The organism is Arthrobacter sp. LjRoot14, from assembly GCF_964253905.1.
GTDB lineage: Bacteria > Actinomycetota > Actinomycetes > Actinomycetales > Micrococcaceae > Arthrobacter.
The window spans coordinates 1-223,959 of record NZ_CAXURL020000001.1 but is presented as its reverse complement, the minus strand read 5'-3'; the positions used below and the strand labels follow the sequence as shown (position 1 = coordinate 223,959).

Here is a 223,959-nt window from a genome sequence, read left to right as displayed (position 1 = left end):
CACGGGCTACAACATCATTGCGGTGCCGCTGGCCGCCGGTGTGCTGGCCTTCGCAGGGATCGTCCTGTCCCCCGCCGCAGGTGCCGTGCTGATGTCCGCCTCCACCATCGTGGTGGCCCTCAACGCGCAGCTGCTGCGCCGGCTGAAGCTCAACCCGGCGCAGGCGCGTTGACCCAGGGAGCCACCGATGCCTGAAGCCAACCAACGGAAATCATCGTTCGGACAATACTTCGCCCGCGTGGGTCCGCGCATGGACGCGCGCGGGGCAGCGGACCACCGGCGGCGACTCGTCGAAGCAGCGCACGGCACCGTCGTCGAAATCGGGGCGGGCTACGGTGCCACCTTCCCCTTCTACCCTTCCGCCGTGACCAGCGTGCTGGCACTCGAACCGGACCCGACGCTCCGGGCGCTGGCGCTGGCGGAGGCAAACCGGGCACCGGTTCCCATCACGGTCCAGGACGGCACAGCGGAATCTCTGCCCGCGGCGGACGGATCCGTGGACGTGGTGGTCTCCAGCCTGGTCCTGTGCAGCGTGGCGGACCAGACCGCCGTCCTGACGGAAATGCTGCGGGTTCTCCGGCCCGGCGGCCTCCTGCTGTTCTACGAACATGTCCGCTCCGCGCACCGCGTGCTGGCAGCTGCCGAGGACCTGTTCACCCCGCTGTGGAGCCGGCTGGCCGGCGGATGCCACCCAAACCGCGACACCGCCGCCGGGATCGCCGCAGCGGGCCTCACGCTGCAGACCGTGGAGCGCTTCGGGTTTTCCGCCCTCCCCGGCAATCCGCGGGTAGCCCACATTCTCGGAGCAGCGGAAAAGTCACGGACATGAGCGCCGCCGCCTCCCCCTCCCTGCTGAGGGACGAGTTTTTGTCCAGATAATGGGTGCAAACCGACGTTTTCGGCCCATTATCTGGACAAAAACTCTCCGGGGCCGGACATGGCAAAGGGCGCCTGCCGCAAAAGCAGGCGCCCTTCCATTCAAACGGGGAGCCGGTGGTTAGGCCTTTTTGGGCGGCAGCGCCAGCTTGAAGACCTTGGCCCACGTGGAGCCGACCTGCTTCCAGATCGGGCCAGTGGTGTACGGCAGGCCGTAGCGCTTGCAGATCTCCTGCACCTTGGGCGCCACCTCTGCGTAGCGGTTGGACGGAATATCCGGGAAGAGGTGGTGCTCGATCTGGTGCGAAAGGTTTCCGGTCATGAGGTGCATGAACTTGGAACCGGAGATGTTGGCGGAGCCGATCATCTGACGCACGTACCAGTCCCCGCGGGTCTCCCCCTCCACCATTTCCTCGGTGAAAGTGTCGGTCCCGTCGGGGAAGTGACCGCAGAAGATCACAGCGTGGGCCCAGACGTTACGCACCGCATTGGCGGTCAGCGTGCCGTAGAGCGCCTGCTTGCCGGAGCCGGTCAGCATGGCGACGGCCGGGGTTGCGGCGTAATCCTTGGTGAACTGCTTGAGGGCCTTGACGCCGAGGGCCTTGAGGTCCTTGACCAGCGCTTCCTTGGACTTGTTGCCTTCCTTGTAGTCCTGGAGCTCAAGATCGTAGATCGCGATGCCCCACTCGAAAACCGGGGCCAGGATGGCGTTGTAGAGCGGGTTGCCGAGGTTGAACGGCTTCCACTCCTGCTGGGGGTCCATCCGCAGCAGGTTGTATCCGACGTCGTTGTCCTTGCCCACCACGTTGGTCCAGCGGTGGTGCAGGTCATTGTGGGTGTGCTGCCAGGCGCGTGCCGGGGTGACAAAGTCCCACTCCCAAGTGGTGGAGTGGATGTCCGGGTCCCGCATCCAGTCCCACTGGCCGTGCAGCACATTGTGCCCGATCTCCATGTTTTCCAGGATCTTGGCCAGGCTGAGCAGGGTGGTGCCGGTGATCCAGGCAGCCTTGTTCCGGCTCACCAGGAGAGTCGCGCGGCCGGAGATCTCCAGCCCGCGCTGGATCTTGATCATACGGCGGATGTACGCGGCGTCGGAGGCTCCGCGCTTCGCCAGAATGTCGTCCTTGATGGCATCAAGTTCGCGGCCCAGCTCGGCCACTTGCTCGTCGGAGAGGTGTGCTGCGGCCGGCGGACGGACCAGTGGGCTGCCGGATGTGGCCAGCGCGCCTCGCCGCGTCTTCGCGGGCACAACGGCGTCTTCCGTGGTCTCGGCTTCGTGGTTGATAACTATTGCCATGCGGTGGTGCTCCTCAAATGTCGAGGTTAACGGGTCCGGCGGCTGCCGATACACACGTCTGGATTAGTTGGCCCGGCTCGCCGTGGACTTCGCCGGTGCGGAGGTCGCGGACATGCCCTGCCCGCAGGGGGGTGAGGCAGCTGTGGCAGATGCCCATCCGGCAGCCGCTGGGCATCAGCACGCCGGCGTCTTCGCCGACGTCAAGCAGCGGCGTGCTTCCGTCCGCCTCCACCTCGCGGTCGGAGGCTTCAAAGGTGACCAGCCCGCCGTCGTGCCCTGCACCGGCGGCCAGGCTGGTGGTGAAGCGTTCGATGATGAGGTTGATGGGGTCGGCCGCAAACGGCCCCTCCGGCTGGTGGGATTCGCCGCCCGCCGCGGAACCTTCCGCCGCAGCGGCGGCCTCTGCGGACCACAGCGCCTCGGCGTCATCAAGGAAGCCTTCCGGGCCGCACGCGTAGGCTGCGCGGTGGCGCCAGTCCGGGCAGAGTTCGTCCAGCACAGCGGCAGAGGAGAAGTCCACCCGGCCGCGTTCGCCGGTAAACCAGTGGGTGACCTTGAAGTTGGGGAACTGGTCGGCAAGCTCCGACAGTTCTTCCCGGAAGATGCTGTCTTCCGGGGTCCGGGCTGAATGGATCAGCACGACGTCGGAGTCCGGGCGGTGCGGGACGAGCGTGCGGATCATCGACATGACCGGGGTGATGCCGCTCCCCGCGGTGAGCATCAGCAGGGGCCGCGGATGCTCCGGGAGGACGAAGTCGCCCTGCGGCGGAGCAAGGAACAGCACGTCACCGGGGCGGGTGTTGCGGACCAGGACGCCGGAAACGGCGCCTACGTCGGTCACGGTGATGGCGGGATCCTGGCCGGCGGGGGCGCTCAGGGAATAGGAACGCCAGTGCCGCACGCCGTCGAGTTCGACGCCGATGCGGGCCCACTGGCCGGCCTGGTGGGCCTTCCAGCCGCGGCCTGGACGGAAGAAAATGGTGGCGGAATCGGCCGTCTCGGCGACCACCCTGGTGACTATGCCGCGCAACTGGCGGGCAGAGAACACAGGATTGAAGAGCGACAGAATATCTTCTGGAGCTAGCGGGGTGGTCAGTACAGATGCGGCGCGCGCCAGCTTACGGAGCCGGATCATGTTATTAACCTTATGTTGGATCGAGGCATATTTCTTCTCCCAAGGCATACGATCGAACGTTCTAAACTGTTCCCCCGAAACAACTTATGGAAGTCTCTCATGAACCCTCCGGCCTCGAAGAGTCCCGCCGCCCCCGCCTACGATCCGCCGTGGCTCGCACTGCCCCGGGAGGTCAGCGACCTGCTGCGCCCCAAGATGCCCGGCATTGTGGAGGCCATCATCGACGCCGTCCCGCAACTGGTTCCTGCCTATGCCAGGCCTATTGAGGGCCGCTTCGGGCGCGGTTTGCGGCGCGGGGTGGCTGCGGCACTGGAGCGGTTCCTGCAGCTTCCCGGCACCAGGCTCCCCGCCCTGTCCGAGGAAAGCCGGCAGCTCGTGGCGGGTCTTGGCAGCGGCGAATTCCGCCAGGGCCGGAGCATGGACGCACTGCTGAGCGCCTACCGCATGGGTGCCCGCGTGACGTTCCGGGAGATGTCGCGCATCTCGATGGAAAAGGACCTGGGCCAGAGCGTCGTGGTGGACCTGGGCGAATCGATCCTGGCGTACATCGACGAACTGTCCGCCGTGAGCGCCGAGGCCTACGCCTTTGAACAGTCCGAGCGTGCCGGGGCCGTGGACCGGCGCAGGACCGAACTGCTGGAGCTGCTCCTGATGGGCCAGGCGGACGAGGCCGCCCTGCGGCAGGCGGCCTCCATGGCCGACTGGTCGCTGCCGGCGAGGCTGGTGGTGGTCACGCTTCCGCTGGACCGGTCCGCAGGGCTGCGGCTGCAGCTGGGGCCGGGAACACTGGTGGTTGAGCGCGAAACGGATGCCGTGGCGCTTGTCCCGGCCCGGAAGTCCGAGGCCGCCCGGGGGTCGCTGGAGAAGGTATTGAAGGGCAGGTCCGCTTCCGTGGGGCCGGCCGGTAGCTGGGAGAAGGTGCCCGATTCGCTGCGGCTCGCCGTGCTGGCGGCCTCGGTGCTGCCGCCGCGGGAAGACCCCGAGGATCCGCCCATCTGGGCGGATGACCACCTGGCCCAGATCGTGCTCGGCTCCGAGCCCTCGGCCATCGCGGAACTGGCGGAGCGCAGGCTTGCGCCGCTGGAGGGCCTGCGTCCGGCGCAGCGCGAAAGGCTCGCGGAGACCCTCCTCTCCTGGCTGCGGCACTGGGGCCAGCGGGCTCCGGTGGCGGCCGAGCTCGGCATCCATCCGCAGACAGTGGGTTACCGGGCGGCCCAGCTGCGGGAACTCTTCGGCGATGCGCTGGAAGACCCGCGGGCCCGGTTCGAGCTGGAACTGGCCCTGCATGCGGGGCGGCGCTAGGCGGCCGCTCATCTGCCGGCCGCCATTGCGCCGCGGCTTTGCAGCCGCAGCTCGAGGTCGTTCATCACGATGGCGGCCAGGTCCTCCAGCGCGCGGGAATCCTCGGCAGTGAACTCCCGCGGCTGGCGGTCCAGGATGCAGATCGTCCCGAGGTTGTAGCCGTCGGGGGTGCGCAGCGGCACTCCGGCATAGAACTGCAGTCCGAACTCGCCCGCGACGAGCGGGTTCGCCAGGGTGCGCGGGTCCGTGACGGCGTCCGGGACCACCCAGACCTCGTCCTGCAGGATGGCGGAAGCACATAGCCCGGGGTCCCGCCCGATCTCGCCCACCTCGGTCCCGTGATGGGCTTTGAACCAGATCCGGTCGTGGTCCACCACGCTGACGATGGCCACGGGCACGGAGAACATCCGCGCCGCGAGGCCTACGATCCGGTCGAACGTGCCGTCCGGGGGCGTGTCCAGGATCCGGTAGCGTTCGACGGCGCGCATCCGCGCCTCTTCGTTCGCGGCGGAATCGTACGACGGCGGTGCTTCCGCCGGCACCCCGGACGGAGCCGGACTGATGCTCCGGTGGCGCCCGGCGGCGCTGATGACTTCCTGCCGGAGGGCAAGGGAAACGTCCCGGGCACTTGGCCGGGCCGAAGGCTCACGGGACAGCATGGAACTGAGCAGGGCAGCCCATTTGGGTGCCACGACATCGGGGATGTGCGGATCCCGCAGGAGCCGCGCCATGGCTGAGGCGATCGGCGCACCGGGGTACACGGGATCGCCGGTCAGTCCCTCGAGCAGGACCAGTCCCAGGGAGTACACATCGCTGGGCGGCCCCACCCGCTCGCTGGCGGCCTGTTCCGGGCTGAGGTACTGCGGGGTGCCGGAGCTTTCCCCGGGGCCGGTGCGCTGCCCGTCCCCGAGGATCATGGCCACGCCGAAATCGCTCAGCTTGGCGCGTGGCCGGCGGTCATCGTTGTTGTAGTCCACCAGGAGGATATTGGCGGGCTTGACGTCGCGGTGGACGATGCCGTGGTGGTGGATGTACGCGAGTCCGTCCGCAAGGTCGTGGCCGATCAGCGCCAGATGCGCGGCGTTGATGGGGCCCTGGGCCGCGCGTGCGCGCAGGTCCGGGCCGCGCACCAGTTCCATGACCAGGTACGTGCGGCGGTGCCGGGGATCGCTGAGGTCCGCTCCCGCGTCCAGCAGGGTGACCAGCGCGTGGTGGCTCATTCCTGCCAGGATGCGGACTTCCTCGCCCTGGCGGCGCGTGTGGTCCAGGTTCCCGGGGTCGTCGCGGAAGAGTTTGACCGCGACTTCGCGCTGCAGGAGTTCATCGAAGGCCCGGTAGACGCCGGACTGGCTCCCGCGGCCAATCAGGGCCTCAATCCGGTATCGGCCGCTGAGGAGGTAGCCGGGTTCCATGCTTGCAGCCATGATCGGCCTCTCAGCTGTTTATTTGATAAGTATGCTTATGATAGCCCGGCGACGGTCGCGGAACTGACGGAGGGCCCGCTATTTGGCGGGGTTGTGTGTGCCGATCGGCACCAGGGTCAGGTCCGGGTGGTTCTTCTCGATTCGGCGCAGCGCCCAAATGTCGTTGAAGAGGGCCAGGTATTCGCCGTCGGAGCGCAGCAGCACCTCGGCGCCCGGCACGTTGGCGAGCGCGGGCATGGCGTCCGCCGTCGAAATCCTTGCCATCGAGTACGGGAGCCGCTCCAGGCGCATCGGCGCGCTGAAGTCATGCGCCATGCGGTCCTCCACCACTTCGAACTGCATGGGGCCGACGGCGGCGAGCACCGGCGCCTGGTCGCCTCGGATGTCGGAGCGGAGCACCTGGATAACGCCCTCGTGCTCAAGCTGCTCGATGCCGCGGCGGAACTGCTTGAAGCGGCTGGGGTCCTTGGAGCGTGCAACCTGGAAGTGCTCCGGTGCGAACAGTGGGATCGCGGGGAACTCCACGGGTTCGTCCAGGAACAGGCTGTCCCCCACCCGGAGGGACGAGGCGTTGACCAGGCCGACGACGTCGCCGGGGAAGGCTTCGTCAATGACCTCGCGCTCACGGCCGAACACCTGCTGGGCGTACTTGGTGGCGAACGACTTTCCGGTGCGGGTCTGGGTGACCACCATGCCGCGCTCGAACACGCCGGAGCAAACGCGGATGAAGGCGACGTGGTCGCGGTGGGCCTTGTTCATGCCGGCCTGGACCTTGAAGACGAAGCCCGCGAACGGCGCATCCACCGCACGGGGTTCGCCGTCGACGTCGGGACGGGGCGCCGCCGGCGGCGCGAAATCCACCAGGGCGTCCAGGATTTCCTTGACGCCGAAGTTGAGGGCCGCGGAGCTGAAGAGGATGGGGGTGGCCTTGCCTGCGTGGAAGGCGTCGACGTCGAACTCCAGGTTGGATTCGATGACCAGCCCGGCTTCGTCCACGGCATTGGACCAGTCGTCACCCTGGTTGACGGCGGCTTCCTCGGGAGTGAAGTACTCGGTGAGGGCGATGTTGGCGCCGGCATTGTTGCGCTGGAACCGGGCGAAGCGGTCGTTGCGGAGGTCCCACACGCCGCGGAAGTCGCCCGAGATACCCACGGCCCAGGTCAGCGGCATGGGCTGGAGCCCCGTACGCTCGGTGATTTCGTCCATGAGGGCCAGCGCATCCAGGCCGGGGCGGTCCCACTTGTTGATCACCGTGATGATGGGCAGGTTGCGCTGCTTGCAGACCTCGAAGAGCTTCATGGTCTGCGTTTCCAGGCCTTTGGCCGCGTCAACCAGCATGACCGCGCAGTCAACGGCGGCCAGGACGCGGTAGGTGTCCTCGGAGAAGTCGGCGTGGCCGGGGGTGTCCAGGAGGTTGATCACGGTGTCCCGGTAGGCGAACTGCAGGGCTGCGGAACTGATGGAGATGCCGCGGTCCTTTTCCATCTGCATCCAGTCCGAGACCGTTTCCTTGCGGTTGGCCTTGCCGCTGGACGCGCCGGCGGTGCCGATCACCTTCGCGTGCAGGGCCAGCGCCTCAGTGAGCGTTGACTTGCCGGCGTCAGGGTGGGAAATGACCGCGAAAGTCCGACGCCGGGCCGCCTGCTTGTGAATCTCCTGGACTCGGGCGGGGCTAAGGACTTCTTGAGACACGGTGCTACTTTCGCTGCGACATGGGGGCTGGTAAGGGATGCGAACGTGGGGCGAACGCGACTTTAACGCGGGGGCCGGCAGGCGTGAACTGTGCAGCCAAGGTTTCCAGTTTATCGCAGGGCGGCAGGAGCCGCCGGTGGGCGCCCCAACCGGCGCCTCCCACCGTCGTCATCCGGGGTCTTCCGGGGCATCGCCAGCGCAGTCCAAACGGGCCACTTTGAGGCTTGTCCGTGCGGTTAATGCGCTTCTTTACCCCTAGTATGGAGCCAGTGGGGAAATGAGTACTTTTGATCCTGTCGGCGGAATCGTAAAACCGGCATACTTGCAGGCAGCGGCTTGCACCTTTGAAGGGAAAACCTATGGCTCGGAGCCCTGAAGATTCGCTTAAGGCGACTCTGGGCAGAGTGGCTCCAGGCACCGCTCTGCGCGATGGCCTGGAACGCATCCTCCGCGGGCGCACCGGCGCATTGATCGTTCTGGGCTCGGACCGCACCATTGAATCCATCTGTTCCGGCGGATTCGATATCGGGATCGACTTCTCCCCCACCAGGCTTCGCGAACTCGCCAAAATGGACGGCGCCATCATCTGCGACAAGGACGCCGGCAACATCCTCCGGGCCGCTGTGCAACTGGTTCCGGATTCGAGCATCGAAACCCAGGAATCCGGCACCAGGCACCGGACGGCCGAGCGCGTCGCCATCCAGACCGGCGTCCCGGTGATCTCAGTCAGCCAGTCCATGCAGATCATCGCCCTCTACGTGAACGGCCTGCGGCACGTCCTGGAAGGCTCAGAGAAGGTCCTTGCCCGCGCCAACCAGGCGCTGGCCACCCTGGAACGCTACCGCTCCCGCCTGGACCAGGTCACCAGCTCCCTTTCCGCGCTGGAAATCGAAGCCATGGTGACAGTCCGGGACGTCGCGGTGACGTTGCAGCGCCAGGAAATGGTGCGCCGGATCTCAGAGGAAATCTCCCAGTACGTCCTAGAGCTCGGCGAGGACGGACGGCTGCTTTCGCTGCAGCTGGATGAACTCACAGTAGGCCGGGGACCCGGCAGCGATGTGATCATCCGCGATTACGCCGGACCCAACGCGTCGCCGGAGGACATCGAGGGCGCCGTCAGTGCCCTGCTGGGCCTCGGCCCCACCGAACTGATCGACCTGAGCAGGATTGCCGGCATTATCGGCTTCGCGGGCGGCGTGGAGACCCTCGACGCCGTGGTGCAGCCGCGCGGATACCGGCTCCTCTCCGGCCTGAAGGCGGTGCCCAAGGCCGTGGCGGACAGGCTCGTTGACCACTTCGGCGGCCTCCAGTACCTGATGGCGGCCACCATCGATGACCTCATGACCGTGGACGGCATCGGCGACCAGCGCGCCCGCACGGTTCGGGAAGGACTGAGCCGGATGGCCGAGGCGAGCCTGCTGGACCGGTTCCTCTAGACACCGCCACGCGCCGGCTCGCGGCTTGCCTTACACCGGACCAACGCGCACGCTTCCGTCGGCCATGTTGAACGTGAACCGGCGCTCAAGCCGCCGGTTCACGCCGCCCGCCGTCCACTCCACCCCGTACCTGACGTCCAGCGAGCCGCGTTCCACGTCCCGCGCCGTCACCGTGCAGACAGGGGTGAAATACAGCGATTCCTCGCCGGGCTGCAGGTCTGCCGGACCGAACCCTTCCGCCCCCGGACCCGTCAGCCGCACGCCGGCCAGCACCTCCCGGCCACTGTTGCGCGCCCGTCCGGTGAAGGCAAGAATGTCCCCCGCCTTGTAGCCGGCGGTGACCGGCCCGTAGTTCAGGTCCTGCGCCTCGCGCGTTCCGATCACCTGGGCTGATTCAGCCGAGTATCCCTGGCCGATCTCCTTCCACGTGTGGACGTCCCACTCGCCGGCATCGGCGGCCATCACGTGGAATTCGCCGGCGTTTTGCCAGACCTCCGGACGGCCGGGCGTGATGGAGCGCAGCTCCATGTCGAACACCATCCCTGCTGCGGGTCCGGCAGGCTGGCCGGAGGCGGGTCCGGCAGGCTGCCCGGCTGGCTCACCGGAGTCCTCACGGGTGGCACGGCGGGTGCCCTGACGGGGCGCGGCGGCATCCGTGAGCTGGGCTGCCGGAATGGAGCAGAACACAATTTCGCGGTAGCCCTGGCGCTCGTAGAGGACTCCGATATTCCCGTCGGGCAGCCTGGCCGCCGTTGAATACGCCGAGCTGCCCGGGCAAATGGCGAGCTTCGCCGGCCAACTTGCTCCATTGTCCCGGGAGAGGCTGAGCACGGTGTTGCGGCGCAACGCGGTGTCGTGGTTGTTGGTTGCCAGCAACCATGCGTCCGTTTCCGCGGTGGCATGGCCCGGTGGAAGCGGCAGCCCGTCAAAACGGCCCACGGAGCCGTTGTCGCCGGGATCGGGGAGGTCCGCAACGGCGGTCAGCGGACCCCAGCTGTGCCCGCCGTCGCGGGAGATCGCTGATAGCCGGCGGGGAGTGGCGCGGCTGTGCAGCAGGAGCCTGCCGTCGCTGAGGCAGACAACCTTGTTCTCGTTGGGCGCCGCCCCGCCTCCTGTCGGCGCGCCCGCCTGCCCGCCGGCCGCCGAAGGGCCGATGAGCTCCCCCAGCGCCCAGGTTTCGCCGTGGTCGTCGCTGTAGGCGGACGCCGCCAAAATCTCCCCCTGCACCAGGACCACGTACTGCTGGACGAGTCTCCCGGCGAACGGTCCGGCATGGATTTGGATGCCCTGCCCCGCCGCCGCAAAGATTCCGGTAATTCCGAGGTCGCGGCCGGCTGCGAGCTTGAGCTGGGCCGTGAGCCGCCGGTGCCGCCAGGTCAGCCCGTCGTCGTCGGAGTAGCTGACGTCGCAGTGCTGGACGTCGTCGTCGTTCCCCGCACCTTTGGCGGCTTCGAAGAAACCGGCGCGGGTGCCTGCCGCGTGGAACATAAAGATCCGGCCCGTCCCGGCGTCCACCAGCAGGCTTGGATCCCCGTACCCCTCAAGCCCAACGCCGGTGCGCACCACTTGCTGAGCCTGCCAGGAGCGCCCGCTGTCACCACTGCGCCGTAGCAGAAGATCAATCGGGCTGGGAAGATCATCAAGGTTGGGTCGTCCGTCGTAGGCGGCGAGCAGGGTGCCGCGGGCCGTCACAGCCATCGCTGGAATCCTGTACTGCCGGTAGCCGCCCCTGCCGCGCTCCGCCAGCACGTGCTCAACGTCGGGGCGCGCCAACTGAATGCCATCGGCTGAAGAAAAGAGGTGGGATGTCATATCTCCAGAGTAAATGCCCGGAACCGCGCGCCAAAGCGAGCCGGCTCACACTTGACGGAAGCATGTGACCACCCTTACAGTTTTTCCTACGAGCATCGGACGTCCTACATCCGATAACTAATCTGAACGGTGAGGCACCTCATGGATAAGACGATCAAGAACCGTCAGCTGGTCAATTCCGCCAGCCGCCGGAGTTTCCTTAAATTGACCGGAGCAGCGGGGGTCGCGGCTGCTTTCGCCAGCTCCCTGGCTGCCTGCGGCGGGCCTGCAGCCACCACGGCAGGCGCCTCCGGAAACACGGCACCCGTCAACAAGGACCTCATCATCGAGGCCGGCATCTCCTACGCCCTGTCCACCGGGTTCGATCCGTTGTCCTCCTCAGGCGCCACGCCCCTTGCCGCCAACCTCCACGTCTACGAAGGCCTGGTGGAACTGCACCCGGCCACCCGCGAGCCGTACAACGCACTCGCCGCCGAGGACCCGAAGATGGTCAGCCCCACCACCTACCGGGTGTCCCTTCGCCAAGGCGCCAAGTTCCACGACGGCACCCCGGTCACGGCAGACGACGTCGTCTTCTCGTTCACCCGCGTGATGGATCCGGCAAACAAGTCCCTGTTCTCGCAGTTCATCCCCTTCATCAAGGAAGTCAAGGCCGTTGACGCGGCCACGGTCGAGTTCACCCTCAAGTACGCCTTCCCCGGGTTCGGCCCGCGGATCTCCGTGGTCAAGGTTGTCCCCAAGGCCCTGGCCAACTTCCCGCTGGGCTCGGAACAGCTCAAGGCCTTCGACGCCAAGCCGGTGGGCACCGGCCCGTACAAACTCATCTCGGCAGTCAAGGACGACAAGATCGTCTTCGAAGCCAACCCTGACTACAACGGCCCCATGCCCGCCCTGGCAAAGGGCATGACCTGGCTGCTGCTCTCCGACGCCGCAGCGCGCGTCACCGCCATGCAGTCCGGCCGCGTGCAGGCCATCGAGGACGTCCCCTACCTGGATGTGGACGGCCTCAAGTCCAAGGCCACCGTGGAATCCGTCCAGTCCTTCGGCATGCTGTTCCTGATGTTCAACTGCACCAAGGGCCCGTTCAGCGACAAGCGCGTCCGCCAGGCCCTGCACTATGGCCTGGACAAGGACTCCATCATCAAGAAGGCCCTGTTCGGCAACGCCAAGGCAGCCAGTTCCTACTTCCAGGAAGGCCACCCGGACTACGTCAAAGCGAAGAACGTCTACTCCTACGACGCCGCCAAAGCCGCGGACCTGCTCAAGGAAGCCGGCGTCACCAGCCTGGAGTTCGAACTGCTGACCACTGACACCGCCTGGGTCAAGGATGTCGCCCCGCTGATGCTCGAGTCCTGGAACAAGATCCCCGGGGTGAAGGTCACACTCAAGAACCTGCAGTCCGGCGCCTTGTACGCGGACCGGGTGGGCAAGGGCGACTACAGCGTGGTTGCGGCTCCGGGCGACCCTTCGGTCTTCGGAAACGACGCCGACCTGCTGCTGAGCTGGTTCTACGCCGGGGACACCTGGATGAAGGGCCGCGCCAACTGGGCCGCCACCCCGGAACGCGCGCAGCTCGTGGATCTGATGGCCAAAGCCGGCCAGTCCGCCGGGGACGAGGCCAAGAAGCTGACCGGCGAAATCGTCGACCTGGTTTCCGAGGAAGTGCCGCTGTACCCGATCTTCCACCGCCAGCTCCCCAGCGCGTGGGATTCCACCAAACTCAGTGGCTTCAAGCCGCTGCCCACCACCGGCGTCTCGTTCGTCGGCGTCGGCCGCACGGCCTAGGCCAAAGCCACCCCAGATCAACCGGAGAATACATTGGTCACGATATTGCGTCTGCTCGGCCGAAGGCTCGCAGCACTGCCCCTGATGATTCTGGGCATCACCTTGCTGGTGTTCCTGGTCCTGCAGGCCGCACCCGGCGACCAGGCCAGCAGCGCCCTCGGTGAGGGCGCCAGCGAGGAAGCCAAGGAACAGTACCGGCAGGACAACGGCCTGAACGACCCGTTGTTCCTGCAGTACCTGGGCTTCCTCGCCAAGCTGCTCCGCTTTGACCTGGGAGTCACCACTCCCCCGGCGAAGTCGGTGGCCACCATGATCGGTTCCGCCTTCCCCCTGACCCTTCAGTTGACGCTGTTTGGCGTGCTCATCGCCGTCGTGCTGTCGTTGGCCTTCGGAATCGTCGGGGCTCTTTACCGGGACAAGTGGCAGGACCAGCTGGTGCGGGTGTTCTCAATCGCGGCGGTCGCCACGCCGTCGTTCTGGCTTGGCATCCTGCTGATCCAGTGGTTCGCCCTCGGTTCCAGCCCGATGTTCCCCTCTGGCGGCATCGCGACGCCGGAGTCCGGCTTTGGCGGCTGGCTCAACTCGATGGCGCTCCCGGCCCTCGCCCTCGGCATTCCGGTCTCGGCGTCCCTCATCCGCGTGGTCCGCACCTCCATGGTGGAGGAACTGGACCGGGACTACGTCCGCACAGCCATCGGCAACGGCGTGCCCTACCGCGAAGTTGTGTCCCGGAACGTGCTGCGGAACGCCCTGGTCACCCCGGTGACCGTGCTGGGGCTCAGGATCGGCTACCTGCTGGGCGGCGCCGTCGTGATTGAAATGATCTTTGCCCTCCCCGGCATGGGCCAGCTGATCCTCAACGGCATCACCAACCTCGACGTCAACCTGGTGCAGGGCGTAGTGCTGACCATCTCGGTCACCTTTGTCCTGGTGAACATCGCCGTCGACCTTCTCTACCTGCTCATCAACCCCCGAATCAGGACGGTCTGACCCATGCGAAGCAAACTCGCTGAACGGCTCAGTGCCCCCGGGATCCGCTTCAAGGCCCTGCCGTGGAGCTCCCGCTTTGCGCTCGTGTTCCTGGTGGCCATCATCGCCGCCGCCATCCTGGCTCCGGTGCTCGCCCCGCACGACCCGCTCGAAACCTTCATCCCCGCCACCGCACCCGGCGGTGAACACCTTTTCGGCACCGACCGGCTGGGCCGGGACATCTTCTCCCGCCTGCTGTACGGCTCGCAGTCCTCGCTGCTGATCGGCCTCGGCGCCGTGGCGCTGGCCGTAGCGGCGGGCGCCCTGCTGGGATCCCTGGCGGCCATGTCCAGCAAGGCCGTCAACGAACTGATCATGCGCCTGATGGACATCCTCATGGCGTTCCCCGGCATCGCCCTGGCCGCGGTCCTGCTGGCGGCCTTCGGCAACTCGGTACCCACCATCATCGTGGCGATTGCGGTCATCTACACCCCGCAGCTGGCCCGCGTGGTGCGCGCCAACGTGCTGTCGCAGTACGGCGAGGATTACGTCCGCGCCGAGCGCGTGATCGGCGCAGGCCGGTTCTACATCCTGCTCAAGCACATCGTCCGGAACACCGCGGCCCCCGTCCTCGTGTTCGCCACGGTTATGGTGGCGGATGCCATTATCCTCGAGGCCTCGCTGTCCTTCCTCGGTGCCGGCGTGCAGGATCCCGCCCCGTCCTGGGGCAACGTCATCTCCTACGGCCGCAACCTCGTCCTCTCGGGCGGCTGGTGGGCCACCACCTTCGCCGGCCTCACCATCCTGCTGACCGTCCTGGCCCTGAACATCCTGGCCGAAGGCCTCACCGACGCGATGGTAAACCCGAAGCTGCGCAGGGCTCCCGTGGTAAAGGACGACGACGGAACTGCTTCATCGGTTGCCGGCGCCGCTGAAGGCACTGAGGTTGCCACGTCCGTCGCCCAGCCGTCCGTGGTGGAAGAACACGAGCTCGACGGCGTCCGGGCGGCTTCCCGCGACGCCCTCACCGAGGAGCACTACAACAAGTCAGCCCTGCTGACTGATGTCAAGGTGGCCGCCGCCAGCCCGCACGTCCTGCTCGACAGGGAACTGGAACTGCTGGCAGCCATCGAAGCCAAACGCACCGACCGTCTTCCCCAGGTCCCGGCCGGCGCCCGCAACGTCCTGGAGGTCAAGAACCTGTCCATCCGCTTCCCGGGCCGCTTCGGCGACACCGCGATCGTGGACAACGTCTCCTTCACGGTCCGAGAAGGAGAAACCATGGGCCTCGTTGGTGAGTCCGGCTGCGGCAAGTCGATCACCTCGCTGGCCGTCATGGGGCTCCTGCCCAAGACGGCGCAGATCACCGGATCCATCATGTTCGACGGCAAGGAACTCCTCGACGCCGATACCAGGCACAGCAGCCCCAAGGCCTATGAGGGCCTGCGCGGCGAACAGATCGCCATGGTCTACCAGGACGCCCTCAGCTCCCTGAATCCGTCCATGAAAATCAAGGACCAGATGGAGCAGCTGACCCGCCGCGGGGGACGCAAGACCCCCACTGAATTGCTTGAGATGGTCAAGCTGGATCCCGTCCGCACGCTGGCCAGCTACCCGCACGAGCTCTCCGGCGGCCAGCGCCAGCGCGTGCTGATCGCCATGGCACTCTCCCGTTCACCGAAGATCGTTGTTGCCGACGAGCCCACCACCGCCCTGGACGTCACCGTCCAGAAGCAGGTTGTGGACCTGCTCAACGAACTGCGCGACCAGCTTGGCTTCGCCATGGTTTTTGTCAGTCACGACCTCGCACTGGTGGCATCCCTGGCGCACCGCATCACGGTCATGTACGCCGGCCAGGTGGTGGAATCCGCCCAGGCCTCCGAGCTCCTGCAAAACCCGAAGCACGAGTACACCCGGGGATTGCTCGGCGCCGTCCTGTCCATTGAGGCCGACGCCGTCCGCCTGCACCAGATCCCCGGCACCGTGCCGTCCCCGCGCGACTTCGCCCCGGGCGACCGCTTCGCGGCGCGCTCACTGCGTCCCGACGCCGACCCCAACCAGCGACTGGTGCTCACAGCCGTTCGGTCCGCCCAGGGCGACGATGCTGACCACTACTGGGCGAGCCACCTGAAGGAGGACGCGAGATGAGTGAATCAACCGGCAAGCCGGTCATCGAACTCAAGGACCTGAAGGTCTACCACCATGCGCGGACCGGCGGGCTGTTCCGCCCGAACATCGTCAAGGCAGTCGACGGCGTGGACTTCACCATCAGCCGGGGCGAAACCGTCGGCATCGTGGGTGAGTCCGGCTGCGGCAAATCCACGCTTGCTTCGGTACTCGTGGGTCTCCAGCAGCCGACGTCGGGCCAGGTCCTCTTCCACGGCAAGCCCGCCATCAAGCGCAACGCAGCCATGCGCAAGGAATTCGGCCGCTCCGTCTCCGTGGTCTTCCAGGACCCGGCAACCGCCTTGAACCCGCGCATGACCATCCAGGACATCCTGACCGACCCCCTGCAGATCCACGGCATAGGCACCGCGGCCACCCGCGCTGCCACGGTCAAGGAACTCCTGGCGCTGGTAGGCCTGCCGCAGTCAGCCGCCGAAGTCACGCCGTCCCAGGTGTCCGGCGGCCAGCGCCAGCGTGTGGCGATCGCCCGCGCCCTGGCACTGGATCCGGACATCATCGTGGCGGACGAGCCGACCTCGGCCCTCGACGTCTCCGTCCGCGCGCAGGTTCTGAACCTGCTGTCCGACCTGAAGACCCGCCTGAACCTCGGCATGGTGTTCATCTCGCACGACATCCAGACCGTCCGCTACGTCTCCGACCGCATCTGCGTCATGTACTTCGGCAAGATCGTCGAACAAGGCACAGCCAGCCAGGTCTTCGACCACCCCAGCAACGACTACACCAAGAAGCTGCTGGGCGCCGCGCCAAGCCTGCTCCACATCTAGTTTTTCCCTTCACAAGCCACAAACAACGGAGAATTCTGTGTCCACTCAGTTCCAGGGCGTCATCCCCCCGGTCATCACCCCCCGCCACGCCGACGGCAGCATCGACACTGCGTCGCTGAAGAACTTCACCAAGCACCTGATCGACGGCGGTGTGTCCGGACTTTTCGTCCTCGGATCCTCCGGCGAAGTCCCCTACCTGACCAACGCGGAGCGTGAGCTGGTGGTATCCACCATCGCCGACGCCAACGCCGGAGCCGTCCCGCTGATCGTGGGCGCCAACGAGCAGACCACCAACCGAGTCATCGAAGAAGCACGCAAGGTGGTTGACCTTGGCGCCGACGCGATCGTGGTCACGTCCATGTACTACGCCATCGGCAACGCAGCGGAGACCGAAACCCACTTCCGCAGCATCCACGCAGCCGTCGACAAGCCGATCTTCGCCTACGACGTCCCGGTCCGCACCCACTTCAAGCTGCCCACGGACCTGCTGGTCCGCCTGGGCCGCGACGGAGTGATCGCCGGCGTCAAGGACTCCTCCGGCGACGACGTCTCGTTCCGCCAACTGCTCCTTGCGGCCAAGGACATCCCGGACTTCGACATCTTCACCGGCCACGAAGTCGTAGTTGACGGCGCCCTCCTCGGCGGCGCCCAGGGCGTTGTCCCGGGCCTCGGCAACGTTGACCCCGCCGGCTACCGACGACTCTTCGACGCCGCCCGGGCCGGCGACTGGGCCGGCGCCGCCCGCGAACAGGACCGCCTGGCCGACGTCTTCGAAATCGTCTACGCCCCCAACGGCCGGGTCTCCGGCGGAGCCGCCGGCCTGGGCGCCTTCAAGACCGCCCTGCAGCTCATGGGCGTCATTGAATCAAACACCATGAGCCAGCCCATGCTGTCCCTTAACGACGACGAAGCCGCCACGATCCGCACCGTTCTCGAGCGCAACGGCCTGGTCTAAGTTCGGCCCCGTGATCGAGCCTGCCGGGGTCCCGGTTTCGACCATGCTCAACACCGGAACGTATGTGAGGAAAGAAATGCAGTACGCAATCGGCGTTGACCTGGGCGGCACCAAGACTGCTGCCGGGGTTGTTTCGGAGGCCGGGGAGGTGCTGTTTTCGGAGACCATTCCGACGCTGAACCGCGACGGCGGCGAGGCAATCCTCAACGCGACGGCGGCGCTGGTTTCCGGGCTCATGTCCCGGGCCACGGCCAATAGCCTTGGGATTGTCGGAGTGGGCGTTGGTTCGGCCGGTGTCATTGATGCCGGGCGCGGTGTGGTGGTGTCAGCAACGGATGCCATCCTGGGCTGGGCCGGGACTGAGCTGGCGGCGGGGCTCGCCGGCCGGCTTGGCCTCACCCCGGAGTCGGTTCGTGCCGTTAACGATGTCCACGCGCATGCGCTTGGCGAGTCCTGGACCGGGGCGGCAGCCGAAACCGCCAGTTCGTTGCTGGTGGCCTTCGGCACAGGGGTCGGCGGCAGCTTCGTCCTGGCCGGCAGTCCGGTCCTGGGTCACCGCTACGTGGCCGGCCATGTGGGCCACCTTGCGTCCCCTTTCGCGTACAGCCGCGGCCGCGCCCTGCCGTGCGTCTGTGGAAGGGCCGGCCATGTTGAAGCGATCGCGTCCGGGCCGGCGATCCGCGAGGCCTATGTGCGCCTCGGCGGGTCCCCCGACGTCCCGGACACCCGTGCGGTTTTCGCTTTGGCGCACGACGGCGATGCTGCCGCCACCACAGCGGTCAGGGACGCCGCCGTCGCTGCCGGGCAGGCGGTGGGCGGCCTTGCCAATGTCCTGGATCCTGAACTCGTGGTCGTTTCCGGCGGTCTGGCCGACGCCGGCGAACTATGGTGGAAGCCGATGGAAGCCGCCCTCCGGACTGAACTGCTGGCCCCGCTCGCGGGGCTGCCGGTCCGCCCGGCCGCCCTGGGCAACACTGCTGCCGTGATCGGCGCCGCCAGCCTTGTCCTCACCCCGCCCAGCTCCGTTGACGACCTCCGGGAGACACTTTGATCCTCACGCCACAGGGCCTTGCTGCCCTCCGTTCACAGCTGGTCGTCTCCTGCCAGGCCTACCCCGGGGAGCCCATGCGGGACCCCCGCACCACCGGCCAGGTTGCCGCATCAGCGGTGGCAGGCGGGGCTGCCGCGGTCCGGGTCCAGGGGCTGGCGGATGTCCAGTTCACCCGCGCCGCCGTCGAAGTTCCCGTCATCGGGCTCTGGAAGGACGGCCACGACGGCGTGTTCATCACCCCCACGCTTCGCCACGCGCTGGCCGTGGCGAACGCCGGCGCCCATGTGGTGGCCCTGGACGGCACGCGCCGCGAGCGCCCGGACGGGCTCTCCCTCGCGCAGACGATCGCCGGCATCCGTGGCGAATCCCACGCGCTGGTGATGGCCGACTGCGGTTCCCTGGACGACGCCGCCGCCGCTGTGGACGCGGGGGCCGACCTGGTGGGCACCACCCTGGCCGGTTACACGGGCGAGCGCCCGAAGACGGCGGGCCCCGACCTTGCCCTGCTGGAGCAGATCGCCTCCGCGGAGCTCGGCAGGCCGCTGATCGCGGAAGGGCGGATCCACACACCTGCCCAGGCCCGCCAGGCGCTCGAGGCCGGTGCTTTCGCCGTCGTCGTCGGAACCGCCATCACCCATCCGGCCACCATCACCGGCTGGTTCTCCGACGCCCTGCGTTCCTGATCCTGAACCACCCCTGCACTGAAAGCGGCACACGTGACCCCGGCAGACCTGTCCTCTTCAACTCCCCGCCAGCCGGCCGAAAGCCGGACCTTCGTCCTGGCAGGAACGGTGCTCTCCGACGGGCGCGCCCTGCCGGACCACATAGTGGCCGTCGTTGGTAGCCGGATTACGTTCGCCGGCCCCCGGAGCTCCTTTGACGCCGCGGACTACCCCGGGGCGGTGGAACTGGAGGTGCCCGCCGGGGGCTTCATTCTGCCGGGTCTGGTGGACTTGCACTGTCACGGGGCGGCGGGCGGAGACTTCCCCGGCGGTGACGAGGACGCTTGCCGCACGGCAGTGGACTTCCTGCACCGCCACGGCACCACCACGCTTCTTGCCAGTCTTGTCACGGCCTCCCGTGACGACCTTCTCACAGGGATCAGGTCCCTTCGCGTGCTCGCCGGCGAGGGCCTCATCGCGGGCATCCATTCGGAGGGCCCGTTCCTGTCCACGGCCCGGTGCGGTGCGCAGAATCCCGACTGGCTTCGGCACCCCAACCTGGCCCTGACGGCCGAAATGCTGGAGGTAGCCGGCGGTTCGCTGAAAAGCATGACCTACGCCCCGGAACTGCCCGGTGCCAAGGACCTGGTTAGCCTGCTAGCGCAGCATGGTGTCACACCGTCACTTGGCCACACCGATGCGGACCCAAGCACCGCGGCATCCTCCCTCGAACACGCTGCGGAATCCCTGGCGGCCGCTCCCGGCTCCTGGGCCGGCACGCGGCCCACCGTGACGCATCTTTTCAACGGCATGCCGCCGCTCCACCACCGGAATCCGGGACCGGCATCGGCCTGCCTGCGCCTGGCGCGCGCCGGAACCGCCGCCGTCGAACTCATCGCCGACGGCGTCCACCTGTCGCCTGAGACAGTGCACATGGTGTTCGAACTTGTGGGAGCGGAAAACGTTGTGCTGGTCACCGACTCGATGGCCGCAACCGGCCTCCCGGACGGGGACTACGCCCTGGGCCCGGCGTCCGTTTCGGTCCGGGACTCCGTCGCCACCCTGCAAAGCAATGGAGCGCTTGCCGGCGGCACGGCGACCATGCTTGATGTGGTGCGCCGGACCGTCGCCGCCGGTGTATCGGCTGCCGACGCCGCCGCTTCCGCGAGCTGCGTGCCGGCCGGAATCCTGGGAATGGACCATGAAATCGGCAGCGTTCGGCCCGGCATGCGTGCCGACCTCCTCGCTGTGGACGCGGAATTCGGTCTGCTCACGGTGCTGCGGGCCGGGACACTGCTCGGTCCCGCCGCAGCCTGACCCTAGCCGGTAGCGCCCGCTCCTGCAGCGCCGGCCCCGACAGCCACCGGAACTGCGGTCCCGGGCGTCGTTACGCGTCCCATCAGGGCAGCCGCACCTTCGTCCGCGATCACCGTCACGTGCGGATGGTGCTGGAGGACGGAGGCCGGGCAGTCGGCCGATACGGGTCCGGTCAATGCCCGGTGCAGGATTTGCGCCTTATCCGCTCCATGCACAACCAGCAGGAGCTGCCGTGCCTCAAGAATTGTGCCGAGGCCCTGCGTGATGCACCGCTCCGGCACGTCCCGTGGCGAGTCGAAGTAGCGTGCATTCGCCTGGCGGGTTCGTTCTGCAAGGACTTCTACCCTGGTGCGGGAATCGAGTGCGGACCCGGGCTCGTTGAAGGCCAGGTGGCCGTTGTGGCCGATGCCCAGCAGCTGGATGTCGATCCCGCCGCAGGCCGCGATGGCCGCTTCGTAGTCGCTGGCGGCACGCTCGGGTTCCGCTGCACTTCCGTCCGGGACGAACACGTTGGCCGGGTCAAGCCCGAGCCTCCCGGTGACTTCGCGGCGGACAACTTCGGCATAGCTTTCCGGGTGGCCCGCCGGCAGGCCGACGTACTCATCCAGGGCGAAGCACCGGATGCGTGACATCTCCAGTCCGTATCCGGCAAGGGAGCGGTAGACCGGCAACGGCGATCCGCCCGTGGCCACTCCCAGCACGGCGTCCGGATTGCTTCGGATCACGGCGGCCAGGAATCCCGCGCCAACTGCTCCGGCGGCCGCGGCGTCCTGAACTGTGAAGAATTCCATGCTTAAGGGCTCTTTTCCTTGCTGGGTCCGGCCTGGGAGGCTGGTCTAATGGTGGTTGTGACGCCGGCTGGCAGGCCTAGCGGGCTGCGACTGTCCTGAGTTTTCCGCGGATGCCGTCGAAGTGGCGCTGCAGGCGTTCGGAGGCCAGCGCCTTGTCGCCCGCCGCCACGGCGTGGTAAATGTCGGCGTGGTCCCGAACCTGTTTGCCCAGGTCCACAGGTCCGGGGCCCAGCTCCAGGTGAATTTGACGGTAAACCTTCCAAAAAACGTCCATCAGGTTCATCAGGAGATCGTTGCGGAGCGGAGCAAATAGCCGGCGGTGGAATTCGGCGTCGTGGATAAACAAGGGTTCCCCCTTGGCTGCCGCGTCCTCCATTGCAGCCAAGGCGCTGCGGAGATCGTCCCGCTGCGCAGCGGTCATCAGGTCCATGGCCGAACCGATCAGGCCGGATTCCAGGGCCTGGCGCACGTCGACGAGTTCCATCGCCTCATCGCCCCGGTGGCGCAGGGAAAGCTTCCCCCGGAAGGCAAGTCCGTCCGCCAGGGCGTGGAAGTTATTGGGAGCCACGAACGTGCCGAAGCCGTGGCGGATCTCGATGACGCCGAGCGCCTGCAGCACCTTCAGCGACTCCCTGATGGTATTGCGTCCCACGCCCAGGATCGCGGACAGCTCGCCTTCAGTCGGGAGAGCGTCGCCCACATCGAGTCCCTGCTCCAGGATGAGCTCCATGATCCGCGTCTGCAGGGCGTGCGATCGCAGCTGCGCGCTGAAGCGGGCGGATGACACTTCTTGCGGGGCCATTGTCACGGCTGTCTCCTCGGAGTCCGACCTGCCGCTGAAGCAGGACTGACTTCATTCTACTGGAGATGGGACGTCCCTTGTCCTATTTAGTGACAAAAGTTTGCGTCCGTCCGACGACCGGAGTGCGTCGTCGGGACCGGAGGGGGTGCGGACTGAAAAGTGGCGCCTAAAGCAACTGGAAGACGGCCTTGGAGCTGGACTTGGTGCCCAGCCGCGCGACGAACATGTAATACGCCCCGCCGGCGCCGGGCTTCGCGGATACGGCGCCGCAGCCGGGAACGCTGCGGTTGCGCTGCCACGGGAAGTTGGCTGTCTCGCTTTGGCCCGGAGCGATGGTCTTTACGAGGTCCCCGCTCTCAACCTGGCAGTCAACCGAAGAGAAAATGCGGTCGGAGCCGCTGGTGACGGTGTACTCCATCTGGGACGTGCCCAGATTCACCTCGCACGCCACTTTTCCGCCGTTGGTGACTTTCAAGCTGAGCAGGGGGTTTTCACCCGCTGCGTAGGCAGCCTTATCGGTGGAAGCAGAGACGGTGACCAGGGTCTGGTCGCACGTGGGCGTCGCCGGAGTGCTGGGCGTGGCGGACGCGGAGGGCGTGGCTTCAGGCTTGGCGCCCTGCCCGTCAGATCCGTTCCGGTCAGTGGAAGAAGCCTGCTCGGAGGATCGCATGGCCCCGGACACGGCTGCGAAGCCTCCCAGCGCCACCGAGGCAACGAGAAGCAGCACCAGGCCAACGAACAGCCTGCGACGGCGGTAGACGGCCTTCAGCGGAGGCCGTCCCGCCTGCCGGCCGGGGGTGCCCTTCGGTTTCGGAGCGTTCTTTCCTGAAGTGCCTTGCCTGACCATCCTTCTAGGCTAGAGAACGCCGGGCGCATTAGGGCACCACCACGCCGGGAGGCGGACCGCTGGCCAGTATCCACTACAGTATTTGCATCGAAGCCTTAGCCGCACCCACTGCCCTGCCCCCGGCGAGTCGCCCCGCATTACCGCCGCTTGCCGCCCTCCACGACGCCCTTGACGCCTGGTTCGGGACCAACGCCAGGGACCTGCCGTGGCGTGACCCCGAGTGCTCCCCCTGGGGTGTCCTGGTCAGCGAGATCATGCTCCAGCAGACACCCGTTGTCCGGGTCCTGCCCGTCTGGGAAGACTGGCTCCGCCGCTGGCCGTCTCCGGCGCACCTGGCAGCCGAGGCCTCCGGCGAGGCTGTCCGGCACTGGGGCAGGCTTGGCTATCCGCGGCGGGCCCTGCGCCTGCATGCGGCCGCCGTCGCCATCGTGGAAAAGCACGACGGCGGCGTGCCGGGAACGTACGACGCACTGCTGGAACTCCCCGGGGTGGGCAGCTACACGGCGGCCGCCGTCGCCGCCTTCGCCTTCGGCCGCCGCGAAACCGTGGTGGACACCAACATCCGCCGCGTCCACGCACGGCTCTTTTCCGGCACTGCGCTGCCCTCGCAGTCGCTGACAGCAGCCGAAATGCGGCTGGCCGCCGAACTGCTGCCGGCCGACGTCGGACTCTCCGTCCGCTGGAACGCGTCGGTCATGGAGCTGGGGGCACTGGTCTGCACGGCGAGGGCGCCGAAGTGCGGTGAGTGCCCGGTGCGGGGGGCGTGCGCGTGGCTGGCGGCCGGCGAGCCGCCGCCGTCGTACACCCCGAAGGGCCAGTCCTGGCACGGCACCGACCGGCAGGTCCGGGGAGCCGTGATGGCCGTCCTCCGGCTGGCGGACGCGCCGGTGGCTCCGGAAATTTTCCATCAGCCCGCCGCGGACCTTGGCTTCGAAGCCGAAGGCATCGGCATCCCGCTGGCAGCGCTACACCGGCTGAATTCCGCGCCCGAGCAGTTGGAGCGCGCCCTGGCCGGGCTGGTCAGCGACGGCCTGGCGGAACTCCACCCGGCCGGCCTGAGGCTGCCCGCCTGAAGGCCGTCCGGAATGTGAAGCGGAGCAGGCAGTGGCATACTGCTTGCTGACGCGAAAGGGAGAACCGTGAAAACCGTGCTGTACATCGTCTGGGCCGTGTTCGTCGTCGCGGCCGCCGTGTCGATCACCGTGGCGGTGCGTAGGGGCAAACGCCTGGAGAAGCTCGCCGAACAGTGGCCAAGAGTCCAGGCGACCGTGACCGGCAGCAAAGCCGGATGGTCCAGCGCCGCTGGCTCCTCCGGGTCGCGCCACCGCCTCTACCGCCCCACCTACCGCTTCGCCGACCCGCACGGAACCCTGTACTTCGGGGAGTCGGATGTCCCGTTCCGCACCGAGCCGGCGCCCGGTTCCACCGTGGACGTGGCCTACAACCCGGCGGATCCGAACCAGTCCATCCACCAGGCATCCAAGGAGAAGGCCGGCATGGGCTGCATGATCGCCTTCTTTGCCGTCTTCGCCGTGGCCTCTTTCCTGTTCATCGGCGTCTTTCCGGTCAGCTAGCGTCCGGCGTTGCCGCCCATCCGCCCGGTAGCCTCTGGCGGCGCAGCCCGGACGGATCTACGCTGAAGCATGCGCAGCTTGGGCGTATTTTTGGTAGCTGTCACCACGTCGCTGATCCCGTCCGCGTGCCTGCCCGAGGCAGTGCCGTGCCCGGCAATCGCGCAGGCGCCGGTGGTGGCGCTGACTGTGGCGGCCAGCTATGCAGCCACGGTCAAGGCCATCCACCTGAAGGCCTGCCAGGACGGCACATGCCGGGAAGCGGACCTCGAACTGATGCCCGGCAGCACTGCTGTCGACCAGGGCTGCGAGCCCTCGGCGGGGCCGGACGGCACGTGTTCCGCAACGTCCTCGCCGGACGGCACCCTCAGGGGCATGCTGATGATGGATGTCCTGACCGAATCGCGCATTGACGCCACAGCCACCGGCACCTCGACGGCGGGCATTCCGTTGCCTGAGCGGACGCTGAGCTTCATGCCCAGGGCGGAGTACCCGTACGGAGAGCACTGCGGGAAGTTCATCACAGCCACCGTGCTGCTGGATGCCGACGGGCTCCGGCAGGCCGGCTGACGGCGGGACCGTCCGGCGCGGCCGGACCTCCCGCCGCCGGTGCCCTCAGGGCTCCCCGAACCCCGCTTCCACCAGGCCGCCGACGTACTTCACGGCCCTGGCCGCGTCCGGACCCCAGGCCTCGACGTGGAGGATGGATCCCTTGCCTGCGCCCAGGGTCATCAGGCCGGTCATGGAAGCGCCATCCATACCGTTGACCGTCACCTCAGCATCCAGGCCTGCCAGTCCCCCGGCGATCTTCGCTGCGGGCCGGGCATGCATGCCGGCCTGGTTGACCAGCTCGAAATCGCCCGTGGCTTCGGGGGGTCCCAGCGTCTCCGCCTCGGCAGGCGCCTCCGCCGCAGGTGCGCGGCGGACCGCTTCGGCGGCCTGCTTCACTCCCGTGGCGTCCGCTCCCGACTGAGCGGCGACCGCTGCAGCCACCAGCCCCTCGACCAGCGGAGCATCGGCCAACAGGACAGTGTCCGGATCCGGCAGGAACTCCACCGCCGATTCGGCCGTCATCACGGCGGAGCCGAGGTCCGTAAGCACCACGATGCCGTCTTCGCCGGCCGCCTGGTCCAGGGCGGCCATGACCTTTTCAAGGCTGGTGCCGATCCTGCCGTCGTCGGTACCGCCCGCCGGGAGGATCACGACGTCGGGTGCCATTTGGGCGGCCAGCTCCGCCGCGCCGTCGGCGATCTTTTCGCTATGGGACACCACCACGAGGCTGACCGTCATCCGGCCGCACCGGCCGCGGCGCGCAAGATGAGTGCGGTGGAAACTGCGCCGGGGTCCCGGTGGCCGGCGCTGCGTTCGCCGAGGTAGCTGGCGCGCCCTTTGCGGGCGATGAGCGGATCAGTGGCAACGGCACCCGCTTCGGCGGCTTCCGCGGCCGCCAGGAGGACCTTGAGGACATCCCCGTCCCCCGCAGCGGCCTGCGCTGCCGCGGCGTCGACGGCGGGCGTCCAGGCGTCCACCATCGTTTTATCGCCGGATTCGGCCTTCCCCCGGGCCACAACGCCGTCACGGGCGGCCTGGATGGCAGCGGCGAGCGCGGCGGGATCGATGTCCTCCGTATCGCCCAACGATGTGGAGGCACGCAGGAAAGCCGTGCCGTAGAGGGGCCCGGCCGCTCCGCCCACTTTGGACATCAGTGCCATGGCCGTGAGTTTCAAGGCAGCTCCCGGGGTGGCGGGCGGCGCTTCGGCGAGTTTCTCCATCACCGCCTTGAAGCCGCGGTCCATGTTTTCGCCGTGGTCGGAATCCCCGATGGCGCGGTCCAGCTCAATCAGTTCCACCCGGTGGTCCGCCATCGCCTGCGCGGAAAGGGTCAGCCACCTTACGGCCCAGTCAACGTCCAGCCCCACGGTCAGACGCCCCAGCGCAGCGCGGCGGTGTGGACCGGGGCGTCCCAGAGGCTGGTCAGTTCATCGTCGAGCCGCAGCACGGTGATGGAGCAGCCCTGCATCTCCAGGGAGGTGATGTAGTTGCCCACCAGGGAGCGCTCCACCGTGACGCCTTTCTCCGCGAGCACCTGTGCTGCACGGCGGTAGACGATATAGAGCTCGCTTTGCGGCGTCCCGCCCATGCCGTTCACGAACAGGAGCACCTTCTCGCCGGAGGCAATGCCCAGGTCGGACAGGATGGGTTCCAGGAGGCGGTCGGTGATGCCGTCGGCGTTTTCCATCGGGATCCGGTGCCGTCCGGGCTCCCCGTGGATCCCGATGCCGATTTCGATTTCGTTCTCTTCCAGGTCAAAGCTGGGCACCCCTGCGTGCGGGACCGTACAGGCGGACAGCGCGACGCCCATGCTGCGGACGTTTTGGTTGACCCGGTCCCCGATGGCGGCGACAGCATCCAGGTCATCCCCGCGTTCGGCAGCCGCACCGGCGATCTTCTCCACCAGGACGGTACCGCCCACGCCGCGCCGACCTGCCGTGTACAGCGAGTCCTCCACGGCGACGTCGTCGTTCACCAGTACGGTGCGGACCTGCACGCCTTCGGCCTCCGCCATTTCGGCGGCCGTTTCGAAATTCAGGACGTCGCCCGTGTAGTTCTTGACGATGTGGACGACGCCGGCACCCGAGTTTACGGCGAGCGTCGCGGGAATGATCTGATCAGGCGTGGGCGAAGTGAAGACTGCACCCGGCACCGCGGCGTCAAGCATTCCCAGCCCGACGAACCCGCCGTGAAGCGGTTCGTGGCCGCTGCCGCCGCCGCTGACAAGGCCCACTTTCCCGGCCACGGGGGCGTCCTTCCGGGTAATGAATTTCGGCTCGGCGCTCACGGTCACAATGTCCGCATGCGCAAGGCCGAAGCCTTCCACGGACTCGTCTACTACAGCGCGGGGATCGTTGATCAGCTTCTTCATTGGAGTGCTCCCTGGAGTGACCTGGCGGCTTTGTCTTGACCCTACTACCGCGGCCGTGGCAACGGTAGCGCCCTGTCGAATCGTCCGGCGAATGCCCGGCCTAAAAGGGCAAAACGAAAGGGACAGCCCCCAATTGACTGTCCCTTTCCTTTCCTGTCTTGGATCCCCCCGGCCTGGCTCAGCGGTTTCCCCAGGAGCCCGGGAGAAGATCCGGCCACGCGGCGGCGCCGATATGGAATACCGACGCCTCACGGCACCGGCCCGGAGGATCGTTCCGGGCCGGATCCGCAGGAAGATCCATTTGGAACGCCGAAAAATCCGGAAAAATGGCGTATTCGCGCATTTCTGTCCTTTGAAGTGGTTTCGGGATTCGGGTACTACCAGGCAACCGTGATTAATTTTATACATCGATTCGATATATGGGAAGAGCCAGAAGTCAGGCATAATCCGCAAGGCGGGGAAAGGCCTACAGGAACCTGATCATGCGCGTATTGCCCAGGGTGTTGGGCTTGACCCGCGCGAGGTCCAGAAACTCAGCCACACCTTCGTCATGCGAACGCAGCAACTCGGAATAGACCACCGGGTCCACCGCCGTCTGGTCCGCCATCACATCGAAGCCGTGCTTCTTGAAGAAGTCCACTTCGAAGGTCAGGCAGAACACACGCGAAACGCCCAGCGCCCTGGCTTCCTCCAGGAGGCTTTCCACCAGGACGTGTCCCACACCCTTGCCGCGCCATGCATCGGAGGCCGCCAGGGTTCGCACCTCGGCCAGGTCCTCCCACATGACGTGCAGGGCGCCGCAGCCGATCACCTCGCCGTCGGCCGACTCCGCGATCCGGAACTCCTGCAGGCTTTCGTAGTACGCCACCGTCTCCTTGGCCATGAGGATCCTCTTGTCCGCCAGCGGGGCCACGAGGCGCTTGATGGCAGCTACATCGCTGGTGCGGGCAGGGCGGATGCGGAAGGTCTCAGTCACAGCCCCATCTTACGAGCCGGGGGTACCTAGAGCCCCAGTTCAGCGGGCAAAGGCGCGTCCTGGTCCAGCACATTCTTCGCCAGGAAGTGCTCGACGACCCCGTACCAGACCTTGGCGTGCTGCGGCTGCAGGATCCAGTGGTTCTCGTCCGGGTAGTAGAGGAAGCGATGCGGTGTCCGGCCGTTGCCGTCGGCCGCCAGCTGCGATTTGGACAGGAGTTCGTACCAGAGCCGCAGCCCCTCGCCAATGGGCACGCGGTAGTCCTTGTCACCGTGGATCACCAGCATGGGGGTGCTGATCTTCTCGACGTGCAGGTGGGGCGAATTCGCCAGTGCCATCTCGGCCGTCATTTCCTTCAGCCAGTACTGCGAGGCGTCAGTGGTGGGGCCGAACTGGTCAAGGGCCCATAGGCTGGCATGGGTGACGATCGCGTTGAAGCGGTCCGTCTGCCCCGCCACCCAGTTGGCCATGTATCCACCGAAGGAGCCGCCCATGGCAGCCGTCCGCGACGCATCAATGTCCGGGCGCTCCACCACGACGTCCGTGATTTTCATGAGGTCCGTAAATGGCGCCCGGCCCCACTCTCCCCAGCCACGCTGAATGTAGGACTGGCCGTACCCGGTGGACAGGGCGGGATCCGGCAGGAGGACGGCATAACCCTTGGCCACCAAGAGCCACGGGTTCCAGCGCCACGTCCACGCATTCCAGGAGCCCAGGGGTCCGCCGTGGATCCAGAGCAGCAGCGGCGCCTGGTTCCGGGCAGAGGCACCCTCCGGCAGCGCAAGGTAGGCGGGAATCCGGGCGCCATCGGCGGCAGTCGCCTCCATGCGCTCCAGTGATCCCTGGATGCGGGGGCGCTCGGCGGGAGCCTGGAGCCTGGTGACCTGTCCGCTCGCCAGGTCGATCCGTACCGCCTCGGGCGGAAATTCGTACGAGCTCCGCAGAGCGTAGGCGCTCAATCCGTCCGGTGAAACCACGACGTCGGTATATGCCGCAGCGTCGAGCGTCACGCGGGTGACTTCGTCGTCGCCGGCCGCTCCGCCGGCCCCTCCCCCGGCCCCGGCGGGAGTGATGCGGAAGACCGGGGAGGCGCCGTCGTCGTCGGCCGTTACCAGGAGGGCAGAGGCGTCCGGCAACCACGCAGCTTTGATGGCCCAGCGGTCCCATTCAGGGGCCAGCGGCCTGAGGTTTGCTTCCGGCTCCCCCGGCGCACTGACGTCCAGGAGATGGAGCTTGACCTGCGGAGCCTGGCGGGGAGTGGTGTCGGATTCGCTCAGCACCACGAGCGTACGGTTGTCGGGGCTCACCGGTCCCGCGAAGTAGCTCATGCCTTCCCGGTCCAGCAGGACCTTGTGTGTTGCGGTGGCCACGTCAATAGCCACCAGGACGGAGCGTGAGTCCGCTTTGGCGAGTGGCTTGTCGAAGCTGGTGTAGATCGTCCTCCCGTCGGGGCTGACCACCGAGTCCGCGTTGCGCAGCATGCCGGCTGCCTCCGGCGTGAGGTTCCGGAGCTTCAGCGGTGCGGCCGCGTCAACCGTCGCCGGTTTGCCGGGATCCTTGTCCTCCCCCGGCTCAACGGCGAAGATACGCGGCTGGTCCGGCCCCAGGTCGGCATCCCAGTACCGCACCGGGTAGCCGCTGTGAAGGATCGCGGACACCTTGTTGTCCTTGCGGCTCTTCCGCCGAGCCTCATCCGCTTCCTCGTCGGCGGAACCTGCCAGCACGGACGCCGTGACGAAGGCGGCGTCCGAGTCCCGTGCAGTGATCACGTGGCTGATCCCGCCGGTGCGCGACAGGACCACGCGGGCTTCGCCGCCGTCCGCCGGCAGTTGCCAGAGGGCGCTGACGGGGTCGTCATCCGGGCTATCGGGATCGGGGCGGGCCGATGTGAAGTAGAGGTCCCCCGTGGCGGCAAAGGCCGCGCCGGCCTCGCCCTTGGCGCTCCGGGTGATCCGGCGGGCGTGCTTCTCCCCCGCGGGGTCCAGCTCCCACAGGGCAGTGACATACTCCGTGCCCTTGCCGTTCAGCGTGGAGACGGTGGTCACCAGGCGCTGCCCGTCCGGGCTCAACGCCAGCCCGCTCACCCGGGGTATGGCGAGGTAGTGGTCAATGTCGTGAAAAGGGGTCGCCGGTTGTTCGCTCAGGATCGCTGAGTCCTCAGAAGCCATGAAAAGATTCAACACCGACTGTGGGCCGGATCACAGCAAGTTCACTACTAGTGAAACAATGCTCTCAGAACCCACACGCCAAAGCGGAAGGCGACGGCGCAGGCGTGCGTTTGGCGCAACGGTGCTGGGGCGCTGCCGCGCTGCCGGTCAGGCATTTGTGTAGGCGCCGCCTAAGGGAGGAACGACCGAAGCGCCGGCAAATGTCTCGGCCGTCAGCGCCGGACCCAGCCACGGGACCGGAACCCAGGGAAACGCAAAAGCCCGCCCACTCCTTCCGGAGCAGACGGGCCTTGGCGGTGATGCTCTAGACGCTCGGAGCGATTTCCGGGATGCGCGGCTTGGCGTTTCCTTCGAAGGTGAACTTGGCGTCGTCGCCTTCGCCGTCCACATCCACCACTACGATGTCGCCCGCGTGGATCTCTCCGAAGAGGATCTTCTCGGACAGCTGGTCCTCGATCTCGCGCTGGATGGTGCGGCGCAGCGGCCGTGCACCCATTGCGGGATCGTAGCCGCGGGTTGCCAGCAGGACCTTGGCAGCCTTGGTGAGCTCGATGCCCATGTCCTTGTCCTTGAGGCGCTTCTCCAAGCGGCTCACGAACAGGTCCACGATCTCGATGATCTCGTCCTGGGTCAGCTGCGGGAACACCACAACGTCGTCAACACGGTTCAGGAACTCGGGGCGGAAGTGCTGCTTGAGCTCTTCAGTGACCCGGGCGCGCATCCGGTTGTACCCGGTCTGCGTGTCCGTGCCGGACTGGAAGCCCGTGGCAACGCTCTTGGAGATGTCCCGCGTTCCGAGGTTGGTGGTCATGATGATCACGGTGTTCTTGAAGTCCACCACGCGGCCCTGGGAGTCGGTCAGGCGGCCGTCTTCCAGGATCTGCAGCAGTGAGTTGAAGAGGTCCGCGTGGGCCTTCTCCACTTCATCGAACAGCACCACGGAGAACGGACGGCGGCGGACCTTCTCAGTCAGCTGCCCGCCTTCTTCGTAGCCGACGTAGCCCGGAGGCGCACCGAAGAGGCGCGACACCGTGTGCTTCTCGGAGTATTCGGACATGTCCAGGGTGATGAGGGCGTCCTCTTCACCGAACAGGAACTCCGCGAGGGCCTTGGCGAGCTCGGTCTTGCCGACGCCGGTGGGGCCGGCGAAGATAAACGAGCCGCCCGGACGCTTCGGGTCCTTCAGGCCTGCACGGGTGCGCCGGATGGCCTGGGACAGGGCCTTGATGGCCTCGTTCTGGCCAACGACGCGCTTGTGCAGTTCGTCTTCCATCTTCAGCAGGCGCGAGGACTCCTCCTCGGTCAGCTTGAAGACCGGAATGCCGGTGGAGTTTGCCAGCACCTCGGCGATGAGATCCTCATCAACCTCGGAGATGTCATCCATGCCGCCGGTCTTCCAGTGGCGTTCCTTCTCGGCCCGCTCGGCAATGAGCTTCTGCTCCTTGTCGCGCAGCGAGGCGGCGCCTTCGAAGTCCTGCGCGTCAATCGCGGACTCCTTCTCCATCTTGAGTTCGGCGATGCGCTCGTCCATGGCCTTCAGCTCCGGCGGAGCGGTCATCCGGCGGATGCGCAGGCGCGCACCGGCTTCATCGATGAGGTCAATCGCCTTGTCCGGCAGGAACCGGTCCGAGATGTAGCGTTCGGACAGGTTGGCCGCGGAGGCGAGGGCGCCGTCGGTGATGGTTACCCGGTGGTGGGCCTCATAGCGGTCACGCAGGCCCTTGAGGATCTCGATCGCGTGAGCCACCGAGGGTTCCTTGACCTGGATCGGCTGGAAGCGGCGCTCGAGCGCTGCGTCCTTTTCGATGTGCTTGCGGTACTCGTCCAGCGTGGTGGCACCGATGGTCTGGAGCTCGCCGCGCGCCAGCATCGGCTTCAGGATGGATGCGGCATCGATGGCACCTTCGGCCGCACCCGCACCCACCAGGGTGTGGATTTCGTCGATGAACAGGATGATGTCGCCGCGGGTGCGGATCTCCTTGAGGACCTTCTTCAGGCGCTCTTCGAAGTCACCGCGGTAGCGGGAGCCTGCCACCAGGGACCCAAGGTCCAGCGTGTAGAGCTGCTTGTCCTTGATGGTCTCCGGGACGTCCCCGCGGACGATCGCCTGGGCGAGTCCTTCGACGACGGCTGTCTTGCCGACGCCGGGCTCGCCGATGAGGACGGGGTTGTTCTTGGTGCGCCGGGAAAGGACCTGCATGACGCGTTCCATTTCCTGTTCACGTCCGATGACCGGATCCAGTTTGTTCTCGCGCGCAGCCTGGGTCAGGTTGCGGCCGAACTGGTCCAGGACCACGGAACCGGCGGGAGTACCCTCCGGCTGGCCGGCGCCGACGCCTGCGCCGGTGGTCTCCTTGCCCTGGTAACCCGAGAGCAGCTGGATCACCTGCTGGCGGACGCGGTTGAGGTCCGCTCCGAGCTTCACGAGCACCTGGGCGGCCACGCCTTCACCCTCGCGGATGAGCCCCAGCAGGATATGCTCCGTGCCGATGTAGTTATGGCCCAGCTGCAGGGCTTCGCGGAGCGAAAGCTCCAGCACCTTCTTGGCGCGCGGGGTGAAAGGGATATGGCCGGACGGGGCCTGCTGGCCCTGGCCGATGATCTCCTGCACCTGCTCGCGCACGCCGTCGAGCGAAATGCTCAAGGACTCCAGAGCTTTGGCGGCAACGCCCTCACCCTCATGGATCAGACCCAAGAGGATGTGTTCGGTACCGATGTAATTGTGGTTCAGCATGCGTGCCTCTTCTTGGGCAAGCACAACTACGCGACGGGCACGGTCCGTAAATCGCTCAAACATTTCGCCACACTCCTAGCTACGACGTACTTTGATGCTACGTGGCAGACCCGCACTTGTGGAGCGTGTTCGCCACAGGGGAAACCCGGGTCAGGTTCCCGGGGTTGACGCCACCTGCCGTCGGAGGTTCCGGCCCGCGCGCTCCCGGAGCGTATTGGCTATGTTGCGGGCCAGGAATCCGGCCATCGGCGGGCCCCAATTGCACCGCGCCGGCCCGGAACTTGTCCCCCGGCCAGTTTCCCGCCGCAATACCCCCGGAATAACCGCCGCCGTTTTACCCTGGCTGCGCCGCACTGCCGGGCGGGCTATTCAAATGGCAATGCCCCCGCCGATTGGCAGGGGCATTGCTTTTCCACGCAAAACTGCGGCAGTGCTAGGAATTTGCCTTCTGGTAGGCTTCCTGAATTTCAGCCTGGATGCGGCCGCGGCTGTTAACCGCGTAGCCATTCTCCCTGGCCCACTGACGAATCTGTGCAGAGTCCTGATTACGGCCGCCCGAGACCTTGGTGCGGGTGGCGCGGCCGGTGGACGTCTTACGTGCGCTTGAAACAAACCGGTCCAGTGAGGAGCGGAGTTCTGCAGCATTGGCAGCCGACAGGTCAATTTCGTAGCTGACGCCGTCAAGGCCAAATCGGACAGTTTCGTCCGCGGTTCCCCCATCCAGATCATCGACAAGGATGATTTTCACTTTCTGTGCCATATAAATTCTCTCTTTTGGAAAGGACGGGTATTCAGAAAAGCAGGATGTATCTGTAAAAAGTATCCCCCGGTTTATGGCAACGCGTCAAAGCGGCAAAAGGTTCCTGTGAATGGTGGGAAGGAATATACAGGGAGTATTAGTTTGTTCCGTTGCCGTTGCCGTTGCCGGCATTCGTTCCCGTATTTGGCGCACCATTCGGTCCGGGCTTGGATTCGGCGGCACTGGCGTCAGCTTCGGCCTGGGCGCGCGCTTCAGCCTGGCGCTCCGATTTGTCCGCATTGAAGATGGACTTCATGGCAAACCAGAACAGCAAACCGACCACAAGGGACGGCAGGAGGACTGCGACGTACTCCACGGTCAGTGTCCTTCGGGCTTCAGGAGCGGGAAAAGGATGGTCTCGCGGATGCCGGCCCCGGTGAACAGCATCACCAGGCGGTCAATGCCCAGCCCGATGCCGCCCATGGGCGGGGCGCCGTACTCCAGCGCCCGGAGGAAATCCTCATCCAACTGCATGGCCTCGACGTCTCCGGCCGCTGCATGCATTGACTGTTCGGTGAGGCGTTCCCGCTGGATCACGGGGTCGATCAGCTCCGAAAAGGCCGTGCCGCGTTCCATGCCGCCGATGATCAGGTCCCAGGCCTCGATCAGGCGGTCGTCATTGCGGTGCTGGCGTGCCAGCGGCTGGGCGGAGGGCGGGTAGTCGTAGACGAACGTGGGGTTCAGCAGGGTGGGTTCCACGATTTCGCCGAACAGTTCAACGGCCAGCTTTTCGGCATCCCACTTCGGATCCACCTTGACGTCGTGCTTGGCCGCCACAACCCGCAGTTCCTCCACCGTGGTGTCCGGTGTGATTTCCTGTCCCACGGCGTCGGAGAGTCCGGGGTAGACGGCCAGCCAGGTCCATTCGCCGTCGAGGTTGATCTCCCCGGCTTCGGTCTGGATGGTGCGGCCCACACCGGCGGCGTCAGCGGCGTCGAGGATGATCTCCTTGATACGGTCCGCCATGACGAACTGGTCGGCCCAGGCTTCGTAGCATTCCAGCGTGGTGAATTCCGGGCTGTGCGTGGAGTCCACGCCCTCGTTGCGGAACACCCGGCCCATGTCGTACACGCGGTCGATACCGCCCACCACGGCGCGCTTGAGGTACAGCTCGGTGGCGATGCGCAGGGTCATCTTCTGGTCGAAGGCGTTCATGTGGGTCTCGAACGGCCGGGCCAGGGCACCGCCGTGGACCAGTTGGAGCATCGGGGTTTCCACCTCGACGTAGTTGCGGCGGTGCAGGCTTTCCCGGATGGAACGGGTGATCGCGGCGCGGGTGTAGACCATCTCGCGGGCTTCATCACGGACCATCAGGTCCACATAGCGCTGGCGAACGCGGGTTTCCTCGTTCAGGCCGGCGTGCAGCACCGGCAGCGGGCGCAGCGCCTTGGACGCCATGGACCAGGAATCGGCCATCACTGACAGCTCGCCGCGGCGGGAGGAAATGACCTCACCCTTGATGAAGACGTGGTCGCCCAAGTCAACCAGGGCCTTCCATTCGGCCAGGGACTCTTCGCCCACGTTGGCAAGGCTCAGCATGGCCTGCAGGCGTGTGCCCTTACCGTCCGTGCCGCCCTCCTGGAGCGTGGCGAAGCAGAGCTTGCCGGTGTTCCGGATGAATACGATGCGGCCGGTGACGCCCACAATGTCTCCGGTGGTCTCGTCGGCCTCAAGGTGCGCGTACTTCTCCCGGATCTCGCTCAGGGAATGCGTGCGTTCAACACCCACCGGATAGGCCTCGACGCCGCGCTCAATCAGCTTGGCGCGCTTCTCCATGCGAATGCGCATCTGCTCGCTGGCGTCCGCCGGTTCGGCAGCATTGGTCGGGGTGGGGGTGTTTTGGGAAGTCACAATCCCTAAGTTTACCGGGAGTTCCCCGGCATGTTTTCCGGCCACCCATGATCCGGCCCACCCGGGAGTTTTTGTCCAGATAATGGCTCCAAAGTGACACTTATCCCCCATTATCTGGACAAAAACTCCTAGCGGAAGGAGGCTGCGGGGAGAGGAATAGACTCGGGGCTGTGGAAACTCGGACGATTGGCACGGACGACGGCGACGGCCACCTTGAGCTGCACTCTTTCGGTAGCGGCGGGAACAGCGCCGGGCAACCCGGCGTCGTCGTCATTCACGGAACGCTGGTAACCGACGCACTGTACCGGCCGTTCGCGATGAAGATCGCACGCCTGCTGGGGAGGCCGGTGCATACCTATAACCGCCGAGGGCGCGGCGGTTCCTCGGGCCAGCCCGGAGACTACTCGGTGGCGACGGAGATCAGCGACCTCCGTGACGTCATGCGGGCAACCGGCTCCACGGACGTGGTGGCCCACAGCTACGGCGGCTTCGTGGCCCTGCAGGCGGCCCGGACGGAGCCGATCCGCCGGCTCGTTACCTATGACGCCGCGGTTTCCCTCTCCGGCAGCCTGAGCCGGCGGTGGCGGCCGGAACTTGAACACTCCATGGCGGCGGGACAGCTTGACCACGCGTGGGCGCACCTGGTCCAGGGCCTGGAAACAGCCGGGCCGGTTTCCAAACTCCCGCTCGGTGCCCTGCGGATGCTGAGCATCCTGTCCGCCCGGACCCGCCTTGGCGCCGAAATGCGTCAGCTGCTGCCTACCGCCGTCGTCGAAATGCGGGCCGTACTGGACGCGGACGCCGAGCTGGCGGACTTCGCCGGTGTCACCACACCCACCCTGATGCTCAGCGGAGGCTGGAGCCCGCCGTACTTCGCCGAGACCGGCCGCCTGCTCGCGGAGGCAGTCCCGAGCATCGACTTCGCCCTGGTTCCCGGGCAGCTGCACGAGGGCCCGCTCCGCCCCGGGCACCGCCTGGCCCTCACCACCGCGCGGTTCCTGGCCAACGACGCCGGCCTGCGGGTCCAGCGCATCCGCGCCGCCCGGTTCCCGCAGGGCAGCCGTTTTAGGATGGGCCAGTGAAGGAAATCCGGGAACGTGAGGCAACAGTGAAGCAGCGGGCCATCGCAACGGACGACGGCGGGCGGCTGGCTTTGTACAGTTACGGAACCGTGGATGCCCCCGGCGAGCGCCGGGTTGTGGTGATCGGCGGAGCCTTCCTCACGGCACTGATCTACCGGCCGTTTTCCGAGGCGCTGTCCAAGGGCCTCGGCGACGGCTGGGCGGTGGACGTCTACGACCGGCGCGGCCGCGGCGATTCCACGCCGCAGCCTGCGGACTACTCCATGGCCACCGAGATCGCCGATGTCAGGACCATCATGGATGCCACCGGCGCCCGCAACCTTTTCGGGCACAGTCTGGGCGGCTCCGTGGCGCTCAATGCGGTGCAGGAGTTCGTCGGCACCGCACACCAGCCCGACAAGCTTGCGGTCTATGACGCTGCAGTAAACATCGACGGCAGCGTGGATACGTCCTGGCTGGACAGTTTTGAACGCTCGGTCAACGAGGGAAACGTCCCGCACGCCCTGGCCAAACTCAAGAAAGGCATGCAGCCCGGCACGGCCATGGCCAGGATTCCGGAGCCGGTCCTCGCCGGGCTGATGGCGCTGGTGTCGCGGACCAAGGTGAACCGGCTCTTCAAAGAGGTCATGCCCAGCGGCGTGGGCGAGCTCAAGGCGGTGTTTGATGAAGCCGACCACGTCCGGGATTTTTCCGTCCTCCCGCCGAACACCAGGTTCATGGTCGGCTCCAAAAGTCCCCGGTACTACAAGGTGACAGCCGAACTGCTGCACCGCGCCGTTCCCGGAAGCGCCCTCCAGGTCTCACCCAAGTGCGTCCACGCCTCCATTCCCGCGGCAGTTAAGGAACTGGTCGAGGACATCTCCTCCTACTACAAGGGCTGACGCACGCTACTACAAGGGCTGACGCACGTTCCTGCCGGCCCCCTGCTGCTGTGCGGTTCCTGCCGCCCCGGGTAGGCTCGGAACATGACGCGCGAGAACATCAAAACACCCGACGGCGGAACGCTGGAGCTCTACACCACGGGAGCCGAACTGGCTTCGGCGGGCTCGGGCGTCGTCGTCGTTCAGGCCTCAATGGTCACCGCAGCGGACTACACGCGCTTTGCCCAGAAGCTGAGCGCATCGCTGGGCCGCCCGGTGCACACGTTCAACCGTCGTGGGCGGGGCGCATCGTCCGCGCAGCCGAACGACTACACGCTGGATGTTGACATCCGGGACCTGGACACCGTGATGAGGCACACGGCCAGCACGGACGTGTTCGGCCACAGCTTCGGCGGCGCAGTTGCGCTCCACGCCGCACGGACCCTCCCGGTGGAACGCCTGGCAGTCTACGATCCCGCCGTCTCCGTGAACCACAGCGTCAAGGCCGACTGGATCGCCGAATACGAACGCGCCACCGCGGCCGGTGACGACGACCGCGCCCTCGCAGTGCTGCTCCGGGGACTCGAGACGGGCGGGGCCCTGTCCTCACGGATGCCCCTCTCCATGCTGACCCTGGCCAACAAGCTCACCGCCGGAACGCCGGTGGGCAAGCAGCAGCGCGAATTGATGACGACCGGGGTCCGGGAGATCAAGGCGATCATCGCTGCGGACATGCCTGCCGAACCGTTCCTGGCATTGCCGCTGGAAACCCTCATTATTGTGGGCGAGAAGAGCCCGGCCTACTTCGGGATAGCGTGCGGCCAGATCCACGACGTCCTGTCCGGTTCGAGCTACACCATCCTGCCCGGGGCCGGCCACGACGGCGTCAACCGCGCGCCGGACAAGCTGATCACCGAACTCAGCGAGTTCTTCGCCGGCTGACCCCGCTTGGGGTGTTAGTGGGCTGCAGGCACGGGGTGTTCCGCGCCTGCGGTCTTGCGCATCATGGCGGAAAGTACGACGGCGGCCACGGCTATGATCGCGGCCGTGAGGAACGCTGCGTGCATGCCGGCGACAACGCCTGATCCGGCGGCCACTACCGCGTAGATAGAAACCAGGAGCGCGGTTCCGGCGGCACCGGCCACCTGCTGGAGCGTGCTCATGATGGCCGATCCGTGCGAGTAGAGGTGCGGCGGCAGCGGGTTGAGTCCGGTGGTGAACGCCGGCGTGAACAGGAGTGCCAGGCCCAGGCTGAGGACCACGTGCAGCGTCACGATCCACCAGACGGCCGTTTCCGCGTTCAGCATGGAGAACTGCCAGAGGGACAGCACCATCATGACGGAGCCGGTGACGGTCAGGGGAAGCGGGCCCACTTTGTCGAAGACCCGGCCGATGAACGGGCCCAGCAGGCCCATGGCCAGGCCTCCGGGCAGGAGCGCCAGGCCGGTCTCCAGGGATTTCAGGCCGCGGATTTCCTGCAGGTACAGCGGGAGCAGGATCACGGCGCCGAAGAGCGCGATCATGGCCACCACCAGGAGCAGCACGGAAACGGTGAACATGCGGAAGTTGAACGCACGCAGGTCCAGCAGCGGTCCTTCGGACTTCTGGAGCTTCAGCTGGCGGAAGACGAACGCCGTCATGGCCACCAGGCCGATGGCCAGCGCAGCCACGGCAGTGGTGCCGGGACCGCTTTGTCCGCCATGGCCTCCGCCGATCTGGCTGAGCCCGTACACCAGTCCGCCGAAGGCGGGAACAGTCAACAGCACGGACAGGATGTCCAGCCGGGTCTTCTCGGTTTCGCCGATGTTGGTGAGGTAGCGGGCTCCGATGGCGAAGGCGGCCAGGGCGATGGGCAGGACGAACACAAACATAAAGCGCCACGTGAAGTGCTCAAGGATCAGCCCGGACACGGTGGGGCCCATGGCCGGTGCCACCGAAATGGCGATGCTCACGTTGCCCATGACGGCGCCGCGCCGCTCGATCGGGACCAGCGTCAGGATGGTGGTCATCAGGAGCGGGAGCATGATGGCTGTACCGCCGGCCTGGACGATGCGGGCCAGGAGGAGGACTTCGAATCCCGGAGCCAGCGCGGCAAGGAGCGTGCCGCCCGAGAACAGTCCCATGGCAAGCATAAAAACGGCCCGGGTGGACAACCGCTGCAGGATGAATCCGGTGGTGGGGATGACCACGGCCATGGTGAGCATAAAACCGGTGGACAGCCACTGCACCGTGGGAGCGTCGACACCAAGGTCCACCATGAGCCGCTGGAGGGCGACGTTCATGATGGTTTCGTTGAGGATCACCACGAAGGTGGCAACGAGCAGGGTGACGATGATGGTGACCGACTCGCGGGACATCTTCACCGGGCCTGCCGCCGGCGCCTTCACAGCGGCAGTGGCCACGGGGTCGCCGGGGGCGTTGGAAGAGACGTCTGTAGACATGGGGATTCCCTTAGGGAGATGTGAAGTGATTTCCGGCGAGCATCGTCGCTGCAGATTCCAACAGTCTATCCCCCGGGGTAATTCCCGTCACTGGAAAAAACCTCAGGAACTGAGTGGCACGTTGTCAATGAGCCGGACCGGCCCCACCTTCGCCGCAATGATGGCCAGGCCTTCGCCGCGGAACGGGGTTTCCTTGCAGTTCTCGGCCAGGGGCTCAAGGGTCTCCGGGTCCACCACGTCGAAGTAGTCCAGTCCCACCAGGGGCTGGGATTCAACGAGGGCCTGGGCGGATTCCAGGTCCAGTGGCTCGTGGGCGTTGGCGCGCTCCTCGAGGAGCCTCAGCGCCCGGGACAGCACCAGGGCAGCCTCGCGTTCCTCCCCGGACAGGAACCTGTTCCGGCTGCTCAACGCCAGCCCGTCGGCGGAGCGGACCGTGGGAACAGCCACGATCTCGACGGGGAAGTTCAGGTCCGCCACCATGCGCCGCACCAGCGTCAGCTGCTGGGCGTCCTTTTGGCCGAAGTAGGCGCGGTACGCCGGCAGGCCCGCACCGGCGCCGGTCACGAAGGCGCCTCCGCCGGGGAGCCCGGTCCCGGGGATGCCGTAGTGCAGCAGCTTGGCCACCACCGTGAGTGCACCGTCGAAGTGGCCGGGGCGGGATGCGCCTTCCCATTTCCCGGCCAGCCGGCCCGCCGTCACCCGGACCAGGGGCTCGCCGCCCGGGTAGACCTCCTCCACGGAAGGTGCGAACACCAGGTCCACGCCCTCGGCGTCCAGGAGTTCCATGTCCGCCTCGAGGGTGCGGGGGTAGCGGTCCAGGTCCACGGCCTCGCCGAACTGCAGGGGATTGACGAAGATGCTGGCCACCACAACGTCGTTTTGTTCGACGGCGGTGCGCGCCAGCCTGGCGTGGCCTTCGTGCAGTGCGCCCATGGTGGGAACGAGGCCCTGCGACGAGCCCTGTTTCTCCGTCAGCAGCCGCGCGCTTTCGGCCCGCAGCTGCGCCGCGGTGGTCACGAGTTTGATCGCCAAGTCAGTTTCCTCCAGTGGCCTGCGGCCCGTCGTTGCCCACACCGTCCAGGGCTTTCCGGATGGCATCCAGCTGGTCCGGTTTCAGCAGTCCCCGGCTCCCGGCGCGGTGCGCGGTGGCCCGCGCCATGGCCAGGTAGGCCTCCAGAATATCGCCGCCGGCACCGGCATCGTGTTCCCGCAAGGCCTCCGCGTGCGCGGCGACCGTGCCAACATCGCCCCGGGCCACCGGGCCGGTCAGGGCCGATTCGCCGGAGGCAAGCGCGTTCTCCAGCGTTGCCCGCAGCAGTGGTCCCAGCATGCGCTCGGGCGATTCCACGCCCACTTCGCGCAGCAGCTGCGAGGCCTGGGCCACGAGGGTGACCAAGTGGTTCGACCCGTGCGCCAGGGCCGCGTGGTACTGGGTGCGGTCCCCTTCCGCAATCACCACCGGCTCGGCGCCCATCTCCACCACCAGTGCCTGCGCAATCGGCAGCATCGCAGCGTCCGCCGTGACCCCGAACGTGCAGTCCAGCAGCCGGGTGAGGTCCAGGCTCATGCCGGTGAAGGTCATGGCGGGGTGCAGCGCGAGCGGGACGGCGCCGGCTGCCCGGACCGGATGCAGGATGCCTACGCCGAAGCGGCCCGAGGTGTGGGCCACGAGCTGTCCGGGCTGCCAGGCGCGGAGCTTGGCGAGGCCTTCCACGAGCCCGCCGAGGGCGTCGTCGGGGACGGCCAGCAGCACCAGCTCGGAGCGTTCCACGATGTCCTGCACGTCGAGCACCGGCACGCCCGGGAGCAGGGTTTCGGCGCGTTCCCGGCTTGCGTCCGAGACCGCTGAAACCCCGACGACGGCGTGCTCGGCGGCACGCAACGCCGCACCGAGGACTGCGCCCACCTTGCCGGCTCCAATGATTCCGACGCCGAGGCGTCCTGGCTTAGCCATGGTGCGGGCCTTCCTGGTGGTTCTGGGGATGAACTTCCGGCCCCACCACACTAGGTGGGGCCACCTGGGCGAGCCATTGCTCGCTGGTCTGGCGTTTGCGGGCTTTCCGGGCACGGGCGGCCTGGGCATCGAACAGGTCGCGGGCCTCGTCCAGCCCGGCCTGGATGACCCGCGGCGAAACCGGTCCGGCCGTGGTGTGCAGTACGAGGTCCGCCACCCGGAAGCGTCTCGCCAGCGGCCCCTGGTGCAGGGCCATCGACTGCGTGCGCTGGTGCGGAACCACCACCAGCTCGCGCCACAGGCGGCCGGAACGGATCAGCAGCGCCGTGTCCGTGCCGGTGAAACCGTTGCGGCGCCAGCCCAGCGGTGCCAGCAGGCGCGCGCGGCGCGGGCTGGTGACGAACCCGCCGTCGGGCTCTTCGCCGGACGTCCCCCCGGAGGGAGGCGGCCCGGCCGGGGGGACTGCGGGAGCCAGCCCGGTCAGGCCGGCGGCAAAGACACGGGCCGGGTCCGGCGTTCCCGGGTCGGGGAGCACCAGCGCGAGCATCCTCATGACGTCCGCCAGGACGCCCACCGGGAGGAGCGTGGTGCGCGACGCGCCTTCTCCGTTGCTGCCCGGGCCGCCGTAGCCGGCCACGTTCACCTGCATCCGGTACCAGCCGAAGATCCGCCACAGCGGCGGCTGCGTGATTTTTACGGCCTGGATCCTGCCGGGCGGGAGGGTCTGCGCCTGCGTGTCCAGCAGCCCGTAGCGGAGCCGGATTCCGTCCGGCGAAATGGCGGCGGTGAAGTTGTAGCCCTTGTTGAATGATCCCCAGTAGGCGGCGGCCAGGCCCAGTGCTGCGGGGATCAGGTAGAAGTAGAAGCCGCGGCTTTCAGTGACGGCGGACAGCACCACGGAAGCCGCCGCGCCCAGGACCACGAAGAAACTCTGCTCGCTGAGCAGCAGTGAACCGACAAGGCGCGACGGCGGCACGGACAGGACGGCGTATTCCGGCACCTCGGGCAGGGCTGCTTCGGGTTGCGCGGGGTCTGGTTCCAGCCCGGCCGCCCGGGCCAGGATGGTGGCCCGGAGCTGGCGGGCGTCGTCAATGCGAAGGTAGGCGAGTCGCACGGCCGATTCGCCGGCGTCGGCCACCTCGAACTTGAGCTCGGCGAGGCCGAAGATCCTGGCCAGGAGCGGCTGCACGATGTCGATGGCCTGCACCCGGTCCAACCGGGCCTGGCGCTGCTGCTTGAACAGGAAGCCGGTGTTCACCCGGACGAAGCCTCCGGCCACCTGGTACCGGGTGAAGTACCACGTGGTGATGAACCCCAGTACGGCCAGCACCAGGACCAGTCCGCCGCCGGCAAGAAGGAACGGTACTCGCCCGGAATACATCTCGTCCATGAGGGGGCGGCCCTGCAGCATGCGTTCGAAGGTGTCGCGGCCGAAGAAGAAACCGATGGCGGCAAGCGCGACCCAGCCCCGGATGAACGGTGACGCGGGATGTACGCGCAGCCACTCGCCGTCGGGCTTTCCGGTGATCTGCCCGGCAGGGGTGGGGGTTGGCCCGGGAGCACCGGGGACCGGCCCGGATCCGGCGCCGCCGGGTGTTACCGCGCTGTCAGGGGTCACAGCCCGGCCAGCCGTGCAGCGCCCCGGGCGGACAGCTGCTCGCGGAGCCGCGCCCCCTCGTCGGCCGGCAGGCCGGGAATCTCAGCATTGGTGCCGGCCGAGGCGGTGTGCAGCTTCAGCGTGCACAGGCCCAGGCCGCGTTCGACGGGACCCACTCCGATGTCCACGTACTGCATCCGGCCGTAGGGAACCACCAGTGTGCGCTGGAAGAAGATGCCGCTGCGGATCAGGAGGTCGTCGTCGCGCTCGGCGTAGCCGATGGCCCGCACCTGGCGGGGAATCAGCAGCAACCGCCAGACGGCCAGCAGCAAAGTGACCGCCGGGACGGTGACGGCCAGCCAGAGCGGGACCCACGCCCACCAGCCCGCCAGCCTGAACACGAGCGGCAGCGACAGCAGCGCCACGACGATGAGGTTCCCGAACGCCCATTCGACGAGGCGGACGGTCACGTATTTGGGCGAAACCCGGAGCCAGGAAATACCCGGCGGATCAATCGCCTCGGTAGGCATATTCGCCTTCCCCTTTGGGCTTGCGGGCGCCCCGTCCCGGAACTCCGGGAGTCCCGTCGGCGTCGCCGTCTTCGGGCGGGATCCGGCAGAAGCGTTCCACAACAAGACCCACGATGATCATGGCCAGTCCCCCGCCGGCCATGGAAAGGGCCAGCCAGGTGATTCCCTGGTCGCTGCGCAGGTTCCAAAGCCTGAGCAGGTCCAGGAAGATTCCGGCGTGCCAGCCCAGCAGCACCGTTCCGGTGTACGCACAGGCCTGGGCGAGGACCAGGGTCCAGGCGGCCAGGATGGGGTTCAGCATTTTCTTCTTCTTGCCGTTCCGCCAGCGCAGGACACGGATCCCCAGGACCAGCGTGAGCGCCACGATCACTCCCATGGTCACCAGCCCGGTCTGGGGCAGCACCGGAGTGGCCAGGCCGTAGCGGGTGGTCATGACGGCCGCGAACCAGCCGGCAATGGCCAGGATCAGCCCGACGACGATCAGGAGGAAGGGATTGACTGGTTTCACGGCCTACTCCACTGCTCCTGCTGTGGGAAGGCCGTCGAAGTCGCCGAAGCCGTCGAAGGGGGCAAGGTCCGGGAAGTCGGCGGCCCTGGCGGCGAGTTCGCCCACCCGGACGCCGTTAAGCTCTGCCGAGGGGTCGATGAGCGACCACGGGTAGAGCACAAACGCCCGCTCCGCAGCGCGGGGATGCGGCAGTGTCAGCGCAGGATCCGAACTCACGACGTCCCCGTAGGCGATGATGTCCACGTCCAGGGTCCGCGGACCCCACCTGACTTCGCGCACCCGGTGGTGCTTGTTTTCCACAGCCTGGCAATGGCGCAGCAGCTCCGACGGCGGCAGCGAGGTTTCCACCGTGATCACCATGTTCAGGAAATCAGGCTGGCCCTCGGGTCCGCCCACGGCCTTTGTCTGGACCACCGGGGAAACCGCGGTCAGCCGCACTTCCGGCCGGTCCACGAGGTCGGCGACGGCGCTGGAGAGGGTGTCGTTCCGCTCCCCCAGGTTGCTGCCGAGGGCCAGCACCGCACGGACGTACGGGTTGTTCGAATACGACGGGTTCATGACCGCCGCCGATGCACGCTGACGGAGACGTCGCCGAACTCCACCTCAATGGGGGCCTTGGGCTTGTGCACCGTGATGTCCACGGCGGCCAGCGGGAATTCCTGCAGGAGGTCTTCGGCGATGCGGACGGCCAGGGCCTCGATCAGGTTGAGCGGGTCGCCGGTGATCCAGTGCTTGATGCGTTCGGCCACCTCGCCGTAATGGGCGGTGTCCAGGACGTCGTCCGAGGCTGCCGCCTTCGCGAAGTCCAGGTGCAGCACGGCATCAACGATGAACGGCTGGCCGTTGCGGCGTTCAAAATCGAACACCCCGTGATGGCCGACGGCGGTAACACCGCTCAGCGTGATTGTGTCCATGGTGGCTGCCTAGTTGGTGGGACTGGAATGGCCGAGCGGTCCGGCGGACATCCGTGCGGCAACCTTGACGGCGTCAAGGCTGGGTCCGACGTCGTGCACGCGCACAGCCCATGCGCCGCGGGCGGCGCTGATGGCGGTGATGGCGGCGGTCGCGTGGTCCCGTTCGCCGGGAGCGGCAGCCTTGCCCGCCACGGTCAGCAAGGTACCAAGGAAGCGTTTGCGGGAGGCGCCCACCAGGATCCTGTGGCCCAGCGCCTCCAGCGGACCCATGTTCCGCAGGAGCTCCCAGTTCTGGGCATCGTTCTTGGAGAAGCCCAGGCCCGGGTCCACGATGATCTGTTCCGGCGCCACTCCGGCCGCATACAGTTTGTCCCGCACGCCCACCAGTTCAGCGGCTACATCCTCCGCCACGTTGCCGTAGTCCGTGAGCGAGTTCATGGTCTTGGCATCGCCACGGCGGTGGGTCAGCACGTACGGGACGCCCGTGCGGGCGGCCAGTTCGGCCATCTCGGGCTCCATCGTCAGCCCGGAAACGTCGTTGATGATGGTGGCGCCGGCCTTGAGGGCAGCGGCAGCCGTTGAAGCGTGGGTGGTGTCGATGCTGACCAGGGCGCCGGCCTTGACCATGGCCTCGATCACCGGCAGCACACGGCGCTGCTCTTCTTCGGGGCTGACTTCCTCCGCGCCGGGGCGGGTGGATTCACCGCCGACGTCGATGATGTCGGCACCCGCGTAGAACATCCGAAGGCCGGCCGCTATGGCGGTGTCCGGCGTCGGGTGCTTCCCGCCGTCGCTGAAGGAATCCGGGGTGACGTTCAGGATGCCCATCACCAGCGTGCGGTCCGTGGGGAGATCTTCAAACTTGGCTGCCGGCCGCGGTTTACGCAGGATGGGCAAGGGGCTTGTTGCGGGTCCGGTTCCAGGGGCTGCAGCTAGGGAGTCCATAGTCTGTTTTATTACCTTCCGAGTATGAGGCTCATGGCTTCGGCACGGGTGGCCGGGTCATGCAGTTGACCGCGCACGGCGCTGGTGACGGTCTTGGCACCGGGCTTACGGATGCCTCGCATTGACATGCACAGGTGTTCGCATTCGACCACGACGATCGCTCCGCGCGGCTTCAGGTGCGTTACCAGTGCTTCAACGATCTGGGTGGTGAGCCGTTCCTGCACCTGGGGTCGCTTGGCGAACATGTCCACCAGCCTGGCGAGCTTGCTCAGCCCGGTGACCTTGCCGTCGTGGGAGGGAATGTAGCCAACGTGCGCCACGCCATGGAACGGCACCAGGTGGTGCTCGCAGGTGGAGTAGAACGGGATGTCCTTGACCAGGACCAGTTCCTCATGGTCCAGGTCGAAGGTGGTGGACAGGATTTCCGCGGGGTCGTGGTGCAGGCCGGCGAAAACCTCCGCGTAGGCCTTGGCCACCCTTTTGGGGGTGTCCAGGAGCCCGCCGCGGTCCGGGTCTTCCCCGATGGCCAGCAGGATTTCCCGGACCGCCGCCTCGATCCGCGGCCGGTCAACCTTGGTGTGGCCGGCGTGCTGCGAGTGGCCCGCAGCCGAGCGATCGGGGCTGGCGGAAACGTCGTCGTCGTCGAAATGAGTCACAGAAGAAGCTTAGCCGTGCTGCGGTCCGTCGGTGCTGACGTCCGTAACACCGCCGCCGAAGGTCTCCTGTCCTGCCACGCCCTGGGGGTGCGGCGGCCGGGCATCCAGCGGCTCCTCCAGGCGGGCTTCCTTGGCTTCCTCCTGGGCTTCACGTTCGGCCCGCTCGTGTCGGGACTCCACGGGGCCGGCGGTCTGCACCGGCCGGCTTTCCTTGGAGAGCCACACTTCACGGAAGTCACGCTTGCGGATGTCACGGAAGACGTACGCAATTTCGGCCTGGTTGAGGGTCTCCCGTTCGAGGAGTTCCAAGGCCAGGGAGTCGAGGATGTCGCGGTTCTCGGTGAGGATCGCGTAAGCCTCGTCGTGGGCCTGGTCGATCAGCCGCCGCACTTCCTCGTCCACGATGTAGGCGATCTGGTCGGAGTAGTTGCGCTCGTGGCCGGCGTCGCGGCCCAGGAACGGCTCGCCGCCGCCCTGGCCGAGGCGTACTGCACCGACGCGTTCGCTCATGCCGAACTCCGTGACCATCTTGCGGGCCGTCGACGTGGCCTTCTCGATGTCGTTGGAGGCGCCGGTGGACGGATCGTGGAAGACGATTTCCTCGGCCACGCGGCCGCCCATGGCGTACGCCATCTGGTCCAGCAGTTCGTTGCGGGTGACCGAGTACTTGTCGTTCTCCGGAACCACCATGGTGTAGCCCAGGGCGCGGCCGCGGGGCAGGATGGTGATCTTGGTGACCGGGGCAGAGTTCCGCAGTGCGGCAGCCACCAGGGCGTGTCCGCCTTCGTGGTAGGCCGTGATCTTGCGCTCGTGCTCCTTCATGACGCGGCTGCGCTTCTGCGGGCCGGCCATGACACGGTCGATGGCCTCGTCCAGGGCGCGGTCGTCAATCAGGTTCGCGTTGGAGCGGGCCGTCAGCAGGGCAGCTTCGTTGAGGACGTTGGCGAGGTCGGCACCGGTGTAGCCGGGGGTCTTCTTGGCAACGGCCTTGAGGTCGACGCCGGGAGCCATCGGCTTGCCTTTGGCATGGACCTGCAGGATCTGGTCGCGGCCCACCAGGTCCGGGGCTTCAACGGTGATCTGGCGGTCGAAGCGGCCGGGGCGCAGCAGGGCCGGGTCCAGCACGTCGGGGCGGTTGGTGGCGGCGATCAGGATGACGTTGGTCTTGACATCGAAGCCGTCCATTTCAACCAGCAGCTGGTTGAGGGTCTGCTCGCGTTCGTCGTTGCCGCCGCCGATGCCCGCGCCGCGGTGACGGCCGACGGCGTCGATCTCGTCCACGAAGATGATGGCGGGTGAGCTGGCCTTGGCCTGCTCGAAGAGGTCGCGGACACGGGACGCACCCACGCCGACGAACATTTCAACGAAGTCGGAACCCGAGATGGAGAAGAACGGCACTCCCGCTTCACCGGCCACGGCGCGGGCCAGCAGGGTCTTACCGGTACCCGGAGGGCCGTAGAGCAGCACGCCCTTCGGGATCTTGGCTCCCACGGCCTGGAACTTGGCCGGTTCCTGGAGGAACTCCTTGATTTCCTGGAGTTCTTCCACGGCCTCATCAGCGCCGGCGACGTCGCTGAACGTCACCTGGGGCATGTCCTTGTTGACCAGCTTGGCCTTGGACTTGCCGAACTGCATGATCTTGGACCCGCCGCCCTGCATCCGGGAGAGCAGGAACCAGAAGAGGACGCCCAGCAGCAGCACGGGAATCAGGAGGGAGAACAGCCCGGAGAACCAGTTGTTTTCGATGGGCTGGTCGGTGTAACCGCTCGAGGGGTCGGCGTCGGTGACGGCCTTGACCACGTCCGCGGCGCGGGCATTGACGAAGAAGAACTGGACGTTCTTGCCCTTGTCCTGGCCGTCGATGACCAGGTTGTCCTTGAGGACAAGGTCCACGCGGTTCTCCGCGTCAAAGATCTTGGCCTGCTCCACCTTGCCCTTGTCCGCAAGGAGCTCGAGGCCCGGTTTTGTGTCGATCCGGGTTGCGCCTCCGGGGGCGAGCGTGGCAAAGGCCAGCAGGAGCATTCCGACCACAACAACGATCCAGATGCCCGGGCCCTTGAAGAAACTCTTAGCTTTCATCTGATCGGGGGCTGGCCCCGTCCCTCCTGGTAGTGCTGCACGGCGACTGGTCTGCGCGCGTGTGGTGCTGCGTCAGCTTCTAGCTATACACCGTTCGGAGTGAATCACGCACGGTGCAGGGCAAAAGTTCCCTCTAGGCGTAGCGGTGCAGGGCCGCGGCCCGCTGGGGGTCCGGCCGGCCGGGAGGGATCCCGGGAAAGGCGCCTATTCGTAGACGTGGGGTGCGAGCGTGCCCACGAAGTCCAGGTTGCGGTACTTCTCGGCGTAGTCCAGGCCGTAGCCCACTACGAATTCGTTGGGGATGTCGTAGCCGACGTATTTGACGTCGATCTGGACCTTGGCGGCCGTGGGCTTGCGGAAGGCGGTGCAGATTTCCACGGACGCGGTGCCGCGGGATTCCAGGTTGGTCTTGAGCCAGGACAGCGTCAGCCCGGAATCGATGATGTCCTCGACGATCAGTACGTCCTTGCCCATGAGGTCCGTGTCGAGGTCCTTGAGGATGCGCACAACACCGGACGACTGGGTCCCGGAACCGTAGGAGGAAACTGCCATCCAGTCCATGGAAACGTGGCTGTGAAGTGCCCGCGCCAGGTCTGCCATGACCATGACCGCGCCCTTCAATACGCCGACGATGAGGAGCTCCCGGCCCTCGTAGTCCTTGTCGATCTGCGCAGCGAGCTCGGTAATCCGCTGCTGGATCTGATCCTTGGTGTAGAGAACGTGCTTGAGGTCTGCCTGGACGTCGTTTGAATCCACCAATGGCTCCTGTGTAGATGCGGGTGCGACTATTCTTGGGGCGGCTTTTGAGGCCGGAATACTAGCTTCCCACAGCGGGCGGCCTCGCGGGGACCGCCGTTGGCGGCATCTCCTGCCCGGCCCGCCGGATTCTGCCCTTCGCCAGCGAGGATTTGCGCCAGCGACAGCCGGTAGGCGCTCACGCCGCCGGGGAGTTCCACGGGGCCGGCCGAACCCTGCCGGCGCAGGAGCGCTTCCGCGGCCAGCAGCCGCTGGTAGCTCGGCTGCTGGCCTCCGACTGCGGCGGCCGCCTTGGCAATCACCCGGAACCGGATGGCGGGAGCCAGTTCGCCCAGCGCGGCTTCGGGGAGGCTGATCCCGCCGCCGGACTGCTCCGCCAGTTGCTCGTAAGTGCTGTTCGCCACGTCGTCGAGGTAGTCGGCGTCCAGTTGCAGGATGGCGGCCGTTCTGGCGAGGGACTCCGCGACGCCGGGACCGAGCTTTTCCTCCAGCATGGGGAGGACCTCCACGCGCGTCCGGGACCGGGCAAAGGACGGGTCGGCGTTGCTGGGGTCGTGCCACGGGTCCAGTCCTTCGACCGCGCAGATCTCCAGGGTGTCGGCACGGCGGAGGCCCAGGAACGGCCGGAGCAGGAGTCCCCGGACGGGCCGCATTCCCGCCAACGAGCGTGTTCCGGAGCCCCGCGCCAGGCCGAGCAGCACCTGTTCCGCCTGGTCGTCCAGGGTGTGGCCGAGGAGGATTGCACCGGCACCGGCCTGGGCGGCGGCTTCCTCGAGCGCGGCGTGGCGGGCGTCCCGGGCCGCGGCTTCGGGGCCGATCCCGGTGGACGCGACGTCAACCCGCCGCACGTCGACGGGGGAAAGCCCCAGATCCCGGAGGACGTCGGCGGTTTGGGCGGCGACGCCGGCGGAACCGGGCTGCAGCTGGTGGTCAACGACGACGGCGCCCACCGACACAGGGTGGCCGTCCACGTGGCCGCGGCGGCCGAAGTAGGACGCGACGGCCGCGAGGGCCAGGGAATCCGGGCCGCCGCTGCAGGCGACGAGCACCCGCTCGGGGTAGCCGGCATCGGCCAGGGCGTTCTGCACCATTTTGCGCGCCTTGCCGACGACGGGCGACAACCGGCCGGGCCGCCGTCGTCCGCTTGGGGCGTGCGACAACTAGAGCCCCATCCGCTCGAGCCAGAGCTTGGCGTCATGGATCTCCGGTTCCGTGGGCAGGTTGCCAGCGGATTCCCACACCCGGTTGAAGCCTTCCATGCCGGCCGCGTCCACCACGGCACGGACAAATTTGGCGCCGTCCGTGTACTGGCGCATCTTGGCGTCGAGGCCCAGCAGGCTGCGGATGAACTTCTCCACGACGCCCCGGTCCTTGCCCCGGGCGTTGAAGCGCTGCCGGATGGTCTTGACGGACGGGACGATGCTGGCGTCGACGGCGTCCATCACCACGTTGGCGTGGCCCTCCAGCAGGCTCATCACGGCTGTCAGGTGCGACAGGGAGGCTTTTTCTTCGGGGTCCTGCAGCAGGTCCAGGATGGCGCCGCGTCCGGGAGCGGTTCCGGCGGCTGTGCGGTCCTTGAGCGACTTGGCCGCAGCGGACGCGCGCTCCAGGAGGGTGTCGACGTTGCCCAGCAGGTGCTCGCTGAGGTTGTCGATTTCGTTGAGCATGTGGTGGCGCAGCCAGGGTGCGGCCGCGAACTGCACGCGGTGCGTCTGTTCGTGCAGGCAGACCCATAGCCGGAAGTCCTCGGGGGCAACATTGAGTTCGCGCTCAACCTGGACGATGTTCGGCGCGACCAGCAGAAGGCGTCCGCCGGCGGGGGCCGTTGAGTCTTCGGCGAGCGCCGAGAAGGGATCGTACTGGCCCAGGACCTTGCTGGACAGGAAGGCGAGCACGGCGCCCAGCTGACTTCCCGTGATGGCTCCGCTGACGGACGCCGCGCCGGGGCTCATGGTTCCGCGGCGGCCCTCCAGCATCTTTTCCATGGCGGGCTTCAGCATGACGGCGAAGCTCTGGGTGTTGGCCTTGGCCCAGGAGGCGCGGTCCACCACCAGCACGGAGGAATCGCGGAGGTCCCGCGCGGCTTCCAGCCCGGTGATGTCATGGACGTGCGGCACGGAGATGTCCGCCATCAGGCGCAGGTTCTCCACGGCGCTGCCGATTTCGGCGGACCCTAGCGAAGGGCCGGCCGGAGCCAGCCGCGCAGCTGTTGACGCCGCGAGCTCCCAGTTGATCAGCGCTTGGGCCTGTACTGATGAATCGCCTGCAGTTGACTCCATAGCGTCCATCAGATCACAGCACCCCGCGGTTGCGCCTTAAGTTCGCTGACCGGCGAACCGGCCGGGTGCCGGACGGGCGGGCGCTGCGGCCGGGGCTGGTGGTTAGCGGCAGCCGCAGGAGGCCAAGGCTGATGCAGTGCGGTCCAGCGCCGTCCTGTTTCCCGCAGCGCCGGGCTCCAGGCCGTTCCCTATAAAGGAGAACACCAGGAGGCGTCCGTCGGCGTCCACCACGTAACCGCTGAGGGCGATCACGAAGTTCAGGGTTCCGGTCTTTGCCCGCACCAGCCCCGCACCGCCCTCCGTGGACGCGTCGGTGTACCTGCTGCCCAGGGTTCCGGTCAGGCCTGCCACCGGGAAGCCGCCGATGGCAGCCCGCAGGCTGTGTTCGGTTCCGGAGGTGATGGCCCTGACGATCTCCGACAGCTGACCGGCCGACACCTGGTTTCCCAGTGACAGGCCGGAGACGTCGGCCACGCGGAGGCCGTCCGTGGGGATTCCCAGATCCTGCACCTGCTGGTACACGGTGGCCGTGGCGCCGTCATTGCTGCCGGGTTGTCCGGTGGCCACGGCCGCCAGGCGGCCCAGCACCTCCGCCAGGTAGTTGTCCGAGGTCTGCAGCATCAGGTCCACCTGCTGGCGGAGCGTGGCGGACTGGACTTCGGCAAGCACCCTTCCGCTTTCCGGGGCCTTGGCGCGCTCGACGCCGGCAGTGACGGACAACCCGGCGGCGGCACCTGCCGCTGTGAGCTGGGCGGAGAACGCCTCCGCAGCAGCCATGGCTGCGTCCTGCGGGCGCGGTCCGGTGGTGACAGCGGGGTCGTACCTGGCCGAGTTGAGGGCCAGCGGGAACAGGGGCGCGGTCTCGCCTGCGGCCACATCGTCCGGGCTCCATGTCGGGTTCAGGGCGGGGCCGGTAAATAAGGAGTCGTCCAGCCGGACTTGCACCGGACCCTTGACGCCGTTTTCCTGCAGCGACTTAACCGTGAGCCCGGCAAGCGTGGCCAGTCCGGCGTGGCCCATCACGGCGTCGCGGGAGGACTCCCCGGCACCAAGCAGGACGTCGCCGCCGCCGGTCAGCACAACCGATCCCGCCTCGGCGCCGGCAACCACCGTGGTGCTGAAGCGCTGATCCGGTCCGATGGCACGGAGAGCGGCAGCGGCCGTCAGGAGCTTCATGTTGGAGGCCGGCACCCTGCCACCGGCGCCGTCCCGGTCAAACAGCACCTGGCCGGTGGCGGCGTCCTGCACCACCCCGGTAAATGACCCCCCGCCGTCGGTCTTCAGGGTGGCATCAAGCTGCGCGGCGAGCGTGTCCGGCCACGGGACGGGAGCCGAGTCCTTAAGGGGTGAAATGCCCTGCGGAAGGGAAAGGTCCCGTGGGACCTGCTGCCAGGCGGGAACCGCGGACTCAGTGCTTTCCGGGTTGGGCCGCTGGCCCGTCAAGGCGGGGGCTACGAGCATGGCCGCCGGGACTGCGAGCGCCACGATCAGGATGGTCAGCAGCGCCAGCGGCAGTTGCCGCCTGATGATCTCAAACCAGGGATGCCTGGCCGCGCGGCTCATCGTGCGTTTCATGCTGCTGCTGGTCCTTTAGTCCTGAAATGTCCCCACTAGTTCATGAAACCTGGGCCTATCGCTATATCCTCAATAGTAGTCGGCGGCACCGACACTCCTTTTGCTGGTAACTCCGTGTGCCGCGAACACCCCTGAAGTCGAGGAGCATTCCATGAAGCATGACGTGACCATCGAGATCCCCAAGGGATCGCGCGTCAAGTACGAAGTCGATCACGAGACCGGCCGCGTCCGCCTGGACCGCGTCCTGTTCACCTCCATGCAGTACCCCACCCACTACGGCTTCTTCGAGAACACCCTCGGCGAAGACGGCGACCCGCTGGATGCACTGGTGCTCCTGCAGGACTTCGATCTGCACCCGGGCGTCATCGTTGAGGCCCGCCCCATCGGCGTGTTCAACATGACGGACGACGGCGGCGGGGACGCCAAGGTTCTTTGCGTTCCTGTCGACGCCCGCTTTGACCACATCAAAGAGGTCAGCGACGTCAGCGAATACCTGATCAAGGAAATCGAGCACTTCTTCACCCGCTACAAGGACCTGGAACCGGGCAAGTGGGTCAAGGCTGAAGGCTGGGGCGACCGCGCCGCTGCAGAAGCCGAACTGGAAGCCTCCATCAAGCGCTACGTTCCGGCAGCGCACTAGCAGCCAGTCCGACGGCGGGTGCCGGGTTCACGCGATCCCGGCCTCGCCGTCGTCGTTTGCGGAGTTTTTGTCCAGATATCGGGACTTCCGCAACGACAAAGACCCGATATCTGGACAAAAACTCCGAACAAATCCGTGAAATTGTTGCCCTATGAACGCCCCTGCCTTTAGTCCTCCGTGCTTCAGTCCTCCCTGCGGGCCGGTCACCGGCTGGCGGGACGGCGACGTTGTGCGCGCCACGGGAATCCCCTATGCAACGGCAGGCCGTTTCCAGCCGCCGGCAAGTGCACCCGGCTGGACCGAGGTTCTTGCCGCCACCTCGCTCTCGCCCGCCTGCCCGCAGGGTCCGGTGCCGTTCCTGGATGACATCCTGGGAACCCGCTACGGTGAGCTTCCCGGCAGCGAGGACTGCCAGCGGCTCTCGATCACCATTCCGGCGGACCTCGCAGACGGCGAGCGCGTCCCGGTCATGGTTTGGCTCCATGGCGGGTCCTACACCTCCGGCTCCGGGGACCTGGCCATCTTCGACCCCAAGGCCCTGGTTGCCGAGAACCGGGTCATCGTTGTGTCGGTGACGTATCGTCTCGGTCTGTTCGGATACCTGGCAACGGGCACGGGACGCCCTGCCAACCTTGGCCTGCTGGACCAACTGGAGGCGTTCCGCTGGGTGCAGCGCAACATCGGCGCCTTCGGCGGTGATCCGGAACGCGTCACCGCCTTCGGCCAGTCAGCAGGCGGCGATGCCGTCGTCCACCTGATGGCGACCCCGGAAGCGCCGTCGCTGTTCCAGCGCGCCATCATCCAAAGCGCACCCCTGGGCATCACCCGTGGCCGGGAAAAAATGAGCGCCGCGATGGGTGTCGCCGCGGAACATGTCACCGAAGACACCCCTGCGATGGACGTGGTGGCCATTGAAGGGCGTGTTTCGCAGGTGGCCCGGAAGTTCGGGCTGAGGGCGGCAATGCCCTTCGGTACGCAATACGGACACGCGCCCCTGCCGCCGGAACACGAGATTGAAGCCGCGTGGAACGCGACCGCCCCTGGGATCGAGGTCCTGATCGGCCACACCGCCGACGAGGCGCGCCTGTTCCTGCCGGGCAACCCCGTCGCCAGCCGTCTCGCCAGGGTTCCGGTCGCCGGGACCGCCGTCGTAAACGCAATCAGCCGGGCCGTGACCGAAGCCGTGTACGGCCGGTCCGCCAGGAAGTTCGCCCGGCGGCACGCCCGGGCGGGAGGAAAAGCGTACAGCTACGTGCTTACGTGGGCCGCGCCCGGCAACTTCTTCGGGGCCGCCCACACTGTTGACCTGCCGCTGCTGTTCGGCAACGAGCAGACCTGGGCGGCCGCCGGCCTCGTCGCGGGCGCCTCCTGGGACGAGATCAACGCCCAGGGCCGCGCCCTCCGCGCCGTCTGGGCCCGGTTCGCTTCCGGGGAAGGCCTCGGGAATCGCGGGGAGCTTCCCGGCGCACTCCGCTACCGCTCGGTTTAGCCCGTGAAGACACTGGGCGTGGACCTCGCGGCGGCCACCAGGAAGACCGCAGCGGCAGTCCTTGACTGGACGCACGGCGGTGCACGGCTGGTCCACTTGTCCCTTGACGTCACTGACGAGGACATCGTGGAATTGTTCGGCGGCACTGACATGACGGGCATCGACTGCCCCGTCGGCTGGCCGGACGCCTTCCTGCCCTTCATTGCCGGTCACCTGAACTTCGACGCCCACCCGGTGCTGGACCACGACGGCATCGAGGGCCGCCGGCTCCTGGCCTACCGGGACACGGACCGGTTCGTCACCGGCGCCACAGGGCTGATCCCGCTCAGCGTCTCCGCTGACCGGCTGGCCCACCCCGCCATGCGCTGCGCGGTCATCCAGGCCAAGATCGCCCGGGACCACGGTCCGCAGGCCAGGGACGGGTCGGGCAGGCTGGCGGAGGTCTACCCGGCGGCCTCGCTGAAACTCTGGGGAATCCACGCCCGCGGCTATAAAGGACGCGGCGCCCCGGAAGCAGAGCGGCTGGAACTGATCCTGGACAGCCTGGCCCAAGCCGCGCCCTGGCTGGACCTGGCCGGATACCGTGATGCCCTCGCGGCCTCGGACGACATGTTCGACGCCGTCATCGCCGCACTCACAGCCCGCGCGGTCAGCCTCCGCCAGACTCTCATGCCGCCCGTAGATCACGCTGCCGCCGCCCTCAGCGAAGGCTGGATCCACGTGCCCTCAGGCCCGCTCGCAGCCTTGGCCGGGAGCGGGTGACCGGTTCGGGCTACGCGTCCCGAGCTACCCGCCGAGCGCCCAGTCGCTGATCTCGGCCTGGTCTTCGCCGTGGCTGCGCGTGTGGTTGTGCGCCCGGATACGGCTGTCCTGCAACGACTGGCGCAGCAGGGAGTGCCGCTCCGCCAGGCCGGGAACCCGGTCGATCGCGTCGATGGCCAGTTGGAAGCGGTCGATCCCGTTGAGCATGGCCATGTCGAACGCCGTCGTGGTGGTGCCCTCCTCCTTGTACCCCCGGACGTGCAGGCCCTCCTGGTTGGTCCGCCGGTACGCCAGCCGGTGGATCAGGGACGGGTAGCCGTGATAGGCGAAGATGACCGGCTTGTCCGCAGTGAAGATGCCGTCAAAATCGCGTGAACTCAGCCCGTGGGGGTGCTCGCTGGAATCCTGGAGGCGCATCAGGTCCACCACGTTGACCACCCGGATCTTCAGGCCCGGCGCACCCTTCTTGAGCAGTTCGGCAGCCGCGACGGTCTCCACCGTGGGCACGTCGCCGGCGCAGGCGAGGACCACGTCCGGTTCCTCCCCCGGCACCTCCGAACCGGCGAACTCCCAGATGCCCAGTCCCCGCTGGCAGTGGTGCGCGGCGTCGGCCGGCCCCAGCCAGGTAGGTGAGGGCTGCTTGCCGCTGACCACGATATTGACGTAGTCCCGGGAAGCCAGGCAGTGCTCCATGACGGACAGCAGCGTGTTGGCGTCCGGCGGCAGGTATACACGGATCACTTCCGCCTTCTTATTCACTGCGTGGTCGATGAAGCCCGGATCCTGGTGCGAGAAGCCGTTGTGGTCCTGCTGCCAGACGTGCGAGGACAGGACGTAGTTCAGCGATGCGACCGGCTGGCGCCAGGCAAGCTCCCGGTGGACCTTGAGCCACTTGGCGTGCTGGTTGAACATCGAGTCGACAATGTGGATGAAGGCCTCGTAGCAGCTGAACACTCCGTGCCGGCCGGTCAGCAGGTACCCTTCCAGCCAGCCCTGGCACAGGTGCTCGCTGAGCACCTCCATCACGCGGCCGGCGCGCGCAAGGTGCTCGTCGACGTCGTCGATCCGGTACTGCCACACTTTGTCCGTGACGTCGTAGACGTCCTGGAGGCGGTTGGACGCCGTCTCGTCAGGGCCGAAAAGCCGGAAAGTCTCCGGGTTTTGGGCAATAACGTCCCGCATCCAGCCGCCGAGGGTGATCATGGCGCTGACCCGCTCAACTCCCGGCCGGGGCACCTCGACGGCGTGCTTGCGGTAGTCCGGCAGTTTGAGGTCGCGCAGCAGGATGCCGCCATTGGCATACGGCGTGGCACTCATTCGCAGCTCCCCTTCCGGAGCGTTTTGCGCGACGTCGGTCCGGAGCCGGCCGCTCTCGTCAAAGAGCTCGCCGGGCCGGTAGGACTGGAGCCATTGCTCCAGCTGGGCCAGGTGCTCCGGGTTGGTACGGACTTCGGACAGCGGCACCTGATGGCTCCGCCAGGTGCCTTCCACCTGTTTGCCGTCGACCTGCTTGGGCCCCGTCCAGCCTTTGGGCGAACGCAGCACAATCATGGGCCACTGGGCGGCGCCTGCGTCGTCTGCGGAGTCGTCATCCGACACCGCCCCGGCAGCGCGGCGCTCCGCCTGAATGGCGCGGATCTCGGCGAGGCACGTGTCCAGGACAGCGGCGAAGTCACGGTGGGCCCCCTCGACATCGTCCGGGTCCGTCACCGTGACGAAGTGCGGCGTGTGGCCGTAGCCGCGCAGCAGTTGTTCCAGCTGGGCTTCCGGCATCCGGGCCAGGACCGTGGGGTTGGCGATCTTGTAGCCGTTCAGGTGCAGGATGGGCAGCACGGCGCCGTCAGCCACGGGGTCCAGGAAGTTGTGCGAGTGCCAGCTGGCCGCGAGCGGCCCGGTTTCGGCCTCGCCGTCACCGATCACGACGGCGGTAATCAGCTTCGGATTGTCGAAGACGGACCCGTAGGCGTGCGCCAGCGAATATCCGAGTTCGCCGCCCTCGCTGATGGAGCCCGGAGTCTCGGGCGCCGCGTGGCTGGGGATGCCGCCCGGGTAGGAGAACTGCCGGAACAGCTCAGCGAGCCCCGGTTCATCGTTGCCCACGTTGCTGTAGATCTCCGAGTAGGTCCCCTCCAGCCACGCGTTAGCCACCACGGCCGGGCCGCCGTGGCCGGGACCAGCGATGAACAGCATCTCCTGCCGGTCGCGCCTGATGACCCGGTTGAGGTGGGCATAGACAAAGTTGAGCCCGGGGGTGGTGCCCCAGTGGCCCAGGAGCCTGGACTTGGTGTCCTCCGCGCGGAGCGGTTCGCGCAGCAGCGGGTTGGAGCGGAGGTAGATCTGGCCCACGGACAGGTAGTTGGCCGCCCTCCACCAGCGGTGCACGAGACCCAGGTCGCTGCTGTCGCCTGCCGAAGTCCTTGCTTCACGTGGTTTGGTGTCACTGACTGTGTCCCCACCGAGGGCGTTGGCCATGGCGGTCCTCCGTTTCCGTCAATGCCGCCGTCGGCAGCGTCCTCCCCCATCGCAACACCTTCACGGCACGGGCACAACCTCCGGGCGGGGTGGGTTGTGCTGCCCATCGCGATGCAATAGCCCTCGGGGTAGGGTCAGTCTGTTCGATTCGACGTTGGAATAAGGGGAAACCACGTAGCGATGGTCCATGAAAGAAGCACCAGGCTGGGCAACGAAAAATTTGCCCGGAACACCGGACTGGTCGACCCCGCCACGGGACGCCCGGTCCGTCGGCACACCGCCTCCGGGGCGTCCTACGTGCCTAAGCCGGGTTGGCCTCACTTCTGGGGCCGGGCTCTGGATGCCCTCATTGTGATGGCTGTTTCGGGAGTCCTGATGGCAGTGCTGAACTCCTTGGTCCAGAATCTGGCACTCGGCTCAGTCTCACTGGCGTTGCTGTCCAGCGACGGGCTGTTCGTCGCAGCCCTTGCAGCCGTCTGGTTCCTGGTGCTTTTTGCCTACGGCATGATCATGGGGACTACCGGCAGCCTGGGCGACGCGGCCGCCGGGATGCGTTCTGTCAGAATCGCGGACGGCACGACGTCGGGAGCCTGGCTGGGCGGCTGGCGCGCCGTCTGCTGGTCATTCGCACCGCTCTATTACCTGGCGGCCTTCGCTTCCGCCCTCGGTGGAGGAGGAGGGGATACGTTCGAGGCGAAGTTCACTGCCGTCGACCTCCGGTCAGGCGTCTCCCGCGGGGCGGCCCCGGTCCGGGATCCCCAGCTTGTTGCCGCTGAACAGGCGGCCGCTGGACAGCACGATCGGCTGCCCAAGCTCTACGGCAACGGCAACCGGCGTGGCTGAACCCGGAGGGACCTGGCTGGCACGCCGGGCTGAGCGACAGTATGGGCAGGAACTGGGCCTGTTGCAGTACACGGAGCTGTCATGGCACGTCAGGTGGAAGCTCATGCCGTGGTTCATCTGCGCAGGCTTCGTCTTCGCCGCCGTAGCCGAGTTCACGGGCCAGCCGACGTCCTCCCGAGGTCCCGGACTATTCTCCAACCTCCCGCTATACGCTGTGGCGAGCATTCTCACGGGCTTGGTCCTCTGGTCGCTAACGCTCCTCTGGAGCTTCCGGCGGCTCCTCGTTTTCGACCGGGGCCTTCTCTACCGCTACAGCCAAAAGCACGCCGCAAGGGCAATCTTCTGGGAGGACATCGACGCCGGAAGCCTTCGTTCCGTTGTTGCTCCGGCAGGAACGGCGCCGGGAGGCCTCTCCGTTTCTTCACCTTCACCACACGGAATAGCCCTGACGAGCTGCTGGGCAAGATCCAGGAGGGTCTAATAAATGCTGGCGTCCCGGAAGCCGCAGCCGCATTCCACGCGCTGCCGCCCGCCGTCGTCCGTACCGCGGTGTCTTTGGACTAGATGATGGGTGCATGGTCAGGAACCGCCGCCGCCAGGGTGGGCGGCGGCAGCGCGGAGATGTCCGCCTGTCACATTCCCGCTGAGCCCGGGCCGCCACCGGGTAGTCTGTGATCCACAATGTTCACGCTGACCATCAACCAAACGGACAGCCGGCGCGACGGCGACCGGGTGCCGCAGTTGCTCAAGGACCTGCGGCACATACCGGCGCGCCTTGACTTCGACCGGTCAGTTGAGGACGAGGTCCAGGGCATCGTCGAGTTCCCGCACCAGGCGGTGGAGGCGGCCCTGATCGCCCTTCGCTGCGGCAGCTGGTTCGTGGGGATCGGTGTTGGGCCGGTGAATGAGCCGCTGCCCAACCAGATCAAGGACGCCACCGGGCACGGACTGATCTACGCCCGCCGCGCCGTGGACCGTCTGCGGAACGGCAAGGAACGCGTCCCCGTTGCCGTTGACGGTCCGTTCGCCGATCTCGCCGCGGAAGCTGAGGCTGTCCTGAAGCTCCTCGGCCACATCGTGCATGACCGCAGCGCCGCAGAGTGGCGTGTCCTGGATTTGCTGACTCCCGGCGTGCGGGGCCAGCAGAAGGCTGTCGCCCAGGAGCTTGGCATTACCACCCAAGCCGTCAGCAAGGCCGTGGCAAGGGCCCAGTGGAACGAGGAACACGCGGCCCGCCCGGCCGCGGCACGGCTGCTCCAGCTGATCCTCGAGGTCCGCTGAGCCGCGGCAGCCCCTTGGCCCGGCGCCCTGGAAGCAGCCGCTTAGGAAAGCAGGCTGCGGAGAACGTGCGCAGCGCCGTCGTCGTGGACGGACATGGTGACCTCGTCCGCCGCGGCAAGCACTTCGTCGGGGGCCTGGCCCATGGCGACGCCGCGGCCGGCCCACGCAAGCATCTCGATGTCGTTGCGGCCGTCACCGATCGCCACCGTGAGGTGGGACTCGATGCTCAGGTGTCCGCGCAGGTGCTCCAGGGCACTGGCCTTGGTCACTCCTTCGGCGGCGATGTCCAGCCAGGCGGTCCAGCCAACCGAGTACGTGACGCCGGAGAGGCCGATGTGCTTGATCGCCTCGTTGAATTCTTCGGATGTGTTCTCTGAACTGAACACCACAACGCGCACAGCGGTGGCATCCAGCATGGTCTGGAAGTCCACGCCGATTGCCTCGACGCCGAAGCTTGCGTCCTGGAAGCGCTCGGTGGAAAGGAAGTTGCCGTGCTCGTCCTCCAGCGCATACTTGGCCATGGGAAGCCGCTTGCGGAGGGCACGGAGCGCCGGGCCCGGATCGAACGTGGCCTTGCGGATGACTTCGTAGCCGTCGGGGTGGGCCGGATCGAGCCGGAGCGTCACGCCGCCGTTGCAGCACACCGCGTAGCCCGTGTCGATCCCGATCTGCTCGATGATGGGCAGGGTGGCATTCAGGGACCGGCCGGTAGCGATCAGGACTTCATGGCCGGCGGCCACAACCGCCTGGGCCGCATCACGCACGGGAGCCGACATGTGGCCGTCATGGTTGACCAGGGTGCCGTCAACATCCAGTGCCACCATGAGCTTCTGTGCGGGGTCGTTCTTGCCGTTGTTTCGCTGGTCGTCGTTGCCAGCGACTGAGGTTTCAGTCAATGTTGTCATTCACCTAGTACAGCAGACGCCCCGGTACGCCCGCTAGGACGCACGCCACAGCCACTGTGAACTTGTGGTAAACACCCACAGCTTGTCCACACTGTGGGTGTTTACCTTGGTGTCACCTGACGCCGTGCAGGTGCAAAATCCCCGCCGAGCAGTCAACTCCCGGCGGCGTTCCGGGGGGAGTGGCCCAATTCGAGGGGAGTTGCCGGGACTTATCCACATCCGGTCGGGGGCATCTGGCTGCATCGGGAAGGCCAGCCCAGCATGGGAGCATGGATTCCACTCCCCCTACGCTCATACTTGCCAGCCGAAGGCGTGCCCTCACAGGAAGCAGCCGGAGCCTAAGCCGCGCCTACAACAATGGCGAGTTGGTGAGGGTCAGATTCGGCGTCTATTACAACAAGCAGGCCTGGCTCGCGCTCAAAGCGTGGCAACGATATTCGACCACAATTGCGGCAGTTGCGTGCGGTGACCCGTCAGCGGCCTTTTGCTACCTGACTGCGCTTCGTCTCTGGAGGTTGCCCCTTCCCCGGGTGCCGGAGCACATTCACATGGTCACTCAGTCACCCCACAAAGCTGGTCGGCTCCCACCAACCACCCGTGCTGCAAGGGATCCGGCCACAGGCCTTACCGGGCTGGAGCACACGCGAAGCTACGGAATTTGCCGGCATCACTGGGTCGCTGACATTGTTGAACGCCGAGGTTTCGCGGTCACGTCGCTCGTCCAGACGGTCATTGATTGCATCGTCCGGATGGAGCTACCGGAGGCGGTGGCCGTTGCGGACGCGGTGCTGGGCAACCGCCGCGCGACCGGGGAGGGCCTCACGCGCCCGGAATTGCTGGACGCATCGGTCCTCCTCCGGTCCGCGGCCAAACGCCGCCGGGTCCTGCAGGTACTCGCGCTGGCCGACGAGGCATCTGAATCCGTCGGTGAATCCCGGAGCCGGGCGCTCATCCACGTCCTTGGGCTCCCCGCGCCCGTCCTGCAACACTGCTTCTACGACGACGATGGCCTCATCGGACGGACGGATTTCTACTGGCCCGAACAACGCGTCATCGGGGAATTCGACGGCGACGCAAAGTATCTCGACGACGCCCTTCTCGGCGACAGGAGCACCCGCGAAACCATTCTGGCCGAGAAGAAACGGGAGGACCGGCTTCGGGCGCTCGGCTACAAAGTTGTCCGCTGGGACTGGAAAACCGCAACCAACGCCGGACTGCTGCGGAGGAAGCTCGCGGCCGCAGGTATCACTGCGCAAAAATCCCCGCCGCGTGGCCTAATCCCCCCGGCGTTACCCGGGGAATCGACTACATGACGGGGATTTTTCCGAAAAATAGCAAACTACAGCACCGGCAGTACTTCCAGGCCGCCCAGGTACTTCTGGAGTGCCCGCGGGACGTTCACGGAGCCATCCTCATTCTGGTGGTGTTCCAGGATGGCCACGATCCACCGGGTGGTGGCCAGCGTGCCGTTCAGGGTGGCGACGGCGCGGGTCCCCTTGGGGGCGCCGTCCTCGTTCAGCACGCGCTCACGGATGTTCAGCCGGCGCGCCTGGAAGGTGGTGCAGTTGGAGGTGGAGGTCAGTTCGCGGTAGGCGCCCTGCGTGGGGACCCAGGCTTCGCAGTCGAACTTGCGGGCCGCCGAGTTGCCGAGGTCGCCGGCGGCGGTATCGATCACCCGGTACGGGAGCTCGCACTTGGCCAGCATCTCCTCTTCCCACGCAAGCAGGCGCTCATGTTCGGCGGCGGCCTCTTCCACCGTGGTGTAGATGAACATTTCCACCTTGTTGAACTGGTGGACACGGATGATGCCGCGGGTGTCCTTACCGTGCGACCCCGCCTCGCGCCGGTAGCAGGAGCTCTGGCCGGCATAGCGGATAGGGCCGGCAGAAAGGTCCAGGATCTCGTCCGCGTGGTACCCGGCCAGGGCAACCTCCGAGGTGCCCACCAGGTACAGGTCGTCTTCCGCGAGGCGGTAGATCTCGGCGTCGTGCTTGACGTCGAATCCGGTGCCCTGCATCGTTTCCGGACGGACCAGCGTGGGGGTGATCATGGGGATGAAGCCCGCGTCGATGGCCTGTTCCATGGCCATCTGAAGGAGCGCCATCTCCAGCCGGGCGCCCACGCCGCGGAGGAAGTAGAAGCGTGAACCGGACACCTTGGCGCCGCGCTCCATGTCAATGGCGCCGATCAGCTCGCCGATTTCCAGGTGGTCCTTCGGCTCGAAATCGGCGAACTCGCGGGGTTCGCCGACGGTCTTGACCACAATGTAGTCGTCCTCGCCGCCTTCGGGAACGCCGTCTTCAATCAGGTTGGGGATACCGCGGAGCAGTTCCTCCTGCCGGGCCTGGGCGACGTCCGCCTCAGCCGAAGCAGCCTTGACCGATGCGGCCAGGACTTTGACCTCTGCCAGCAGGGCCTGCTTTTCATCGCCCTTGGCCTGCGCCACCTTCTTGCCGAACGCATTCTGCTCGGCGCGGAGGTTTTCGAAGCGGATCAAAGCCGCACGCCTTGCCGCGTCCGCCGAGACGATCGCGTCCACCACGGACTCGTCGGCGCCGCGGGCGCGCTGGCTGGCACGGAACTTGTCCGGATTTTCGCTGAGGTCTTTTACGTCGATCACCAGACAAGAGTATCGAATCCGCCCGCCATGACGCGGTGGGCCGTACGGACGCCGGTGCGGACGTCCGCGCGGGATAGTGTTGGAGCACCATGAACGATTGGCTGCTCTACCTCATCCTTGCTGCGGCCCTGGCTTTCGCGGTCTCCAGCTGGTGGGGCGTGCGGCGGCTGAAGGCACTGCATACGCGCAGTGCCGTCCAGGAGGACACGCACCATCCGGGCATGGTGCAGCAGAAGGTGGCCGTGGTGATGAACCCGGTCAAGGCGAAATCGTCGGAAGCCCGCGCACTCATCCAGCGCGCCTGCCTGTCCGCCGGCTGGGAAGCCCCCCTCTTTTTCGAGACAACGGCCGAGGACCCCGGATACGCGCAGGCCGAGGCGGCAGTCGCAAGCGGGGCCGACGTCGTCCTCGTGGGCGGCGGGGACGGCACCGTGCGCGTGGTGGCCGAGAAGCTCGCCCGCACGAACGTGCCCATGGGCCTGGTCCCGCTGGGCACGGGAAACCTGCTGGCCAGGAACATCCACCTGGATGTGAACGATCTCCACGGCAGCATCCAGACAGCGCTCTTTGGGCACCAGCGGCACATCGACACGGCCCGCATGGGTATCAGGAACTCCCGGACGGGCGCCTCGTCAGAGCACGCATTCCTGGTGATTGCCGGCATGGGCATGGATGCCGAAGTCGTCGGAGACACCAACGACGGGCTGAAAAAGGCGGTGGGCTGGCTCGCCTACACGGAGGCCGGAGTCCGGCATCTGCCCGGGCGGCGCAAGAAGGTGTCCATTGCCCTGGACGACCAGCCGGAACAGTCCCGGAAGATCCGCAGTGTGCTGTTCGCCAACTGCGGCCTCATTCCGGGCGGCATCGACTTCATTCCGCAGGCAATGATCGACGACGGCATGCTCGACGTGGTGGTGATGAGCCCCCGCAGCGCCATCGGATGGATCGCGATGTACACAAAGATCATGTTCAAGCACAAGGGGAACCTGCCGGTGATGAGCTACTACCGCTCCGGCAAGATCGTCATCAAGTGCGCCGAGCCGGTGGCCACCCAGGTCGACGGCGACCCGTGCGGCGAGGCGACCGACGTTACGGTTCACGTGGAGCCGCGGTCCCTGCTGGTCCGGGTTCCGGAACGCAAGGGCGGCGAAACGCCCGCAAGGGAAGCGTCGGCCCCGCAGTAGGCACCCCGGAGGGAAGCCGTCTGCGGAGACCTGGGACTTAGGCGCTGGCCTTCTTCTCTTCAGCCTCCGCTGCGGCCTTTGCCGCGGCACGGGCTTCGGACTGCTCACGAATCATGGCTTGCTCCTCTTCGAAGCGCAGGCGATCCGCCCTGTCTGCGTCGTCTCCGTCCCAGTCCTGGTTATCGGCAGTCGGCTTGGGATTGACAATCATTCCCTGGCCGTCGTTGTCGCTGCTGGATCCTGACATGACCCGCTCCTTCCGGTAGAGGCCTTCCCCAATGGATCAGGCAAGCATACGCACTGCGGTGCAGGCGGGGAAGTACCCGGAAGGGCGTTTGCCTAAGCTGTGGGCGAACCTTGCGGGGCATGAACAGGCTCGATCGATGCCCCTTTGAGTATCCCTGCCACCCATTCATGTGCAGCCTGGAATGCTTCGTCGGAGGTGTGCTGAGCCACGTCCGGGCTCTGCGCATCCGCCCGCGGGTAGGACCCCAGGAAGCGGGTGGCCGGGCTGATCCGGTGCAATCCCGCCAAGGCATCGGCCACACGCGCGTCCTCCACGTGGCCGTCGGCGTCGATGCTGAAGAAATAGTGGCCAAGGTACTGCCCCGTGGGCCGTGATTCAATGCGGCTGAGGTTCACGCCGCGGGTGGCGAACTGGTCCAGGATCTCCATCAGCGCACCCGGCCGGTCCTCTGGCAGCGGAACCACCACGGTGGTCTTGTCCGCTCCGGTGCGGTGGGGCAGCGCGCCGGGTCGACTGACCAGGACAAACCTCGTTACCGCACCCGGGTTGTCCCCGATGTTCTCCGCCAGCACGTGCAGTCCGGGCTGCTCTGTCGCCACGATCGGGGCGCAGATGGCGGCGTCGTAATGGACGCCGTCCGCGTCCAGCAGCCCCATGGCCCCGGCTGCGGTGGAGGAGGCCGGAATGTATTCCACATCGGGCATGTTCGCTTCTACCCAGAGCCGGCACTGGGCCCAGGCGTGGCCGTGGGTGGAGACCCGGCGGATATCCGCGATTTCCACGCCGGGGCGGGCAACCAGGACGAAGCTGATGGGCACCAGCGCCTCCCGGACAATCCGCAGTTCCGCACCGGACGCGATGGCATCCAGTGTTGCCGTCACGCCGCCCTCCACGGAATTTTCGATGGGCACCATGGCGGCATCGGCGGAGCCGTCACGGACCTTGTCCAGCGCGGTGTTCACGTTGGATGAGGGGATGCGGACTGCCTCGCTTGCACCCGGCACCTGCATCAGCGCAGCCTCGGTGAAGGTTCCCTCCGGGCCGAGGAAAGTGTAGGTGACGGGTTGGGCGGGCATGGACTGTCCTTCGTGATCATGTCTAGGCCGCCCGGTGGGGCGGCCCATGGGGAAACGCTGGTGCCGCGTGTACCAGAGCGCGTGCTAGAGGATGACGGGCTTGAGGCCGTTGTCCGAAACCAGCGGCAGGCCCGACTCGAGCCATTGATCCATTCCGCCGGCCACGTTGAAAGCGGAGTAGCCCTGGCCCACGAGCCACTTGGCCGCCCGGAAGGAACGGCCGCCGGTGCGGCAGATGACGTACACGTCCTCGTCAGGGTCCAGCTCGCCGAGCCGGGCAGGCAGCTGGTCCAGTGGAATGTGCAGGGCACCTTCGGCGTGTCCGGCCGACCACTCGTAGTCCTCCCGCACGTCAAGGATTCTGGCGTCGGCGGGAACGTCGGTCACGGTCACGGTTTCGAAGTCGCTCATGGAAGTCCTCTCCGGAGAATGCAGGTCTGCCTCCAGCGTAGCCTCCGCGGAAGGCGGGCACGCCGAATCCGGGGCACGTTACGCTTCAATGGACCGCAAAGGAGAATCGTCGATGGCAGCCCAACAGCCAACCATCCTGGCCACGTCCGGCGGATATAAGGCCGGCCGGCGCTCACGGCTGGAGTTTGACGCCCTGCTGCACCACGCCGTCGAACTTTCCGGCGTCACCGGGCGCGCCCCGCGCCTGACGCACATCGGCACTGCGGCGGGTGACCAGCGCTCTTTCAACGCGGAACTGGACCAGGCCGCCAAAATAGCCGGCTTCGATTTCAGCCACCTCAATCTCTTCACCATGCCCAGCATCGACGACCCGGAAGCGCACCTCCTGGAACAGGACGTGGTGTGGGTCAACGGCGGTTCGGTGGTGAACCTCCTGGCAGTCTGGCGGGCGCACGGCCTCGACGAAATCCTGCGGCGCGCGTGGGAAGCAGGCGTGGTCCTCGCCGGTGTCTCGGCAGGGTCCATCTGCTGGTTCCAGGGCGGCACCACCGATTCGTACGGCCCGCAGCTGCGACCGGTGACCAACGCCCTGGGATTCCTGCCATATGCCAACGGAGTGCACTACGACTCGGAGGTCCAGCGCCGCCCGCTGGTGCACCGGCTGGTGGCCGACGGCACGCTGGGCGAAACCCACTGCACGGACGACGGCGCGGGGCTGGTCTACTTCGGCACTGACCTTGCGGAGGCGGTCACCGAAGTGCGGGGCAAGGCAGCGTACCGCGTCACCCGGGATATCCAAGGTGGCGCCGCGACCGCCGTCGAAGAGCGGCTGGAGGCCCGTTTCCTTGGCTGACATCCACGAACTTTCAGCGGTTGGGCTCCGCGACGCCCTGCACTCGGGCGAACTCTCCGCCCGGGAGGTAACGGAGCATTTCCTCGCCCGGATCGAGGCCCGGAATCCAGGCCTCGGCGCCTTCATCACGGTGACCGGGGAACAGGCCCTGGCGGACGCCGCGGACGCGGACACACGCTACGCCCGATCAGCCGGGCATCTTCCGCTGCTCCACGGCATGCCGGTGGCCTTCAAGGACCTGACGGATGTGGCCGGTGTGGTGACCACCCACGGCAGCGCGGCCCTGGAGCACAAACCTGCGTCCGTGGACGGCGCACTGGCGGCGGTGTTGAAGGGTGCCGGTGCCATCTCGCTGGGCAAGACCCAGGTTCCGGAGTTCGGTCTGACCGCCTACAGCGAAAACCTGATCGCACCGCCGTCGCGCAATCCGCACGCACTGAGCCGCAGCTCCGGAGGATCCTCGGGCGGAAGCGCCGCCGCGGTTGCCGCAGGCCTGGTTCCGTTCGCTCCGGGGTCCGACGGCGGCGGCTCCGTCAGGATCCCGGCAGCAGCCTGCGGGCTGGTGGGCCTGAAACCGGGGCGCGGACTCGTCCCGGCCGGTGAAAGCACCGGCGATCCCGCCCGACTGGTGGTGGCCGGCCCGCTGGCCCGGTCAGCCGGGGATGCCGCCCTGATGCTGGACGCCCTGGTGCCTCCGCCCGAAGCCGGCGGCTACTTTGCGTCCGTGTCCCGGCCGCCGGGCCCGCTGCGGATCGGCGTGAGCCTGGACAGCCCCTGGCAGGCCATTTTTCCGTTTACGCCGGCCGCGGAAGCCATGGATGCGCTCAACGAAGGCGTCCGCCTGCTGGAAGCGGCGGGCCACACCACAGCCGAAGCGGCCGTCCGGTATGACAACCGCTACCCGGATGCATTCACGACGGCGTGGACCGCCGGCGTCGGGAACGCCCGGATTGCGCCGCAGCGCGAAGCCCTCCTGACCCCGCTCACACGCACGTTCCGGCGCCGCGCCCAGCAGCGGAGCGCGTCAAAACTCAACGAGGCCCTGGGCTTCCTGCGGCAGTTTGAACGGGACACCGTGGCCCAGTACACCCAGTGGGACCTCATGCTGATGCCGGCGCTGGCCCAGACACCCCGTCCCGTGGGCTGGTTCACGGGAGCCTCGCACGGGGACGGCTACTGGCCGGTCTCGGAATGGGCCGGCGACGCCGACGGCGATTACCGGAAGCAATGCGAGTACGCGCCGTGGTCCAGCATGGTCAACGTATGCGGCCTGCCCGCCATCAGCATTCCCGTGCACTGGACGGGCGGGTCACCCGGCGCCGGACTGCCCATGGGCATCCAGCTGGTGGGGCCGGCGGGATCCGAGAAGGTCCTGCTGCAAGTGGCGGCTCAGATCGGGTTTTGACGGCGCGTCCTCCTTGCTTTCCTGCCAGCGGCAATGTGACAATCGCGCGGCCGGGTGCCACCCTTAAGTAAATGAGCACAACTCATTTATCTGATCGCCCCGCTACAACGCCGGGCGATACGTCATTTTTTGGCCACCCAAAGATGCTGGCCAGCCTCTTCTCGGTAGAAATGTGGGAACGCTTCTCCTTCTACGGGATGCAGGGCATCCTCCTCTACTACATGTACTTCACGGCCGCTCAGGGCGGCCTCGAAATTGAGCAGGGCCTGGCCGCCGGACTGGTGGGCGCCTACGGCGGCGGAGTCTATCTCTCCACTATTCTGGGCGCGTGGCTGGCTGACCGGCTCTTCGGTTCGGAACGGGTCCTGTTCGGCTCGGCAGTCCTGATCATGGCGGGCCACATCGCCCTGGCGCTTGTCCCGGGCATTCCCGGACTCATTGCCGGCCTGGTGCTGGTGGGCGTCGGCTCGGGCGGCCTCAAGGCAAATGCCACCGCGCTGGTGGGCACCCTCTACGGGGAGAAGGACGAACGCCGCGACGCAGGCTTCTCCATCTTCTACATGGGCATTAACGCCGGCGCGCTGATCGGCCCGCTGGTTACCGGCTGGCTGCAGGAAAGCCAGGGGTTCCACTGGGGCTTCGGCGCCGCCGCCGTCGGCATGGCCCTTGGCCTGGGCATCTACGCGACGGGACGCGGGAAGCTCCCCGAAGCGGCGCACCACGTGCCCAACCCGCTCCCGGCGGAGCAACGCACCAGGTACGGGCTGATCTTCCTGGGCATCGCCGCCGTGGTGGCGGTTCTCCTCGCCACCGGCGCCGTGAACGCCGAAAACCTGGCTATGTCCATGGCGTACGCCGCCATCGGCGCTTCCGTGCTCTACTTCGGACTGATCTTCTCCAGCAGGAAGGTGACAGGCATCGAGCGCAAGCGGGTGGTGGCCTTCATCCCGTTGTACATCGCCTCCGCAGCGTTCTGGGCCCTGTTCCAGCAGCAGTTCACGTTCATTGCCGTGTACTCAGAGGAGAAGCTGGACCGGAACCTCTTCGGCTGGGAGATGCCGGCCGCCTGGGTGCAGTCCATCAACCCCGTGTTCATCATCATTTTTGCCGGCGTCATGGCAGCACTATGGACACGGCTGGGCAACAAGCAGCCCGGCTCGGCCCTGAAGTTCTCCATCGGCCTGTTCGTGATGGGCCTGGCCTTCCTGGCCTTCATTCCGCTGGCCGGCAGCGGCAAGACGCCCCTCCTGGCACTGGTGGGCATCCTGTTCCTGTTCACCCTGGCGGAGCTCTTCCTCTCCCCCATCGGGCTGTCCGTTACCACCAAGCTGGCGCCGCAGGCCTTCCACACGCAGATGGTGGCACTGTTCTTCCTGTCCGTTTCGCTCGGCACCACCCTGGCCGGCATCCTGTCCGGGCTGTATAACCCGCAGGACGAACTGCCGTACTTCATCGGCATCGGCGGCACGGCCATGGTGCTGGCCGTCGGCCTCGCCGCCGCTTCGCCGGTCATCAAGAAGCTCATGGCCGGCGTGCGCTGACCCGATGGCGTGGTGCGGGCCTGGGCGGACTGAACCCGCCTAGTACCCGTACCCGGCGTTGGCCGCCGCGAAGATCGCAGCCACGGCAAACGTCAGTACAATCGCCGTCAGTGCCAGGCCGATGTAGCCGAGGACCAGGCCTCCGATGGCGAGTCCGCGTCCGGCAGGTTCCCGGAGCAAGGCCAGATGGCCCAGGACCACGGCGGCAATCTGCGGCAGGATGAAGAGACCCAGCCCGAGGAACACCGCGATGCCGCAGCACAGGCTGGCGATGCTCAGGCCCTTGGGCTCGGGCGGCATGCCGTAATAGGACGGCTGCCCGTAGGCGTTGCCAAACGGTCCGGGCTGCTGGCCGTATTCCGGCTGGCCATACCCCGGCTGGCTGTACGGTCCGGGCTGCTGGCCAAATCCAGGCTGCTCGCCATAAGGGGCAATTGGCGGCACGGGCTGTGATCCCTGAGGCGGAATATACGACGGCGGCTGGTAGCCCTGGGGCGTCCCCTCGTCGCCGGGGGCAGGCTGGTTAGTCATTGGGAAATCCCTTTTTTGGTGGCTATAAACAGCCTACCAACGCGTCGCCCGGGCGGGCCCTGCCGTGATACACCCGTGATATGCCGGCCAACCGGGACTACCGGCTCCAGAGCGGCGCCGCGAGCGAGAACGCCACGATCCCCAGGACCAGCAGGCTCCACAAAAGGGCTGCCAGCTTGCCCGTGGAGGCCTGGTGTCCGAGTTGCGGGGGACTCGCGGCGGACCGGTATCCGATGCGCGCCGGAACCGGCGGTGGATATGCCCCGCGCTGGTATGGACGAGGCACGGGATTGCGGGCCGCGTTCCCGCGGACGTCCGGCACTGCAGGCGCCTGGGGCTGCGTGAGTTGCTGTCCCAGGTGCGAATACAGGCCAACCACCGTCTGCGGATCAAGCACTGCCGGGAGGGCCGCAATCCGTGCCACCACGCGGTTGATGCCCAGCACTTCGACGCCGGATTCCGTTACCTCTGCAAAGTCGGGGTGGCCGGTGAGGCAAATGATGGAGCGGACCAGGCGCCGGTGCGGCGCGCCGAGCAGTGCGGCCACGGCTGCCGCCTGCCCCAGGGCGCCGTCCACCGCGGGGTTCCGCGAGTAGCCGTTCTGCCTGAGGACGCCGTCCCTGACCTCAACGGAGCCAGCCCAGTTCTTGGCATCCACCACCACAACGCCGCCCGGCCCCACCAGGACGTGGTCGAGGTTGGCCAGCGGCCGGCCGGGCCAGTGGACATCGTGCAGCATGAACCAGCCATCCGGGGTCAGCCGGCCCAGCCGGCTGGCAGTGCGGCGCTCCCCCTCCGCCCCGGCGCCCCACGTTTCGGCGGCACGTTCGGCGTGGTCCAACTGGCGCTTCAGCCGCGCGATCCGTTCCGCAGCCAATCGTGACTGTTCTGACGCTCCGTCGCCTGCTGCCATGGAATGTCCTCCCCTTGGATTCGCCGCAACGCTGACGGCGGCGGAGGGCCCGCCGTCGTAATTTGTTTAGAAAAGTAGCAGCCGCGGGACGGCCGGTATATAGGTAGTTTTGCCGCCACCACTCGCTTTTTCGCAGCCAATTACTGCCCCCAAATAAATGCAAAGAGGAATGAATTGGTAAATGCCGGATGAAATTCGGCGTCATAGGGGCCGGATTCCGGACAAAGCGTGTTGCGTCCCGCCGTCGTCTGGCATGCTGGTGCCATGGCTAGCCGCGCGGGCACAGTTGCCCAACCCCAAGACCTTGTTGACCTCACTGCGCTCCTGGATGCGTACTACGATGTTTCCCCCGATCTGAGCGATCCGGGCCAGCGCGTTGCGTTCGGCACCTCCGGACACCGGGGATCCAGCCTGAAGGCTTCATTCAATGAACCCCACATCGTGGCCATTACCCAGGCGATCGTGGAATACCGCGCCGGCCAGGGCATCACCGGACCGCTGTACATGGCAAAGGACACGCACGCCCTCAGCGAACCGGCGCAGAACTCCGCACTTGAGGTGCTGGCGGCCAACGGCGTGAACGTGCTGATCGACGCCCGCCACGGCTACACGCCCACGCCGGCGCTGAGCCACGCCATCCTCACCCACAACCGGAACGCCCCCGCCGGCGCCCCGCAGGCTGACGGAATTGTGGTCACTCCCAGCCACAACCCGCCCGGTGACGGTGGCTTCAAGTACAACCCGCCGCACGGCGGACCCGCAGACACCGACGCCACCGGCTGGATCGCCAACCGGGCCAACGAACTCTTGGAAAACGGGCTCCGCGGCGTCAAGCGCATTCCGGTGGCCGATGCCCTGGCGGCTGAGACCACCGGCAAGTTCGACTTCCTCAGCAGCTACGTGGACGATCTCCCGTCCGTCCTGGACCTCAACGCCATCCGCGAGGCCGGCGTCCGGATCGGCGCCGACCCCATGGGCGGCGCCTCGGTGGATTACTGGGGCGAGATCGGCGAGCGCCACCACCTGAACCTCACCGTGGTGAACCCCACGGTCGACCCGCAGTGGGCGTTCATGACCCTGGACTGGGACGAAAAGATCCGGATGGATTGCTCCTCCCCGTCGGCAATGGCCTCGCTGATCAACCGCATGTCCAGCGGCGCAAATTTTGACGTCGCCACCGGCAACGACGCCGACGCCGACCGCCACGGCATCGTCACACCGGACGGGGGGCTGATGAACCCGAACCACTACCTCGCCGTCGCCATCGACTACCTCTACCGCCACCGCACCGGCTGGAACCCGCAGTCCGTGATCGGCAAGACCCTGGTCTCGTCGTCGATCATCGACCGCGTGGCCGAAAGCCTGGGCCGCAAGCTCGTCGAGGTGCCGGTGGGCTTCAAGTGGTTTGTTCCCGGGCTGTTGTCCGGCGAGGGCGCGTTCGGCGGCGAAGAATCCGCCGGCGCTTCGTTCAACAAGATGGACGGCAGCGTCTGGACCACCGACAAGGACGGCATCCTGCTGGCGCTGCTGGCTTCGGAAATCACGGCGGTAACCGGCAAGTCGCCCTCGCAGCTCTACAAGGGCCTCACGGACCAGTTCGGCGACCCCGTCTATGCCCGGATCGATGCCGCAGCCACGCGTGAGCAGAAGGCTGCGCTTGGCAAGCTCTCGCCGTCCGACGTCACCGCCACCGAACTCGCCGGCGAAACGATCACGGCCAAGCTCACCGAGGCTCCCGGCAACGGGGCGTCCATCGGCGGCCTGAAGGTGGTCACGGAGAACGCCTGGTTCGCCGCCCGCCCGTCCGGCACCGAGGACGTCTACAAGATCTACGCGGAGTCATTCAAGGGCGCCGATCACCTCAAGCAGGTCCAGGCCGAAGCCAAGGCCCTTGTTGACGGGGTTATTTCGTAAGTTCCCACAGATGGAGGATGCGCCGGACGGAATGGTTTCCGTCCGGCGCCATGTCCACCAGGGCCACGCGGTCAAGTACGACGACGTCGCCCGGTTGGGGACGCTTGTCACCGTGATGGGACACATGGGGACGGTAGCTGTCCAGGATGTGGTGCGGCGTGGGCACCCGGCCCGGCAGTTCCGTAACGCTTCCCACCAGTGACTCGTGAAGTTCCTGCAAGGGCCGGCTGGGCTCGACCAGGCTGACCGGGACGGACTCCTGCCGGCCGAAGCCGGCGTCCTCGCCAATGGTGAGCCGCGCACCGAGGGCCGCCCGGACGGGCTGGTCGATGAGTCCGGCAATCCGGTCGGCGAGGCCGGCGCCCTGCCCGCCGTCGTCATTCCCCCCATCGACTCCGGTGACGGCGTCGCCGGACCGCATGTCGACGTCGAACCTCACCAGGGTGATATGCAGGGGCCAGTCGTCGCGGGGAAAGACGAGCCCATCAGAGACGGGCTCGGTGAAGGCCACCAGAATCAGGTTCCGCATAGGGCCAGTGTGCCACGGGGCGGTTCGGCCTGCGCCGCCCCCGCGGGAGGGCGGGCACAGTCGCCAGAGGGCGGTTTTGACTAAAATCGGAAGTGGCTCCGGAGAGCTGGCGCGGACCTAGACGGTGCGGACCACATCTTCGTAAGCGAACTTGGGCTTTGCGGCACCCCAGGCGTCGGGACCGGGCTGGCCGATGTTGACCACCAGGAAGCTCTTCTGGTCCCCGGCGGGGAAGAACGCCGCGTCAATGGCGGAGAAATCAGCACCCGTCATTGGGCCCGCCGCGAAACCGAGCGACCGGACGGCCAGGATGAAGTAGCCGGCCTGCAGGTGGGCGTTGTTGTTTCCCGTGCTTGCCGCGAGCTCCGGTGCGGCGTCGTACATGGCCTTGGGCGCGTTGTAGCCGGGAAGGAAGTTGTCCCACTGATCCTGCCAGGCGGTGTCGTAGCTGAGTACGGCAACAAGCGGGGCGGACGCCGTCTTGGCCTTGTTGCCGTTGGACAGCGTGTCCACCAACTGCGCGCGGGCCTCGTCGGAGCGAACATACGTCACGCGCAGCGGCTGGGAATTGAAAGCCGTGGGGCCGAACTTGGTCAGCTCGTAGATGGCGCGGGCCTGCTCGTCCGTGACCTCGCCGGTGAAGGCGTTGGCCGTACGGGCTTCGGCGAAGATCGCGTCCACTGCCGCTGCGTCGATCACTGCTTCTTCATGGGCAATTGTCATCTGCATGCCTTTCGCTGGGCCCGCGCACCCGGAGGCGGCCGGCGGTTCTGCTATCCATAGTTGCAACTTCAAGCGAATCATTCCTCTTCCCGTGGCCGCGCGTGACGTTTCCCACAGCGGCGGACCGCACGGCCCGCGCGGTAATGTTGCTCCGGAAGATTCCTTCCCCGCTCCCGACATAAATTTCTTTGAAAGGCTCCCGGCCATGAGCATGCTTGGTACCAAATGGAAGCTTCACGGCAACGGAAAGTCGGTCCGGCCCGGTGAGGTGGTAGCCCCCGGTGAACGGCTCACCTGGCCCCTCACCATCGGGGTGGGAATGCAGCATGTGGTGGCCATGTTCGGCGCCACGTTCCTGGTGCCCATCATCACCGGCATGCCGCCTGCGACCACACTGTTCTTCTCCGGCATCGGAACCCTGCTCTTCCTGGTGATCACGCAGGGCAAGGTGCCCAGCTACCTCGGATCAAGCTTTGCCTTCATTGCCCCGATCATGGCCTCCCAGCAGCAGTTCGGGATTCCCGGCGCACTGGGCGGCGTGGTGCTCGCCGGCGCCGGGCTGGCCGTCATCGGCGCCGTGGTCCAGAAATTCGGGGCCGGCTGGATCAACCGCCTGATGCCGCCCATCGTCACCGGTGCCATTGTGGCCCTGATCGGGTTGAACCTGGCGCCGGCCGCGAAAAACAACTTCGACGCCGCCCCCGTCACCGCGGCGATCACCCTCGCCACCATCATCCTGGTCAGCGTGCTGTTCAAGGGCATCCTGGGGCGGCTCAGCATCCTGGTGGGCGTGGTGGTGGGCTACGTGGTGGCCATGATCCGCGGCGAGGTGGACTACGCCAAAATGGACGCCGCCGCGTGGGTGGGGCTGCCGCACTTCCAGACTCCCGAATTCCACCTTGGCGTGGTGGGCCTCTTTGTGCCCGTGGTGCTGGTGCTGGTTGCCGAGAACATCGGCCACGTGAAATCCGTGTCCGCCATGACCGGCCAGAACCTCGACGGCGTCTCCGGCCGCGCCCTGATGGCGGATGGCGCCGCCACGGTTCTGGCGGGCTTCGGCGGCGGCTCCGGAACCACCACCTACGCGGAAAACATCGGCGTCATGGCCGCCACGAAGGTCTATTCGACGGCGGCCTACTGGGTGGCCGGCATCTTCGCGATCATCCTGAGCTTCTCCCCCAAATTCGGCGAACTGATCGCTACAGTTCCCCCGGGCGTGCTGGGCGGGGCCGCCACCATGCTGTACGGCATGATCGGCATCCTGGGCGTCAAGATCTGGGTCCAGAACAAGGTCAACTTCTCCAACCCGGTCAACCTGACCACTGCAGCGGTGGCCCTGATTATCGGCATCGCCAACTACACCTGGACCATCGGCGAACTGACGTTCACCGGCATCGCGCTGGGCTCCGCCGCCGCGCTGGTGATCTACCACGGCATGAAGGCGATCGCGAAGGCCCGCGGCAGCGTCGCGGAACCGGAAACCGAACAGGCCGGGCTGCCCCCGGCAGTCAAAGCCGCAATCAACGCCGCCTCCAAGCGGACGCCGAAAAAGCGCCCCTAACTCCCTTAAACGCATGCGGGCGGCCGCATCAGCAGCCGCCCGCACGGGCAGTTCATCCGGAGCCGAATTACCCGGCGTCGAAACTATCGTCGTCCCGGTCCTTGGGAGCCTTGCTGTCCGGCAGGTCAGTGCCGCTGCCGTCAGGGATCCCGGCCGCGTCCTGCTTCGGTTCCGAGGAGAACGGCCGCCCGGCGTCGGGGTCCTCCGTGTTGGACTCATCCATCTCGGCCTCCGCGGACGGCACCGCTGCGTCGCCTTCGGCAGACTGCCCCGTGTTCTCCGGCGCTGTGTTCTCCGGCTCTGTGTTCTCCGGCTCAAAGCCGGGGTCTGCGCTTTCGTTCTCTGCGTTCATCTGGTCCTCCGTTCCTCCGAAGCGTCCCGCTCCGGGTTCTCCTGCACTGTCCTGGTCCTCGGCGCCGAACTGGCTGAGGTCAGGGGCCCCGGCGGGGTAGGTTTCGCCGTCGGGGCTGTCCTGGCTCAGGCCGGCCGCGTCGAAGGCCTCTTCCTCACGCGGCTGGGCGAACTTCTTCGTGTCCGCACCGCCCATTTCCTGCTCGACTGTGGGCGTGCCGTAGCCGCCTTCTTCCTCGATGGGCGTGCCCTGGTTCTCCTGTGTCATGTCGTTCCTCCTGGGTAGTCGGGCCTGTATGGAAAGTGTGCGGCAAACGCTAGAGGCCCTTGCCGCCGGTCACTGGAAGTACGGCCCCGGAGATATAGGAGCCGTGGTCGGAGGCCAGCAGGACGTAGGCTGCGGCGAGCTCCGCGGGCTGTCCAGCCCGTCCCAAGGGAGTGTCCTGGCCGAACGTCGGCAGCTTTTCCGGCCATTCAGTGGCGGGAATCAGCGGCGTCCAGATGGGACCGGGTGCAACGGCGTTGACCCGGATGCCCTTGGGGCCAAGCTCCTGGGCCAGGGCCTTGGTGAACGCAACCTGGGCGCCTTTCGTCATGGCGTAGTCGATGAGGCCCGGCGACGGATTGAAGGCCTGGATGGAGGCGGTGGTGATGATGGATGCGCCCGCCTTGAGGTGGGGCACTGCCGCCCTGGCAGTCCAGAGCAGGGAATACAGGTTCGTCTTGAAGACGCGGTCGAATTCCTCGGTGGGAAGCGTCTCGAAGCTGTCGCGGTTCTTTTGGTAGGCCGCGTTCAACACCACGACGTCCAGCCTGCCGAACTCCGCCAGGGTATCCGCTACGATCCGGGTGCTGAACTCTTCGCTTCGGCCGTCGCCCGGCAGCAGGAGGGCCCGTTGCCCGGCCTTGCGGATCCACGCCGCCGTGTCCTGGGCATCGGCTTCTTCTTCGGGAAGGTAGGAAATGGCGACGTCGGCCCCTTCGCGGGCGAATGCAATGGCCACGGCCCTGCCGATCCCGGAATCCCCGCCGGTGATGAGCGCCGCCTTGCCGGTGAGCGCACTGCTTCCCTCGTAGCTTTCCTCGCCGTGGTCCGGCTGCGGCTCCATGGGCGCCGTGAGCCCGGGCTGCTCCTGGACCTGCTCCGGGAACGGCCCCTCGTGGTAACCCGTCCGGGGGTCCCGCGGCTGGTGGTCCTGCTTGTTGTCCGTCATAGTCCACCTCGCTAGCGTCTCGGTTTCGTGCTGGTTCCGGTCCGTGACCGGCCCTTCGAAACTATCCCAGCAAACAGGGCAAGTCCACCGTTTTGGACAAATTAGTCAGCAAACTTAGTATTGCCCTGCAGGCGGAGTATTGCCTGACGCAGGCTTCAAGCCTAAGTTGAGAGTTAGTTGCGCGCGGCGGCGTGCCAGGCCCGGAGGTGAGCCCATGTCAGAACCCGACGCGGTGGTTGGCGACGGCAGGAACGAATCCGTTAATCAACAGATGGACCGCAACTGGGGAGAGCTGATCCAGGAACTCCGGGTACTGCAGACAGGGGTGCAGATCCTCGCCGGTTTCCTCCTGACCATTCCTTTCCAGGAGCGGTTCAAGACACTGGACGACTACCAGGTGGGGCTCTACCTGGCCAACGTGATCCTTGCCGCACTGACCACCGCCGTCATCCTCCTCCCGGTCAGCGTGCACCGCAGGCTCTTCCGCAAGCAGCTCAAGAAGACGCTCGTTTCGAGTGCGGACCGAATAGCAAAAGTGGCGCTGGCCGGCGTCGCACTCCTCAGCGCAGGAACGGCGTCACTCGTGTTCGATGTGACCGCCGGGCGGGATGCCGGATTCCTTGCGGGCGGAGGGCTGCTCGCCGCCATGGTCCTGCTGCTTGTCCTCGTGCCGAACTGGCTCCTCAAACGGGCATCGAAGGTCTAGCCGGAATGACCGTGGCGGGCCTGCGCCAGAATTCAATCAAACTCTCCGGGAGGCGCCATGAAGAAGTGGGTTAAGGAACACGGGCTGATGCTGGCCAACATCGGACTGTTCGCACTGTTTTTCGGCGGCATGATCGTCAGCGGGGCCAGCGACTACAGCGAAGACCAGCTTGCGCACGGACAGCCTGCGGTGGGAATTGCGGGCTACCTCGCCACCGGCGCATTCCTGGAAGCGACCTTCGAGAACTGGGAATCGGAATTCCTGCAGATGGGCATGTATGTCATCCTGACGGTGTTCCTCTTCCAGAAGGGCTCCTCGGAATCCAAACCGATGGGCCGCACCGCGCCGCAGGACCAGGATCCGCGGGATGCAACGGTGAAGGCCGCCACGCCATGGCCGGTGCGCCGCGGAGGTGTGGTGCTCAAGTTGTACGAACACTCACTGTCGATCATGTTCCTGCTGCTGTTCCTCGCATCCTTCACCCTCCATGCCATCGGGGGCAGCGAGGAATACAGCCAGGAGCAGCAAAGCCACGGACAGCCGGGCGTGACGCTCCTCGGCTACCTTGCCACCAGCCGGTTCTGGTTTGAGTCATTCCAGAACTGGCAGAGCGAATTCCTGGCCGTTGCCGTCCTGGTCGGGGCTTCCGTCTACCTGCGCGAACGGGGCTCCCCCGAGTCCAAACCTGTGGCGGAACCGCACTACGAGACCGGGGCCTAGCTGCAATCCTGAGGGGCCGCGTCAGGCCCCTTCGAGGACCTGGCTGGTGGCCCAGGTGAGGTACTTCGCGGCGTTGGCGACGGCGTCTTCCGGGCTGGCTGCGACGTCCAGCAGCTGCGCCGCGGCCACCACGCCGTGCTCCGCAAGGTCCTCCGGGGTGACCAGGATGCGGCCCGCCACCACAATGACCGGGATGCCCCGCTCACGTGCTGCGTCCGCCAAGGCAATCGGGGCCTTGCCGGTCAACGACTGCGAGTCCATAGACCCTTCACCGGTGATCACCAGGTCAGCCTCAGCCAGCTGGCCGGCAAGGCCGGTCAGGCCCGCCACCAGGGCGAAGCCGCCTTCGAGGGTGGCTCCGCTGAAGGCAAGGAACGACGCCGGGAACCCGCCGGCCGCGCCGGCTCCGGGAACGTTGACGTCGCGTCCCGTGGCCTGGCGCAGAACGGAAGCCCAGTTGCGGAGCCCGGCGTCCAGCAGCTCCACGGCGTCCGCGTCGGCCCCCTTCTGCGGGCCGAAGACGTGGGCCGCTCCGTCGCTTCCGAACAGCGGGTTCTGGACATCCACTGCGATCCGGAACTTCGCGGACGCCAGCCGGGGGTCCAAGCCGGACACATCCACGTCCACAACGTCCACGAGGGATCCGCCGCCCAGGGGGACCACGTTTCCGGCCGCGTCCAGCGGTTTCAGGCCCAGGGCGCGCAATGCGCCGCTGCCGCCGTCGGTCATGGCAGAGCCGCCCACCCCCAGCACGATTTCGGAGGCTCCGGCGTCCAGTGCGGCAGCGATCAGCTGGCCGCATCCGTAGCTGTGGGCGCGCAGCGCATTCGCGGGCGTAGGTTCCATGTGCGCCAGTCCCGATGCCTGGGCGGTCTCAATCACTGCGGTTGCACCGCCGAACGCATCCTTTCGCAGCGCCCAGGCGGCGCCGATGGGCGCAAGAATGGGGCCGACGACGGCGTTCAGGCGTTCCTCGTACCCGGCGGCGACGGCAGCTTCCAGGGTGCCTTCCCCGCCGTCGGCCACCGGAAACTGCGTAGCGACCGCATCCGGGTAGACGCGCAGCGCCCCCTCGGCGATGGCACTGGCCGCCTCGGCGGCGGTGAGTGACCCTTTGAACTTGTCCGGAGCAATGAGAATGCGCATGTGTCTATCCTGCCAGCATCCATCGGAAAGCGCTTGCCTCCCGTGTAACCAAGCCGCCGCTACGAGACCGCCGGGAAGGGCCTGCCTACTGGCGGTTCAAGGTCTGCTCCGGGGCACCGGCACCGGGGAGGCCGGTAAAGCCGGTGATCGCTTCGGCCACCTGGGCCGTGCCGGTGTGCTGGACGACGTGACCGCAGCCGGGAACCTCCACCAGCGTCCCCGCCGGTGCACGGCGGGCAAGGATGCGGCACCACTCGCCGGTTGCGATGGGGTCGGAAGCTCCGCGAAGAATCAACACAGGCATGGTCAGCCCGCGGATCCGCTCCTCGGTCCGGTAGTTCATCATGACCCGCAGCTGTTTGAGGTACCACAGCGGCCCGCAACGCAGGTAGTCGCTGAACACCAAGGCGTTCGAACCGGGGGTTTCGTGGAGGAGCGCGTCCTTGGTCAGCGCCATGATCTGGCGGGGCAGCGTGCGGCGGCGGACGTCCACCACGGGTCCCATCAGCACCACGTGCGGCACCTGTTCCGGCCGCTGCAAGGCTGCTTCCAGGACGAACTGCGCCCCCATGGAGTGACCCACCAGGACCCGCAGCCCCACCCCGGCCTGGTCCAGCACATCATGGATAAAGGCTGCCTGGTCCGCCACCCTGAGCTGGCGTTCCGGGCGCGGTGTGGAGCCGAAGCCCGGAAGGTCGATCGAAATAGTGTCCGCCACCCCGGCCAGGACCCGGTGCAGTCGCACCAGGTAGCGGTGGGAGACGCCAATTCCGTGGATGAGGACAATGGTGGGGGCCTCCGCGGCAGCTCCCGGCCGGAGCCCTGAAGTGGCACGCGAAGCGTACATCCGTCCGCGGAGGCCTCCGGCTTCAACGCCTGTGGTTACGGCACCCTTCATCCGTCGAGAATAGACCTCCGCGGTCAGGATTCAGCTATTCCCCGTGCCCCTGGTCCCCGCTCATGGAGTCTTCCGCGGGCGGCGTTTCCCCGGGCGGAACACCGCCGCCGGGCTCCAGGCCGGTGATGTTGCCTTCCAGCGGGTCGGGGTTCGCGGTGGCCGCGGCGTCCTTGGATGCCCGGTCTTTTTCTTCCGTCGCGTCAGTGTCCGGCCGCCCCGACGCCGCGTCGGCGCTGCCGGGCCGGTCCGGATTCGAGGGGTCGTTCTCCGGGTGGTAGGTGCTCATGTTTGGTCCGTCCGTCGGGGGCCGCCTCCGGGGATTGCGGAGACGTGCAGGCTGATGGGTGGCCAGCCTAGCCTTCCGTGATTACCGCGACAAGGAGTCACGGGCAGTAGTAACGTGGGCCTTCCTGAGCTATACGCAGCCAACGAGGGCGCGAACGCGGCCCGGGAAACGGGCCCGGACCAAGGGGGTAGCAATGCCGCAATCCGATGACCGGAATTCTTTAGGAAGAGGTCCCGCGGGAACGGGACTGACCGAGCTGGTGCTGGTGCGCCACGGCGAGAGCGCAGGGAACGTGGCCGCGACGATGGCCAGACAGGCCGGAGCCCACGTCATCGACGTTCCGGCACGGGATGCCGATGTGGAGCTTTCCGCTACCGGACGAGACCAGGCCCTGGCCCTGGGCAGGCTGTTCGCTGACTTTCCGGAGGAGCAGCGGCCCGCCGGAGTGTGGTCGTCGCCCTACGTCCGCGCCCGGCAGACGGCCGAGCTTGCCGTGAAAACCGGCGGCTGGCCCGCAGGTGTCCTCATCGACGAACGGCTCCGCGACAGGGAACTGGGCATCCTGGACATGCTGACCTCCGCGGGCGTGGAAGCCCGGCTGCCAGAGGAAGCGGCGCGGAGGCGCTGGCTGGGAAAGTTCTACTACCGGCCGCCCGGCGGCGAGTCCTGGGCCGACGTCGTGCTCCGGCTCCGCTCCCTGCTGGCCGATCTTGAACGGCAACCGGGCGGCGGCCGGATCATGCTCGTGTGCCATGACGCCCTGATCCTGCTGTTCCGCTACATCCTGGAAGGGCTCACCGAACCGGAACTCCTCGATATTGCCGCGACATCCACCATTCTCAACGCCTCCCTCACCCGGTTCGTGCGGCCGGATGAATCCGGGCCGTGGATCCTCGAGAGCTTCAACATGGCCGACCACCTGGTCAGCGAAGGCGTGCCGGTGACCGAACATGCGGGAGATGCCAATGTCCACCCCGCATAGCAAGCCGGCGGCGCAGCCGGTCACTCCCACCCTGCTGCGCGACTGGCCGCTTCCGGGCGGCGGATCGGGCAAGGACGACCGCGGATCCGTGCTGGTCATCGGCGGAGCCCGGAAGACTCCCGGCGCAGCGCTTCTGGCGGGCACGGCGGCCCTGCGCGCCGGCGCAGGCCGGCTGACCCTGGCAGTTGCCGGTTCCACTGCGGTGCAGGTCGCGGTGGCCCTGCCGGAAGCGGGGGTGGTGGGCCTCGCTGAAACGGACGACGGCGCCGTCGAGGGTTCCGGGGTATCGGTCCTGGCCGAAGAACTGGAGAAAGCCGCGGCCGTCCTGGCGGGACCGGGACTGGACGACATGGACGAAGCGGAGTCGCTCCTGAGGGAGCTGCTGAAACTGAACTCCGGCCCCGCCAACAAGCCGGCGGTGATCCTCGACGCCTACGCTTTGGGGTGCCTTCCGGGGCTCGTTGACGAGCTCGGACCGTGGTCCGGGCGGCTCATCCTGACCCCGAATATCACCGAAGCCGGAATCCTGCTGGGGCGGGAGGTCGGGGACCTGCACCGGGACGTTGCGGAAATTGCCGGGCGTTACGGTGCCGTGGTGAGTTGCCAGGGGGTCATCGCGGCGCCGGACGCGGGCCAGGGCGGAAACAAGGACGGGAGCCCGGGGGACGCCCCCGGAACCGGGGATGTCCAGCTGTGGGAAATCACCACCGGCTATGGCGGCCTGGGCACGTCCGGCAGCGGGGACATCCTGGCCGGCGCGATCGCAGGCCTTCGCGCCCGCGGAACATCGAATGCCCAGGCAACGTGCTGGGGCACCCACCTCCACGCCGCCGCGGGCGACAGGCTGGCGAGCAGGTTCGGAAGCCTCGGGTACCTGGCCCGGGAACTTGCCGATGAGCTGCCCGCCCTGATGATGGAACTTGGCACCTGAGGCGTCCCGACCGGGCTCTGGACAATTAGCTGTATCCGGCCATCAGGAAGCATCATGCCTTAGTTCCGCGCCTCCAGCACCGCAAAGTACCCGGGGATGAGGTCGGACCGCGCGGGGTTGGACAACGGCATCGTCTCGATCGTCGTGGGACCCTCCTCGATCAGCTCCCAGCGGCTGGCCGGGAACGCCAGGCTCCGCTCCTTCGGGCCGAATCGTCCCGGCATCGGAAGCCCGCGAATGGCGCCTTCAAGCGGCGCAGGAATGGACCGGAGCGTTGCGCCGAGGTGCGATACGTAGTCGATGGCGTTTCCCCGGAAGTCAGTTTCGGCCAGGAAGACGCGGCCGTTCGCGCCCGTGATGGCGCGGGCATTTTCGGCCAGCGCGATCCGGTCACGTTCGCCCAGGACGTGCAGCACGCCACGGATGAATACATTCGCTCCGCCACCTGCCGGGCCTTCCGCCCCCGGCAGGGCAAGCTCCTCCAGCAGTCCGCTCCCCGCCCCGGACGCCGTCATGTCAGCGACGGCGTAGGAAACGTTCGCCAGCCCGGCAGACTCGGCCCGGGCACGCCGGACTGCATGCGCGGAAACGTCGACCCCCACAGCATGGGGGAAATGCCCGGCCAGCTGCCGGGTGAAGCTGCCGTTGCCGCACCCGATGTCCACAACCGGCAGCCCGGGGTCCAGATGCTGTCGCAGCCTGTCCACATAACCGCGCATTTCGTGGTCGCTGCCGGAATCCCAGAGCACGTCGCCGGTGGCTCCCGTGGCTTTGACATTGGACCAGAACCGGTCCCAGGCAACATGGTGGTCCCGCGGTGCGCCTGCGGATAAGCGAACCAGCTTGGGGACCAGCAGATACTTTTTCAGGGCGGCGAGCATGGTCCCAATATAAGGGCACCGGTGGTGACGTCCGGAGAAAGCGCCACGGGTCACGTCAGGGCAAGCCAGGTCAGTGCGTCCCGCTCAGACGTGAAGAACTTGGTGGGGCACGGCACCGAGTTGATGCCCAGGAAGAAATTGGCCAGGACCCTGTCGACCGGCGAGGACCCCAGCAGGGCTATCCGGGACGCCTGGCACGGACGGCCGAACACTGCGCGGGCGCCGCGGGACACGTCGGCGGTCGTGGCCATGTCGACCAGCATGGGATGCCGGTCGTTGCCGCAGAGTTGGTTCACCCTGAGCATGGCGCGCTCCGCGTCCCGGGCCGTGATCACGGCAGCCCGCGGCCACGTCAGCCGGAGTAATCCGTCGGTCCCAAGCGTCAATTCCGCTTCCGTGCCCACCTCGCCGTCTCCGGACATATCCGCCCTTCCTCCCGCCAGGTGTCGCCGGCACGGAATGCGTGCCACTGATGTCACCCTACAATGTACTCAACCGGGGACCGAAGGGGGCAGTGTGGTAATTCAGACGGCGGAGAAATCACTCGTACCACGCACGGCCATCGTGGCGGATCCGGACAGCGGGCGCCGGTCCGCCACGGCCGGGGTCCTGGCAGCCGCGGGGTTCGAGGTCTCCACGGCCTCTAGCCACGAAATCCTGACCGGCCTCCTGGAACGGCACATGCCCAGCATCATCGTCGCGGACCATTCCTTTGGGGTCCCGCCGGCGGACGCGCCGGTGGACGCGCCGCTGCTGCTCCTCGTCGACCTCGCAGACGAATCCGCAGCGGACAGCCTGCGGACGCTGGGCATGGCGGACTACATCGCAAAGCCGGCCGCGCCGGACGAGCTGGTCCACCGGGCGGACGTCCTGATCAGCCGTGCGGCACAGCGCTCCGATGCCCGGCAAAGTGCTGAGCGGTTGCGCGAAAAGCTTCGCTTGGTGTCCTCCGCCATCCGCGCCACTCACGATCCACGCCTGATTTCGGATTGCCTGGTGACGGGATTCGGGGAGACGTTCGGTGCCGACCGCGTACTGTTCACCACGTTCGACGACGACCGTGTGCCCCGGATAGCCGCCGAGTGGCACCGCCCCGGCCTCGCCCCGGTCCCGGAGGGACTGGGGCTGCAGGAGTCCTCCGCCCACCGCGTTGCGGACCGGCTGTGGTCGGAGGCCGAAGTTCTTGCGGTGGAAGACCACCATGTCCACGAATGGTCCCCTGAGGACCAGGACCTGGCGGCCTGGTCTGAAGATATGGGCCCGTGGGCGTCCGCATTCGTTCCCGTGGGCGAGGGAAAGTCATCGCTGGGCGTCATCTGGATTGCGCAGTTGGACGAGCCGCGGGTCTGGACACGCACCGAAATCTCCCTGATCCAGCACGTCGCCGGCAACGTGGCCTACGGGCTCATCCAAAGCCATTTGATGAGCGCCCAGCAACAGGTGGTCAAGCAGCTGCGGCAGCTTGACCAGGCGAAGACCGACTTCCTGGCCACTGTCAACCATGAGCTCCGGACGCCGCTGACATCCATCTCCGCCTACCTGGACATGATCCAGGACGGTGTGGGGGGTCCGGTGCCCGCGGAAGTGACCCGGATGCTGGACATCATTGTCAGGAACTCCGAGCGGCTCCGCCGCCTGATCGAAGATATGCTCACTGTTTCCCGCCAGGACTACGACGGCGCCAACCTGCACCTGGGCCCGGTGAGTCTGGGGCACACCCTGCAGATCGTCACGGTTGCGCTGCGTCCGCTGGCAGAACTGGGGGACGTTTCCATCTCCTTGGAGCTGTGTGACGGCGACCCGGCGATAATTGCCGATGAAGTCCAGCTGGAGCAGGTGTTTACCAACCTTGTTTCAAATGCCATCAAATTCACGCCACGCGGAGGCAGGATTGTTGTCAGTTGCCGCTTTGAGGCAATGACGGACGGTGAGCCGGGCGTAAATGTTCATGTCCGCGACACGGGGGTAGGAATCCCGGAAGAAGAAATCCCGCATCTTTTTACCCGGTTTTTCCGTGCCTCCAACGCAACATCCACTGCCGTGCCGGGCAGCGGCCTGGGACTCGCCATTGCACACGACATCGTAAAGTCGCACCGGGGGTTTTTGGCGGTCAGCTCCGAGCTCGGCGCGGGTACCACCATCACTGTTCAACTGCCCGTTTCCGGCCCGTAACGCGTAGCCGCACTTTAAACGAAACTGCCCCCGGAGATAAAATCCGGGGGCAGTCTTTCTTGCCGAACTAGTTGGGCCACCAACCGATGGAGGACTGGGTGGTCGTCGTCTTGCTGGAGCTGCTGACAGTTGTGTCCGACTTAGGAGCGGCGTTGGCGGGTGCTGCAAATCCAGCGACAGCCAGAACGCCGGTGAGCAAGAATGTTGCGGCAATCTTCTTCATCCGTTGGTCCTTTCAATCAATTAGGTTCGATCATGCATTACGAGCGTCATTATACGGTCAGATCATCAACATAAAAGCCACGTAATACGAAAGTAATTGCCGGGACCGGACTGCGGCCAGGGCAGTCAGGGTGGATAATTGGCAAATGCCGTATCCCCGGAATTTGACTCCCTACGTAGTTGCCGAGCTGCAGGCCCGCGAAAGTGCCAAAAACCGCGATTATGCCGCTGCGAAAGCGCAGGCCGCGGCCGCCGCCGCCCTGGCTTTGGAGTCCAGGGATTTTTCCGGCTGGTGGAACATGATCTACCTCAAGGCAGAGTGCCTCCGTGACGAGGGCTCAATCTCCGAGTGCTTGGACGTGGCCAAGTCCCTCGCCGAATCCCCAATGTCAGCGGATCACGCCCTGCTGGCCGCCCGGGCCTACACGTTGCTGGCTGTGGCACAGCAAGGACTTGGCCGGCTCCCTGACGCCGTGTCATCCGCCGCAACAGCCGCCAACCTTGTGGCTGGCAACGCCGAGTACGTGTACCTCCATGTGGAAGCACAGCGCGCACTCATCGCCGCCCTGGCCGAGAGCCGCCGACTGGATGAGGCGTGGGATCAGTGCCTCCTTCTGGAGGGCCTGCTGACGGAGCTTGTGGACGAGGACACCGCAGGCAAGGCCTATTGGGTGATCGGAAACGTCGCGTTCCTCACCGGCAGGGTCACGGACGGCGGGCGGTACCACGACATGGCCGCAGAGAGCCTTTCGCCGTCGAAGGACGTGGACCTCTGGGCCCGGTTCAACCGCGCGTCAGCGGTGATGCGCCTTGAGGCTGAACTCACCGGACCCGCGACGCTTCGCTGCATCGAACGGGCTGAACTCGCAACTGAAGTCGTCGGCGGCAGCGATCGCGACCTCCTCGAAATGTCCTTCGCCCGCGCGCACTGGAATTTCCTGACCGGCGACATGGCCACCGCCATCAACATGCTCAGGCCGCTCTGCACCGAAGCCGGAATTTTGGCCACCCAAACGGCAGGAGAAGCCTCTTTCCTGCTGGGAAGATCACTCCTTGCCAACGGTGAGCGCGACGAGGCGCTGCAGCGGCTGGCGGATGCCGCCGAGCTGTTCGACAATGCCGCCGCCTCGGAACGGAGCGCCCAGGTCCGCGCGTTTGCGGCTGATGTACGCTAACGCTCTCCGGACCCGGATGGACGGTGTAGTTTAGTCGCAAGGCCTCACCGGAGTTTCGGTGGGCTGCGGGAGGCCAAACGGCTCCTCTCATATGTTCGGGGGATTGATGTCTAAGCCGCTTGGATTGATGCATGAGCAGATTGTCCGGATCGTGCTTCCCCGGGACGAGCACTTGGACGAACACTCGGCACAGTTGCTGGCTGCCGGCCTCCAGGCGCCCCCGTCGGGCTCCCCGTTGGTCGTGCTGATGGATGTGACGGACGTTGCGTCTGTAAGCCGGGCAGCTAGGGCCGTCTTCAGCAACGTGAGCACCGTGGCCGCGTGGGCGCTGCTGGGCCGGACCCCCGTGGACCGTATCCTGGCCCATTTCATCCTTGGCGGTGACTTCAAGTCCGGGCCGGCGAGCTACTTCACCTCCGAAATTGATGCACTCAAGTGGTTGAAGGAAAACGCCCATGTTCACTGAAGGCGATCCGCGCCTGGGCAAGCTGCTGGACGGAATCGTCCGCCTCGCCGCAGGAGAGCTGCACTCCAGGATTGAAGTGTCCCCCGCCAGGGACGAACTGGATGCCGTCATCATGGGAACCAACCTCCTCGCCGAGGATCTGCAGATTATGTACCAGGAGCTGGAACAGCGGGTGGAACTGCGCACCCGGCTGCTCAACGAGGCGCATCTCGAAATGCAGAAGATGGCACTCACAGACTCGCTCACGGGCCTGGCGAACCGTGCCGCCCTGGTCAGTGCCATTAACGACGCACTGGCGGAGGCCGGGCAGGGCGGCCTGCCGCCGGCACTCCTCCTGCTGGACCTTGACGCTTTCAAGGGCATCAACGACACCCTTGGCCACGCTGCCGGCGACCAGGTCCTGGCCGCCGTCGGGGAGCGCATCAAAGGCTCAGTCCGCGAAACAGACACAGTGGCCCGCCTGGGCGGAGACGAATTCGCCGTTCTGATGCCCGCCACCACCCTGGCCCGCGCCGCTGGCGTGGGCAACCGCATCCTCGCCTCCCTGGACGGCCAGGTGGAGCTCGAGAACGACGCTGTCCAGTGCGGTGCCAGCATGGGGCTGTGCATCGGTGGAAACGGCCAGAGCGCGGAACAGCTGCTCATCGAGGCTGATGTGGCCATGTACGCGTCCAAGGCCGGGGGCCGCAACCGGCTCAAGGTGTTCGAACCGGCAATGCTGCACGCCCGCCAGCTGCGCAGCCAGCTCATTGAGGACCTGCGGACGGCCATTTCCGGCTCGGAGCTGGTGCTTTTTTACCAGCCCGTGGTGGACCTGGCAACAGGGCGGATCGAAGGCGCGGAAGCCTTGGTCCGCTGGAAGCACCCGTCCCGGGGGATGGTGATGCCGGACGAATTCATTCCGTTGGCGGAAGACGCCGGACTCATTTCCGAGCTGGGCGGGTGGGTCCTACGCGCCGCCGTACGGCAGTTGAGGGACTGGCGGGCAGAGGGCCGTGCGGGCGACGAATTCTCCATGCGCATTAACATCTCCCCCACGGACCTGCAGCGCCTGGAGTTCATCGAAGAGGTCCGGGATGCCCTCAGCGAGGCGGAGCTCAACCCGGAACTGCTGGTCCTCGAGCTGACGGAAGGTGCCATCGTCAGCGGCAATGAACTGGACCGGTACTCCCTGAACAGCCTGCGGAAGCTGGGTGTGGGGCTGGAAATCGACGACTTCGGCACGGGCTACTCCTCCATCAGCTACCTGCGCAAGCTTCCCGTGGACAAGGTCAAAGTGGACCGCTCCCTCCTGAAGGACCTGGGGACGGACCCGGCCCAGCCAGCGCTGATAGCGGCAATCCTCCAGCTGATCCGGGCGTGCGGCCTCGAGGCGGTCTGGGAAGGCGTGGAAAACGCGGAACAGGCACAGCATCTTGCCAGCATCGGCTGTGTCAGCGCGCAGGGATATTACTTCGGCCGGCCGGTCCCTGCGGACGAGTTTGCAGCAGTGCTGGACGCACAGCGGGCGTCACGCCACGACAGCTAGTCCCACTGCCCCCGGTCCTGGAGCACCTGTTTGAGGAGATCTGCCCGGTCGGTGACGATGCCGTCAACACCAAGGTCCAGGAGCCGGTGCATCTCCTCGGGGTCGTTGATGGTCCAGACATGGACCTGGAGACCGTGCCGGTGGGCGCGGCGGACAAAGGCCGGCGTCACCACCCGGACGCCGCCGTAGCTGACCGGCACCTGAAGCGCGTGGACGCCGCGCAGGAGCCGACGGATGACCGGTGCCGGAAGCACCGGGCCCAACATCGTGAACAGGGCGTTGGAAACCATACCGGCCGACGCCGCGACCGGCCGGCTCAACTGTTTGACGACAGCCCGGCGCCGGCGGTCGGAGAAGCTCGCAATCAGTACCTGGTCGTGAACGCCGTACCTCTCAATCGCGGCGGCAAGGCCCGGCACCGAGTTCCAATCCTTGACATCAAGGTTTAGCCGCACGTCGGGGAAGGCCCGGACCATCTCCTCGAAGAGCGGGATGGGCTCCACGCCGCCGATCCGTGCCCGGGCAACGATCCCGGCAGGGAGCCGGGCGATGCGGCCCTGCCCGTCAGTGACGCGGTCCAGCGAGGGGTCGTGAAACACCAGGAGCACGCCGTCGGCGGTGGTGTGAACGTCCATTTCCAGGTACCGGTAGCCGAGTTCGACGGCGGCGCGGAACGCCGACATCGAATTTTCCAGCCCGTCCGGAGAGAAACCGCGGTGCGCCATGGCAATCCGCGCGGAGGCGCTTCCGGCGGCGAAGAAGGGCTGGGAGTCCGTCATTCCAGGCGCCTGCCTAGACGGGTTTCACGCCAAGTCCGGCAAGCTTGGCTTCGAGAATCTGGGCCACGCCGTCGTCGTCGAAATGGGGCGCCTGCTGCCCCGCTGCCCGGATGGCCTCGGGGTGGCCGCTGGCCATTGCATAGCCGTCGCCGGCCCAGCGCAGCATCTCGATGTCGTTGGGCATGTCCCCGAAGGCCACCACATCAGCGGCCTCAATGCCCAGGGTGGCGGCGTATTCGGCCAGCGTCACGGCTTTGTTGACGCCCGGCAAAGCGAGCTCCAGCATGGCCACGGTGGGTGCCGAGTGGGTGGCCGAAGCGAGGTGCGCCACCGCGGGTGACACTTCGGCGAGGAAGTCGTCTGCGGTGCCTTCACGGACAATTGCCAGGAACTTCACTACGGCGTCGTCCGCAGTGAGGGTGCTGGCCAGCGGAGCGGGGGTGAACTCGGACAGGATTTCGCTGGAGTCGTTTTCGATGAAGCCCGGTTCCAGGTGGAAGCCGGTGAGGGTTTCCGCGGCGAACAGGGCGGACGGCCGCAGCTGCTTGATGATGCGGCGTGCTTCGAACACGGCGTCCAGGGCAAGCGAACGTGCGGACACCAGGCGGCCTGCCTCGAGGTCCCACACCACTGCGCCGTTCGAGCAGATCACCGTTCCCGCATGCCCCAACTGGTCCTCCAGGGGGTGCAGCCAGCGGGGCGGACGTCCGGTCACGAACACCAGTTCGACGCCGGCGTCACGGCACGCGTGGAAGGCGCGGATGGTCCGGTGGCTGATTTTGCCGTCATGCCCGAGGATCGTTCCGTCAATGTCACTTGCTACCAGCCGCATACTGTCAGTCTACGTTGGCCCGCCAGTGGCGGCGGCCCAGGATCCAGGCCCGGGCCTGACGCCCGGCGGGCGCGGCGGCGAGCTCAGCGCTCGAAGATGCCGGTGAGCGTTCCGCGGGCCAGCACGTGCCCGGCCAGCTTGGCTTCCAGCTTGGCCGGGCTGAACCCGGCTTCCAGGCCCAGGTGCTCCACGTCGAGGGCGTAGACGGTGGCGATGTAGCGGTGCGGACCGTGTCCGGGCGGCGGCGCGGCCCCCAGGTAGCCGTGGAAGCCGCCGTCGTTCTTCAACTGCAGCGCACCGGCCGGAAGGAGCCGGCCGCCCTCGGCGCCCGCACCGGCGGGCAAGGACGTAGCGCCCGCGGGGAGGTCCAGCACGGCCCAGTGCCAGAAGCCGCCACGGCCCGGGGCATCGGGATCGAACACCGTGACCGCATAGCCCTTGGTTCCGGCCGGCGCACCGCTCCAGCTCAACTGCGGCGATTCATCGTTGCCGCCGGCGCGCATCTTGCCGCTGCGCTGGGCGGGCGGCAGGATCTGGCCGTCCCGGAAGGACTCGCTGGTGACGTGCAGGTTCGGGGAATCGTGGCGGGACATCTGCTGGCCTTTCAGTTGCTGGCGGAGTCGGCATTCCTCAGGTCGTCCCCGGCGAGCGCCGTGTCGCGCGCCAGGCCTTCGCGCTCCAGGCTTTCGAGCTCGAAGTGGTTGAGCTCCGCCCTGGTGGGCGGGTTGGCTCCGGGCCGGGACACGGTGACGGCCGCAGCCCACGCCGCATGGGCCAGCAGCTCACGGAGCGACTCGGCCGGCAGTTCACGCAGCTCCTTCCGGTTCTGCGCACCGTCCAGTCCGCGGTCCACCAGGCCGGAAATCAGTGCTGCCATAAAGGAATCCCCGGCACCCACAGTGTCCGCCACCTCCACCCTGGGCGCAGGGAACTCGGCTTCGCCGGCGGCGGTGATGCCCCAGGGGCCGGCCGCGCCGCGGGTCACCACCACCAGGGCGGGCCCCCCGGGACCGCCCAGGGAGAGCCAGCGCCGGGCCGAATCCAGCGCGTCCACACCGGGGTACAGCCACTCCAGGTCCTCGTCGGAAGCCTTCACGACGTCCGCGAGGCTGACGAACTTTTCCGCCTGCCTGCGGGCGTAGTCCACGTCGGTGATGATGGTGGGGCGGCAGTTGGGGTCGAAGCTGATGGTGGCGGACGGGTGGGCGTGCTCGACGGCGGAAAGCACCTCGGCGGCGCCCGGCGCCAGCATGGTGGCAATGGAACCGGTGTGCACCAGGGTGGTGCCCTGCAGCATGAACGGCAGCCGGTCCGCGAGGCCGGGAAGTTCCCAGGCGAGGTCGAACGTGTAGCTGGCGGCGCCGTCGTCGTCTATCAACGCGGTGGCCACGCTGGTGGGCAGGGCATCCGGACCCTGCGGGACCATCACCGAGCTGGATTTCAGGTGGGCGGCCACGGACTCGCCGTAGGCGTCGCGCCCGAACCTGCCGATGAACTGCACGGGATGGTCCAGCCGCGCCAGTCCCACTGCCACGTTGAGCGGGCTGCCGCCCACGTGGGCCTCGACTCCCGAGGATCGCTGGACAACGTCAACCAGGCCTTCGCCAATAACTGTGAGCATGCTCATACTCTGCCAGAGAACGGGTGCGGGCGCTCCTGATTACGCCGACAGGCCCTTGTCCATGGGGACACCGGCTTGACCGGCATCCTCGAACCTCGCGTCCAGGTGGACCACGTCCCTGCCTGCACGCTGCAGCAGGCTGGCCGCCACTCCGGCACGGTAGCCGGTTCCGCAGTGGACCCACAGCTTGCCGGCCGGCACTTCGTCCATTCGGGTGAGGAGCTGGTGGATGGGAACGTTAACGGCGCCGGCCACGTGGGAGGCGGCAAACTCGTCCGTCCGCCGTACATCGAGGACCGTGTCACCGCCTGCCCGGCCGGCCAGCAGGCCGTCCCAGCCGACGCGCGGGTAGGAGTCGACGGCGGCGTCCGGCGCCAGTGCGTGCGGTTCGGTCCCGACGGCGGCATCCGGCGAATCGATGCCGATGCGGGACAGATCGCGGATGGCTTTTTCGACGTCATCCCGCGAGCCGACGAGGGTGAGCTTCTCATCCCAGGGCAGGACCCAGCCCAGGTAGGTGGTGAAGTTGGAGCCGCTGCCGTATTCGAAGCTGACACTGCCCTTGAGGTGGTTGCTGGCAAACGCCACGCGGCGGCGGAGGTCGACCACCCATTCGCCGTCTTCCAGGCGGCGGGTGAGCTCGGCCGGGTCCACCGATTCCGGGACCGCGAGGTCCGCGGGACCCGGACCCTTGGCGTTCATGGCCCCCATGTGCGCGTAATACGCCGGGTACGCGGAGAGGTTGGCGATGAGTTCCTGGACGAAATGGTCCTCGTCCGGATCGGTCAGGGCGTGGTTCGCGGTGAGCTGCTCACCGACAGTGGAGGAGCCGGAGCGGGTGGCCGGCCCGGACGAACAGAACGACCCGAAGCCGTGGGTGGGGAAGAGCGCTGCGTCATGCCGGGCCTCGGCCACGAGACGGCGCACGGAAGCATACTGGTCATGGGTCAGGCCGACCGTGTCGGACGCAGCCACGAGGTCTGTCCGGCCGACTGAGCCGTAGAGCAGGCTGCCGCCGGAGAAGACAGCCTGCTTGTCGCCGTCGTCCACGATGAAGGACAGGTGCGTGTGGGTGTGGCCCGGAGTGGCCACGGCCCTTACCGTCAGCGCGCCCACGCGGACGGTCTGGCCGTCGGTGATGGCTTCGCGCTCGAACTGGACCGGGTCCGCGGCGTTGACCAAGTACGTCGCACCATGGGATGTGGCCAGTTCCAGGCCGCCGGTGACGTAGTCGTTGTGCACATGAGTTTCGGCGACGTGGGTGATGGTCACCCCCGCTTCGCGGGCGGCGGCCTCCACCCGGTCCGTGTCCCGCTGCGGGTCGATGACGAGTCCCACCGTGCCGTCGTGGACCAGGTAGCTCCGGTCCCCCAGCTGCGGGGTTTCGATGACAACAACGTCCATGGCATCCTCCTCGGGAGGTGACGGCGGCGCCGGGCGGGTTCGGCCCCGCGCCTGCCCTTAACTCGACCATACCCAGAGGGGTATGGCACAGCAAGGGGTTGCGGGCCGTCAGGCCTGGTTCTCGTGTTCGTAGACGTCCGGAATGCCGTCCTGGTCCGAGTCCACCTTCTCCAGCTCTTCCGCACGGCGGTACTGGCGGTTCCTGGTCCGCAGCACCACGGTGGCCAGGATGGCGGCAAGGAGCGATGCGGCCAGGATGCCTACCTTGGCGTGGTCATCGTGCAAGCTGCCGTGGCCGAAGCTGAGTTCCGCGACCAGCAGGGACACGGTGAAGCCGATTCCGGCCAGCAATGAGACGCCAAAAACATCGATCCACTTGAAGGATCCGTCCAGCCGCGCCCTGGTGGCTTTGGTGAGGATCCACGTGGTGCCCATGATGCCGATCGGCTTGCCCAGGACGAGCGCCATGATGATGCCGATGGCCACGGGGTCGGCCAGGGCGGAACCCAGGCCTTCCCAGCCGCCTACGGCCACGCCGGCGGAGAAGAAAGCGAAGATGGGAACCGCCACGCCGGCGGAAATGGGACGGAAGCGGTGTTCGAATATCTCCGCGAGGCCGGGGCCCGCTTCGGGACCCCCGCTGGCCTGGGACCGGAGCACCGGCACGGCGAACCCGAGCAGGACGCCCGCCACCGTGGCGTGGATGCCGGAGGCGTGCACCAGCGCCCAGGTGACGATGCCGAGCGGCAGCAGGATGGCCCAGGCAGCCATGAAATGGGCACCGAAGAAGCGGCGGTACTTCTGGGCCAGGAAGGCGTACAGGGCAAGCGGGATGAGGGCGAGCAGCAGCGGGGCCGCCTGGATGTCGCTGGAGTAGAAGAACGCGATGATGCTGATGGCAATGAGGTCATCCACCACTGCCAGGGTGAGCAGGAAGATGCGCAGGGCGCTGGGCAGGTGCGAGCCGATGATGGCCAGCACTGCGACGGCGAACGCGATGTCCGTTGCGGTGGGGATGGCCCATCCGCGCAGGGTTTCCGGGCTGTAGATGTTCACGGCGGCGTAGATCAACGCGGGAACAATCACGCCGCCGGCCGCAGCCGCCACGGGCACGATCGATTTGTTGAGCTGGCGGAGATCGCCTGCCACGAACTCACGCTTGAGCTCCAGGCCCACCAGGAAGAAGAAGATGGCCAGCAGTCCGTCGGCCGCCCAGGCGCCCAGGCTCAGCTCGAGATGCCAGGGCTCATAGCCGATTTTGTAGTCCCGCAAGGCGAAATAGCTGTCGGAGACCGGCGAGTTTGCCCAGATCAGGGCGATGACAGCCGCGGCCACCAGGAGGGCGCCGCCGACAGTTTCCTTGCGCAGGATCTCACCGATGCGCAGCGATTCTGCGTAGCTGCCGTAGCCAAGGACGGTGCGTGGTTTGGCGTCGGGGGCGGGCGTAGGTGTGTGGCTCATGAAGCGTCCTAAACGTTGAGTCGACAAAATCATGCCGACCAGACTTCCCGGCGCACCTTGGACCAGTCTAGGCGACGGACTCCGCCGCGGGTTAAACGTGCCGGGCGGAAATGAAGCCGCCGGCGAGCGCCGCGTCAGCCGAGGAGTTCCTGCACCAGGTCCCGGCACTTCCGGTAGGCCGGCGTCTTGGGGTCAATCAGGGAGAAGTGGTCGCCGGGCACGTTGAGCAGCTGGACCGGCGCACCCGCGGCCTTGGCCGCGCTGGCGTAGGACAGGGACTGGCTTGCGGGAACATCGTCATCGTCGCTCCCGTGGACCGCGTAAACGGGGACACCCAGCGGGAGCGCGCTCATGGGGTCCACAAACTTGTGCCGTTTCGGGTACTTCGCTGACGAACCGCCCAGCAGGTTGCTGACCGCGCCGTTGCTGAGGTTCAGCTTTTCGGCGTCGGCCAGGTTCAGGAGCCCGGCCTGGCTGACCACCCCGGTAAGGTGCACTGCGCCGTCGTCGTTCTTCCGCTGCAACTGGCGGTCAGCGTCCGGCGCGCCTAGCTGCCCCAGGCGGGAACGGCCGGCGGCCCAGACTGCAAGGTGCCCGCCGGCCGAGTGGCCCAGCGCCACCACTCTTTCGAGGCCCAGCCCGTGCATCGCGGCAACGTCCCGGAGCTTGTCGATGCCCGCCAGCACGTCCTCGAAGGTGTGCGGCCAGCCGCCGCCGTTGCCAGCGCGCCGGTACTCCAGGTTCCAGGCCGGCATCCCGTGCATGGCGAGGTCCCTGGCCAGCGGTTCGCCCAACTCGGCGCCGTACTGCGAGCGCCAGTACCCGCCGTGGATGACCACCACCACGCCCCGGGTTCCAGGGGCGTCCGGCAGGAAGAGTTCACCCCATTGGCTGGGGTCGTCGCCGTATTGGTACTTGTGCCGCTTCACTGCGTCCTCCTTCGGGCCCGACGAACAGGAAGCGGACAGTGCCCCCAGTGTCACCGCCGCGGCAGCGCCCAGCCCCGTTGAAAGAAGGGTCCGACGCCGCACATCAGCCATGTGCCGAGCCTACCTTGGGTGCCGGACAGCTTTGCGCCAGGGGGTTCGACGGCGGCGTCGTGCACCGTGCGCCGGCGCCACGGACCGAACAGCCGCGAAGGTGTCACCCGCGCGGCTGTCGCAGGCCGCCCGTAAGCTGGAACCATGGCTACCAACTGGGACCGCCTGGACGCAGGCCTGCGCGAATCCGTGCAGGAAAACGTGGAGCTCTACGAGCGGGTCCGCCCTGCCCTGAAGCTGGTCACCCGGGAAGTCCTGCTCACGCTGCGCAGCATGCTCAAGGACACCGAGGTGACGCCCCTGTTCGTCACCGGCCGCACCAAAACGGTGGAGTCCTTCAAGGAAAAGATTTCCCGCACGGAGAAGCCGCTGGAACCGGGCGGGCCGCCCGTACTGAAGTTCCCGGACCCGTTCCGGACCCTCAATGACATGGTGGGCGTCCGGGTGATCACCAAGCTGCCGGCTGAGAACGCTGTGGTGGCAAACCTGATCAAACGCCAGCGCCAGCTCTTTGACTGCCGCGGCGACCGCGAGAAGGACATCGGCTCCATCGAGTCCGGCACCTACGGCTACTCCAGCCGGCACCTGATCCTGCGGACCATCCAGAACGAAGCCGTCAAGGACTACCAGCAGGTGTTCAACCCGGACCTCCAGCCCAACGGCAGCTACTTTTTCGAATGCCAGATCCGCACCGTCTTTGCCCACGCCTGGAGCGAGATCGAGCACGACATCCGCTTCAAGGCCGAGGACCCCCGCGCCTGGACTCCGCACTTTGACCGGCAGTTCACCGCCACGGCGGCAATGCTGGAAACGGTGGAGGGCGCCTTCGCTGACCTGCACGAACGCTATGAGGAAGTCCGCGGCTACTGGGACACGGACGGCGAGGGCGGTGCGCAGCTCACCCCGAACCGGATCCGCGACGTCTGGCGGACGCTTCTTCCGCACGTTGACCGTAAAGTGGATGATGACTGGGGCTGGGCAGCCGAACTCATGGCCGCCCACGGCCTCAACCAGACCGTGCAGCTGGCAGAGCTGCTCAGCGCCAACCGGATCACCGAAGTCCGCAAGGCCCTGGACCACAGGTACTCCCCCGGGCCCGACCGGCTGCTGGATGACCTGTTGCTGTGGCAGTACGGCACCAAACACATTGACCTCACCGCGGAGGCGCCCGACGTCGTTCCGCACCCCCGGCGCGACAGCCTCCTGCGGCGGCTGAAACAGATCGAGCGCTACCGCCAGACCAAGCTCTAGGACATCATGAAGCCCGAACAACTCCAGTCCGTCCGGGCCACGCTCCGTTCCCCGCGCCGGCTCAAGACGGAAGCCCTCGCCGGACTGGTGGTGGCGCTGGCCCTCATCCCCGAGGCGATTGCATTCTCCGTCATTGCAGGCGTTGATCCCCGGATCGGGCTGTTCGCGTCCTTCACCATGGCGGTGACCATCTCCTTCGTAGGCGGCCGGCCTGCCATGATCTCCGCGGCCACCGGCGCGGTTGCCCTGGTGATCGCCCCGCTGATGCGGAGCCACGGCCTGGACTACCTGATCGCCGCCGTGATCCTGGCCGGGGTCTTCCAGATCCTCCTGGCACTCCTGGGCGTCACCAAACTCATGCGCTTCATTCCGCGCTCAGTGATGGTGGGGTTCGTCAACGCACTGGCCATCCTCGTGTTCATGGCGCAGCTGCCCGAGCTGATCAACGTGCCGTGGCTCGTCTATCCGCTCGTGGCGGTTGGCCTGGTGATCGTGATTGCCCTGCCGCGGCTCACGTCAGCGATACCCTCGCCGCTGGTGGCGATCGTGGCCCTGACACTGTTTGCGGTGTTCGCCAGGATCGACGTACCCGCCGTCCGGGACAAGGGCCAGCTTCCGGAAAGCCTGCCCACGATCTTCGTTCCCAACGTGCCGCTGACGCTGGAAACCTTCCAGATCCTCGCCCCCTTCGCGCTCTCCATGGCACTGGTGGGCCTGCTGGAATCCCTGATGACGGCCAAGCTTGTGGACGACATCACGGACACCCGCTCGAACAAGACCCGCGAGTCCTGGGGCCAGGGCGTGGCGAACATCGTCACCGGCTTCCTGGGCGGCATGGGCGGCTGCGCCGTGATCGGGCAGACCATGATCAACGTCAAGGGGTCCGGTGCCCGGAGCAGGGTCTCTACGTTCCTTGCCGGCGTCTTCCTGCTGGTCCTGGTGGTGACGCTGGGCGATGTTGTGGGGCTGATCCCCATGGCAGCGCTCGTGGCCGTGATGATCTTCGTCTCCGCCATCACGTTCGACTGGCACTCCATCGCCCCGAAGACTCTCAAGCGGATGCCCAAATCCGAAACAGCGGTCATGCTGATTACGGTGGGCACCGTCGTGGCCACCCACAACCTCGCCATTGGAGTGGGCGTCGGAGTCCTGGCGGCCATGGCCATGTTCGCCCGGCGCGTTGCCCATTTCGCCACGGTCGAACGGACCGAGATCGAGCTCAATGGCGAGACCGTGGCAACGTACACGGTGGACGGAGAGCTCTTCTTCGCGTCCTCCAACGACCTCTACACCCAGTTCGAATACGCCCGCGATGCCGCACCCACGGTGGACCGAATCATCATCGATCTGCACGCCTCGCACCTGTGGGACGCGTCCACCATCGCCGTGCTGGACGCCGTCACCGAGAAGTACCGGCGGCACGGCCGGGAAGTGGAGCTGATCGGCCTGAACTCCGCCAGCACCCAGATGCGTGAACGGCTCGCCGGGAAGCTCAACGCCGGGCACTGACCGGACACAAAACGTTGTGTAGTTTATGTGACAAGTATTGTCATCTAGGCTGGTAAGGGAGCAGCCTGCGACCACCTGGCAGGCGCACCACCTTGGGGGAGGTCCAGCATGGCAGGAAAATTCGAACTCGTCGCCGCGGAACAAGGCGGCGTCCGCATCCGGCTCGTCAACGGCGCAGGCAATATCCTGGCCGTCTCAGGAATCTACCGCGACAGCGCTGCGGCCGCTTCCGGCGTCACGGAGATTCGCGAGCACGCGGCCACTGCGCACATCGCCGATTACAGCGGCCCGCCGGCCCAGTAGCTCCGCGCCATGGGCCGCCCGGCAGCGGGACAGCCGGCGGTGCGCCTGCGACATAAATGTCAGACGTCTGTTCACGAACTGGCCGGATCAAGGGTCGGGGTGTGAGCATTATTGGATGCTTGAGGCAACCAAATCCCACGAACACCCCAAGGCCGGCACCGAAGCTGATGCCGCCGGACTGAATCCGGCACTGGCCGCAGAGGCAAAAATCGCGCGAATCGCAGTCACGGTCTTCCCGCTGCTGGTGGTCGCTGCCGGCGTTGCCGGCTTCCTGCTGCCCGGCGCCTTCAAGCCGATGGCGCCCGGCGTCCCGTACCTGCTGGGAGTCATCATGTTCTGCATGGGCCTGACCCTCACCCCGCCGGACTTCGCCTCCGTGGTGAAGCGGCCCTGGGCCGTGGTGCTGGGCATTGTGGCCCACTACGTGATCATGCCGGGTGCCGGATGGTTGATTGCCGTGGCACTCAACCTCCCGCCCGAACTGGCCGTTGGCCTCATTCTGGTTGGCTGCGCACCGTCCGGGACCGCCTCCAACGTGATGGCCTTCCTGGCCAAGGGCGACGTTGCCCTCTCGGTGGCCGTCGCCTCCGTCTCCACACTGATCGCCCCGATCGTCACTCCCCTGCTGGTCCTCTTCCTGGCCGGATCCTTCCTGCAGATCGACGCCGGAGCGATGGTCCTGGACATCGTCAAGACCGTCCTCCTGCCGGTAATTGCAGGCCTGCTGGCACGGCTGTTCCTCAAGAAGCTCGTGGCGAAGGTGCTTCCGGCACTCCCGTGGGCCTCCGCCGTCGTGATTTCCCTGATTGTGGCGATCGTCGTGGCCGGCAGCGCCAGCAAGATTGTGGCCGCAGGCGGCATCGTGTTCCTCGCCGTGGTGCTGCACAACGGCTTTGGCCTGGGCCTTGGATACCTCGCCGGAAAGCTCGGCAGGCTGGATGACAAGGCCCGCCGCGCGCTGGCCTTTGAAGTCGGCATGCAGAACTCCGGGCTGGCCGCCACCTTGGCCACCGCGCACTTCAGTCCGCTGGCCGCACTGCCCTCCGCGGTGTTCTCGCTGTGGCACAACATCTCGGGCGCGATCGTGGCCGCGTGGCTGGCCCGGCGCCCGCTGAGCGATGCCCCTGGCCGCGATGCCCTCTTTCACGGCGCAGCCGCCCGGGACGCCTAAGCGCTCAGTTCCGGTGGTGCTCGATCAGCCAGCCGGCCATCTGCTGGGCCCGCTTTGATGCCAGGAAGTCCCCTTCGGTGGCCGAGATGATCGAGCCCTTCATCAGGATGTGCCAGGACCGGGCGAATTCTTCGGTGCGATTCAGCCCGGCTTCCTCCGCCAAGGCCTGGATGTGGCCGCGGATCCTGGTGAGGTAGCCGATGCTCGCCTTCCCCAGCGGATGGTCGGGACCCATTTCCAGCAGGACATTGATGAAAGTGCACGCTTCGAAGTCGTCCCGGTGGAACCAGTCGCCGAACACGTCGAAGATGGCGAGCAGCCGCTCCTCGGGGGTGGCGCCGCGGCGCCGGGCTTCGGAGACGATGAGGTCCACGGTCCAGACCTGGTCACGGAGCGCCAGGAAGGCCAGGACCAGGGCATCCTTGGACGGGAAATGCCGGTAGAACGTCGCCTTGGCCACGCCGGAGCGGCTGATGAGTTCATTGGTCCCTACATCGCGGATCCCGCGGCGGGAAAACAGCTCATAAGCGGTGGCAAGAATGCGGTCCACGGGGTCATCACGGCCCGCCATTGCCTGGGCGGGCAGCAGGGTGGAACGGTTGGCGTCGTCGGCAGTCATCGTAGAAGGAATTTTACATGGAGCGCTGTTGACGCCTCCCCGCAGGTCCGTGGACGCCGATTGTTCCGGGCCGGCGTCCGGCAGGTCCGCGGTGGAGTGCCTGCACGAAACGGTCCAGCAGTGCCGGGTCCTTGGCGTTGTTGGCAAGGGCCACGAGGTCGGCTGCGGTCCTGGCCAGCTTGATGTTGCTGTGCTGGCTGTGGGCGACGAGCAGCTTGAACGCCTCCTCCGATCCGATGCGCAGGGCCCCCATCAGGATGCCTTTGGCCTGCTCTATGGTGCTGCGGCTCGCGCTGGCCGCTGTGACGGCGGCCCTGGCGAACTGCTCCGTCTCGCGCTGCAGCATCTTGGTGAGGTCTATCACGAAGGCGTCAATGTGGCTCAGCCTGCCCGCCTGGTCAAGCACGCCCTCGCCCGTCGTCAGGATCCTGTGCTCGCGCAGGCGCGCGTCAATGAGCCTGTCGTAGCTGAAGAAGCTTCCCCCGGCGTTCCGTATTCGGGTCAAGATCTCCAGGCCGCGGCTTCGGTCGTCGGGATGCTTGTGCGAGAGCAGCAGGTCCAAGGTGGGCACGATCTCGCCGCGGCGATATCCGTGAATGTGGAAGAGCTCCTCGGACCAGTCGAGCTTGCCGGTCACCGCGTCATACCGGAACGTCCCGGCGATGCAGTCCCCGGCGGCAAGGAGACTGGAGTGCGCCTGCGGGACCTTCCGCGCGGTCACGGGGCTCACCACGCAGGGAAATCGGCGACGGCGGCCGGGCGCCTGAGCGATTGCCGCCACCGGAGAAGGATCTGGCCTTTCCGGACCGCAGCCCGCCCCCGAACGGCGCGGGCTGCTGCGGACACCCGGCCCGGCTTCGGCGCCGGGACTTCAGTGACGAAGCCCATGCCTGCGTACTCGCGCACCGCGGCGATCCCGGCTACTGCGGCCCGCTTGTCGGGGAACGGCCTCGAGAGCGCCATGACCGTGCCGTCGGGTGCTGTCAGTTGAAATCTGAAGGAAGCGTCTGAGTCGGCGAATAGTTCGAACATTCCTGCCATTGAGCCCTCCTGGAACCTGGGGTCACGCCACTCCCGGTGACGCCGTTGTCAGCGGAAGCAGCCTGAATCCATCCATGGGTAGCCGGCCGCTTCTGGACAGCCGGTTCGAATTGATGAATTCATGAAATTCTGAACTACTCAACGCATCCGCGCAAGGGGTGCCCACGGACTAAATCCAGCGATCATCCCAAACCGGCCGGGGCTACGATATACATGCACATCACGCCAACTGGCCGTGCGGGCGAGACAGACTTTTCTGTCTGGCATAAGCTGTATTCGTTGAACAAGCGTTATGGTTATCGCCCGGCTGTGGACGGAGGAAGGGAAGCCCGATGAAGGACGAGTTGCCCGCAGGTCTGGTCCTGAGCGATGTAAAGGCCGAACTTTTCAAGTCCATGGGACACCCTGTACGGATCCAGGTCCTGGAGATGCTGGCCGACGGCCCCGTTGCCGTCAGCCGCCTGCGCGACGACACCGGTCTGGAACCTTCGAACCTCTCCCAGCACCTTGGCGTGCTCCGCCGCCAGCGCCTGGTCATCCCTTCGCGCCAGGACGGCCGGCTTTTTTACGAACTGTCCTGCCCCGAGGTGAGCAGCCTCCTCCTCTCGGCGCGCTCACTGCTGGGCACCGTCCTGCAGTCGACCCGGCTGACCCTGAAGTCCGTGGACGTGCCCGCGAAGGAAGCGGTGGGCGGCTAGCCTCGCCGGCAACTCACACAGGGCGGCGCCTTAGGGTCTTCTGCAGATTCCCTTCGGTATCCGTGTGAGGATGAAGCTGTGAGCCCCGTTCCCAAGCGTGCCGGTCTGTTGTTCGATTCCGGCCGGATGTTCTACGGCCGGCTGCCCCGGGCCATCGTCGGCGGCAGCGCCTTACTGTTAGTAGGAATCCTGCTGGCAATCGCCCTCACCGACGCGCTGCAGTCGGAACCCGTGGCATGGACTTCCATTTCATGCGCCCTCATCCTGATCACTTTCCTGGCGTTCGGCTTCTCCAGGATCCAAGTCCTCGAAAACGAAGTGCGGTTGCGCTGGTTTCCGTTCTACCGCCGCAGGATTCCCATTGCGGCGATCCGGCGGGCCGCCCCGGCAACAGTCCACGGCCTGCGTTACGGATTCGGGCTGCGGTTCGGCGCCTTTGGGCTGGGAATCATCCAGGATACGGGGCCTGCCGTCCAGCTCGACGCCGGGCGGGGGTATCTGCTGAGCCTTGGGTCAGCGGACCGCCAGGCACGGTTCCTCGCAGCGCTGGCGGCTGCGGGCGTCAACGTCCAGCGCTTCTAACACCGGGTGCATCCTGCCCGCAGGTGTTCACGTCGCGGGCGACCTACGCCTTTTCAACCCACTGGGCGCGCCATACCGGCGCTTCGAATGCCTCGCTCCAATAGGCCGTTTCTTTGGCAATGGGGCCAATGCATCAGCGCATCATCATGAAACAGCTCGTCCATAACCTCGATGTGACGGTCATTGATACAAGCAATAAGCCGATTGACGACAGTCTCGTTCGCACTGGTTTCATCCATGATTCCGACCTGGGTCCTGGAGGGCTTGGTGTTTAGCTTTACGCACCACGGCCTTTGGGCCCTCGCGCGAGCCGCGGAATTCACCTAGCCGATCAGCGCGAGCACCGCCCCGGCACTGACCACGCCGCCGGCCTCGGTGCGGATGCCGGTCACCGTTCCGTCGCGGTGCGCCGTCACCTGCGTTTCCATCTTCATGGCTTCAAGAACGACGACGGCGTCCCCCGCCGACACTTCGGCGCCCGGCTCCACGAGCCACTTCACGACGGTTCCGGCCATGTCAGCGCGCAGCTCGCCGGGGTCGGCTGCGGAACCTGCGGCAGCACCGCCGTCGGACGTTCCCTCCAGCGAGACGCCGGCGGGGAGGGCTCCGCCCGAGCGTGCCCAGCCGTCAAGCAGGTCAGCGGGCAGCCCGACCGCGAGGCGGCGGCCGTCCAGTTCGACGGTGATGGTGCGGCGTTCGCCGTCGGGGGCGGTTGTGCTGTAGCCCGGATCGGCCGGGATGCGGTCCGCGAAGTCCGTTTCGATCCAGCGGGTGTGGATGCCCAGCCCGGTCTCGGAGGTGAAATCCGGCGATTCGAGCACGGCGCGGTGGAACGGCAGCACCGTGGCCACGCCGGTGATCTCGATTTCGGCGAGCGCGCGGCGTGCCCGGCGCAGGGCCTGCTGCCGGTCCGCTCCCGTGACGATCAGCTTGGCAAGGAGCGAGTCGAACTGCGGTGCGACGAAGGACCCGGAGCGGACACCGGTGTCCAGGCGGATGCCCGGGCCGGTGGGGGCGTGGAACTCGGCGATGGTTCCGGGCGAGGGCAGGAAGCCGCGCCCCACGTCCTCGGCGTTGAGCCGGAACTCGAAGGAGTGGCCGCGGGGCTCAGGGTCCGCGGTGATGCGCAGGGCTTCGCCGTCAGCGATCCGGAACTGCTCCTGGACTAGGTCGATCCCCGTGGTTTCCTCGGTGATGGGGTGCTCCACCTGAAGCCGCGTATTCACTTCCAGGAACGCGACGGTTCCATCCGCTGCAACAAGGAACTCCACGGTGCCGGCGCCGGAGTAGCCGGCTTCCCGGCAGACCGCCTTCGCGGCGCTGTAAATCTGCCGCCGCTGATCGTCGCTGAGGAACGGTGCGGGTGCTTCCTCCACGAGCTTCTGGTGCCGGCGCTGCAGGGAGCAGTCGCGGGTCCCGACGACGACGACGTTGCCGTGGGTATCGGCAAGGACCTGCGCTTCGACGTGCCGCGGACGGTCCAGGTAGCGTTCCACGAAGCATTCGCCGCGGCCGAAGGCTGCCACGGCTTCGCGGACTGCGGAGTCGAAGGATTCCTCGATCTCGTCCATGTTCCGGACCACCTTGAGCCCGCGGCCGCCGCCGCCGAAGGCCGCCTTGATGGCGATAGGCAGGCCGTGCTGCTCGGCGAAGGCGCGGGCTTCCGCAGCCGAATCCACGGGACCGTCGCTTCCGGCCACGAGGGGGGCGCCGGCGCGGACGGCGATTTCGCGGGCGGTGATCTTGTTGCCCAGCTGCCGGATGGCTTCCGGCGCGGGCCCGATCCAGGCCAGGCCGGCGTCCAGCACTGCCTGCGCGAAATCGGCGTTCTCGGACAGGAAGCCATAGCCGGGGTGGACGGCGTCAGCACCTGACCTGGCAGCCACCCCAAGCAGCTTGGGGATGTTCAGGTAGGTATCCGCCGGGGAGTTACCGTCAAGGCTGAAGGCCTCGCTGGCAGCGCCTACGTGCATGGCATCGGCGTCGATATCCGCGTACACGGCGACGGATTCCAGCTGTGCATCGTCGCAGGCTCGGGCAATCCGGACGGCGATCTCACCACGGTTGGCAATCAGGACCTTGCGCATCAAGTTACTCACTTTTCTTGGGAAGTCTGTTCGGGGGACGTCTGTACAGAGGCAGCCCGTTCCGGGGCGGCCGGTGCGGAGGAAGCCTGTTCGGGAACAACACGGAAGCGGATGCTGCCGCCGATCGGCACCTGGGCGGCAAGGTCCAGTTGGTGGTCCACCACCACGCCGATCACCGGGTAGCCGCCCGTGATCGGGTGGTCTGCCAGGAAGAGCACGGGAAGGCCCTCGGGCGGGAGCTGGATGGCCCCGGCCACGGTGCCTTCGCTGGGCAGTTCCCCTTGCCGGCTGCGTTGCAGCGGGGTGCCGTCCAGTCTCATGCCCACCCGGTTGGACTGCGGCTTCACCACCCAGTCCTGCCCGCACAGGGAGTCGATGGCGTCCTGGTCGAACCAGTCGGCCCGCGGTCCCAGCACGATGTCCAGGACGGTGACGCCGTCCCCGGGGAAGTCCGGCTGGAGTTCGGGGCTGCCCACGACGCCGGATTCGGTGACGTCGCCGGATGCCAGCAGCTGGCCCGCGGCGAGCGGAGCGGGCCCGATGCCGGACATCGTGTCGGTGGAACGGCTGCCCAGCACCGGCACGGTGTCCACCCCGCCGCGGACGGCCAGGTAGCTGCGGAACCCGGACTCCGGTGCACCGAGGGTAAGGATTTCGCCGTCGAGCAGGGCAAACGGGGTGGCCATGGGGACGATGCGCTGCCGGGCAGTCTTGCCGGCGTCGTAACCCTCGCCGGATTCAGCGTCCGGTTCAGCGTCCGGCGGCGAATCAATGGTCAGTGCCGACGGCGCCCCGGCGACGGCCAGGACCTGGTCCCCGACGGCCTGGACCCGTAGACCGCCGGCCACGCTTTCGATGGCTGCGGCGGAAGAACCGTTGCCCACCAGCCGGTTGGCCCGGCGTAGCGAAGCACGGTCCAGCGCGCCGGCGGCAGAGACGCCCAGGGCGGAGTGGCCGTGCCGGCCAAGATCCTGGATGAGGCTTTGCAGCCCGGGTGAAACGACCCGCAGCCCGGAACGTGTTTCCTGGCCCGGCAGCCCCTCCGGCGTTCCTGCGGCCGGTGCGGCTTCGGACGCTGCGGGCTCCGGTGCCATGGTCACAACTTCGCGGACGGCGCGGAACTGGACCCGGTGCCCCGGGCTGGCCAGGGCCGGTTCGGCCCGGTCGAGGTCCCACATGCGGGCGCCGGTGCGGCCGATCAGCTGCCAGCCACCCGGGGACCTGCGCGGATACACCGCCGAATAGTTGCCTGCCAGGGCCACGGATCCGGCGGGCACGGCAGTGCGCGGTGAGCTTCGGCGCGGCACTTCGAGGGTCTGGTTCTCCCCCACCATGTAACCGAAACCGGGTGCGAACCCGGCGAAGGCCACCGTCCAGACCTGGCCGGTGTGGGCCTTGATGACGCCTTCCGCCCCCAGGCCGGTGAGCCGCCCCACTTCGGCGAGGTCCTCGCCGTCGTACACGGTGTCGATAAACACCAGGCCGCCGTCCTGTTTGGCCCGGGCGGTGAGGTCCAGCTCCAGCAGGAGCGCGCCCATGCGGCGGGCAGCCGCCGGCGAGTCCGCGCGGACCATGACGGTCTGCGCTGCCGCCAGCACGTCCACCTGGCCCGGCAGCGGCGATTCCAGGAGCAGGGTCTGGAGGGCGAGGACCTCCTGCGTTCCGGGGAGCTCCGCGAGCACCGCACGCGTGCCGACGGGCCGGACCGAGAGGACCTTGTGGACGGTCAGGGTTTCCATAGCTGCTGCTTTCATCGTTGCCGGGGGCGTGAACGGGATTTCGTGCCGGTCAGGTTTCCCGCACCGGCTAGGCGCGGGAGTCCGCCAGGAGGCGCTCTTCTTCAGCGGTCTGCGGGTTCCGGCCGAGGGCCAGGCCCACCACGGTAACTGCCGCTGCCACCAGGAGATAGGCCGCAATCAGGAACCAGTCTCCGGAGACGGCGTAGAGGGCGGTGAAGATCAGGGGTGCCACGGCTCCGCCGATAACGCCGGCCAGGGTATAGGCCAGCGAGCTGCCGGCGTAGCGCAGGCGGGCCGGGAACTGCTCGGTGATGTAGGCGGCCTGCGGGCCGTACATAAAGGCGTGGAACGCCAGTCCGATCACCACGCCGATGATGAGCATCAGCACGGACTTGCCCTCGATCATGAGGAAGAACAGCGGGATGTAGAGGGCGGTGCCCACCGCGGCGATGCCGTAGACGAGGCGGCGGTTGAAGCGGTCCGTAAGGGCGCCGGCCAGCGGGATCAGGAACAGCTGGAACGCCGAGCCGATCAGGATGGCGGTAAGGACGTTGCCGGTGGTCAGGCCGAGTTCCTTCGTGGCATAGACGGCCACGAACACGGTGAACAGGGCGTAGAGGACGTCCGGGCAGACCCGGGACAGGGCGGCGGCAATAAGCGCGCGGGGTTCCCTGGTGAACACCTCGGTGATGGGGGCCTTGGGCTGTTCGCCGTGGGCCGCGATGGCCTTGAAGACAGGGGTTTCCTCGAGCTTGAGACGGATGATCAGGCCGAAGACCACCAGCAGGGCGGAGGCGAGGAAGGCTACGCGCCAGCCCCAGGAGAGGAAGGCTTCCGTGCTAAGCGTGGCTGCGAGCACGGCCAGGACGCCATTGGCCATCAGGTTGCCGGCGGGCGGGCCGATCTGGGCCGCGGAGGACCAGAAGCCGCGCTTGTTCGCATCACCGAATTCGCTGGAGAGCAGGACGGCACCGCCCCATTCGCCGCCGACGCCGATGCCCTGGGCCAGGCGCAGGAGCACCAGGATGGTGGGGGCTGCCACGCCGATCACGGAGTAGTCCGGGAGCAGGCCGATGAGGACAGTGGCGACGCCAATCAGCATCAGGGTGACCACGAGGACGTGCTTGCGGCCGATTTTGTCACCCAGGCGGCCGAAGATGACCCCGCCGATGGGCCGCGCCAGGTAGCCCACGGCGAAAGCCGAGAAGGAGAGCAGGAGTCCGACGAACTCGTCATTGCCCGGGAAGAAGATCTTGGGGAAGACCAGCGCCGAGGCCACCGAGTAGATGGCGAAGTCGTAGTACTCCAGCGAGGTGCCGGTGAGGCTGGCGATATAGGCCTTCAGGGCGCCGGGCGGAATCTTCCGGCCGGTGCGGGCGGCCGAGTGGTGTGTGGTCATGATCTGTCCTTCAAGGGTGCGGTGGTGCTGCCTGCGTGCTGGGGCGCGGTTGCTTGGCGGAATTCTTTACTCCGCGAAGCGGTAACGTGGTGCGGCGAATGCGGTATTAGGCAAAAGCTTTGATAGCGATGCCGGCGTCAGAAAGCGCAGCCCTCACTGCGACGGCCATGGCAACGGCCCCGGGGGAATCGCCATGGACGCAGATGCTGTCTGCATTGATTCTCAGGATGGAGCCGTCCACGGTGCGGATGGCGGAGTCGGCAGCCATCCGCAGGACGTGTTCGGCCACCTGGGCCGGATCATGCAGGACGGCTCCGGGGAGCGAGCGGGAGACGAGCGTGCCGTCGGGGTTGTAGGCGCGGTCGGCGAAGGCTTCAGAAACAGCGCGAAGTCCGGCTTCTTCTGCGAGGCGCAGCACCTCCGAGCCGGGAAGGCCGAGGATGGGCAGTGAGGCGTCGATCGATTTAACGGCGTCCACGACGGCGCGTGCCTGGGCGGTGTGGGAGACGATCGCGTTGTACAGGCCGCCGTGCGGCTTGACGTAGCGGACGCGGGCGCCCTCGGTGGCGGCCAGCGCCTGCAGCGCGCCGATCTGGTAGACGATGTCGTCAGCCAGTTCGCTGGGATCGATGTCCACGAAACGGCGGCCGAAACCGGAGAGGTCGCGGTAGCCCACGTGGGCACCGATCATCACCCCGGCCTGCACCGCTTCGCGGCAGGTGCGGCGGATGACCGTGGGATCGCCCGCGTGGAAACCGCAGGCCACGTTGGCGCTGGACACTGATTGGAACATCGCCGTGTCGTCGCCCAGGGTCCAGCGGCCGAAGGACTCGCCTACGTCGCTGTTCAGATCCATATACACCATTGTGATCCTCGTCTCATTGATTTACTCCTACTAGGATGCACCAAATTTAGCGATTGTTCAACAATCCTTCGATTCAACGATGTGACGATCGTGTAAATTCTGGGGTATGGCCACTTCAGCAGCAGCAACCCGGGGCACCTCCGCAGCACTCTCAAGCGCATCAACGGCAGCAGCACGGCTGCGCGTCGCCGTGCCGTCGGTCGCAGACAGGGTGGCCGATGAACTGCGCCTGCAGCTGGCTGAAGGGGTCCTGCTCCCGGGCGCACGGCTAACCGAGTCCACGATCGCCGAGGACCTTGGGGTCTCCCGCAACACTGTGCGCGAAGCCTTTGCCGAGCTTGCGAGCGAACGGCTGGTGATCCGCCACCCAAACCGCGGGGTTTTCGTGGCAAGCCTGGAAGCCGGCGATATCCACGACGTCTACACCGTGCGCCGGACCATCGAAGTTAGCGCCATCCGCGGCGGGGGCAGCCCGGAAGCTGTGGCCGCCGTCCGGGCCGCAGTGGAGGAAGGCAAGCGCGCGGCCGCAGCGAACGACGACGAGGGGCTGGGCACCGCGAACCAGCACTTCCACGGCGCGATCGTGGCCCTGGCCGGCAGCCGCCGGCTTAACACCATCATGTCCCAGGTCCTGGCCGAGATGCGGCTGTTCTTCCACAAGGCCACGATGGATGCGCACTTCTATAGCGGCTACCTCAAGGACAACGAGGAAATCTGCGAGGCACTGGAGGCCGGCGAATTCGAGCGGGCCGCCGAGCTGCTGCTGGCATACCTGGACCGTTCGGAAGAGAAGCAGGCGGAGGTCCACGGGGAGTAAGGCGGACCTGCCTGCTTCAGGCCGCGGGAGGGGCCGTGGAGTCGCGGACAATCACCTGTGTGGCCAGTTCGACGCGGTGGGAATCCAAGACTTCGCCGCGTGCTTGGCGCAGCAGGGAGCGCAGCGCTGCGCGTCCCATTTCCTCCAGCGGCTGGGCCACGGACGTCAGCGCCGGGACGGCTTCCTGGCCCTGGCTTGTTCCGTCGAAGCCAATAAGGCTGATGTCGTCGGGGATCCTGAGACCATGCCGGCCAGCTTCACTCAGAACACCCAATGCGATGCTGTCGCTTCCGGCAAAGATGGCGGTGGGGCGCTGCTCGAGCTTGAGCAAGGCTTTGAGGCCGGCCACTCCGCTGTCCCTGCGGAACTTGCCGCCGGAAACAATGTACTGAGGGTCGACGGGTACACCCTGGGCCATAAGAGCCGCCATGTAGCCATGCAGGCGTGCCTGGTTGCACTCAGCCCCTTCGATGCCGCCGATGTAGGCTATGCGCCTGTGCCCGAGCTCCAGCAAGTGTTCCGTGGCCGCCTTGCCTCCGGCCCAATTTGTCGCTCCCACGCTGACCACATCGGCCGAGGGCGGGTTGAGGGGGTCGATCACGACGACGGGAATTTGACGGCGCCGGAACGCATGCAGTTGCGCCTCGCTGAACGCTGACGTCACGACGATCATTCCCGCCCTGCCCTCGTCGATGATGCGCTGGGCCCGGCGCTCGGGGCTGAGCCGGGTCGAGGGGGTGGTTCCGGTGAGGCTTACCAGGATTTCGACATCGGCTCCGGCGGCGAACCGCAGTATCCCGTTCAGGACCTCAACCGTGTAAGCCGAGTCGAGGACGTCCAGGACCACCTCGACGACGGTGCCGGCCTCCGCCGCGGAACGGCGCTGCAGCGGGGACTGGTAGCCGGCCTGCTCCAGTGCGGCCAGAACGCGGGCGCGCGTTTCCGGCGCAACATCGTCACGGCCGTTCACCACCTTCGACACCGTGGGCGCCGACACCCCCGTCTGCCGCGCCACGGTGGCGAGCGTTGGCTTATCCGGACGGGTGCTGACTGCCATAGGTTTCGAAACCTTTCGATAGTTGCGACGATCCCATTCTGCAGAAGCTGCGCGCCAGGGTCAAGCAAGTCCAAGCCGGCGCCGAAAATCTCATCCGACACTATTGACGGCCCCGCTTTCACGGCATTAGTTTAGACCGTGACCTAAATCACGAGTGCGAAATATTTCGAGACTTTTCCGGAGGCTCCGCCCTGGAATGCTCACAGAAGAAGCGATTACAGATGGAGAAGCAATGAAGCAACCCCAGACATCCCGGCGCTCTTTCCTCGCCCTTGCCGCCCTCGCACCCTTCGCCGCCGCGGTGACCAGCGCCTGCGGCACATCGGGGCCGGGCGCCTCCAGCGGAGGGGGCGCCAGCATGTGGTACCTCTCAGGTGAGCCGAACCAGACCACCATGCAGAAGGCTGTTGACGCCTTCAGTTCGGCGAACCCGGACAACAAGATAGCGGCGACCTACTTCCAGAACGACGCATATAAAACCAAGATCAAAACCGCGATCGGCGCAGGGCAGGCTCCCACCATCATCTACGGCTGGGGCGGCGGCACCCTGAAGACATATGCCGAGGCTAACCAGGTGGAGGACCTGACCAGCTGGTTCGGAGAGAACCCGGACCTGAAAAATAAGTTCTTCCCGGCCTCCTTCGGTGCCGCCACCGTCAACGGGAAAATCTACGCGGTGCCCAACCAGTACGTCGCCCCGATCGTCCTGTTCTACAACAAGGAACTGTTCGAAAAGGCCGGCGCCCAGCCGCCAAAGACATGGGACGACGTCATGTCCCTCGTCAAAACCTTCAACGACATGGGCGTGGCGCCCTTCTCCCTTGGTGGACAGTCGCGCTGGACTTCCATGATGTGGCTTGAGTACCTGCTCGACCGCATCGGCGGTGCCGAAGTATTCACTGCCATTTTCGAAGGCAAACCCAATGCCTGGATGGACCCTGCCGTGATTGAGACCGGCACCAAGATCCAGGAGCTCGTCTCGGCTGACGGCTTCATCAAAGGCTTTTCCTCCATCGCCGCGGACTCCAATGCCGATCAGGCACTGCTGTTCACAGGTAAGGCCGCCATGATGCTTCACGGCTCCTGGACCTATGGCGCCATGAAGAAGGGTGGTCAGAACTTCGTCCAGGACGGGAAGCTTGGCTTCATCCCGTTCCCCACCATTTCCGGCGGTAAAGGCGATCCGAAGAACGCCGTGGGCAACCCCGCCGCGTACATGTCGATCTCCTCAAAGGCCACCGACAAGGAAAAGGAGACGGCGAAGAAGTTCCTCAAGGACGGCATTCTGACCGACACGGTCATAGACACCTACATCAATTCCGGATCCGTTCCCATTGTCAACGGCATCGAAGACAAGCTGGACACGTCGCCGGACAAGGACTTCCTGAACTTCGTCTACGACCTGGCCAAGAACGCACCGAACTTCCAGCAGTCCTGGGACCAGGCACTCAGCCCGACCGCCGCCGAAGCCCTGCTGAACAACATCGACCAGCTGTTCCTCAAGTCGATCACGCCTCAGCAGTTCGCCGAGAACATGAATGCCACCCTCGGAAAATGAGTAACACCATCTCCACCGCCCCTAAGACTGAGGCGGCCACCAGAACTGCAACCACAAAAGGTGGGCAGCGTGACAAAGCCCTCGCCTGGCTGACAGCGCCCGCCTTGTTCTTCTTCGTGGCATTCGCCGTGGTGCCGCTGGCAGGGGTCCTCATTCTGAGTTTCGCCAGTTGGGACGGCATCGGTGCCATCGGATCAGCGGGACTGGGCAACTGGTTCTCAGTGCTTGCGGACCCCGGGCTGTACAACGCCCTGGGACTGACCTTCCTGATCATGATCGCTTCATGGCTGGTCCAGACACCCATCAGCCTTCTTCTGGGTGTCTTCACCGCCGGTAGCCAGCGCTACCGGGCAGCCCTCGCGGTGCTCTATTTCCTGCCTTTGCTGCTCTCGTCCGCAGCAGTCGCCATCGCCTTCAAAGCCCTGCTGGACCCGAACTTCGGCCTGGCCACGGGCCTCGGACTGCCGTTCCTGGCCCAGGACTGGTTGGGGGTCCCGCACCTGGCCGTGGGTTTGGTCATCTTCGTGATTGCCTGGCAGTTCGTGCCGTTCCACACGCTCATTTACCAGGGCGGAGTGCGGCAGATTCCCAAATCACTGTATGAAGCAGCCGAAATCGACGGAGCCGGGACAATCAAGCAGTTCTTCCACATCACCCTCCCCCAGTTGAAATACACCGTCATCACCTCGTCCACCCTGATGGTCGTGGGGTCGCTGACCTACTTCGACCTGATCTTCGTCCTCACCGGCGGCGGACCAGGGAACTCCACGCGGATCCTGGCCCTGGACATGTACCTGCGGGGCTTCCGGGCCAACCTTATGGGACCGGCAAGCGTCATCGCCGTCATTCTCGTACTCATCGGCCTTGCACTTGCCTTGTTCCTCCAGCGCCTTGGAGGCAAGGACAAGCAAGGCAGCCAATTGGAAGGTATGTAGGGTGAGCACCGTACTGAAAAGCAGCGCGGAGGAAACTTCCGCGGGCACCCCGACAAACCCGGCCGCCCCCAAGCGGGGGCTGGGTTCACGGATGAGGCGGCTAAACGTCCCGGCAGGCCTGGGCGGCTGGATCTGGCTGGCCATCATCATCATTCCGGTCTACTACGTGGTGATCACCAGCCTGAAGACGCAGGCAGGCTACTTCGGCCAGAATCCGCTGGCGCTGCCCACAGAGCCAACCTTGGAAAACTACCAGATGGTCCTCGAGGCCGACTTCGCGAAGTACTTCATGAACAGCACCATCGTTACGCTGGGTGCCGTCATCCCGACGGTGCTGATCTCGTTCATGGCCGCGTTCGCAATCGTCCGGGGCAAGGGCAGGTTCCTCAAACTGGTCAACGGCATGTTCCTGATGGGACTGGCAATCCCCCTGCAGGCAACCATCATCCCGATCTACCTGATGATCATCCGCCTCAACCTGTACGACAGCCTGCTGGCACTCATGCTTCCCTCCATTGCCTTCGCCATCCCGTTGACCGTACTAATCCTGTCCAACTTCATCCGCGACGTTCCGAACGAACTGTTTGAATCGATGCGGCTGGATGGGTGCAATGAGTGGCAGACCATGTGGCGGCTAGCTCTTCCACTGACCCGTCCCGCGATCGTGACCGTCGCCATCTATAACGGCCTGCACGTCTGGAACGGATTCCTGCTGCCGCTGGTCCTCACCCAGAGCCCTGGCCTGCGCGTCCTTCCCTTGGCGCTGTGGACCTTCCAGGGTGAATACAGCGTCAACATCCCGGCCGTGCTTGCCTCGGTGGTACTCAGCACCCTGCCAATCCTCGTGCTCTACGTCGTGGGCCGCCGCCAGCTGCTCAGCGGCCTCACCGCCGGCTTCAGCAAGTAGCCCGGATCCGCAAAGAAAGGACCTCCGATGACAAGAGTCAAACCCCTGCGCGTGGGCATGGTGGGCTATGCCTTCATGGGTGCCGCCCACTCCCACGCCTGGCGCACCGCACCGCGCTTCTTCGACCTTCCGCTTGCCCCGGAACTCACTGCCGTGGCCGGTCGGAATGAGGTCAGCGTCCGGGCGGCGGCCGGCAAGTACGGCTGGGACTCAGTGGAAACCGATTGGCGTCGCCTGATAGAGCGGGACGACATCGACCTCATCGACATCTGCACCCCAGGCAACACGCACGCGGAGATCGCTATCGCAGCGCTCGAAGCAGGCAAGCACGTCCTGTGCGAAAAGCCATTGGCCAACTCCGTGGAAGAAGCGGAAAAGATGACCGCCGTGGCACAAGCTGCGGCTGAGCGCGGTGTGCTGTCCATGTGCGGCTTCAGCTACCGCCGCACCCCTGCGCTGGCCCTCGCCAAGCGGATGGTGGATGACGGTCGCTTGGGCGAGATCAGGCACGTCCGTGCCCAGTACCTGCAGGACTGGCTCAGCGACGCCGACGCGCCGCTGACATGGCGACTGGATAAGTCCAAGTCCGGATCCGGATCCCTGGGAGACATCGGCGCCCACAGCATCGACGCTGCCCAATGGATCACCGGGCTCAACATCACCGGCGTCTCCGCGCTGCTGGAGACGTTCGTGAAGGAACGCCCGGTGGGCGGCGACTTTGTGGGGCTGGGCGGCCACGGCGGTTCCGATGGACCCCGCGGTCCAGTAACCGTTGACGACGCCGCGCTGTTCACTGCACGTTTTGAGGCAAGGCACGACGACGGCGCTGACGCCGGCTCAGTGCCCGGGAGCCCTGCCGGCCCCATCGGCATCTTCGAAGCCACCCGTTTTGCCCTGGGGCGCAAGAATGCGATGCGCCTGGAGCTGAACGGCACCAAAGGATCCATCGCTTTCGACTTCGAGGACATGAACTCCCTGCAGTTCTACGAATCCGCGTTGGAGCCGGACGCCGGATTTCGGAAGATCATGGTCACCGAACCCTCCCACCCGTACACCGCCAACTGGTGGCCCACCGGGCATGGCCTCGGTTACGAGCACGGATTCACCCACCAAGTGGTGGACCTTGTTACTGCCATCGGCGCAGGCGAGCAGCCCTCGCCGTCGTTCGCTGATGCCTTGCAGGTGCAAAAGGTGCTGGCTGCCGTCGAGGCGAGCGCGGACAATTCAAGCCGTTGGCAGAACGTCGACAAGGAGCCATCATGACCCGACCCATCACGCTCTTCACCGGACAATGGGCTGACCTGCCCTTCGAAGAAGTGGCACGGCTGGCTGGCGAGTGGGGCTTTGACGGCTTGGAGATCGCCTGTTGGGGCGATCACCTGGACCCGCAGCGCGTTGTGGAGGATGACGCCTACTTGCAGGCCAAACTGGATGTCCTGGACAAGCATCACCTCAGCGTCCATGCCATTGCCAACCACCTCACCGGTCAGGCCGTGTGCGACGACCCCATCGATGAGCGCCACCGGGACATCCTGGCTCCTGCGGTGTGGGGCGATGGTGAGCCGGAAGGGGTGCGGCAGCGGGCGGCCGAGGCGATGAAGACGACGGCCCGCGCCGCCGCCAGGCTTGGGGTGAAGACGGTCACGGGATTCACGGGCTCCTCCATTTGGAAATGCGTCGCAATGTTCCCGCCGGCCTCGGACGCCATGATCGAGCGGGGGTACCAGGACTTTGCCGACCGCTGGAATCCAATCATGGACGTGTTCGACGAAGAGGGCGTCCGGTTCGCCCTTGAAGTCCACCCTTCAGAGATTGCATACGACTACTGGACCGCCAAGCGCACACTGGACGCGATCGGACACAGGGAAGGCTTCGGTCTGAACTTCGATCCTTCCCATTTCATCTGGCAGGACCTTGATCCGGTCATGTTCCTGCAGGACTTCGCAGACAAGATCTTCCACGTCCACGTGAAGGAATCCGTCCGGCAACTGAATGGCCGCAACGGGCGGCTGGGCTCCCACCTGCCGTGGGCCGATCCCCGTCGCGGGTGGGACTTCGTCACCGCCGGGCACGGCGACGTTAGCTGGGAGCCGATCTTCAGGGCACTCAACGCCATCGGCTACGAAGGACCTACCAGCATCGAATGGGAGGACGCCGGTATGGACCGGCTGGTGGGCGCTCCCCAGGCGCTGGACATGGTCCGTGACCTGGCCGCCATACGACCACCCGCTGCCGCGTTTGATGCCGCCTTTGCGACCCGCTGACCTGCAGTACAGAACAGATACCGACTCACACTGATACGCCCCGAAATGAAGGAAACCATGACAAGCAACAACAAAACAGCGCTGGTGGTTCGCGGCGGCTGGGACGGACACCAGCCGGTGGAGGCCACCGAGCTGTTCATCCCCTACCTTAAGGACAACGGCTACGACGTCCGGGTGGAGGAATCACCCAAGATCTACGCTGATACGGAATACATGGCCGGCGTTGACCTGATCGTGCAGTGCATGACGATGTCCACCATCGAGAAGGATGAATTTGAGGGGCTCCGCGCCGCCGTCGAAAACGGCACCGGCCTTGCAGGCTGGCACGGCGGCATCGCCGATTCGTACCGCAATAACTCGGACTACCTTCACCTGATTGGCGGCCAGTTCGCCTGCCATCCGGGCAAGCACGCTGACGAGCGGACCGGCGAGCAGTCGGACAACTACGTCCCTTACACGGTGGACATGCTGCCAGCTGCCGCCGAGCACCCCATCACGCAGGGCATCGCTGACTTTGACCTCGTCACGGAGCAATACTGGGTCCTCAGCGACGACTACATCGACGTCCTAGCCACCACCACTCAGAAGGTCCGGGAATGGGATCCCTGGAACCGGGAGGTCACCTCGCCTGCCATCTGGACCCGCCAGTGGGGCAACGGCAAGATTTTCGTTTGCACTCCGGGCCACCGCATCGAAGTCCTGCAGGACAAGAACGTCCGCACCATCATTGAAAGGGGTTTGCTGTGGGCAAGCCGTTGAACGTAGGAATCATTGGCTGCGGCAAGATCGTGGCCCAGTACCTGGCCAGCTTCCGCAGGCTGGAGCAGGTGCGTCTGGTGGCTGTTGCAGACCTCGACACCGCCCGCGCACAGGAGGTCGCAGACAGCTACGAAGGCGTCCGGGCCGTCTCGGTCGATGAGCTGATTGCGGCCGACGATATCGACCTCGTCCTAAACCTCACTATCCCCGCCGCCCACGCCGACGTTGCGCTCAAGGCCATCGCTGCCGGCAAGAGCGTTTACGGCGAGAAACCGCTCGCTGCCACCACCGAAGAAGCCCGGGAGGTTATAACCGCCGCCCGCGAAGCCGGCGTTGTGGTCGGCTGCGCCCCGGACACAGTGCTGGGTACCGGCATTCAGACGGCAAGGAAGGCCATCGACGACGGCCTGATCGGTTCCCCGATCGCAGCCACGGCTACTATGGTCACCCCCGGCCACGAGCGCTGGCACCCGAATCCGGACTTCTACTACCAACCCGGTGGCGGACCGCTTCTGGACATGGGCCCCTACTATGTCAGCGCTCTCGTGACGCTACTGGGTCCCGTCGTCTCGGTAATCGGCGCCGCCAGCCACACCCGCACTGAGCGCACCATCGGCTCCGGCGAGCGTGCCGGACAGGTAGTTCCAGTGAACATCGACACCCACGTCACCGGTGTCCTGGTCCACGCGTCGGGGGCCCTTTCGACCCTGGTCATGAGCTTCGACGCCGTGCAAAGCAAGTCCCCCAATATCGAAATCCACGGGGAGAAGGGTTCGCTCTCCGTTCCTGACCCCAACCACTTCGACGGCGACGTGCAGATCTTCCGGCTCGGCGGCGAATCTTGGGAAACGCTCCCTGTCTCCGCCGGATACATCGACTCGGGCCGCGGCTACGGCATCGCGGACATCGCGGCAACACCTGCGGGCGCCGAGCCCCGCGCCGGCGGGGCCCTGGCGTTCCACGTGCTCGAAGTAATGGAGTCCGTGCTCGCGTCCGCGCACACGGGAGCCCCGATGCGGATTGCCAGCACAGCCGAGCGGCCGTCGGCCGTCGAATTAGCGGAACTGGCCGCACTGCCCCAGGAAATCAACTCCTAGCTAAGCCATCCGGCCCCGCATCCGCTCCACATCCGCGACGCCGGCGTAGGCGGCCTGCGTGCCCTTCCGGGTGGCGGCGAGTGCCGCCGCCACGGAGGCGAAGGCAGCGGCTTCGGCCAGCGGCTGTCCGGCGGCGAGCCGTGCGGCCACGGCTCCGGTGAACGCATCGCCGGCGCCCGTGGTGTCCACGGCATGAACCTTGACCGGTGCGATCCGGGTGACACGGTCCGTCCCCGAAACCAGCGAGTCCAGGACCACCGAGCCGCTGGCTCCCAACGTGACCAGGACCCGCCGCAACCCGCGCTCGGCGAAGCGCTCCCGGACCTGGTCCCACGCGGCGTCGTCCGCTTCGGCGCCGGGCATCTCACCCGACCCCAGGAACAGCGACGCCTCGTGCGCGTTGACCAGCAGCACGTCGGCCAGCTCCGCCAGGCTCTGCGGGATCTCGCCGTAAGGCGAGAGGTTCAGCAGGACTGTCGCGCCGGCGTCGTGCCCTGTCCGGGCGGCGGCTTCAACGGTGTCCAGGCTGACCTCGAGGCAGAGACACACCACGGAAGCGCCGTCGAACGCGTCCGCTGACGCCGCAACGTCGGCGGGAGCAAGGGTTCCGTTGGCACCGGCGGAAATGATGATGTTGTTCTCGCCGTGCGCGTCCACCGCGATCACGGCGACTCCCGTGGCGGCGGACTCCGAGGTGCGCACGTGCGAGATGTCCACGCCGGCGCCGGCGGTGGAGGAGAGGAGCATCTCGCCGTTGGAGTCGTCCCCCACGGCGCCGACGAGGCTGACTACCCCGCCCAGCAGGCTTGCCGCCACGGCCTGGTTGGCGCTCTTGCCTCCCGGATTCACCGCGAATCCGGTGCCGTGGACCGTCTCACCCGGCAGCGGAAGCCGTTCGCAATAGATGGTCAGGTCCGCGTTCAGGGAGCCGACGACGACGATCCGGCCGTGCGCTTCCGGTCCGGCGCTCATTCGGTCACCTCGGCTTCAACCGGCTTGGGGACCAGGAGCGATGCACCGAAGGCGGCAACGGTGATGACCAGGCCGACCACCACGACGGTCAGGTACGACGCCTTGGCGTCGCCGAGGGCCGAGGTTGCCACCAGCACGGCGGGCAGCACCAGGAAGCTGAGTCCGGCGCCGAGGTTGAAGGCACCTGCGTTCATGCCCGGCAGGAAGCCCGGGTTTCCGGCGGGCGAGAGCACCACTCCGAGTCCGTTCAGCATGATGTTGACCGTACCGGCGTACATGATGCCCAGCAAGACCGTACCGGCGATCATCATCGGCAGGCTCCCCAGGCCGAAGAAGGCGATCAGGGCCAGCGCGGCGATACTGCCCAGCAGCCCGATGCGCAGCACCCTGGTGTAGCCAAGGACCGGCGCCAGCCTGCCGCTGAGCGGGCCCACCACCCAGCCGAGCAGGGCGTACGGGGTCAGGATGATCAGCGACATTTCCGTGGGACCCACTCCGAAGCCCGGAGCCGCCGCCTGCACGTAAGCGGGGACGATGCCATTGATGACGGCGAAGATTCCGGTCATGGTGAGCGTGGTGGTCAGCAGGGGCGCCCAGGTGGAGCGCTGGCGCAGGTGGACGGTTTCCACCATGGGCTGCTTGGAGCGCTTTTCCACGGTCCAGAACGCGTAAAAGGCGAGGGCGGCGACGGCCACCAGCCCGACGGCCAGCATCATGGTGCCCGCCGAGAAGCCGCCCACCAGCTTGGAGCCCTCGTTGAGGGCGGTCAGCAGCGCGCCGACGGCCACAACAATGAAGAAGACGCCGAGCCAGTCCATGGTGGTGCCGGCCGCGGGCTTGCTTTCGCCGGCCAGGAGCGCGATCAGCGCTGTAGCCGCCAGTGCCAGGACCACCATCAGCCAGAAGATGCTGCGGAAGCCGAAGTGCTCGGCAAAGTAGCCGCCCACAAAGGAGTCAACGCCGGCCACGCCGCCGTTGACCGCCGTGATGAGGCCCATGAGCGTGCCGTATTTGCGAGGGTTGCTGACGGCGGAGCGCAGCATGATCAGGCACAGCGGCACTGTGGGGCCGCTGACGCCCTGGATGATGCGGCCTACGAAGAGCCACGTGACGTCCGGGGCGAGCGCGGCGATGACCGAGCCGACGGCCATGAGCAGCATCATGCCGATCAGGATCTTCTTCCGTCCGATGATGTCGCTCAGGCGCGGCAGGAAGAGGGAAAACAGCGCCGCCGCAGTGAAGAACCAGGTCTGGGACAGGCCGATGACGGCCTGGTCGGTGTTGAGTTCCTTCCCCATGGTCACCAGGGCCGGGCTGAGCATGGAGGCATTGAGCTGGAACGCCACGCAGGCGGCCAGCAGGGCCACCATCAGGGCGGTCACGTTGCCGCGGGCGGTCTTGGTTTCGGTGAGGGTGGTCATTTACTTGACCCCTCCGGTTGCCGCGCCGACTGAGACGACGGCCGGTGCCGCGAGCGCGGGTTCGCCGATCCGGATGAGGGCGTCGGTGACGAGGTCCCAGAACCTTTCGTGGTCCAGGTCGACGGCAACGGAGGTGTTGCAGTCTGCCGGGGCCGGGGCACGGAAGTCTGCAACGGTCATCCCGAGGGTCAGCCTGCCGTGCAGTTCGATGTCCACCGGGACCTTGCGGGTGGTGACAATGCTGGGATCGATCACGTAGGCCACGGCGCAGGGGTCGTGGACCGGCGGGTGGTCGAAGCCCTGGGCGTCCTGGTAGGTCTTAGTGAAGAACTCCATCAGTTCCATGACGAACCTGGCGGGTCCGGTTCCCACGGCGGCGATCTTCTCCACCACTTCGGGGGTGGCCAGCGCCTGGTGGGTGAGGTCCAGGCCCACCATCACCACGGGCCATGCCTCGTTGAACACGATGTGCGCGGCTTCAGGATCGATGATGATGTTGAATTCCGCCACGGCGCTCCAGTTGCCCACGTGGTAGCCGCCGCCCATCAGGACCACTTCCTTGACGCGTTCAACGATGCGCGGTTCCTTGCGGGCCGCCATGGCGATGTTGGTGAGGCCGGCGGTGGGGACCAGGGTCACGGTGCCGGGCTCGTGCGCCATAACAATGTCAATGATGAGGTCGACGGCGTGGCGCGTGTCCAACTCGATGGCGGACTCGGGCTGGGCGGGGCCGTCCATGCCGGATTCGCCGTGGATGTCCGGCGCGGTTTCGATGGTGCGCACCAGCGGGCGGCCGCAGCCGGCGGCGAAGGGGACGCCCGTGATGCCGGCGATCGTGCCGACGGACAAGGCGTTGCGGGTGACCTTCTCGAGGGTCTGGTTGCCCACCACCGTGGTGACGGCAAGCAGTTCGATATCGGGGTTGCCGTGCGCCAGCAGCATGGCCACGGCGTCGTCATGCCCGGGGTCGCAGTCCAGGATGATCTTCTTGCGGGCAGGGGTCACGGGGTTGGGGTCCACGTCTATCTCCACGTCGTTGGGGGCCCGCCCGGAGGCAGGGTGCAAAAGCAAACAGGGAGATCATGACAGCTCCGCGGTACTTACGTCAAGCGCTTAACGTGAATTCCGTTAAGCGCTTGACGCCTTGCACGGCAAGGAGTCTCGCGTGGAACGGCGCAGGCATGCACCGGGCCCACTACGATCGAGGGTATGGATTCCGCGCACCACGTACAGCATTCACCGGGCACGGGACCCAAGGCCGCCGCGCCGCGGGTCACGGCGGCCATGGTTGCCGCCCGCGCGGGGGTTTCCACGGCCACCGTTTCCCTGGTGGCCAACGGCAAGACCCGCGGCCGCGTGTCGGAGGACAACATTTCGCGGGTGCGGGACGCCATCTCCGAACTGGGCTATGTGGTGGACGGCATCGGCAGCTCCCTGGCCAAGGGCGTGAGCTCGATCGTCATCCTTGTGGCGCCGGACATCTCCAACCCGTTCTTCGCCAAGGTGATCACCGGTGTGCGCGAATCCCTGGGCGCCGACTACCAGCTGCTCCTGTCCGTCACGGAGGCCGGAGAGTTTCCGCAGGCCGATGACGTCCGGAAGCTGATGGCGCTGCGGCCCGCAGGGCTGCTGGTGGACGCCCCGGACGCCGAATTCCTGGAGGAACTGTCGGCTGCGGGCCCGCTGGTGCTGCTCGACGCTCCCGGTCTGGAAGCCTACGCCCCGTCGGTGAACCTCGACGTGGCGCACGGCGCCCGGGAGCTGGCGGCGCACCTGGCCGCTGCGGGGCACAAATGCGCGGCTTACGTGGACAGCGTGACGGGCACGGCCACCTTCGACGTTCGGCGCACCGCGTTCCTCGAGGAAGCAGCGGCGCGCGGGATTTCAGTGCCGCCCGAATGCATCATCAGCACCACCATCGACGTCGGGACCGCGGCCGCGGCGTTCGTCCGGGCATGGCCGCAGTGGCAGCGGAACGGGGTCACCGCCGTCGTCTGCGGTACCGATACGCACGCCTACGGCGTGCTGCAGGAAGCCCGTGTTGCGGGAGTGCGGATCCCCGAAGAATTGGCGGTGGCGGGATTCGATGACCTGCCGTACTCCGCGACCAGCAATCCGGGCCTGACAAGCGTTCACCTGCCGGCCACGCCCCTCGGGCTCAAGGCCGGCGAGCAGTTGCGCTCCCTCATGGAGGGCCGCCCGCTGGAGCAGCCCCAGGTGACACTGGAAAGCTCCTTGGTGGTTCGCGGCTCCACAGCCTGACGAAACTCCCTCAGCGCTGGTTCTGGTCCACGCGTTCGCGCTGCCGCCGGTACGCCCTGATCGAAACCCAGGCAATCAGGGCTGCAAGCGCGGCGTAGACGGCGTAATTGAGGTATTTGGAGTACTCCTCGATGAGGTGGTACTGCGCTCCGAGGAGCACACCGAGACCGATCAACAGGGCATTCCAGAGCCCGCTCCCGGCAATCGTAAAGATGCTGAACGTGGCCAGGTTCATTTTCTCCGCGCCGGCGGGCAGGGAAATCAGGCTGCGCACCCCGGGCAGGAACCGGCCGAAGAACACCGCCGATTTGCCGTGGCGCTGGAACCAGTCGGCGGCTTTCTCGAAGTCCTCGCGGTCCATCAGCGGAAGCCGGGACAGCCCGCGGATGGCACGCTCCAGGCCAAGCTTCGCGCCAATCCAGTACAGCAGCAGCGCACCGGCGTAGGCGCCGAGCGTGCTGGTGAGGAACACGAGGGCCAGGCTCATGCTTCCCTGCTTGGTGAGGAAGCCCGCCAGCGGCAGGATGACCTCGCTCGGGATGGGCGGGATGATGGTTTCGGCGAAGGTGAACAGTCCCACGCCCCACTCCCCCAGCGTATCGATGCCGCGGGCGGCGAAGCCGGCTATCCCCGTGAGCTCGTCAACGGCGTTTGCGGTAGTCATGACTGTCCTTCCTGAGTGTCAGCGGGCTGCGGGACGGAACCGCATGAAACCGAAGGCGGCGGAGAGCAGGAGCATCCCGCCGCCGATGGCCACCAGGTATCCGGCAAGTGGAACGGTCCCTGCCCCGGCCCTGCCGGAATCCGGCAGGGCGGCTGCCAATGTCCGGGCTGAGCGGGACGGCATCGGCGATGACGCCTTAGCCGGCGTGGCAAAGCCTGCACCTGACGGCGTTCCGGCGGATGCTGAAGGGGCGGGCGCTGTCCCCTGGCCGGCCACACTTTCCTGCGACGGCAGGTTTTCCGCGGCGGAACCGGGAACTACGGGCTGGGTGTCTGCGGGGCCGGAACCGCCCTGCGCGGGTCCGGGGCTGGCTGGCCCGGCCGGGGCGGTCGGCGCCGATGCGGGCGCCGGGGAAGGCGGGCCGCCGGAAACGCAGAACCCGCCCGCGGCAGCCGGAACCTGCTTGTCCGGGCAGGGTTCGGCACTTGCCGGTGCGGCGATACCCAGGAAAAAGAAGGCGACGACGGACAGCACCGCGAGGATGCAGGGAACCAGTCGACCGTTGCGCATGTCACCCTACGCTACCCGCTCCGGCGAAATCCGTCCTGCCACCCGGCGGCCCGACCCTAGCGCCGGGCTGTGAAGCGGGCGGGTGAGCCCCCGCCGTCGGCGAGGTCTGCAAGTATCCGGCCAATGGCCGGTGTGAACTTGAAACCGTGGCCGGAGAAGCCGGCCCCCACCACCACTGGACCGAAACGGTCCAGCACGAAGTCCTCGTTGGCGGTGCTGGTGTACGTGCAACTGATGGGAACCGCCGACTCCGCATCCACGCCCGGCAGCCACTCCCGGACGTAGCGCACCAGCGCCTGAAGCTGGACAGGTTCGGGGGTGAAGCTGCGCGCGTCCGGGTCCGTCACCGGCCCCACGCCGTGCCAGCCGGCTTTGATGCCCTCGCCCGGGGTGAGCATTCCGTAGACGGGGCTGTACCAGTACGCGTCGCGGGGATCATCCGGGTCCGGGTTGTGGTTGAAGCTGGGCCAGGCCAGTGAGTCGTCCAGCGGCGTGAAGTGTGCCGGCTGCTCCTGCGTGACCACAAGCCCCGGCAGCGTGACCCGGTTCCCGAGAAGCTTGCCGGTCCACGCGCCGGCGGTGACCACCACACGGCGCGCGGTGATCTCGCCGGAGTCAATGACCACGACGGCGCGGTCGCCGTCAACGCGGATGTCGCGGACCGGCGTCGAGTATTCAAAGCGGGCGCCGTGCGCCTCGGCGGCCTGGCGCAGCGCCAGCAGCGCGTCGGCGGCGCGGACCCGTCCCGAGCCGGGCACCACCAGGACGTCACCCCTGAAGTTCATGCCCCGCCAGCGCTCCGCCGCCTCTGCCGCCGGAATGAAGTGGCTCTCAATGCCCCGTTCGGCGTGCGACGAACGAACGTCCCGCAGCCGCCGGACGTTGCCGTGGTTCACCAGGCCCACGAGGTCCAGGAGCTGCGTGCCCGTTGCACCCTCGAGCTCGTCCCAGAGGTCCTTGGCCTCGGTGACCAGGTCCAGGTAGTCGGGCTCGGCGTAGGCCATGTTGAAATTGCGGGTCGCGCCGTGGGAGGCGCCGATGTGATGCCCCTGTTCAAACTGCTCCAGGAGGACAACGGACCTGCCGCGGCGGGCAAGCTGCCACGCGGCAGCGGATCCCATCGCCCCTCCGCCGACCACGACGACGTCAACTTCCACCACAGCTCCACCAGACTCGATCCCGCGGCCTCGCCAAGAGGCCTGTTGCCGGGACCTATTCTTCCGGATTGACCGGCTCAGCCCGCGAAAGTTACATCCTTGCTGTCCTCAACCGCAGCGGTGCGGCCGGGAGCCGTGTGGTATTTCCAGTAAAGGTTGGTGTGCGCAATGACCTTGTCCGGCGGCGGGGCACCCCACTCGCTCTGGTCCTCCGTGGTGTGCGCGTCACCAACGAGGGTCACGTCGTAGCCGCGGACAAAGGCGCCGTGGATGGTGGACCGGATGCACTCATCCGTCTGCGCGCCGGTCACCACTAGGCGCCCGACTGCTGCTCCGGCCAGCACGTCTTCCAGGTCGGTGTCCTCGAAGGAGTCCGCGAACGACTTGTGCACCAGCGGTTCCGGTTCCTGCCGCTGCAGTTCCGGCACGAGCTCCCAGTCATCGCTTCCCTTCGCCAGTTGCCCACTCGAGTGCTGGACCCAGACGATCGGGACGCCTTCGCTCCGCGCTTTGTCAACGAGGGTGGCGATGTTGGCGACGACGGCGTCGCGCTGGTGCACATCGGCCACCACCCCGTTCTGGACGTCGATCACCAGCAAGGCGGTGTTGGGTCGATCCGACAGTGTGGTCATAGCGAGCTCCTCGGTTTGTGCCGGGACATGCGACGGCCCTCGAGTGGCAATCCGTTGCATGCATTTTACGTGGGCTTAACTTGATCGGTCTTGTGAGCCTACAAGGGGCCGCGACAGACTTGAAGCACTTAATGAACCGATCAATTCTGATCGTTCGACCAGACCAGCGGAAGTTGTTCGCAGAGATGCGTTCGGCCCGTTTCGCGGCGAAGCTGCCGGCGGGCCGGCTCCGCAGACCGGAAGGATTAGTTATGGCCGGCAAGTTTGAAGTTTTCGTCGATGCAGAGTTGCAGTACCGCTTCCGGCTGACGACGCCGGAAGGAGCCGAGCTTGCCGTGTCAGGCGCCTACCGCGACAAGCCGTCGGCGGTGGCGGCCATCGAAGCGGTCCGCGAGTGCGCGGGAATGGGGCTGATCAGCGACCTCTGCCCTGCCGGCAGTTCGGTCCCGGCACCCGCCCAGGCACCGGCTGCTGCGACGCCTGCCCCCGTCCCCGCGGCCTGCGACACCCGGCGGTTCCCGGTTGACGGCTTCCGCAAGCACGCCGCGGCCCGCCGGGCCCCGGCCGTTCCGCACTGGTCGGGGGCAGCCTGACCCGCGGGCGGTAACGTGGTACGCAGTAGAGGGAGCATGCTGCGACCTGCCGCGCGGAGGGATTCACGTTGCCAGAAGATTCGAACACCGGAGCGCCGGATCCGAGGGGCCGGCTGACGTCCCGGATCCTTCGTGGCGGCACTGAGCCCGATCCGCGGTTTACCCTCGCGAACGAGCGGACGTTCCTGGCGTGGATCCGGACGTCGCTGGCCCTGCTAGCCGGGGGCGTTGCGGTCGAAGCTTTTATGGCCGAGCTCCTGGGTCCCGAACTGCGCAAGACCATTTCGGTCCTGCTGCTTGTCCTGGCGTTGCTGATCGGGGGCGGCTCGTTCTTCCGGTGGGTGAACGTGGAACGCGCCATGCGGCGAAAAACGCCTATGCCGCTCCCGCTCATGGCCCCGGTGCTGGCCATCGGCGGGGCCCTCGTGGCGGCCATCATGGTGGTTTTCGTGATCGTCCGGCCGGCCTGAGCATGGCCTCCCGAGGCGATGCCGCCTGGCACGGCGATTCCGGCCTCCAGCCGGAACGCACTGACCTGGCCTGGAGCCGCACCACCCTGTCCATGGTGATCGCTGCGTCCGTCTTCCTGCGGTGGATGCCCCACCACGGCTGGTTCGTCGGGACGCTCGTCGGCGGCGCCGTCGTCACCGCACTCGCCATCAATCTCACCCAGAAACGCCGGTTCCACCGGGCCGTCCGGGGCATCAGGCAGGAGACCATGCCGCCGCACATAGGTTCGACGGCGGCGGTGGCCGCGAGCGTCGTCGTCCTCGCCCTGCTGGGGATTTACACCGTACTGTTCCTCCCGCTGCAGCCGTGAGCGGGGCGTAACGCGACAGGCGTGACGCCCTGCCGCGGCACCGGGCGGCCGGTCAGAAGAGCGTCAGCTGGCCGTCTGGTGATCCGTTGAAGTCGGGCAGCGCCCCTTCGGGCGAGCTCATTCCCACCATTTCCTTGACGTCCGGAAGCAGCTCGCCAATGCAGGTCTGACCCTCCAGCACCGGGATCACCGCCATGTTTGCACTGCCATCGGTGCTTGAATCTGCCACTGGGTGAGTTTATTGCAGGGCACCGACACTCACGGTGCGACACTCCAACGTGCGCTGGCAGCAGGTACGTGCGGGCCCACACAAGGTCCTCGGCCCTGGCGCGGAGCGAATCGCCCTGCGGCAGGTCCCCCGCCTGCAGCGGCTGCAACGGATGCCGGACCCCAAGCGCATCGAGCACCCTCATCGCCACGGCATAGTGACCCGGCGGGGACAAGTGCAGCCTGTCCCGGTCCCACATCCGCGGGTCCCGGAGTTCCCGTAGTCCCCAGAGATCGGCGATCAAGGCGTTATGCCGGGAGGCGATCTCGCGGATGTTTTCGTTGAAGACTGCCACCTTGCTCCGGTTGCGGCCGAGCACCGGCGTTGACCCCCAATCCGGTCCGGTGAAGAGCACCAGGGTGGCACCGGAAGAACTCAGCAGCGCCACGCCGTCGTCAAGCCTGCCCGCGAGCTTGTCCGGATCGCTGCCGTGGAAGACCATGTCGTTGCCTCCACACACCTCCTCGTGGGAAGCCTGCGCCCTTTCTTTGATTAACCACGGAACCGGTCCACATGTTCCGAAAATCGGGCGGAATGCCGTGTTTGTGAAAGGAATGCCTGCTGCTTACCGGGCGTTAAAAAGATTGTCCGGTGTTATGGGTAGCAGCGGACTGACGGGAAGGTAATGAGCAGGAAAATCGAAACAGTCGAGGACGACGCCGGGAAGGTCATCAGCTACCACCGGCACCCCAACGGCGGCGGCCTGATCGGCCGTGGGGCCGAGGTGGATGAGTCGTCCTTCATCAGTCCAACCGCCTATGTGGAGGCCGGCGCCCAGGTGGGGGCCGGATGCCGGGTGGGCGGCGGCAGCTGGATCGACCGGCGTGCGCGGGTCGGCCACAAAGTGGTGATCGGTGATGCTGTGTACGTGGGGCAGGGAGCGGTGATCGGCCACCGGGCCCGGATCGGCAGCCACTCCAAGATCGGAGCGGGCGCCGTGATAGGGCACGGAGTCCGCCTCCACGGTGACAGCAAGGTCGCCCACGGCATCCGCCTCCCGGCCAGGACCGGAGCGTCGGCAAGCACTCCGCCGCGGTCCCTTCCGGACGGTAACCGCCAGGCCGCGTGAAGCTTGCCGCTCTCCCGGCGCGCGTCCCTGTTCTGCAGCGAAGCCAAGCCGGGCCCAAAGCCTCTCGTGGACCGCGCCGGAGTGGGATTACCTTAAGGCATACCCACCGTTAGGTCATTGAAAGCGGGGACGCGTGATGGGTGGCGCAACGGATCCTGATGGCCGGCACGGACGCGACGACGAACCTGACGAGGTTGGCCCCGACGGTGCCGTCCCCTACGACGAGCCTCTCCCTGACTCCGGTGCCGTCCCCTACGACGAGGACGCGGGTTATTTCGACGATACCGCTGCCCAGGAAGAAGCTCCCCTCCCCGCAGTTCCGGAAGCTAGCACCCGCGAAACGGTGGTTGCCAGGCAAGAGGAACGGTTCGGCGGCATCAAGATCGGTGCGGCCTTCTTCGGTTGGCTGACTGCAACCGCGATGGCCGTTCTGCTGGCGGCTTTGGCCATGCCCTCCACACGGGCGGGCCTGCTGACCGCAGCGGATATGGCCGCAGGCTCCGGGCAGGCTTGGTCCTGGCCCGGCGGCGTCACCGGCGCTGCCCTGCTCCTCATGATCCCCCTCTTCGCCTACTTTTCAGGCGGCTACGTCGCGGGACGGATGGCGCGGTTCAACGGCGTCGGCCAGGGACTCATGGTGTGGCTGTGGGCGGTCATTGTGGCTGCGGCTGCAGCCGTCGTTGCCATAGTGGGGGGCATTGTTGGCGGCGGCCAGTTGAATGTCCGGATGATGCTCGACGAGTTGCTTCGGCTGCCCGTGAATGAGGGCCCGCTGGGCACGGCCAGCATTGTCGCGGCCATCGCCGTCGCCGCGTTAGCCCTGCTGGGCTCCGTCCTGGGCGGCATGGTTGGAGTTCATTACCACCGGAAAGTGGACCGGGTGGGATTCACTCCGACGGAAAAGTACTACCAGCCCTAGTCCCGGCTCAGGCCTCGACTGGAGCTGCGAACCGTTCGCCGTTGAAGTACTCCAGCTGCCAGCCGTCAACGGCGTGGTGGTGGGCGAGGTTGAGTACGGCGTTGTCGACGCTTTGCAGCGTGCGGCCGATGGCACGGCTCAGGCTCACGCGGATGAGCGTCCCGTGGGCAACCACCAGGACGCGGCGGCCGCGGAACTCTTCGGCCAGTGCTTCCAGCGCGGCCAACCCGCGGCTGGCTGCCTGGTCTTCGCTTTCCGCGCCGCGGAAACCGCCGGGGATGCGCAGGGCTTCAAGTTCGGGGCCGGCCTGCAGGCCCTCCGCCGGCCCGAAGCTGAGCTCGGTGAGCTCCGGCACGTGCCGGGCCACGCTGAGGCCCAGCCCGTCGGCAATCAGGTTGGCGGTTTCCGCGGCACGGCTCAGCGGCGAAGATACGATCGCGTCCCACTCGTGGCCGGACAGGGCGGCGGCGGCGTCGCGCGCCTGTCCGCGGCCGACGTCGTTGAGCGGAATGTCCGTGGATCCCTGCAGCCTGCGCTGCGCATTCCAGTCAGTCTGGCCATGGCGGACAAGGGCGAAGGTCGTAAGGGTCATGCCTTCCATTGTGCCTTGATGGCGGGCGGGTTCATGGCACGCCCTCGGCCTTCAGGAACTGCCCCCCTACGCTTGGGCGGGCAGGCCTGCGGTGCTGGCCCGCACCACCAGTTCCGCCGGATAGATGACCGGTTCCGTTGACGTCTCGGGGTCTTCAATTCGGCGGACCAAGAGCTGGCCTGCCGTGACTGCCATATCCACCATCGGCTGCGTGACTGTGGTCAGGTCCAGGCCGTTGCCGGCCGAGAGCCCGTGGTTATCGAAACCTACGACGGCGACATCCCGGGGTACCTCCCGGCCCAGGCTTCGTAGCGTCTCGATGACGCCCAGCGCCATAAGGTCCGATGCGGCGAACACCCCATCCAGCTCCGGCACCTCGGCCAGCAGGTTCCGGGCGGCGTCGGCGCCGCCCGCCGTCGTGAAATCCCCGTGGCTGACTGGTCCGGGACGAAGGCCTGCCTCACGCAGTCCCTGCTTCCACCCTTCCAGCCGGTCCGCGGCGGCGGTCATGTCAGCCGGACCGGCTACGGTTCCGAGGTTGGTGCGTCCTATGGAGGCAAGATGCCGCGCCGCCAAACGGCCGCCCTCGAAGTTGTCCAGGTCCACGAACGGGACGCCGAGCCCTGTGTCCCACGGCCTGCCGATCAGGACAGTGGGGAGGCCAGTCTTGGCGAGCGTCTCCGCCCAGTCGTCGGCGCGGTGGTGGGACACCACAATGGCACCGTCCACGTGGCCGCCGCGCAGATAGCGCATGGTCCTTGCAGAGTCGTCACCCGCGCGGGACATCAGCAGCACCAGTTGCATGTCTGTCCCCCGGAGAGCCTCGTTGACGCCAGTGATGACGGCGGCGAAGAAGGGGTCCATCATGACCCGGGCATCCGGCTCCGGAATGACCAACGCAATCGATGCGGTGCGTTTGGTCACCAGACTGCGCGCCGCACGATTCGGTGTGTACCCCAACGCGACGATCGCGGCGTCGACGGCGGCCTGGGCTTGCGGGCTCACTTTGAGGCCGCCGTTGATCGCCCTGGACGCCGTGGAGCGGGACACCCCGGCCGCCGTCGCAAGATCTTCAAGCGTGGGGCTCGGCCGCCCTGCCGGAGGGCGGCCGAGCTGACGCGTCTGTTCCTTCATTACACCGACAATACGACACCTGACGCTGAAGCGGATGCGAGGGTGCCGGCGGCCGGAACTGCATTCTCCGCCGCCACCGAGGAATACCAGAGGGCGCTGGCCTTCGGGATGCGCAGCTGGGTTCGGTAGTCCACCCGGACCAGGCCAAAGCGCTGGTGATAGCCGAAGGACCATTCGAAGTTGTCCAGCAAGGACCAGGCGAGGTACCCGCGGACGTCAACTCCGTCTCGGATCGCGTCATGCACCGCGCGAAGGTGGGCAGCGAAGAACCCGATCCGGTCCTGGTCGTCCACGAAACCGGCTTCATTCGGGACGTCATCGTAGGCTGCCCCGTTTTCCGTAATGAATACCGGGATGCCTGCGGGGCCAGTGTATTCGAGCTGCAGGCGGTTGAGCAGCCGGCGCAGCCCCTCGGGCTGGACCTCCCAGCCCATGCCGGTAACCGGCAGCCCGCGGGAAACAGAGCGGGCGCCGTCGGCGGCGACAAACGGGGAGGAGACGGGGCGCACCGCCGCCACCTCCGCACCTGCCGGCTCCGGGTGCTCCGCCGGGTCCTTGGTGACGGATTCCCCGTGATAGTAGTTGACGCCCAGCAGATCGAGCGGCGTCGAGATGATCGCCAGGTCGCCGTCGTGGATGCGTTCGGCCAGACCCAGGTGCGCCACGTCCGCCAGGAGATCCGACGGATATTCCCCCTTCAACACCGGGTCAAGGAAGATCCTGTTGAACTGGCCGTCGATCCGCCTGGCGGCGTCGCGATCACTGTCGCTGGCCGGGTCCCGGGGGTCGGCGACGGTCAGGTTCAAGGTGATGCCCAGGGTGGCCTCCGGGTCAAGTTGGCGCAGTTCGCGGGCCGCCAGTCCGTGGCCGAGCAGCAGATGGTGGGCGGCGGCCAGTCCCGCCCGGGGGTCCTGCCTTCCGGGTGCGTGGATTCCGGCGGCATACCCCAGGAACGCCGAGCACCACGGTTCGTTGAGGGTGGTCCAGATCCTGACCCGGTCCCCCAGCGCCGCATGAATGGTGGCCGCGTATTCCGCGAAGCGGTAGGCGGTGTCCCGGTTGGTCCAGCCGCCGTTGTCCTCCAGCGCCTGGGGCAGGTCCCAGTGGTACAGGGTCAGCCACGGTGTGATTCCGGCGTCCAACAACTCGTCCACCAGCCGGGAGTAGAAGCGGATACCTTCGGCGTTCGGCGTCACGCCATCCGGCATGCAGCGCGCCCATGACGTGGAAAAGCGGTAGGCCTTCATATTCAGGTGTTTCATGAGGGTGACGTCCTCCACGTAGCGCCGGTAGTGGTCGCATGCCTCGTCACCGTTATGTCCGTCGGCCACCGCGCCGGGCAGCCGCGCGAAGGTATCCCAGATCGAGTCCTGCCGGCCGTCGGTGTGTGCTGCTCCCTCGATCTGGTAGGCAGCGGTGGCCGCGCCCCACAGAAAACCTTCGGGGAATGTAATCGGGGTGGTGCTCATCCTTTGACTGCTCCTTGCATAATTCCTGAAACGAGTTGGCGCCCTGCCGCGATGAAGAGCAGCAGCAGCGGGATGGTGGCCAGTACGGCACCGGCCAGCACCACCGAGTAGTCCACAAAGTGTGCGGCCTGCAGCAGCTGAAGCGCTACTGGCAGGGTCGGATTTGAGGGGTCCAGCACAATGAAGGGCCAGAAAAAGTTGGTCCAGGTGGCGACAAACGTGAAGAGCGCCAGCATGGCCGCGGCCGGCCGCGCGGCGGGGAATCCCACGTACCAGAAGGCCTGGATCATGGAGGCACCGTCCATCCGGACAGCCTCGATGAGTTCATCCGGGAGGGCGTCGCGGAGGTACTGCGTCATCCAGAACACGCCGAAGGCCGTGACAATCCCGGGGATGATGACGGCCCAGAGCGTGCCGGTCCAGCCCAGCTTGGCCATCACGATGAACAGCGGCACCACGCCGAGCTGCGTGGGTACCGCCATGGTGGCGATCACGAAGACCAGCAGCCCCTTGCTCCCGCGGAAGCGGAGTTTGGCGAACGCGAATCCGGCGAGGGTCGAGAAGATCACCACGGAGGCGGACGTGACGGTGGAGACCAGGATGCTGTTGCCCATGGCCTTCCAGAAAGGAATGCTGTCAAAGACCTTCGCGGCGTTGGCCAGGAAGTTCCCGCCCGGAAGGAGCGGGATGCCCCGGCTCAGCGCAGTGCTGTCGTGGCTGCCCACTAGGAAGGACCAGTACAGCGGGAACAGGGAGGCCAGCAGGACAGCGCCCAGGGCACCGTAGGTCAGGGGTCCGGGACGCCGGATGTCCCCGGCGCCGCCGCGGTTGCGGGGCCTCCCCGCCCGCGGGTTGGGGCGCTTAGCGGCTGCCTTTGCGGCCCCTTTCCCGGCGGTCTGTCGGATCATGGGGATGGAGCTCATTTGCGGCCTCCCTGGTTGGCGATGCGCCGGGTAAGAAGGAAATTCACGAGGGCGATCAGCACAATCATCAGGAACAGCAGCCACGCCACCGCGGATGCCCTGCCAAAGTTGCGCTGGCCCCAGCCAAGCTCCCAGATGTACATGGTCAGTGTCTGCCACTGCCGGTCGGCGCCGCCGAGGCCGGACTGGTCAAACACCCGCGGCTCATCGAAGATCTGCAGCCCGCCGATGGTGGACGTGATGGCTACGAAAATCACGGTGGGCCGGAGCATCGGAACCGTCACCGACAGGAACTGGCGGACGCGGCCGGCGCCGTCGATGGTGGCCGCCTCGAAGACGTCGCGCGGGATGGCCTGCATGGCCGCGAGGAAGATCAGTGCGTTGTAGCCGATCCAGCGGAAGTTCACCATCGTGGCGATGGCAAAGTAGCTGGCAAGCTGGTCGGAATGCCAGCGGACCGGGTCGAGGCCCAGGAGGCCAAGGAATTCATTGACGAGTCCGAACTGGTCGGCAAACAGGTTGTTGAAGATCAGTCCAACCGCCACCGGAGCCACAACGAAGGGCACCAGCACCCCCATCCGCCAGAACGTCTTGGCCCGCAGGTTGGCGTCCAGCACCGCTGCGATCAGCAGCGCCAGCACCACTTGCGGCACGGAGGAGAGCAGGAAGATGCTCAGCGTGTTGCCCACCGCGTTCCAGAAGTACGGCTGCCCGAGGACAAAACCGAAGTTCTCGAAACCGATGAACTTGCCCTGGCCGCCGATCAGGTTCCAGTTGTGCAGTGACACCCAGCCTGTGTAGAGCAGCGGAAACAGTCCCGTGAGTGCAAACAGCAGGAAGAACGGCGAGATGTAGAGGTAGGGCGACAGCTTGACGTCCCACTTCGACACCTGCTGCGAAAACGCGAGCCGCCGGACGTCCCTGTTGCCGGGTTTTTCCTCGTCAGTTGATTGGCCTTGGGGCCTGACCCGGTCCGTTACTGACATGGCTTAGAGCGACTTCACAGCCGTGAGGAACTTCGCCCAGGAGGACTCGGCGTCGTCCGACTTGTCCACGTCAACACGGGTAAGAGCCTGCTGCATGGCGTCGTTGATGGCGAAGAACTTCGGCCCCTTGAACGGGGAGTCGCCCACGGCCTTGGCACGCTCTGCGAAGATCTTGCCGGTGGGGGCGTCATTGAAAAACGCGTTGGTCTGGCCCAGCAGTTCCTCACTGGTCAGCGCCTCAACCTGGCTCGGGAACGTGCCCTTGGCGGTGAACGCCTTGATCTGCTGCTCCGGAGCGGTCAGCCAGGCTGCGAGCTTCTTGGCCTCAGCCTGGTTCTTGCCCTGCGACGGGACGGTCAGGTAGGAACCGCCCCAGTTGCCGCCGCCACCCGGGAAGACGTTGGCGACGTCCCAGCCCTCGACGCCGGCGGCGTTGCCTTCAATGACGCCGAGCATCCAGCCGGGGCAAAGGGTCGTGGCGAACTTCTGGGACTGGAAACCGGCCACCCAGTCGTTGCTCCACTGGCCCAGGTGCGCCGAGAGGTTGTCCTGCGTCGAGGCGTTCAGGACCTTGGTGTAGACCTCCTTGACCTCCGGGTTGTCGGCGGCGATGACCGTGCCGGCCTCGTTCTCGTAGGCCTTCGACATCTGGTTGCTCATGCCCTGGTAGATGGCACCGGCGGAATCAAACCATGCCGGGCCAGTTCCTGCGGCAACGAACTTCTTGCCTGCGTCGAAGTAGCTGTCCCAGGTGGTTCCCAGCATTTTGGCGACAGACTCGCGGTCCGACGGCATCCCGGCGGCTTCAAGGAGTGCCCCGTTGTAGCAGACAGCCTCGGGACCGGAGTCCGTGCCGTATCCGATGAGGTGCCCGTCCTGGGTGGTGGCTGCCTCGGTCTTCCAGTCCAGCCAGCGGCCTTCCACGGCAGGATCCTTCAGATCCACGAACTGGTCCGGGTACTCCTTGAGTTCGGACAGCCAGTCGACCTCGATGGCCTCGATGTCCGAGAGGCCCGATCCCGCTGCCAGGCGCGTGGTCAGGTTGTCGCGCGCTTCGTTCGTGGTGGCGGCCTTCTTGTGCTGGATCGTCACGTTGGGGTTGAGGGTCTCGTATTCCTTGAGCAGGTTCTCGTAGCCGAACTCGTTGAACGTCGCGAGGCTGAGGGTGACCGGCTCCTTTCCTGTTTCGCCGGTGGGCCCGGCGTTCTTGGGGGCATCCGCCCCGCAGCCACTCAGGGCGAGGGTGAGGCAGGCGGCCGATGCCGACAGGGCGGCAAGTTTGCGGGGGAATTTCACGCGGGGACTCCTTTGTCAGGGTGTGGGGACCGGAAGAACAAGGGGCCGGCCGCCCCGGATCGGTACATGAGAGCGCTCCCAGATCGATCATGGGAGCGCTCCCACAAGCATGGTGTCCTACATCACGCCGAGTTGTCAACAACGGCATCGCTGCCCATTTCGAACCCTTGCCCGGCGCCGGATGCGGTGTTACGCTTCCCGGCGGGAGCGCTCCCACACCTCCGAGGTCACCGGGAGCAGGGCTCCAGTTCCCCGGCAGCCCCGTGTTCAGCCGAAGGGAAATCCGCCCCAACAGAGAGCAGGACCAACAATGCCGCTAGCCCACTTCCGCCTCCGGCCAGGGGCGCCGCAGCCCCGCCTCCGGAGGCCGTTGCGTCTCCACAGCCGACTCTTCGCCGGCAGCGTCGCCGTTCTGCTGGGCGCGCTGGCCACCGGTGCCGGTCCCGCAACGGCGGCCGAGGCCGCCGCACCGGCGAAGCTGGCCCCGGGACAGCCGCAGCCCGCGAAAGCGAAGACGGCGCCTGAGCTCGGTCCCAACGTCCGGATCTTCGACCCCAGCATGCCCGTGGCCGAGATCCAGGCCGAGGTGGACGCCATTGCGGCCACCCAGGTCGACGACGAAATGGGTACCAACCGGTACTCCCTGCTGTTCAAGCCCGGCACCTACGGCAGCGCCGAGGAGCCGCTGATCGTCCAGGTTGGCTACTCCACCGAGGTCGCAGGCCTGGGCGCCGCTCCCACGGATGTCACCATCAACGGGCATGTTGACGTGTACAACCGATGCCTGACAGCGGATAACTGCATCGCCCTGAACAACTTCTGGCGGTCCTTGTCCAACCTCACCATCAACGTCACGGGCCTCGAGGGCTGCCGGAGTTCGGCCAACTTCTGGGCCGCCTCGCAGGCTTCCCCGATGCGCCGGGTCAACATCACCGGCGGCAACCTGTCCCTGATGGACTACTGCACTGCCGGGCCGCAGTACGCCAGCGGCGGCTTCATCTCAGATTCGAAGACCGGCGCCGTCATCAACGGCTCACAGCAGCAGTACTTCGTACGTGACAGCAGCATCGGCGACTGGTCCAACGGAGTCTGGAACCAGGTCTTCTCCGGTGTGGACGGAGCCCCGGCGCAGTCCTTCCCCAATCCGCCGTACACCACCTTGGCCGGCACCCCGATCAGCCGTGAGAAGCCCTACCTCACCCTCGACGCCGACGGCCAGTACAGCGTTTTCGTTCCGGCGGTCCGCACGGACTCCGCAGGAACCACCTGGGAGAACGGCCCCACGGCCGGCCACAGCATCCCGTTGTCCGACTTCTACGTCGCCAGCCCCGCCGACTCGGTCAAGACCATCAACTCCCAGCTGGCGCGCGGCAAGAACCTGCTGCTGACCCCGGGCATCTATGACGTCGACCAGAGCATCGAAGTCAAGCGTGCCAACACCGTGGTCCTTGGACTCGGCATGGCCACCCTCACCGCCGTCAACGGCGCCGTGCCGCTGACCGTCGCGGACGTTCCCGGCGTCGACATTGCCGCCGTCACCATCGATGCCGGCGAAGTGAACTCTCCGACCCTGATGCGGATCGGCAAGGCCCGGGACTCCGACGCCGGCGGACCCTCCAACTCACTGAACCACAGCGACCCGGCCAACCCCACCACGCTCCACGACGTCTTCTTCCGCATCGGCGGACCGCACGTAGGGAAGGCCTCGCTCAGCCTGGAGGTCAACAGCGACAACGTGCTCCTGGACCACATCTGGGCCTGGCGCGCGGACCACGGAAAGGGCGTTGGATGGACCACCAACACCGGTGAGAACGGCGTCATCATCAACGGTGACAACGTCACGGCCACCGGCCTGTTCGTGGAGCACTACCAGGAGTACAACGTCATCTGGAACGGCGAGAACGGCAAGACCATCTTCTTCCAGAACGAGCTGCCCTACGACGCCCCGAATCAGGCCGCCTGGCAGCATGACGGGGTCCTGGGCTGGGCCGGTTACAAGATCGCCGATTCGGTCAAGACCCACGAGCTCTGGGGCGGTGGAAGCTACGTCTACAACAACGTCGACCCCACCATCCACGCCACCCGGGGCTTTGAAGTCCCGGTCACGCCCGGAGTAAAGCTCCACGGCCTCCTGACCGTCAACCTCGGCGCCGGCACCCTGGACCACGTCGTCAACGACACCGGCGCACCGGTATCGACGGATGCCGTCGGAGTACCCAGCTACGTGGCGAACTTCCCCTGAGCACCCCGCGTGGGCGGGTACTCATCGTCCCGTCCACGCGGCTCCCGGCTTCTGTCCCGCCGGATTCCGGGAATCAGCCCGCGCTCTGCCGGCGCACGATCTCGTTGATCCAGGCCGGTGCGAACGGGGACGTGCAGTTCGGCGGCGTCGGGTAGTCCTTGAGCACCTCGAGCCGTTCGCCGATCTCGATCGCCCGGGCACGGTACGCGGCATGGTGGATCCCGATCTGCGCCAGGCAGGTGTTCATCGCCCATTGCAGTCGGTCGGGTGCCTCCTTCATCTGCGCCTCGATGGTGTCGAGGAGGCCCGGCAGGTCGAGCCCCTCAGGGTTCTTCGCGACCCGCTCGCTGGTCAGCGCCCAGGCGGCGCCGGCCACCACCGGGTCTGAATCCGCAGTCCAGGCAACGCGCAGTTCCTCGGCGTGCGGGCTCCGCTTGACCACGTAGTTCACCAGCCAGTCCTGCACCTTGGGCGCCCGCGACTGGCGCAGCATGGCATCCAGTTCCCCGCGTTCGAACTCCTTGGGCCGGCAGATCAACAACCCGAGCAGCCGGGCCGCGGTGTCTTCCGTCGCCCACAGCTCGCGGGCAAGGGCCTGCTGGGTCCTCAGCCGCTTGGCGATGGCGCGCAGCCTGGAGAGGTTCACGCCGTGATCATCGCCGTGCTTCTCGTTGACTGAGCGCATCCTTGGGTCTTCGAGCTCGGCCAGTTCGGCTTTCAACTCGGCAACTGTCGTCTCGGACATTCCAACCTCCCGGTCATTCACCCGCTGGGCCCCAGCCTACGGCCCAACGACGAAAGGGGCGGCCGGAATCCGGCCGCCCCTCCGAATTACGACGCGTCGTCGACTGAAATCACGATCTTGCCGCGGGTGTGCCCTTCCATGTTGAGGCGGAAGGCATCTGCCGACTGCGCCAACGGGAAGGTTTGTGCCACTTCAACCCGGAGCTTGCGCTCATCGACCAGGTCGGCGAGTTCCTGCAGCTCGGCGCCTACGGGATTTACCCACATCCAGGTACCGCCATGCTGCTCGACCTCGCTGTCCGCGATGGAGGCGTGCCTGGCTCCATCAGCCAGGACTGCCAGCGTGGATTCAAGGTTGCCGCCCACGAAGTCCGCGACGACGTCGACGCCTTCAGGGCGCAGGGCGCGGACCCGTTCCGCGAGTCCTTCGCCGTAGCTGACGGGCTCGGCACCGAGCGACCGGATGAAGTCGTGGTTCTTTTCTGATGCGGTCGCAATCACCTTGGCACCCCGCGCCGCGGCGATCTGGATACCCAGGGACCCGACGCCGCCTGCGCCGCCATGGATCAACACGGTCTCCCCCGCCTTGAGGTCCAGGCGGTTGAGGACCTGATATGCCGTCAGGCCCGCCAACGGAAGTCCTGCGGCTTCGTTCCAGGTCAGGGATGCGGGCTTGCGGGCCAGGAGCCGTTCCGGCAACGCGATGTACTCAGCGAAACTACCGCCGTGGACGTAGTCTTTACGGCCATAGGATATGACTTCATCGCCGGGCCGGAAATGTGGGGCGTCAATACCGACCGACTCGACGACGCCGGCCACGTCCCATCCGGGAATGGCCGGAAACTGCAGATCCATGGCCGGGTCCAAGTAGCCGGCCATGATCTTCCAGTCGACCGGATTCACCGCCGCCGCCTTGACTTTGACCAGGACCATCCCCGGCCCGACCTTGGGTAGCGGCTGCTCCGTCAACTCAAGGACGTCCGGACTTCCGTATTCGCTGTAAGTAATTGCCTTCATGAAGGGCTCAACGGATACTTTCCGGCCACTATTCCGGACCTACCCGGCAGACCCCGACTGTTTCGCATATGCGTTTGCCTGGTCGCGCACCTGGCGAACGTAGGAATCGGACTGGTTGTAGGAGAGCACCGCCCCGGTCCACCCCCGGGCGGTGGTGAGGTCACCGCCGGCCCCGCACAGGTACGTGGCGGCGCTGAGGGCGGCATCGTCGATGTTGAGCGGATCGGCGACACCGTCGCCGTTTCCGTCCCGCCCTGCCTGTTCCCAGGTGGAGGGAATGAACTGCATGGGTCCGACGGCGCGGTCCCAGCGGGCATCGCCGTCGAGCACACCGTCGTCCGTGTCCGGGATTGCGGCGAAATTGCCGCCGTCGAGGCTGGGCCCGATGATTGGTCCGCTCACCTGCCCGGTGCTGGACAAGCTGCCGCCTCCGTGGCTCCCGTGTGCGGACTCCACGAAACCGATGGCGGCCACGGTATTCCACCCGATCCGGCACCCGGGCGTAGCGGTGTTGGCGAGCTCTGCAGCAGCCGCGTAGGCCTGCAGTGCCCGCGCAGGAATGTTGGTCTGCGCCGCGGTCCGTCCGAGCCACTCCGCGTCTATCGTGCTGTCAGTAATGTCTACGGCGCGGGCGCTGAAACCTTGCAGCGTCGCAAGTTTCGCCCCTGCTTGCGGCGGCGCCGACTGGCTCCAAAACGCTGCAGGGCCGGACGGGCGGAGCACCCAGAACAAAAGCCCGGTGATGACGCAGGTCGCGAAAAGGCAGAAGACGGCAAGGCGTTTCAGTCGGAGCATGGACTAGTGCGTTCTCCCTTCCGGTATTTTGTTCAGCCGGGAGCAACTTACACCATCTTCCCGTTGTTCAATTTTTGGTGCCAAAAAGCCCCGGACCTGATGGTCCGGGGCTCAGGCGCCTGTTACCGCTCGATGCTGACAGCGAGATCCAGGTGGATGTCGCTGTCGGCCACCAGGCGGTCCTGGAGGTAACGGGCCAGGCTCGAATCGGTGGCGGTGTGCACGCTATTCGGCACCGCTCCCCGCAGGAAGGCCTGCGTATCCGTGGACTTGACCATGTCCAGCGGCGCCCAGCCACGATGGCTGGAGGTGAGCCGCTCGATGTCTGTGCGGAAAGAGCGCCTGTGGTCCTCGCGGACAGTGGCACGGACGGTGAACGGGACAAAGGCAGTAGGCAAAAGAGGTCCTCTCACGAGGCAGCCGGTGGTCGGCGCCCCAAAGAGAACAAGTCGCATCGGGGCCCCTGTTATTCCCCCGAGGCAGCCGACGAGTCCGACGTCATGCTGTTCAACGGCTCCACAGTGCTCAGTTCTTCACCGCCCCCAGTTCCCGCCCGGCGGATTCGGGCTCCATGTCCTGGCTGAGTTCAGCCTGGAACGTGGCGTAGCGGGCCAGGTGCGCGGGACGGCGGCGGAGCACCAGCCAGGCGGCGCCGAGCAGGATGAACCACACCGGCGTCACCAGGAGCGCCAGCAGCGTGTCCGGCTGCGTGGTCAGGGCCCACAGGACGAAGGCGAAGAAGGCGAAGACCACCCACACCATGGGGACGCCGCCGGGCATCCGGTACGTGGACGCCTCGTGCAGCTGCGGGCGGCGCCTGTGGAAGGCAATGTAGCTGGCCAGGATGATGGACCAGACAAAAACGAAGCAGACGGCGGAGACGGTGGTCACCATGTCGAAGGCCTTGCCGATGTCCTGGCCCGCGTACATCAGGACCACGCCGGAGAGGAGCAGGACGCAGGAGAGGAACAGCGCGTTCTGCGGGACCTTGCGACGGGACAGGGCGCCGAAAACAGACGGTGCGTCACCCTCCTGGGCCAGGCCGTAAACCATGCGCGAAGTGGAATATATGCCGGAGTTGGCCGAGGACATGGCCGAGCTGAGCACCACCAGGTTCACTACGGTGGCAGCGGCACCCAGTCCGGCCAGCGAGAACATGGCGATGAACGGGCTGTGGCCGGCCTGGAACTGGGTCCAGGGCGTGACGGACATCAGGATGATGAGCGCGCCCACGTAGAAGAGCAGCACCCGGATGGGGATGGAGTTGATGGCCTTGGGCAGGTTCTTCTCCGGGTCCTTGGCCTCCGCGGCCGTGGTGCCCACCAGCTCAATGCCCACAAAGGCGAACACTGCGATCTGGAAGCCGGCCACAAAACCCATGAATTCGTTCGGGAAGAAGCCGCCGTGGCTCCACAGGTTCGAGAAGGTGGCCGGGCCGGCGTCGGACTTGAATCCGCTGAAAATCATGAACAGACCCACCAGGATCAGCGCCGCAATGGCGATGATCTTGATCAGCGCGAACCAGAACTCGGTCTCGCCGAACGCCTTCACCGTGGTGAGGTTCAGGAGCAGGAGGATGGCCACGGTGGCCAGGCCCGGGATCCACAGCGGGAGCCCCGGCCAGAGTTCCTTCGAGTAGCTGGCGATGGCGATGACGTCCGCGATTCCGGTGATCACCCAGCAGAACCAGTAGGTCCAGCCGGTGAAGAAACCGGCCCAGGGGCCCAGCAGGTCCGCCGCGAAGTCGCTGAAGGACTTGTAGTTCAGGTTGGACAGCAAGAGCTCGCCCATGGCCCGCATCACGAAGAACAGCATGAAACCGATGATCATGTAGACGAAGATGACGGACGGGCCGGCTGCTGAAATGGTTTTTCCGGAGCCCATGAAGAGGCCTGTGCCGATGGCGCCGCCAATAGCGATCAGCTGGATGTGCCGGTTGCTGAGCTGCCGCTCCAGATGCGGCTCCTGGCGGGCGGTCAGGGTCTTAGTTGTCACGTGCTGCTCCTCGGATCAAAGCGGACTGGAGTGCTGCTGAGGTTGACGCCTGATCCGGCTCGCCGGGAACCGGCTCAAGGTTGTTGAAGCTGTACAGATGGATGCCGGCAATGTTCCCCGGCTCGCGTTCCAGCCCGGCCACCAGGGTTTGCGGCGAATAGCGGTCACCGCTGAGGAGCTTGCGCGCCAGCGGCCCTTTACGGCTGAGGAACGTCAGCGAACTTCCGACGCCGATCTGCGCCGCCAGGGCGACCAGCTTGGTCCGAGGGACGGACCCCGCCACGCCGGCCCAGACGGGCAGCTGCACCCCTTCGCGGCGCAGGAGTGCAGCGTAATCGAGGATCTTCGGCTCGGAGAAGCACATTTGCGTGACGACATGCGAGGCCAGGTGCTCCTTGGCCAGCAGGGCGTCCAGCAGGTCCACCGGGCCAACCCCCGGATGGCCCTCCGGGTAACCGGCAACGCCCACCCGCATCATGCCGCCGGAGTACTGCGCGATGTCTTCCAGCAGCGGAAGGGCGGACCCGTACTGGCCGGCCTGCTGCTTCCGGTCTCCGCCGATCACGAACACTTCCCGGATGCCGGCCACGTTGCAGTCGCGGAGGATTCCGGTGAGCTCTGCGCGGTCATGCACGCTCCGCGCGGCGAGGTGCGGAATGACGGAGTAGCCGAGCACGCTCAGCTGCACGGCGGCACGCATGGTCCGCTCGATGCCGTGGTGGGGCAGGCACGTGACGGTGAGCGTCGTGGTCACGGGCACGTGCGCCCGGACCCGGTCAACGATTCCCTCTGAAGGGATGATTTCGGTCCTGGTGGGGAACATCATTGGTCCTCTCTGGCTATCAAATGGTTCTCAGGAGTGTGCTGCGATGAGGGAGCTGGCTTCCTGGCGGGTGCTGCCGGAGGACTCGATGTGCGCGAGTTCGTCCGGGATTTCCCAGCCCTTCTTGCGCATCGCGGTGGCCCACAGGCGGCCGGCACGGTAGGAGGAGCGGACCAGGGGCCCGGACATGACGCCGAGGAAGCCGATTTCCTCGGCCTCGGTGGCGAGGTCGACGAATTCCTGCGGTTTGACCCAGCGGTCCACCGGCAGGTGCCGTTCGGAGGGGCGCAGGTACTGGGTGATGGTGATCAGGTCGCAGCCGGCGTCGTGCAGGTCCCGGAGGGCTTCGGAGATTTCCTCGCGGGTCTCGCCCATGCCCAGGATCAGGTTGGACTTGGTGACCATGCCCAGGTTCCGGCCCTGCGTGATGACGTCCAGGGACCGCTCGTACCGGAAGGCGGGGCGGATGCGCTTGAAGATCCGCGGCACGGTTTCGACGTTGTGCGCGAAGACCTCGGGCTTGGAGTCGCAGATCGCTGCGATGTGTTCGGGTTTGCCGGAGAAGTCCGGGATCAGGAGTTCGACGCCGGTGCCCGGGTTTAGTTCGTGGATCTTCCGGACGGTTTCGGCGTAGAGCCAGACGCCCTCGTCGGCGAGGTCGTCCCGGGCCACGCCGGTCACGGTGGCGTAGCGCAGCTGCATGGCCTGGACCGAGCGGGCCACCTTGGTGGGTTCGAACATGTCCACCGGGGAGGGCTTGCCGGTATCGATCTGGCAGAAATCACAGCGCCGGGTGCACTCGGAGCCGCCGATCAGGAAGGTGGCTTCCTTGTCTTCCCAGCACTCGAAGATGTTCGGGCAGCCGGCCTCCTCACAGACGGTGTGCAGGCCTTCCTTCTTCACCAGGTTCTTGAGCTGGACGAACTCCGGGCCCATCTGGACCTTGGCTTTGATCCACTCCGGCTTACGCTCCACCGGAGTAGCCGCATTGCGCTGCTCAATACGCAGCATCTTCCGGCCTTCTGGTGCCAGTGTCATAGTTCTCTTTCCGTTGTGCGGGCGCCGGTTGGCCGGCCAATTTTTTGGTGCTGGAGCAGGTGCTCGGGTCAGCATTCGACGACGTTGACGGCGAGGCCGCCCATGGCGGTTTCCTTGTACTTGGAGGACATGTCCCTGCCCGTTTCGCGCATGGTCACGATCACCTCGTCCAGGGACACCCGGTGCGTGCCGTCGCCCCAGAGCGCCATCTTCGCGGCGTTGATCGCCTTCGCGGCCGCGATCGCGTTCCGCTCGATGCACGGGATCTGCACCAGCCCGCCGATCGGATCACACGTCAGCCCCAGGTTGTGCTCCATCGCGATCTCCGCGGCGTTCTCCACCTGCGCCGGCGTCCCGCCCATCACCTCGGCCAGGCCCGCGGCGGCCATCGAGGACGCCGAACCCACCTCGCCCTGACAACCCACCTCCGCCCCCGAGATCGAGGCCTGCTCCTTATAGAGCACCCCCACCGCACCGGCAGCGAGCAGGAACTTCACCACCACGTCCTCGCGGTCCGCCTGCGTCGCCTTGTCCATGCCCGGCGCGAAATGCAACGCGTAATACAGCACCGCCGGGATGATCCCGGCCGCCCCGTTCGTCGGCGCCGTAACCACCCGCCCACCGGAGGCGTTCTCCTCGTTCACCGCCAGCGCGATCAGGTTCACCCACTCCTGCCAGTACTTCGGATCCCGGTACTCCGGGTCCTGGCCCCGGTTCTCCTTCACCAAACGCTCATGCCAGTCCGGGGCCCGACGGCGGACCTTCAACCCCCCGGGCAGCAACCCCTCACGCTTCAAGGACACCGCCACACACTCCTCCATCACGGAATAAATGTGCAGCAACCCCTCACGGATCTCCGCCTCGGACCGGGAAGCGCGTTCATTGACGAACATGACCTCCCCGATGGACAAGCCCTTGGACTGGCACCGGCCCAGCAGCTCCGCCGCGGTCCGGAACGGCAGCGGCAGCTCCTTCTTCGACTCCTCCAGCTCCAGCTGCGCCGCGCCCTCCTCGCCCTCACGGACAATAAACCCGCCGCCCACAGAAAAGAACGTCGCCGCATGCAGGACCTCCCCGGCAGCATCCGTGACCGTGAACGTCATCCCGTTCGTATGCCGCGGCAGGATCGTCAACGGCCGCAGCACCATGTCCTTCACCCCGTACGGCAGCGAAACCGCACCGGCCAGCTCCAGGGTCCCGGTCTCCGCGATCGCCGCGAGTCGCTCCTCCACCTCAGCCGGGAGGATCTTCTCCGGGTGGTACCCCTCCAACCCCAGCAGGACCGCCGTCATAGTCCCGTGACCATGCCCCGTCGCAGCAAGGGAACCATACAAATCCACCCGCAACCCGGCCACCTTCTCAAGGTCCCCGGAAGCCCGAAGCTCCCCGGCGAACACCGCGGCAGCCCGCATCGGACCCACCGTATGCGAACTCGAAGGCCCAATCCCGATGGAAAAAAGATCAAAGACACCAACAGCCATGGCCGGGGTTTCCTTAGCTGCCCAGGCGCTGCGGAGCGGGCTGTGGACCCCCGCTGAGGCGGAAGGGCAGGCAGATGCGGGGGCATGCAAAGGTGTAAGAGGACGGCTGAATCGTCACGAGAGGAACTCCATAATTCAGGTGACGCAGGGCGCCACGTTGATTCGGGTTCCTCCCCGCTCTGTATGTGACCTGAGAGTTTCCGCGGACCCGCTTTTACAGCGTGCCGCTTGCACCGTCGGTGAGCCCGGGGACCGGACTACTTTCCAGAGTTGCCTCGCCGCGGCGGTACGTGGGCCTGAGAGATTCCTGGGGAGGATTTGCTCCTACGGCGCCTGCTGAACGTACCGGCAGGACTCTCCCGCCGCAGATCAAAAGCATGCGTCACCTGCCGGTGACACGGCTCACACCTTATCCGCTGCCGGGGCGGCCCGCAACAGGGTCACTTCACATAAGTCACGATGGCCGCGGGCAGGAGTTTTTGTCCAGATAATGTGCGCAACTCGCGGTTTTGCGGCCATTATCTGGACAAAAACTCCTGGCACCACTCCCACGGGCCTGCTTGTTACGCTGGAGGCATGAAATCCAGCCTCGCCGCCCTGTCCGTTACCGCCCTCATCGTTGTACTGACCGGTTGCGGGCAGGTCCAGGACGCAGCCGAAAAGGCTGTGAACGACGGCGCCTCGCAGGTTGCCACCGCAGCCGCCGACCAGGTCAAGGGACAGGTGTGCGCCCTCGTGGAGGACGGGCTTGTCAGCGTTAAGGACAAGGAACTGCTGGGCGGCCTCGTGGCCGGCGCCGAGACCGCCGGCGTACCCTCCGAGATCACCACTCCGTTGCGCCAGATCGCCGAGTCGGGCGACCAGGTTCCGGCGGAATCCGTTAAAGCGCTCAAGGACGCCTGCACCGCCTGAGCCTTAGCGCTTGCCCTTCTTGCGTGATCCCTTGCCGCGGCCCTTGTCCGGATTGGGAGCGTAGCGCTGCGCAACCTTGGGCTTCTTGACGCCGGTTCCCCTCCGGTCCGGTTTCGGTTCCTTCTTGGGCGGCTCCACCTTCGCCGACGGCTGGCGGGAGCTCTGGGCGGTCCGTCCGCGGACAATCCCGATGAACTCCTCGATCACTTCATCCATGGCCGGTTCTCCGGCCCCGGCCATCGCGTCACGCGTGGCCTCAGTGGGCCAGGCGAGGGCGATCTGCGTGGTGGGTGCGCCGGTAAGCTTCCGCGCCACCGTGTCCTTGACGTTGAAGTGGCGGGCAACGGACATCGGCAGGATCACGAGCCCGGCACCGGAGGCAACCACCTGCAAAGCGGCTTCCGGGCCGCCGAGCTCAGCCACATCCAGGAAGGTCTCCGCGGAAAGATCCGCCAGCGCCACCTCTTCGAAGACCGAAATCTCGTGCCCCTTGGGAGCAACCACCACGGGCTGCTCCTCATACAGGGGAATCACGTTCAGGCCCTCGCGCTCCACCGGCAGGCGGACGAAACTGAGGTCGGCGGAACCGTCACGGAGCACTGAAAGCTGAGCGCCGTCGTCGGACATGAACGAATGCAACGGAACATCCGCCATCCGCTCTTCCCAGCGCCTGATCCATTTCCCCGGCGTTACTCCGGCAACGTAGGCGAAGCGCAGCACGCGCCCTTCCGGTTCAGCGGGCGCGGGTACTTGCGGGAATTCTTCTTCAGCGGACACACGTTCACAGTACCGCCAGAGCTGCAGGAGAGCCCTGCTGGTGCCCTGAAGGGCCTGCCGCCGGATACCCTTGAACCATGACCTCTGCAAACTCCCAGTCCATGAAGCCGGCCACCGTTGCCAAGAAGCTTGGTATCTACCTGCCCGCAACACCCCAGGAGTTCCAGGATTCGGTCATCAGCCGCGCCGATTTCGCCGAGCTCCAGGCCAACCCGCCGGAGTGGCTGGCGGAACTCCGCCGCAACGGCCCGCACCCCCGCCCGGTGGTGGCGCAGAAGCTGAACGTTTCCATCAGCGGCCTGGCCCGCGGCGGTGTCGAAGAAGCACTTACGACGGCGGAAATCACCGCGCTGCTGCAGGCTCCCCCGGCATGGCTGGTCGCCGAGCGCTCCACGCACGCCGCAGTCCGCGCCGAAGCGCAGCGCGTCAAGGATGAAGCGGCCAAGAAGGACGCGAAGAAAGCCCGCGCCAAGACCGAGTAAGCCGCTGATTCCTTCGGGAGGTCAGCGCACGGGACGAAGGTCGTCCGGGTCGCCTCGATGGAACATTCGCCGGGGCGCAACGCCTTCGAAAATGACCCACACCGTGGATGCGTCTTCGGTCATGGCATCAACAATTCCCGACGCCGTGACGCGTTTCCCCCGCACAACCGCCACCTTGTCGCCGGGACGCAGTTCCGACCAGTCGGATTCCTGCCGTGCGGGCCCGTCGCTCGCTTCTCCCGTTTGGTTCCCGTGCGGAATCTGCGGTCCCCCGCCGAACAGCCACGCGGAGACGTCGCTGCGCAGCACGAGGTGGGGTCCGCCCGTTGCACTCACGCTTCCCGTGGGCACGTAATAGCCACGGCCCGCACCCGACCCGCCGGCCGCCCTGTCCAGGGCATCAACAAGTCGCCTGGTGAGGTGGCCCTGGGGACCAATCTCCCGGAGCTCGTCGAGCTCGTCCGGGGAGAGCCGTCCCAGCACAGCAGCTATATCGGCCATGATGGATCCCTTCTAGCGGATGGTGCCTGAGGAACCACGCTAGGACGCCGCCATTAACGGCACATGAAATCGGAGAGGCAAACAGAAAACAAATTCCGCGGGGGACGATCAGGGCCAGCCTCGCGTTAAACGAGCAACACCCGATCAACTGCCGGAGCACCTCCGCCGCACGAACTGCCCGCCTCCAAACGAAATGAGCCACCCCCTGCTAATCGTCCTCACCGGAATTGACGGTGCCGGAAAGACCACCGCCGCCCGCGCAGCCGTGGAAGCCGCCCGCCTGGCCGGTGGCAAGGCCCTGCTGCTACGCAACCATGCCGGCCGCCGCAACATGTCGCAGTGGTCGAAGCGCTCCGGAATTCCCCTCAACCCCCGCCTTGCGGACGCACTGGAGAGCGTCATCCGGACGGTCAACGTCCTGGTGTCCCACGCCCGCGCCCGCAACTTTTCCGGTCTGGTGGTCATGGACCGGCACCTTTATTGCCAGCTGGCGCTGCGCAGCGTCCGGGGCCTCCCGCCCGGCCGGTTGCTCCGCTGGCTACTGCGCCGCCTTCCCGAACCGGACCTGGTGATCCACTTCGACGTCGCTCCGGAGCAGGCCCTGGAACGCATCCTCCTGCGCGGCACGGACACCGAAACCCTCGAGGAACTGACGGCCCTTAGCGAGGGCTACCGCGCCCTTCCCGAGTTCCCCGGATTCGTCCGCATCGACGCCGGCGGAGCCCAGGACGAGGTGCTGGCTGCGCTCACTGCAGCGATCGACGCCGGCACGCCACCGGCCATTCCCGAAACTTCCGCTGCAGGGCCGGACAGGATCAGCGCGAGATAATCGACGCGACAGCGGTGATGAACGGGGGCAGGGCCGCGACTGCAGCCAGGCCCAGAGTCGCGCGGCCGCCCCAGGACAGCGCTATTGCCCGCCGCAGGGCACGCGCGGACCGGACTTGATCCGGACCCCTTTGCACAGGTTCCCGCCCGGCGCGGCCAACATGCGCGAGCCACGAGCACAGCATGACAACCAGCGCACCGATGCCGAGCAGGACGCCGACGGGCAGGAACAGAATGGCTCCGACGAGCGGGAGGTAGTACTTCCAGTCGCGCCCGGACGGCAGCGGAAGACGCTGGCTGAACGCGCCGGCCACGGCGGCCACCACCGCGCCGTGCAGGACGGCCAGCGCGGAAAAGAGCGCCACGGAAAGCCAGCCCGGCCCCACGATGGCGAAGTCGATGTTCTCCGCCCGAAGCGGATCCACGGAGGCTCCGAAGACCAGGAGGAGCAACACCCCCAGCGCGGGGCCCGCCCAGCGGCCGGCGGGGAGCCAGCGGCGGATGAACAGGTAGATGAAAGCCGCGGCGAAGCCGGCCGGCAGTCCCCCGAAGAACAGCAGGGCAATGCTGCCGTCGATCGTGGGGAATCCGATGTTCGCCTGCGCTTCGGTAAGGCGGCCCTGGGCTGATGCCGGCGAGGTGAGGGCCAGTATGCGCATCGCCAGCCTGCCGCCGGCCCACGCCACCAGGATCCCCGAAGCGAGGGCGGCCGCCGTTGCCACGTTGGCCCACCAGAGGTAGAGCCGTAAGGGGGAAGCCGGGGCACCAGGGTCGGCGGGCCTCCGGAAGGGGCGCCCGCCCCAGACGATGACCAGGATGATGGCAACCAGCAGGAACAGCGTGCACACAATCACGATTACCAGCGCCACCGGCATCACCACCAATGTTGTTGCTTCATTCTGCTCCCGCCTCCCGGCTGTTGAACAGAGGCCTTCACCTGCCGGACGGGCTGTCCGGAGTCATCAGGACAGGGCCGTGACGGCCAGTTTCCGCACAACCGCCGTGCCGCCCTCAACGGAAACTTCGGTGCCCAGGTTTCCGGACACCGGGAAGACCAGATCGCTCAGGACAACACTGCCGCCTTGGGCAAAGACCTCCACCGAGCACTTGTCGACGATTACGCGGAGCCTTAGCACGCCGCCGTCGAGCTTCACCGGTGCCGACTCAGCCGATGCGAACTTTCCGTGGAAGGCGGTGTTTCCTGAGTGGCGGCGGTCCAGGGTGAGCCGGCTCGTCACGGCATCAAAGCTGAGAAGCGTTGCGACGTTCCCGCCCGATGCGCCGAGCAGCCTGAAAGCAACGGTCCGGGCCGTGCCGGGCAGGATCTCGGCCTCGATCAGCTGGGCTGATCCGGGCATCGCGTCGGGCAGTTGCAGCAGGGAGTCGTGAAGTTCCACGTCCTGGATGGCGCAGGCCGGCTCGCCGCAGTCCAATGGCAGCACCGGGCGCTGCACCAGGCGCTGCACACCGTCCACCGTTGCGAGCTCGACCTCGCGGGCAAGCGACATCCCGGAACGCCACGGAGACGTGGGCAAGTAGTTGGCATAGTCCCAGTTGTTCATCCACCCGATCATGATGCGGCGGTTCTTCGGGGCGTTGCTGAAGGAGACGGCGGCGTAGTAGTCACGTCCCCAGTCGAGCCACAGGCAGCGGCTCAGATCCGAGGCCCCGTCGGCATCCGCTTGAACGAGTGAATCAGGGTCTGCGGTGAACTGCACCCCATCGAAGTCGCCGACGAAATACTGCCCTCCGGAGCCGCCGGCCACGGCACCCGGGTTGATATTGACCACGAGGACCCACTTGACGCTGTCCGGGTCTCCGTCGACGGGGAGCGGGAACAGGTCGGGGCATTCCCATTCGCCTCCTGTGGCGTTTGCAGGGCCGAAGGTGCTCAGGTATTCCCAATCCTTGAGGTCGGCCGAGCGGTACAGCACAACCTGCTGATGCCGGGCCTCCACCGCCACCATGACCCAGCAGGAACCGGCCGGTCCCTCGTAGCGGAATACCTTGGGATCCCGGAAATGGGCCGAGCCGCGGCCAAGCACCGGATTGCCTGCGTATTTGTTCCACGTCATGCCGGCGTCCGTGGAGAACGCGAGAGACTGGGCTTGTGTCCCTTGGTGCACCGAGCCTTCCTTGAAGGCGCTCGTGTAGATGGCCACCAGGGCCGGGTCTTCCATCGTGCCGAATCCCGACGTATTTCCGTGGTCCACCACGATGCTGCCTGAAAAGATGTCTTCTTCATCGTCGCAGGCGATGGCAACCGGGTGTTCGGTCCAGTGCACAAGGTCGGTTGAAGTGGCATGTCCCCAGGACATGTTGCCCCAGACGTTTCCGAAGGGGTTGTTTTGGTAGAAGAGGTGGTAGACGCCCTGGTGCCACACGAGTCCGTTGGGGTCGTTCAGCCACGTGTCCTTGGCTGTGTAGTGAAGTATCGGCCGGAAGTCGGGAGCGGTTTCTTCGGCGGGGCCGGCACGGTGCGTTGTTGTTTCAGTCATCGGAGCTCTTTCGGGACGTCCGGGCCAGCTCCTGCGAGCGGATCAGTTCTGCCCGTGTCGGCGGGTTCGCCCCGTGCCGTCCAACCGTTATGGCCGCGGCGAGCGAGGCGGCTGTTCCCACGCGTGTGAGTTTGCCGTAGCCGAAATCGTCCTCGGGGTCCTCGATCAGGCCAGCGATAAGCGAGGACATGTAGGAGTCACCTGCGCCGACGGTATCTTTGACGACCACTGGTGGTGCCGGCACTTCGATCTCGGCGGCATTCGACCGCAGATAGGACCCGGATGCGCCATCCGTGATGATTGCCAGTTCTGTCCCGAGATCAAGCAGCCGCCGCGCGACGTCGTGAGGAGGCGTGCGCGGGTAGAGCCACTGGGCATCATCCGCACTGAGCTTCACAACGGTAGCCAGGGCAACTGTGTGTTCGAAGGTCCTGAGCGCTTCAGCGTGGCTGTGGAGCAGTGTGGGGCGGATGTTGGGGTCGTACGTGATCAAGCAGCGGCCGGAGAAGAGCTCCAGCAAGGACCGGACCTGGGTTGCTCCGGGCTCCATGAAGGCGGCCAGAGACCCCGTGTGCAGCACCTTCGGGAGGAAAGTGGGGCTTATTTGGGGCAGGTTCCATTCGAAGTCGAATTCGTATTCTGCGGAACCGTTGCTGTCCAGAAGCGCCCTGGCAGTGGATGTGCGGTTGAGGTGTTCGGCTCCCGGAAGCAGGCGTACTCCCGCTGTGTCCAGGTGTCGTTGGATGCTCCTGCTGCGTTCATCGCTGCCCAGTGCGGTGAGAAATGCGGTGCTGACGCCCAGGCGACCGAGTCCGTAAGCGACGTTCATCCCTGATCCGCCTGGAAACTCGACGGGCCCTCCCGCGGTGTCAATGATGTCGATTATCGCCTCTCCGACGACGACGACGACGTCTGTTTCAGGGCAGGGGGGAACTGGGGAGCTGTGCATTCGAGGTCCTTAGTAAGTAGGGCGCGTCCGCTAGTGGACGCGCTCGAGGTCAGGTGTTGGCGCGTGGAGGTGAATCCGGTGCTGCTCTGGTCGAAGTGCCCTTGTGTTTGGGGGAGGCGACGGACTTGCGTAGAACCATGGGACAGGGCAGGACAGTCGGGTGAGCGGCGAACAGCTGCAGGTCAGTTTTTCCCTCGATGGCGTCGATCAGGTTTTCGGTTGCCCATGCGCCCATTTCGTAGTGGGGCAGGGCGACAGTTGTCAGGGCGGGGTAGAGGTTTTCGGCGATAAGTTGTTGGTTGTCGAAACCGACGAAGGAAATGTCGTCCGGAATGCTAAGACCAAGTTCGCCGGCGGCCCGGTAGGCGCCCATGGCCATGCGGTCGTTGTAGCAGAACACGGCCGTGGGCCGGTCCTTCTGCTTCAAGAGGCGGAGGGCTGCCTCGTAGCCGCCGGGCACCTCCGAATGCTCGGACTGGACCAGTTCTTCGTGGAACGTCAGCCCGGCATCTGCCAGCGTGTCTTTGAAGGCCGTCAGCCGGGAGTGAGTTGCCGGCACGTCGTCGGTGTTATTGAGCATGCCGATCCGGGTGTGCCCGGCGTCGATCAGGGTTTGCACGGCCGACCGTGCGCCGCCCACTTCGTCGGGGATGACGGAGGAAACAGTGTTGCTGATGTCTTCGGAGTCCACCAGGACTGCCGGCAGTCCGGCCAGGTTTTTGGGGACAGCCAGCTTCCGGTGATACATCGTGGCGTACAGGATGCCGTCCACCTGCCGGTCCAGCAAATCCGCCACCTGGCTTTCCTTGGAATCCTGGGAGCTGGTGCTGGTGGAGTTGATGATCATGATGCGGTACCCGCGGGCCCGCGCCGTTTCCTCGGCCCCGAGGATGATCCTGCCTGCGTGCGGGGTGGTGGCGATTTCCTCGCTGATGAACCCGATCATCCCGGAGCGCTGAGTGCGCAGGGCCTGGGCGAGCCGGTTGGGCCCGTACCCCAGCCGTTGGGCCGCTTCGTGGACCCGTTCCCTCGTTTCTGCGCCCACCCGGGCATAGGCAACGTCATTGAGGACGTGGGAGACGGTCGTGACAGAGACCCCGGCCGCGGCCGCCACGTCCTTGATACCGACTGATCTATTGGTCATTTGGTCTCCCACGTCCTTATGTTGTTGCTGATTCTACGTGCGGGCCGCGAGTGCATGGGGTGCCTGGAAACCGACAGTGGGTGTGGCCCTCAAGGCGTTAACAGTCCTGTCGGCGATAACTTGGGCGTCACTTCCGGAATCAAGGATCGTATTCCGGGCTGATGCGGCATCGACCATCACGGCAGTAACGGCGAGGCCGTCAGAAGCCCCGGTCGTCAACAGAGCGTCCACCTGAGCCGAGAAGCAGGAATCACTTGACTTGGAGCGAACGTCCATTGCCACCACATGGTTGTTGGAGACGAAGTTGCCCACCCCCTCTTCCAGCCGGATGATGACAGGCGCCGCACCTGCAGGCCGGATGCTCTCTGAGTCGACGACCTCGGAGAAGTGGTTGCCGATGACAGAGTTGTTGCTGCCGCTGACACAAAGAAGCCCGTAGAGGTCGTCCAGTCCGTTGTCGACTCCCAGGAAGGGCGTCCAGGGCTCATGGTCGCGCAGGAAGTGGTTCGTGGCCACGAGGTTTTCTGAACTGTTCGCTGCCAGAACCACCATCCCGGGGTAGAACGAATGCAAACGGTTATTGGTGACGCTTGAACGCGTGACACCTACGAAATGGACGCTGCTCGCGCCACGGGGGAAGACGTTGTTAGCGGTTACCAGGAGCCCGCCGTGGTTCTCGGCGTAGATTGAGTGACCTTTGAAGCCTGCTCCGACCAGGTTGTCGGTGATCTTTGATGCCTGCCCCCACCCGCGCAGCTCGATGCAACTGCCGCATTCAGCGATGAAGTTGTCGTGAATGGAAAGCGCGTCCGCGTTGTAGATGGTGAGGGCGTTCTCAAGGTAGACGAACCCCATGCCGGTTATGCGGAATGAGTCATTCGCGTTCGCAACATAGATACCGGTCTTGCCGTTGACGTAGGTATTTTCCGGATGCATTCCCGGGCCATCCGGGTCGAAGTGCAAACCGTCGATGCAGAAATTGGAGAACTCCACCGAGCTGATCCGCGGACTCCCGCTCCGCTCAATGTAGAAGGCGGCTCCCTTGGATTCCTCCCCGTCTCCGGCGGGGGGAATGTCGACGATAATCCGGCTCCCACCGGGCCACAGCTCATGCAGGTCGGGCCATTCGTCTTCAGGAACGTTGTACCGGATGCTGGACGACGTAAACCCGTGTCCCGCGCCATGGATCCTGAGGAAGCTGATGTCGATCAAGACCTGCGTACGAAGGTGGTAGTCCCCGGGCGGAATGTAGATCACCGCACCTGGCTTCCCTCCGTTGTTCGCATTGGTGACCGTCTGCCGGCACTTGACGTCAGCGATGATGCTGTTGATGACTTCACCGACGTCCTCGGACGGATTGCCGACGGGCCACGTGGTCACGTCGTAGTAGTTGTTGCTTGACACAGGTTCTTCCCTTTGTGTTGTGGTGTCTCAGCCCTTGACGGCGCCGAGCGTCATGCCTGCGACGATCTTGCGCTGCAAGAGAAGTGTGAGGAGGATGACCGGGATCGAGTAGACGGCGGCCAGTGCCGTCATGGATCCCCAGTCGAGGCCGAACTGGGTCTGGAAATTCGCGATGACAACCGGGGTGGTCTGGGAGCGGATCGCGGTCATGAGGAGGGCGAAGAGGAACTCGTTCCAGGAGGCCAGGAAGGCGAAGATCGCGGTGACCGCGATGCCGCCGGAGACCACCGGGATGACCACCCGCCACAGGGCGCCGAGCCTGCTGCAGCCATCCACAGTGGCCGCTTCCTCCAGGTCCCTGGGCACGGCTTCGAAGAAGCTGGACATCAGCCAGATGGACAGCGGCAGCGAGATGGTGGTGTGGGCGATGGAGAGCGCAATCGGGGTGTCCGAAAGTCCCACGGAGGACATCATCGATGCCAGCGGAATGCCGATGGCTACAGGCGGCACCATGCGGGTGACCAGTGCGGCCATGATGAACACCCGGCCACTCGGCGTCTTGTAGCGGGTGATCCCATACGCCGCGGGAACCGCCAGGATCAGGGACAGCAGGGTGCTGATGATGGCGGTCTGCGCGCTGTTGATGAACGACGCCAGCACTCCACTGCGGCCCAAGGCGTTCACGTAGTTCTCCAGCGTCCATTCCCTGGGAAGAATGGTGGGCGGAACGGCGATGGTGTCGATCGGGGTCTTGAAGGATGTGAACAGCAGGTACAGGAACGGGAATCCGTACAGCACCATGGCGACGGCCAGCAGGATCCAGAGAATGATCCGGGTACTGCGCTTTCCAGCCTCGAGGCCTTCGGCGTGGTGCCGGCGGGGGCGGCGGTTGTTGCCTGCCGCCGTCGTCTGAGCCTCCTGGCTGTTGTTCGGTGCGGGAGGCACGACGCCGGCGGGCCGGGGACGGTGGGCCACCTCCCCGGCGGCGTTTCCGCCGGTGGTTCCTCCGCCCGTCGGGCGCGTCTCGGCGATGCTCATCAGTTGTCCTTTCCTGGCCGCCAGATGGTGGTCACCGCGAAGAACGCGACGGCGAGCATCGCCAGCAGGTAGATGGTTCCCATGGCGCTGGCCAGGCCAGGATCGCCGAATCGGATCATAGTCCGGTAGATCAGCAGGCTCATGGTTTCGGAGGCGGACTGGGGTCCGCCGTTGGTCTGGATCAGAATGGTGTCGAAAGCCCTGGCGGCATCGATCCCGCGGACCACCAGTGCCACGGCGATGACCGGCCGGAGCAGCGGCAGGATGATCCGGAACAGCAGCGCGGGGGCCCTGGCGCCGTCGAGGCGGGCAGCCTCAATGAGGTCGCCGGGGATGTTCTGGAGTCCGGCGAACAGCACCAGGCACATGAAGGACGTGGTGAGCCAGATATCGGGAACGGCAACGGAGAACAACACGATGTCCGGGTTGGAGAGCCAGCCGATCTGGTTGGGGTTTTGCAGGATGCCGGCCTGGTGAAGGAGGGTGCCGATCAGGCCGAAGTTGTCGATCATCAGGAACTTCCACAGCAGCCCGGCGACGATCGGCGCGATCATCAGCGGGTACAGGAAGACGGTCCTCCAGATCTGGGACTTCTTGCCCAAGGTGGTGAACAGGAGCGCCATGCCCAGGCCAAGGGCGAACTCGAGGGTCACCACCACCACGGTGTAGGCGAGGGTCCGCCAGCCGGCCCCGATGAAGTCCTCGGAAGCGAAGGCCCGCACGTAGTTGTCCAGGCCGACGAAGTCGCGGGAACCGCCGACGATTGGGGAGATTTTGAAGAAGCTGTCCGCGATGAGGCGGAACAGCGGGTAGGCGACAAAAACTGCCAGGAACAAGGCCGCGGGGGTCATCAGATACAGGGCGAAGCGGCGATCATTGATACGCACGGGATACTCTTCCGCTGGTTGGGTCCGCGGCCGGCACCCCTTCTGCTGTCAGTGCAGCATCAGGCGGTGCCAGCCGCGAAGTCTTACTTGACGAGGGCCTGGATCTTGGTCTTGGCCTCAGCCAGGAGGGCCGCGCTGTCCCCTCCGGCCACTGCCTTCTGCAGCGTCGGGACCAGGACGGCGTCAACAATCTGTTGCCACTTCGCCGTTGCCGGGCGGGTTGCCGTGGCCTCGCCGTTGAGCGTTTCGATCAACGGCCTGAAGCTCTCATAACCGGGCTTGTCCTGGTACTTCTCGAAGGCCGAGATGCGGGCCGCGAGGCCCAGTTTGGACTCGATACCCAGATCGTTGTGGTCGTAGGCGCACTTGATGAACTTCTTGGCGGCGTCTGCGTTCTTCGTCGCCTTGGGGACGGAGAGGTACCACGGTCCGGGGACACCGGCGACGCCGGCGGATCCGCCGATCATGGGCGCCGCGCCCACCTTGCCGTAGACCGCGGCGTCGGCGGGGATCTGGCGGTAGGCATGGGCCCAGAACTTGGTCATCGCGGTCTTGCCCTGGTTGAAGAGGTTCTGCGCGGCGGCCCAGTCAACCTGCGCGGCTCCGGACGGCGCGGACTTCACAAGGCTCGTGTAGAAGTCGAGGGCTTCCTTGTGGGCCGCGTTGTCGACCACGACGTTGTTCTGGTCGTCCAGGACCATCGGGGACCCGGCCTGGAGAACATGGGCCAGCCATTCGGTTTCGACGGCGCCCTTCACGTCGGTGCCGTACATGCCGTCCTTGGTGAAGAACTCAGAGATGTCCTGGTACTGCTTCCAGGTGGTGGGGGCTGCCAGTTCGTAGCCGTACTTTGCCTTGAAGTCGGCCTTGTTTTTGGCGTCCTCGAAGAGGTCCTTGCGGTACAGGATGATTTCGGCATTGGTCCAGGCGGGCATGCCGATGAAGTGGCCATCAACGTTGGCTTCCTTGACCAGTGCGGGGAAGATGTCCTTCTTGGCCTCATCAGTGAAGAGCTCGTCGATGGGCTGGACCGCATCCTTGAAGCTGGGGAGCCAGACGGAGTCCAGAGCGGCGACGTCGAAGGAGACGGTACCGGAGGAGAATTCGCTGGAAAGCCTGTTAAACAGGCCGTCGTAGGGCAGTTCGACGAAGTTGACGTCGAGGCCGGTGTCCTTTTTGCAGGCCTCAGCAACGCCGGCGAGCTCGGCGTGCCCGCCGGCTTCGACGAGGACGTTGACGGAGCTTGCGGCGCTGCCGGACGACGCCGGACCCCCAGCGCCGCATGCTGTGGCGGTCAGGGCCACGGCCGTGCAAAGGCCGCCAATGGTGGCGAGCCTGGAGATGGTCTTTCGAGTGGACATCGCTGTCGACTTTCTCTCGGAACGGGATGGCAAGAATGTTTGCGGGGTGAAGAATGCTTGCGGGGTGAAGAATCGTTTTGCCAAAACGACTTGGCATCACCCTAAAGGTGGCCCTCCGGGCGTGTCAAGCGTCACAATGCAGATAATTTAGGTCCTTGACGCATGGGCTGGCGCAGCCCTAGAGTCAACGTCGCAGGCAGATAAATCGTTTTGGCACACCTTGGCTGATTTGGCAGGTTTTGGCATCCGCCGTGTCCATCCTTTTACCGCCCGATGGCGCGCCCCCATACGCCGGCAGAGCACCCTTAGCGAACCCCTTCCAACCACGCACGGCGCAGTTGTGGCCACCATTCAAAGGAGAAGGTATGAAACCGGCTCCGGACGTCAGCCGCCGGAAGGTTCTTGACCGCATGGCTTGAAAGCATGACGGTAACCCCTGAATCAGGCCACCGACTGGGGCTGTTCTGCGCCCGGTTCCGATGAACCGCGGCGCTACTCCTTGGGCATGATGATCCACAAGGCGATGTAGACCAGTTCCCCCACGCCGAACAGGCCGAACAGCACAAAGCCGATGCGGACGAGGGCTTTTGAAACGCCGAACCGGGCTGCGAGGCCGGCGCAGACGCCGGCGATCATTTTGCCATTCCTGGGCCGTACCAATGCTGCGCTCATGCGGCCACAGTACCAGCCGGTCTCCGGGCCTGGTCCAGAGTCCCTTGGCCCCCTGTCCAGGTGATGACGGACTAGTCCTGGTGCAGCTGGACGTAGTTCCCGCAGCCGTCGTCCAGCACCACCGAAATTCCCGTGGGCCCGTCTGCCGGTTCGCCCTGGAAGATGACGCCGAGGGCGGCCAGCCGCTTGTACTCGGCCCGGACATCGGGAACGCCGAAGACGATTGCCGGCAGCCCGGCGTCGTGCAGGCCGTTCATGTAGGTCGCAGCAATGGGATTGTCGCTGGGCTCCAGCAGGAGCCCCACGGATCCCGAACTGCCTCCAACGGAACCGGGGTCCTTCACGATGTACAGGTTGTATTCGGGCATGGCCATCAGCGTTTCAAAACCCAGCGTCTCCGTGTAGAAGTGGTGGGCCGCCGCCGGATCCTTGACGTGGATGCTGCACATTTTTAGTCGCATGGAGCCTAGGCTACCGGTGCGGGGCCCGGCCGGGAACGGTGCCGGGAGGCCGGCTTCTGCCAGATCCCACCAGGGTCCGCCCATTGACGCACCCGCGCGGCGGGATTCCAATTGAAGTAGTGGAACCAGCCAGCCCGGGCAGGTTCCGTGGGAGGTGGAACGGTGTCTGTCATCACGGAATCGGTCCCTATGGGGCCCTTACAGCTAGCAGTCTGTGCCGCCGTCGTGGTGTGCGGCGTGGCCGGCGCCGTCTATTCGGCGCGGTACCACGCCAGGCGCGACGCCGGGCAAATGACCGACGCCGTCTTCTGGGACGGCTTCGCCGGACTGGTGGTGGTGTTCCCTGCTGTCCTCATACCCTTCCTGGCCTCGCCGTGGCTGGGCCTCGGCGCGGGACTCCTTGCCACCGCCACCGCCGTGGCCGCATATGTGTGGAGTCCCCGCCTGATGGCACGGCAGGAAGCGCGGCTCCACGATGCAGCCGCACAGGCGGAGATCGAAGCCGCGGCCGCACGGCACCGCACAGTGCTGAGTAGATGGCAGCGCTATGAGCTGGATCCCGCGTGCTGCATCGACTACCCCGACATGACAGATGTGCGCCGGCCGGAAACGGCGGCGCTGATCAAGGCCATGCGGGAGGCCGAACAGCTCCGGGCAGTCGAGCCCGCCAGCTACGTTCCCGCCGTCACCCGGCTGGAACATGCCCTGGGCCGGGCGGAAGCCGCAGCGGGCGTGCGGGCGCGCTAAACGGCCCGCGACGTTAACTGGTGTGTCGGGACCATTGGAAAGGCCGGAAGCGGCGGCGGTAGCATCCCATAATGGAGCCTTTAGTCACGGACACACGAGACCAGCACGGCAGGTTGCGATCGGACCGGGGAGTCTGGCGGCAGGCAACGACCCTCGAAGCGGCCGGAGAACTGACTGCGCGGTGGCTCGAATCCCACAGCGAATACCAGCCTGGAACATTTGCACCCAGCATCGACGAGGAGACGCGGCCCATCGCCGCCGAACTGGCGGAGATCAACAGGAACGGCCTCTTCACCAAGGAATCCCAGCCGGGAATGCGCGGCGATGCCGGCCATTCCCAGAGGCAATATGTGACCGGCTTCTGCAGCGCCGAGGCCGCAGCCGAACTCGTGGCCCTGTCCACCAGGTCCGAACTCATCACCATTGGCCACGCCCCGGGCGAGGTCAGCGCGGCCGCCGTCCCGGTAACTTTCGACGGCGGTGCGGTGGTCACCGTCCTCGGGTCCAGTGAGAACCCGGTGGACGAAGACGCACTCCGCGACTGGTCCGAGGAAACCAACGACGCACTCGCCCTGCTCCTCGCCGATTCCTGGTACGTGGAAGTCCTGGATCCGGTGTGGGGCCGGAACGACGTGCTGTTGCCGGAGGTGCTGGCGGCCCTCCGGCAACTGCAGTGAGGACTACAGGTCCACCGTGCCGCTTTCGCCGACGCTCATGCGGCTGTTCGTCACCTTCGACTTGACCCACTGAAGTACCGTGGCGGCCCGGCCGCCAGGGCTGGTCCAGTATTCAGCGGAGTCGGAATCAACGCGCAGGAGCACAACCTCAGGCGTGTCCGGACCGTCGGGGAACCAGGCCTCGACCACCTGGTTCCACATGTCGTGGATCTTCTGCCTGTCGGTGACGATTTCCGCAGTGCCGGCCACGGACACCCATTCGGTGTTCTTGCCGAAGGCCACGTTCACCCGCGGATCGGCGCGGACATGCGCCACCTGGGAAGTTTCCGACGACGTGAAGAACCACATGTCGCCGTCGTCCTTGACTTCCTGGACGGCCAGCGGGCGGCTGACCAGCGCGCCTGCTTCGTTGATGGTGGTCAGCATCCCGATGTGGGAATCGTTGATGATCTTCGTGACTTTGCTGATGTTCTCAGTGTCAGACATGCATTCACCTCGTTCGTGTCGAACGGGGAAGTTCCCCGCCAGCCCAGCCTATTAGTAAGTTTGCTTACTTTCAACGATGGTCCGGAGCTTTGGGGCCCCAGTGGCCCGCGGCTCAGATTCCCCGCGCCAGGACCTGGCCTTTGAAGAACTCCGGGCGGAGCCTGGACATCACCAGCATCAGCACGACGCCCAGCAGGATCACGCCCATGCCCAGGATGAACACCAGGCCCACCCCGCCCACGGAGGAGCCGGAGCCGTAGGCGGGATCCATGGAGTCATAGGCTGTCTTGAAGAACATGACCAGAAGGATGACCCCGCCCAGGAGCGGCGCCAGGAATTTGAAGAAGAACGCGTGGACTCCGCTGAAGGCCTGGGCGCGGAAGAACCAGACGCAGGCCAGGGCCGTGATGCCGTAGTAGAAGCAGATCATCATGCCCAGCGCGGTGATGGTGTCCCACAGCGCGTTCTCGGAGGTGGTCCGGGTAATGACGTAGAACGCTGCAGCGGCGATGGCTGCGGCAATGGTGGCATAGCTCGGGGATTTGTAGGTGGGGCTGATCCGCCCGAACTTGGCCGGTAATGCCTTGTAGTGGCCCATGGAGAGAAGCGTCCGGGCGGGCGAGACAAACGTGGACTGTAGGGAAGCCGCTGAGCTGCTCAGGATGGCCAGCGACATCAGGATGGCGAACGGACCCATGACCGGTCCGGCGAGGACGGCGAAGATGCTGCCCTGGTTGTCGGGGTTGCCCGCGCCCAGGCCGGTGTCGCCGATGCCGGCGAATGCCAGGGTGGAGAGCGCCACGGTCATGTAGATGATCACGATGACCAGGACGGTGACGGTCGCAGCACGGCCGGGCGTCTTTTCCGGGTTCCGGGTTTCCTCGTTCATGGTGAGCGTGACGTCCCACCCCCAGTAGATGAAGATCGACAGGGACACCCCGGCGGCGAAGGAAGAGAAGGAGTCCACGGCGAACGGGTTGAACCAGTCGGGCGAGATGGCCGTGGCATCGAAGGCCGAACCGTTGGCAACATGGCTGAACGCAGCTACCGCAAACCAGCCGAGCACCAGGAGCTGGAACGCCACCAGCACATACTGGACGCCCTTGGTGGTCTCCATGCCGCGGTAGGAAATCCAGCACGCCAGCGCAATGAACACCAGCGTGGTGGCGATATTGAGCGGCAGGTTCTTGCTCAGCTCGCCCAGTTCCGGATTGCTGAAGAGCTGGGCCAGCATGAGGTAGAAGAAATCGACGGCAACGGCGGCCAGGTTGGATAGCACGATGATGGTGGCCGCAATCAGCCCCCAGCCGCCCATCCAGCCAATCCACGGCCCGAATGCCCGCGATGCCCAGGTGAAGGAGGTGCCGGCGTCGGGCATGGCGTTGTTGAGTTCGCGGTAGCCGAACGCCACGAGAAGCATGGGAATGAATCCCACCAGGAAGATGGCCGGCAGGTGGACGCCGACCTCGGACACTGTCGGCCCGAGCGCTGCGGTGAGGGTGTAGGCCGGGGCGATGCAGGAGACGCCGATGACGACTGCGCCGATCAGCCCTACCGATCCCGCCTTCAGGCCTTTGGCACTAATGCCCTTGTGGTCGGACTGCGACGTCGCGGACGTCGCGTGCTCAGTAGTCATGATGGTGCCTCTCCGGAGGTTTCATTCGACGTTGAATGGGTTCTTTGCTTCAGTGCGTAGTCGCTCGGGACCACGATCATGGGCACGGGCAGGGCGCGGAGGATGCGATTTGCGGTGGTGCCCAGGAAGATGGACCGGCTCCTGGCCAGCCGGCTGGATCCGATCACCAGGACTTCGCCGTCCTCCCAGTCGAGCCGGTCCACGGCTTCCTCGATGCTTCCGCCCTGTGCCACAACGACTTCTGTCTTCGTAGCCGGCCGGGAGCCCGCTTCGCCGCCGGGAAGAGCGGCCGACACGCGGTCGCCGGCATGGCTCCGGGCCGCTTCGGCGACCTCCGGCGACTCGCCGTCGTCGAGGGTCAAGAGGGACACCACCCGCAGGGGCACATCACGGTTTGATGCCATGGAAACGGCGTAGTCGAGCAACTCATCGGCACCGGGGCGGGCGCCGAGTCCGCAGCTGACCCGGGTCAGGGCTTCCCTGCGGTGGTATCCGTGGGGTGCCAGGGCCACCGGGACGGTGGCTGCGTGGAGCAGCGCCCCGGCCACGGATCCGATCGTGAACCGTTTAAACAGGCCGTTGCTCGTGGCCCCGATGATCAGCATGTCCGCCTGGAATTCCTCGCACGCATCCATCAGGGTCTGCGCATCCGACTCACCGCTGCGAACGTGCCCTTCCGCCGGGACATCGGCCGGGACCAGCGCCAGCGCCTCGTCGAGCCACGTCCGGGCCTGCTCATGGAGCAGGGTTTCGAATCCGACCTTCGGCGCATGGGCCGCGCTGAACGGCGACACCTCAGGGATGGCCACCACAAGGTCCAGCGTGGCCCCGCGGCCTCGGGCCAGTGACACGGCCAGATTTACGGCATCATGGCCCCTGGCATTTGCTGAATACCCCACTACATAGCGCATCTGGCCGTTCCTCTCTGAACTGTCGGTGTATTCCTACTGCGTGACTGAAGCGCGGTGGGCGACGGCGGCAACCCGTGCGGCGGTCATCTGACCCATCCGGATGGCGCCGTCGACGTGCTGGTATCCCTCGGCCGCCAGGTCGGAGGAGCTCCAGTAGATAGGTCCCACAGGCTGATGCTGGTCCTTGCCGTACCGGTGCAGGCCGCCGAGGTCGTAGCTGGAGGCATAGGCGCCGCGCGTCCATTCCTCGGCGCCCCAGTCGGACTCGTAGTACACCTCGGGCTCCAGTGCCTTGTCGCCCAGGAAGGCCGCGATGGATTCCAGGATGGTGCGCTTGCGCTCTTCGGCGCTCAACTCAAAGACGGCGTCGGCTTTCTCGTCCGAGACGAAACCCACCAGCGTGCCGCGGGAGTCCCCGTGGTTGGTGTTGTCGTAGACCTCCTGCACCAGCGAGCCGGCGCTGAAGCAGGTGCCAGAGAGGCCCTCCTCGCGCCAGAACGGGGTCTTGTAGACGGCGTGCACCTTGATGACCAAGCCCAATGACTGGTGCTGGTGCATCTGGTGCTGGCGGCGCGGCAGCGGCGGATTGAAGGAGACCCGCGAATACAGGTTGGGCGGCACCGCCATGATCACGTAGCGGGCATTCACCGTGGCCCGCTCCGACACCACAGTGACGCGCGGGCCGCCGTCGCGCTCTTCCGTCCAGTTAATCGTGCGCACCGGGCTGTTAAGAACGACGTCGTCACCCAGTTCGCGTGCCTGCAGCAGCGAAACCTGCTGCATGCCGCCCACAACGCGCTTGTCCAGGATGAAGTCCTCATCCGTCAGGTGGCTGAAGGAGCCGGCGGAGGCGGCCATCAGGACAGCCTGCAGCGCGGAGAATGCGTGCGCGGGTTTGGTCAGCATGCCGCCGGCGATGAACAGGCCGATGTTGTTGCACGCCTCCTCATCCGGGGAGTTCTGGCGGAGCCAGTGGTGGAAGGAAATGGTGTCCAGCTCCCGGGCCTTGGGATGCGCCCAGGGCTCGGTGGGTCCGATTTCCGCCGCCAGCCCGTCCAGCACGCCGATCAGCTTGTCCATTTCCGCTGCCGTGGTGTCGCTGACCGGGAAGGAGTCACCGGTGTAGCGGGTCTTCGTGCCATCGGCGCCGATGTAGATCGACTCGCCTTCGCGGTAGCGGGAGTACGTTTCCAGGCCCAGCTCGTCGAGGAGTTCCAGCAGCACGGTCTGGTCCGGCGAGACCCACTGGCCGCCGATTTCCAGCATGGCGCCGTCAATGGTGTCCGTCCAGGTGCGGCCGCCCACCCGGTCCCGCGCTTCCAGCACGACGACGCTGAGGCCTGCTTTTTTCAGTTGGCGGGCCGCGGTAAGTCCCGAGGGGCCAGCGCCTACGACGACGACGTCGCGGTCAAGTTCCAGCATGATGTCCTCTCCGTGGCCGCGGGAGTGATGCGCGCCACTAAATGAATGTCGTTCATTTAGGAAAACTATAGCGGTTCCGTCGCCGTCGCGGAAGGGGTCAATGGAATAATGCTGGGGACCCCGCCAGCAGAAAGGCCGACGATGCCGGCAGCCGCCCGCCAGAACACCCAACCCTCCGCAGACTCGCGCGAAGCAGCGGCTCAGCCGAAGCGCCGCGCGGGCCGGCCGGCCTCGGCGGTGCTAGACCAGGCCGTGATCACCGCGGCAGCGTTGCGGCTGATCGAAAAGAGCGGCTATGCCGGGCTCACCATGGCCGCCCTGGCCCGCTCGCTGCACGTGGCGCCGTCGGCCCTATACAACCACGTGACGTCCAAACGGGACGTCCTGGTTCTCGTGGAAGACCACCTGGCCGCACTGGTGGATGTGTCCGCTTTCGGCCGGGAAGACTGGGATGAAGCCCTGCGCCGATGGGCATGGAGCTACCGGGACGTTTTTTCCAAGCACACGCCGCTCATCCCGGTGATCGCGGTCCTGCCAGTCACGGACGCGCCCCAGACCCTGGCCATGTACGAGACGGTCAGCGAAGGGCTGCGGGAGGCCGGCTTCCCTGAGGAACGGATCATCTCCTCGATCGTGGCGCTCGAGTCCTTCATTTTCGGCTCGGCCTTCGACGTCACGGCTCCGGCGGACATCTTCGATCCGGGCAGCATGGCGGAATCCACGCCCAATTTCACGGCCGCGGTGCAGAGCCTCGCCGAACAAGGCCACGAAAAGCCCGCTGACATCGCCTTCAGCCTGGGCCTGGAGGCATTGATTTCGGGGCTCGGGGCGCTGCGGAACTAGGAATGTTCACTTTTGACCAGCTGGCAGGGTTCATTGCCGTCGCGGAAGAACTTCACTTCGGCCGGGCCGCAGAACGGCTCAACATGACCCAACCGCCCCTGAGCCGCCAGATCCAGAAGCTTGAAAAGACCGTGGGCGCGGAGCTGCTGGAACGCGACAACCGGAAGGTCCGCCTGACGGCCGCGGGCAGGGCTTTCCTGGAGGAAGCCCGGCGGCTCATGGCACTGGCCGATCGTGCGCCCCTCACGGCACAACGAATCGCGTCCGGCAGCTCCGGCCTGATACGGATCGGCTTTACGGCGGCCAGCGGCTTCAGCATCCTGGGCCCGCTCCTGGAGAAGATTTCGGCAGGGCTGCCCGGCGTGGATATCGACCTGCAGGAACTCGTGACGGGTGAGCAGGTCGCCGGGCTGCAATCCGGCGAGCTCGACCTCGGCCTTGCCCGGCCTCCAATCAACAGGGACATTTTTGCTTCGCATGTGCTTCAACGCGAGACGATGGTGCTTGCTGCGCCGTCCGGGCACCCCCTGACGGAACTCAACCGGCCCGCCAGGGAGGACGACCTCAAGGACGTGCCCCTCATCATGCATTCACCCGGCGAGGCCAGCTATTTCTACGACCTTGCGGTCAGGATGCTCCAAATCCAGCATGCCAACGTGGTTCACACGGTCAGCCAGATCCTCACTATGGTGTCCCTGGTTGCGGCGAAGCGCGGAGTAGCCCTGGTCCCCCGATCCACTTCCCTTCTTGGCGTTCAGGGCGTCGAGTTCGTGCCGCTGGAAGGCAGTGCGAACTATCCGGTGGAGCTGCACGCCGTCTGGAACCGCAGTATCACCAACCCCGCCCTGTCCCAGACCCTGGAAGTCCTGGGGTACCAGGACGATTGAGTCGGGCTGCCCCGGGACGGGTGGCCGGTAAGCGATACCTTGAAAGCATCAAAGGATACAAAAACAGCCTTGGACAGGCATCACACGGCTCCCTAGGCTGAAGGGGAAGACATCACCTGCCGCACCGCTGCGGCGCCGACATGGAGGACAATCGTGGCCAAACACTCACCCCAGGAACTCGCCAGTGTTCTCAAAGACGGGTTGCTCTCGTTCCCGGTGACCTCGTTCGATTCGCAGCTCCGGTTCGACGAGGAAAACTACCGCAAGCACCTTGCCTGGCAGGCCAGCTACCCGGTGGCCGGGCTCTTCGCCGCCGGCGGCACGGGCGAAGGCTTCTCCCTCACGCCGGCTGAATCCGCCCGCGTCGTCCGCGCCGCCGTCGAAGAAGTCGGCAGCATAGTCCCCGTCCTGGCGTCAGCCGGCGGTTCCACGGCCCAGGCCATCGAAAACGCCCAGGCCGCCGAAGCGGCTGGTGCGGAGGGCATCCTGCTGCTGCCGCCGTACCTGACGGAAGCGGACCAGGGCGGCCTGATCGACCATGTCAGTGCCGTCTGCCGTTCCACGTCGCTCGGTGTCATCATCTACAACCGCGCCAACGCGATCTACAAGGACACCACCGTGGCCACCCTGGCCGACCGGCACGAAAACCTGATCGGGTTCAAGGACGGCGTGGGCGACCTCGAACACGACGCCCGCGTCTACGCCAAGCTCGGCGACCGCCTCTTCTACCTCGGCGGCCTCCCGACGGCTGAGACTTTCGCACTGCCGCTGTTGCAGCTGGGAATGAGCACCTACTCCAGCGCCATGTACAACTTCGTCCCGCAGTTCGCCCTGGACTTCTACCAGGACGTGCGCAACCACGACCGCGTGGCCGTCAACAAGAAGCTCAACGACTTCGTCATCCCTTACCTGGATATCCGCGACCGGGTCAAGGGATACTCCGTTTCCATCGTCAAGGGCGGACTGGATGCCATCGGACGCTCTGCCGGCGGCGTCCGTCCCCCGCTGCAGAACCTGGCCCCGCAAGACCTGGCAGACCTCAAAGCGCTCATCGCCACCGTCTCCTGATCCACTGTCTCCTAGAAGTAACCACCATGACACTCACCGGACATTCCCTGATCGCCGGGCAGGCCGTCGCCGGCGAAGGCAAGACTGCCTTTGGCTTCAACCCCGCAAGCAACGAACAGCTTGACCCCGCCTACACCCTGCTTACCGAGGACCAGCTCAAGGCAGCCACCGCCGCGGCCGCCGACGCCTACCCGTCCTTCAGCACCCTCGATCCCGAGACGCACGCCGGCTTCCTGGAAGCCATTGCGGACAACATCGAGGCCATCGGTGACGAACTGATCATCCGGGCAGGCCAGGAGACCGGCCTGCCCGCGGCCCGGCTGCAGGGCGAACGCGCCCGCACCACCGGCCAGCTCCGCCTGTTCGCCACGGTGGTCAGGCAGGGCGATTTCCGCGGCGTCCGCATCGATCCGGCTTTGCCGGAGCGCACGCCGCTCCCCCGCGTCGACATCCGCCAGCGCCAGATTCCGCTGGGACCGGTGGCCGTCTTCGGCGCCAGCAACTTCCCGCTGGCCTTTTCGACGGCGGGAGGAGACACCGCCTCGGCCCTCGCCGCGGGGTGCCCGGTGGTCTTCAAGGCCCACAACGCCCACCCGGGCACGGGCGAACTCGTCGGCCAGGCCATCGTGAAGGCCGTCCGCGACTCAGGTCTGCACCCGGGCGTCTTCTCGCTCATCTACGGCCCCGGCAGCAGCATCGGCCAGGCCCTCGTGGCGGACCCTGCCATCAAGGCCGTGGGCTTCACCGGCTCACAAAGCGCCGGCATCGCCCTGATGCGCACCGCGGCGGCACGGCCCGAGCCCATCCCGGTCTATGCGGAAATGTCTTCGCTCAACCCGGTCTTCGTCTTCCCCGGCGCCCTCAAGGGTGATGTCGACGCACTCGCCCGGCAGTACGTCGCGGCCGTCACCGGAAGTTCAGGGCAGCTCTGCACATCCCCCGGCCTGCTGTTCGCCCCGGCCGGCGAGGCAGGCGACAAACTGGCTGCCGCCGTCGGACGCGCAGTCTCCGCCTGTGCCGGCCAGACCATGCTGACCGCCGGCATCGCCGGTTCCTGGAACGACGGCGCCGAGGCGCTCGGCGCCGCCCCCAACGTGACCGTCGTCGGCCAGGGTACCCCCGGTCCCACCGAGAACGCGCCGGCGCCCACCATCTTCGGCACAGGCATCGCGGACTTCGTCGGCAACCATGTACTGCACGCCGAGATCTTCGGCGCTGCCAGCCTGGTGATCCGCTACTCCACCGCAGCGGAACTGATCGAGGCCACCTACCGGCTCGAGGGCCAGCTCACCGCTTCCCTGCAGCTCACCGAGGAGGACTACCCGACGGCGGCGCAACTGCTGCCCGCCCTCGAACAGAAGGTGGGGCGGATCATCGTCAACGGCTGGCCCACCGGCGTCGAAGTGGGACATGCCATGGTCCACGGCGGCCCCTTCCCCGCGACGTCGGACACCCGCACGACGTCGGTGGGCACCTTGGCGATCAACCGCTTCCTGCGGCCGGTCGCGTACCAGAACCTGCCCCAGGAACTGCTCCCCGCTCCGTTGCAGGATGCGAACCCGTGGCACCTTAACCGCCGGATAGACGGCACGGTTGAGGCCGCAGCAGACGCAAGGGACGAGGTCAACGCATGAGTACCCAGCCCACGATCGCCAAGGTTGAGGTAGTTCCCGTCGCCGGGCACGACAGCGTGCTCATGAACCTCAGCGGCGCGCACGGTCCGTTCTTCACCCGCAACGTGGTGATCATTACCGACTCGGACGGCTGGTCCTTCGACCCGAAGCGTCCCTGCCTGGTGCGCTAGAACCCGTCCGCAAGAACCGAAAGCTTCCGCACGGCCGGCCCTCCTGATGCAACAGGAAGACGGCCGTGCGGAACCCAAAAACACAGGTAAATAGAAGGGCGCACTTTTGGGCGGCGTTGTCTCCGGAATACTCATCGTCTCCGCCGTCATTGCCGTGGGCTATTTCGCCGCCCGCTTTCGGATCCTGGGACCGGAAGTCCAGGGCGCGCTCACCCGAACCGCCTATTAGGTCACCAACCCGGCACTGCTGTTCACCGTGGTGGCCGGCAGCGATATCCGGGCGGCCCTCGGAACGGACGCCCCGCTGGCGCTGCTCTCGGCAGCGATAGTGGGGCTTCTCTATTGCCTGGCAAGTTTCCTGTTTTTCCGCCGGCCCGCGGCGGAAACGGCAGTGGGTGCCATGGCCAGCAGCTATGCCAATGCGAACAACATCGGCATTCCGGTGTCGCTCTATGCCGTCGGAACCGCGCAGCACGTGGCGCCCGTGCTCCTGGTGCAGATTCTGGTGATGGCGCCGTTCTATCTCACGGTGCTGGGCCTGGTTTCCGGATCCAGAATCTCCTGGAAGAAGCTTCTCCTTCAGCCCTTCGCCAACCCGATGATCATCGCCTCAGGACTGGGTGCAGCGGTGGCCCTGACGGGCTGGAGCGCCCCGGACCTCCTGCAGAAACCCATCGACATGCTGGCCGGAGGGGCGGTGCCGATGGTGCTGCTGGCCTTCGGGCTGTCACTCGCCGGCCGGGCCCCGCTGCAAAAAGACGATGGCCGCACCGAGACCCTCGTGGCCACGTTCCTGAAGATCGCCGGAATGCCGCTCATCGTGTGGGTCCTTGGCCGTTTTGTCTTCGGCCTGGAGGGGCAGCACCTGCTGGCCAGCGTCATCATGGCCGCACTCCCCACCGCGCAGAACGTGTTCCTCTTCGCGTCCCCCTACGGCCGCGGCATGACCGTGGCGCGTGACGTGATCCTCTGCACCACCTTGCTGAGCATCGGTGCGCTGCTCGTGGTCGCGTGGCTGGTGGGTTAGGGCCGGGGGCCGCTGACCCTCCAACAGGGCCAATCCCCGGGCGCCCCAGACTGACGAAACGTCGTCCGGGCGTCGGCATCATCAGTACCTGAAGTTTTACCCCCACTTCATATACTGAAGCCTGATCCTGCAAGCCCTCGGCCTGCTGGTCCCACAACGGCCAGTGCCGTGTCGAGACGTTCCTGAACGGTGCCACTCAGAATTCGGACTGGCTTGCGGCCCTTCGACAGCAGCTCGTACAGACGGAGGTGGGCCTCGTTCTGAAAGCGGTCGCTGATAGGGGCACCCCCACGAGGAAGTGGAAACTCCACGGGCAGGAAGAAGATCTCGTCGTATGCCGTCTCGGCGTATTCCAGCGCCTCCTCGGCGAAGGAATCAATCAGGTTGAGCTGAACTTCGGTTGCCGGAGATGGCACCGGGTCCTGGTCCTCGGTCGGGAAGATGCCCAAGCTGAGCCGCACTGAGGCGTAAACCCACTCGTGAAGGACCGAACCGTCGGAGATCACGTCCGGCACGCTCTGTTCCTGGACAATGCGCTCTGTGTATCGCCGCTGGCTCAGCTGAAGGACCTCTTCATTGGTGCAGTCCTGTAGAGACTTCAGCTGACCACGAGCGGGGTTGTGCATGGGTGTCGGTACCGGGGCTACCAGCCCCGTTGCTGCTTCCAGTGCCTTTGTGAGTGTTGTCTTTCCGGCGCCGTGGGCGCCAGTAATCGCGATTTTCAAATTGCTTCCTTACGTGTTTCTAGCTGCTGCCATCCGGCACGCTGTGAGTGCAGAGCAAGCGCGGTGTTCGTGCTGTTCACCGCGATCGGGCTGCCAGTGAGCTCCATGAACGGCGCATCCGAAATGTCATCCCCATAGGCATGGGAAAGGTCCAGACGGACTGAGCTGCTGACCGCATGGGCCCTTACGGCTGCTGCTTTTCCCTGTCCGATCATCGGGGTGCGTATTTCTCCCGTGTACCTGCCTGCTTCGACCACCAGTTCTGTGGCCAGGATGTCTTCCACTTTGATATGGGTGGCCAGTGGCAGGAGGGCCGGGGCGAAGGACCCGCTGACTAGCACAATCCGGTCACCCCGGCCGCGGTGGAGTTCAAGCAGGTGACGCATCTCCTCGAAGACCAGGCGGTCGCCGTGATCTTCGAGTGCACGCGAAAACCATTGCTTGCCCAGTTCTGATGTCTCTTCCACGTCCCGGCCCGCCCACCACCGGAAGTAGTCCCGGTTGGTCTGTTCCCGCGGCACGCCAAGGCTCTTTAGCCTGCGGAGTCCGGCAATGAAATCCAGCCCGTCTTCGAGGCGGTCTTGTTCAGCGGCATCGAAGAGCAGGAGTTCAAACATGGTGGTAAGCGGAGTCAGGGTGCCGTCGACATCAAAATAGGCTGCCGCCCCTTGGACTGAAGTCAGGGCGTATCCTCCGGCGCCCGGCGGGAGCTGACAATATCGCTGAGGGCGGAGAAGGACCCGGCTTCGGCGATTTCCCAGTCATGGAGGGTGAATCCGTACTTCTGACTGATCATCACGGCGATCTCGACGAGGGAGAGCGAGTCCACTTCCATTTCATCGAAACTGGTTCCGGCATTGGCGTCACCAATGATTTCCGGTGCGGCTGAACGAATGAGCTCGACGAGTTCCTCGGCGCTTACGAGGATTGCAGACTGGGACATGGTGTTGTCCTTTCAATGAGGTCCTGTTGTGGATCTGTCACAGTAATTCCGGGCCACGACAATGTCGCCGCACCCCAGGTGGTGCCGCCGCCGAAGGCGGTGAGCAGCATCTTGTCACCCTTGCTGAACTTGCTCGCGTAGTCTGCCAGGGCCAGTGGAATGGAGGCCGCCGAGGTGTTTCCCACGCGGTCCAGGTGCAGGACTGCCCGTTCCGGCGGGATGCCTAGAACGCCGGCAACGCGGTTGAGTATGCGCTGGTTCGCCTGGTGGGCGATGAGCCAGTCAACGTCTTCAGCGTTCCATCCGCTGTCTGCGAGGGCGGTTCGGGATGAGCCCGCCATCGCCTCGACAGCTTTGGCAAACACTTCTTTGCCCTGCATGGTGAAAAATCGGTCGGCGTCCAGCGTTCCAGCATTCACGGGCATCCGTGATCCTCCTGCCGTGACCTTGATCAGGTCCTGGCAGGTGCCGTCTGAATGCAGGTCAAAGGCGGACACTTGTCCTGGCTGACCTTCTTCGCCAGCTCCGACAATGACCGCTCCCGCGCCATCCCCGAAAATGATGGCAGTATTGCGGTCTTCCGGGTTGATGATGGCGCTGAACATATCGGCCCCGATCACCAGTACGTTCCGGTTCTGGCCGGAGAGGACCGCAGCATTGGCCTGCGCGAGGGCATATATAAAACCCGAACAGACCGCTGCCAGGTCGAAGGCCGCTACAGGCCCCAGCCCAAGTCTGCTGGCTACCGCTGGGGCGGTCGCAGGGCAGGGATGATCCGGGGTGGTTGTTGCCAGGATGACCAGATCGATGTCGGGGTTCCCTGCGGAAGCGAGTGCCCGTCGTCCGGCCTCGGTAGCCATATCACTGGTGGCTTCCCCTTCGGCGGCGAACCGTCGGGTCCTTATCCCCGTGCGCGTGCGGATCCACTCATCGGTGGTGTCCAGACGGCTCTCCAGGTCCTGGTTGGTGATGACACCTGTAGGAACGTAACCGCCCAGGCCCTGGAGGACAACTGCATCCGGCTTTCGTTTAGTGCGAGCCGGCAAGTTCGCGGTCCTTTTCGTTGCGGACGTCCAGTGCATCGTATTCTTCCTGGGCGCGCCGGATGGCCTCGTCGATGCTCATGACGCGGGGCAGGTTGTAGTGGGCGGCGATGCCTTCCAGGCGCTCCGGGATTGATCCGCCGATGGTGACATTGGGAATGCCGAGCTTAGTGATTTCGTCCTGAATCATCTGATCGGCGAGGGCACGGAATTTCTCGTTGACGGGGCGGTGCCCGTCGGCGACGAGGGGAAATTCGATGGGCAGGTGCACGAAGGCGTCGTAGTTGGCTAGGGCGTGCTGCTTGGCCGGCACGCCGAGGGCGTTTATGACATCTTCGAAGAAGACCAGCTTGCCGGTCTTCTCCACCGTCTCGAGGTCGACGGAGTCGTTGGGGTTGATCCCCACCAGGACACGGACGGTGCCGTAGATCCACTCGTGAAGGGATGAGCCGTCGGAGATGAAGGTGTCGCCGAGGTGGGATTCGTTGACGGCGCGCTCGGTGTTGCGTCGGGTGATGAGCATAAGGATTTCCGCCGCGGTGCACTCTTCCAGGGTCTTGCCCGGAACGGAGATGGGAAGCAGCTCGCGCATTGTCTTGGCGGCGCTGCGGGGCATGCCAGTCAGGTGGGCCAACGCCATGGTCGTGAAGGTCTTGCCGGAGGAGTAGGTGCCGGAGATTGCGAGTTTCATGTGTCGTCTTTCGTTAGATGCGAAGGGGAGTTGGTGGTTCGTGTGGTCAGCCCGGAAGCTGGTGCGCGACGTCGCAAGTGATCTCGAGGTGGTCGCCTATCCGCCCGACGATGTCTGCGCAGCGCCATTGCTCGCCGTTCAGCGGCAAGGTTCTGGGGCGGCGCAGGCGCACGTCGAGGGGAAGATCGGTGAGGATGCTGGTGGGCGGGGCAGTAGCTGTGATGACTGTCCGGCGCATCCAGAGGGTATTACTGTCGGCCCTTGTCATGCGGTCGAGCTCGTAGAGCAGGACCTGCCCGAGTTGCAGGGTGGCGACGAAGCCTTCGAGCAGGGAGAGCCCGGGCTGGTAGCCGGCCTCCAAGCCGAGACCTGGGGTATCTCCGTTACCACCGGTGACAATGAGCGTCGCTTCGGCGGTGGTGGCGCCAGTTCCGACGCTTACGTTCCGGATGTCTGAACGGCGGGACTTGTAGATGTCGCCGTAGATCCTGCGTGCCGTGTCCCCGATGAGGGCATCAGGGTTGTCAGTGCGCAGATTGGCCTTGGAGGCCACACACATCGGGTGGTGGAGTGCGAGGACCGCTTTCATGGAGGCCATCTCGACGCTGACGTGGATGATCCCGTCTGTTGATTGGCCGTTCGTTTCCGCTGTAACGGGGAAGTCGTCAAGGGTGTCCTCAACGGGTTCCGAGCCGGCGGTGATGGTCAACTCGCGGACGTACACCAGGGGCAGGATCGAGGGGGCATACCGGCTGGCCAGCAGAGCCTCGGAGGCTTCCAGAGCCAGCACGATGGCGTCCGTGGTGCCCAGGTGCGGCTTTTGTGACGTCGAGCCTTTGATCGACCAGAGGTCCCCGACCCGCACCGACCCGCGTGCATCCATGTGGCTTATTCCGTCCGGGGTGTGCCGGATGGAAAGCTTTCGTAGTGCCGGAGTCGTTTTGCGGTAGCCGCTGCCGAAGAAGCGGGCAGTGGATGGCCCCAGGTAGTCGTCGACGTTGGCCAGAACAAGCGGGTCGGGGATGGTCAGGCTCATGGCACTGTGCTTTCTGTTGAGGTGTCTTAGACGGCTTCAGCGGCTGCGAGTTCAGGCTCGGCCGGGCTTGTCTTTTTGGTGGGCAGGAAGATCAGGATGAGTGCGGCTGCGGCCAGGATGACCAGGGCGTTGACCAGGAGTCCGAAGTGCACGCCGCCAAGGATTGCATCGGCCGTGGACGGGTCAGCGTAGTTGCCGGTGGTGAAGGCCAGCGCGATGGCGCTGACGATCGGGGTGCCGATGGTGAAGGCCACCTGCTGGGTCTGGCCGGCAAGCCCTGTCGCCAGGCCCTGTTCGGTGTCGGGGAGCCCCGAGGTGACAGCAACTGTGTATGCCACGATGCACAGCACGTGTCCGAAGCCGCCGATGGCGGTGGCGATCAGGATGTGCGTGAAGCCGATCCCGGCGTTCATGCCCAGCAGCAGGAAGCTCGATGTCGAGACACCCTGCAGCGCGAGGCCAAGGATCAGGGTGGCTTTGGCACCGATCCTGTTGATGATGTTGGCTGCGACGAGTCCTCCAGTGAAGGCGCCGGCACCGAGAACACCGAAGGCCAGGCCGGTGGCGAACGCCGATGATTCCAGTACCCGCTGCAAGTAGATCGTGAGCAAGAAGACTTTGCCGCTCTCCATGGAGAACGTTACGAGCCCGCCCAGGTTTCCCAGAGACACGGAGGGGCGCTTGAGGATGGTCACGGCCGCCAGCGGGTGGGATGACCGTGCCTCGATGTTCCAGAAGACAACGGACGCCAGGGCGGCGGCGGCCAGCAGGCCCAGGGTCCAGGGTGAGGTCCAGCCTTCGCGTTCGACGGAGGTGACTCCAAGGACCAGGGCTAGAAGGCCGAGAGTGAGGGTGATTGCGCCGGGGACGTCAAGCTTTTGCTTGATCCTGGCGGACAGGTCCTGGATTACGAACGGCGCCAGGGCGAGGATGATGATTCCGACCGGGACGTTGATGAAGAAGGTGAAGCGCCACCCGAAGAGGTCGGTGAGGACGCCCCCGAGGACTGCTCCGACAGCGAAGCCCAGGGACAGCAGGGCGCCGTTAAGACCGAGGGCCTTGTTGCGGAGCGGACCTTCCTCGAAGGAAGTGGTCAGGAGGGACAGCGCCGCAGGCATGGTGATGGCCGTGGCTAGGCCCTGACCGATGCGGGCTGCGAAGAGGACGGAAGAATCGGTGGCCAGGCCGCCGACTGCGGAGGCAATCGTGAGGATGACCATACCGGTAAGAAACATCTTCTTCCGGCCGTAATAGTCACCGATGCGTCCCATGAGCAGGACAAGACCGGCAGCGGCAAGGGCGAAGAGGGTAATGATCCACTGCAGGTCACCGTCAGCAATGCCGAGGTCCTGCCCCATGGCCGGCAGGGCCACGGTGACAATGGAGAAGTCGAGGGCGAACATGAACTGCGCGCCGAGCAGCAGGGTCAAAATGAGCCGCTGGCGGCCAGTAAGGGCAAGCGCGGGAGGATGCGTTTTTGTTGGCATGCTTCCAGCCTGTCGGGGTCGCAACAGCCTATCCAGAGTCCCTTTATGGTGGTGGTGGATCCACTACCCTAAGAGACCGGCTCCCAGTGCCGTTCCCCGTCCGGCCCGGCGCCGACGCGTCCGAACACTACGTCTCCGAAATGCATGCCGGCTCCTATAGCTCCGCTTTCGGCCAGAAAGTTAAGGACACGTTCTCTGGAGATGAGTGACTCCTGCGGGTCGGCTTCAAAGCACGAGTTCAGTTCCGGCTGCCAGACCTGCACCGGGCTGTGCATGACGTCGCCGAAGCACAGCAGCTGCTCGGTTTGCGACTCGATCAGGTACGACATGTGCCCGCGGGTATGGCCAGGGGTGGCCAGCGCCGTAACCCCAGGGATTATCTGTGTGCCGTCGCTGATCGCGGTCCACTGCGGTCCCGTCTTTCCCGGGTGCCCGGCAAGTTCAGCCGCTCCGGCAAACTTCGGGGTGTCGGCCAGGAGCGCACCGGGTCCGTGTCCGCCGTTGAGCCAGCCGGTGTGGTCCTCATGCAGGTGGGTGAAAGCCACTGCGTCGAGGCGGTCCGGTAGGACACCATGGCTACCCAGTTGCCCGCCATGCATGGCGCCCAGTGCGGGGTGGGATTGCTCCGCGGGCAGCTGGCGAGACCCGAAGCCGGCGTCGATGAGGAGCGACTTTCCGGCGCCGGTAATGAGCAGTGCCCCGATTGATCCGGTGAGGAATCCGTCGTCCCCGATCAGGTCCTCGTGCCCGTTATATATTTGGTGCCCGTCCGGCAGGGAAAACCAGGCGTCAGGGTGCAGCTGCACATATCCGTCCGGCAGGTACGTGACGGTGAACTCTCCGACGCTGATACTGCGTAAGGCCGAGGCCGAGCGCCATCGTTGCGGGGCTAAAGGGGCATGGCCGGTGCTGTTGCTCAGGGTTCTCTCCTTGATAGAGGTGGTCAGACAGCGCGTGCGAGTGCTTCGGCGGTGCCGGAACCTATTTTGGGCAGGTACAGGAAGACACGGAGGTCGTTTCCGCCGACTGGGTTGAGCACAACGGATTCGAAGGTGAGCCGTCCCAGCTGGTTGTGGTCGAAGACAAGATCGACATGGGGCTCAACGCCAACCACATAGTTGTCCCAGTACTCCTTGAACTCCGGGGAGACCGCCGCGATTTTTTCCGCGAGCATCCCGAAAATCGGATCGCCCGCGTACATTGCGGCTTGTCTGTGGAACTGCGCAGCCATCATGCGGCCGGCCAGTTCCCGGTGGGGGTAGTGCGCGGCGACGTCCGGTTTCGTGAAAAAAGCTTCAAGGCAGTTTGAACCGACGCTGATCCCGAAGACGTACTCTGCCAGCTCGTTCGTTGCGATGACATTCCAGTACCTGTCGACTGCGTACGCCGGAGAGTTTGTGAAACCGGCCAAAGTCCGGGACATGAGTGCGCGTACTTCGGCCGCCGCCGAGCGGCGGACTGGCTGCTGTTTCCCGGCAAGTTCGTACAGGTGCTCCAAATCTCCCTCTTCAAGGCGCAGCGCCTGTCCAATCGCGTCAATGACATCGGATGACACCCCGATGTCACGGCCCTGCTCGAGCCAGGTGTACCAGGTGACGCCAACATTGGCGAGAACAGCAACCTCCTCCCTTCGGAGGCCGGGGGTGCGCCGGCGGCTGCTGCTGGGCAGTCCTACATCCTGGGGCCGCAGCTGTTCGCGGCGGGCACGAAGAAACCGTGCCAGCCGTTGCCGGCGCGCCTCGCCTTCATCACTCCCACTGGGAACAGCGAACTTAGGGCTTTCGGTAATCAGCTGTGTCATTGGTCTGCTTTCGTCACGATTGCCGGGCTTAGCCCGGCTCTGAAACTAGGAAGCGGCAGCGGTTCCCGCGAGGTGCGCGTTGCAGGGAATCAACTGCCGCAGCACGACCATGAATTCATCGACAGCGGTACGGTGAAAAAGATGTCCCCCAACCACCTCATGGTAGCGGGGCAAAGGTGCACAATATTCCTCCCACCGCCGCATCCGACGAATGTTTACAAGCCTGTCACGTGAGCCGGTGATGAGATCCAGCTGAATCGGCAGCGGAGACATGGGCGGGGCGTACTCGCACGCCCTTTTGACCCCCGCAGCGGTTCGTTCCACAACGTATTCCGGCATAAGTGCCGGCGAGGGCTCGGTGGTGTCGAGGATCCTGAGAGCTTCCGCACTGTCCGGTAATGCGCCGGGAGCGGCCGAACCGCCAAGAATAACTGCCGCGGGCGAAGGCTTGCCCTGCCGAAGCAGCATCCTGCATACCTCATAAGCGACCAGGCCGCCCATACTGTGCCCATAAAACGCCGACGTCTCCATGTCAGCGTCCTGAATATTCACCAGCGCTCTGGATGCCAGGTGTTCGATGGTCTCAACAGTCCCGGCCCGGCATTCCAACGGAACACCAACGACGGTAACGGACGGGTGGAGCCGGGAACTCCAGGAGCGGAACTGCCACTCGGTGCCCCCAGCATGATGAAAGCAGAAAAGAGTAGTGCCGGCCATGCAGTGAGTATGGAGGACTCCGCCTGTAGTGATCCAGAGGGTCTTTATCCTGTTACAAACACTGCCAGCCTACGAAGCCGAATCATGGAATGCACGCTCGGACACCCGAGTTAGGCCAAGACATGAGAGCAATCGGAGTGATGACATTTGGCGGACCAGAACAACTCGAAGTGATGGAGGTGCCCGAACCGGTCCCGGGCGTTGGGGACATAAGAATCAGGATTCATGCGGCCGCCGTTAGCCCTACGGACACACTTCTGCGCAGCGGGGCACAAACTGCAATGCTCCAAGCGAAGGGCGTTGTCCCGCCCTACATCCCCGGAATGGACCTCGCCGGCACCGTCGACGCACTTGGGCCGGGGTACCGCGGTCAGCTGCGGACAGGAGATCCGGTTGTGGCCCTGGTCCTGCCCTTCCCGGCCGGCGCCTACGCGGACAAGATCGTCGTGCCCCAGGAGTCCGTAGTGCGCGCCCCACGGGGCATCGGCCTTGCTGCTGCATCCACTGTGCTAATGAATGCTGCGACAGCCAAGCTGGCCCTGGACATGTTGAATCTGACTGCCGGACAGCTTCTTGCAGTCTCCGGCAGCGCAGGCGCAGTCGGAGGCTACGCGATAGAGTTGGCCAAGGCGGCCGGGTTAACGGTTATCGCGGACGCCAAGCCCGAAGACGAAGAGCTGATCCGATCCTTGGGAGCCGACCATATTGTGCCCCGCAACGTTCCCTTTGCAGAAGCTGTCCGCAGTATCTACCCGAAGGGCGTTCATGGAGTCATTGACGGGGCCGTGCTGAACGGGCTTGCCCTGCCCGCCCTCCGCGACGGCGGCCATCTGGCGGTCCTTCGTGCATGGGACGGCACTTCAGAGCGGGGGATCTCCGTGCACAAGGTCTACGTGGGGTCAGCCGTCAAGGAAACCGCCATGCTTGAGAGTTTGGTGCAGGGCGTTGAACAGGGCGTGGTCACACCTCGTGTCGCTGGAATCTACCCGGCCCACGACGCATCACAGGCGCATGCCCGTCTCGAGGCCGGCAACGTCCGGGGCCGTCTGGTCCTCGATTTCAGTCCGACGAATGCGAGCCCAGATACAAGGGCTGCCCAAAAAGTGGTCGCCTCAAAAGCGTTCTGACTGCCCCATCGACTGCTGTGGCTGGTTCCGGGATTTGACTGGCAAAGATGCCCGGCTCAGGGTTACGAGAAGCATTGGGATGCCGTACACATAACCGTTGTCACATCGGATCGCGAAAGGACACCATGGCTAGTCTCAGTATTTTCGCGGAGGACCTGCGGGCAGCGAAGGCAAAGGATCCCGATGCGGGAAGCCTCCAGGGGTGACTTTGTGCGGGCGAGCATTGCTGCAGACAAACCGGCACCCCACCATCGGCAGCTGGGTGATGTTGGGCGTCGCGGCTAAGATTCTGGGTCCAGTGACGGCTCTGGAATGCCGCAATCCCAGCCCCGTGTCGCGGACGAACGACGCCGACGCCGCGGCCGTTTCGTCTGCGGAAAACACTACTTGTAATACAAGTTGATAACTTATAGCATAAGAAGTGCGGGCGATGATGCCCCTTTCCGATTCCGAGGAGCAGCCATGAGCACCGTAGATCTCATTCGCCATGTGAAACTTTCCACCGCCGGGCTTCCCCTCGCCGTGCCGATCAGCGATGCCAAAGTATTCACCGGCCGCCAGAAGCCCATGACCGAAGTGGTGTTCCTGTTCGCTGAAATCACCACCGAGCAGGGCCACAGCGGCATCGGCTTCAGCTACTCCAAGCGCGCAGGCGGACCGGCCCAATACGCGCATGCCAAGGAGGTGGCCGAAGGAATCATTGGTGAGGACCCCAACGACATCGGCAAGATCTACACGAAGCTGCTCTGGGCCGGCGCCTCCGTGGGCCGCTCGGGCGTGGCCACCCAGGCGCTGGCCGCCATCGACATCGCGCTCTACGACCTCAAGGCCAAGCGCGCCGGGCTTCCCTTGGCCAAGCTCCTGGGCTCCTACCGCGACTCGGTCCAGACCTACAACACGTCGGGCGGCTTCCTGAATGCCTCCCTGGATGAGGTCAAAGCCCGCGCCACCCGGTCCATCGATGAGGGAATCGGCGGCATCAAGATCAAGGTCGGCCTCCCCGACAGCAAGGAGGACCTGCGCCGCGTGGCCGGAATCCGCGAACACATCGGTTGGGACGTTCCGCTTATGGTGGACGCCAACCAGCAGTGGGACCGCGCCACCGCCCTGCGGATGGGCCGGCAACTGGAGGAGTTCAACCTCATCTGGATCGAAGAGCCGCTGGACGCCTACGACTTCGAGGGCCATGCCCATCTCGCCCAGGTCCTGGACACCCCCATTGCCACCGGTGAAATGCTGGCCTCCGTGGCTGAGCACAAGGGCCTGATCAACGCCAACGGCTGCGACATCATCCAGCCTGATGCGCCGCGCGTCGGCGGCATCACCCAATTCCTGCGGCTGGCTGCGCTGGCGGACGAGCGGGGTTTGGGCCTCGCACCGCACTTCGCCATGGAAATCCACCTGCACCTCGCGGCCGCCTACCCCCGCGAACCGTGGGTGGAGCACTTCGACTGGCTCGACCCGCTGTTCAACGAGCGCCTCGAAACCAAGAACGGCCGCATGCTGGTTCCGGACCGCCCGGGCCTTGGCGTGTCCCTCAGCGACCAGGCCCGCGCCTGGACCACCGAGTCCGTGGAGTTCGGCGCGTAACCTTGAACGCATGAGCCGGAACCTGACCGCGGACCTCGCCGCCGACCTTCGCACGCGCATTGTTGACGGCGTCATCCAGCCCGGCGACAAGCTGCCCAGCGAAAACACGCTGATCGGCGAATTCGGCGTCAGCCGCACCGTGGTCCGGGCAGCCCTGACCCGGCTGCAGGCAGAGGGGCTGGTGGAAACCGAACGCGGGCGGGGAAGCTTCGCGCTGACCCCGCCCCCGGCCGGTGATCCGCAGGCCCCCGGCGGCCGGCCGGTGACCAGCCTGGAGGACCGGCTCCACCTGCTCGAGTTCCGAATGGGCGTCGAAGCGGAGGCCGCAGCCTTGGCCGCCCGCAACCGGACGGACCGGCAGCTGAGGGCAGTGCAGAAAGCGCTGGAGGACTTCACATCCAGCAGCGGCCACCCGGCGCATGCAATGAAATCGGACTACGAATTCCACAAGGCCATCGCCGCCGCGTCGGGTAACCCCTTCTACTCGGACTGCCTGGCATCACTGGGCCAGACCATGATCGCCATGCCCCGCACCCGGCTGATGACCGGCGACGAACACTACGCCCGCGACCACTTCGACCAGGTGGTCCATGAGCATGAATCGATCTATGCGGCCATCGCGGAAGGCGACGTGCCGTCGTCGTCGGCTGCAATGCGCAGCCATCTGGCCAACTCGAGGCGGCGGCTCCGGGCCGGCCGCTAGGCCACTTCTCGCCGCCCGGTTATCCCGATCCCGATGGCGCCCGGCCGGACCTCCGCAGCATGGCCTCCTCAAGGAGCGCCACCACGGTGTACAGGATGATCGAAACGAGCGTGATTACCAGCACCGATGCCCACACCTCGTTGTTCCTTGCCCGGGACACGGCGGAGATGATGGCGTAGCCGATGCCCTTGCCGGTGGCGAGCCACTCCGCCAGCAACGCGCCGGTGATCGCCCCCGGAATGGAGACCTTCACTGCCGTGAAGAACGCCGGCAGGGACGAGGGCAGCGCAACCTTCAACAGTGCAGTCCAGCGTGAGCCGCCGTAGACATCGATCACTTCGATCATGGCCGGGGACGCCGAGCGAAGCCCGAACACAATCGTCACCAGCGCGGGGAACAGCACCACGATCCCGCCGATGGCAGCAACCGCCGGTTCCTGGCGGCCGAAAATCAGGATGATGATGGGCGCCAGCGCCACGAGCGGAACCGAGCGCAGCAGCATGGCGACCGGCATCAGGGCGTTCTCCACACCACGGAACAACACAAACACACCGGCAATCACAACCGCTCCCACCATTCCCGCGGCGAAGCCCAGGAATGCGTCCACCATGGTTTGGCCGAGGTTCTGCAGGATTGCCTGCCGGTTGGCCTCCGCTGCCGGAACCGAGAACAGGAAGTTGAAAACGTCCAGCGGTCCTTTGCCAACGAACGGCGAGATGTTGAAAACCTTCAGCAGCGCAACCCACAGCAGCAACACCACGGCGAGGGAAACCAGCAGGCCGACGACCGCGCGCCACGCGCCCTTCAGGGCGGCCAGGCCGGCCGCCGATCCCGGTGTCATCCTGCCGCCCGGCGCCCGGAGGACCACGGCGTCACGAATCGAGCCAGCAGCGCAAACACGCCATAGCCGGCACCGGCAAGCAACCCCGCCACCAGGGCAACTCCCCATGCCCTGGCAATTTCGAGGTTCTGTTGCGCATTGACCAGCGCCGGGCCGATCCCGCGGTCCACGCCTCCCACATATTCGCCCAGGACGGCTCCCAGGACGGCGGCCGGAACGGCGATCTTCAACGCGTTCAGGATTCCCGGCAGGGCGGAGATGAGCTGTACCTTGACCAGCTGCTTCAGCCGCCCTCCGCCGTAGACGGCGACGAGGTCCAGGCTTGCCCGGTCCGCGCTCTTGAGCGCTGCCAGCGCACCCACCACGGTGGTGAAGAAGACCGAGATGCCCGCCAGCAGGACGGCCGTGCCTGAGGATTCCCCCCGCGCGGGCGAGCCGATGACGATGAAGGCCAGCGGCCCGATGGCAACGATGGGCAGGCAATAGCTGATCACCGCCAGCTGGGTGACCAGCCGTTCCAGGGACGGAAGCACCAGGACACTCGCGGACAGCAGCAGCGCGGCTGCGTTCCCCCACAGGTACCCCGCAGAAGCTTCCGCCATCGTCACGGCGAGGTTGGGCCAGTAAAACCCGACGCCGTCACCCGCCAGCTGTCCCAGAACTTCCGGGGGCGTCGGTACAGCACCGCCGGAACCGTCCGCACTGGCACCCACCCCGGAAAGCACCGTTGCGGCGGCCAGCCACCAAAGCGCAACCGTGGCTGCCACGCCGATCGCGGCCGCAGCCCCCGGCGGCAGCGGCCGGGCCGCCGTCGTACTTAATTGGAAAGAACGCGTCATGATGATTCCACCTCTTCAAGGGGCGCACCGGCGCCCCCGAACAGGAGTTCGGAGGCCCGGTCACACAGCGCATGGAACTCCGGCGTCCGCATCATCTCCGGGGTCCGCGGCCGGGGCAGGTCCACGGTAATGATCTCCTTGATCCGGCCCGGACGGGCGCTCATCACAGCCACCACATCGGAGAGGAACATGGCCTCCGCAATGCCATGGGTGACCATCAGGGTGGTGGCGGGCTTCTCCGTCCAGATCCGCAGCAGTTCCAGGTTCAGGCGTTGCCGGGTCATGTCGTCCAGCGCCCCGAACGGCTCATCGAGCAGCAGCACCGACGGCTTGAGCGCCAGCGCCCGGGCAATGGACACCCGCTGGCGCATGCCGCCGGACAGCTGGGCCGGCTTGGCCTTTTCAAAACCCTTCAGTCCGATCAGCTCCACCAGGTCGTCCACCATGGCGTGGTCAACCGGAAGGCCGGCCACCTCAAAGGGCAGCCGGATGTTGGACACCACGCTCCGCCAGGGCAACAGCGCGGGATCCTGGAAGGCGATCCCCAGCTCGTGCCGGGTCCGCAGCTCGGCCGGTGTGTGACCGTCCACCGTCACGTCTCCGGTGGTGGGGGTTTCGAGTCCGGCCAGGATCCGCAGGATGGTGGACTTGCCGCATCCTGAGGGTCCCAGCAAGGAGAGGAACGTCCCCTTGGAAGTCATCAGGTTGGCATCTTCCAGCGCCACCACGCTCTTCCTGCCCATCCGGAAGCTCTTGCCCAGGTTGCTGAGCGATATGCCGGTTCCGGAAAGCATTCCCCCGGCCACGGCTTCCGTGCTCACTTCAGTCATGCGTCCTACTTCAGGTCCGGGTTCTCGGCATAGACCTCGTCAAGGAGGCTCAGGTCAAAGATCGCGTCTGCGGTGGTGTCGTAGCCGGCGAGCTTGAGGATCTCGATGTTCTTGTCCATCAGCTCCTTGGATACCGTGAACAGGCCGTTGCTGTCCGTCTCCGGCGTGGCAATGAGCTTGGTGTTCTGAGCTTCCGCCTGGCCCTTTTCCTTGGCAATGGTCAGGCCCAGCTCCTTGCCATAGACCTCGACGGCGAGCCGGGCAGACTCATCCGGATCGGCCAGGGCGTCCTTCCAGCCCTTGATGGTCGCCGCCAGGAAGGCCTTCAGCTCCGGCCTCTTGTCCTTGATGGACTCGTCCGTGACCACGAAGCTCTCGGCAACGAAGGGCAGGCCATTGTCCGCAAAAGGCAGGACCGCCGTCTTGTGTCCGCCCAGTTCAAGCGTGAGCACTTCGTTGGTCAGGTACGCGAAGAACCCCTCGACGTCGCCGTTCAGCAACGGCTGCGGATCGTATTGCACCGGTACCTTGGTGACCTTTGACGGGTCGATCTTGTTGACTTCCAGGAGGGCATCGAACAGTGTTTCGTTCACGCCGGCCTGCACGCCGATCTTCTTGCCCACAAGGTCCTCCGGGGCAGTGATCGAGTTGGCCGCCAGCGAAACGATGGTGAATGGGTTCTTCTGGTAGGTGGAGCCGATGATCTTCAGCGGCGCTCCCTCGTTGAGGACCACCGGAGCCACTCCCACGGGCGACGACGTGCCCACCAGCGCCTTCCCGGAGAGGACCATGGTCTCCGCCGAGGCCCCTCCCGGACCGCCGGCGATCAGGTTGACGGCGCTGAAACCCGCGTCCTTGTAATAGCCCTTGCTGTCGGCAAAGTACTCGCCGGCGAACTCCGCGTTCTTCAGCCACGACAGCTGCACCTCCAGGGTGCCGAAATCGGCCGCCGCGCCTGAAGCCGTGCCTGAGGCAGCCGGGGCGGCGGATCTCGACCCGCCTCCGCAGCCGGTCAGTGCCACCAGCGCCGCCGATGAAAACCCTGCCAGCACCATCCGCCGCGATGGGCGCGGGGCGCCTTTGTCCGAACTGAAAGCCGTCATTCTTCTTCTCCAAATCGGGAGGCGGTCAGGTATGCAGGCGGCCTCGCAGGCCGTCAGGCTCCGACACTATGGAACGGTTGTTTCAGGAATCAGCCCGAGCCGTTTCAGCGAAGTTAACTGTCGTTTAGCAGCAGGGGCGCTGGTCCCGCAGGCGGCGGGCGGGCTGCGGGCTGCGGGCTGCGGCTGCGGGCGGCGGGATGCGCTGGATAATGACGGTCCCGTCAAAAAGGGCCGCGTTAACGCAAAAGAGCCCCGGTCCTAAGACCGGAGCTCTTCATTTGCGTGCGCGAGGGGGGATTTGAACCCCCACGCCCTTTCGGACACTGGCACCTGAAGCCAGCGCGTCTGCCGTTCCGCCACTCGCGCGCAACTTCTTTCACCCGACAGGAGCCCGTTTTCCGGACTGCCAGCCTCGTAAAAGCAGCGAGATCAAGCATAACGGACAACCACGGCAAAACACCAATCGGGCTCTGCGGCTGCCCCTGCGGGCCGTATCGTCCCGCGCTCTGCGCCCCGGATATGCCCGCGGAATGGCGCAGTCCGCCCCGGATCGGCCCCAGCCGATCCGAACTATTCTCCCCGCCCCGGCGTTGTGCATTAAGGTCATTCACAGCCCCGCCCAGTAGTATCAGGTGTAGGAGTGCCCGCCCCCGGCGCACTTCCGGCAGTGTTGTGAACTGAGTTCCGAGTCGTGTGCTGCCCCGCAGCCGTCAGGAGAGGAGAGATGCCATGGGAATGCTGGACAAAGTCGAGCGCGGCATCGAAAAGGCCGTCCGCGGTGTCTTCTCCACCGGTTCGCGGGCCCAGGTTGAGCCTGTGGAAATCGCCAGCCGCCTCCGCCGGGAGGTGGACCACAAAGCCATCACCATCGCCGCCGGGCGCACCCTCGCACCAAACGTGTTTGATGTCCGCCTCAGCGAAGACGACTTCAAGCGCGCCCAGGAGTGGGGCACGCCCCTGGCCGAAGAACTCTGTGATGTGGTGATCAACCACGTACGCAGCCAGGGCTACACACTTCAGGGTTCAGTCCGCATTTCCTTCCGGCGCGACGGCGAAATCCGCGCCGGCGATTTCGAAATCGATTCAAGGACGGAAAAGGCCTCCGGTTCTGCCGCGGCGCCTCCCGTGCCGCGGAACAACGTGCCCGCTGCGCCCAGCCGCCAGCCCGTGCGGCTTCAGCCGGTCCTGGACATTGACGGCCAGCGCTACTCACTGAACGCCGCGTCGATCGTGCTGGGCCGGTCCTCGGAGGCGGACATTCTGGTGGACGACACCGGGGTCTCGCGCCGCCACCTCGAAATCCGCACCACGAACGGCACTACAGAGGCCGTCGACCTGGGATCCACCAACGGCAGCTACGTCAACGGACGCAAGGTCGTCGGCAGCGTCGACCTTACCGACGGCTCCACCATCACGATGGGACGGACCAAAATCATCTTCCGCCTTTTGCCCGCCAACTCCGGTGGCCGCCCGTGAGCGAACTGACTATTACGGCCCTGCGGTTCGGGTTCCTCCTGCTGCTCTGGGTCCTCATCTTCAGCATCGTGTCCGCCATGCGCCGCGACCTGATGATCGGCAGGAAAGCCGCAATGGGCGCTCCCACCGCCCGCCAGGTACGCAAGCACCCCGAACTGGCCGAAACCGCACCGCCGCCCGCGAAACAGCAGGCCCGCCAGCTGGTTGTCACGGAGGGTCCGCTTAAGGGCCACACCATTCCCCTCGCAGACAGCCCCATCCTGCTTGGCCGCGCCCAGGAGGCCACGCTGGTCCTGGAGGACGACTACGCGTCAGGCCGACACGCCCGGCTCTTCCCGCAGGGCAGCCGCTGGTTCATCGAGGATCTTGGCTCGACCAACGGCACATACCTGGCCAATCAGCAGCTCACCCGAGCCCTCCCGGTGGAGCTCGGTGTCCCCGTGAGAATCGGCAAGACGGTCATCGAATTGAGGCCATAGCCGTGGCCGTCCCGGAAATCCCCGCCGACAAGGGCTCCACCCCGACGCGGCCGCTCATTATGCGCTACGCCGCCCGCTCTGACGTGGGGCGAATCCGAGCCAAAAACGACGACTCCGCCTACGTCGGCCGCCATCTGGCCATTGTGGCGGACGGCATGGGGGGCCATGCCGGTGGTGACGTGGCTTCCGCGGCAACCGTACTGGACATGCTCCACCTGGACCACGGCCACTACGACGGCGATGCCGGGACCGTGCTGGCGGATGAAATCCAGACCGCAAACTCCCTCCTGTCGGAACTGGTCCACATCAATCCCAAGCTCGCCGGCATGGGAACCACCGTCACCGCGCTCCTCCTGGCGGAAGGCAAACTGCACTTCGCCCACATCGGCGACTCCCGCGCCTACCGGCTCCGCAACGGCGAATTCAAGCAGATCAGCGTCGACCACACTTTTGTGCAGAGGCTCATCGACGAAGGCCGGCTGCGCCCCGAGGAAGCGGAAACCCACCCGCACAAAAATGTCCTGATGCGGGTTCTGGGCGACGTCGACGCCAGCCCGGAACTCGATCTGGCCACCCTTGACGTCGAACCCGGCGAACGGTGGCTGCTGTGCTCGGACGGCCTGAACTACGTTGCGGGACACGTCGTGGAACGCACGGTCCGCGAAACCAAGGATCTGCGCGAATGCGTCGAAACGCTCGTTGATCTCACCCTTGAAGCCGGCGCACCGGACAACGTCACGGTCGTCATGCTCGAAATCGCGGAACAAACGCCCGACGACGTCCGCACGGCCGCCGTCGAGATCGTCCCGCCCCTTGCCGGCGCGGACGAGACGACAAAGGCCGACTCTCCGGACAAGACGGTCACTCCGGCCACTCCAGCCGACGCCCTGTCCCCGGCCCCGCTTCCGCAGGACGCCACGCCGAAAACTGCCGAACATACGGGCGGCACCGACTCCGGCGGAGACGAGGCCGGCTCCGGGCCGGCATCCAAGCCGGGTGAACCAAGCACCACCACGGACCCGCATCTGGGCGAGCACCTCTCTGCAGCCGTCCTCCGGGAGGAACTTTCCACACGTCCCCACGAGCTGGTCGGCGCCGCCGCCGCCGCTGCCGAATCCGGGTCCATTCCCACGATTGCCGGCCGCACCGTCGCGCGCCGTGCCGCGACCGTCCTTACCCACAAATCGGATCAGGACCGCGAGGAAACCGACGAATACAAACCCGCCGCCAAGCCGCGCCGCTGGGTCACGATCGCCACGGCGGCGGCCCTGCTCGTCATCCTCAGCGTCGGACTGTGGCTTGGCTACGCCTGGACCCAGACGCGGTACTACATCGGCGAATACGATTCGCGGGTTGCCATCTACAACGGCGTCTCCCAGCGTCTGGGACCAATCCAACTCTCAACGCTGGAGACCGTAACGGACATCCGCATGTCCGACCTTCCGGAGTTCTCGCAGCAGCGGGTCCGCCAGACCGTGCCGGCACGCGACCTCTACGACGCACAGCGGATCGTCAAGAACCTCGACCTGACCGGGACGACGTCTCCGGCGGAGGATTGCGCCAGCGCCTCAGCCAGGCCCACTGCCTCCCCAAGCGCTTCGGGCGCCGCGCCAGCTCCCGGCGGCACGGCGGCGCCCCCCGGATCACCGTCGCCGTCCGCTACCCCCAGCCCGTCCACCAAAGCTTGTGAGGAGGCCAAGTGACACAGATTGAGCCCACCCCCAAGCCGCGCAGGAACACCGAACTGGTACTCCTGATCCTTGCCCTGGCCGTGGGCATCGGCGCCAATGCCCTGGTGGGCGTGGACCAGGAAAAAGCGTTCGACCAGGATTTCTGGTTCCAGTCCAGCCTGCTCGCTGCCGCCGCCCTCGTTTTCCATATCGTGCTGCGGATCCGTGCTAAATATGCCGATCCGGTTATACTTCCACTGGTTGTGGCCCTTAATGGCCTGGGCTTGGCCATGATCCACCGGCTGGATGCCCCGGGGGAGGATACAGGCAACAACCAGCTCCGTTGGACCCTGATTGCCATGGCCGTGGCCATCGCGGTCATCTGGTTCCTCAAAGACCACCGGATCCTCCGCCGGTTTACGTTCATATCCTTGGCCGCCAGTGCGCTCCTGCTCATCCTGCCGCTGATCCCGGGCATTTCGGCCGGTGAAATCCTCGGTGCCCGCGTCTGGATCAAGCTGGGCCCGATGACCTTCCAGCCGGGCGAAATCGCCAAGATTACCTTGGCCATATTCTTCGCCGGGTATCTCTCCTCCAACCGGGACCTGATTCTCCTCGCAGGCCGCAAACTAGGCCCGTTGCAGTTCCCGCGGGTCAAGGACATGGGCCCGATGATCACCGCCTGGCTGGTGAGCATCGGAGTGCTGATCTTCCAGCGGGACCTCGGTTCCTCCGTGCTGTTCTTCGGCCTCTTCATTGTGATGATCTACGTGGCCACGAGCCGGATCAGCTGGGTAGTGATCGGTGTGGCCCTGATCCTGGGCGGCGGATATGTGGCCTCCAAAGTTTTCTCACACGTTGGCCTCCGCATCGACGGGTGGCTGAACGCCTTCACGGATGAGGTGTACGGGCGGCAGTTTGGCGGTAGCTTCCAGATTGTGGAAGGCCTGTTCGGCATGGCCAACGGCGGTCTCGTGGGCACCGGCCTTGGCCAGGGGCGCCCGAACCTGGTCCCGTTTGCCAACAGCGACATGATCATCGCTTCCTTCGGCGAGGAACTCGGCCTGATCGGGCTCTTCGCGATCGTCCTGATGTACCTGCTGCTGTTCACACGCGGGTTCCGGGCGGCCCTGGGAACACGGGATGCCTTCGGGAAGCTGCTGGCCTGCGGCCTGTCGTTCGCCATCGCGCTTCAGTGTTTTGTGGTAATTGGCGGCGTGACGCGGCTGATTCCGCTGACCGGGCTCACCACACCCTTCCTGGCTGCCGGCGGTTCCTCGCTGCTGGCCAACTGGATCATCGTGGGACTGTTGCTAATGATTTCGCACGCCGCCCGTGGCCCGGTGGACACCACACCCATGCCGCAGGGTGCCGGGCCGGGCGAACAGAAGCCTGTTCCGCCTTCCCCGCCGCGCCCGGCCAAACAGCCCGGCCGGAAGCCCTCGTCCGCCCATCCCGACGCGCCAACTGAAGCGGTGAAACAGCTGTGAACCACGCCATTCGGAATTCATGGATTGCCGCCGTGGCCATGTTCGCGCTGATCTTCGGCGCCCTCAGCTATGTGCAGGTGGTGGGTGCCGACGAACTGCAGGCCAACCCCTGGAACAAGCGCGCCATCCTACAGAACTACTGCAACGACCGCGGAGCTATCATCGTGGGCGGAAAACCCATCGCGCAGTCCGTTGCCGCCTCGGAAAGCTGCAAGTTCCAGCGCACCTACACCGAGCCCGAACTGTACGCCGGCATCACGGGGTACTTTTCGAAGAACTACGGCGTCACAGGTTTGGAAAGTTCCCTCAACGAGCAGCTCGCCGGCAGCTCGGACCAGCTCTTCCTGGACCGCGTGGGCCAGCTGTTCCTCGGCAACCAGCCGAAGGGCGCCTCGGTGGAACTCACGCTGGATCCGGCGCTCCAAAAGCTGGCCTACGACTTGATTCCAGACGGCCAGCGCGGCTCTATCGTGGTGACGAACCCGAAAACGGGTGACATCCTGGCCATGGTCTCCAAGCCGTCCTATGATCCCAACCTGATCGCAACCCAGGACGCGGCTGCCGAGGCTGCGAATTTCAACGAGCTCAACAAGGTCCCCGGGATCAACCTGAACCCGAATGTCAGCGGTCCAACCGGTGCACTTTTGGCGCCCGGCTCGGTGTTCAAGCTGGTGGATACGGCCGCCGCGCTCAGCTCGGGCAAGTACAACAAGGACAGTGAGCTGCCCAACCCCGCCGAGATGAGCTTCCCCGGAATCCAGTACAAGCTGCCGAACTACGCCGGGGGCAACTGCTACACCCAGAACACGGCGAGCTTCGCCTTCGCGCTGCAGCAGTCCTGCAACACACCGTTCGCGTCCATTGCCCGGGATCTGGGCCAAAAGGCCATAGCCGACCAGGCCGCGAAGTTCGGCTTCGGGGAGGACCTGGGCGACCAGCTGAAACTGGATTACGCAAAGAAGGCGTTCCCGGAGGAGGAGCTGGACCCGGCAGGGCTCGCCCAGTCCGCCATCGGCCAGCGCGACGTACGGGCTACTCCGCTGCAGATCGCGCTGATGACGTCCGCCATCGCCAACGGCGGAGTCCAGATGAGGCCCAACCTGATCAAGACGGTGCGGTCCCCGGACCTGAGGGTCATCAGCGAACCGAAACCAGAGGTTCTCCGGACCTCCACCAGCCCGGAGATTTCCCGGCAGATCACCGAATGGATGACCAGCGTAGTCAGTGAAGGCATCGGCCGCGGGGCCGCCGTGCCGGGCGTCCAGGTGGCCGGCAAGACCGGCACTGCCGAGCTGGGAACCGACGGCTTGAACAATTCATGGTTTACCGGGTTCGCCCCGGCCAACGACCCCCAGGTGTCGGTGACCATCGTCATGCAGGGCGTGGACATCACCACCGGTGCACAGCTAACCAGTCCGAACGCGAAGAAGATTTTTGAGGCGGTGTTGAATAAGTGAGGCCTACATCAGGGATCACCCTCGGCGGGAGATTCCAGCTGACCACGCGTATTGCGATTGGCGGGATGGGAGAAGTCTGGAAGGCCAAGGACCTTATCCTTGGCCGGATTGTCGCCATCAAGGTGCTCAAAGAGGAGTACACGGGCGATCCCGGGTTCCTCCAGCGCTTCCGTGCCGAGGCTCGCCACACGGCGCTTCTGAACCATGTCGGCATCGCCAACGTCTTTGACTACGGTGAAGAGGAGGGATCGGCGTACCTGGTGATGGAGCTGGTCCCGGGCCAGCCACTGAGCAGCATCATCGAACACGAACAGGTCCTTTCGCCGGACCGGACGCTGTCCATGATCGCCCAGACAGCCCGCGCCCTCTCGGTGGCCCACTCACAGGGCCTGGTGCACCGTGACATTAAGCCCGGCAACCTGCTGATCACCCCGGATGGCCGCGTCAAAGTCACAGACTTCGGCATCGCCCGGCTGGCGGACCAGGTCCCGCTGACCCAAACCGGTCAGGTCATGGGCACGGCCCAGTACCTCGCACCGGAGCAGGCAACCGGACAGACCGCCACCGGCGCCTCGGACATCTACTCGCTCGGCGTCATCGGCTACGAGTGCCTCACCGGGCATCGCCCGTTCTCCGGTGAATCGCAGATCGCCATTGCGCTTGCCCAGGTTAATGACGCGCCGCCGCCGCTGCCGGAAACACTGCCGACGCCGGTGCGGGCCCTCCTGATGTCCATGCTCGCCAAGGATCCCAAGAACCGCCCGGCCAACGCCATCAAGCTGTCCGAGGCAGCGGAAGCCATCCGAAACGGTGACATCGCCGCTGCGCATGCCGCCGTTCCCGGAATGCTGCTTTTCGAAGCGGCCACGGGGCCAATCACGGCTCCGGTGGACATTCCCACCGCCGCCACCGGCGTCATTGAATCACCCGAAAAGGACAAATCGACGACGGCGACTTCCGCGCTTCCGGTGGTCGGCGCCGCGGGCGCCGGTGCGGCCGCAGGACTCGCCGCCGGAGCTGCTGCCGGGGCAACCGGTCCGGGCAGCACACTGTCACGCGCCGACGCCCTGGCCGCCCAGCGCAGCTGGGACCAGGAAGAGGAGCAGGACCGCTACGACGAACCGGTGGACGAGCCGCAGCGCAAGGGCCGGAGCCCGTGGACGTGGCCGCTCATCGCCCTCATCGTGCTCGTCCTCTTCGCACTGGTGGGTGTCCTGCTTACCCAGGCAGGCATCTTCTCCCCGTCCGGTCCGGCCGAGTCCTCGTCCACGTCGAGCAGCGCCAAGCCCAGCAGCACCAGCGCCTCACCGACGTCCACTTCGGCCAGCCCCACACCCAGCAGCGCGAGCCCGACGCCCACTCCCACGCAGTCCACCCCGGAAACCATCAACCTGATCCCTGATGCCTACCTGGGCCAGCCGTACAACACGGTCCGCAGCCAGCTCGTCGGCCTGGGATTGACCGTCAAGGGCGACCCGGTCTTCAGCGACGCAGCGCAGGGCACGGTCACCAACATCGAGCCTTCCGGCCCGGTAGCCCCGGGCGAGACCATCACGGTCACCTACTCCAAGGGCCCGGACCCGAGCCAGGAGTCTTCGGTGCCCGCGATCGGCGTTGGCAGCTCCGAGGCCCAGGCGCAGAAAGCGATCGAAGACGCCGGATTGCGCTGGGTAAAGGGAGCAGACGTACCCGGCAGCGCCGGGCAAAAAGCCGGCACCTTCGTCAGTTCAGAGCCGGGCGCCGGACAAAAGGTACCCGCCGGATCCGTGGTGACCTACCACCTCGCCGCTGAACCCGTGCCCACCCCGAGCACCTCGACGACGAACTAAGGCGCACCGTGCCGAACTCACCCCGTCTCCCGTCGCACAGAGAGGACAGCCTCCCAGTGAACACCCAGCGCGTCCTCAACGGACGGTACGAACTCGGTGAGCTGATCGGCCGCGGCGGTATGGCGGACGTCCACCGAGGCGTTGACACCCGGCTGGGCCGGACAGTGGCCATCAAGCTGCTGCGCCCGGACCTTGCCCGGGATCCACAGTTCCAGGCACGGTTCAAGCGCGAAGCCCAGGCCGTGGCCGCGTTGAACCATCCTTCGATCGTTGCCATCTACGACACCGGGGACCATGCTGTGCCGGGCGGGCCCGAGGACACGGTCCGGGTGCCGTACATTGTGATGGAATTCGTGTCCGGGAAGACCCTGAGGGATCTCATCCGGGCGAAGGAAGTCAGCATCGACCACGCCATCGACTTCACTCTCGGCGTGCTCTCCGCGCTCGAGTACAGCCACCGGGCGGGAATCGTGCACCGGGATATCAAGCCCGCAAACGTGATGTTCTGCGAAGACTCGGACACCATCAAAGTCATGGACTTCGGGATTGCCCGGGCCATGGCCGATTCGTCGGCCACCATGACCCAGACCCAGGCGGTCGTTGGCACGGCGCAGTACCTTTCCCCGGAACAGGCACGCGGTGAAACCGTGGACGCCCGGAGTGATCTGTACTCCGCGGCGTGCCTGCTGTACGAAATGCTGACGGGGCGGCCTCCGTTCATCGGTGACAGTCCAGTATCAGTCGCCTACCAGCACGTCCGCGAGATTCCGGAACCGGCCAGCAGCCTCAACCCCGAGGTGTCGAAAGCCCTGGACAGCGTCCTCTCGAAGGCCCTGCAGAAGAACCGTGCTGACCGTTTCCAGGATGCGGCCGCTTTCCAGCGGGCACTTCGAGCGGCCCGCAACGGCATCCCCGTTCCTGAGGTGGCGGCGGGCGAGGCCCCGACGGATCCCAACAACACGGTCCCGGCCGGGGAACGGACGGCCCTTGCCGCGCCGTACTCGCTGACGGGGGCAAGCTTCCTCGATGATTCACCGAGCGGCCGGCTCCGGCCCGTCCATGACACCCTTGGCGACGACCAGGCGATTCCCGCGCAGGTTTACGAACCCTCGGAGTCCAGCGATCTTCCCCTCGGGTTTCCGCCGGAACGTGAGCGCACCCCCCGGCAGAAGTCCCGCCGTCGAACATGGATCGCCACCTTGGTGATCTTCACCCTGCTGGTCCTGGCCGGCGGCGGCCTCTGGCTCTACAACATGATGAACCAGGTGCCCCCTCCGGTGGCGAAGGTCGATGTGCCGGCCGTATCGGCGCTAACGGAGTCCGAGGCGCTGCAGCGGCTGTACAACGCCAGGCTGAGCCCGCAGATCACCAGGCTGCCGCACGACACCATCACGAAGGGCACAGCCATTGGCACGGTGCCGGCCGCCGGCACCGCCATGGAACCTGACTCGAAGGTGACCCTGAACATCTCCGACGGCCCGAGCGCCGTAAAAATCCCGGACGACCTGCCGGGGCGGACCGAAGCAGCGGCCCGGGATGTTCTTCGACAAATCGGCCTCGCCGGCGCCCCCGGAACCACCATGGCCAACAGCGCCACCGTTCCCACCGGAATCGTGATCACTACCAAGCCGGCGCCGGGCCAGACGGTCGCAGTCGGAAGCACCGTGGAAATCGTGGTGTCCACCGGCAAGGTGGCCATGCCAGAACTCCGCGGACTGCCCAGGGCGGAGGCCGAGACGGCGCTCAAGAACCTTGGACTTGGCATCGACGTGAAGGAAGTGGAGAACTCCGAGGTTGAACCGGGAAAGGTGACCGAGCAGAGCGACGCCGTCAACTCGCTGGTGGAGCAGGGCAAAACCATCGCCATCGTTGTTGCCAAGGCGCCGGCGCCCAAGCCCACACCAACCCCGACGCCTACGCCGACTGAGACGAGCCGTACCCGGGGATAGCCGCCCCGCGGCGCCCGATGAGTTGCCTCCCGAAGGACCGTACGGGCCGTCTCCCTGACTTCAGTACTGCGCTGACGTCAGTGCTGGATGAGGGGGCTCAGTTTGGCAGCCCGCTCGGCCGCGCCGGCCATTCCGAGTGATTCGAGCCAGTTGCCCAGCATCTGGTAACCGCCCTCAGTGAGGACCGACTCCGGGTGGAACTGCACGCCACAGAGCGGTGCCGTCCGGTGCTGCAGGCCCATGATCACGCCGTTTGCCGTCTGGGCTGTGATCTCGAGGATGTCCGGGATGGTTTCGCGGACAGCGGCCAGGGAGTGATACCGCGTGGCAGTAACAGGGGAGGGAAGTCCCGCGAAGACGCTGGCTCCTTCATGCCCAACAAGGGACGTTTTGCCGTGCATCAGCTCCGGCGCGTGCGTCACAGTGGCTCCGTAGGCCTCGGCCAGTGCCTGGTGTCCCAGGCAGACGCCGAACATCGGCTTGTCGTGGCTGCCGCACCATTTGATCAAGTCAATGCAGACCCCGGCCTCCGCAGGGGTGCCGGGACCCGGCGAGATGAGGACGCCGTCGCGCGCGTCCGCCATCTCGATTGCCTCAGCAAGGGTGACGTCGTCGTTTCGGACCACCGTTGTTTCGGCGCCGAGCTCCTGGAGGTAGCCCACCAGGGTGTAAACAAAGCTGTCGTAGTTGTCTACGACCAGGATCTTGGTGGTGCTCATTGTCGAGTTACTAAACCAATCGTTGAGTCGGTGAACTGGGTGAACTGTGACATCCAGGGGAAGAGGAACTGAACCATCAATACCAGCACGCCGGCCAGCAGCACCAGTGACGTAGCAATCCTGAACCACAGCGGCCCGGGCAGGTGGCGGAAAATCCATCCGTACATGGCGTCAGCCCTTCCCTAGTGCCTTGGCCACCTGGGCCGCGATTTCTGCCGGTGGTCCAGCCGAGGCGGGCTGCCAGTGGTCCAGCAAGGAATAGGCAATGATGCGTTCCTGGGAGCCGAAGCGCGGATTGCAGCTGGTCATGGTGAGGTAAGCCTCCGTGGGCCGGGCGGCGGGCTGCGTGGGCACGGGGAGCAGCACATCCGTGGCCGACGGAAGCACGATCTGGTTGTTCCTGAAGACGTAGACATAGAACCCGTCCCTGGTTTGGACGTAGATCTTGTCCCCAGGTACCAGGGTGTGGATGTTGTCCAGGACCGCTCCGTGGGTCTGGCGGTGACCGGCCACAGCAAAGTTGCCGGTTGCCCCTGGCATCGCCGTGTCGTTGTAGTGGCCAAGGCCCAGCGTATCCAGGACATCCGTGGAGGTTCCCTGCACGATGGGCCGGGTGTAGTCCGCCCCAAAACGGGGGATGTACATGATGCCGATGGTTTGGCCGTGACCGGGCGCTTCGGCGACCTTCGGCGGACCGTAGTCGGTCGGGGCGGGTGTCGGGGAGACAGGCTCATCGGATGCCGCGGGAGCCGGGGTACCGCCCAAGTCCTGGGCAAAATTCCGGATCGTCTCGCTCTGCTTCGCATCGGACTCCACATTGGTCCACCAGAGCTGCCATGCGACAAACAGGAGCAGGATGACTCCCACCGTGATCAGCAGCTCACCAACGATCTGGACGACTTTCCGGAGAACCCCGACGCCGCGTGCCGGCACGGCAGCAGTCGTCTCCTTCTCCAGCAACACCACGTGGTCTCCTCAATCGGCGGCCTGAACTGGCGCCGGTGTGTTCTGAACTACAGCTAGAATTGGCTGCTAGTAAGAATTCAGACCTGACCAAGGGCGCCAACCCCGCCGGCATATTCCTTCCTGCAGGATATCAAGCCGGAGGCTCCGCCCTTGATTCAGCCCGAGGAGGAGGACCCGTGCCCGAGTCAAAGCCACGAAAGAAGACCGCTGCCGCGGAAAAGCCGGCTTCTGTATCGCAGGCATACAAGCCGAACGCGGTGTGGTTCAAGCCCGTCATGTTCGGCCTGATGATCCTCGGGCTGCTGTGGATCATCACCTTCTACATCAGCGAGGGCGCCCTCCCGGTCAGGGATTGGGGATCCTGGAACATCGTGGCCGGATTCGGCATTGCCATCGCCGGATTCTTGATGACCACCCGCTGGCGTTCCTAGCCCCAGGCTTCCGTTTGGCCGGCACCGCCCGGCAAGCACCCCGCGTTTAACGAAAAAGTCGGACCGGCACATTGTGCCGGTCCGACTTTTTTGTTGCTGGTTTATTGCCGGCCGTTGCTCACTACTGGCCGGGGTTGAGCACGTGAATCGCCAGGTCGGTGCCGGCGTCGGACGTTACGGAAATCTCCACGCCGTGACCTGCGACTTTGACGCTTCCGTACGGGTTGTCGGAGCTGTAGTAGGCCAGCGGGTCGCTGTCCTTGAACACTCCAATCGGGGCGCTGCTCGGTGCGCAGGCGTCAAGTGAGCTGATCGACGTACTGCGCTTGGTACCGGTCTGCACTTCCTTCGCGATGCACAGCGGATCCGTAGCCTCCAAACCGAAGGTCGCGTCGAACGGCTGGCGGCTGTTGCCGGGCATCGTGCCGTCGGACCACTTCAGCGGCGCCGGCCGGGCATCCACGGGCAGCGCCGAACCGGCGCCGGGGTGCGCCGAAACGTTGTTGTCCGCGTACGAGTCGTCGACGTACCAGACCAGCATGCCGTTCTGGTACTTGAAGAAATCCACCCAATTCGGTGCCGTGATGCCCTTGGTGAAGGCATATGGGCCCTCCGCGAGCGTCGCGTCGAACCCCACGTACTCCCGGTTCTCCACGAGGTAGTACTGCTCAGTGGTCCGGGTGACGGAGCCGCTGCTCAGTTGCCACGAACCCTCGGCAACCCACTGTCCCGCGCCGGATTCGACGTCGTCACTCAGGATTACGGTCTTTCCGGCCGAAATCCTGATGTCGTCAATGAAGGCACCGGGGTTGTGGACGCCGCCGTCGGTCTGGTACCTGAAGCGGAACAACGATTCCAGGCCGGCGGCGTCGTAGGAGTAGCGCAGCTGCCCCCAGCCAGCCGCTCCGCTGAGCGCCCGTCCCGCTGATTTCCAGGTCTTGCCACCGTCGGTGGAGTACTCACCATAGAGGTAGTCGTAGTTCGCCTCTATGTCGTACCAGGCGTTCGCTGTAACGGTTACCCGCGACTGCGCCGGAACGGCATGGGTCAGGGATTCATTGAGGTTGTCCGCGCTGCCCGTCCACCATGCCTTGATCCCTGAGGAGGGAGCTGTGTAGTTCGTGGTGGTTGTCTTATCCGGCAGGTTCACGCGGACGGCCTGGTCCTTGCCGTCAACCTGAAGTTGGGACGGGTTCAGGACAAAGTCACCGCTGGAGCCCGCATTCACTGTGCTGTGGTCAAGCCAGCCAAGGAAAAGCTTCTCTTCGGGTCCCATCAGGCCCGGGGTGGTTCCGATCCCTTCATTGGCAGCAGAACCGTGGCCCAACCAGGAGCCTGAGCTCATGAGGGTCCAGAACGCTGTGCTGTTGGTGGCAGCTCCGGTGGTGTCATAGAAGTCCGGCAGTCCGAGGTCGTGGCCGAATTCGTGGGCAAAGACGCCGACTCCGCCGTTCTCGGGTTCCGTCGTGTAATCACCAAGCCAGTATTTTGAGGACCCGATCCGGGTACCGCCGGAGAGGTTACCCTCCGGTCCGGCAGAGCCGAACTGGTTGCCGAAGGCGTACCAGCGGTGGGACCAGATTGCGTCCTCACCCAGGGTGCCGCCGCCACCTTCCTCGCCTTCCCCGGCGTGGACCGCCTGGAAGTGGTCGATGTAACCGTCCGGTTCATCGAAGTTACCGTTCCCGTTGAAGTCGTAGCGGTCCCACACATCGAACTGTGCAAGGTACGCGTCAATTTCAGCCGGTGTCTTGCCGGCCGCCAGCTGGGAATCCCACCACGCGTTGCCGGAGTCCCGGACAAAAGCCCATGCGCCGCCCGTGTCCTCGGTGGCGTTGTCGCCGTAGAAGGATCCGTTGTTGGGCACCTTGACCCAGTTCGTCACCGTATTTGTTACCGAGTACTGATTGTTGGAGACGGCCTCGTAGTAGCCCTTCATTGATTCGCCGCTGCCATTGAAGAGTTCTTCGTAGTAAGCGGGGCTGAAGTCCTTGGTCCACAGCGTGGTGTTGTCCACCGAGCGGTCCGGTTCCGCAATCGTATTGTGCAACGGACCGGGCGTCGTTCCGAACCGCCCCGAGCCCTGGTCGCCGAACTCGGCCAGGATGGTGAAGATCTTGTCCTGCCTGGCGGTCTCTACCTCGGCGAACTTATCCGGCGCCAGCTGCACTACGCCGTCTTCATTGGCTTTCGCCTGCCCCTTGGCCACCTTTTCAAGGGCTGCCTTCCGCCGTTCAACGAGTTCCTTCGTCCGCGGTCCGGGGCGGTTGTCCTGCCGGATTGCCGCGGCGGCTCCGCCCGACCCGTCGTCAACAGGTGGTGCGGCTACGGCAGGGGCCTGGATGCTGAGCATCCCGAGAACGACCCCTGCCACGCCGGCCACGGCAATTTTGGTTTTCCTCACACGTACCTCCCAGTAATTTGTGATCAGAGCCACAGCATAATGTGAGAGTGCTCGTTCGGCTATGAGTTTCGCGGTCACCGGCGCATGTCCTTCCCGGTCGCTGAATATGCTGGAGTCTGCAGCACGGTGCAGGACTAGCTAAGGACCCCAGATGACCCCGGACGAACGCGGCACCATCATCGGCAGTGACGGCCTGGCCAGGCCACCGTGGGCTGCGGCGGACCCGCTGCTCCAGGCGTACTACGACACTGAATGGGGCATGCCGGTCCGTGACGAGCAGGGCCTGTTCGAACGCATCAGCCTGGAGGCCTTCCAGGCCGGATTATCCTGGGCCACCATCCTGCGAAAGCGACCCGCCTTCCGGTCTGCGTTCCACGACTTTCAGCCCGACACGGTGGCTGCGTTCACCGAAGAGGACGTCGAACGCCTGATGCTCGACGCCGGCATTGTCCGGAACCGGCTCAAGATCAGGGCCGCCATCACAAATGCCCGCGCCACCATCGCATTGCGGGACGACGGCGGTCTGGTGGACTTCGTCTGGAGCTTCCAGCCGTCGGTGACGCCACGACCGCAGAACCACGCAGAGATCCCCACAACATCGCCTGAGTCCGTTGCCCTGTCCAAAGCCCTGCGGGGCAAAGGTTTCGCCTTCGTGGGACCCACCACGATGCACGCGCTCATGGAGGCGATCGGCATGATTGACACCCACCTGGTGGATAGCCACAGGCGGGGCTCCTCGGGCGTGTGGACGGAGCGGCCCTGAGTTATCCCGAGCTGTGGGGAAACTTATCCACAGTGTTGAAAACTTCGGGACTGATGCACGGGACTTCCGCTGGCCACGGCCTGCGCGGACTCGCTCAGTGGATGAATAACAGGGTCGTAAGTTATTAACACTGTGGATTGTCTGTGGATAACCAGCCGGGGATCGGAAATTCGCCTGCGCGGGGGGCCTGACTCCGCCCTGGACTCCGGTTGCAGCCGACGGCGCCCGCGAGGCGGAGTTATCCACTTACGAACAACGCTATCCCCAGAAGTTATCCACAGGTGGGGATAAAGCGGGGGATAATTGGCTCCGCTGGGCCAAAGAGGGCGCCCTCCCGCTGAATTCCTTGGTCAGGCTGAGATCCGGCGAGTTATTAACACTGTGCATAACCTGTTGACTAGCTCCGGGACTGATCGCGATTGAGACGCCGATGGCGCTCTTCCGGCCCCCTGGAGCGGGCGGCGGGCAAATCCGTTTACTACGCCGCGGGGTGTTGACGGGCCGGCGAACAGATTCGGCACTGGCGCTAGCCGGTCAAGCACCCGTCCCGCCAGCCAAGTTGTCCACTTAACCACAGGCCGGAGGAACATCTTTATCCACAGATGTGGACAATCTCCCGGCTTCCTGTCGATAATCGCCAGCTGGCAAGGGCTCCGTGGGGGAGCGGGTCTGAACTACACGCATGTAAGTTACCAACAATGTGGATAACCACTGTGGAAAACTTCCCGGCGGGCGGCTGGCTCCTGGAGCACCGGACGGAAAGGGTTCGTTCTGGCATGCCGAAATCCTCTGAGGCCAAGTGTTGTGGGTCAGCAGGCGGCTTGGCGTGCGGCAGCGGGAAGCACGCGGGACTGCGGGATGGGTCGCAGACGCGGGATGGGCCCCAGGGCGGCGGCAAGGTTGTGTGTTTCCCAGGGCGGCGGACCGCAGGCAGCGGCATGGGCGTCCGCATACGCAGTCGCAGACCGTGCGGGTTAAAGGCCGGGAGGGGCCCGGGAAGTGCTTAGGCGCCGGCCATTCGCAAGGCGGTGGCCCCGACTAGCAGGCCCAGCACGAGCACAAGGCCTGCCGACTGCCAGAGCCAGCGTCGCGGACCGCGGGGGGCGTAAGCGATGGCTGCGGCGCAGGCAGCACCCGTGACCAGGCCGCCAAGGTGGGCCTGCCAGGCAATCTGGGGCACGATGAAGCCGATGACCCCATTGATGGCGATCAGCACCCAAAGCTGCTTCGTGTCCCCGCCGCGGTGGCGCTGTACCACCAGCATGGCGCCGAAGAGTCCGAAGATGGCACCGGACGCCCCCACGACGCCGGCGAGCTGCTGGCCAGGAGTATAGGCCGGCGTCAGCAGGAGGTAGCCCACGGATCCGCCTACCGCAGCCAGCAAGTAGAGCGCCAGGAAACGGATACGCCCGAGGAGGGGTTCAAGTGCCTGCCCGAACATCCACAGCATGTACATGTTCAGCACGATGTGAAGGATGAAACCCTGGGAATGGAGGAACGCGGAGGTCAGCATGCGCCATGGTTCGAAGACCCCGTACTCGGGGGTGGCGTAGACCGTGGCGAAGGCGAAATTTTGGTAGATCCCGTCATTGGGAACTATCCATTGGAGCACGTAGACGAGCGCGCATACCGCGATGATCCCGAAGGTCACCAGGGGCCGGCCGGCGACGGCGGTTCCGCCGTAGACCGTCCTGGCTGCCGGCGTCGTACGTTTTGTTTCGTTGACGCAGTCAATGCATTGGAATCCGACGGCGGCCGCCCGCTGGCATTCCGGGCAAGCCGGGCGCCCGCAGCGCTGGCACCGGACATAGGAAGGCCTGTCCGGGTGCCGGGGGCACACCGGAATCTGCGCGGACGGCTCGGCCGCCGGAATTCCGTAGCTCATGAGGGGTTAGAGCTGCTCGACATCGATGCTGTTAATAACAACGTCCTCGACCGGGCGGTCGCCCATGCCCGTGCGGACACCTTCGATGGCATCCACGACCTTCTTGGATTCCTCGTCAGCGACTTCACCGAAGATGCTGTGCTTGCCCTGCAGCCAGTCGGTGGGGATGGTGGTGATGAAGAACTGCGAGCCGTTGGTGCCCTTGCCCATCTGGATGCCGGCGTTGGCCATGGCCAGCTTGTACGGCTCGTTGAAGGTCAGCTCGGGGTGGATTTCGTCGTCGAACTTGTAGCCCGGTCCGCCCACGCCGCGGCCCAGGGGATCGCCGGCCTGGATCATGAAATCCTTGATGATGCGGTGGAAGATGGTGCCGTTGTACAGCGGGGTTCCGGTCTTGTCCTCACCGGTTTCCGGGTGGGTCCAGGCCTGCTCGCCCGTGGCCAGGCCAACGAAGTTCTTAACCGTCTTGGGCGCATGGTTGCCGAAGAGGTTGACGACGATGTCGCCGAGGCTGGTGTGGATGGTTGCTTTTGCAGTTGCGATGGCAGTCATAGGCCCATTGTTCCACGTCGGCCCAGCACGGCATCAGGCCTTCCAGCCAGTTCCGCGCTAGGTGAAATCGGCCGGAAATGGGTTCGAAGAATAGCCGGTGGAGGTCAATCCACGTAGGCTAACAACAGAACCGTCACATTAATCGGGAGGTAGTTGTGAAGAAATCGGATCGTATTGCCCGTGACCTGGAGCAGTCAGTCAGCAGCGCGGTAGAGAACGCCAAGGATTGGGCAGCCCCCCGCGTAGAAGCAGCCGTGGACTGGGCGGTTCCCCGCCTGCAGCACGGCATTGACACAGCATCCCCGAAGATCCAGGAAGGGCTCAAATCTGCGGCCCACAACTTGGCCGACGGCGTTGCCACCGTAACGCCGCGCATCCAGGACGGGCTCGCACACCTCGCGCCCAAGATCCATGACGTTGTGGACAGTGCCACCCCGCGCCTCCACGAAGCACTGGACAAAGCCACCCCCGTCATCTCCCAGGCCCGCGACCGCGTGGTGGTGGAATACCTGCCCAGGCTCTCGGACCAGATCGGCCACGCTTCCGAGGCAGTGCACCGCACGCTCGAAAGCGCACCGGCGCACGTGGATGCCGTCGCCCAGAAGCTTGCGGATTCCGGCGTTGTGCATTCCATCCAGGATCAGGCCCAGGCCGCAGGCCACCAACTCAAGGCCGCAGCAGCAGAGGCCACCCGGGTTGTCACCGGCGAAGTGGCCAAGCCGCAGAAGCCGAAGCACCGCGGACTTCTTATTTTCGGCGTCATCGCAGCAGCCGCCGCCGCCGGCGTCGCAGCATGGAAGGCGTCCAAGCCCGTTGAGGATCCTTGGAAGACCCCCGCGCCGGTAACGCCCGCACCAGTTGCCGCCACCACGGTCAACGACGTCACTGCCGCGGCCAAGGACGCCACGGCAACCGCTGGCGAAAAGGCCGTTGATGCAGCGGACGCCGCTGCCGATGCGTCAGACGACGCAGCGGCGAAGGCTGCCGACGCCGCCGAAGATGCCAAGGACGAGGCTGCCAAGGTTGCTACGGATGCCAAGACCGCTGTGAAGAACATCGCTTCGAGCATGAACAACGGTTCCGCCAAGGCAAACGAGAACTAGAAACCGGCCGTCACGGGACGGCATAACAACAGAGGAGGCCCGCACATTTGTGTGCGGGCCTCCTCTGTTGTTTCCCCGACCTTCACCCGCAGTCCCGGGCTGCGGCCCACAAGGGTGCTAAATTTGTGGTGATGTCACCCGATAGATCCCCCGAGGATGCCTCGCACGACGCTGCGCTTATGCCGGGCGTATCCATCGTCATACCGGCATACAACGAGGCAAGCGTCATCAGGCAGTGCCTCATTGCGGCCATCTACCAGTCGGTGCCGGCGGCGGAGATTATCGTTGTGGACAACATGTCCAAGGACCGCACAGCGGACATAGTGCGCCAGATGCAGCAGGAATATCCGGAAAGTCCCATCATCCTGTTGAGCCAGGATCGGGACCAGGGCCTCATCCCGACCCGGAATTTCGGCCTCAACCACGCCACCGGCGATGTCCTGGGCCGGATCGATGCAGACTCCGTGGTGGAACCGGACTGGGTGGAACAGGTCCAGAAGGCCTTCCTCGACCCCGCCGTCCAGGCTGCCACCGGCCCCGTGGTGTATTACGACATGCCGATGCGCCGCTTCGGGCTCAAAGCGGACGACAAGATGCGCCAGCTAATGCTCAAGCTTGCCAAGCACCAGTACCACTTCCTCTTCGGTTCTAATATGGCGCTGCGCCGTTCAGCCTGGGAAACCATCCGGGACGAAACCTGCCGGGATGAAAAAGACGAGATGCATGAGGACATTGATTTGTCCCTGCATCTGGCGGACCATGACCTGCGCGTGCAGTACTGGCCCCAGATGGTGTCCGGAATGTCCGCCCGCCGCCTCGAGGACTCACCGCGCGACTACCGGTACTACGTGACCAGGTTCGACCGAACCTATAAGGCCCACAACGTCAAGAAGATGGCCCTCAAGGCACCCATGGTGGTGTTCTTCTCCGTGTACTTCCCGGCCAAGCTCCTGCGGGCCATTCACACCGTGAACTCCGCCCAGCCCGTGCGCCGCGGCGGCCAGTAGCTCCAGCCCGGCTCTCAGGCCCGGCGCCCCCACCAGCACCAGCGGGGCTCAGTCCGTTCCCAGCTCCGCCAGGCGGGCTTCGCCGGCCGGCGGGGGCCGCCTGCGCCGCTGCCCGGCCACCACGACGGCAAGCCCTACCAGAATGAGTGCCAGCCCGGCATAGGTGCCTCCCGGCAACGTCTCAGCCAGGAACACGGCGGCCAGCACCGCGGCACCGGGAATCTCCAGCAGGATGATCATCGAAACCAGCAGCGGGCTCATGGTGGCCAGCAGGTGGTTGAAGGCCGTATGCCCCACCAGCTGGGCGCACACGGTAATGGCCACGATCCCCAGCCAGCCGGCCGCCTCAAAGCCCACGAGCGGCTGTCCGGAAGCGAGGGCCAGCACGGCAACCAAGGACGCGCACATGCCGTAGCAGAGCGTCGTATAGGTACCGGTGGTCATGGTTTCGCGTGCCTTGCCGCCCGCCAGCGTGTAGAGGCCGGCCAGCGCGCCTCCTGCCACCGCCAGAACGTCCCCGAGCAGGGCATCCGGCGAGGTGCCCATGTCGAACCCCGTGATGGCGACAACGCCGCCGAACGCCATTCCAAGGCCCACCAGTACCTGCCAGCGGTGGCGTACACCCCTGAACAGCTGGAACACTGCGATCCAGCCGGACTGGAGGCAGACCAGCGCCGTGGCCGCGGCTACGGACGTGAGCTGGAGGGAGGTGATGAAACACGCGAAGTGCAGGGCAAGAGCCACTGCAGCCAGGGCCGACCAGCGGAACTCGCGGCGCGTCACCTTACCAAACTGCCGGGGATTGCCCACCAGGACGGGGGTGGCCATCACGACGGCTCCGATGGCATTCCGCCAAAAGGCGATGGCCAGCGCACTGACAGTGGTGGCGCCCAAGGTGGCGGCGATGAGGGGCCCGGATGAGGCCACGCCGAGCACGCCCAAGGTGGCAAGGAAGAAGGTCACCGTTCCAACAGTAATGGTGCCTCCGTGGAGCCGGCGCCGTGGGCTGTCATGGACGACTAGGCGAAGCGCAACGACTGAGTGCAAAGCAAAAGGCCCCGGATTGCGTTTCCGCATTCCGGGGCCTTCCTTATGGTGGAGGCACGGGGACTCGAACCCCGAACCCCCTGCTTGCAAAGCAGGTGCGCTACCAATTGCGCCATGCCCCCATAAGAAGCAACCCGACAATCATACCCTAGTTCCGGAGGCCTTCTTACCAGCGTCCAGACCGGGGATCCGAACTAATCGACCGTGTCAGTCGATTCGCTCCAGACCGTTTTCCGGGCTTCGGATTCCTGCACCTTCTTGAAAAGCAAAGCGCCTGCGACAGCCACTGCAACAACCAGCAACTTCTTCACATGCACCCCGTTCCGGTCCGGTTTTACCCGAACCATTTCCAAAACCTGTGCAGGTTCCGTGGGCGTACCAGGACTTGAACCTGGGACCTCTTCGTTATCAGCGAAGCGCTCTAACCGCCTGAGCTATACGCCCCGATGCCTCATCGGGCCGAGACATGACTTTACAGCACATCCCGGCCCGATCTCAAATCGAGGCATTTCGCGGGTGGAATCCCGCGAAATTCCGCGGACTAATCGTCCGTGAGGGTCACACCGATGCCGCCGACGAGGGTGGCAGAAATGTTGTACAGCACGGCGGAAAGCATCGACAGGGCAGTCAGGAGCACAACGTTCACCACGGCGATGATGACCGCGAACGAGGCCACCTGGCCCAGCGAAGCAACCTTCTTCAGTTCGAAGCCGCCGCCTTCGGAACCGGCGAGGGTTCCCAGCAGGCTGTCCACCTGGTCGAAGATGCCCGTCAGGTCCAGGACGGTCCACAGGACGATTGCCGCAACGACAGTGACGATGCCGAGGGCAACCGACAGCAGGAAGGCCATCTTCAGCACGGACCAGGGGTCCACTTTGCTGATGAGAAGCCGTGCACGGCGGACCTTGGCCTTCGGAGCCGGCTTAACCAGGCCCGGGGCACCCTGGGCGCCGCCCTGGGCAGGGCGCTGGGCCGGGGCCCCGGGGCGTTGACCCTGGGGTGCCTGGCCGGGGCGCTGTCCCTGTGCCGGGCGCTGACCGGGGACCACCGGGCGCTGGGCCGGAGCACCCGGCGTCGAAGGCCGCTGCTGGGGACGTACGGGGGCGTTCACGCGCGGAGCGGACGCCGGCTGCCTGATCCCGCCGGGAGTGTTGCTGTTCGGCTTGGGATATGAGTCGGAATTACTCACTCGTTACCTCCGGTATTTTCTTCGTCCAGCTCAACGTCGTCCGATGACTCGTCGGATTCCACGGCCGGTGCTGAATCTGCCTCTGCGGACCCGCCATGGGATCCGGCACCTTCAGCCAACGTTACGTCATCCCCGGCCGCAGCCGGGCTTCCTGCCGGGTTTTCCGGGTCGATGGCTTCGGCCTCCTCACCCTCCAGGCCGCGTTCGCTGTTCCGCGCCACCTCGATGATGCGGTCGTTCTTGTCCGGCTTGGCGAAGATGACGCCCATGGTGTCGCGGCCCTTGGCGGGCACTCCGGCCACCGAGGACCGGACCACCTTGCCGCCTTCCATGACGACGAGGACTTCGTCCTCCTCCTGGACAATGAGCGCACCTACCAGGTGGCCCCGCTCTTCCTGGTATTTTCCGACCTTGATACCAAGTCCGCCGCGGCCCTGGAGGCGGTATTCCTCCACTGCGGTCCGCTTGGCATAGCCGCCCTCGGTGACGATGAAGACGAACGAGCCGTCCTTGACGACGTCGGCCGCCAACAATTCATCGTCCTCGCGGAACTTCATGCCGGTCACGCCGGACGTGGCACGGCCCATCGGGCGCAGCGCATCGTCGGTGGCCGTGAATCGGATGGACTGGCCCATTCGTGAAACCAGCATCAGGTCATCGGTTTCCGAGACAAGCTGGGCGGAGACGAGTTCGTCGCCGTCGCGCAGGTTGATCGCGATGACGCCGGCGGAACGGTTGGTGTCGTAGTCCTCCAGGCGGGTCTTCTTCACCAGGCCGCGCTTGGTGGCCAGCACCAGGTACGGGGCATGCTGGTAGTCGCGGAGGTCCAGCACCTGGGCAATGTGCTCGTCCGGCTGGAACGCCAGCAGGTTGGCAACGTGCTGGCCCTTGGCATCACGTCCCGCTTCCACGAGTTCGTAGGCCTTGGCGCGGTAGACGCGTCCCAGGTTGGTGAAGAACAGCAGCCAGTGGTGCGTGGTGGTGACGAAGAAGTGTTCCACAACGTCGTCGCCGCGCAGCTGGGCGCCCTTGATGCCCTTGCCGCCGCGCTGCTGTGAGCGGTAATTGTCGCTGCGCGTGCGCTTGACGTAGCCGCCGCGGGTGATGGTGACCACCATTTCCTCTTCGGGAATGAGGTCTTCCATGGACATGTCGCCGTCGAAGCCCATCAGGATCTTCGTGCGGCGGTCATCCCCGTGCTTGGCGACAATCTCGGAAAGCTCGGTGCTGATGATCTCGCGCTGGCGCTCCTCCGAGGCGAGGATGGAGTTGTACTCCGCAATCAGGGCCTCAAGTTCGGCGTGCCGGTCCTGGATCTTCTGGCGTTCCAGCGCTGCAAGCCGGCGCAGCTGCATGTCCAGGATGGCCCGGGCCTGCAGCTCGTCGATGTCCAGCAACTGCATGAGGCCGTCGCGGGCCGCTTCGGTGGTGTTGGATGCGCGGATGAGGGCAATGACTTCATCCAGCATGTCCAGAGCCTTGAGGAGGGCGCGCAGAATGTGCGCCTCTTCTTCGGCCTTGCGCAGGCGGTACCGGGTCCGGCGGGCGATGACGTCCATCTGGTGGGCAACCCAGTGGCGGATGAAGGCATCCAGGCTGAGGGTCCGCGGCACGCCGTCGACAATGGCCAGCATGTTGGCCGCGAAGTTGTCCTGCAGCTGGGTGTGCTTGTAGAGGTTGTTCAGCACCACCTTCGCCACGGCGTCGCGCTTGAGCACAATCACCAGCCGCTGGCCGGTGCGGCCGGAGGTCTCGTCCCGAAGGTCGGCGATGCCGGAGATCTTGCCGTCCTTGACCAGCTCGGCGATCTTGATGGCCAGGTTGTCCGGGTTGGCCTGGTACGGCAGTTCGGTGACCACCAGGCAGGTACGGCCCTGGAGTTCCTCAACATTCACCACGGCCCGCATGGTGATGGATCCGCGGCCGGTCCGGTAGGCGTCCTCGATCCCCTTGTGGCCCAGGATGGTGGCACCGGTCGGGAAGTCCGGGCCCTTAATGCGCAGCAACAGCTCTTCCAGCAGCTCTTCGCGGCTGGCGGTCGGGTTGGCCAGGTACCACTGCACGCCGTCGGCAACCTCGCGGAGGTTGTGCGGCGGAATGTTCGTGGCCATGCCGACGGCGATGCCCGAGGAGCCGTTGACCAGCAGGTTGGGGAAGCGGGCCGGCAGGATGGTGGGTTCCTGGTTCTTGCCGTCATAGTTGTCCTGGAAATCGACGGTTTCCTCGTCGATGTCGCGGACCATCTCCATGGCAAGCGGAGCCATTTTGGTTTCGGTGTACCGCGGCGCGGCTGCGCCATCATTGCCGGGCGAACCGAAGTTGCCCTGGCCCAGGGCCAGCGGGTAGCGCATGGTCCAGTCCTGGATCAGGCGGACCAGGGCATCGTAGATGGCGGTGTCGCCGTGCGGGTGGTACTGGCCCATGACCTCGCCCACCACGCGGGCGCACTTGTTGAAGGAGCGGTCCGGGCGGTAGCCGCCGTCGAACATGGCGTAGAGAACCCGGCGGTGGACCGGCTTGAGGCCGTCGCGGACGTCCGGCAACGCGCGGCCGACAATAACGGCCATGGCGTAGTCAAGGTAGGAGCGCTGCATTTCCGTCTGCAGGTCCACCTGCTCCACGCGGTCGACCAGCACGTCGCCCTCCAAAACGGGCTCAACGGGGCCGGCGGAATCCGCGGGAACCTCGGGTGTTTCGTCACTCATAGTCTATATTTTCCGTTTCAGGTATATGTCGCTTCAAGAATACTTACGGGCCGTTCGGAGGCCTGTTAGATATCCAGGAACCTGACATCCTTGGCGTTTTGCTGAATGAAGTTTCGGCGTGATTCAACGTCTTCGCCCATCAGCACGGTGAAGATCTGGTCGGCCGCGAGGGCGTCGTCCATGGTGACCTGCAGCAGTGTCCGGTGGTCAGGATCCATGGTGGTGTCCCACAGTTCCGTGTAGTCCATCTCGCCAAGGCCCTTGTAGCGCTGGATGCCGTTGTCCTTCGGAATGCGGCGCCCTGCTGCCTGCCCAGCCAGGAGCCGGGCGTCGCGTTCCCGGTCGCTGTAGACATAATCGTGGGGGGCGTTGGACCATTTGATCCGGTACAGCGGCGGCTGGGCCAGGTAAACATAGCCGTTCTCAATCAGCGGCCGCATGTAACGGAACAGCAGTGTCATCAGCAGGGTGGTGATGTGCTGGCCGTCCACGTCGGCATCTGCCATGAGCACGATCTTGTGATAGCGCAGCTTGGCGAGGTCGAAGTCCTCGCCGATGCCGGTGCCGAAGGCAGTGATCATGGATTGGACCTCATTGTTGCCGAGGGCCTTGTCCAGGCGTGCACGCTCAACGTTCAGGATCTTGCCTCGCAGCGGGAGGATGGCCTGTGTTTCCGGGTTCCGGCCGCGCTTGGCCGAACCGCCGGCGGAGTCACCCTCCACGATGTAGACCTCGCATTTCTCCGGGTCCTTCGAGGAGCAGTCTGACAACTTGCCCGGCATGCCGAAGGACTCCAGCGGGCTCTTGCGGCGTGCGTTGTCGCGGGCCTTGCGGGCGGCCATGCGGGCCTGCGCTGCGGAAATTGCCTTGCGGATGACGTCGCGGGCCGGGCCGGGATTGCGCTCCAGCCAGTCGCCCAGGCCGTCCGTGACCACGCGCTGGACGAAGCCCTTGACCTCGGAGTTGCCGAGTTTGGTCTTGGTCTGGCCTTCGAACTGGGGTTCCGCCAGCTTCACGGAAATGACGGCGGTGAGGCCTTCGCGGATGTCGTCACCCGTGAGGTTGTCGTCTTTTTCCTTGATGATGTTCTTCTCCCGCGCGTAGCGGTTGATGAGCGACGTCATGGCGGCACGGAAACCCTCTTCGTGGGTTCCGCCCTCGTGCGTGTTGATGGTGTTGGCGTAGGTGTGGACGCTCTCGGAGTATGCGTTGGTCCACTGCATCGCCATTTCCAAGGCGATTTTCCGTTCTTTGTCCTCGGTTTCGAAGGCGATGACGTCCTCATGGACAACGTCTACCTTCTTGCCGGAGTTCAGGTGTTTCACGTAGTCCAGCAGGCCGTCATCATACTGGTACACAACCGTCCGGTATTCGGCGGCGACTTCGCCTTCGGTGGGAACGGTATCGAGATCCAGGTCCTCGTCTTCTGACGATTCCAGCGCATCGCGGCGCTCGTCCGTCAGCGTGATGCGCAGGCCCTTGTTGAGGAACGCCATCTGCTGGAAGCGGGCACGCAGCGTTTCGAAGTCGAATTCCGTGCTCTCGAAGATGCTGGCATCGGGATAGAACGTCTGCGTCGTACCGGTCTGGTCCGTCTCTTCGCCCTTGACGAGGCTGCCCTGGGGTTTGCCGCCGTCGGCGAAGGACATCCGCCAGACGTGGCCCTGGCGCCGCACTTCGGTGTCCACGCGGCTGGAAAGCGCGTTGACCACGGAGATGCCCACGCCGTGCAGGCCGCCGGAGACGGCATATCCGCCGCCGCCGAACTTTCCGCCGGCGTGCAGGATGGTCATGACAACCTCAACCGTGGGCTTGTGCTCGGTGGGGTGCATGTCCACCGGGATGCCGCGGCCGTCGTCCACCACTTTAACGCCGCCGTCGGCCTGCAGAACTATTTCGATGTGGGTGCAGTACCCGGCCAGGGCTTCATCCACGGAGTTGTCCACCACTTCGTACACGAGGTGGTGGAGGCCGCGGGGCCCCGTGGAGCCGATGTACATGCCGGGACGTTTCCGGACAGCTTCGAGTCCTTCAAGGACGGTGATGTCGCTCGCACCGTACCCCTTGCGTTCGGCTGCCTCCGCCGGCGCATCAGGTGTACGGGCATCCTCAGCTGCGGGTTCCACTGCCGGGATATCTGCATTGTCGTTAGCCACAGGCGCTTTCGACTCCTCTGTATTCGTATGGCCGGCCGTCACCGTCTCCGATAGAAGAGGCTCCTGCCAACAGGCACGTCACTGATGACGCCGATTACTTCGTTGGCTGTCGGAACCGTGCCCCGGCCGCAAAAAAGCGCCGGAAAACGGACTCAGTCAACGTTTCACCGGCGCCCAGTTATCTACCACGATTCTACCGTGCTGGAGAGCGTAATCCCGCATTCCAGGCCCGTAAACGCGCGGGAATATGGTGCTGGCAGGCCGTGGGCCCCGCCTGCAAGGCTCCAGGGGTCCGGGTTCTGGGTTCCTATACGGCCACGGGGCGTTGGAGCGCCCTACACGCCGTTTGGCCATTTTTCAAGAGTCCGTGCCAGCGGCTGCCGGGGACGCAGGGGCAGCCAAGGTGTTCCGCGCTATCCGTACGTGTCGCGGGGACCGCGGCCGTTGACCGTCCGCCCGCCCTTCCGCCAGCTCGGAGCCGCCGGTCCAAGGACCTGGATCTTGGTGACTACGCCCTCGCCCAGTTCGGTCCGGAACTTCTCCAGGAGGCTGAAGCTGAGCAGGCGCAGCTGGGTGGCCCACGCCGTGGAATCGCACCGCACATGGAGCGTGGTGTCGGTGAAGCTCTCCGGGGTGCAGTGCGCCGAAATTTCCGGTCCCACAAGGGTGCCCCACTCCGCCATCACGGAACCGACCGCCACCGGTGACGTCCAGCCGCGTTCGGCCACCAGCCGTCCCACCACTTTGCCCAGGCCCAGGGGGTCCCGGCCCGTGCCGTGGAACTGGGTGAAACCCCGGGTCCCCGCGCTGCTGCGTCCCGGTTTCTTGGCTGCGCCGCCGGGAAGCGGAGCCTTGCGGCGGATTTCACCGCGGGCAGCGGCCGCCTCGCGCATCCTGTTGAGCGCGGCCTGGGCAGCGTCGATGTCGTCGGGATCGCGGCCCGGCTGCAGGCCGCCAGCATCTTTATTCATCGAGATTCCGACTCATCGATTCCTCCGGGGACCACCTTCACCCGCCGCCCGGCCAGCTCTTCGGGGATATCGGCGTCGACGGCGGCGGTCACCAGCACCTGTTCGGCACCGGATACTATTGCCGCCAGTTTACGCCGGCGCTGGACGTCGAGTTCGGCAAACACGTCGTCAAGGATAAGGATCGGTGCGGAGCCTCCGGTGCGCGCGTCGTCGAGCATCACGTAGTAGGACGCCAGCCGCAGGGACAGGCACATGGACCACGTTTCGCCGTGCGAGGCATACCCTTTCGCCGGCGCCTCGCCGAGGATGAGTTCGACGTCGTCGCGGTGAGGCCCCACAAGGGAAATACCCCGTTCCAGTTCCTTGCGGCGGGACGCCGCAAAAGCCTGCACGTAGCGTTGGGTGAGTTCATCGACGGACAGTGTCCGGAGGTCCTCAACGCGTTCGACGGCGGCGGGTTCCGCAGCGTAACCGGCGCCGGCGCCGTCGTCGTCCATCATTCCCTGGAGCGTGGACCGGTAGATCGCGTCCGCCTCCTTGGACCCGTCAGTCAGCTGGGTATAGGCAGCTTTCAGGTGGGGCCGGATCCGTTCCACCAGTTCCAGGCGCGCGTGAAGCAGCTCGGCGCCGGCCCGGGCCATGTGCTGGTCCCACACATCCAGGGTGGCCTCGTGGCCGGCAGTGAATTTGCCGGCCCGGCCCGATTTGAGCAGCGCATTGCGCTGCTTGAGGACGCGGTCGTAATCCGATCTGGTGGCGGAATGTCGCGGCATGAGGCTGACCAGCAACTCGTCGAGGAAACGCCGGCGGTTGGACGGATCCCCCTTCACCAGTGCAAGGTCTTCCGGTGCAAAGAGAACCGTCTGGCAGATGCCCAGGATGTCGCGGGCACGGACAGGATTGCTGCGGTTGATGCGTCCGCGGTTCGCGCGGCTGCCGTTGATTTCCAGCTCCAGCACAGTGGACTGCCCGCCCCGGACCAGCTTGGCCCTGATCAGCGCGCGCTCGGTACCGAAGCGCAGCAGGGGGGCGTCCGAACTCACGCGGTGCGAACTGAGCGTAGCAAGGTACCCGATGGCCTCCATGAGGTTGGTCTTGCCGATGCCGTTGTACCCCACAAGTACTGTCACGCCGGGCTCGAGGGTGAGGTCCACCTGGGCATAACTGCGAAAATCGGTCAGCGAGAGCTTTTCTAGGTACACGCGGTCTTCAGGATTCCCGGACTGCTCGGAGTGCCGCTACTTGGCCGGACGGGTGGCATGCCCGCCGAACTGGTGGCGCAGCGCGGACACCATCTTCATGGCCGGCGAGTTGTCCTCGCGGGACGAGAAGCGGGCAAACAAAGCCGCTGTGATGGCTGGCGCAGGAACCGCATTGGCGATTGCCTCTTCCACGGTCCAGCGTCCTTCCCCGGAATCCTCGACGTAGTCGTCGATCGAGGCCAGGCCCGGATCCTCGTCCAGGGCCTTGACCATGAGGTCCAGCAGCCAGGAACGCACAACCGTTCCCTTCTGCCAGGCGCGGAAAGTGCCCGGCAGGTCCGTGACGATGTCCTTGGCAGCCAGCAGTTCGTAGCCCTCTGCGTAGGCCTGCATAAGCCCGTATTCGATGCCGTTATGCACCATTTTCGCGTAGTGGCCTGCACCAACGCCGCCAACGTGGACGAAGCTGTCCGCCCGATCACCCTCGGGGCGGAGTGCGTCGAAAGCGGGCATGGCCCGTTCAATGTCGGCGGCATCGCCGCCAGCCATCAGGCCGTAGCCGTTCTGCAGGCCCCACACACCGCCGGACACTCCGCAGTCCGCGAAACGGATGCCCTTCTCGGCCAGCGCGGCGCCGTGCTTCTGGTCTTCGGTGAAACGGGAATTGCCGCCGTCGATCACCAGGTCGCCGGCGTCCAGCTTGGAACCCAGCTCGGTAATGACGGCGTCGGTGATCTCGCCTGCCGGAACCATGACCCAGATGACGCGCGGAGCCGGAACGGCCGCGATGAGCTCGTCCACCGTGGCCACGTCCGTGACGTCAGGGTTGCGATCGAAGCCGGTGACTTCCACGCCGCCCTTGCGCAGCCGCTCGCGCATGTTGAAACCCATTTTTCCAAGGCCGATTAGTCCGATGTGCACGGTAGGAGCTCTTTTCTGCGCTGGTGTGGTGGAAGGGGCCGCGGCTGCTGCCTAGTTGGGCAGGCGCACCGGCATGACCAGGTAACGGTAGTCGTCCTGGTCTTCGCCGTCGGCGTCGACCTGTGCCGTGATCATGGCGGGCTTGGGTGCCGTGGTGAAGGAGAAGCGTACGAACTTGGTTTCGATTACGCTCAGGCCCTCAATCAGGTAGTGCGGGTTGAATGCAACCGTGATTTCATCGCCGGTCAGCTGGGCTTCAAGTTCTTCCGAAGCCTGCGCGTCTTCGCCGGTGCCCGCGTCCAACTGGAGCTGGCCGTCGGTGAACGCCAGCCGGACAGGCGTATTGCGTTCGGCAACCAGGGATACGCGCCGGACAGCCTCGACCAGTTCCTGGGTCTGTACCGTGGCGTGGATCGGGGTGGCATCCGGGAACAGTGAGCGGATCTTGGGGTAGTCGCCATCCACGAGGAGGGACGTGGTGGTGCGTCCGCCGCTTTCGAAGCCGATGAGCCGGCTGTCGTCATCCGCCAGGGCGAGGTTGATGTCACCGCTGTTGCCCAGCGTTTTTGCAACCTCATTCAAGGTTTTGGCCTTGACCAGGGCACTGGTGGAGATTCCCGGGGTGACGGGCTTCCAAGGTACCTCGCGCATGGCCAGACGGTAGCGGTCGGTGGCCAGCAGGGTGATGAGGTCGTCCTCGATTTCCATCCGGACGCCAGTGAGGATCGGCAGGGTGTCGTCCTTGCTGGCGGCGATGATCACCTGGGATACGGCCTGGGCGAAGGAATCGCCCGGGACTGTTCCGCTGATGGTGGGCAATGCCGGCAGTGGCGGGTATTCCGCCTCGGGCATGGTGGCCAGGTGGAAGCTGCTCCGCCGGCAGGTGAGCGTGACTTTGTTGCCATCGGTTTCAACGTCGACGGGAGCAGACGGCAGGCTGCGGCAGATGTCTGCGAGCAGGCGGCCGGATACCAGGATGGTGCCCTCAACGCTGATGTCGGCCGGGATTTCAAGGCGGGCCGACGTTTCGTAGTCAAAGCTCGAGAGGCTGACGGTGCCTGCTTCGGCTTTGAGGAGGAGCCCGGAAAGCACCGGAACCGGAGGCCGCGGAGACAACGACCGGGCGGTCCATGTGACGGCTTCTGCCAGGACGTCCCGTTCGACTCTGAACTTCACGGAAGGGTGCCGCCTTTCATTGCTGCTGCCATTTTTTCAACGCGAACTCCCGCAGGGAGCTCGAAAAACCTGCCCCCGGACACCGGAACCTGCATGGTCCGCGCTTGCTGAACCACAAACAGACCCAAGGATGGGAGCGCTGCTGACAGCTTAGCCGGAAGATTCAGGATTTCCCCATCCCCGGTCGGCCCGGAGGCCCCTCGGGGCCGAGGCCACGAGGCTCTGTGCGGCGGGGAACGAGATTGTTGTTTGAGGGAATTTCAATTTCTTGGGATTAGTAGTGTTAATAACTGCTGTGGAAACTGTGGATAACCCTGTCCCACGGCACGATTCCGCGGTTAAGCCCTGTTCATCCGTTGTGGGCGACGCAGGTTTTAAACAGGGTGTGGATGGGGACAACTTTTTTGGCCGTTTCGCTGATCCACAGATGCCTTAAGGGTTTTAAGCCCATTAACCGCGGTTGTCCCCTTAAGTATCCACAGGCTTATCCACATGCGCCTGTTAATAAGGTAAGAGTGCGGGGCGGAAGCCCGGCTTAGGAATCCCGCTGCTGCTGCTTGATGCGGTTGGTCAGCTCCGTAACCTGGTTGTAGATCACACGACGCTCGGCCATCAGTTCACGGATCTTGCGGTCTGCGTGGATCACGGTGGTGTGGTCCCGGCCGCCGAGTTCCTGTCCGATCTTGGGAAGCGACATGTCCGTCAGCTCCCTGCACAGGTACATGGCGATCTGGCGGGCGGTCACGAGCGTGCGCGTCCGGGACTTGCTGCAGAGCTCTTCCATGCTGAGTTTGAAGTAGTCGGCTGTCTGGGTCAGGATCTGCGCCGAGGTAATCTCCTGGGCGCCGTCGTCCGTGATCAGGTCCTTGAGGACCATTTCGGCGAGGGCAACGTCCACCGGTTGCCGGTTCAGGCTGGCGAACGCGGTGACACGGATGAGTGCACCTTCGAGTTCGCGGATGTTGCTGGAGATTTTGGACGCGATGTACTCCAGCGCGTCGTCCGGTGCGGACAGACCTTCACTGAGGGCCTTCTTGCGGAGGATCGCAATACGGGTTTCCAGTTCCGGCGGCTGGATGTCGGTCAGCAGGCCCCACTCGAAGCGGGACTTCATCCTGTCCTCGAATCCCGCGAGCAGCTTGGGCGGCTGGTCGGAGGTGATGACTACCTGCTTGTTGTTGTTGTGGAGCGCATTGAACGTGTGGAAGAACTCCTCCAGCGTGCGGTCCTTGCCGGCCAGAAACTGGATGTCGTCGATCAGCAGGACGTCCACGTTGCGGTACGTGGTCTTGAAGCTGGTGCCTTCATCGTCCCGGATGGAGTTGATGAAGTCGTTGGTGAATTCTTCGGAGTTCACGTAGCGCACCCGGATGCCGCTGTAGAGGCGGCGGGCGTAGTGCCCGATCGCGTGCAGCAGGTGGGTCTTTCCCAGGCCGGAGTCACCGTAGATGAACAGCGGATTGTAGGCCTTGGCCGGTGCTTCAGCGACGGCGACGGCTGCGGCGTGCGCGAACCGGTTCGATGAACCGATCACGAAGGTGTCGAAGACGTACTTCGGGTTGAGCCGGCCGAATTCGTGGGACGTGCTCGGCAGCATGGGCTGCGGCTTCAGTTCCACGGTGGGATCAGTCGCGAGGGAAAGTTCGACGGCGGGTTCGGGTTCGGTGTGGAGCGGCACCAGATCGGTGTCCACATCGATGGCGCAGCGGATGTCGTCGGAGAAAACGTTATGCAGGGCGTCGTCGAGTGCTTCTTTGACCTGGGTCTGCAGGACTTCGCGGGTGAGCTCATTGGGCACTGCCACCAGGAGGGTTGAGCCGATAAGGCCCTGTGCCTGGGCGAGGATCACGAAGCCGCGCTGCCGGGGTGAAACCCGGTGGTCCTGCTCCAGAAGACTCACAACCCGCCGCCAGGAACTTCCGACAGTATTCGCGTGGTTGGCTTCGTCTACTGTCAT

218 protein-coding genes, 3 tRNA genes, 2 pseudogenes and 1 riboswitch (1 of these 224 only partly in view) are annotated in these 223,959 nt (G+C 65.7%); of the genes and pseudogenes, 86 read left to right on the top strand and 137 right to left on the bottom strand.

What is annotated here, in order from left to right:
• Both ACSQ12_RS01115 and ACSQ12_RS01110 read left to right on the top strand, forming a co-directional pair.
• Positions 1-172 carry the 3' end of a heavy metal translocating P-type ATPase gene (locus tag ACSQ12_RS01115; RefSeq protein WP_436063991.1) on the top strand. 1,988 nt of this gene lie to the left of the window's left edge, so the window shows 172 of its 2,160 coding nt (coding positions 1,989-2,160); its start codon lies off the left edge, out of view; its stop codon occupies positions 170-172.
• Between the two features lie 15 nt (positions 173-187).
• Entirely contained in the window at positions 188-829 is a 642-nt protein-coding gene (locus tag ACSQ12_RS01110; RefSeq protein ID WP_436063990.1) for a class I SAM-dependent methyltransferase, read from the top strand.
• A 168-nt stretch (positions 830-997) separates the two neighbouring features.
• Here the strand turns inward: ACSQ12_RS01110 and ACSQ12_RS01105 are convergent, their stop codons facing one another.
• Together ACSQ12_RS01105 and ACSQ12_RS01100 are read right to left on the bottom strand one after the other, a co-directional pair.
• A complete protein-coding gene (locus ACSQ12_RS01105; RefSeq protein ID WP_209741638.1) occupies positions 998-2,173 on the bottom strand; it encodes a fatty acid desaturase family protein in 1,176 nt (391 codons plus the stop codon).
• 13 nt (positions 2,174-2,186) lie between these two features.
• Positions 2,187-3,308, bottom strand: coding sequence for a ferredoxin reductase (locus ACSQ12_RS01100; RefSeq protein ID WP_209741639.1), 1,122 nt, complete (start codon positions 3,306-3,308; stop codon positions 2,187-2,189).
• Between the two features lie 99 nt (positions 3,309-3,407).
• Between ACSQ12_RS01100 and ACSQ12_RS01095 the strand changes: the two genes are divergently transcribed.
• A complete protein-coding gene (locus ACSQ12_RS01095; RefSeq protein WP_436063989.1) occupies positions 3,408-4,610 on the top strand; it encodes a PucR family transcriptional regulator in 1,203 nt (400 codons plus the stop codon).
• Positions 4,611-4,618: 8 nt separating this feature from the next.
• Here ACSQ12_RS01095 and ACSQ12_RS01090 read toward each other — a convergent pair whose 3' ends face one another.
• The gene (locus ACSQ12_RS01090; RefSeq protein ID WP_436063988.1) at positions 4,619-6,034 is read right to left on the bottom strand and encodes a GAF domain-containing serine/threonine-protein kinase; all 1,416 of its coding nucleotides are present in this window, start codon (positions 6,032-6,034) and stop codon (positions 4,619-4,621) included.
• A gap of 78 nt (positions 6,035-6,112) precedes the next feature.
• Complete coding sequence (locus ACSQ12_RS01085; RefSeq protein ID WP_436063987.1) at positions 6,113-7,726, bottom strand: peptide chain release factor 3; 1,614 nt, start codon at positions 7,724-7,726, stop codon at positions 6,113-6,115.
• Positions 7,727-8,085: 359 nt separating this feature from the next.
• On the opposite strand from ACSQ12_RS01085, the gene disA reads away from it, so the two are divergent.
• On the top strand, positions 8,086-9,162 hold the full coding sequence (disA, locus tag ACSQ12_RS01080) for a DNA integrity scanning diadenylate cyclase DisA (protein WP_209741643.1): 1,077 nt from the start codon (positions 8,086-8,088) through the stop codon (positions 9,160-9,162).
• Positions 9,163-9,192: 30 nt separating this feature from the next.
• Here disA and ACSQ12_RS01075 read toward each other — a convergent pair whose 3' ends face one another.
• The gene (locus ACSQ12_RS01075; protein ID WP_436063986.1) at positions 9,193-10,974 is read right to left on the bottom strand and encodes a sialidase family protein; all 1,782 of its coding nucleotides are present in this window, start codon (positions 10,972-10,974) and stop codon (positions 9,193-9,195) included.
• Between the two features lie 141 nt (positions 10,975-11,115).
• Here ACSQ12_RS01075 and ACSQ12_RS01070 point away from each other — a divergent pair, with 141 nt between their 5' ends.
• The 8 genes from ACSQ12_RS01070 to ACSQ12_RS01035 all read left to right on the top strand — a co-directional run bounded on the left by ACSQ12_RS01070 (position 11,116) and on the right by ACSQ12_RS01035 (position 20,664).
• Positions 11,116-12,759 (top strand): ABC transporter substrate-binding protein, encoded by a 1,644-nt coding sequence (locus ACSQ12_RS01070; protein WP_436063985.1) that lies wholly within the window; start codon positions 11,116-11,118, stop codon positions 12,757-12,759.
• A gap of 33 nt (positions 12,760-12,792) precedes the next feature.
• Positions 12,793-13,749, top strand: a complete 957-nt coding sequence (locus ACSQ12_RS01065) for an ABC transporter permease (protein WP_280872496.1) — start codon at positions 12,793-12,795, stop codon at positions 13,747-13,749.
• A 3-nt stretch (positions 13,750-13,752) separates the two neighbouring features.
• Positions 13,753-15,876 carry a dipeptide/oligopeptide/nickel ABC transporter permease/ATP-binding protein gene (locus ACSQ12_RS01060; RefSeq protein WP_436063984.1) on the top strand — a complete coding sequence of 708 codons (2,124 nt, stop codon included), beginning with the start codon at positions 13,753-13,755 and terminating at the stop codon, positions 15,874-15,876.
• Complete coding sequence (locus ACSQ12_RS01055; protein WP_436063983.1) at positions 15,873-16,679, top strand: ATP-binding cassette domain-containing protein; 807 nt, start codon at positions 15,873-15,875, stop codon at positions 16,677-16,679. The genes ACSQ12_RS01060 and ACSQ12_RS01055 overlap by 4 nt, the downstream gene beginning before the upstream one ends.
• A 37-nt stretch (positions 16,680-16,716) precedes the next feature.
• Entirely contained in the window at positions 16,717-17,634 is a 918-nt protein-coding gene (locus tag ACSQ12_RS01050) for a dihydrodipicolinate synthase family protein (protein WP_436063982.1), read from the top strand.
• Positions 17,635-17,710: 76 nt separating this feature from the next.
• The gene (locus ACSQ12_RS01045) at positions 17,711-18,685 is read left to right on the top strand and encodes an ROK family protein (protein WP_436063981.1); all 975 of its coding nucleotides are present in this window, start codon (positions 17,711-17,713) and stop codon (positions 18,683-18,685) included.
• Positions 18,682-19,368, top strand: coding sequence for an N-acetylmannosamine-6-phosphate 2-epimerase (locus ACSQ12_RS01040; RefSeq protein WP_436063980.1), 687 nt, complete (start codon positions 18,682-18,684; stop codon positions 19,366-19,368). The genes ACSQ12_RS01045 and ACSQ12_RS01040 overlap by 4 nt, the downstream gene beginning before the upstream one ends.
• A gap of 33 nt (positions 19,369-19,401) precedes the next feature.
• Positions 19,402-20,664 (top strand): N-acetylglucosamine-6-phosphate deacetylase, encoded by a 1,263-nt coding sequence (locus ACSQ12_RS01035; RefSeq protein WP_436063979.1) that lies wholly within the window; start codon positions 19,402-19,404, stop codon positions 20,662-20,664.
• Between the two features lie 2 nt (positions 20,665-20,666).
• Here ACSQ12_RS01035 and ACSQ12_RS01030 read toward each other — a convergent pair whose 3' ends face one another.
• From ACSQ12_RS01030 to ACSQ12_RS01020, 3 genes are all read right to left on the bottom strand, one after another.
• Entirely contained in the window at positions 20,667-21,455 is a 789-nt protein-coding gene (locus ACSQ12_RS01030; RefSeq protein WP_436063978.1) for a glucosamine-6-phosphate deaminase, read from the bottom strand.
• A gap of 76 nt (positions 21,456-21,531) precedes the next feature.
• Complete coding sequence (locus ACSQ12_RS01025) at positions 21,532-22,257, bottom strand: FadR/GntR family transcriptional regulator (protein ID WP_436066901.1); 726 nt, start codon at positions 22,255-22,257, stop codon at positions 21,532-21,534.
• Between the two features lie 166 nt (positions 22,258-22,423).
• Complete coding sequence (locus ACSQ12_RS01020) at positions 22,424-23,104, bottom strand: hypothetical protein (protein WP_436063977.1); 681 nt, start codon at positions 23,102-23,104, stop codon at positions 22,424-22,426.
• A 254-nt stretch (positions 23,105-23,358) separates the two neighbouring features.
• Here ACSQ12_RS01020 and ACSQ12_RS01015 point away from each other — a divergent pair, with 254 nt between their 5' ends.
• The 3 genes from ACSQ12_RS01015 (at position 23,359) to ACSQ12_RS01005 (ending at position 25,245) form a co-directional block, all read left to right on the top strand.
• Complete coding sequence (locus tag ACSQ12_RS01015; protein WP_436063976.1) at positions 23,359-24,177, top strand: A/G-specific adenine glycosylase; 819 nt, start codon at positions 23,359-23,361, stop codon at positions 24,175-24,177.
• Positions 24,178-24,243: 66 nt separating this feature from the next.
• Complete coding sequence (locus tag ACSQ12_RS01010) at positions 24,244-24,678, top strand: DUF3592 domain-containing protein (RefSeq protein WP_436063975.1); 435 nt, start codon at positions 24,244-24,246, stop codon at positions 24,676-24,678.
• 69 nt (positions 24,679-24,747) lie between these two features.
• On the top strand, positions 24,748-25,245 hold the full coding sequence (locus tag ACSQ12_RS01005; RefSeq protein WP_436063974.1) for a hypothetical protein: 498 nt from the start codon (positions 24,748-24,750) through the stop codon (positions 25,243-25,245).
• Positions 25,246-25,290: 45 nt separating this feature from the next.
• Here the strand turns inward: ACSQ12_RS01005 and dhaM are convergent, their stop codons facing one another.
• The 9 genes from dhaM to lysS form a co-directional block, all read right to left on the bottom strand.
• The gene (gene dhaM, locus ACSQ12_RS01000; protein WP_436063973.1) at positions 25,291-25,965 is read right to left on the bottom strand and encodes a dihydroxyacetone kinase phosphoryl donor subunit DhaM; all 675 of its coding nucleotides are present in this window, start codon (positions 25,963-25,965) and stop codon (positions 25,291-25,293) included.
• Positions 25,962-26,594 (bottom strand): dihydroxyacetone kinase subunit DhaL, encoded by a 633-nt coding sequence (gene dhaL, locus ACSQ12_RS00995; RefSeq protein WP_209741658.1) that lies wholly within the window; start codon positions 26,592-26,594, stop codon positions 25,962-25,964. Before dhaL ends, dhaM begins: the two co-directional genes overlap by 4 nt.
• Before the next feature lie 2 nt (positions 26,595-26,596).
• Entirely contained in the window at positions 26,597-27,598 is a 1,002-nt protein-coding gene (gene dhaK / locus ACSQ12_RS00990) for a dihydroxyacetone kinase subunit DhaK (RefSeq protein ID WP_436063972.1), read from the bottom strand.
• Between the two features lie 466 nt (positions 27,599-28,064).
• Positions 28,065-28,574, bottom strand: a complete 510-nt coding sequence (locus ACSQ12_RS00985; RefSeq protein ID WP_011690041.1) for an amino-acid N-acetyltransferase — start codon at positions 28,572-28,574, stop codon at positions 28,065-28,067.
• 26 nt (positions 28,575-28,600) lie between these two features.
• Positions 28,601-30,742, bottom strand: a complete 2,142-nt coding sequence (locus tag ACSQ12_RS00980) for a prolyl oligopeptidase family serine peptidase (protein WP_436063971.1) — start codon at positions 30,740-30,742, stop codon at positions 28,601-28,603.
• 304 nt (positions 30,743-31,046) lie between these two features.
• Positions 31,047-33,539 (bottom strand): ATP-dependent Clp protease ATP-binding subunit, encoded by a 2,493-nt coding sequence (locus ACSQ12_RS00975; protein WP_011690039.1) that lies wholly within the window; start codon positions 33,537-33,539, stop codon positions 31,047-31,049.
• A gap of 370 nt (positions 33,540-33,909) precedes the next feature.
• Positions 33,910-34,236, bottom strand: a complete 327-nt coding sequence (locus ACSQ12_RS00970; protein WP_436063970.1) for a histone-like nucleoid-structuring protein Lsr2 — start codon at positions 34,234-34,236, stop codon at positions 33,910-33,912.
• 136 nt (positions 34,237-34,372) lie between these two features.
• Entirely contained in the window at positions 34,373-34,591 is a 219-nt protein-coding gene (locus ACSQ12_RS00965) for a hypothetical protein (protein ID WP_436063969.1), read from the bottom strand.
• Between the two features lie 2 nt (positions 34,592-34,593).
• Positions 34,594-36,126 (bottom strand): lysine--tRNA ligase, encoded by a 1,533-nt coding sequence (gene lysS / locus ACSQ12_RS00960; protein ID WP_436063968.1) that lies wholly within the window; start codon positions 36,124-36,126, stop codon positions 34,594-34,596.
• Positions 36,127-36,296: 170 nt separating this feature from the next.
• On the opposite strand from lysS, the gene ACSQ12_RS00955 reads away from it, so the two are divergent.
• The 3 genes from ACSQ12_RS00955 to ACSQ12_RS00945 all read left to right on the top strand — a co-directional run bounded on the left by ACSQ12_RS00955 (position 36,297) and on the right by ACSQ12_RS00945 (position 39,010).
• A complete protein-coding gene (locus ACSQ12_RS00955) occupies positions 36,297-37,208 on the top strand; it encodes an alpha/beta fold hydrolase (protein WP_436063967.1) in 912 nt (303 codons plus the stop codon).
• Between the two features lie 26 nt (positions 37,209-37,234).
• On the top strand, positions 37,235-38,089 hold the full coding sequence (locus ACSQ12_RS00950; RefSeq protein WP_436066900.1) for an alpha/beta fold hydrolase: 855 nt from the start codon (positions 37,235-37,237) through the stop codon (positions 38,087-38,089).
• An 84-nt stretch (positions 38,090-38,173) separates the two neighbouring features.
• The gene (locus ACSQ12_RS00945; protein WP_209741663.1) at positions 38,174-39,010 is read left to right on the top strand and encodes an alpha/beta fold hydrolase; all 837 of its coding nucleotides are present in this window, start codon (positions 38,174-38,176) and stop codon (positions 39,008-39,010) included.
• A 14-nt stretch (positions 39,011-39,024) separates the two neighbouring features.
• Here the strand turns inward: ACSQ12_RS00945 and ACSQ12_RS00940 are convergent, their stop codons facing one another.
• The 15 genes from ACSQ12_RS00940 to dacB form a co-directional block, all read right to left on the bottom strand.
• Positions 39,025-40,509 carry an MDR family MFS transporter gene (locus ACSQ12_RS00940; protein WP_436063966.1) on the bottom strand — a complete coding sequence of 495 codons (1,485 nt, stop codon included), beginning with the start codon at positions 40,507-40,509 and terminating at the stop codon, positions 39,025-39,027.
• 102 nt (positions 40,510-40,611) lie between these two features.
• Positions 40,612-41,541 carry a 4-phosphopantoate--beta-alanine ligase gene (locus ACSQ12_RS00935; RefSeq protein WP_436063965.1) on the bottom strand — a complete coding sequence of 310 codons (930 nt, stop codon included), beginning with the start codon at positions 41,539-41,541 and terminating at the stop codon, positions 40,612-40,614.
• Position 41,542: 1 nt separating this feature from the next.
• Entirely contained in the window at positions 41,543-42,463 is a 921-nt protein-coding gene (locus ACSQ12_RS00930; protein ID WP_209741666.1) for a Rossmann-like and DUF2520 domain-containing protein, read from the bottom strand.
• The gene (locus tag ACSQ12_RS00925) at positions 42,456-44,081 is read right to left on the bottom strand and encodes a PH domain-containing protein (protein ID WP_436063964.1); all 1,626 of its coding nucleotides are present in this window, start codon (positions 44,079-44,081) and stop codon (positions 42,456-42,458) included. Before ACSQ12_RS00925 ends, ACSQ12_RS00930 begins: the two co-directional genes overlap by 8 nt.
• Positions 44,078-44,590, bottom strand: coding sequence for a PH domain-containing protein (locus ACSQ12_RS00920; protein WP_436063963.1), 513 nt, complete (start codon positions 44,588-44,590; stop codon positions 44,078-44,080). The genes ACSQ12_RS00925 and ACSQ12_RS00920 overlap by 4 nt, the downstream gene beginning before the upstream one ends.
• Positions 44,571-45,098, bottom strand: a complete 528-nt coding sequence (locus ACSQ12_RS00915; protein ID WP_436063962.1) for a DUF3180 domain-containing protein — start codon at positions 45,096-45,098, stop codon at positions 44,571-44,573. Before ACSQ12_RS00915 ends, ACSQ12_RS00920 begins: the two co-directional genes overlap by 20 nt.
• Before the next feature lie 3 nt (positions 45,099-45,101).
• Positions 45,102-45,656, bottom strand: a complete 555-nt coding sequence (folK, locus tag ACSQ12_RS00910) for a 2-amino-4-hydroxy-6-hydroxymethyldihydropteridine diphosphokinase (RefSeq protein ID WP_436063961.1) — start codon at positions 45,654-45,656, stop codon at positions 45,102-45,104.
• On the bottom strand, positions 45,653-46,012 hold the full coding sequence (folB, locus tag ACSQ12_RS00905) for a dihydroneopterin aldolase (protein ID WP_209741670.1): 360 nt from the start codon (positions 46,010-46,012) through the stop codon (positions 45,653-45,655). The genes folK and folB overlap by 4 nt, the downstream gene beginning before the upstream one ends.
• A 9-nt stretch (positions 46,013-46,021) precedes the next feature.
• Positions 46,022-46,957, bottom strand: coding sequence for a dihydropteroate synthase (gene folP / locus ACSQ12_RS00900; protein WP_436063960.1), 936 nt, complete (start codon positions 46,955-46,957; stop codon positions 46,022-46,024).
• Between the two features lie 11 nt (positions 46,958-46,968).
• A complete protein-coding gene (folE, locus tag ACSQ12_RS00895; RefSeq protein ID WP_436063959.1) occupies positions 46,969-47,613 on the bottom strand; it encodes a GTP cyclohydrolase I FolE in 645 nt (214 codons plus the stop codon).
• 9 nt (positions 47,614-47,622) lie between these two features.
• A complete protein-coding gene (gene ftsH, locus ACSQ12_RS00890; RefSeq protein WP_209741673.1) occupies positions 47,623-49,692 on the bottom strand; it encodes an ATP-dependent zinc metalloprotease FtsH in 2,070 nt (689 codons plus the stop codon).
• Positions 49,693-49,896: 204 nt separating this feature from the next.
• The gene (hpt, locus tag ACSQ12_RS00885; RefSeq protein WP_011690021.1) at positions 49,897-50,448 is read right to left on the bottom strand and encodes a hypoxanthine phosphoribosyltransferase; all 552 of its coding nucleotides are present in this window, start codon (positions 50,446-50,448) and stop codon (positions 49,897-49,899) included.
• 29 nt (positions 50,449-50,477) lie between these two features.
• Entirely contained in the window at positions 50,478-51,539 is a 1,062-nt protein-coding gene (tilS, locus tag ACSQ12_RS00880; RefSeq protein WP_436063958.1) for a tRNA lysidine(34) synthetase TilS, read from the bottom strand.
• 69 nt (positions 51,540-51,608) lie between these two features.
• Positions 51,609-52,727: a zinc-dependent metalloprotease gene (locus ACSQ12_RS00875; RefSeq protein ID WP_436063957.1), complete on the bottom strand. Its 1,119-nt coding sequence runs from the start codon at positions 52,725-52,727 to the stop codon at positions 51,609-51,611.
• A gap of 102 nt (positions 52,728-52,829) precedes the next feature.
• Positions 52,830-54,302 carry a D-alanyl-D-alanine carboxypeptidase/D-alanyl-D-alanine endopeptidase gene (gene dacB / locus ACSQ12_RS00870; RefSeq protein WP_436063956.1) on the bottom strand — a complete coding sequence of 491 codons (1,473 nt, stop codon included), beginning with the start codon at positions 54,300-54,302 and terminating at the stop codon, positions 52,830-52,832.
• Between the two features lie 151 nt (positions 54,303-54,453).
• Between dacB and ACSQ12_RS00865 the strand changes: the two genes are divergently transcribed.
• From ACSQ12_RS00865 to ACSQ12_RS00855, 3 genes are all read left to right on the top strand, one after another.
• Positions 54,454-54,942 carry an inorganic diphosphatase gene (locus tag ACSQ12_RS00865; protein WP_209741677.1) on the top strand — a complete coding sequence of 163 codons (489 nt, stop codon included), beginning with the start codon at positions 54,454-54,456 and terminating at the stop codon, positions 54,940-54,942.
• Between the two features lie 151 nt (positions 54,943-55,093).
• Positions 55,094-56,431 carry a carboxylesterase family protein gene (locus ACSQ12_RS00860; RefSeq protein ID WP_436063955.1) on the top strand — a complete coding sequence of 446 codons (1,338 nt, stop codon included), beginning with the start codon at positions 55,094-55,096 and terminating at the stop codon, positions 56,429-56,431.
• 3 nt (positions 56,432-56,434) lie between these two features.
• A complete protein-coding gene (locus ACSQ12_RS00855; RefSeq protein WP_436063954.1) occupies positions 56,435-57,193 on the top strand; it encodes a DUF429 domain-containing protein in 759 nt (252 codons plus the stop codon).
• Positions 57,194-57,217: 24 nt separating this feature from the next.
• On the opposite strand, the gene ACSQ12_RS00850 is transcribed toward ACSQ12_RS00855, so the two are convergent.
• Positions 57,218-59,665, bottom strand: a complete 2,448-nt coding sequence (locus ACSQ12_RS00850) for a phosphoketolase family protein (protein WP_436063953.1) — start codon at positions 59,663-59,665, stop codon at positions 57,218-57,220.
• Positions 59,666-59,845: 180 nt separating this feature from the next.
• Between ACSQ12_RS00850 and ACSQ12_RS00845 the strand changes: the two genes are divergently transcribed.
• The 3 genes from ACSQ12_RS00845 to ACSQ12_RS00835 all read left to right on the top strand — a co-directional run bounded on the left by ACSQ12_RS00845 (position 59,846) and on the right by ACSQ12_RS00835 (position 61,789).
• Positions 59,846-60,508 carry a hypothetical protein gene (locus ACSQ12_RS00845; protein ID WP_436063952.1) on the top strand — a complete coding sequence of 221 codons (663 nt, stop codon included), beginning with the start codon at positions 59,846-59,848 and terminating at the stop codon, positions 60,506-60,508.
• On the top strand, positions 60,501-60,989 hold the full coding sequence (locus ACSQ12_RS00840) for a hypothetical protein (RefSeq protein ID WP_436063951.1): 489 nt from the start codon (positions 60,501-60,503) through the stop codon (positions 60,987-60,989). The genes ACSQ12_RS00845 and ACSQ12_RS00840 overlap by 8 nt, the downstream gene beginning before the upstream one ends.
• Positions 60,990-61,189: 200 nt before the next feature.
• Positions 61,190-61,789, top strand: coding sequence for a MarR family transcriptional regulator (locus ACSQ12_RS00835; protein WP_209741684.1), 600 nt, complete (start codon positions 61,190-61,192; stop codon positions 61,787-61,789).
• A gap of 41 nt (positions 61,790-61,830) precedes the next feature.
• On the opposite strand, the gene ACSQ12_RS00830 is transcribed toward ACSQ12_RS00835, so the two are convergent.
• A complete protein-coding gene (locus tag ACSQ12_RS00830; RefSeq protein ID WP_209741685.1) occupies positions 61,831-62,694 on the bottom strand; it encodes an HAD family hydrolase in 864 nt (287 codons plus the stop codon).
• A 749-nt stretch (positions 62,695-63,443) separates the two neighbouring features.
• Between ACSQ12_RS00830 and ACSQ12_RS00825 the strand changes: the two genes are divergently transcribed.
• Positions 63,444-64,007 carry a hypothetical protein gene (locus tag ACSQ12_RS00825; RefSeq protein WP_436063950.1) on the top strand — a complete coding sequence of 188 codons (564 nt, stop codon included), beginning with the start codon at positions 63,444-63,446 and terminating at the stop codon, positions 64,005-64,007.
• Positions 64,008-64,033: 26 nt separating this feature from the next.
• Here ACSQ12_RS00825 and serS read toward each other — a convergent pair whose 3' ends face one another.
• Entirely contained in the window at positions 64,034-65,314 is a 1,281-nt protein-coding gene (gene serS, locus ACSQ12_RS00820; protein ID WP_436063949.1) for a serine--tRNA ligase, read from the bottom strand.
• Between the two features lie 89 nt (positions 65,315-65,403).
• Here serS and ACSQ12_RS00815 point away from each other — a divergent pair, with 89 nt between their 5' ends.
• Positions 65,404-66,498: a diacylglycerol/lipid kinase family protein gene (locus ACSQ12_RS00815; protein ID WP_436063948.1), complete on the top strand. Its 1,095-nt coding sequence runs from the start codon at positions 65,404-65,406 to the stop codon at positions 66,496-66,498.
• 37 nt (positions 66,499-66,535) lie between these two features.
• Here the strand turns inward: ACSQ12_RS00815 and ACSQ12_RS00810 are convergent, their stop codons facing one another.
• The 3 genes from ACSQ12_RS00810 to ACSQ12_RS00800 form a co-directional block, all read right to left on the bottom strand.
• Complete coding sequence (locus ACSQ12_RS00810; RefSeq protein ID WP_043429215.1) at positions 66,536-66,745, bottom strand: hypothetical protein; 210 nt, start codon at positions 66,743-66,745, stop codon at positions 66,536-66,538.
• A gap of 92 nt (positions 66,746-66,837) precedes the next feature.
• Positions 66,838-67,821 (bottom strand): prephenate dehydratase, encoded by a 984-nt coding sequence (gene pheA / locus ACSQ12_RS00805; protein ID WP_209741689.1) that lies wholly within the window; start codon positions 67,819-67,821, stop codon positions 66,838-66,840.
• 84 nt (positions 67,822-67,905) lie between these two features.
• Positions 67,906-68,232: a rhodanese-like domain-containing protein gene (locus ACSQ12_RS00800; protein WP_011690008.1), complete on the bottom strand. Its 327-nt coding sequence runs from the start codon at positions 68,230-68,232 to the stop codon at positions 67,906-67,908.
• 112 nt (positions 68,233-68,344) lie between these two features.
• Between ACSQ12_RS00800 and ACSQ12_RS00795 the strand changes: the two genes are divergently transcribed.
• The 3 genes from ACSQ12_RS00795 to ACSQ12_RS00785 all read left to right on the top strand — a co-directional run bounded on the left by ACSQ12_RS00795 (position 68,345) and on the right by ACSQ12_RS00785 (position 72,031).
• The gene (locus ACSQ12_RS00795; protein ID WP_436063947.1) at positions 68,345-69,085 is read left to right on the top strand and encodes a Type 1 glutamine amidotransferase-like domain-containing protein; all 741 of its coding nucleotides are present in this window, start codon (positions 68,345-68,347) and stop codon (positions 69,083-69,085) included.
• Positions 69,078-70,490, top strand: a complete 1,413-nt coding sequence (locus tag ACSQ12_RS00790; protein ID WP_436063946.1) for an amidase — start codon at positions 69,078-69,080, stop codon at positions 70,488-70,490. Before ACSQ12_RS00795 ends, ACSQ12_RS00790 begins: the two co-directional genes overlap by 8 nt.
• Positions 70,491-70,561: 71 nt before the next feature.
• Positions 70,562-72,031, top strand: coding sequence for a peptide MFS transporter (locus ACSQ12_RS00785; RefSeq protein WP_436063945.1), 1,470 nt, complete (start codon positions 70,562-70,564; stop codon positions 72,029-72,031).
• 39 nt (positions 72,032-72,070) lie between these two features.
• Here ACSQ12_RS00785 and ACSQ12_RS00780 read toward each other — a convergent pair whose 3' ends face one another.
• Positions 72,071-72,562 (bottom strand): DUF4190 domain-containing protein, encoded by a 492-nt coding sequence (locus ACSQ12_RS00780; RefSeq protein ID WP_436063944.1) that lies wholly within the window; start codon positions 72,560-72,562, stop codon positions 72,071-72,073.
• Positions 72,563-72,659: 97 nt separating this feature from the next.
• The gene (locus ACSQ12_RS00775; protein WP_436063943.1) at positions 72,660-73,475 is read right to left on the bottom strand and encodes a nuclease-related domain-containing protein; all 816 of its coding nucleotides are present in this window, start codon (positions 73,473-73,475) and stop codon (positions 72,660-72,662) included.
• Positions 73,476-73,739: 264 nt separating this feature from the next.
• Between ACSQ12_RS00775 and pgm the strand changes: the two genes are divergently transcribed.
• Entirely contained in the window at positions 73,740-75,389 is a 1,650-nt protein-coding gene (gene pgm / locus ACSQ12_RS00770; RefSeq protein ID WP_209741697.1) for a phosphoglucomutase (alpha-D-glucose-1,6-bisphosphate-dependent), read from the top strand.
• On the opposite strand, the gene ACSQ12_RS00765 is transcribed toward pgm, so the two are convergent.
• Together ACSQ12_RS00765 and ACSQ12_RS00760 are read right to left on the bottom strand one after the other, a co-directional pair.
• Positions 75,379-75,918 (bottom strand): 2'-5' RNA ligase family protein, encoded by a 540-nt coding sequence (locus ACSQ12_RS00765; RefSeq protein WP_209741698.1) that lies wholly within the window; start codon positions 75,916-75,918, stop codon positions 75,379-75,381. The two genes, pgm and ACSQ12_RS00765, sit on opposite strands and share 11 nt — an antisense overlap.
• Before the next feature lie 117 nt (positions 75,919-76,035).
• The gene (locus tag ACSQ12_RS00760; protein ID WP_209741699.1) at positions 76,036-76,641 is read right to left on the bottom strand and encodes a malonic semialdehyde reductase; all 606 of its coding nucleotides are present in this window, start codon (positions 76,639-76,641) and stop codon (positions 76,036-76,038) included.
• A gap of 205 nt (positions 76,642-76,846) precedes the next feature.
• Between ACSQ12_RS00760 and ACSQ12_RS00755 the strand changes: the two genes are divergently transcribed.
• On the top strand, positions 76,847-78,202 hold the full coding sequence (locus tag ACSQ12_RS00755) for a uracil-xanthine permease family protein (protein ID WP_209741700.1): 1,356 nt from the start codon (positions 76,847-76,849) through the stop codon (positions 78,200-78,202).
• A 67-nt stretch (positions 78,203-78,269) separates the two neighbouring features.
• Here the strand turns inward: ACSQ12_RS00755 and ACSQ12_RS00750 are convergent, their stop codons facing one another.
• Together ACSQ12_RS00750 and ACSQ12_RS00745 are read right to left on the bottom strand one after the other, a co-directional pair.
• Complete coding sequence (locus ACSQ12_RS00750) at positions 78,270-78,821, bottom strand: hypothetical protein (RefSeq protein WP_436063942.1); 552 nt, start codon at positions 78,819-78,821, stop codon at positions 78,270-78,272.
• Positions 78,822-78,870: 49 nt separating this feature from the next.
• A complete protein-coding gene (locus ACSQ12_RS00745) occupies positions 78,871-79,767 on the bottom strand; it encodes an SDR family oxidoreductase (protein WP_209741702.1) in 897 nt (298 codons plus the stop codon).
• 214 nt (positions 79,768-79,981) lie between these two features.
• Between ACSQ12_RS00745 and ACSQ12_RS00740 the strand changes: the two genes are divergently transcribed.
• Together ACSQ12_RS00740 and ACSQ12_RS00735 are read left to right on the top strand one after the other, a co-directional pair.
• On the top strand, positions 79,982-80,473 hold the full coding sequence (locus ACSQ12_RS00740; protein ID WP_436063941.1) for a DUF6328 family protein: 492 nt from the start codon (positions 79,982-79,984) through the stop codon (positions 80,471-80,473).
• Between the two features lie 57 nt (positions 80,474-80,530).
• Positions 80,531-81,193, top strand: a complete 663-nt coding sequence (locus ACSQ12_RS00735; RefSeq protein WP_436063940.1) for a DUF6766 family protein — start codon at positions 80,531-80,533, stop codon at positions 81,191-81,193.
• A gap of 21 nt (positions 81,194-81,214) precedes the next feature.
• On the opposite strand, the gene ACSQ12_RS00730 is transcribed toward ACSQ12_RS00735, so the two are convergent.
• The 3 genes from ACSQ12_RS00730 to ACSQ12_RS00720 all read right to left on the bottom strand — a co-directional run bounded on the left by ACSQ12_RS00730 (position 81,215) and on the right by ACSQ12_RS00720 (position 83,523).
• Positions 81,215-82,339: a glycerate kinase gene (locus ACSQ12_RS00730; protein WP_436063939.1), complete on the bottom strand. Its 1,125-nt coding sequence runs from the start codon at positions 82,337-82,339 to the stop codon at positions 81,215-81,217.
• Between the two features lie 85 nt (positions 82,340-82,424).
• Positions 82,425-83,237 carry an alpha/beta fold hydrolase gene (locus tag ACSQ12_RS00725; protein ID WP_436063938.1) on the bottom strand — a complete coding sequence of 271 codons (813 nt, stop codon included), beginning with the start codon at positions 83,235-83,237 and terminating at the stop codon, positions 82,425-82,427.
• 34 nt (positions 83,238-83,271) lie between these two features.
• A complete protein-coding gene (locus tag ACSQ12_RS00720; RefSeq protein ID WP_436063937.1) occupies positions 83,272-83,523 on the bottom strand; it encodes a DUF6480 family protein in 252 nt (83 codons plus the stop codon).
• Between the two features lie 193 nt (positions 83,524-83,716).
• On the opposite strand from ACSQ12_RS00720, the gene ACSQ12_RS00715 reads away from it, so the two are divergent.
• Together ACSQ12_RS00715 and ACSQ12_RS00710 are read left to right on the top strand one after the other, a co-directional pair.
• Positions 83,717-84,505: a histidine phosphatase family protein gene (locus ACSQ12_RS00715; protein ID WP_209741708.1), complete on the top strand. Its 789-nt coding sequence runs from the start codon at positions 83,717-83,719 to the stop codon at positions 84,503-84,505.
• Positions 84,489-85,436: an ADP-dependent NAD(P)H-hydrate dehydratase gene (locus tag ACSQ12_RS00710; RefSeq protein WP_436063936.1), complete on the top strand. Its 948-nt coding sequence runs from the start codon at positions 84,489-84,491 to the stop codon at positions 85,434-85,436. The genes ACSQ12_RS00715 and ACSQ12_RS00710 overlap by 17 nt, the downstream gene beginning before the upstream one ends.
• 59 nt (positions 85,437-85,495) lie before the next feature.
• Here the strand turns inward: ACSQ12_RS00710 and ACSQ12_RS00705 are convergent, their stop codons facing one another.
• The gene (locus ACSQ12_RS00705) at positions 85,496-86,317 is read right to left on the bottom strand and encodes a class I SAM-dependent methyltransferase (RefSeq protein WP_436063935.1); all 822 of its coding nucleotides are present in this window, start codon (positions 86,315-86,317) and stop codon (positions 85,496-85,498) included.
• A 50-nt stretch (positions 86,318-86,367) separates the two neighbouring features.
• Positions 86,368-86,739 carry a DUF7793 family protein gene (locus ACSQ12_RS00700; protein WP_436063934.1) on the bottom strand — a complete coding sequence of 124 codons (372 nt, stop codon included), beginning with the start codon at positions 86,737-86,739 and terminating at the stop codon, positions 86,368-86,370.
• 37 nt (positions 86,740-86,776) lie between these two features.
• Between ACSQ12_RS00700 and ACSQ12_RS00695 the strand changes: the two genes are divergently transcribed.
• Positions 86,777-88,489, top strand: coding sequence for an ATP-binding protein (locus ACSQ12_RS00695; RefSeq protein ID WP_436063933.1), 1,713 nt, complete (start codon positions 86,777-86,779; stop codon positions 88,487-88,489).
• A 67-nt stretch (positions 88,490-88,556) separates the two neighbouring features.
• Here the strand turns inward: ACSQ12_RS00695 and ACSQ12_RS00690 are convergent, their stop codons facing one another.
• The gene (locus tag ACSQ12_RS00690; protein WP_209741713.1) at positions 88,557-88,712 is read right to left on the bottom strand and encodes a hypothetical protein; all 156 of its coding nucleotides are present in this window, start codon (positions 88,710-88,712) and stop codon (positions 88,557-88,559) included.
• Positions 88,713-88,857: 145 nt separating this feature from the next.
• Between ACSQ12_RS00690 and ACSQ12_RS00685 the strand changes: the two genes are divergently transcribed.
• From ACSQ12_RS00685 to ACSQ12_RS00675, 3 genes are all read left to right on the top strand, one after another.
• Positions 88,858-89,886, top strand: a complete 1,029-nt coding sequence (locus ACSQ12_RS00685) for a hypothetical protein (RefSeq protein ID WP_436063932.1) — start codon at positions 88,858-88,860, stop codon at positions 89,884-89,886.
• Between the two features lie 127 nt (positions 89,887-90,013).
• A complete protein-coding gene (locus ACSQ12_RS00680; protein ID WP_436063931.1) occupies positions 90,014-90,352 on the top strand; it encodes a DUF7793 family protein in 339 nt (112 codons plus the stop codon).
• The gene (locus ACSQ12_RS00675; RefSeq protein ID WP_436063930.1) at positions 90,342-91,880 is read left to right on the top strand and encodes a putative bifunctional diguanylate cyclase/phosphodiesterase; all 1,539 of its coding nucleotides are present in this window, start codon (positions 90,342-90,344) and stop codon (positions 91,878-91,880) included. The genes ACSQ12_RS00680 and ACSQ12_RS00675 overlap by 11 nt, the downstream gene beginning before the upstream one ends.
• Here the strand turns inward: ACSQ12_RS00675 and ACSQ12_RS00670 are convergent.
• The 7 genes from ACSQ12_RS00670 to ACSQ12_RS00640 form a co-directional block, all read right to left on the bottom strand.
• Positions 91,877-92,659 (bottom strand): glycerophosphodiester phosphodiesterase, encoded by a 783-nt coding sequence (locus tag ACSQ12_RS00670; protein ID WP_436063929.1) that lies wholly within the window; start codon positions 92,657-92,659, stop codon positions 91,877-91,879. The two genes, ACSQ12_RS00675 and ACSQ12_RS00670, sit on opposite strands and share 4 nt — an antisense overlap.
• 13 nt (positions 92,660-92,672) lie before the next feature.
• Entirely contained in the window at positions 92,673-93,491 is an 819-nt protein-coding gene (locus ACSQ12_RS00665) for an HAD family hydrolase (protein WP_436063928.1), read from the bottom strand.
• A gap of 83 nt (positions 93,492-93,574) precedes the next feature.
• On the bottom strand, positions 93,575-94,084 hold the full coding sequence (locus tag ACSQ12_RS00660) for a YbhB/YbcL family Raf kinase inhibitor-like protein (protein ID WP_436063927.1): 510 nt from the start codon (positions 94,082-94,084) through the stop codon (positions 93,575-93,577).
• 11 nt (positions 94,085-94,095) lie between these two features.
• Positions 94,096-95,112, bottom strand: a complete 1,017-nt coding sequence (locus ACSQ12_RS00655; protein ID WP_245198874.1) for a carbohydrate kinase family protein — start codon at positions 95,110-95,112, stop codon at positions 94,096-94,098.
• Positions 95,113-95,151: 39 nt separating this feature from the next.
• Entirely contained in the window at positions 95,152-96,516 is a 1,365-nt protein-coding gene (locus ACSQ12_RS00650; RefSeq protein ID WP_436063926.1) for an MBL fold metallo-hydrolase, read from the bottom strand.
• Between the two features lie 108 nt (positions 96,517-96,624).
• Positions 96,625-97,977, bottom strand: a complete 1,353-nt coding sequence (nhaA, locus tag ACSQ12_RS00645; protein WP_209741722.1) for a Na+/H+ antiporter NhaA — start codon at positions 97,975-97,977, stop codon at positions 96,625-96,627.
• A 134-nt stretch (positions 97,978-98,111) separates the two neighbouring features.
• Positions 98,112-98,906, bottom strand: coding sequence for an alpha/beta hydrolase (locus ACSQ12_RS00640; RefSeq protein WP_209741723.1), 795 nt, complete (start codon positions 98,904-98,906; stop codon positions 98,112-98,114).
• A 255-nt stretch (positions 98,907-99,161) separates the two neighbouring features.
• Between ACSQ12_RS00640 and ACSQ12_RS00635 the strand changes: the two genes are divergently transcribed.
• The 4 genes from ACSQ12_RS00635 (at position 99,162) to ACSQ12_RS00620 (ending at position 103,251) form a co-directional block, all read left to right on the top strand.
• The gene (locus ACSQ12_RS00635) at positions 99,162-100,268 is read left to right on the top strand and encodes a GTP pyrophosphokinase (RefSeq protein WP_436063925.1); all 1,107 of its coding nucleotides are present in this window, start codon (positions 99,162-99,164) and stop codon (positions 100,266-100,268) included.
• Positions 100,269-100,274: 6 nt separating this feature from the next.
• Positions 100,275-101,777 carry a SulP family inorganic anion transporter gene (locus tag ACSQ12_RS00630; RefSeq protein WP_436063924.1) on the top strand — a complete coding sequence of 501 codons (1,503 nt, stop codon included), beginning with the start codon at positions 100,275-100,277 and terminating at the stop codon, positions 101,775-101,777.
• A gap of 108 nt (positions 101,778-101,885) precedes the next feature.
• Positions 101,886-102,080: a YegP family protein gene (locus tag ACSQ12_RS00625; RefSeq protein ID WP_011689974.1), complete on the top strand. Its 195-nt coding sequence runs from the start codon at positions 101,886-101,888 to the stop codon at positions 102,078-102,080.
• Positions 102,081-102,195: 115 nt separating this feature from the next.
• The gene (locus tag ACSQ12_RS00620) at positions 102,196-103,251 is read left to right on the top strand and encodes a bile acid:sodium symporter family protein (protein ID WP_436063923.1); all 1,056 of its coding nucleotides are present in this window, start codon (positions 102,196-102,198) and stop codon (positions 103,249-103,251) included.
• 4 nt (positions 103,252-103,255) lie between these two features.
• Here the strand turns inward: ACSQ12_RS00620 and ACSQ12_RS00615 are convergent, their stop codons facing one another.
• Genes ACSQ12_RS00615 through ACSQ12_RS00605 form a run of 3 tightly spaced genes read right to left on the bottom strand, consistent with a single transcriptional unit; the run spans position 103,256 to position 104,911 of the window.
• Positions 103,256-103,870, bottom strand: coding sequence for a TetR/AcrR family transcriptional regulator (locus ACSQ12_RS00615; RefSeq protein ID WP_245198882.1), 615 nt, complete (start codon positions 103,868-103,870; stop codon positions 103,256-103,258).
• Between the two features lie 13 nt (positions 103,871-103,883).
• Positions 103,884-104,591 (bottom strand): PAS and ANTAR domain-containing protein, encoded by a 708-nt coding sequence (locus ACSQ12_RS00610; protein ID WP_436063922.1) that lies wholly within the window; start codon positions 104,589-104,591, stop codon positions 103,884-103,886.
• Positions 104,592-104,596: 5 nt separating this feature from the next.
• Positions 104,597-104,911 (bottom strand): YegP family protein, encoded by a 315-nt coding sequence (locus tag ACSQ12_RS00605; RefSeq protein WP_436063921.1) that lies wholly within the window; start codon positions 104,909-104,911, stop codon positions 104,597-104,599.
• A gap of 332 nt (positions 104,912-105,243) precedes the next feature.
• Between ACSQ12_RS00605 and ACSQ12_RS00600 the strand changes: the two genes are divergently transcribed.
• Positions 105,244-105,609, top strand: a complete 366-nt coding sequence (locus ACSQ12_RS00600; RefSeq protein ID WP_209741728.1) for an ArsR/SmtB family transcription factor — start codon at positions 105,244-105,246, stop codon at positions 105,607-105,609.
• 78 nt (positions 105,610-105,687) lie between these two features.
• Complete coding sequence (locus tag ACSQ12_RS00595; RefSeq protein ID WP_436063920.1) at positions 105,688-106,191, top strand: hypothetical protein; 504 nt, start codon at positions 105,688-105,690, stop codon at positions 106,189-106,191.
• Positions 106,192-106,514: 323 nt separating this feature from the next.
• Here the strand turns inward: ACSQ12_RS00595 and ACSQ12_RS00590 are convergent, their stop codons facing one another.
• The 4 genes from ACSQ12_RS00590 to ACSQ12_RS00575 form a co-directional block, all read right to left on the bottom strand.
• Complete coding sequence (locus ACSQ12_RS00590; protein WP_436066899.1) at positions 106,515-108,278, bottom strand: acetyl/propionyl/methylcrotonyl-CoA carboxylase subunit alpha; 1,764 nt, start codon at positions 108,276-108,278, stop codon at positions 106,515-106,517.
• Between the two features lie 8 nt (positions 108,279-108,286).
• Positions 108,287-110,017 (bottom strand): carboxyltransferase domain-containing protein, encoded by a 1,731-nt coding sequence (locus tag ACSQ12_RS00585; protein ID WP_436063919.1) that lies wholly within the window; start codon positions 110,015-110,017, stop codon positions 108,287-108,289.
• 67 nt (positions 110,018-110,084) lie between these two features.
• Positions 110,085-111,416, bottom strand: a complete 1,332-nt coding sequence (locus ACSQ12_RS00580) for an MFS transporter (protein WP_436063918.1) — start codon at positions 111,414-111,416, stop codon at positions 110,085-110,087.
• Between the two features lie 106 nt (positions 111,417-111,522).
• Complete coding sequence (locus ACSQ12_RS00575; RefSeq protein WP_436063917.1) at positions 111,523-112,281, bottom strand: LamB/YcsF family protein; 759 nt, start codon at positions 112,279-112,281, stop codon at positions 111,523-111,525.
• 106 nt (positions 112,282-112,387) lie between these two features.
• Here ACSQ12_RS00575 and ACSQ12_RS00570 point away from each other — a divergent pair, with 106 nt between their 5' ends.
• Positions 112,388-113,098, top strand: coding sequence for a GntR family transcriptional regulator (locus ACSQ12_RS00570; RefSeq protein ID WP_436063916.1), 711 nt, complete (start codon positions 112,388-112,390; stop codon positions 113,096-113,098).
• A 16-nt stretch (positions 113,099-113,114) separates the two neighbouring features.
• On the opposite strand, the gene ACSQ12_RS00565 is transcribed toward ACSQ12_RS00570, so the two are convergent.
• Positions 113,115-114,155 (bottom strand): LacI family DNA-binding transcriptional regulator, encoded by a 1,041-nt coding sequence (locus ACSQ12_RS00565; protein WP_436063915.1) that lies wholly within the window; start codon positions 114,153-114,155, stop codon positions 113,115-113,117.
• Positions 114,156-114,387: 232 nt separating this feature from the next.
• Between ACSQ12_RS00565 and ACSQ12_RS00560 the strand changes: the two genes are divergently transcribed.
• The 7 genes from ACSQ12_RS00560 to ACSQ12_RS00530 are packed head-to-tail and all read left to right on the top strand — an operon-like array spanning position 114,388 to position 121,675.
• Entirely contained in the window at positions 114,388-115,713 is a 1,326-nt protein-coding gene (locus tag ACSQ12_RS00560) for an extracellular solute-binding protein (protein WP_436063914.1), read from the top strand.
• Positions 115,710-116,648 carry a carbohydrate ABC transporter permease gene (locus tag ACSQ12_RS00555; protein WP_436063913.1) on the top strand — a complete coding sequence of 313 codons (939 nt, stop codon included), beginning with the start codon at positions 115,710-115,712 and terminating at the stop codon, positions 116,646-116,648. Before ACSQ12_RS00560 ends, ACSQ12_RS00555 begins: the two co-directional genes overlap by 4 nt.
• Before the next feature lies 1 nt (position 116,649).
• Positions 116,650-117,555 carry a carbohydrate ABC transporter permease gene (locus tag ACSQ12_RS00550; protein WP_436063912.1) on the top strand — a complete coding sequence of 302 codons (906 nt, stop codon included), beginning with the start codon at positions 116,650-116,652 and terminating at the stop codon, positions 117,553-117,555.
• Between the two features lie 27 nt (positions 117,556-117,582).
• Complete coding sequence (locus ACSQ12_RS00545; RefSeq protein WP_209741737.1) at positions 117,583-118,818, top strand: Gfo/Idh/MocA family protein; 1,236 nt, start codon at positions 117,583-117,585, stop codon at positions 118,816-118,818.
• The gene (locus ACSQ12_RS00540) at positions 118,815-119,819 is read left to right on the top strand and encodes a sugar phosphate isomerase/epimerase family protein (RefSeq protein WP_209741738.1); all 1,005 of its coding nucleotides are present in this window, start codon (positions 118,815-118,817) and stop codon (positions 119,817-119,819) included. Before ACSQ12_RS00545 ends, ACSQ12_RS00540 begins: the two co-directional genes overlap by 4 nt.
• Before the next feature lie 57 nt (positions 119,820-119,876).
• A complete protein-coding gene (locus ACSQ12_RS00535; protein ID WP_436063911.1) occupies positions 119,877-120,578 on the top strand; it encodes a ThuA domain-containing protein in 702 nt (233 codons plus the stop codon).
• A complete protein-coding gene (locus ACSQ12_RS00530) occupies positions 120,563-121,675 on the top strand; it encodes a Gfo/Idh/MocA family protein (protein ID WP_436063910.1) in 1,113 nt (370 codons plus the stop codon). Before ACSQ12_RS00535 ends, ACSQ12_RS00530 begins: the two co-directional genes overlap by 16 nt.
• On the opposite strand, the gene ACSQ12_RS00525 is transcribed toward ACSQ12_RS00530, so the two are convergent.
• Genes ACSQ12_RS00525 through uriH form a run of 3 tightly spaced genes read right to left on the bottom strand, consistent with a single transcriptional unit; the run spans position 121,676 to position 125,100 of the window.
• A complete protein-coding gene (locus ACSQ12_RS00525) occupies positions 121,676-122,647 on the bottom strand; it encodes a ribokinase (RefSeq protein WP_436063909.1) in 972 nt (323 codons plus the stop codon).
• The gene (uriT, locus tag ACSQ12_RS00520) at positions 122,644-124,068 is read right to left on the bottom strand and encodes an MFS transporter (protein ID WP_436063908.1); all 1,425 of its coding nucleotides are present in this window, start codon (positions 124,066-124,068) and stop codon (positions 122,644-122,646) included. The genes ACSQ12_RS00525 and uriT overlap by 4 nt, the downstream gene beginning before the upstream one ends.
• The gene (gene uriH / locus ACSQ12_RS00515) at positions 124,069-125,100 is read right to left on the bottom strand and encodes a nucleoside hydrolase (protein ID WP_436066898.1); all 1,032 of its coding nucleotides are present in this window, start codon (positions 125,098-125,100) and stop codon (positions 124,069-124,071) included.
• 252 nt (positions 125,101-125,352) lie between these two features.
• Between uriH and ACSQ12_RS00510 the strand changes: the two genes are divergently transcribed.
• Positions 125,353-126,330: a LacI family DNA-binding transcriptional regulator gene (locus ACSQ12_RS00510; protein ID WP_436066897.1), complete on the top strand. Its 978-nt coding sequence runs from the start codon at positions 125,353-125,355 to the stop codon at positions 126,328-126,330.
• A gap of 10 nt (positions 126,331-126,340) precedes the next feature.
• Here ACSQ12_RS00510 and ACSQ12_RS00505 read toward each other — a convergent pair whose 3' ends face one another.
• From ACSQ12_RS00505 to ACSQ12_RS00490, 4 genes are all read right to left on the bottom strand, one after another.
• Complete coding sequence (locus ACSQ12_RS00505; protein ID WP_436063907.1) at positions 126,341-126,994, bottom strand: DedA family protein; 654 nt, start codon at positions 126,992-126,994, stop codon at positions 126,341-126,343.
• Positions 126,995-127,012: 18 nt separating this feature from the next.
• Positions 127,013-127,564: a hypothetical protein gene (locus tag ACSQ12_RS00500; RefSeq protein WP_436063906.1), complete on the bottom strand. Its 552-nt coding sequence runs from the start codon at positions 127,562-127,564 to the stop codon at positions 127,013-127,015.
• Positions 127,565-127,620: 56 nt separating this feature from the next.
• On the bottom strand, positions 127,621-128,721 hold the full coding sequence (locus ACSQ12_RS00495) for an FAD-dependent oxidoreductase (RefSeq protein ID WP_436066896.1): 1,101 nt from the start codon (positions 128,719-128,721) through the stop codon (positions 127,621-127,623).
• A 77-nt stretch (positions 128,722-128,798) separates the two neighbouring features.
• The gene (locus tag ACSQ12_RS00490) at positions 128,799-129,353 is read right to left on the bottom strand and encodes a cysteine hydrolase family protein (RefSeq protein WP_436063905.1); all 555 of its coding nucleotides are present in this window, start codon (positions 129,351-129,353) and stop codon (positions 128,799-128,801) included.
• 251 nt (positions 129,354-129,604) lie between these two features.
• Here ACSQ12_RS00490 and ACSQ12_RS00485 point away from each other — a divergent pair, with 251 nt between their 5' ends.
• The 3 genes from ACSQ12_RS00485 (at position 129,605) to ACSQ12_RS00475 (ending at position 130,766) form a co-directional block, all read left to right on the top strand.
• Positions 129,605-129,946: a YegP family protein gene (locus ACSQ12_RS00485; RefSeq protein ID WP_436063904.1), complete on the top strand. Its 342-nt coding sequence runs from the start codon at positions 129,605-129,607 to the stop codon at positions 129,944-129,946.
• A gap of 68 nt (positions 129,947-130,014) precedes the next feature.
• Complete coding sequence (locus ACSQ12_RS00480) at positions 130,015-130,416, top strand: YidH family protein (protein WP_436063903.1); 402 nt, start codon at positions 130,015-130,017, stop codon at positions 130,414-130,416.
• Positions 130,417-130,418: 2 nt separating this feature from the next.
• On the top strand, positions 130,419-130,766 hold the full coding sequence (locus ACSQ12_RS00475; RefSeq protein WP_436063902.1) for a DUF202 domain-containing protein: 348 nt from the start codon (positions 130,419-130,421) through the stop codon (positions 130,764-130,766).
• 52 nt (positions 130,767-130,818) lie between these two features.
• Here ACSQ12_RS00475 and ACSQ12_RS00470 read toward each other — a convergent pair whose 3' ends face one another.
• Positions 130,819-130,995, bottom strand: coding sequence for a hypothetical protein (locus ACSQ12_RS00470; protein WP_436067044.1), 177 nt, complete (start codon positions 130,993-130,995; stop codon positions 130,819-130,821).
• A 208-nt stretch (positions 130,996-131,203) separates the two neighbouring features.
• A pseudogene (locus ACSQ12_RS00465) lies at positions 131,204-131,476 on the bottom strand (SGNH/GDSL hydrolase family protein); the annotation flags it as partial.
• A gap of 183 nt (positions 131,477-131,659) precedes the next feature.
• On the opposite strand from ACSQ12_RS00465, the gene ACSQ12_RS00460 reads away from it, so the two are divergent.
• Complete coding sequence (locus ACSQ12_RS00460) at positions 131,660-132,103, top strand: DapH/DapD/GlmU-related protein (protein ID WP_436063901.1); 444 nt, start codon at positions 131,660-131,662, stop codon at positions 132,101-132,103.
• A 136-nt stretch (positions 132,104-132,239) separates the two neighbouring features.
• Complete coding sequence (locus ACSQ12_RS00455; RefSeq protein ID WP_436066895.1) at positions 132,240-133,022, top strand: hypothetical protein; 783 nt, start codon at positions 132,240-132,242, stop codon at positions 133,020-133,022.
• Positions 133,023-133,029: 7 nt separating this feature from the next.
• Here ACSQ12_RS00455 and ACSQ12_RS00450 read toward each other — a convergent pair whose 3' ends face one another.
• The 6 genes from ACSQ12_RS00450 to ACSQ12_RS00425 are packed head-to-tail and all read right to left on the bottom strand — an operon-like array spanning position 133,030 to position 139,422.
• Positions 133,030-133,623 (bottom strand): histidine phosphatase family protein, encoded by a 594-nt coding sequence (locus tag ACSQ12_RS00450; protein ID WP_436063900.1) that lies wholly within the window; start codon positions 133,621-133,623, stop codon positions 133,030-133,032.
• A gap of 57 nt (positions 133,624-133,680) precedes the next feature.
• Entirely contained in the window at positions 133,681-134,748 is a 1,068-nt protein-coding gene (locus ACSQ12_RS00445; RefSeq protein WP_436063899.1) for a LacI family DNA-binding transcriptional regulator, read from the bottom strand.
• Positions 134,748-136,217: a GH1 family beta-glucosidase gene (locus ACSQ12_RS00440; RefSeq protein WP_436063898.1), complete on the bottom strand. Its 1,470-nt coding sequence runs from the start codon at positions 136,215-136,217 to the stop codon at positions 134,748-134,750. The genes ACSQ12_RS00445 and ACSQ12_RS00440 overlap by 1 nt, the downstream gene beginning before the upstream one ends.
• Positions 136,214-137,140 carry a carbohydrate ABC transporter permease gene (locus ACSQ12_RS00435; protein ID WP_436063897.1) on the bottom strand — a complete coding sequence of 309 codons (927 nt, stop codon included), beginning with the start codon at positions 137,138-137,140 and terminating at the stop codon, positions 136,214-136,216. Before ACSQ12_RS00435 ends, ACSQ12_RS00440 begins: the two co-directional genes overlap by 4 nt.
• Positions 137,137-138,126, bottom strand: a complete 990-nt coding sequence (locus ACSQ12_RS00430) for a carbohydrate ABC transporter permease (RefSeq protein WP_436063896.1) — start codon at positions 138,124-138,126, stop codon at positions 137,137-137,139. The genes ACSQ12_RS00435 and ACSQ12_RS00430 overlap by 4 nt, the downstream gene beginning before the upstream one ends.
• A 3-nt stretch (positions 138,127-138,129) precedes the next feature.
• Positions 138,130-139,422: an ABC transporter substrate-binding protein gene (locus ACSQ12_RS00425; RefSeq protein WP_390247610.1), complete on the bottom strand. Its 1,293-nt coding sequence runs from the start codon at positions 139,420-139,422 to the stop codon at positions 138,130-138,132.
• A gap of 310 nt (positions 139,423-139,732) precedes the next feature.
• Between ACSQ12_RS00425 and ACSQ12_RS00420 the strand changes: the two genes are divergently transcribed.
• Positions 139,733-141,664: an adenylyl cyclase gene (locus tag ACSQ12_RS00420; RefSeq protein WP_436063895.1), complete on the top strand. Its 1,932-nt coding sequence runs from the start codon at positions 139,733-139,735 to the stop codon at positions 141,662-141,664.
• A gap of 73 nt (positions 141,665-141,737) precedes the next feature.
• Here the strand turns inward: ACSQ12_RS00420 and ACSQ12_RS00415 are convergent, their stop codons facing one another.
• From ACSQ12_RS00415 to ACSQ12_RS00380, 8 genes are all read right to left on the bottom strand, one after another.
• Positions 141,738-142,409: a DNA alkylation repair protein gene (locus tag ACSQ12_RS00415; RefSeq protein WP_436063894.1), complete on the bottom strand. Its 672-nt coding sequence runs from the start codon at positions 142,407-142,409 to the stop codon at positions 141,738-141,740.
• Positions 142,410-142,495: 86 nt separating this feature from the next.
• Positions 142,496-143,425, bottom strand: coding sequence for an NADP-dependent oxidoreductase (locus ACSQ12_RS00410; RefSeq protein WP_436063893.1), 930 nt, complete (start codon positions 143,423-143,425; stop codon positions 142,496-142,498).
• Between the two features lie 39 nt (positions 143,426-143,464).
• Positions 143,465-144,220, bottom strand: a complete 756-nt coding sequence (locus ACSQ12_RS00405) for a lytic transglycosylase domain-containing protein (protein ID WP_436063892.1) — start codon at positions 144,218-144,220, stop codon at positions 143,465-143,467.
• 122 nt (positions 144,221-144,342) lie between these two features.
• Complete coding sequence (locus tag ACSQ12_RS00400; protein WP_436063891.1) at positions 144,343-144,618, bottom strand: hypothetical protein; 276 nt, start codon at positions 144,616-144,618, stop codon at positions 144,343-144,345.
• A 127-nt stretch (positions 144,619-144,745) separates the two neighbouring features.
• A complete protein-coding gene (cycA, locus tag ACSQ12_RS00395) occupies positions 144,746-146,215 on the bottom strand; it encodes a D-serine/D-alanine/glycine transporter (protein WP_436063890.1) in 1,470 nt (489 codons plus the stop codon).
• On the bottom strand, positions 146,205-147,041 hold the full coding sequence (locus ACSQ12_RS00390) for a methylenetetrahydrofolate reductase (protein WP_436063889.1): 837 nt from the start codon (positions 147,039-147,041) through the stop codon (positions 146,205-146,207). Before ACSQ12_RS00390 ends, cycA begins: the two co-directional genes overlap by 11 nt.
• 27 nt (positions 147,042-147,068) lie before the next feature.
• Positions 147,069-148,076, bottom strand: coding sequence for a lipoyl synthase (gene lipA / locus ACSQ12_RS00385; protein ID WP_436063888.1), 1,008 nt, complete (start codon positions 148,074-148,076; stop codon positions 147,069-147,071).
• A 68-nt stretch (positions 148,077-148,144) separates the two neighbouring features.
• Complete coding sequence (locus ACSQ12_RS00380) at positions 148,145-149,557, bottom strand: L-serine ammonia-lyase (protein WP_436063887.1); 1,413 nt, start codon at positions 149,555-149,557, stop codon at positions 148,145-148,147.
• A 274-nt stretch (positions 149,558-149,831) separates the two neighbouring features.
• Positions 149,832-149,929, bottom strand: a riboswitch (glycine riboswitch).
• 204 nt (positions 149,930-150,133) lie between these two features.
• On the opposite strand from ACSQ12_RS00380, the gene ACSQ12_RS00375 reads away from it, so the two are divergent.
• Complete coding sequence (locus ACSQ12_RS00375) at positions 150,134-150,469, top strand: hypothetical protein (protein WP_209741767.1); 336 nt, start codon at positions 150,134-150,136, stop codon at positions 150,467-150,469.
• A 3-nt stretch (positions 150,470-150,472) separates the two neighbouring features.
• On the opposite strand, the gene ACSQ12_RS00370 is transcribed toward ACSQ12_RS00375, so the two are convergent.
• Complete coding sequence (locus ACSQ12_RS00370) at positions 150,473-151,246, bottom strand: LysR family transcriptional regulator substrate-binding protein (RefSeq protein ID WP_436066894.1); 774 nt, start codon at positions 151,244-151,246, stop codon at positions 150,473-150,475.
• A 77-nt stretch (positions 151,247-151,323) separates the two neighbouring features.
• Here ACSQ12_RS00370 and ACSQ12_RS00365 point away from each other — a divergent pair, with 77 nt between their 5' ends.
• Entirely contained in the window at positions 151,324-151,728 is a 405-nt protein-coding gene (locus ACSQ12_RS00365) for a DUF5997 family protein (RefSeq protein ID WP_436063886.1), read from the top strand.
• Positions 151,729-151,749: 21 nt separating this feature from the next.
• Here ACSQ12_RS00365 and ACSQ12_RS00360 read toward each other — a convergent pair whose 3' ends face one another.
• Positions 151,750-152,229, bottom strand: coding sequence for a hypothetical protein (locus ACSQ12_RS00360; protein WP_436063885.1), 480 nt, complete (start codon positions 152,227-152,229; stop codon positions 151,750-151,752).
• A 193-nt stretch (positions 152,230-152,422) separates the two neighbouring features.
• Between ACSQ12_RS00360 and ACSQ12_RS00355 the strand changes: the two genes are divergently transcribed.
• Positions 152,423-153,058: a dTMP kinase gene (locus tag ACSQ12_RS00355; protein ID WP_436063884.1), complete on the top strand. Its 636-nt coding sequence runs from the start codon at positions 152,423-152,425 to the stop codon at positions 153,056-153,058.
• Here ACSQ12_RS00355 and ACSQ12_RS00350 read toward each other — a convergent pair.
• From ACSQ12_RS00350 to ACSQ12_RS00305, 10 genes are all read right to left on the bottom strand, one after another.
• On the bottom strand, positions 153,045-153,941 hold the full coding sequence (locus ACSQ12_RS00350) for a hypothetical protein (RefSeq protein ID WP_436063883.1): 897 nt from the start codon (positions 153,939-153,941) through the stop codon (positions 153,045-153,047). The two genes, ACSQ12_RS00355 and ACSQ12_RS00350, sit on opposite strands and share 14 nt — an antisense overlap.
• 78 nt (positions 153,942-154,019) lie before the next feature.
• Complete coding sequence (locus tag ACSQ12_RS00345; protein ID WP_436063882.1) at positions 154,020-155,555, bottom strand: glycoside hydrolase family 32 protein; 1,536 nt, start codon at positions 155,553-155,555, stop codon at positions 154,020-154,022.
• A complete protein-coding gene (locus ACSQ12_RS00340; RefSeq protein ID WP_436063881.1) occupies positions 155,548-156,504 on the bottom strand; it encodes a carbohydrate kinase family protein in 957 nt (318 codons plus the stop codon). The genes ACSQ12_RS00345 and ACSQ12_RS00340 overlap by 8 nt, the downstream gene beginning before the upstream one ends.
• A gap of 49 nt (positions 156,505-156,553) precedes the next feature.
• On the bottom strand, positions 156,554-157,648 hold the full coding sequence (locus ACSQ12_RS00335; protein WP_436063880.1) for a LacI family DNA-binding transcriptional regulator: 1,095 nt from the start codon (positions 157,646-157,648) through the stop codon (positions 156,554-156,556).
• 33 nt (positions 157,649-157,681) lie between these two features.
• Complete coding sequence (locus ACSQ12_RS00330) at positions 157,682-159,052, bottom strand: right-handed parallel beta-helix repeat-containing protein (protein WP_436063879.1); 1,371 nt, start codon at positions 159,050-159,052, stop codon at positions 157,682-157,684.
• 27 nt (positions 159,053-159,079) lie between these two features.
• A complete protein-coding gene (locus ACSQ12_RS00325; RefSeq protein WP_436063878.1) occupies positions 159,080-160,090 on the bottom strand; it encodes a carbohydrate ABC transporter permease in 1,011 nt (336 codons plus the stop codon).
• On the bottom strand, positions 160,090-160,977 hold the full coding sequence (locus ACSQ12_RS00320; RefSeq protein WP_436063877.1) for a carbohydrate ABC transporter permease: 888 nt from the start codon (positions 160,975-160,977) through the stop codon (positions 160,090-160,092). The genes ACSQ12_RS00325 and ACSQ12_RS00320 overlap by 1 nt, the downstream gene beginning before the upstream one ends.
• Before the next feature lie 83 nt (positions 160,978-161,060).
• Positions 161,061-162,338, bottom strand: a complete 1,278-nt coding sequence (locus ACSQ12_RS00315) for an ABC transporter substrate-binding protein (RefSeq protein WP_436063876.1) — start codon at positions 162,336-162,338, stop codon at positions 161,061-161,063.
• Between the two features lie 492 nt (positions 162,339-162,830).
• Positions 162,831-163,010: a PspC domain-containing protein gene (locus tag ACSQ12_RS00310; protein WP_209741772.1), complete on the bottom strand. Its 180-nt coding sequence runs from the start codon at positions 163,008-163,010 to the stop codon at positions 162,831-162,833.
• A gap of 71 nt (positions 163,011-163,081) precedes the next feature.
• Positions 163,082-163,471 carry a VOC family protein gene (locus tag ACSQ12_RS00305; RefSeq protein WP_436063875.1) on the bottom strand — a complete coding sequence of 130 codons (390 nt, stop codon included), beginning with the start codon at positions 163,469-163,471 and terminating at the stop codon, positions 163,082-163,084.
• Positions 163,472-163,633: 162 nt separating this feature from the next.
• Here ACSQ12_RS00305 and ACSQ12_RS00300 point away from each other — a divergent pair, with 162 nt between their 5' ends.
• Positions 163,634-164,218, top strand: a complete 585-nt coding sequence (locus ACSQ12_RS00300) for a hypothetical protein (protein WP_436063874.1) — start codon at positions 163,634-163,636, stop codon at positions 164,216-164,218.
• 71 nt (positions 164,219-164,289) lie between these two features.
• Positions 164,290-164,895, top strand: a complete 606-nt coding sequence (locus ACSQ12_RS00295; RefSeq protein ID WP_436063873.1) for a DUF6919 domain-containing protein — start codon at positions 164,290-164,292, stop codon at positions 164,893-164,895.
• Positions 164,896-164,898: 3 nt separating this feature from the next.
• Here the strand turns inward: ACSQ12_RS00295 and ACSQ12_RS00290 are convergent, their stop codons facing one another.
• The 4 genes from ACSQ12_RS00290 to ACSQ12_RS00275 all read right to left on the bottom strand — a co-directional run bounded on the left by ACSQ12_RS00290 (position 164,899) and on the right by ACSQ12_RS00275 (position 169,350).
• Positions 164,899-165,381: a pyridoxamine 5'-phosphate oxidase family protein gene (locus tag ACSQ12_RS00290; RefSeq protein WP_209741776.1), complete on the bottom strand. Its 483-nt coding sequence runs from the start codon at positions 165,379-165,381 to the stop codon at positions 164,899-164,901.
• A gap of 112 nt (positions 165,382-165,493) precedes the next feature.
• Positions 165,494-167,017, bottom strand: a complete 1,524-nt coding sequence (locus ACSQ12_RS00285; protein WP_011689913.1) for an APC family permease — start codon at positions 167,015-167,017, stop codon at positions 165,494-165,496.
• Complete coding sequence (locus ACSQ12_RS00280) at positions 167,014-167,928, bottom strand: universal stress protein (protein WP_436063872.1); 915 nt, start codon at positions 167,926-167,928, stop codon at positions 167,014-167,016. Before ACSQ12_RS00280 ends, ACSQ12_RS00285 begins: the two co-directional genes overlap by 4 nt.
• Before the next feature lie 33 nt (positions 167,929-167,961).
• A complete protein-coding gene (locus ACSQ12_RS00275) occupies positions 167,962-169,350 on the bottom strand; it encodes a flavin monoamine oxidase family protein (protein ID WP_436063871.1) in 1,389 nt (462 codons plus the stop codon).
• Positions 169,351-169,491: 141 nt separating this feature from the next.
• Here ACSQ12_RS00275 and ACSQ12_RS00270 point away from each other — a divergent pair, with 141 nt between their 5' ends.
• The 7 genes and pseudogenes from ACSQ12_RS00270 (at position 169,492) to ACSQ12_RS00240 (ending at position 174,979) form a co-directional block, all read left to right on the top strand.
• Entirely contained in the window at positions 169,492-170,193 is a 702-nt protein-coding gene (locus tag ACSQ12_RS00270) for a TetR/AcrR family transcriptional regulator (RefSeq protein ID WP_011689910.1), read from the top strand.
• Between the two features lie 2 nt (positions 170,194-170,195).
• Complete coding sequence (locus tag ACSQ12_RS00265) at positions 170,196-171,080, top strand: LysR family transcriptional regulator (RefSeq protein WP_436063870.1); 885 nt, start codon at positions 170,196-170,198, stop codon at positions 171,078-171,080.
• 153 nt (positions 171,081-171,233) lie between these two features.
• Positions 171,234-172,148 carry a 5-dehydro-4-deoxyglucarate dehydratase gene (gene kdgD / locus ACSQ12_RS00260; RefSeq protein WP_436063869.1) on the top strand — a complete coding sequence of 305 codons (915 nt, stop codon included), beginning with the start codon at positions 171,234-171,236 and terminating at the stop codon, positions 172,146-172,148.
• A gap of 26 nt (positions 172,149-172,174) precedes the next feature.
• Positions 172,175-173,782: an aldehyde dehydrogenase (NADP(+)) gene (locus ACSQ12_RS00255; RefSeq protein ID WP_436063868.1), complete on the top strand. Its 1,608-nt coding sequence runs from the start codon at positions 172,175-172,177 to the stop codon at positions 173,780-173,782.
• A pseudogene (gene gudD, locus ACSQ12_RS00250) lies at positions 173,779-173,913 on the top strand (glucarate dehydratase); the annotation flags it as partial. The gene ACSQ12_RS00255 and the pseudogene gudD, both read left to right, overlap by 4 nt.
• 145 nt (positions 173,914-174,058) lie before the next feature.
• On the top strand, positions 174,059-174,181 hold the full coding sequence (locus ACSQ12_RS00245; RefSeq protein ID WP_436063867.1) for a hypothetical protein: 123 nt from the start codon (positions 174,059-174,061) through the stop codon (positions 174,179-174,181).
• Between the two features lie 27 nt (positions 174,182-174,208).
• Positions 174,209-174,979 carry an AEC family transporter gene (locus ACSQ12_RS00240; RefSeq protein WP_436063866.1) on the top strand — a complete coding sequence of 257 codons (771 nt, stop codon included), beginning with the start codon at positions 174,209-174,211 and terminating at the stop codon, positions 174,977-174,979.
• A 107-nt stretch (positions 174,980-175,086) separates the two neighbouring features.
• On the opposite strand, the gene ACSQ12_RS00235 is transcribed toward ACSQ12_RS00240, so the two are convergent.
• From ACSQ12_RS00235 to ACSQ12_RS00190, 10 genes are all read right to left on the bottom strand, one after another.
• Entirely contained in the window at positions 175,087-175,704 is a 618-nt protein-coding gene (locus ACSQ12_RS00235) for an AAA family ATPase (RefSeq protein ID WP_436063865.1), read from the bottom strand.
• Positions 175,701-176,387 carry an HAD family hydrolase gene (locus ACSQ12_RS00230; protein WP_436066893.1) on the bottom strand — a complete coding sequence of 229 codons (687 nt, stop codon included), beginning with the start codon at positions 176,385-176,387 and terminating at the stop codon, positions 175,701-175,703. Before ACSQ12_RS00230 ends, ACSQ12_RS00235 begins: the two co-directional genes overlap by 4 nt.
• Positions 176,384-176,647 carry an acyl carrier protein gene (locus ACSQ12_RS00225; RefSeq protein ID WP_436063864.1) on the bottom strand — a complete coding sequence of 88 codons (264 nt, stop codon included), beginning with the start codon at positions 176,645-176,647 and terminating at the stop codon, positions 176,384-176,386. Before ACSQ12_RS00225 ends, ACSQ12_RS00230 begins: the two co-directional genes overlap by 4 nt.
• Positions 176,623-177,693: a beta-ketoacyl-ACP synthase III gene (locus tag ACSQ12_RS00220; RefSeq protein ID WP_436063863.1), complete on the bottom strand. Its 1,071-nt coding sequence runs from the start codon at positions 177,691-177,693 to the stop codon at positions 176,623-176,625. The genes ACSQ12_RS00225 and ACSQ12_RS00220 overlap by 25 nt, the downstream gene beginning before the upstream one ends.
• Complete coding sequence (locus tag ACSQ12_RS00215; RefSeq protein ID WP_436063862.1) at positions 177,677-178,381, bottom strand: AAA family ATPase; 705 nt, start codon at positions 178,379-178,381, stop codon at positions 177,677-177,679. The genes ACSQ12_RS00220 and ACSQ12_RS00215 overlap by 17 nt, the downstream gene beginning before the upstream one ends.
• Positions 178,382-178,427: 46 nt before the next feature.
• Positions 178,428-179,417 carry an AvrD family protein gene (locus ACSQ12_RS00210; RefSeq protein WP_436063861.1) on the bottom strand — a complete coding sequence of 330 codons (990 nt, stop codon included), beginning with the start codon at positions 179,415-179,417 and terminating at the stop codon, positions 178,428-178,430.
• Between the two features lie 26 nt (positions 179,418-179,443).
• Positions 179,444-180,904, bottom strand: coding sequence for an MFS transporter (locus tag ACSQ12_RS00205; protein WP_436063860.1), 1,461 nt, complete (start codon positions 180,902-180,904; stop codon positions 179,444-179,446).
• A 68-nt stretch (positions 180,905-180,972) separates the two neighbouring features.
• Entirely contained in the window at positions 180,973-181,710 is a 738-nt protein-coding gene (locus tag ACSQ12_RS00200) for an MBL fold metallo-hydrolase (protein WP_436063859.1), read from the bottom strand.
• A 137-nt stretch (positions 181,711-181,847) separates the two neighbouring features.
• Positions 181,848-182,705: a helix-turn-helix transcriptional regulator gene (locus tag ACSQ12_RS00195; protein ID WP_436063858.1), complete on the bottom strand. Its 858-nt coding sequence runs from the start codon at positions 182,703-182,705 to the stop codon at positions 181,848-181,850.
• A 45-nt stretch (positions 182,706-182,750) separates the two neighbouring features.
• The gene (locus ACSQ12_RS00190; RefSeq protein WP_436063857.1) at positions 182,751-183,422 is read right to left on the bottom strand and encodes a thioesterase II family protein; all 672 of its coding nucleotides are present in this window, start codon (positions 183,420-183,422) and stop codon (positions 182,751-182,753) included.
• Positions 183,423-183,511: 89 nt separating this feature from the next.
• On the opposite strand from ACSQ12_RS00190, the gene ACSQ12_RS00185 reads away from it, so the two are divergent.
• The 3 genes from ACSQ12_RS00185 to ACSQ12_RS00175 all read left to right on the top strand — a co-directional run bounded on the left by ACSQ12_RS00185 (position 183,512) and on the right by ACSQ12_RS00175 (position 186,842).
• Entirely contained in the window at positions 183,512-184,549 is a 1,038-nt protein-coding gene (locus ACSQ12_RS00185; RefSeq protein ID WP_436063856.1) for a quinone oxidoreductase family protein, read from the top strand.
• 462 nt (positions 184,550-185,011) lie between these two features.
• Positions 185,012-186,139, top strand: coding sequence for an L-talarate/galactarate dehydratase (locus tag ACSQ12_RS00180; protein WP_436063855.1), 1,128 nt, complete (start codon positions 185,012-185,014; stop codon positions 186,137-186,139).
• Positions 186,140-186,149: 10 nt separating this feature from the next.
• Positions 186,150-186,842 carry a FadR/GntR family transcriptional regulator gene (locus ACSQ12_RS00175; protein ID WP_436063854.1) on the top strand — a complete coding sequence of 231 codons (693 nt, stop codon included), beginning with the start codon at positions 186,150-186,152 and terminating at the stop codon, positions 186,840-186,842.
• A 19-nt stretch (positions 186,843-186,861) separates the two neighbouring features.
• On the opposite strand, the gene ACSQ12_RS00170 is transcribed toward ACSQ12_RS00175, so the two are convergent.
• The 5 genes from ACSQ12_RS00170 to ACSQ12_RS00150 all read right to left on the bottom strand — a co-directional run bounded on the left by ACSQ12_RS00170 (position 186,862) and on the right by ACSQ12_RS00150 (position 190,821).
• A complete protein-coding gene (locus tag ACSQ12_RS00170; protein ID WP_436063853.1) occupies positions 186,862-187,683 on the bottom strand; it encodes an ABC transporter permease in 822 nt (273 codons plus the stop codon).
• Positions 187,680-188,522 (bottom strand): ABC transporter permease, encoded by an 843-nt coding sequence (locus ACSQ12_RS00165; protein WP_436063852.1) that lies wholly within the window; start codon positions 188,520-188,522, stop codon positions 187,680-187,682. The genes ACSQ12_RS00170 and ACSQ12_RS00165 overlap by 4 nt, the downstream gene beginning before the upstream one ends.
• Positions 188,519-189,352, bottom strand: a complete 834-nt coding sequence (locus tag ACSQ12_RS00160; protein WP_436063851.1) for an ABC transporter ATP-binding protein — start codon at positions 189,350-189,352, stop codon at positions 188,519-188,521. Before ACSQ12_RS00160 ends, ACSQ12_RS00165 begins: the two co-directional genes overlap by 4 nt.
• 5 nt (positions 189,353-189,357) lie before the next feature.
• Positions 189,358-190,455, bottom strand: a complete 1,098-nt coding sequence (locus ACSQ12_RS00155; RefSeq protein ID WP_436063850.1) for an ABC transporter substrate-binding protein — start codon at positions 190,453-190,455, stop codon at positions 189,358-189,360.
• 283 nt (positions 190,456-190,738) lie between these two features.
• Positions 190,739-190,821, bottom strand: a tRNA-Leu gene (locus ACSQ12_RS00150).
• A gap of 363 nt (positions 190,822-191,184) precedes the next feature.
• Here ACSQ12_RS00150 and ACSQ12_RS00145 point away from each other — a divergent pair.
• From ACSQ12_RS00145 to pknB, 7 genes are read left to right on the top strand one after another with little or no spacing between them, the layout of a single operon-like run.
• Positions 191,185-191,931, top strand: coding sequence for an FhaA domain-containing protein (locus ACSQ12_RS00145; RefSeq protein ID WP_209741790.1), 747 nt, complete (start codon positions 191,185-191,187; stop codon positions 191,929-191,931).
• Positions 191,928-192,410 carry an FHA domain-containing protein FhaB/FipA gene (locus tag ACSQ12_RS00140; RefSeq protein ID WP_011689896.1) on the top strand — a complete coding sequence of 161 codons (483 nt, stop codon included), beginning with the start codon at positions 191,928-191,930 and terminating at the stop codon, positions 192,408-192,410. The genes ACSQ12_RS00145 and ACSQ12_RS00140 overlap by 4 nt, the downstream gene beginning before the upstream one ends.
• A 2-nt stretch (positions 192,411-192,412) precedes the next feature.
• Positions 192,413-194,113, top strand: a complete 1,701-nt coding sequence (locus ACSQ12_RS00135) for a PP2C family protein-serine/threonine phosphatase (protein ID WP_436063849.1) — start codon at positions 192,413-192,415, stop codon at positions 194,111-194,113.
• Positions 194,110-195,570, top strand: coding sequence for an FtsW/RodA/SpoVE family cell cycle protein (locus tag ACSQ12_RS00130; RefSeq protein WP_436063848.1), 1,461 nt, complete (start codon positions 194,110-194,112; stop codon positions 195,568-195,570). Before ACSQ12_RS00135 ends, ACSQ12_RS00130 begins: the two co-directional genes overlap by 4 nt.
• Positions 195,567-197,027 (top strand): peptidoglycan D,D-transpeptidase FtsI family protein, encoded by a 1,461-nt coding sequence (locus ACSQ12_RS00125; protein ID WP_209741793.1) that lies wholly within the window; start codon positions 195,567-195,569, stop codon positions 197,025-197,027. Before ACSQ12_RS00130 ends, ACSQ12_RS00125 begins: the two co-directional genes overlap by 4 nt.
• Entirely contained in the window at positions 197,024-198,856 is a 1,833-nt protein-coding gene (locus ACSQ12_RS00120) for a protein kinase domain-containing protein (protein WP_436063847.1), read from the top strand. Before ACSQ12_RS00125 ends, ACSQ12_RS00120 begins: the two co-directional genes overlap by 4 nt.
• 8 nt (positions 198,857-198,864) lie before the next feature.
• Entirely contained in the window at positions 198,865-200,805 is a 1,941-nt protein-coding gene (gene pknB, locus ACSQ12_RS00115; RefSeq protein ID WP_436063846.1) for a Stk1 family PASTA domain-containing Ser/Thr kinase, read from the top strand.
• 77 nt (positions 200,806-200,882) lie between these two features.
• Here the strand turns inward: pknB and ACSQ12_RS00110 are convergent, their stop codons facing one another.
• The 3 genes from ACSQ12_RS00110 to ACSQ12_RS00100 are packed head-to-tail and all read right to left on the bottom strand — an operon-like array spanning position 200,883 to position 202,490.
• On the bottom strand, positions 200,883-201,524 hold the full coding sequence (locus ACSQ12_RS00110; RefSeq protein ID WP_436063845.1) for an aminodeoxychorismate/anthranilate synthase component II: 642 nt from the start codon (positions 201,522-201,524) through the stop codon (positions 200,883-200,885).
• Positions 201,521-201,691, bottom strand: coding sequence for a hypothetical protein (locus ACSQ12_RS00105; RefSeq protein ID WP_011689889.1), 171 nt, complete (start codon positions 201,689-201,691; stop codon positions 201,521-201,523). Before ACSQ12_RS00105 ends, ACSQ12_RS00110 begins: the two co-directional genes overlap by 4 nt.
• 4 nt (positions 201,692-201,695) lie before the next feature.
• Positions 201,696-202,490 (bottom strand): class E sortase, encoded by a 795-nt coding sequence (locus ACSQ12_RS00100; protein WP_436063844.1) that lies wholly within the window; start codon positions 202,488-202,490, stop codon positions 201,696-201,698.
• Between the two features lie 176 nt (positions 202,491-202,666).
• Between ACSQ12_RS00100 and ACSQ12_RS00095 the strand changes: the two genes are divergently transcribed.
• Positions 202,667-202,921 (top strand): cell division protein CrgA, encoded by a 255-nt coding sequence (locus ACSQ12_RS00095; protein WP_209741799.1) that lies wholly within the window; start codon positions 202,667-202,669, stop codon positions 202,919-202,921.
• Positions 202,922-203,042: 121 nt separating this feature from the next.
• Here ACSQ12_RS00095 and ACSQ12_RS00090 read toward each other — a convergent pair whose 3' ends face one another.
• Positions 203,043-205,325: an immune inhibitor A domain-containing protein gene (locus tag ACSQ12_RS00090; protein ID WP_436063843.1), complete on the bottom strand. Its 2,283-nt coding sequence runs from the start codon at positions 205,323-205,325 to the stop codon at positions 203,043-203,045.
• A gap of 151 nt (positions 205,326-205,476) precedes the next feature.
• On the opposite strand from ACSQ12_RS00090, the gene ACSQ12_RS00085 reads away from it, so the two are divergent.
• The gene (locus tag ACSQ12_RS00085; RefSeq protein WP_011689885.1) at positions 205,477-206,088 is read left to right on the top strand and encodes a DNA-3-methyladenine glycosylase I; all 612 of its coding nucleotides are present in this window, start codon (positions 205,477-205,479) and stop codon (positions 206,086-206,088) included.
• A gap of 1,003 nt (positions 206,089-207,091) precedes the next feature.
• On the opposite strand, the gene ACSQ12_RS00080 is transcribed toward ACSQ12_RS00085, so the two are convergent.
• Both ACSQ12_RS00080 and ACSQ12_RS00075 read right to left on the bottom strand, forming a co-directional pair.
• Positions 207,092-207,973 (bottom strand): rhomboid family intramembrane serine protease, encoded by an 882-nt coding sequence (locus ACSQ12_RS00080; protein WP_436063842.1) that lies wholly within the window; start codon positions 207,971-207,973, stop codon positions 207,092-207,094.
• A gap of 6 nt (positions 207,974-207,979) precedes the next feature.
• On the bottom strand, positions 207,980-208,525 hold the full coding sequence (locus ACSQ12_RS00075; protein ID WP_011689883.1) for a peptidylprolyl isomerase: 546 nt from the start codon (positions 208,523-208,525) through the stop codon (positions 207,980-207,982).
• A gap of 155 nt (positions 208,526-208,680) precedes the next feature.
• Here ACSQ12_RS00075 and ACSQ12_RS00070 point away from each other — a divergent pair, with 155 nt between their 5' ends.
• Together ACSQ12_RS00070 and ACSQ12_RS00065 are read left to right on the top strand one after the other, a co-directional pair.
• On the top strand, positions 208,681-209,628 hold the full coding sequence (locus ACSQ12_RS00070; protein WP_436063841.1) for a hypothetical protein: 948 nt from the start codon (positions 208,681-208,683) through the stop codon (positions 209,626-209,628).
• 131 nt (positions 209,629-209,759) lie between these two features.
• The gene (locus ACSQ12_RS00065) at positions 209,760-210,635 is read left to right on the top strand and encodes a glycosyltransferase (protein WP_011689881.1); all 876 of its coding nucleotides are present in this window, start codon (positions 209,760-209,762) and stop codon (positions 210,633-210,635) included.
• A gap of 48 nt (positions 210,636-210,683) precedes the next feature.
• Here ACSQ12_RS00065 and ACSQ12_RS00060 read toward each other — a convergent pair whose 3' ends face one another.
• From ACSQ12_RS00060 to dnaA, 12 genes are all read right to left on the bottom strand, one after another.
• Entirely contained in the window at positions 210,684-211,598 is a 915-nt protein-coding gene (locus ACSQ12_RS00060; RefSeq protein ID WP_011689880.1) for a DMT family transporter, read from the bottom strand.
• A gap of 130 nt (positions 211,599-211,728) precedes the next feature.
• A tRNA-Ala gene (locus tag ACSQ12_RS00055) sits at positions 211,729-211,804 on the bottom strand.
• Positions 211,805-211,876: 72 nt separating this feature from the next.
• Positions 211,877-212,029, bottom strand: coding sequence for a DLW-39 family protein (locus ACSQ12_RS00050; protein WP_436063840.1), 153 nt, complete (start codon positions 212,027-212,029; stop codon positions 211,877-211,879).
• 23 nt (positions 212,030-212,052) lie between these two features.
• Positions 212,053-212,126: transfer RNA gene (locus ACSQ12_RS00045), tRNA-Ile, on the bottom strand.
• Between the two features lie 97 nt (positions 212,127-212,223).
• Positions 212,224-212,871, bottom strand: a complete 648-nt coding sequence (locus tag ACSQ12_RS00040) for a DUF3566 domain-containing protein (RefSeq protein WP_209741805.1) — start codon at positions 212,869-212,871, stop codon at positions 212,224-212,226.
• Positions 212,868-215,576: a DNA gyrase subunit A gene (gene gyrA, locus ACSQ12_RS00035; RefSeq protein WP_209741806.1), complete on the bottom strand. Its 2,709-nt coding sequence runs from the start codon at positions 215,574-215,576 to the stop codon at positions 212,868-212,870. The genes ACSQ12_RS00040 and gyrA overlap by 4 nt, the downstream gene beginning before the upstream one ends.
• Positions 215,577-215,641: 65 nt before the next feature.
• Positions 215,642-217,732, bottom strand: a complete 2,091-nt coding sequence (gene gyrB, locus ACSQ12_RS00030) for a DNA topoisomerase (ATP-hydrolyzing) subunit B (RefSeq protein WP_209741807.1) — start codon at positions 217,730-217,732, stop codon at positions 215,642-215,644.
• 413 nt (positions 217,733-218,145) lie between these two features.
• Positions 218,146-218,703 (bottom strand): DUF721 domain-containing protein, encoded by a 558-nt coding sequence (locus ACSQ12_RS00025; RefSeq protein WP_011689876.1) that lies wholly within the window; start codon positions 218,701-218,703, stop codon positions 218,146-218,148.
• Complete coding sequence (recF, locus tag ACSQ12_RS00020; protein WP_436063839.1) at positions 218,700-219,905, bottom strand: DNA replication/repair protein RecF; 1,206 nt, start codon at positions 219,903-219,905, stop codon at positions 218,700-218,702. Before recF ends, ACSQ12_RS00025 begins: the two co-directional genes overlap by 4 nt.
• 36 nt (positions 219,906-219,941) lie before the next feature.
• The gene (gene gnd / locus ACSQ12_RS00015; RefSeq protein WP_209741809.1) at positions 219,942-220,826 is read right to left on the bottom strand and encodes a phosphogluconate dehydrogenase (NAD(+)-dependent, decarboxylating); all 885 of its coding nucleotides are present in this window, start codon (positions 220,824-220,826) and stop codon (positions 219,942-219,944) included.
• Between the two features lie 51 nt (positions 220,827-220,877).
• Positions 220,878-222,002, bottom strand: a complete 1,125-nt coding sequence (gene dnaN, locus ACSQ12_RS00010) for a DNA polymerase III subunit beta (protein ID WP_209741810.1) — start codon at positions 222,000-222,002, stop codon at positions 220,878-220,880.
• Between the two features lie 535 nt (positions 222,003-222,537).
• The coding region (dnaA, locus tag ACSQ12_RS00005; RefSeq protein ID WP_209741811.1) for a chromosomal replication initiator protein DnaA at positions 222,538-223,959 on the bottom strand (1,422 nt) is incomplete at its 5' end.

What these genes read in the sequence shown, in the direction of transcription:
- ACSQ12_RS01110 (WP_436063990.1), top strand. Translation starts at nt 188, where the DNA reads ATGCCTGAAGCCAACCAACGGAAATCATCGTTCGGACAATACTTCGCC.
- ACSQ12_RS01105 (WP_209741638.1), bottom strand. Translation starts at nt 2,173, where the DNA reads ATGGCAATAGTTATCAACCACGAAGCCGAGACCACGGAAGACGCCGTT.
- ACSQ12_RS01100 (WP_209741639.1), bottom strand. Translation starts at nt 3,308, where the DNA reads ATGATCCGGCTCCGTAAGCTGGCGCGCGCCGCATCTGTACTGACCACC.
- ACSQ12_RS01095 (WP_436063989.1), top strand. Translation starts at nt 3,408, where the DNA reads ATGAACCCTCCGGCCTCGAAGAGTCCCGCCGCCCCCGCCTACGATCCG.
- ACSQ12_RS01090 (WP_436063988.1), bottom strand. Translation starts at nt 6,034, where the DNA reads ATGGCTGCAAGCATGGAACCCGGCTACCTCCTCAGCGGCCGATACCGG.
- disA (WP_209741643.1), top strand. Translation starts at nt 8,086, where the DNA reads ATGGCTCGGAGCCCTGAAGATTCGCTTAAGGCGACTCTGGGCAGAGTG.
- ACSQ12_RS01075 (WP_436063986.1), bottom strand. Translation starts at nt 10,974, where the DNA reads ATGACATCCCACCTCTTTTCTTCAGCCGATGGCATTCAGTTGGCGCGC.
- ACSQ12_RS01070 (WP_436063985.1), top strand. Translation starts at nt 11,116, where the DNA reads ATGGATAAGACGATCAAGAACCGTCAGCTGGTCAATTCCGCCAGCCGC.
- ACSQ12_RS01060 (WP_436063984.1), top strand. Translation starts at nt 13,753, where the DNA reads ATGCGAAGCAAACTCGCTGAACGGCTCAGTGCCCCCGGGATCCGCTTC.
- ACSQ12_RS01055 (WP_436063983.1), top strand. Translation starts at nt 15,873, where the DNA reads ATGAGTGAATCAACCGGCAAGCCGGTCATCGAACTCAAGGACCTGAAG.
- ACSQ12_RS01045 (WP_436063981.1), top strand. Translation starts at nt 17,711, where the DNA reads ATGCAGTACGCAATCGGCGTTGACCTGGGCGGCACCAAGACTGCTGCC.
- ACSQ12_RS01030 (WP_436063978.1), bottom strand. Translation starts at nt 21,455, where the DNA reads ATGGAATTCTTCACAGTTCAGGACGCCGCGGCCGCCGGAGCAGTTGGC.
- ACSQ12_RS01025 (WP_436066901.1), bottom strand. Translation starts at nt 22,257, where the DNA reads ATGGCCCCGCAAGAAGTGTCATCCGCCCGCTTCAGCGCGCAGCTGCGA.
- ACSQ12_RS01020 (WP_436063977.1), bottom strand. Translation starts at nt 23,104, where the DNA reads ATGGTCAGGCAAGGCACTTCAGGAAAGAACGCTCCGAAACCGAAGGGC.
- ACSQ12_RS01015 (WP_436063976.1), top strand. Translation starts at nt 23,359, where the DNA reads ATGCTCCAGCAGACACCCGTTGTCCGGGTCCTGCCCGTCTGGGAAGAC.
- ACSQ12_RS01005 (WP_436063974.1), top strand. Translation starts at nt 24,748, where the DNA reads ATGCGCAGCTTGGGCGTATTTTTGGTAGCTGTCACCACGTCGCTGATC.
- dhaM (WP_436063973.1), bottom strand. Translation starts at nt 25,965, where the DNA reads ATGACGGTCAGCCTCGTGGTGGTGTCCCATAGCGAAAAGATCGCCGAC.
- dhaK (WP_436063972.1), bottom strand. Translation starts at nt 27,598, where the DNA reads ATGAAGAAGCTGATCAACGATCCCCGCGCTGTAGTAGACGAGTCCGTG.
- ACSQ12_RS00980 (WP_436063971.1), bottom strand. Translation starts at nt 30,742, where the DNA reads ATGGCTTCTGAGGACTCAGCGATCCTGAGCGAACAACCGGCGACCCCT.
- ACSQ12_RS00975 (WP_011690039.1), bottom strand. Translation starts at nt 33,539, where the DNA reads ATGTTTGAGCGATTTACGGACCGTGCCCGTCGCGTAGTTGTGCTTGCC.
- ACSQ12_RS00970 (WP_436063970.1), bottom strand. Translation starts at nt 34,236, where the DNA reads ATGGCACAGAAAGTGAAAATCATCCTTGTCGATGATCTGGATGGGGGA.
- ACSQ12_RS00945 (WP_209741663.1), top strand. Translation starts at nt 38,174, where the DNA reads ATGACGCGCGAGAACATCAAAACACCCGACGGCGGAACGCTGGAGCTC.
- ACSQ12_RS00940 (WP_436063966.1), bottom strand. Translation starts at nt 40,509, where the DNA reads ATGTCTACAGACGTCTCTTCCAACGCCCCCGGCGACCCCGTGGCCACT.
- ACSQ12_RS00930 (WP_209741666.1), bottom strand. Translation starts at nt 42,463, where the DNA reads ATGGCTAAGCCAGGACGCCTCGGCGTCGGAATCATTGGAGCCGGCAAG.
- ACSQ12_RS00920 (WP_436063963.1), bottom strand. Translation starts at nt 44,590, where the DNA reads ATGCCTACCGAGGCGATTGATCCGCCGGGTATTTCCTGGCTCCGGGTT.
- folK (WP_436063961.1), bottom strand. Translation starts at nt 45,656, where the DNA reads ATGAACCCGTCGTATTCGAACAACCCGTACGTCCGTGCGGTGCTGGCC.
- folB (WP_209741670.1), bottom strand. Translation starts at nt 46,012, where the DNA reads ATGGACACAATCACGCTGAGCGGTGTTACCGCCGTCGGCCATCACGGG.
- folP (WP_436063960.1), bottom strand. Translation starts at nt 46,957, where the DNA reads ATGGACTCCCTAGCTGCAGCCCCTGGAACCGGACCCGCAACAAGCCCC.
- ftsH (WP_209741673.1), bottom strand. Translation starts at nt 49,692, where the DNA reads ATGAAAGCTAAGAGTTTCTTCAAGGGCCCGGGCATCTGGATCGTTGTT.
- tilS (WP_436063958.1), bottom strand. Translation starts at nt 51,539, where the DNA reads ATGGTGCAGAACGCCCTGGCCGATGCCGGCTACCCCGAGCGGGTGCTC.
- ACSQ12_RS00875 (WP_436063957.1), bottom strand. Translation starts at nt 52,727, where the DNA reads ATGGAGTCAACTGCAGGCGATTCATCAGTACAGGCCCAAGCGCTGATC.
- dacB (WP_436063956.1), bottom strand. Translation starts at nt 54,302, where the DNA reads ATGAAACGCACGATGAGCCGCGCGGCCAGGCATCCCTGGTTTGAGATC.
- ACSQ12_RS00865 (WP_209741677.1), top strand. Translation starts at nt 54,454, where the DNA reads ATGAAGCATGACGTGACCATCGAGATCCCCAAGGGATCGCGCGTCAAG.
- ACSQ12_RS00860 (WP_436063955.1), top strand. Translation starts at nt 55,094, where the DNA reads ATGAACGCCCCTGCCTTTAGTCCTCCGTGCTTCAGTCCTCCCTGCGGG.
- ACSQ12_RS00850 (WP_436063953.1), bottom strand. Translation starts at nt 59,665, where the DNA reads ATGGCCAACGCCCTCGGTGGGGACACAGTCAGTGACACCAAACCACGT.
- ACSQ12_RS00845 (WP_436063952.1), top strand. Translation starts at nt 59,846, where the DNA reads ATGGTCCATGAAAGAAGCACCAGGCTGGGCAACGAAAAATTTGCCCGG.
- ACSQ12_RS00835 (WP_209741684.1), top strand. Translation starts at nt 61,190, where the DNA reads ATGTTCACGCTGACCATCAACCAAACGGACAGCCGGCGCGACGGCGAC.
- ACSQ12_RS00830 (WP_209741685.1), bottom strand. Translation starts at nt 62,694, where the DNA reads ATGACAACATTGACTGAAACCTCAGTCGCTGGCAACGACGACCAGCGA.
- ACSQ12_RS00825 (WP_436063950.1), top strand. Translation starts at nt 63,444, where the DNA reads ATGGAGCTACCGGAGGCGGTGGCCGTTGCGGACGCGGTGCTGGGCAAC.
- ACSQ12_RS00815 (WP_436063948.1), top strand. Translation starts at nt 65,404, where the DNA reads ATGAACGATTGGCTGCTCTACCTCATCCTTGCTGCGGCCCTGGCTTTC.
- ACSQ12_RS00810 (WP_043429215.1), bottom strand. Translation starts at nt 66,745, where the DNA reads ATGTCAGGATCCAGCAGCGACAACGACGGCCAGGGAATGATTGTCAAT.
- pheA (WP_209741689.1), bottom strand. Translation starts at nt 67,821, where the DNA reads ATGCCCGCCCAACCCGTCACCTACACTTTCCTCGGCCCGGAGGGAACC.
- ACSQ12_RS00800 (WP_011690008.1), bottom strand. Translation starts at nt 68,232, where the DNA reads ATGAGCGACTTCGAAACCGTGACCGTGACCGACGTTCCCGCCGACGCC.
- ACSQ12_RS00795 (WP_436063947.1), top strand. Translation starts at nt 68,345, where the DNA reads ATGGCAGCCCAACAGCCAACCATCCTGGCCACGTCCGGCGGATATAAG.
- ACSQ12_RS00785 (WP_436063945.1), top strand. Translation starts at nt 70,562, where the DNA reads ATGAGCACAACTCATTTATCTGATCGCCCCGCTACAACGCCGGGCGAT.
- ACSQ12_RS00780 (WP_436063944.1), bottom strand. Translation starts at nt 72,562, where the DNA reads ATGACTAACCAGCCTGCCCCCGGCGACGAGGGGACGCCCCAGGGCTAC.
- ACSQ12_RS00775 (WP_436063943.1), bottom strand. Translation starts at nt 73,475, where the DNA reads ATGGCAGCAGGCGACGGAGCGTCAGAACAGTCACGATTGGCTGCGGAA.
- pgm (WP_209741697.1), top strand. Translation starts at nt 73,740, where the DNA reads ATGGCTAGCCGCGCGGGCACAGTTGCCCAACCCCAAGACCTTGTTGAC.
- ACSQ12_RS00765 (WP_209741698.1), bottom strand. Translation starts at nt 75,918, where the DNA reads ATGCGGAACCTGATTCTGGTGGCCTTCACCGAGCCCGTCTCTGATGGG.
- ACSQ12_RS00760 (WP_209741699.1), bottom strand. Translation starts at nt 76,641, where the DNA reads ATGACAATTGCCCATGAAGAAGCAGTGATCGACGCAGCGGCAGTGGAC.
- ACSQ12_RS00755 (WP_209741700.1), top strand. Translation starts at nt 76,847, where the DNA reads ATGAGCATGCTTGGTACCAAATGGAAGCTTCACGGCAACGGAAAGTCG.
- ACSQ12_RS00750 (WP_436063942.1), bottom strand. Translation starts at nt 78,821, where the DNA reads ATGACACAGGAGAACCAGGGCACGCCCATCGAGGAAGAAGGCGGCTAC.
- ACSQ12_RS00745 (WP_209741702.1), bottom strand. Translation starts at nt 79,767, where the DNA reads ATGACGGACAACAAGCAGGACCACCAGCCGCGGGACCCCCGGACGGGT.
- ACSQ12_RS00740 (WP_436063941.1), top strand. Translation starts at nt 79,982, where the DNA reads ATGTCAGAACCCGACGCGGTGGTTGGCGACGGCAGGAACGAATCCGTT.
- ACSQ12_RS00735 (WP_436063940.1), top strand. Translation starts at nt 80,531, where the DNA reads ATGAAGAAGTGGGTTAAGGAACACGGGCTGATGCTGGCCAACATCGGA.
- ACSQ12_RS00730 (WP_436063939.1), bottom strand. Translation starts at nt 82,339, where the DNA reads ATGCGCATTCTCATTGCTCCGGACAAGTTCAAAGGGTCACTCACCGCC.
- ACSQ12_RS00725 (WP_436063938.1), bottom strand. Translation starts at nt 83,237, where the DNA reads ATGAAGGGTGCCGTAACCACAGGCGTTGAAGCCGGAGGCCTCCGCGGA.
- ACSQ12_RS00720 (WP_436063937.1), bottom strand. Translation starts at nt 83,523, where the DNA reads ATGAGCACCTACCACCCGGAGAACGACCCCTCGAATCCGGACCGGCCC.
- ACSQ12_RS00715 (WP_209741708.1), top strand. Translation starts at nt 83,717, where the DNA reads ATGCCGCAATCCGATGACCGGAATTCTTTAGGAAGAGGTCCCGCGGGA.
- ACSQ12_RS00710 (WP_436063936.1), top strand. Translation starts at nt 84,489, where the DNA reads ATGTCCACCCCGCATAGCAAGCCGGCGGCGCAGCCGGTCACTCCCACC.
- ACSQ12_RS00705 (WP_436063935.1), bottom strand. Translation starts at nt 86,317, where the DNA reads ATGCTCGCCGCCCTGAAAAAGTATCTGCTGGTCCCCAAGCTGGTTCGC.
- ACSQ12_RS00700 (WP_436063934.1), bottom strand. Translation starts at nt 86,739, where the DNA reads ATGTCCGGAGACGGCGAGGTGGGCACGGAAGCGGAATTGACGCTTGGG.
- ACSQ12_RS00695 (WP_436063933.1), top strand. Translation starts at nt 86,777, where the DNA reads ATGCGTGCCACTGATGTCACCCTACAATGTACTCAACCGGGGACCGAA.
- ACSQ12_RS00690 (WP_209741713.1), bottom strand. Translation starts at nt 88,712, where the DNA reads ATGAAGAAGATTGCCGCAACATTCTTGCTCACCGGCGTTCTGGCTGTC.
- ACSQ12_RS00685 (WP_436063932.1), top strand. Translation starts at nt 88,858, where the DNA reads ATGCCGTATCCCCGGAATTTGACTCCCTACGTAGTTGCCGAGCTGCAG.
- ACSQ12_RS00680 (WP_436063931.1), top strand. Translation starts at nt 90,014, where the DNA reads ATGCATGAGCAGATTGTCCGGATCGTGCTTCCCCGGGACGAGCACTTG.
- ACSQ12_RS00675 (WP_436063930.1), top strand. Translation starts at nt 90,342, where the DNA reads ATGTTCACTGAAGGCGATCCGCGCCTGGGCAAGCTGCTGGACGGAATC.
- ACSQ12_RS00670 (WP_436063929.1), bottom strand. Translation starts at nt 92,659, where the DNA reads ATGACGGACTCCCAGCCCTTCTTCGCCGCCGGAAGCGCCTCCGCGCGG.
- ACSQ12_RS00665 (WP_436063928.1), bottom strand. Translation starts at nt 93,491, where the DNA reads ATGCGGCTGGTAGCAAGTGACATTGACGGAACGATCCTCGGGCATGAC.
- ACSQ12_RS00660 (WP_436063927.1), bottom strand. Translation starts at nt 94,084, where the DNA reads ATGTCCCGCCACGATTCCCCGAACCTGCACGTCACCAGCGAGTCCTTC.
- ACSQ12_RS00655 (WP_245198874.1), bottom strand. Translation starts at nt 95,112, where the DNA reads ATGCTCACAGTTATTGGCGAAGGCCTGGTTGACGTTGTCCAGCGATCC.
- ACSQ12_RS00650 (WP_436063926.1), bottom strand. Translation starts at nt 96,516, where the DNA reads ATGGACGTTGTTGTCATCGAAACCCCGCAGCTGGGGGACCGGAGCTAC.
- nhaA (WP_209741722.1), bottom strand. Translation starts at nt 97,977, where the DNA reads ATGAGCCACACACCTACGCCCGCCCCCGACGCCAAACCACGCACCGTC.
- ACSQ12_RS00635 (WP_436063925.1), top strand. Translation starts at nt 99,162, where the DNA reads ATGGCTACCAACTGGGACCGCCTGGACGCAGGCCTGCGCGAATCCGTG.
- ACSQ12_RS00630 (WP_436063924.1), top strand. Translation starts at nt 100,275, where the DNA reads ATGAAGCCCGAACAACTCCAGTCCGTCCGGGCCACGCTCCGTTCCCCG.
- ACSQ12_RS00625 (WP_011689974.1), top strand. Translation starts at nt 101,886, where the DNA reads ATGGCAGGAAAATTCGAACTCGTCGCCGCGGAACAAGGCGGCGTCCGC.
- ACSQ12_RS00620 (WP_436063923.1), top strand. Translation starts at nt 102,196, where the DNA reads ATGCTTGAGGCAACCAAATCCCACGAACACCCCAAGGCCGGCACCGAA.
- ACSQ12_RS00615 (WP_245198882.1), bottom strand. Translation starts at nt 103,870, where the DNA reads ATGACTGCCGACGACGCCAACCGTTCCACCCTGCTGCCCGCCCAGGCA.
- ACSQ12_RS00605 (WP_436063921.1), bottom strand. Translation starts at nt 104,911, where the DNA reads ATGGCAGGAATGTTCGAACTATTCGCCGACTCAGACGCTTCCTTCAGA.
- ACSQ12_RS00600 (WP_209741728.1), top strand. Translation starts at nt 105,244, where the DNA reads ATGAAGGACGAGTTGCCCGCAGGTCTGGTCCTGAGCGATGTAAAGGCC.
- ACSQ12_RS00590 (WP_436066899.1), bottom strand. Translation starts at nt 108,278, where the DNA reads ATGCGCAAGGTCCTGATTGCCAACCGTGGTGAGATCGCCGTCCGGATT.
- ACSQ12_RS00585 (WP_436063919.1), bottom strand. Translation starts at nt 110,017, where the DNA reads ATGGAAACCCTGACCGTCCACAAGGTCCTCTCGGTCCGGCCCGTCGGC.
- ACSQ12_RS00580 (WP_436063918.1), bottom strand. Translation starts at nt 111,416, where the DNA reads ATGACCACACACCACTCGGCCGCCCGCACCGGCCGGAAGATTCCGCCC.
- ACSQ12_RS00575 (WP_436063917.1), bottom strand. Translation starts at nt 112,281, where the DNA reads ATGGTGTATATGGATCTGAACAGCGACGTAGGCGAGTCCTTCGGCCGC.
- ACSQ12_RS00570 (WP_436063916.1), top strand. Translation starts at nt 112,388, where the DNA reads ATGGCCACTTCAGCAGCAGCAACCCGGGGCACCTCCGCAGCACTCTCA.
- ACSQ12_RS00565 (WP_436063915.1), bottom strand. Translation starts at nt 114,155, where the DNA reads ATGGCAGTCAGCACCCGTCCGGATAAGCCAACGCTCGCCACCGTGGCG.
- ACSQ12_RS00560 (WP_436063914.1), top strand. Translation starts at nt 114,388, where the DNA reads ATGAAGCAACCCCAGACATCCCGGCGCTCTTTCCTCGCCCTTGCCGCC.
- ACSQ12_RS00555 (WP_436063913.1), top strand. Translation starts at nt 115,710, where the DNA reads ATGAGTAACACCATCTCCACCGCCCCTAAGACTGAGGCGGCCACCAGA.
- ACSQ12_RS00545 (WP_209741737.1), top strand. Translation starts at nt 117,583, where the DNA reads ATGACAAGAGTCAAACCCCTGCGCGTGGGCATGGTGGGCTATGCCTTC.
- ACSQ12_RS00540 (WP_209741738.1), top strand. Translation starts at nt 118,815, where the DNA reads ATGACCCGACCCATCACGCTCTTCACCGGACAATGGGCTGACCTGCCC.
- ACSQ12_RS00535 (WP_436063911.1), top strand. Translation starts at nt 119,877, where the DNA reads ATGACAAGCAACAACAAAACAGCGCTGGTGGTTCGCGGCGGCTGGGAC.
- ACSQ12_RS00525 (WP_436063909.1), bottom strand. Translation starts at nt 122,647, where the DNA reads ATGAGCGCCGGACCGGAAGCGCACGGCCGGATCGTCGTCGTCGGCTCC.
- uriT (WP_436063908.1), bottom strand. Translation starts at nt 124,068, where the DNA reads ATGACCACCCTCACCGAAACCAAGACCGCCCGCGGCAACGTGACCGCC.
- ACSQ12_RS00510 (WP_436066897.1), top strand. Translation starts at nt 125,353, where the DNA reads ATGGTTGCCGCCCGCGCGGGGGTTTCCACGGCCACCGTTTCCCTGGTG.
- ACSQ12_RS00505 (WP_436063907.1), bottom strand. Translation starts at nt 126,994, where the DNA reads ATGACTACCGCAAACGCCGTTGACGAGCTCACGGGGATAGCCGGCTTC.
- ACSQ12_RS00500 (WP_436063906.1), bottom strand. Translation starts at nt 127,564, where the DNA reads ATGCGCAACGGTCGACTGGTTCCCTGCATCCTCGCGGTGCTGTCCGTC.
- ACSQ12_RS00490 (WP_436063905.1), bottom strand. Translation starts at nt 129,353, where the DNA reads ATGACCACACTGTCGGATCGACCCAACACCGCCTTGCTGGTGATCGAC.
- ACSQ12_RS00485 (WP_436063904.1), top strand. Translation starts at nt 129,605, where the DNA reads ATGGCCGGCAAGTTTGAAGTTTTCGTCGATGCAGAGTTGCAGTACCGC.
- ACSQ12_RS00475 (WP_436063902.1), top strand. Translation starts at nt 130,419, where the DNA reads ATGGCCTCCCGAGGCGATGCCGCCTGGCACGGCGATTCCGGCCTCCAG.
- ACSQ12_RS00460 (WP_436063901.1), top strand. Translation starts at nt 131,660, where the DNA reads ATGAGCAGGAAAATCGAAACAGTCGAGGACGACGCCGGGAAGGTCATC.
- ACSQ12_RS00455 (WP_436066895.1), top strand. Translation starts at nt 132,240, where the DNA reads ATGGGTGGCGCAACGGATCCTGATGGCCGGCACGGACGCGACGACGAA.
- ACSQ12_RS00450 (WP_436063900.1), bottom strand. Translation starts at nt 133,623, where the DNA reads ATGGAAGGCATGACCCTTACGACCTTCGCCCTTGTCCGCCATGGCCAG.
- ACSQ12_RS00445 (WP_436063899.1), bottom strand. Translation starts at nt 134,748, where the DNA reads ATGAAGGAACAGACGCGTCAGCTCGGCCGCCCTCCGGCAGGGCGGCCG.
- ACSQ12_RS00440 (WP_436063898.1), bottom strand. Translation starts at nt 136,217, where the DNA reads ATGAGCACCACCCCGATTACATTCCCCGAAGGTTTTCTGTGGGGCGCG.
- ACSQ12_RS00435 (WP_436063897.1), bottom strand. Translation starts at nt 137,140, where the DNA reads ATGAGCTCCATCCCCATGATCCGACAGACCGCCGGGAAAGGGGCCGCA.
- ACSQ12_RS00430 (WP_436063896.1), bottom strand. Translation starts at nt 138,126, where the DNA reads ATGTCAGTAACGGACCGGGTCAGGCCCCAAGGCCAATCAACTGACGAG.
- ACSQ12_RS00420 (WP_436063895.1), top strand. Translation starts at nt 139,733, where the DNA reads ATGCCGCTAGCCCACTTCCGCCTCCGGCCAGGGGCGCCGCAGCCCCGC.
- ACSQ12_RS00415 (WP_436063894.1), bottom strand. Translation starts at nt 142,409, where the DNA reads ATGTCCGAGACGACAGTTGCCGAGTTGAAAGCCGAACTGGCCGAGCTC.
- ACSQ12_RS00410 (WP_436063893.1), bottom strand. Translation starts at nt 143,425, where the DNA reads ATGAAGGCAATTACTTACAGCGAATACGGAAGTCCGGACGTCCTTGAG.
- ACSQ12_RS00405 (WP_436063892.1), bottom strand. Translation starts at nt 144,220, where the DNA reads ATGCTCCGACTGAAACGCCTTGCCGTCTTCTGCCTTTTCGCGACCTGC.
- ACSQ12_RS00390 (WP_436063889.1), bottom strand. Translation starts at nt 147,041, where the DNA reads ATGATGTTCCCCACCAGGACCGAAATCATCCCTTCAGAGGGAATCGTT.
- lipA (WP_436063888.1), bottom strand. Translation starts at nt 148,076, where the DNA reads ATGACACTGGCACCAGAAGGCCGGAAGATGCTGCGTATTGAGCAGCGC.
- ACSQ12_RS00380 (WP_436063887.1), bottom strand. Translation starts at nt 149,557, where the DNA reads ATGGCTGTTGGTGTCTTTGATCTTTTTTCCATCGGGATTGGGCCTTCG.
- ACSQ12_RS00375 (WP_209741767.1), top strand. Translation starts at nt 150,134, where the DNA reads ATGAAATCCAGCCTCGCCGCCCTGTCCGTTACCGCCCTCATCGTTGTA.
- ACSQ12_RS00365 (WP_436063886.1), top strand. Translation starts at nt 151,324, where the DNA reads ATGACCTCTGCAAACTCCCAGTCCATGAAGCCGGCCACCGTTGCCAAG.
- ACSQ12_RS00360 (WP_436063885.1), bottom strand. Translation starts at nt 152,229, where the DNA reads ATGGCCGATATAGCTGCTGTGCTGGGACGGCTCTCCCCGGACGAGCTC.
- ACSQ12_RS00355 (WP_436063884.1), top strand. Translation starts at nt 152,423, where the DNA reads ATGAGCCACCCCCTGCTAATCGTCCTCACCGGAATTGACGGTGCCGGA.
- ACSQ12_RS00345 (WP_436063882.1), bottom strand. Translation starts at nt 155,555, where the DNA reads ATGACTGAAACAACAACGCACCGTGCCGGCCCCGCCGAAGAAACCGCT.
- ACSQ12_RS00340 (WP_436063881.1), bottom strand. Translation starts at nt 156,504, where the DNA reads ATGCACAGCTCCCCAGTTCCCCCCTGCCCTGAAACAGACGTCGTCGTC.
- ACSQ12_RS00335 (WP_436063880.1), bottom strand. Translation starts at nt 157,648, where the DNA reads ATGACCAATAGATCAGTCGGTATCAAGGACGTGGCGGCCGCGGCCGGG.
- ACSQ12_RS00325 (WP_436063878.1), bottom strand. Translation starts at nt 160,090, where the DNA reads ATGAGCATCGCCGAGACGCGCCCGACGGGCGGAGGAACCACCGGCGGA.
- ACSQ12_RS00315 (WP_436063876.1), bottom strand. Translation starts at nt 162,338, where the DNA reads ATGTCCACTCGAAAGACCATCTCCAGGCTCGCCACCATTGGCGGCCTT.
- ACSQ12_RS00310 (WP_209741772.1), bottom strand. Translation starts at nt 163,010, where the DNA reads ATGAGCGCAGCATTGGTACGGCCCAGGAATGGCAAAATGATCGCCGGC.
- ACSQ12_RS00305 (WP_436063875.1), bottom strand. Translation starts at nt 163,471, where the DNA reads ATGCGACTAAAAATGTGCAGCATCCACGTCAAGGATCCGGCGGCGGCC.
- ACSQ12_RS00295 (WP_436063873.1), top strand. Translation starts at nt 164,290, where the DNA reads ATGGAGCCTTTAGTCACGGACACACGAGACCAGCACGGCAGGTTGCGA.
- ACSQ12_RS00290 (WP_209741776.1), bottom strand. Translation starts at nt 165,381, where the DNA reads ATGTCTGACACTGAGAACATCAGCAAAGTCACGAAGATCATCAACGAT.
- ACSQ12_RS00285 (WP_011689913.1), bottom strand. Translation starts at nt 167,017, where the DNA reads ATGACTACTGAGCACGCGACGTCCGCGACGTCGCAGTCCGACCACAAG.
- ACSQ12_RS00280 (WP_436063872.1), bottom strand. Translation starts at nt 167,928, where the DNA reads ATGCGCTATGTAGTGGGGTATTCAGCAAATGCCAGGGGCCATGATGCC.
- ACSQ12_RS00275 (WP_436063871.1), bottom strand. Translation starts at nt 169,350, where the DNA reads ATGCTGGAACTTGACCGCGACGTCGTCGTCGTAGGCGCTGGCCCCTCG.
- ACSQ12_RS00270 (WP_011689910.1), top strand. Translation starts at nt 169,492, where the DNA reads ATGCCGGCAGCCGCCCGCCAGAACACCCAACCCTCCGCAGACTCGCGC.
- ACSQ12_RS00265 (WP_436063870.1), top strand. Translation starts at nt 170,196, where the DNA reads ATGTTCACTTTTGACCAGCTGGCAGGGTTCATTGCCGTCGCGGAAGAA.
- ACSQ12_RS00255 (WP_436063868.1), top strand. Translation starts at nt 172,175, where the DNA reads ATGACACTCACCGGACATTCCCTGATCGCCGGGCAGGCCGTCGCCGGC.
- ACSQ12_RS00225 (WP_436063864.1), bottom strand. Translation starts at nt 176,647, where the DNA reads ATGTCCCAGTCTGCAATCCTCGTAAGCGCCGAGGAACTCGTCGAGCTC.
- ACSQ12_RS00215 (WP_436063862.1), bottom strand. Translation starts at nt 178,381, where the DNA reads ATGAAACTCGCAATCTCCGGCACCTACTCCTCCGGCAAGACCTTCACG.
- ACSQ12_RS00210 (WP_436063861.1), bottom strand. Translation starts at nt 179,417, where the DNA reads ATGAGCCTGACCATCCCCGACCCGCTTGTTCTGGCCAACGTCGACGAC.
- ACSQ12_RS00205 (WP_436063860.1), bottom strand. Translation starts at nt 180,904, where the DNA reads ATGCCAACAAAAACGCATCCTCCCGCGCTTGCCCTTACTGGCCGCCAG.
- ACSQ12_RS00195 (WP_436063858.1), bottom strand. Translation starts at nt 182,705, where the DNA reads ATGACACAGCTGATTACCGAAAGCCCTAAGTTCGCTGTTCCCAGTGGG.
- ACSQ12_RS00190 (WP_436063857.1), bottom strand. Translation starts at nt 183,422, where the DNA reads ATGGCCGGCACTACTCTTTTCTGCTTTCATCATGCTGGGGGCACCGAG.
- ACSQ12_RS00185 (WP_436063856.1), top strand. Translation starts at nt 183,512, where the DNA reads ATGCACGCTCGGACACCCGAGTTAGGCCAAGACATGAGAGCAATCGGA.
- ACSQ12_RS00180 (WP_436063855.1), top strand. Translation starts at nt 185,012, where the DNA reads ATGAGCACCGTAGATCTCATTCGCCATGTGAAACTTTCCACCGCCGGG.
- ACSQ12_RS00175 (WP_436063854.1), top strand. Translation starts at nt 186,150, where the DNA reads ATGAGCCGGAACCTGACCGCGGACCTCGCCGCCGACCTTCGCACGCGC.
- ACSQ12_RS00170 (WP_436063853.1), bottom strand. Translation starts at nt 187,683, where the DNA reads ATGACACCGGGATCGGCGGCCGGCCTGGCCGCCCTGAAGGGCGCGTGG.
- ACSQ12_RS00165 (WP_436063852.1), bottom strand. Translation starts at nt 188,522, where the DNA reads ATGACGCGTTCTTTCCAATTAAGTACGACGGCGGCCCGGCCGCTGCCG.
- ACSQ12_RS00160 (WP_436063851.1), bottom strand. Translation starts at nt 189,352, where the DNA reads ATGACTGAAGTGAGCACGGAAGCCGTGGCCGGGGGAATGCTTTCCGGA.
- ACSQ12_RS00155 (WP_436063850.1), bottom strand. Translation starts at nt 190,455, where the DNA reads ATGACGGCTTTCAGTTCGGACAAAGGCGCCCCGCGCCCATCGCGGCGG.
- ACSQ12_RS00145 (WP_209741790.1), top strand. Translation starts at nt 191,185, where the DNA reads ATGGGAATGCTGGACAAAGTCGAGCGCGGCATCGAAAAGGCCGTCCGC.
- ACSQ12_RS00110 (WP_436063845.1), bottom strand. Translation starts at nt 201,524, where the DNA reads ATGAGCACCACCAAGATCCTGGTCGTAGACAACTACGACAGCTTTGTT.
- ACSQ12_RS00105 (WP_011689889.1), bottom strand. Translation starts at nt 201,691, where the DNA reads ATGTACGGATGGATTTTCCGCCACCTGCCCGGGCCGCTGTGGTTCAGG.
- ACSQ12_RS00085 (WP_011689885.1), top strand. Translation starts at nt 205,477, where the DNA reads ATGACCCCGGACGAACGCGGCACCATCATCGGCAGTGACGGCCTGGCC.
- ACSQ12_RS00080 (WP_436063842.1), bottom strand. Translation starts at nt 207,973, where the DNA reads ATGAGCTACGGAATTCCGGCGGCCGAGCCGTCCGCGCAGATTCCGGTG.
- ACSQ12_RS00075 (WP_011689883.1), bottom strand. Translation starts at nt 208,525, where the DNA reads ATGACTGCCATCGCAACTGCAAAAGCAACCATCCACACCAGCCTCGGC.
- ACSQ12_RS00065 (WP_011689881.1), top strand. Translation starts at nt 209,760, where the DNA reads ATGTCACCCGATAGATCCCCCGAGGATGCCTCGCACGACGCTGCGCTT.
- ACSQ12_RS00050 (WP_436063840.1), bottom strand. Translation starts at nt 212,029, where the DNA reads ATGGTTCGGGTAAAACCGGACCGGAACGGGGTGCATGTGAAGAAGTTG.
- gyrA (WP_209741806.1), bottom strand. Translation starts at nt 215,576, where the DNA reads ATGAGTGACGAAACACCCGAGGTTCCCGCGGATTCCGCCGGCCCCGTT.
- ACSQ12_RS00025 (WP_011689876.1), bottom strand. Translation starts at nt 218,703, where the DNA reads ATGAATAAAGATGCTGGCGGCCTGCAGCCGGGCCGCGATCCCGACGAC.